This window comes from Kitasatospora dryopteridis, from assembly GCF_050749075.1.
Lineage (GTDB): Bacteria > Actinomycetota > Actinomycetes > Streptomycetales > Streptomycetaceae > Kitasatospora.
Genome location: NZ_CP192749.1, coordinates 229,295 through 458,890, shown reverse-complemented (window position 1 = coordinate 458,890; position 229,596 = coordinate 229,295). Strand labels below are relative to the sequence as shown.

191 protein-coding genes, 1 tRNA gene and 12 pseudogenes (2 of these 204 only partly in view) are annotated in these 229,596 nt (G+C 72.4%); 105 read left to right on the top strand and 99 right to left on the bottom strand.

From position 1 onward, the window contains the following. From ACQ614_RS02005 to ACQ614_RS01990, 4 genes are all read right to left on the bottom strand, one after another. Positions 1-1,656, bottom strand: the 5' portion of a protein-coding gene (locus ACQ614_RS02005; RefSeq protein WP_431676396.1) for a hypothetical protein. It extends 915 nt beyond the left edge of the window; the window shows 1,656 of its 2,571 coding nt (coding positions 1-1,656); its start codon is at positions 1,654-1,656; the stop codon falls past the left edge of the window. A gap of 78 nt (positions 1,657-1,734) precedes the next feature. Further along, entirely contained in the window at positions 1,735-5,034 is a 3,300-nt protein-coding gene (locus tag ACQ614_RS02000; RefSeq protein WP_431676395.1) for a DUF6603 domain-containing protein, read from the bottom strand. Next, the gene (locus ACQ614_RS01995; RefSeq protein ID WP_431676394.1) at positions 5,034-6,608 is read right to left on the bottom strand and encodes a M14 family zinc carboxypeptidase; all 1,575 of its coding nucleotides are present in this window, start codon (positions 6,606-6,608) and stop codon (positions 5,034-5,036) included. The genes ACQ614_RS02000 and ACQ614_RS01995 overlap by 1 nt, the downstream gene beginning before the upstream one ends. A 3-nt stretch (positions 6,609-6,611) precedes the next feature. Then, positions 6,612-6,878, bottom strand: coding sequence for a hypothetical protein (locus ACQ614_RS01990; RefSeq protein ID WP_431676393.1), 267 nt, complete (start codon positions 6,876-6,878; stop codon positions 6,612-6,614). A gap of 354 nt (positions 6,879-7,232) precedes the next feature. Between ACQ614_RS01990 and ACQ614_RS01985 the strand changes: the two are divergent. Next, positions 7,233-7,748: pseudogene (locus tag ACQ614_RS01985) on the top strand (phosphotransferase); the annotation flags it as partial. Between the two features lie 14 nt (positions 7,749-7,762). On the opposite strand, the gene ACQ614_RS01980 reads toward ACQ614_RS01985, so the two are convergent. The 3 genes from ACQ614_RS01980 to ACQ614_RS01970 are packed head-to-tail and all read right to left on the bottom strand — an operon-like array spanning position 7,763 to position 9,374. After that, positions 7,763-8,554 (bottom strand): alpha/beta fold hydrolase, encoded by a 792-nt coding sequence (locus ACQ614_RS01980; protein ID WP_431676392.1) that lies wholly within the window; start codon positions 8,552-8,554, stop codon positions 7,763-7,765. Between the two features lie 22 nt (positions 8,555-8,576). Beyond that, positions 8,577-8,792: a DUF4287 domain-containing protein gene (locus ACQ614_RS01975; protein WP_431676391.1), complete on the bottom strand. Its 216-nt coding sequence runs from the start codon at positions 8,790-8,792 to the stop codon at positions 8,577-8,579. 21 nt (positions 8,793-8,813) lie between these two features. After that, the gene (locus ACQ614_RS01970) at positions 8,814-9,374 is read right to left on the bottom strand and encodes a dihydrofolate reductase family protein (RefSeq protein ID WP_431676390.1); all 561 of its coding nucleotides are present in this window, start codon (positions 9,372-9,374) and stop codon (positions 8,814-8,816) included. 157 nt (positions 9,375-9,531) lie between these two features. Between ACQ614_RS01970 and ACQ614_RS01965 the strand changes: the two genes are divergently transcribed. Further along, on the top strand, positions 9,532-9,849 hold the full coding sequence (locus ACQ614_RS01965) for a hypothetical protein (protein ID WP_431676389.1): 318 nt from the start codon (positions 9,532-9,534) through the stop codon (positions 9,847-9,849). Here ACQ614_RS01965 and ACQ614_RS01960 read toward each other — a convergent pair. Beyond that, positions 9,817-10,803, bottom strand: a complete 987-nt coding sequence (locus tag ACQ614_RS01960; protein WP_431676388.1) for a sigma-70 family RNA polymerase sigma factor — start codon at positions 10,801-10,803, stop codon at positions 9,817-9,819. The genes ACQ614_RS01965 and ACQ614_RS01960 overlap by 33 nt on opposite strands. Before the next feature lie 451 nt (positions 10,804-11,254). On the opposite strand from ACQ614_RS01960, the gene ACQ614_RS01955 reads away from it, so the two are divergent. After that, positions 11,255-11,950 carry an alpha/beta hydrolase gene (locus ACQ614_RS01955; RefSeq protein WP_431676387.1) on the top strand — a complete coding sequence of 232 codons (696 nt, stop codon included), beginning with the start codon at positions 11,255-11,257 and terminating at the stop codon, positions 11,948-11,950. A gap of 326 nt (positions 11,951-12,276) precedes the next feature. On the opposite strand, the gene ACQ614_RS01950 is transcribed toward ACQ614_RS01955, so the two are convergent. From ACQ614_RS01950 to ACQ614_RS01930, 5 genes are all read right to left on the bottom strand, one after another. Further along, positions 12,277-12,774, bottom strand: coding sequence for a transmembrane transport protein (locus ACQ614_RS01950; RefSeq protein WP_431676386.1), 498 nt, complete (start codon positions 12,772-12,774; stop codon positions 12,277-12,279). After that, positions 12,771-13,310 carry an RNA polymerase sigma factor gene (locus ACQ614_RS01945; protein WP_431676385.1) on the bottom strand — a complete coding sequence of 180 codons (540 nt, stop codon included), beginning with the start codon at positions 13,308-13,310 and terminating at the stop codon, positions 12,771-12,773. Before ACQ614_RS01945 ends, ACQ614_RS01950 begins: the two co-directional genes overlap by 4 nt. A gap of 91 nt (positions 13,311-13,401) precedes the next feature. Continuing rightward, positions 13,402-14,643 carry a vWA domain-containing protein gene (locus ACQ614_RS01940; protein ID WP_431676384.1) on the bottom strand — a complete coding sequence of 414 codons (1,242 nt, stop codon included), beginning with the start codon at positions 14,641-14,643 and terminating at the stop codon, positions 13,402-13,404. Further along, positions 14,640-15,926 carry an AAA family ATPase gene (locus ACQ614_RS01935; RefSeq protein WP_431676383.1) on the bottom strand — a complete coding sequence of 429 codons (1,287 nt, stop codon included), beginning with the start codon at positions 15,924-15,926 and terminating at the stop codon, positions 14,640-14,642. The genes ACQ614_RS01940 and ACQ614_RS01935 overlap by 4 nt, the downstream gene beginning before the upstream one ends. Positions 15,927-16,015: 89 nt before the next feature. Then, positions 16,016-17,401 (bottom strand): hypothetical protein, encoded by a 1,386-nt coding sequence (locus ACQ614_RS01930; protein WP_431676382.1) that lies wholly within the window; start codon positions 17,399-17,401, stop codon positions 16,016-16,018. A 484-nt stretch (positions 17,402-17,885) separates the two neighbouring features. Here ACQ614_RS01930 and ACQ614_RS01925 point away from each other — a divergent pair, with 484 nt between their 5' ends. Together ACQ614_RS01925 and ACQ614_RS01920 are read left to right on the top strand one after the other, a co-directional pair. Continuing rightward, positions 17,886-21,251 carry a hypothetical protein gene (locus tag ACQ614_RS01925; RefSeq protein WP_431676381.1) on the top strand — a complete coding sequence of 1,122 codons (3,366 nt, stop codon included), beginning with the start codon at positions 17,886-17,888 and terminating at the stop codon, positions 21,249-21,251. A 148-nt stretch (positions 21,252-21,399) separates the two neighbouring features. Beyond that, positions 21,400-22,134 (top strand): hypothetical protein, encoded by a 735-nt coding sequence (locus ACQ614_RS01920; RefSeq protein WP_431676380.1) that lies wholly within the window; start codon positions 21,400-21,402, stop codon positions 22,132-22,134. Between the two features lie 197 nt (positions 22,135-22,331). On the opposite strand, the gene ACQ614_RS01915 is transcribed toward ACQ614_RS01920, so the two are convergent. Further along, the gene (locus ACQ614_RS01915; protein ID WP_431676379.1) at positions 22,332-22,637 is read right to left on the bottom strand and encodes a cupin domain-containing protein; all 306 of its coding nucleotides are present in this window, start codon (positions 22,635-22,637) and stop codon (positions 22,332-22,334) included. A gap of 539 nt (positions 22,638-23,176) precedes the next feature. Here ACQ614_RS01915 and ACQ614_RS01910 point away from each other — a divergent pair. The 3 genes from ACQ614_RS01910 to ACQ614_RS01900 all read left to right on the top strand — a co-directional run bounded on the left by ACQ614_RS01910 (position 23,177) and on the right by ACQ614_RS01900 (position 26,344). Then, positions 23,177-24,772, top strand: a complete 1,596-nt coding sequence (locus ACQ614_RS01910; protein ID WP_431676378.1) for an SMI1/KNR4 family protein — start codon at positions 23,177-23,179, stop codon at positions 24,770-24,772. A gap of 386 nt (positions 24,773-25,158) precedes the next feature. After that, positions 25,159-25,776 (top strand): hypothetical protein, encoded by a 618-nt coding sequence (locus ACQ614_RS01905; protein WP_431676377.1) that lies wholly within the window; start codon positions 25,159-25,161, stop codon positions 25,774-25,776. Between the two features lie 196 nt (positions 25,777-25,972). Beyond that, the gene (locus tag ACQ614_RS01900; protein ID WP_431676376.1) at positions 25,973-26,344 is read left to right on the top strand and encodes a hypothetical protein; all 372 of its coding nucleotides are present in this window, start codon (positions 25,973-25,975) and stop codon (positions 26,342-26,344) included. Between the two features lie 403 nt (positions 26,345-26,747). Here the strand turns inward: ACQ614_RS01900 and ACQ614_RS01895 are convergent, their stop codons facing one another. Continuing rightward, entirely contained in the window at positions 26,748-27,029 is a 282-nt protein-coding gene (locus tag ACQ614_RS01895; RefSeq protein WP_431676375.1) for a pyrimidine/purine nucleoside phosphorylase, read from the bottom strand. A 400-nt stretch (positions 27,030-27,429) separates the two neighbouring features. On the opposite strand from ACQ614_RS01895, the gene ACQ614_RS01890 reads away from it, so the two are divergent. Then, positions 27,430-28,179, top strand: coding sequence for an ATP-grasp domain-containing protein (locus tag ACQ614_RS01890; protein WP_431676374.1), 750 nt, complete (start codon positions 27,430-27,432; stop codon positions 28,177-28,179). Between the two features lie 94 nt (positions 28,180-28,273). Continuing rightward, positions 28,274-28,864 (top strand): hypothetical protein, encoded by a 591-nt coding sequence (locus ACQ614_RS01885; protein ID WP_431676373.1) that lies wholly within the window; start codon positions 28,274-28,276, stop codon positions 28,862-28,864. A 213-nt stretch (positions 28,865-29,077) separates the two neighbouring features. Here ACQ614_RS01885 and ACQ614_RS01880 read toward each other — a convergent pair whose 3' ends face one another. The 3 genes from ACQ614_RS01880 to ACQ614_RS01870 all read right to left on the bottom strand — a co-directional run bounded on the left by ACQ614_RS01880 (position 29,078) and on the right by ACQ614_RS01870 (position 32,671). Beyond that, positions 29,078-30,052, bottom strand: coding sequence for an alpha/beta hydrolase (locus ACQ614_RS01880; RefSeq protein ID WP_431676372.1), 975 nt, complete (start codon positions 30,050-30,052; stop codon positions 29,078-29,080). Between the two features lie 179 nt (positions 30,053-30,231). Beyond that, positions 30,232-31,191: an NAD(P)H-quinone oxidoreductase gene (locus ACQ614_RS01875; protein ID WP_431676371.1), complete on the bottom strand. Its 960-nt coding sequence runs from the start codon at positions 31,189-31,191 to the stop codon at positions 30,232-30,234. Positions 31,192-31,420: 229 nt separating this feature from the next. Continuing rightward, a complete protein-coding gene (locus ACQ614_RS01870; protein ID WP_431676370.1) occupies positions 31,421-32,671 on the bottom strand; it encodes an NADH:flavin oxidoreductase/NADH oxidase family protein in 1,251 nt (416 codons plus the stop codon). An 89-nt stretch (positions 32,672-32,760) separates the two neighbouring features. Here ACQ614_RS01870 and ACQ614_RS01865 point away from each other — a divergent pair, with 89 nt between their 5' ends. After that, positions 32,761-33,441, top strand: a complete 681-nt coding sequence (locus ACQ614_RS01865) for a TetR/AcrR family transcriptional regulator (protein ID WP_431676369.1) — start codon at positions 32,761-32,763, stop codon at positions 33,439-33,441. A gap of 196 nt (positions 33,442-33,637) precedes the next feature. Here the strand turns inward: ACQ614_RS01865 and ACQ614_RS01860 are convergent, their stop codons facing one another. Together ACQ614_RS01860 and ACQ614_RS01855 are read right to left on the bottom strand one after the other, a co-directional pair. Next, positions 33,638-35,224, bottom strand: a complete 1,587-nt coding sequence (locus tag ACQ614_RS01860; protein WP_431676368.1) for a succinic semialdehyde dehydrogenase — start codon at positions 35,222-35,224, stop codon at positions 33,638-33,640. Positions 35,225-35,235: 11 nt separating this feature from the next. Beyond that, positions 35,236-36,159, bottom strand: coding sequence for an acetoacetate decarboxylase family protein (locus ACQ614_RS01855; protein WP_431676367.1), 924 nt, complete (start codon positions 36,157-36,159; stop codon positions 35,236-35,238). Positions 36,160-36,435: 276 nt separating this feature from the next. Here ACQ614_RS01855 and ACQ614_RS01850 point away from each other — a divergent pair, with 276 nt between their 5' ends. Beyond that, the gene (locus ACQ614_RS01850; protein WP_431676366.1) at positions 36,436-37,164 is read left to right on the top strand and encodes a type 1 glutamine amidotransferase domain-containing protein; all 729 of its coding nucleotides are present in this window, start codon (positions 36,436-36,438) and stop codon (positions 37,162-37,164) included. A gap of 271 nt (positions 37,165-37,435) precedes the next feature. On the opposite strand, the gene ACQ614_RS01845 is transcribed toward ACQ614_RS01850, so the two are convergent. Next, complete coding sequence (locus ACQ614_RS01845) at positions 37,436-37,639, bottom strand: cold-shock protein (RefSeq protein WP_431676365.1); 204 nt, start codon at positions 37,637-37,639, stop codon at positions 37,436-37,438. Positions 37,640-38,112: 473 nt separating this feature from the next. Here ACQ614_RS01845 and ACQ614_RS01840 point away from each other — a divergent pair, with 473 nt between their 5' ends. Beyond that, entirely contained in the window at positions 38,113-38,607 is a 495-nt protein-coding gene (locus ACQ614_RS01840; RefSeq protein ID WP_431676364.1) for a universal stress protein, read from the top strand. An 82-nt stretch (positions 38,608-38,689) separates the two neighbouring features. Here the strand turns inward: ACQ614_RS01840 and ACQ614_RS01835 are convergent, their stop codons facing one another. After that, a complete protein-coding gene (locus ACQ614_RS01835) occupies positions 38,690-39,673 on the bottom strand; it encodes a LysR family transcriptional regulator (protein ID WP_431683804.1) in 984 nt (327 codons plus the stop codon). Between the two features lie 71 nt (positions 39,674-39,744). Here ACQ614_RS01835 and ACQ614_RS01830 point away from each other — a divergent pair, with 71 nt between their 5' ends. Beyond that, positions 39,745-40,845, top strand: coding sequence for a YeiH family protein (locus ACQ614_RS01830; RefSeq protein WP_431676363.1), 1,101 nt, complete (start codon positions 39,745-39,747; stop codon positions 40,843-40,845). 61 nt (positions 40,846-40,906) lie between these two features. Here ACQ614_RS01830 and ACQ614_RS01825 read toward each other — a convergent pair whose 3' ends face one another. The 7 genes from ACQ614_RS01825 to ACQ614_RS01795 all read right to left on the bottom strand — a co-directional run bounded on the left by ACQ614_RS01825 (position 40,907) and on the right by ACQ614_RS01795 (position 49,314). Further along, on the bottom strand, positions 40,907-42,904 hold the full coding sequence (locus tag ACQ614_RS01825; protein ID WP_431676362.1) for an acetoacetate--CoA ligase: 1,998 nt from the start codon (positions 42,902-42,904) through the stop codon (positions 40,907-40,909). Positions 42,905-43,002: 98 nt separating this feature from the next. Beyond that, a complete protein-coding gene (locus ACQ614_RS01820) occupies positions 43,003-43,587 on the bottom strand; it encodes an RBBP9/YdeN family alpha/beta hydrolase (protein ID WP_431676361.1) in 585 nt (194 codons plus the stop codon). Continuing rightward, positions 43,584-44,918: an MFS transporter gene (locus ACQ614_RS01815; protein WP_431676360.1), complete on the bottom strand. Its 1,335-nt coding sequence runs from the start codon at positions 44,916-44,918 to the stop codon at positions 43,584-43,586. The genes ACQ614_RS01820 and ACQ614_RS01815 overlap by 4 nt, the downstream gene beginning before the upstream one ends. Positions 44,919-44,949: 31 nt before the next feature. Next, a complete protein-coding gene (locus ACQ614_RS01810) occupies positions 44,950-45,864 on the bottom strand; it encodes a TauD/TfdA dioxygenase family protein (RefSeq protein WP_431676359.1) in 915 nt (304 codons plus the stop codon). A 45-nt stretch (positions 45,865-45,909) separates the two neighbouring features. Further along, positions 45,910-46,884, bottom strand: coding sequence for a quinone oxidoreductase family protein (locus ACQ614_RS01805; protein WP_431676358.1), 975 nt, complete (start codon positions 46,882-46,884; stop codon positions 45,910-45,912). Positions 46,885-46,920: 36 nt separating this feature from the next. Next, entirely contained in the window at positions 46,921-47,979 is a 1,059-nt protein-coding gene (locus ACQ614_RS01800; RefSeq protein WP_431676357.1) for a 3-keto-5-aminohexanoate cleavage protein, read from the bottom strand. Positions 47,980-48,300: 321 nt separating this feature from the next. After that, the gene (locus ACQ614_RS01795; protein WP_431676356.1) at positions 48,301-49,314 is read right to left on the bottom strand and encodes an AraC family transcriptional regulator ligand-binding domain-containing protein; all 1,014 of its coding nucleotides are present in this window, start codon (positions 49,312-49,314) and stop codon (positions 48,301-48,303) included. Between the two features lie 226 nt (positions 49,315-49,540). Here ACQ614_RS01795 and ACQ614_RS01790 point away from each other — a divergent pair, with 226 nt between their 5' ends. Beyond that, on the top strand, positions 49,541-50,638 hold the full coding sequence (locus ACQ614_RS01790) for a TauD/TfdA family dioxygenase (protein WP_431676355.1): 1,098 nt from the start codon (positions 49,541-49,543) through the stop codon (positions 50,636-50,638). Then, entirely contained in the window at positions 50,635-52,137 is a 1,503-nt protein-coding gene (locus tag ACQ614_RS01785; protein ID WP_431676354.1) for a long-chain-fatty-acid--CoA ligase, read from the top strand. Before ACQ614_RS01790 ends, ACQ614_RS01785 begins: the two co-directional genes overlap by 4 nt. Positions 52,138-52,206: 69 nt before the next feature. Here the strand turns inward: ACQ614_RS01785 and ACQ614_RS01780 are convergent, their stop codons facing one another. After that, the gene (locus ACQ614_RS01780) at positions 52,207-52,515 is read right to left on the bottom strand and encodes a hypothetical protein (protein WP_431676353.1); all 309 of its coding nucleotides are present in this window, start codon (positions 52,513-52,515) and stop codon (positions 52,207-52,209) included. A gap of 9 nt (positions 52,516-52,524) precedes the next feature. Further along, positions 52,525-54,165, bottom strand: coding sequence for a M6 family metalloprotease domain-containing protein (locus ACQ614_RS01775; RefSeq protein ID WP_431676352.1), 1,641 nt, complete (start codon positions 54,163-54,165; stop codon positions 52,525-52,527). A 563-nt stretch (positions 54,166-54,728) separates the two neighbouring features. On the opposite strand from ACQ614_RS01775, the gene ACQ614_RS01770 reads away from it, so the two are divergent. Then, positions 54,729-55,832, top strand: coding sequence for a trypsin-like serine peptidase (locus ACQ614_RS01770; protein ID WP_431676351.1), 1,104 nt, complete (start codon positions 54,729-54,731; stop codon positions 55,830-55,832). Between the two features lie 200 nt (positions 55,833-56,032). After that, positions 56,033-56,629, top strand: coding sequence for a hypothetical protein (locus ACQ614_RS01765; protein WP_431676350.1), 597 nt, complete (start codon positions 56,033-56,035; stop codon positions 56,627-56,629). A gap of 45 nt (positions 56,630-56,674) precedes the next feature. Here ACQ614_RS01765 and ACQ614_RS01760 read toward each other — a convergent pair whose 3' ends face one another. The 6 genes from ACQ614_RS01760 to ACQ614_RS01735 all read right to left on the bottom strand — a co-directional run bounded on the left by ACQ614_RS01760 (position 56,675) and on the right by ACQ614_RS01735 (position 66,697). Further along, positions 56,675-61,054 carry an SAV_2336 N-terminal domain-related protein gene (locus tag ACQ614_RS01760; protein WP_431676348.1) on the bottom strand — a complete coding sequence of 1,460 codons (4,380 nt, stop codon included), beginning with the start codon at positions 61,052-61,054 and terminating at the stop codon, positions 56,675-56,677. Beyond that, entirely contained in the window at positions 61,051-62,079 is a 1,029-nt protein-coding gene (locus ACQ614_RS01755; protein WP_431676346.1) for an AAA family ATPase, read from the bottom strand. The genes ACQ614_RS01760 and ACQ614_RS01755 overlap by 4 nt, the downstream gene beginning before the upstream one ends. After that, complete coding sequence (locus ACQ614_RS01750; protein WP_431676345.1) at positions 62,076-64,031, bottom strand: trypsin-like peptidase domain-containing protein; 1,956 nt, start codon at positions 64,029-64,031, stop codon at positions 62,076-62,078. Before ACQ614_RS01750 ends, ACQ614_RS01755 begins: the two co-directional genes overlap by 4 nt. A gap of 46 nt (positions 64,032-64,077) precedes the next feature. Continuing rightward, on the bottom strand, positions 64,078-64,458 hold the full coding sequence (locus ACQ614_RS01745) for a CU044_2847 family protein (protein WP_431676343.1): 381 nt from the start codon (positions 64,456-64,458) through the stop codon (positions 64,078-64,080). 170 nt (positions 64,459-64,628) lie between these two features. Continuing rightward, positions 64,629-65,534, bottom strand: a complete 906-nt coding sequence (locus tag ACQ614_RS01740; protein ID WP_431676341.1) for an NADP-dependent oxidoreductase — start codon at positions 65,532-65,534, stop codon at positions 64,629-64,631. Positions 65,535-65,626: 92 nt separating this feature from the next. After that, positions 65,627-66,697: an alkene reductase gene (locus tag ACQ614_RS01735; protein WP_431676339.1), complete on the bottom strand. Its 1,071-nt coding sequence runs from the start codon at positions 66,695-66,697 to the stop codon at positions 65,627-65,629. 217 nt (positions 66,698-66,914) lie between these two features. Here ACQ614_RS01735 and ACQ614_RS01730 point away from each other — a divergent pair, with 217 nt between their 5' ends. The 4 genes from ACQ614_RS01730 to ACQ614_RS01715 all read left to right on the top strand — a co-directional run bounded on the left by ACQ614_RS01730 (position 66,915) and on the right by ACQ614_RS01715 (position 71,570). Then, complete coding sequence (locus ACQ614_RS01730) at positions 66,915-67,460, top strand: MarR family winged helix-turn-helix transcriptional regulator (protein WP_431676338.1); 546 nt, start codon at positions 66,915-66,917, stop codon at positions 67,458-67,460. A 177-nt stretch (positions 67,461-67,637) separates the two neighbouring features. Then, positions 67,638-69,404: a CocE/NonD family hydrolase gene (locus ACQ614_RS01725; RefSeq protein WP_431676336.1), complete on the top strand. Its 1,767-nt coding sequence runs from the start codon at positions 67,638-67,640 to the stop codon at positions 69,402-69,404. Positions 69,405-69,600: 196 nt separating this feature from the next. Further along, positions 69,601-70,665: a ParB/Srx family N-terminal domain-containing protein gene (locus ACQ614_RS01720; RefSeq protein WP_431676334.1), complete on the top strand. Its 1,065-nt coding sequence runs from the start codon at positions 69,601-69,603 to the stop codon at positions 70,663-70,665. 293 nt (positions 70,666-70,958) lie between these two features. Beyond that, positions 70,959-71,570, top strand: coding sequence for a GNAT family N-acetyltransferase (locus tag ACQ614_RS01715; RefSeq protein ID WP_431676333.1), 612 nt, complete (start codon positions 70,959-70,961; stop codon positions 71,568-71,570). Here ACQ614_RS01715 and ACQ614_RS01710 read toward each other — a convergent pair. From ACQ614_RS01710 to ACQ614_RS01685, 6 genes are all read right to left on the bottom strand, one after another. Further along, positions 71,567-72,778, bottom strand: coding sequence for a globin domain-containing protein (locus ACQ614_RS01710; RefSeq protein WP_431676331.1), 1,212 nt, complete (start codon positions 72,776-72,778; stop codon positions 71,567-71,569). The genes ACQ614_RS01715 and ACQ614_RS01710 overlap by 4 nt on opposite strands. A gap of 222 nt (positions 72,779-73,000) precedes the next feature. Further along, positions 73,001-74,176: a porin PorA family protein gene (locus ACQ614_RS01705; RefSeq protein ID WP_431676330.1), complete on the bottom strand. Its 1,176-nt coding sequence runs from the start codon at positions 74,174-74,176 to the stop codon at positions 73,001-73,003. Between the two features lie 328 nt (positions 74,177-74,504). Further along, positions 74,505-75,206, bottom strand: a complete 702-nt coding sequence (locus ACQ614_RS01700; protein WP_431676329.1) for a hypothetical protein — start codon at positions 75,204-75,206, stop codon at positions 74,505-74,507. A gap of 38 nt (positions 75,207-75,244) precedes the next feature. After that, positions 75,245-76,828 (bottom strand): GMC family oxidoreductase N-terminal domain-containing protein, encoded by a 1,584-nt coding sequence (locus ACQ614_RS01695; RefSeq protein WP_431676327.1) that lies wholly within the window; start codon positions 76,826-76,828, stop codon positions 75,245-75,247. Further along, positions 76,825-77,481, bottom strand: coding sequence for a DUF5987 family protein (locus ACQ614_RS01690; protein WP_431676325.1), 657 nt, complete (start codon positions 77,479-77,481; stop codon positions 76,825-76,827). The genes ACQ614_RS01695 and ACQ614_RS01690 overlap by 4 nt, the downstream gene beginning before the upstream one ends. Positions 77,482-77,488: 7 nt before the next feature. Further along, a complete protein-coding gene (locus tag ACQ614_RS01685; protein WP_431676324.1) occupies positions 77,489-78,118 on the bottom strand; it encodes a hypothetical protein in 630 nt (209 codons plus the stop codon). A gap of 276 nt (positions 78,119-78,394) precedes the next feature. Between ACQ614_RS01685 and ACQ614_RS01680 the strand changes: the two genes are divergently transcribed. From ACQ614_RS01680 to ACQ614_RS01670, 3 genes are all read left to right on the top strand, one after another. Next, the gene (locus ACQ614_RS01680) at positions 78,395-79,789 is read left to right on the top strand and encodes a hypothetical protein (protein ID WP_431676323.1); all 1,395 of its coding nucleotides are present in this window, start codon (positions 78,395-78,397) and stop codon (positions 79,787-79,789) included. Further along, positions 79,786-81,618 (top strand): GMC family oxidoreductase N-terminal domain-containing protein, encoded by a 1,833-nt coding sequence (locus ACQ614_RS01675; RefSeq protein WP_431676322.1) that lies wholly within the window; start codon positions 79,786-79,788, stop codon positions 81,616-81,618. The genes ACQ614_RS01680 and ACQ614_RS01675 overlap by 4 nt, the downstream gene beginning before the upstream one ends. A 149-nt stretch (positions 81,619-81,767) precedes the next feature. Continuing rightward, the gene (locus ACQ614_RS01670) at positions 81,768-82,475 is read left to right on the top strand and encodes a FadR/GntR family transcriptional regulator (protein ID WP_431676320.1); all 708 of its coding nucleotides are present in this window, start codon (positions 81,768-81,770) and stop codon (positions 82,473-82,475) included. Between the two features lie 62 nt (positions 82,476-82,537). On the opposite strand, the gene ACQ614_RS01665 is transcribed toward ACQ614_RS01670, so the two are convergent. Beyond that, positions 82,538-83,659, bottom strand: a complete 1,122-nt coding sequence (locus tag ACQ614_RS01665; RefSeq protein WP_431676318.1) for a lytic transglycosylase domain-containing protein — start codon at positions 83,657-83,659, stop codon at positions 82,538-82,540. A gap of 514 nt (positions 83,660-84,173) precedes the next feature. Between ACQ614_RS01665 and ACQ614_RS01660 the strand changes: the two genes are divergently transcribed. From ACQ614_RS01660 to ACQ614_RS01640, 5 genes are all read left to right on the top strand, one after another. Further along, entirely contained in the window at positions 84,174-92,132 is a 7,959-nt protein-coding gene (locus ACQ614_RS01660) for a DNRLRE domain-containing protein (protein ID WP_431676317.1), read from the top strand. A gap of 2 nt (positions 92,133-92,134) precedes the next feature. After that, positions 92,135-92,521, top strand: coding sequence for a hypothetical protein (locus ACQ614_RS01655; RefSeq protein WP_431684128.1), 387 nt, complete (start codon positions 92,135-92,137; stop codon positions 92,519-92,521). A gap of 782 nt (positions 92,522-93,303) precedes the next feature. Further along, positions 93,304-94,866: an ISL3 family transposase gene (locus tag ACQ614_RS01650; protein ID WP_431676315.1), complete on the top strand. Its 1,563-nt coding sequence runs from the start codon at positions 93,304-93,306 to the stop codon at positions 94,864-94,866. Positions 94,867-94,943: 77 nt separating this feature from the next. Beyond that, positions 94,944-95,456 carry a DUF6584 family protein gene (locus ACQ614_RS01645; RefSeq protein WP_431683803.1) on the top strand — a complete coding sequence of 171 codons (513 nt, stop codon included), beginning with the start codon at positions 94,944-94,946 and terminating at the stop codon, positions 95,454-95,456. Positions 95,457-95,694: 238 nt separating this feature from the next. Next, complete coding sequence (locus ACQ614_RS01640) at positions 95,695-96,000, top strand: hypothetical protein (RefSeq protein ID WP_431676314.1); 306 nt, start codon at positions 95,695-95,697, stop codon at positions 95,998-96,000. Positions 96,001-96,023: 23 nt separating this feature from the next. On the opposite strand, the pseudogene ACQ614_RS01635 reads toward ACQ614_RS01640, so the two are convergent. Together ACQ614_RS01635 and ACQ614_RS01630 are read right to left on the bottom strand one after the other, a co-directional pair. Then, positions 96,024-96,257 (bottom strand): annotated as a pseudogene (locus ACQ614_RS01635) (ATP-binding protein); the annotation flags it as partial. Positions 96,258-96,369: 112 nt separating this feature from the next. Next, positions 96,370-96,825, bottom strand: coding sequence for a hypothetical protein (locus ACQ614_RS01630; protein WP_431676312.1), 456 nt, complete (start codon positions 96,823-96,825; stop codon positions 96,370-96,372). A gap of 603 nt (positions 96,826-97,428) precedes the next feature. On the opposite strand from ACQ614_RS01630, the gene ACQ614_RS01625 reads away from it, so the two are divergent. The 5 genes from ACQ614_RS01625 (at position 97,429) to ACQ614_RS01605 (ending at position 103,436) form a co-directional block, all read left to right on the top strand. Beyond that, positions 97,429-98,832: a nucleobase:cation symporter-2 family protein gene (locus ACQ614_RS01625; protein ID WP_431676310.1), complete on the top strand. Its 1,404-nt coding sequence runs from the start codon at positions 97,429-97,431 to the stop codon at positions 98,830-98,832. Positions 98,833-99,030: 198 nt separating this feature from the next. Next, complete coding sequence (locus tag ACQ614_RS01620; RefSeq protein WP_431676309.1) at positions 99,031-99,987, top strand: NAD(P)-binding domain-containing protein; 957 nt, start codon at positions 99,031-99,033, stop codon at positions 99,985-99,987. A 500-nt stretch (positions 99,988-100,487) separates the two neighbouring features. Then, complete coding sequence (locus ACQ614_RS01615; protein WP_363497211.1) at positions 100,488-100,619, top strand: hypothetical protein; 132 nt, start codon at positions 100,488-100,490, stop codon at positions 100,617-100,619. Positions 100,620-100,959: 340 nt separating this feature from the next. After that, the gene (locus ACQ614_RS01610) at positions 100,960-101,691 is read left to right on the top strand and encodes a TSUP family transporter (RefSeq protein WP_431676307.1); all 732 of its coding nucleotides are present in this window, start codon (positions 100,960-100,962) and stop codon (positions 101,689-101,691) included. A gap of 254 nt (positions 101,692-101,945) precedes the next feature. Next, positions 101,946-103,436, top strand: coding sequence for a hypothetical protein (locus ACQ614_RS01605; RefSeq protein ID WP_431676305.1), 1,491 nt, complete (start codon positions 101,946-101,948; stop codon positions 103,434-103,436). Positions 103,437-103,492: 56 nt separating this feature from the next. On the opposite strand, the gene ACQ614_RS01600 is transcribed toward ACQ614_RS01605, so the two are convergent. Continuing rightward, positions 103,493-104,062: a Uma2 family endonuclease gene (locus tag ACQ614_RS01600; protein ID WP_431676304.1), complete on the bottom strand. Its 570-nt coding sequence runs from the start codon at positions 104,060-104,062 to the stop codon at positions 103,493-103,495. Positions 104,063-104,141: 79 nt separating this feature from the next. Next, complete coding sequence (locus ACQ614_RS01595; RefSeq protein WP_431676301.1) at positions 104,142-105,146, bottom strand: NAD-dependent epimerase/dehydratase family protein; 1,005 nt, start codon at positions 105,144-105,146, stop codon at positions 104,142-104,144. 399 nt (positions 105,147-105,545) lie between these two features. On the opposite strand from ACQ614_RS01595, the gene ACQ614_RS01590 reads away from it, so the two are divergent. The 9 genes from ACQ614_RS01590 (at position 105,546) to ACQ614_RS01550 (ending at position 117,135) form a co-directional block, all read left to right on the top strand. Further along, complete coding sequence (locus tag ACQ614_RS01590; protein ID WP_431683802.1) at positions 105,546-106,280, top strand: LysE family transporter; 735 nt, start codon at positions 105,546-105,548, stop codon at positions 106,278-106,280. Between the two features lie 274 nt (positions 106,281-106,554). Further along, positions 106,555-108,405 (top strand): non-ribosomal peptide synthetase, encoded by a 1,851-nt coding sequence (locus ACQ614_RS01585; protein ID WP_431676300.1) that lies wholly within the window; start codon positions 106,555-106,557, stop codon positions 108,403-108,405. Positions 108,406-108,612: 207 nt separating this feature from the next. Beyond that, a complete protein-coding gene (locus ACQ614_RS01580; RefSeq protein WP_431676298.1) occupies positions 108,613-111,642 on the top strand; it encodes a beta-ketoacyl synthase N-terminal-like domain-containing protein in 3,030 nt (1,009 codons plus the stop codon). Beyond that, positions 111,635-112,843, top strand: a complete 1,209-nt coding sequence (locus tag ACQ614_RS01575; RefSeq protein ID WP_431676296.1) for a MupA/Atu3671 family FMN-dependent luciferase-like monooxygenase — start codon at positions 111,635-111,637, stop codon at positions 112,841-112,843. Before ACQ614_RS01580 ends, ACQ614_RS01575 begins: the two co-directional genes overlap by 8 nt. Before the next feature lie 3 nt (positions 112,844-112,846). Then, positions 112,847-113,410, top strand: coding sequence for a gamma carbonic anhydrase family protein (locus ACQ614_RS01570; protein WP_431676295.1), 564 nt, complete (start codon positions 112,847-112,849; stop codon positions 113,408-113,410). Next, on the top strand, positions 113,410-114,186 hold the full coding sequence (locus tag ACQ614_RS01565; protein WP_431676293.1) for a thioesterase II family protein: 777 nt from the start codon (positions 113,410-113,412) through the stop codon (positions 114,184-114,186). Before ACQ614_RS01570 ends, ACQ614_RS01565 begins: the two co-directional genes overlap by 1 nt. Next, the gene (locus ACQ614_RS01560; RefSeq protein ID WP_431676291.1) at positions 114,176-115,048 is read left to right on the top strand and encodes a substrate-binding periplasmic protein; all 873 of its coding nucleotides are present in this window, start codon (positions 114,176-114,178) and stop codon (positions 115,046-115,048) included. Before ACQ614_RS01565 ends, ACQ614_RS01560 begins: the two co-directional genes overlap by 11 nt. A 76-nt stretch (positions 115,049-115,124) precedes the next feature. Beyond that, the gene (locus tag ACQ614_RS01555) at positions 115,125-115,685 is read left to right on the top strand and encodes a flavin reductase family protein (protein ID WP_431676290.1); all 561 of its coding nucleotides are present in this window, start codon (positions 115,125-115,127) and stop codon (positions 115,683-115,685) included. 154 nt (positions 115,686-115,839) lie between these two features. Then, the gene (locus ACQ614_RS01550) at positions 115,840-117,135 is read left to right on the top strand and encodes a homoserine dehydrogenase (RefSeq protein WP_431676288.1); all 1,296 of its coding nucleotides are present in this window, start codon (positions 115,840-115,842) and stop codon (positions 117,133-117,135) included. A gap of 449 nt (positions 117,136-117,584) precedes the next feature. On the opposite strand, the gene ACQ614_RS01545 is transcribed toward ACQ614_RS01550, so the two are convergent. Further along, positions 117,585-118,661 (bottom strand): dipeptidase, encoded by a 1,077-nt coding sequence (locus ACQ614_RS01545; RefSeq protein WP_431676286.1) that lies wholly within the window; start codon positions 118,659-118,661, stop codon positions 117,585-117,587. Continuing rightward, positions 118,658-119,965, bottom strand: a complete 1,308-nt coding sequence (locus ACQ614_RS01540) for an amidohydrolase family protein (protein ID WP_431676285.1) — start codon at positions 119,963-119,965, stop codon at positions 118,658-118,660. Before ACQ614_RS01540 ends, ACQ614_RS01545 begins: the two co-directional genes overlap by 4 nt. A gap of 104 nt (positions 119,966-120,069) precedes the next feature. Here ACQ614_RS01540 and ACQ614_RS01535 point away from each other — a divergent pair, with 104 nt between their 5' ends. Both ACQ614_RS01535 and ACQ614_RS01530 read left to right on the top strand, forming a co-directional pair. After that, a complete protein-coding gene (locus tag ACQ614_RS01535; protein WP_431676283.1) occupies positions 120,070-120,852 on the top strand; it encodes an IclR family transcriptional regulator in 783 nt (260 codons plus the stop codon). Beyond that, positions 120,849-121,790 carry an ornithine cyclodeaminase family protein gene (locus tag ACQ614_RS01530; protein ID WP_431676282.1) on the top strand — a complete coding sequence of 314 codons (942 nt, stop codon included), beginning with the start codon at positions 120,849-120,851 and terminating at the stop codon, positions 121,788-121,790. Before ACQ614_RS01535 ends, ACQ614_RS01530 begins: the two co-directional genes overlap by 4 nt. 27 nt (positions 121,791-121,817) lie before the next feature. Here ACQ614_RS01530 and ACQ614_RS01525 read toward each other — a convergent pair whose 3' ends face one another. Together ACQ614_RS01525 and ACQ614_RS01520 are read right to left on the bottom strand one after the other, a co-directional pair. After that, positions 121,818-122,312, bottom strand: coding sequence for a molybdenum cofactor biosysynthesis protein (locus tag ACQ614_RS01525; RefSeq protein WP_431676280.1), 495 nt, complete (start codon positions 122,310-122,312; stop codon positions 121,818-121,820). A 424-nt stretch (positions 122,313-122,736) separates the two neighbouring features. Beyond that, a complete protein-coding gene (locus ACQ614_RS01520) occupies positions 122,737-124,347 on the bottom strand; it encodes a phospholipase D family protein (protein ID WP_431676279.1) in 1,611 nt (536 codons plus the stop codon). A 647-nt stretch (positions 124,348-124,994) separates the two neighbouring features. Between ACQ614_RS01520 and ACQ614_RS01515 the strand changes: the two genes are divergently transcribed. Genes ACQ614_RS01515 through ACQ614_RS01505 form a run of 3 tightly spaced genes read left to right on the top strand, consistent with a single transcriptional unit; the run spans position 124,995 to position 129,023 of the window. Further along, complete coding sequence (locus ACQ614_RS01515; protein WP_431676277.1) at positions 124,995-126,284, top strand: hypothetical protein; 1,290 nt, start codon at positions 124,995-124,997, stop codon at positions 126,282-126,284. Positions 126,285-126,290: 6 nt separating this feature from the next. Then, on the top strand, positions 126,291-128,369 hold the full coding sequence (locus ACQ614_RS01510) for a tetratricopeptide repeat protein (protein ID WP_431676276.1): 2,079 nt from the start codon (positions 126,291-126,293) through the stop codon (positions 128,367-128,369). A 54-nt stretch (positions 128,370-128,423) separates the two neighbouring features. Then, entirely contained in the window at positions 128,424-129,023 is a 600-nt protein-coding gene (locus ACQ614_RS01505; protein ID WP_431676275.1) for an NADPH-dependent FMN reductase, read from the top strand. 318 nt (positions 129,024-129,341) lie between these two features. Here the strand turns inward: ACQ614_RS01505 and infA are convergent, their stop codons facing one another. The 5 genes from infA to ACQ614_RS01480 all read right to left on the bottom strand — a co-directional run bounded on the left by infA (position 129,342) and on the right by ACQ614_RS01480 (position 133,290). Beyond that, entirely contained in the window at positions 129,342-129,566 is a 225-nt protein-coding gene (gene infA, locus ACQ614_RS01500; RefSeq protein ID WP_363497245.1) for a translation initiation factor IF-1, read from the bottom strand. A gap of 78 nt (positions 129,567-129,644) precedes the next feature. Then, a complete protein-coding gene (locus tag ACQ614_RS01495) occupies positions 129,645-130,439 on the bottom strand; it encodes a GNAT family N-acetyltransferase (RefSeq protein ID WP_431676273.1) in 795 nt (264 codons plus the stop codon). 567 nt (positions 130,440-131,006) lie between these two features. Beyond that, complete coding sequence (locus ACQ614_RS01490) at positions 131,007-131,372, bottom strand: hypothetical protein (RefSeq protein WP_431676271.1); 366 nt, start codon at positions 131,370-131,372, stop codon at positions 131,007-131,009. Then, the gene (locus tag ACQ614_RS01485; RefSeq protein ID WP_431676270.1) at positions 131,369-131,629 is read right to left on the bottom strand and encodes a hypothetical protein; all 261 of its coding nucleotides are present in this window, start codon (positions 131,627-131,629) and stop codon (positions 131,369-131,371) included. Before ACQ614_RS01485 ends, ACQ614_RS01490 begins: the two co-directional genes overlap by 4 nt. 458 nt (positions 131,630-132,087) lie before the next feature. Continuing rightward, on the bottom strand, positions 132,088-133,290 hold the full coding sequence (locus ACQ614_RS01480) for a globin domain-containing protein (RefSeq protein WP_431676268.1): 1,203 nt from the start codon (positions 133,288-133,290) through the stop codon (positions 132,088-132,090). A 306-nt stretch (positions 133,291-133,596) separates the two neighbouring features. Between ACQ614_RS01480 and ACQ614_RS01475 the strand changes: the two are divergent. After that, a pseudogene (locus tag ACQ614_RS01475) lies at positions 133,597-133,947 on the top strand (universal stress protein); the annotation flags it as partial. Here ACQ614_RS01475 and ACQ614_RS01470 read toward each other — a convergent pair. Genes ACQ614_RS01470 through ACQ614_RS01460 form a run of 3 tightly spaced genes read right to left on the bottom strand, consistent with a single transcriptional unit; the run spans position 133,868 to position 137,977 of the window. After that, positions 133,868-135,595, bottom strand: a complete 1,728-nt coding sequence (locus ACQ614_RS01470) for an ABC transporter ATP-binding protein (protein ID WP_431676267.1) — start codon at positions 135,593-135,595, stop codon at positions 133,868-133,870. The pseudogene ACQ614_RS01475 and the gene ACQ614_RS01470 overlap by 80 nt on opposite strands. Further along, the gene (locus ACQ614_RS01465; protein WP_431676265.1) at positions 135,592-137,373 is read right to left on the bottom strand and encodes an ABC transporter transmembrane domain-containing protein; all 1,782 of its coding nucleotides are present in this window, start codon (positions 137,371-137,373) and stop codon (positions 135,592-135,594) included. The genes ACQ614_RS01470 and ACQ614_RS01465 overlap by 4 nt, the downstream gene beginning before the upstream one ends. A 58-nt stretch (positions 137,374-137,431) precedes the next feature. Further along, complete coding sequence (locus tag ACQ614_RS01460) at positions 137,432-137,977, bottom strand: GNAT family N-acetyltransferase (protein ID WP_431676263.1); 546 nt, start codon at positions 137,975-137,977, stop codon at positions 137,432-137,434. Positions 137,978-138,071: 94 nt separating this feature from the next. On the opposite strand from ACQ614_RS01460, the pseudogene ACQ614_RS01455 reads away from it, so the two are divergent. After that, positions 138,072-138,449, top strand: a pseudogene (locus ACQ614_RS01455) (integrase core domain-containing protein); the annotation flags it as partial. Positions 138,450-138,557: 108 nt separating this feature from the next. Here ACQ614_RS01455 and ACQ614_RS01450 read toward each other — a convergent pair. Both ACQ614_RS01450 and ACQ614_RS01445 read right to left on the bottom strand, forming a co-directional pair. Beyond that, complete coding sequence (locus tag ACQ614_RS01450; RefSeq protein WP_431676262.1) at positions 138,558-139,415, bottom strand: hypothetical protein; 858 nt, start codon at positions 139,413-139,415, stop codon at positions 138,558-138,560. 252 nt (positions 139,416-139,667) lie between these two features. After that, complete coding sequence (locus ACQ614_RS01445) at positions 139,668-140,081, bottom strand: hypothetical protein (RefSeq protein ID WP_431676260.1); 414 nt, start codon at positions 140,079-140,081, stop codon at positions 139,668-139,670. A gap of 1,056 nt (positions 140,082-141,137) precedes the next feature. Here ACQ614_RS01445 and ACQ614_RS01440 point away from each other — a divergent pair. From ACQ614_RS01440 to ACQ614_RS01425, 4 genes are all read left to right on the top strand, one after another. Then, the gene (locus tag ACQ614_RS01440; RefSeq protein ID WP_351265284.1) at positions 141,138-141,965 is read left to right on the top strand and encodes an IS5 family transposase; all 828 of its coding nucleotides are present in this window, start codon (positions 141,138-141,140) and stop codon (positions 141,963-141,965) included. Positions 141,966-141,977: 12 nt separating this feature from the next. Next, positions 141,978-142,448 (top strand): hypothetical protein, encoded by a 471-nt coding sequence (locus tag ACQ614_RS01435; RefSeq protein WP_431676258.1) that lies wholly within the window; start codon positions 141,978-141,980, stop codon positions 142,446-142,448. Then, positions 142,423-143,322: an NAD(+) diphosphatase gene (gene nudC, locus ACQ614_RS01430; RefSeq protein WP_431676256.1), complete on the top strand. Its 900-nt coding sequence runs from the start codon at positions 142,423-142,425 to the stop codon at positions 143,320-143,322. The genes ACQ614_RS01435 and nudC overlap by 26 nt, the downstream gene beginning before the upstream one ends. A gap of 119 nt (positions 143,323-143,441) precedes the next feature. Next, a complete protein-coding gene (locus ACQ614_RS01425; protein ID WP_431676254.1) occupies positions 143,442-143,669 on the top strand; it encodes a hypothetical protein in 228 nt (75 codons plus the stop codon). Between the two features lie 160 nt (positions 143,670-143,829). Here the strand turns inward: ACQ614_RS01425 and ACQ614_RS01420 are convergent, their stop codons facing one another. Both ACQ614_RS01420 and ACQ614_RS01415 read right to left on the bottom strand, forming a co-directional pair. Next, positions 143,830-144,024 (bottom strand): hypothetical protein, encoded by a 195-nt coding sequence (locus ACQ614_RS01420; RefSeq protein WP_431676253.1) that lies wholly within the window; start codon positions 144,022-144,024, stop codon positions 143,830-143,832. Positions 144,025-144,299: 275 nt separating this feature from the next. Continuing rightward, positions 144,300-145,700, bottom strand: a complete 1,401-nt coding sequence (locus tag ACQ614_RS01415; RefSeq protein ID WP_431676251.1) for an FAD-binding oxidoreductase — start codon at positions 145,698-145,700, stop codon at positions 144,300-144,302. Positions 145,701-145,777: 77 nt separating this feature from the next. Between ACQ614_RS01415 and ACQ614_RS01410 the strand changes: the two genes are divergently transcribed. From ACQ614_RS01410 to ACQ614_RS01400, 3 genes and pseudogenes are all read left to right on the top strand, one after another. After that, a complete protein-coding gene (locus tag ACQ614_RS01410; protein WP_431676250.1) occupies positions 145,778-146,437 on the top strand; it encodes a PadR family transcriptional regulator in 660 nt (219 codons plus the stop codon). 1,013 nt (positions 146,438-147,450) lie between these two features. Beyond that, complete coding sequence (gene thpR / locus ACQ614_RS01405) at positions 147,451-148,068, top strand: RNA 2',3'-cyclic phosphodiesterase (RefSeq protein WP_431676248.1); 618 nt, start codon at positions 147,451-147,453, stop codon at positions 148,066-148,068. After that, positions 148,011-148,313: pseudogene (locus ACQ614_RS01400) on the top strand (ATP-binding protein); the annotation flags it as partial. The gene thpR and the pseudogene ACQ614_RS01400, both read left to right, overlap by 58 nt. A gap of 83 nt (positions 148,314-148,396) precedes the next feature. Here the strand turns inward: ACQ614_RS01400 and ACQ614_RS01395 are convergent. Next, complete coding sequence (locus tag ACQ614_RS01395) at positions 148,397-148,843, bottom strand: hypothetical protein (RefSeq protein ID WP_431676247.1); 447 nt, start codon at positions 148,841-148,843, stop codon at positions 148,397-148,399. 427 nt (positions 148,844-149,270) lie between these two features. Here ACQ614_RS01395 and ACQ614_RS01390 point away from each other — a divergent pair, with 427 nt between their 5' ends. Next, positions 149,271-149,705: a DUF3885 domain-containing protein gene (locus ACQ614_RS01390; RefSeq protein ID WP_431676246.1), complete on the top strand. Its 435-nt coding sequence runs from the start codon at positions 149,271-149,273 to the stop codon at positions 149,703-149,705. On the opposite strand, the gene ACQ614_RS01385 is transcribed toward ACQ614_RS01390, so the two are convergent. Continuing rightward, positions 149,618-150,420 (bottom strand): IS5 family transposase gene (locus tag ACQ614_RS01385; RefSeq protein WP_431676244.1). Its coding sequence is split into 2 segments (ribosomal slippage): positions 149,618-150,111 and positions 150,111-150,420, totalling 804 coding nucleotides; the frame shifts between segments, so codons are not numbered across the junction. The two genes, ACQ614_RS01390 and ACQ614_RS01385, sit on opposite strands and share 88 nt — an antisense overlap. Positions 150,421-150,498: 78 nt before the next feature. Beyond that, complete coding sequence (locus tag ACQ614_RS01380; protein WP_431676243.1) at positions 150,499-150,777, bottom strand: peptidoglycan-binding domain-containing protein; 279 nt, start codon at positions 150,775-150,777, stop codon at positions 150,499-150,501. Between the two features lie 224 nt (positions 150,778-151,001). Here ACQ614_RS01380 and ACQ614_RS01375 point away from each other — a divergent pair, with 224 nt between their 5' ends. From ACQ614_RS01375 to ACQ614_RS01345, 7 genes are all read left to right on the top strand, one after another. Then, positions 151,002-152,120, top strand: a complete 1,119-nt coding sequence (locus ACQ614_RS01375) for a hypothetical protein (RefSeq protein WP_431676241.1) — start codon at positions 151,002-151,004, stop codon at positions 152,118-152,120. A gap of 281 nt (positions 152,121-152,401) precedes the next feature. Then, a complete protein-coding gene (locus ACQ614_RS01370) occupies positions 152,402-153,340 on the top strand; it encodes a tellurite resistance/C4-dicarboxylate transporter family protein (protein WP_431676240.1) in 939 nt (312 codons plus the stop codon). 1,125 nt (positions 153,341-154,465) lie between these two features. Next, on the top strand, positions 154,466-154,804 hold the full coding sequence (locus ACQ614_RS01365) for an RNA polymerase-binding protein RbpA (RefSeq protein WP_431676239.1): 339 nt from the start codon (positions 154,466-154,468) through the stop codon (positions 154,802-154,804). A 349-nt stretch (positions 154,805-155,153) separates the two neighbouring features. After that, complete coding sequence (locus ACQ614_RS01360; RefSeq protein WP_431676237.1) at positions 155,154-155,819, top strand: hypothetical protein; 666 nt, start codon at positions 155,154-155,156, stop codon at positions 155,817-155,819. A gap of 252 nt (positions 155,820-156,071) precedes the next feature. Then, a complete protein-coding gene (locus ACQ614_RS01355) occupies positions 156,072-156,434 on the top strand; it encodes a YciI family protein (protein ID WP_431676235.1) in 363 nt (120 codons plus the stop codon). Continuing rightward, the gene (locus ACQ614_RS01350; RefSeq protein WP_431676234.1) at positions 156,431-157,684 is read left to right on the top strand and encodes an RNA polymerase sigma factor; all 1,254 of its coding nucleotides are present in this window, start codon (positions 156,431-156,433) and stop codon (positions 157,682-157,684) included. The genes ACQ614_RS01355 and ACQ614_RS01350 overlap by 4 nt, the downstream gene beginning before the upstream one ends. Before the next feature lie 286 nt (positions 157,685-157,970). After that, positions 157,971-158,405 (top strand): hypothetical protein, encoded by a 435-nt coding sequence (locus ACQ614_RS01345; protein ID WP_431676233.1) that lies wholly within the window; start codon positions 157,971-157,973, stop codon positions 158,403-158,405. A gap of 466 nt (positions 158,406-158,871) precedes the next feature. Here ACQ614_RS01345 and ACQ614_RS01340 read toward each other — a convergent pair whose 3' ends face one another. Both ACQ614_RS01340 and ACQ614_RS01335 read right to left on the bottom strand, forming a co-directional pair. Next, a complete protein-coding gene (locus ACQ614_RS01340) occupies positions 158,872-160,464 on the bottom strand; it encodes an alpha/beta fold hydrolase (RefSeq protein WP_431676231.1) in 1,593 nt (530 codons plus the stop codon). Then, a complete protein-coding gene (locus tag ACQ614_RS01335) occupies positions 160,461-161,879 on the bottom strand; it encodes an alpha/beta fold hydrolase (RefSeq protein WP_431676229.1) in 1,419 nt (472 codons plus the stop codon). The genes ACQ614_RS01340 and ACQ614_RS01335 overlap by 4 nt, the downstream gene beginning before the upstream one ends. 1,453 nt (positions 161,880-163,332) lie before the next feature. Between ACQ614_RS01335 and ACQ614_RS01330 the strand changes: the two genes are divergently transcribed. Both ACQ614_RS01330 and ACQ614_RS01325 read left to right on the top strand, forming a co-directional pair. Next, positions 163,333-163,755, top strand: coding sequence for a hypothetical protein (locus tag ACQ614_RS01330; RefSeq protein ID WP_431676228.1), 423 nt, complete (start codon positions 163,333-163,335; stop codon positions 163,753-163,755). 934 nt (positions 163,756-164,689) lie between these two features. Next, complete coding sequence (locus ACQ614_RS01325) at positions 164,690-165,394, top strand: hypothetical protein (RefSeq protein ID WP_431676227.1); 705 nt, start codon at positions 164,690-164,692, stop codon at positions 165,392-165,394. Between the two features lie 560 nt (positions 165,395-165,954). On the opposite strand, the gene ACQ614_RS01320 is transcribed toward ACQ614_RS01325, so the two are convergent. The 6 genes from ACQ614_RS01320 to ACQ614_RS01295 form a co-directional block, all read right to left on the bottom strand. Beyond that, entirely contained in the window at positions 165,955-166,152 is a 198-nt protein-coding gene (locus ACQ614_RS01320) for a hypothetical protein (protein WP_431676226.1), read from the bottom strand. A gap of 83 nt (positions 166,153-166,235) precedes the next feature. Next, positions 166,236-166,586 carry an SMI1/KNR4 family protein gene (locus tag ACQ614_RS01315; RefSeq protein WP_431676224.1) on the bottom strand — a complete coding sequence of 117 codons (351 nt, stop codon included), beginning with the start codon at positions 166,584-166,586 and terminating at the stop codon, positions 166,236-166,238. Between the two features lie 67 nt (positions 166,587-166,653). After that, positions 166,654-167,100: a DUF4265 domain-containing protein gene (locus ACQ614_RS01310; RefSeq protein ID WP_431676222.1), complete on the bottom strand. Its 447-nt coding sequence runs from the start codon at positions 167,098-167,100 to the stop codon at positions 166,654-166,656. A 51-nt stretch (positions 167,101-167,151) separates the two neighbouring features. Next, positions 167,152-167,688 (bottom strand): DUF2716 domain-containing protein, encoded by a 537-nt coding sequence (locus tag ACQ614_RS01305; RefSeq protein ID WP_431676221.1) that lies wholly within the window; start codon positions 167,686-167,688, stop codon positions 167,152-167,154. 264 nt (positions 167,689-167,952) lie between these two features. Further along, on the bottom strand, positions 167,953-168,780 hold the full coding sequence (istB, locus tag ACQ614_RS01300) for an IS21-like element helper ATPase IstB (protein WP_431675965.1): 828 nt from the start codon (positions 168,778-168,780) through the stop codon (positions 167,953-167,955). Beyond that, positions 168,780-169,484 carry a Mu transposase domain-containing protein gene (locus tag ACQ614_RS01295; RefSeq protein WP_431676219.1) on the bottom strand — a complete coding sequence of 235 codons (705 nt, stop codon included), beginning with the start codon at positions 169,482-169,484 and terminating at the stop codon, positions 168,780-168,782. Before ACQ614_RS01295 ends, istB begins: the two co-directional genes overlap by 1 nt. Positions 169,485-169,519: 35 nt before the next feature. On the opposite strand from ACQ614_RS01295, the gene ACQ614_RS01290 reads away from it, so the two are divergent. The 5 genes from ACQ614_RS01290 (at position 169,520) to ACQ614_RS01270 (ending at position 173,514) form a co-directional block, all read left to right on the top strand. Further along, positions 169,520-169,596: transfer RNA gene (locus ACQ614_RS01290), tRNA-Met, on the top strand. Between the two features lie 209 nt (positions 169,597-169,805). Further along, positions 169,806-170,171 (top strand): hypothetical protein, encoded by a 366-nt coding sequence (locus ACQ614_RS01285; protein WP_431676217.1) that lies wholly within the window; start codon positions 169,806-169,808, stop codon positions 170,169-170,171. Between the two features lie 3 nt (positions 170,172-170,174). Continuing rightward, on the top strand, positions 170,175-172,562 hold the full coding sequence (gene tap, locus ACQ614_RS01280; RefSeq protein ID WP_431676216.1) for a telomere-associated protein Tap: 2,388 nt from the start codon (positions 170,175-170,177) through the stop codon (positions 172,560-172,562). A 5-nt stretch (positions 172,563-172,567) separates the two neighbouring features. Beyond that, on the top strand, positions 172,568-173,104 hold the full coding sequence (gene tpg, locus ACQ614_RS01275; RefSeq protein WP_431676214.1) for a telomere-protecting terminal protein Tpg: 537 nt from the start codon (positions 172,568-172,570) through the stop codon (positions 173,102-173,104). 152 nt (positions 173,105-173,256) lie between these two features. Further along, positions 173,257-173,514, top strand: coding sequence for a hypothetical protein (locus ACQ614_RS01270; RefSeq protein ID WP_431676213.1), 258 nt, complete (start codon positions 173,257-173,259; stop codon positions 173,512-173,514). A 44-nt stretch (positions 173,515-173,558) separates the two neighbouring features. Here ACQ614_RS01270 and ACQ614_RS01265 read toward each other — a convergent pair. Together ACQ614_RS01265 and ACQ614_RS01260 are read right to left on the bottom strand one after the other, a co-directional pair. Beyond that, positions 173,559-173,832: pseudogene (locus ACQ614_RS01265) on the bottom strand (transposase); the annotation flags it as partial. A 274-nt stretch (positions 173,833-174,106) separates the two neighbouring features. Further along, on the bottom strand, positions 174,107-175,051 hold the full coding sequence (locus tag ACQ614_RS01260) for a LysR family transcriptional regulator (RefSeq protein ID WP_431676211.1): 945 nt from the start codon (positions 175,049-175,051) through the stop codon (positions 174,107-174,109). Between the two features lie 115 nt (positions 175,052-175,166). Here ACQ614_RS01260 and ACQ614_RS01255 point away from each other — a divergent pair, with 115 nt between their 5' ends. Beyond that, a complete protein-coding gene (locus tag ACQ614_RS01255; protein ID WP_431676210.1) occupies positions 175,167-175,979 on the top strand; it encodes an inositol monophosphatase family protein in 813 nt (270 codons plus the stop codon). A 48-nt stretch (positions 175,980-176,027) separates the two neighbouring features. Then, positions 176,028-176,672 (top strand): NADPH-dependent F420 reductase, encoded by a 645-nt coding sequence (locus ACQ614_RS01250; RefSeq protein WP_431676209.1) that lies wholly within the window; start codon positions 176,028-176,030, stop codon positions 176,670-176,672. A gap of 116 nt (positions 176,673-176,788) precedes the next feature. Here ACQ614_RS01250 and ACQ614_RS01245 read toward each other — a convergent pair. After that, positions 176,789-177,313: pseudogene (locus ACQ614_RS01245) on the bottom strand (IS110 family transposase); the annotation flags it as partial. Positions 177,314-177,600: 287 nt separating this feature from the next. Between ACQ614_RS01245 and ACQ614_RS01240 the strand changes: the two are divergent. The 3 genes from ACQ614_RS01240 to ACQ614_RS01230 all read left to right on the top strand — a co-directional run bounded on the left by ACQ614_RS01240 (position 177,601) and on the right by ACQ614_RS01230 (position 179,902). Beyond that, positions 177,601-177,924 carry a putative quinol monooxygenase gene (locus ACQ614_RS01240; protein WP_431676207.1) on the top strand — a complete coding sequence of 108 codons (324 nt, stop codon included), beginning with the start codon at positions 177,601-177,603 and terminating at the stop codon, positions 177,922-177,924. Positions 177,925-178,545: 621 nt separating this feature from the next. Next, entirely contained in the window at positions 178,546-179,502 is a 957-nt protein-coding gene (locus tag ACQ614_RS01235; RefSeq protein WP_431676206.1) for a GlxA family transcriptional regulator, read from the top strand. Positions 179,503-179,650: 148 nt separating this feature from the next. Further along, positions 179,651-179,902, top strand: coding sequence for a hypothetical protein (locus ACQ614_RS01230; protein WP_431676204.1), 252 nt, complete (start codon positions 179,651-179,653; stop codon positions 179,900-179,902). Between the two features lie 413 nt (positions 179,903-180,315). Here the strand turns inward: ACQ614_RS01230 and ACQ614_RS01225 are convergent, their stop codons facing one another. Further along, positions 180,316-180,579, bottom strand: a complete 264-nt coding sequence (locus ACQ614_RS01225) for a hypothetical protein (RefSeq protein WP_431676202.1) — start codon at positions 180,577-180,579, stop codon at positions 180,316-180,318. After that, a complete protein-coding gene (locus ACQ614_RS01220) occupies positions 180,554-181,249 on the bottom strand; it encodes a hypothetical protein (RefSeq protein ID WP_431676201.1) in 696 nt (231 codons plus the stop codon). The genes ACQ614_RS01225 and ACQ614_RS01220 overlap by 26 nt, the downstream gene beginning before the upstream one ends. A 108-nt stretch (positions 181,250-181,357) precedes the next feature. Here ACQ614_RS01220 and ACQ614_RS01215 point away from each other — a divergent pair, with 108 nt between their 5' ends. From ACQ614_RS01215 to ACQ614_RS01200, 4 genes are all read left to right on the top strand, one after another. After that, positions 181,358-181,792, top strand: a complete 435-nt coding sequence (locus ACQ614_RS01215) for an Hsp20/alpha crystallin family protein (RefSeq protein ID WP_431676200.1) — start codon at positions 181,358-181,360, stop codon at positions 181,790-181,792. Positions 181,793-181,923: 131 nt separating this feature from the next. Next, positions 181,924-182,307: an STAS domain-containing protein gene (locus ACQ614_RS01210; protein ID WP_431676199.1), complete on the top strand. Its 384-nt coding sequence runs from the start codon at positions 181,924-181,926 to the stop codon at positions 182,305-182,307. Continuing rightward, entirely contained in the window at positions 182,258-182,662 is a 405-nt protein-coding gene (locus ACQ614_RS01205; protein ID WP_431676198.1) for a DUF2267 domain-containing protein, read from the top strand. Before ACQ614_RS01210 ends, ACQ614_RS01205 begins: the two co-directional genes overlap by 50 nt. A 58-nt stretch (positions 182,663-182,720) precedes the next feature. After that, a complete protein-coding gene (locus tag ACQ614_RS01200; protein WP_431676197.1) occupies positions 182,721-183,119 on the top strand; it encodes a DUF2267 domain-containing protein in 399 nt (132 codons plus the stop codon). 377 nt (positions 183,120-183,496) lie between these two features. Here the strand turns inward: ACQ614_RS01200 and ACQ614_RS01195 are convergent, their stop codons facing one another. Then, entirely contained in the window at positions 183,497-183,655 is a 159-nt protein-coding gene (locus tag ACQ614_RS01195; protein ID WP_431676195.1) for a hypothetical protein, read from the bottom strand. Positions 183,656-184,353: 698 nt separating this feature from the next. Between ACQ614_RS01195 and ACQ614_RS01190 the strand changes: the two genes are divergently transcribed. Then, positions 184,354-184,677 carry a MerR family transcriptional regulator gene (locus tag ACQ614_RS01190; RefSeq protein ID WP_431683801.1) on the top strand — a complete coding sequence of 108 codons (324 nt, stop codon included), beginning with the start codon at positions 184,354-184,356 and terminating at the stop codon, positions 184,675-184,677. A 1,026-nt stretch (positions 184,678-185,703) separates the two neighbouring features. Here ACQ614_RS01190 and ACQ614_RS01185 read toward each other — a convergent pair. Continuing rightward, positions 185,704-186,840: an LUD domain-containing protein gene (locus tag ACQ614_RS01185; RefSeq protein WP_431676194.1), complete on the bottom strand. Its 1,137-nt coding sequence runs from the start codon at positions 186,838-186,840 to the stop codon at positions 185,704-185,706. Positions 186,841-186,992: 152 nt separating this feature from the next. On the opposite strand from ACQ614_RS01185, the gene sigJ reads away from it, so the two are divergent. Further along, positions 186,993-187,943, top strand: coding sequence for an RNA polymerase sigma factor SigJ (gene sigJ, locus ACQ614_RS01180; protein ID WP_431676192.1), 951 nt, complete (start codon positions 186,993-186,995; stop codon positions 187,941-187,943). 458 nt (positions 187,944-188,401) lie between these two features. Here the strand turns inward: sigJ and ACQ614_RS01175 are convergent, their stop codons facing one another. Both ACQ614_RS01175 and ACQ614_RS01170 read right to left on the bottom strand, forming a co-directional pair. After that, positions 188,402-188,938, bottom strand: a complete 537-nt coding sequence (locus tag ACQ614_RS01175; RefSeq protein ID WP_431676190.1) for a hypothetical protein — start codon at positions 188,936-188,938, stop codon at positions 188,402-188,404. Between the two features lie 181 nt (positions 188,939-189,119). Next, positions 189,120-189,680 carry a hemerythrin domain-containing protein gene (locus ACQ614_RS01170; protein WP_431676189.1) on the bottom strand — a complete coding sequence of 187 codons (561 nt, stop codon included), beginning with the start codon at positions 189,678-189,680 and terminating at the stop codon, positions 189,120-189,122. Positions 189,681-190,378: 698 nt separating this feature from the next. Between ACQ614_RS01170 and ACQ614_RS01165 the strand changes: the two genes are divergently transcribed. The 4 genes from ACQ614_RS01165 (at position 190,379) to ACQ614_RS01150 (ending at position 192,888) form a co-directional block, all read left to right on the top strand. Further along, the gene (locus ACQ614_RS01165; protein WP_431676187.1) at positions 190,379-190,741 is read left to right on the top strand and encodes a helix-turn-helix transcriptional regulator; all 363 of its coding nucleotides are present in this window, start codon (positions 190,379-190,381) and stop codon (positions 190,739-190,741) included. A gap of 111 nt (positions 190,742-190,852) precedes the next feature. After that, positions 190,853-191,527 (top strand): DUF6296 family protein, encoded by a 675-nt coding sequence (locus ACQ614_RS01160; RefSeq protein WP_431676186.1) that lies wholly within the window; start codon positions 190,853-190,855, stop codon positions 191,525-191,527. Between the two features lie 543 nt (positions 191,528-192,070). Continuing rightward, positions 192,071-192,463, top strand: coding sequence for a hypothetical protein (locus tag ACQ614_RS01155; RefSeq protein ID WP_431676185.1), 393 nt, complete (start codon positions 192,071-192,073; stop codon positions 192,461-192,463). Between the two features lie 146 nt (positions 192,464-192,609). Continuing rightward, a complete protein-coding gene (locus ACQ614_RS01150) occupies positions 192,610-192,888 on the top strand; it encodes a DUF4235 domain-containing protein (protein ID WP_431676184.1) in 279 nt (92 codons plus the stop codon). Between the two features lie 53 nt (positions 192,889-192,941). Here ACQ614_RS01150 and ACQ614_RS01145 read toward each other — a convergent pair whose 3' ends face one another. Further along, entirely contained in the window at positions 192,942-193,949 is a 1,008-nt protein-coding gene (locus tag ACQ614_RS01145; RefSeq protein ID WP_431676183.1) for a YihY/virulence factor BrkB family protein, read from the bottom strand. Between the two features lie 337 nt (positions 193,950-194,286). Between ACQ614_RS01145 and ACQ614_RS01140 the strand changes: the two are divergent. From ACQ614_RS01140 to ACQ614_RS01120, 5 genes and pseudogenes are all read left to right on the top strand, one after another. Next, a pseudogene (locus ACQ614_RS01140) lies at positions 194,287-195,763 on the top strand (aminotransferase class I/II-fold pyridoxal phosphate-dependent enzyme). 270 nt (positions 195,764-196,033) lie between these two features. Further along, the gene (locus ACQ614_RS01135) at positions 196,034-197,011 is read left to right on the top strand and encodes an SDR family NAD(P)-dependent oxidoreductase (RefSeq protein ID WP_431676182.1); all 978 of its coding nucleotides are present in this window, start codon (positions 196,034-196,036) and stop codon (positions 197,009-197,011) included. Beyond that, on the top strand, positions 196,905-199,181 hold the full coding sequence (locus tag ACQ614_RS01130) for a catalase (RefSeq protein ID WP_431676181.1): 2,277 nt from the start codon (positions 196,905-196,907) through the stop codon (positions 199,179-199,181). The genes ACQ614_RS01135 and ACQ614_RS01130 overlap by 107 nt, the downstream gene beginning before the upstream one ends. 207 nt (positions 199,182-199,388) lie before the next feature. After that, positions 199,389-200,573, top strand: coding sequence for a zinc-dependent alcohol dehydrogenase (locus ACQ614_RS01125; protein ID WP_431676180.1), 1,185 nt, complete (start codon positions 199,389-199,391; stop codon positions 200,571-200,573). A gap of 53 nt (positions 200,574-200,626) precedes the next feature. After that, positions 200,627-201,592 (top strand): SDR family NAD(P)-dependent oxidoreductase, encoded by a 966-nt coding sequence (locus ACQ614_RS01120; protein WP_431676178.1) that lies wholly within the window; start codon positions 200,627-200,629, stop codon positions 201,590-201,592. A 373-nt stretch (positions 201,593-201,965) separates the two neighbouring features. On the opposite strand, the pseudogene ACQ614_RS01115 reads toward ACQ614_RS01120, so the two are convergent. After that, positions 201,966-202,154: pseudogene (locus ACQ614_RS01115) on the bottom strand (glutamate-cysteine ligase family protein); the annotation flags it as partial. Between the two features lie 272 nt (positions 202,155-202,426). After that, positions 202,427-203,068, bottom strand: coding sequence for a TetR/AcrR family transcriptional regulator (locus ACQ614_RS01110; protein ID WP_431676176.1), 642 nt, complete (start codon positions 203,066-203,068; stop codon positions 202,427-202,429). A 240-nt stretch (positions 203,069-203,308) separates the two neighbouring features. Here ACQ614_RS01110 and ACQ614_RS01105 point away from each other — a divergent pair. Then, positions 203,309-204,033 (top strand): annotated as a pseudogene (locus ACQ614_RS01105) (hypothetical protein); the annotation flags it as partial. A gap of 14 nt (positions 204,034-204,047) precedes the next feature. Here the strand turns inward: ACQ614_RS01105 and ACQ614_RS01100 are convergent. Then, positions 204,048-204,407: pseudogene (locus tag ACQ614_RS01100) on the bottom strand (IS110 family transposase); the annotation flags it as partial. Positions 204,408-204,627: 220 nt separating this feature from the next. Here ACQ614_RS01100 and ACQ614_RS01095 point away from each other — a divergent pair. Beyond that, complete coding sequence (locus ACQ614_RS01095; protein WP_431676174.1) at positions 204,628-205,764, top strand: FAD-dependent oxidoreductase; 1,137 nt, start codon at positions 204,628-204,630, stop codon at positions 205,762-205,764. Between the two features lie 130 nt (positions 205,765-205,894). On the opposite strand, the gene ACQ614_RS01090 is transcribed toward ACQ614_RS01095, so the two are convergent. Beyond that, positions 205,895-206,725, bottom strand: a complete 831-nt coding sequence (locus ACQ614_RS01090) for an SCO6745 family protein (RefSeq protein ID WP_431676173.1) — start codon at positions 206,723-206,725, stop codon at positions 205,895-205,897. Next, complete coding sequence (locus ACQ614_RS01085; RefSeq protein WP_431676172.1) at positions 206,722-207,138, bottom strand: YbhB/YbcL family Raf kinase inhibitor-like protein; 417 nt, start codon at positions 207,136-207,138, stop codon at positions 206,722-206,724. Before ACQ614_RS01085 ends, ACQ614_RS01090 begins: the two co-directional genes overlap by 4 nt. A 225-nt stretch (positions 207,139-207,363) precedes the next feature. Between ACQ614_RS01085 and ACQ614_RS01080 the strand changes: the two genes are divergently transcribed. From ACQ614_RS01080 to ACQ614_RS01070, 3 genes are all read left to right on the top strand, one after another. Continuing rightward, complete coding sequence (locus tag ACQ614_RS01080) at positions 207,364-208,053, top strand: GntR family transcriptional regulator (protein WP_431683800.1); 690 nt, start codon at positions 207,364-207,366, stop codon at positions 208,051-208,053. 1,091 nt (positions 208,054-209,144) lie between these two features. Next, positions 209,145-209,801, top strand: coding sequence for a DUF4232 domain-containing protein (locus tag ACQ614_RS01075; RefSeq protein ID WP_431676170.1), 657 nt, complete (start codon positions 209,145-209,147; stop codon positions 209,799-209,801). A gap of 598 nt (positions 209,802-210,399) precedes the next feature. Continuing rightward, positions 210,400-211,509 (top strand): mechanosensitive ion channel family protein, encoded by a 1,110-nt coding sequence (locus tag ACQ614_RS01070; protein WP_431676169.1) that lies wholly within the window; start codon positions 210,400-210,402, stop codon positions 211,507-211,509. Positions 211,510-211,550: 41 nt separating this feature from the next. Here ACQ614_RS01070 and ACQ614_RS01065 read toward each other — a convergent pair. Next, positions 211,551-212,534, bottom strand: a pseudogene (locus ACQ614_RS01065) (IS5 family transposase). Positions 212,535-213,048: 514 nt separating this feature from the next. Here ACQ614_RS01065 and ACQ614_RS01060 point away from each other — a divergent pair. Then, entirely contained in the window at positions 213,049-213,588 is a 540-nt protein-coding gene (locus ACQ614_RS01060; RefSeq protein ID WP_431676167.1) for an ArsR/SmtB family transcription factor, read from the top strand. Continuing rightward, positions 213,585-214,871, top strand: coding sequence for an MFS transporter (locus tag ACQ614_RS01055; protein ID WP_431676165.1), 1,287 nt, complete (start codon positions 213,585-213,587; stop codon positions 214,869-214,871). The genes ACQ614_RS01060 and ACQ614_RS01055 overlap by 4 nt, the downstream gene beginning before the upstream one ends. Here the strand turns inward: ACQ614_RS01055 and ACQ614_RS01050 are convergent. Then, positions 214,868-215,545 (bottom strand): DDE-type integrase/transposase/recombinase, encoded by a 678-nt coding sequence (locus tag ACQ614_RS01050; protein WP_431676163.1) that lies wholly within the window; start codon positions 215,543-215,545, stop codon positions 214,868-214,870. The genes ACQ614_RS01055 and ACQ614_RS01050 overlap by 4 nt on opposite strands. Positions 215,546-215,813: 268 nt before the next feature. Between ACQ614_RS01050 and ACQ614_RS01045 the strand changes: the two genes are divergently transcribed. Next, complete coding sequence (locus ACQ614_RS01045; protein ID WP_431676162.1) at positions 215,814-217,016, top strand: hypothetical protein; 1,203 nt, start codon at positions 215,814-215,816, stop codon at positions 217,014-217,016. 240 nt (positions 217,017-217,256) lie between these two features. Here ACQ614_RS01045 and ACQ614_RS01040 read toward each other — a convergent pair whose 3' ends face one another. Then, on the bottom strand, positions 217,257-217,673 hold the full coding sequence (locus tag ACQ614_RS01040; RefSeq protein WP_431676161.1) for a hypothetical protein: 417 nt from the start codon (positions 217,671-217,673) through the stop codon (positions 217,257-217,259). A gap of 325 nt (positions 217,674-217,998) precedes the next feature. Here ACQ614_RS01040 and ACQ614_RS01035 point away from each other — a divergent pair, with 325 nt between their 5' ends. The 3 genes from ACQ614_RS01035 to ACQ614_RS01025 all read left to right on the top strand — a co-directional run bounded on the left by ACQ614_RS01035 (position 217,999) and on the right by ACQ614_RS01025 (position 221,721). Then, complete coding sequence (locus tag ACQ614_RS01035) at positions 217,999-218,754, top strand: endonuclease I family protein (RefSeq protein ID WP_431676159.1); 756 nt, start codon at positions 217,999-218,001, stop codon at positions 218,752-218,754. Between the two features lie 394 nt (positions 218,755-219,148). Beyond that, positions 219,149-219,793, top strand: coding sequence for an HAD family hydrolase (locus tag ACQ614_RS01030; RefSeq protein ID WP_431676157.1), 645 nt, complete (start codon positions 219,149-219,151; stop codon positions 219,791-219,793). An 815-nt stretch (positions 219,794-220,608) separates the two neighbouring features. Continuing rightward, entirely contained in the window at positions 220,609-221,721 is a 1,113-nt protein-coding gene (locus ACQ614_RS01025) for a hypothetical protein (protein ID WP_431676156.1), read from the top strand. A 74-nt stretch (positions 221,722-221,795) separates the two neighbouring features. On the opposite strand, the gene ACQ614_RS01020 is transcribed toward ACQ614_RS01025, so the two are convergent. The 6 genes from ACQ614_RS01020 to ACQ614_RS00995 all read right to left on the bottom strand — a co-directional run bounded on the left by ACQ614_RS01020 (position 221,796) and on the right by ACQ614_RS00995 (position 229,228). Then, positions 221,796-222,917, bottom strand: a complete 1,122-nt coding sequence (locus tag ACQ614_RS01020; RefSeq protein ID WP_431676154.1) for an epoxide hydrolase family protein — start codon at positions 222,915-222,917, stop codon at positions 221,796-221,798. Between the two features lie 74 nt (positions 222,918-222,991). Continuing rightward, a complete protein-coding gene (locus tag ACQ614_RS01015; protein ID WP_431684127.1) occupies positions 222,992-223,633 on the bottom strand; it encodes a hypothetical protein in 642 nt (213 codons plus the stop codon). Between the two features lie 153 nt (positions 223,634-223,786). Then, the gene (locus tag ACQ614_RS01010; RefSeq protein ID WP_431676153.1) at positions 223,787-225,430 is read right to left on the bottom strand and encodes a protein kinase domain-containing protein; all 1,644 of its coding nucleotides are present in this window, start codon (positions 225,428-225,430) and stop codon (positions 223,787-223,789) included. 572 nt (positions 225,431-226,002) lie between these two features. Further along, a complete protein-coding gene (locus tag ACQ614_RS01005) occupies positions 226,003-227,334 on the bottom strand; it encodes an RNA polymerase sigma factor (RefSeq protein WP_431676151.1) in 1,332 nt (443 codons plus the stop codon). Next, positions 227,307-227,726, bottom strand: coding sequence for a YciI family protein (locus tag ACQ614_RS01000; RefSeq protein ID WP_431676149.1), 420 nt, complete (start codon positions 227,724-227,726; stop codon positions 227,307-227,309). Before ACQ614_RS01000 ends, ACQ614_RS01005 begins: the two co-directional genes overlap by 28 nt. 953 nt (positions 227,727-228,679) lie before the next feature. Next, a complete protein-coding gene (locus ACQ614_RS00995; RefSeq protein WP_431676148.1) occupies positions 228,680-229,228 on the bottom strand; it encodes a hypothetical protein in 549 nt (182 codons plus the stop codon). A gap of 364 nt (positions 229,229-229,592) precedes the next feature. Between ACQ614_RS00995 and ACQ614_RS00990 the strand changes: the two genes are divergently transcribed. After that, a protein-coding gene (locus tag ACQ614_RS00990; protein WP_431676146.1) for an MBL fold metallo-hydrolase crosses the window boundary here: on the top strand, positions 229,593-229,596 show its 5' end (the start). The gene runs 848 nt beyond the window's last position; 4 of the gene's 852 nt are visible here — the first part of the coding sequence; the start codon lies at positions 229,593-229,595; its stop codon lies beyond the right edge, outside the window.

The following is a 229,596-nucleotide window of genomic DNA, read 5'->3' as shown; positions in this document are numbered from 1 at the left end:
CAGCTCCGGATCGCTGCCGAACTCCTTCAGCGCCTGTTCCAGCAGCTCACGGGTGCGCGCCAGGGCCCGCTCGTCACGGGGGCCGACCGCGGCGGCCGCGGTCAGGGCCTCGATCGACCGGCCCCAGGCCAGGTCGGTCCGGCCGTCGGAGGCGGTCTGGATCAGTCGGCGGAGCAGGGCCGTGGCCGGTTCCCGGAGCTCCTTGGGGAGCCGCCCGACGTCGAAGCGGCGCAGTCCTTCGACCGCGTTCCGGCTGTCGAGGCGGCCCGAGGCCAGGGCCTCCTTCAGCCGTTCGTCGAAGCGCCTGCCGAGCGGCGGTACGCCGTCCTCGCTCGGACCGGGCGGGCGGGGGCAGCGGTTGGCGGCCCGGAGCACTCCCGCGGGGTCGATCGCACCTCTGAGCAGCGCGGTGCGGGCCGGCCCGGGGCGGACGGCGCGGCGGGCGGCGGTGGAGAAGATCCCCCGGGGCAGTGCCAGGCCCCGCGCCACCGTGAGCTCCGCCAGCGGGCCCTGCGGGGTGACCACCCGCCGCAGGGCGGGGCCGAACAGCCAGAGCCGGTGCAGCGGATCGGTGGGCAGTCGGCGCCGCCAGAGGCTGCCGGAGGCGGCGAGGCCGAGGCTGAGCCGGCCGAGCCACTGGGCGGCGACGGCGAGCGCCCCGGCGTGCTCGCGGGCCTCCTCGACCAGCTCCTCCTGGAGGCGGATGCCCAGTTCGAGGCCGAGTCCGGCGGCTCCCCGGTGGCGCGGGTCGCCGTTGAGGCCGGCGGCCCAGGCGGTGGCTGCCGGCGGCCAGGCCGCTCCGTACACCGGCGGTCCGATCACCGGGCGCCCGCGCGGGTCCGGCGGCGGGACGGTGTGCTGCGGCAGGTCCGCCGCGATCGCGGGATCCAGTTCCGGGTCGGTGGAGCCGATCGGTGCGAGCGCGCCGCGCAGCTCGACGGCCCGGTCCGCGAGGTACGGGTAGCGAACGGGTGCCCGGCCGGTCCCGGGGTCGGCCGCGCCGGGGGTCAGACGGGCCGCCAGCTTGGCGAAGCTGCCGGGCTGGGCCGCGGTCCGGAAGCGCCAGCTGTCGTACACGGGCAGGGTGACCGGGGCGGTGCCCGTCCACCCCGGTACCGCGGGTACCAGCACCGCGGTGTAGTCGGTGTCGGCGGCGAGCGGGCGGGTCGACAGCAGGCGGGCGAGGTGGCGGCCCTCGGCCCGCTGGACGTGCCCGTACGGGTGCGGCGCGGCGAGCGGGTGGGCGTTCTGGACCTCCGTGCCGAGCGAGACGAAGTCGCCGGCGAGGGTCAGTTCGGTGCCCTCGATCCCGACCACCAGCGCCAGCCACGGCCGCAGGGCCCCGGTGCCGGCCGCGGGGTTGGCGGCCGGGGTGTAGCGCCAGGGCAGGGCGGCGTCGGCGAACTCGATGTGCGGGCACTTGTCGGTTTCGGCGTCGACGGCCCCCGGCACCGGGTAGCGGCCGACGACCGCACCCGGGTTCAGGCCCGCCACGTCCTGCGGGCCGGCGAGCAGGAAGCGGACCTGACGCGTCTCGGCGCCCGTGATCGCGCCGTCGGCGGCCCGGCCGGTGAGCGTCACGCCCGTGGACACCCGGGCCCGCCCGCCCTCGGTGCCGGTCACGAGTTCACCGACCCGCTCCCGGGCCCAGCTCACGAACGTCAGTGTGGGGGGCACTGCCGACACCTCCTCGGAAGGGCAGTTCCGCGGGACGGATCTCCGCCTCACGGTTCCTCAGAACGGCACGGACGCGACCTGGTCGGTGGCGGGGACGGCCGCGGCCCCCGCACCGGCGGCGGTGAGCTGGTGGGCCTGGCTCTCGCTGAGCCCGCCGGCCACCACGGCCCCGTCCGCGGCGTGCACCTGCCACTGCTCGTCGTGCACCCCGATCGCACCGGCGACCGCCGCCCGCTCGACCTGCCCGGTACGGGCGCCGACCGCCCCGGCCAGCCAGCCGGGTACGACGAACTCGAACCCCGCCGTCGGCGGGTTCGGCAGCCGGATCTGCTCGACCGTCACGGCATGGGTGCGGGCCGGACCGTCCGCGGTGCCGGGCGTGCCGAGCCGGACCCCGCCGTCGAGGCGTTCGAACGCCCTGCGGTTGAGCGCGTCGCTGTCGGACAGTTCGGCGAACGCGCCGGGCGCGAACCAGTCGACGGCGTCACCCGTGACCGCGGGGCCGGTCGCCGTGACCGTCTCCGGGGTGGCCAGCGGAGTGCCCTCGAAGCGCTGCAGGAACAGGCCGAGCGGTGCCCGGGACTGCGTCCAGGCGATCTGCCCGGCCGGGGAGAGGACCGGCAGCGCGGCGCCCGCCGCCGGTTCGACGACCGCCGAGCGGTCGGCGGCGCCCTCGCCGGACGTGACGTTGCCCGGCCGTTCGAGCTCTGCGGCCAGCTCGTCCACCGCGCTGCCGACCGGAACCGCCGTCGGACGTCCCTGGGAGCCGAGGGTGAACGTGCCCTCGAAGCAGATGTCGAAGAAGAGGATCTCGATGCAGTACTCACCGTGGAAGGTGATCGGGCCGGGTCCCGACAGCTCGCCCGTCACCCGGACGCCGGCCAGCGTCGCGCCTTCGAAGCGGACCCGGAACGAGGCCGAGAAGGCGGTCCGGAAGAAGAACGGGTCGAAGCGGATCAGCGTGTCGAAGCCGAGGAAGCCACGGGCGCTGATGGAGCCCGCGTTGACGGCGGCCTCGACCGTCGCACCCAGCTGGAGGGTGTTGGTGGTGACCGCGAAGTAGCCCTCGAACCGAAGGTACAGCAGGTCGTCGGGGGTGCCCCGGGTCATCGCGATCCTGCTGAGGGACGGCGGCAGCACCAGCGGGGCGGGGGAGTACGCCGGATGGAAGCCGCCCACCGACAGCAGCACGTACGGCTGGTCTCCCCAGCTCAGCCGGAACGCGGCCCCGCCGGAGAGCTCCAGCACCTCCAGCAGTTGGCTGTCGACCAGGACGGCGTCGAACTCCAGCACCCGCTTGGCGAAGTCGAGCAGACCGATGATGTCGAGGCGGAGCTGCAGCAGCGGTCCACCGCCGGCCGGGTTGTCGATCACCGCCCGGGCCGAGCCGAGCAGCACGGTCTTCGTCGGTCCGGGCAGCTCCACGAAGACGCCGAGGTCGAACCGGACGAGCTCGGCCCAGGAGAGCCGGAGGGTCGGTCCCACCACGCTGACGCCGGGGGTGGGCGGGAAGACCGCGGAGAGGTCGGCCAGCAGCACGGGCGCGTTGCGGACCGGGTCCTCGGGGGCGAGGATCCGGCCGACCGCGCCGGAGGCGAACCGGCCGCGCAGCGCGTCCACGTCGATGCGCCGGTTCAGCGCGAGCAGCCCGCCGACCGAGGAGAGTGCGAACCCGAAGCCCAGCTGGATCGGCGGGAACTCGGCGCGCAGCACGACCAGCAGGGCGAAGCCGCCGGCGGCCGGGCCGGTGTCCAGGATGCCGGTCGCGGAGACCCCGACGGCCGCCAGGTCGACCTCGAAGCCGCCGGCGTAGCGGCCGGCCGGCCGGTCGAACAGCAGGAAGCCGCCGCCCTGCACCGGCCCCGCGTCGACGGCCAGCCCGAGCCCCTGCGGGGCCAGGAACCGGAACGACACGTCCACCGGCCCGAGACTGCCCTGCCGGAGGGCGAGGTCGGTGCCCACACCGATGCCCTCGACCGAAGCGGTGAACGGGCCGAGCGCGATCCCGCCGGCCACCCGGGCCTCGGTCCCGATCCCGGCGGCGGTCGGCAGCACCACGACGTCCAGCCGGTCCAGACGGAGCGGACCGAGTTCCACGGTCAGCGGCACCGCGAGCCGAAGGGCCGCGCCGCCGCTGAACGTGACGCCCTCCTGCCCGCTCCAGTGCAGCCCGAGATCGAGATCGAGCTCCAGGGTCCCGGGCAGGAAGGCGGCGAGGAATCCGTCCGCACCGCCGAGGCCGATCACCAGTCGGCCGTCCACGACCTCGGCGTCCACGACCAGGTCCGCCACCACCTCGGTGCCGGCGGCTGCGAACCGCACACCGAACCCGGCCTGCACGGACTCGGCGGTCAGCCGTGAGCCGTCGGCCTGCCCGAACAGCAGGACGGGCCCCGTCCCGGGTGCGGTGCGTCGGAATCCCAGGGTCAGCTCGCCGGACAGTTCCGGCGCCGGGGCGAGCGGGACCAACCTGGCCGGCGGCTCGATCCGCACCCCCGCGCCGACGTCGAGCGCACCGTCCGCCCGCAGGCGCACCTCCCACTGCTCGCTGAGCGGGAGCAGCACGTCCACGCCGGTGAAGTCGACCACGTCGAGGGTGAGTTGCAGCGGCGTCGGCGCCGGAGCGCCGCCGTCGGGCTCCAGCGCGAGCAGGAACGCGCGCAGCCGGGGTACGTCCGGCTCGATCACCGCGGGCAGCCCGATCGCGGTCAGCAGCGCGCACAGGCGGCCCAGCAGCAGCCCGGCGTCCAGGACCTGGGTCGCATCGCCCCAGCGGTAGACGCTGTTCAGGGCCGTCGCGGGATCGTCGAACACCACCGGCAGCCGGTCGAGGCGCAGGCTGCGCCGCTGGTACGCCGCCCGGGTGCCGTCGGCGGGCTCGGTGACCGACTCGATCAGACCGAGCAGCGCGAGCGTGCTTCCGAGCTTCGGGCGGTGCCGTTCCAGGTAGCTGACGATGGTGAAGTGCAGCAGCCGCTCGGGCAGTTGGGCGAGGATCGGGCCGAACTCGGGTGGTGCGCCCTGGAAGGCGTCCTTCACCTGGGTCGCGAGTTGGCCGAGCGAGGTGAACGTGGTCGCGACGGCCGGTACGAGCTCCGCGAAGCCCTGCGCGATCAGCGCCCGGTCGTCCGCCCGGACGGCTGCGGCGAGAGCGGCGGTCCTGGGCGCGAGGCCGCCCAGCGCCGCGGCCGCCGTGGTGGTGGCGGACACCACGGCGGGGGCGTCCCGCACCGAGTCGGGGAGCGGAAGCCCCAACTCGGTGAAGAGCGCGTCGACATCGCCCGCCTGCAGCCGGGTGCGGAGCGGCTCGAGCAGGCGTCCGAGTTCGAGCGCGAGCAGTTCGGCGGTGCCGGCCATCAGTCTGTCCTTCCCGCTGCGGTCCTTTCCGGTGGGGTCCGCCCCGGTGCCCTCGTGGCCGACTCCGGGAACGTCCTGAGCAGCGCGGCCGCCGGCCCGACCAGGCCGTGGCGTACGGCGGCGCGCGCCCAGGGGTGGGCGAGCAGGTAACGCGCGACCGGCGGACTGACCCGGTAGTAGCAGCGGTCGAACCGCGGCCCCAGCCATGCGTCGCGGAAGCGGCGCAGCGTCACCACGTCGGGGTGGTCGGGCGTGCCCATGGTGGCGGTGGCGACCAGGCAGGGCTTCCCGAGCTTGGCGGCGATCGTGCCGAGCGCGATCAGTGCGGCGTGGATCTCCCGCTCGATCTTGGCGTAGTGGCCCGGCGGGCTCGCGTAGTCGGGGTGGAAGCCGGCCTCCTCCTCGTGCCCGGACTCGATGCCGAACGCGAAGACCGGTGCCCTGGCAGGGTCGTCGAACTGCTTGCGGAACGCGTAGTCGTGGGTGGTGCCGGTGACCGGCCCGCCGCCGACCGGGTGGTACAGCACCGCGGCCTGGGCCACCTCGAAGGTGGAGTGGTCGCGCTTGGGGTCGGGTGCCGTGGAGCCGAGCACCACCCCGGCACTGGCCAGGATGGCGTCGCGCATCGAGTCCCCGATGAAGCCCAGGTTCTTCTTGACGAAGTGCGGCGCGGAGTCGCTGACGAACTCCTTGTAGTCGGGGTCGGTGGGCGGGAGGGACAGGCTGCCCGGCCGCAGGCCGTCGCGTTTGCCCGTCCAGGCGGGGGAGGAGAAGGTCATCGTCGGGTCGTCGCCGTTGTCCTCCAGGCCCCAGGGCATCAGGACCTTGCGGCCGAACTGGTGGATGTCGACGAAGAAGGCGGGCTTCTTGGTGTCGACGATCCACTGCACGTTGGCGGTCTCCGGCTCGGAGGCCACCGAGGGGCCGCGGTAGGTCTCCTCGGACTCGTCGACGGCCTCGGCCGGGCCCGTGGGATAGTCCGCACGGTAGAGGGCCATGTCGTAGTAGTCCTCGAACTTCCATGCGATGTCGTGGTTCCGGTTCAGGTCGACACCGATCTTCGCCGGGTCGGGATGCGGCCGCCGGTTCTTGCGCCACCCGCCGGAGGGCGGGGACGGAGGGTGCAACTGGTCGAAGAGCCGCCCGTCCGGATTGATCAGCGGCGCGATGTACAGGTCGACCGTGTCGACGATCTTCTTGACGTCGCTCGCCAGGATCGTGAAGTCGGGGTAGGCCACCGCCGGGCCCGAGGGAAGCGGTTCGCAGGACATGGCGGGGAACGTGATGTCGCTGCTCCCGTCGTGGCTGACCAGGACGGACTGGGCGAAGCGGATCAGCGCGTCCGGCGGCGCGGACTCGCGGGCGTGCACGCCGCCGATCAGCACCACGACCGGCCGGTTGGAGCCGCTTCCGTTCGCGATCTTGATGAAGTGGATGTCCCTGCCCTCGACGCTCTTGTTGGGAAACCTGTCGAGCGTGCACAGGGCCGGGAAGGAGGCCGCGAGGTCCGCCAGCGCCGCCTCGATCTGGGCCGGAGTCTGCGGAACGGTGATCGCGGGGTAGGGCGGGGGCATCGCTCACACCTCCCCGCGGGCGCCACGGCCCTGCTCGATCACCGCCGCCAGCCGGTTCTGCTGCTCGGCGACCGCCTCGGTCGAGACCAGCACCACCACCACGGCGCCGGCCGCGACCGCCGCCTCGACCGCCTGGTCGGACGCGTAGGCGGCGACCCGGAGGCTCCCGTCGTCGAGCGTCACCAGGCTCGCCCGGACGTCCTCGATCTCCGGCATGGCCACCACCGCGCGCAGGACCTCCGCGGAACCCGCGATCTGCACCAGGCTCACAGTGCTCTCCTCGTGCTCAGAGAACGACCGGACCCGGAGGACGAGGCCGCCGCCCGCGCAAGGCCGCCGCCCGCACACCCGACGGTGGCCCCCCGGCGATGTCACCGGCGGATCGGACCCGGTCAAATGGGAAACCCGGCGGCCGAGTTGCGTGCGACAGCCGCCTGAATCCGGGTACTTCCAGCCTGGCACAGCAGGTCCCGGACGCAACCTGCATCGGCGGACGCCGGGGACTGTTGACGCTGTGTGATCCGCCCCGTCCTCACGCTCCGTACACGGTGCCCCGGACGCCTCGCCGCCGACACGGCACAGTGGCCGTGGGCCGAAGACCCCGCGAGCCGGGCCGTTTGAGTGATGGTCCGTCAGATCTTCCGGCCCATCCGCACCCGACAACACCGCACACCATCCTCCGGAGCCCGGCCACTGCGCTGCCCCCGGCACGTCCCGCCGCCGGCAGCCCTTCTCCCGCCCGCGGTCCGGCGCTGCGCCGCGGGGCGCGGCCGTAGTGTTCTCACCGTGACGGCTCACCGGATGCCGGCCGCGGAAGTACCGGTCTCCGTCGAGCTGGTGCGCCGTCTGCTCGACGAGCAGCACCCCGATCTCGCGGATCTGCCGATCGAGGTGCCGGCCAACGGGTGGGACAACCTCGTGTGCCGGCTCGGCGAGGAACTCCTCGTCCGGCTGCCGCGACGTGCCCTGTCCGCCGGGCTCGCGGCGCACGAGCAGCGGTGGTTGCCGGCGCCGGCCGGTCGTCTGCCGCTGCCGGTGCCCGCACCGGCGCGGGTCGGGCGGGCGACGGCCGAGTACCCGTGGCCCTGGAGCGTCGTACCGTTCTTCCCGGGCCGGATCGCGGCGCACGCTGCGGCCGCCCGCAGTCCGCCGGATCAGGCGGCGAAGAACTTCAGCAGCACCGGGGCGAGGACGTCGGCCGCGACCTCGTGGGTCTGGTCCGGGAGCGTCCGGTACTCGGCGCCGGGGACCGCGGCGGCCACCGCACGGGCCGGGGCGCGCAGCAGCTCGGGGCTGGCGCCGCCGTCGAGGGCGAGGACGGGCACGGTGATCCCGGCGAGCGCGTCGACGGGGACGCCCGCCCCGGACGCCGCGCCGAGGACCGCGGCGTCGTACGCCAGGGTGGGCGCCACCGCTTCGAACGCGGGCCACGCGGGCGAGCTGCGCAGCTGCTCGACCACCGGCTCCGGTGCTCCGACGAAGGTCATGAACCGGGCGACCGCGTCCCCGCGCCGCCCGTCGGCGAGGTCCGCCGACAGACCGGCCGCGTAGGCGGTGAATCGTTCGCGCTGCCCGTCCTCGGTGCTGAACGGCGGCTCGTACGCGGCGACACGGCTGATGCCGATGCCGCTCGAGGCGGCGCGCAGGGCGAGTGCCGCACCGGAGGAGATGCCGACCACCGCAGCGCTCCCGCCCGCAGCGGCGATCACGGCGGCCAGGTCCTCGACCTCCCGTTCCGCGGCGTACGGCGCGGTGTCGCCGCTGGTACCGCGGCCGCGCCGGTCGTAGGTGTACACGGTGTGGTGGGCGGCGAGCTGCTCGGCCACCGCCCGGGCGGGCCCGAAGTTCCGGTGGCACAGGGCGCCGTCCACGAAGACGACGGCCGGGCCGTTGCCGGTCGCGGTGCAGGCGATGGTGGTGCCGTCGGCAGAGACGACGCTGGTCATGGGAGAAGTCCTTCCGGACGGGTCAGCGGGTGGTGTTCCCGGTGGCGAGGGTGTGTGCGACCAGGGCGTTGGCGTGGCCGTGGCCCAGGCCGTGTTCGGTCTTCAGCCAGGCGACCAGTTCCATGTGCCGGGTCAGCGGCGAGGAGCGGATCAGCTGCTGCCACTCGGCGATCGGCCGGCCGTACTTCTTCTCGATCGAGGGGAAGTAGCCGGCGGGTCCCTTGGCCGGGGTGGTCATGGTGTTCTCCTCGTCGGTGGGTTACTTGTCGGCCGGGCCGTAGACGGTGTGCAGCACGCCGGTGGTGAAGACGGTGTTGCTCAGGAGCTTCAGCCGGATCGGGCCGGCGGTCTCGTCGAACAGGCGCATGCCCTTGCCGACCGCGATCGGGTGGACGAACAGGTGCAGCTCGTCGATCAGTCCGGCCGCCAGCAGCGCGCGCACCACCGAGATCGAGCCGGACATGCCGATCGGGCCGCCGCTCTCCTGCTTCAGGGCCGTGACGGCCTCGACCAGGTCGCCCTTGAGCTGCTCGGAGTTGCGCCAGGTGAACTCCAGCTCCGAGTTCGAGACGACGATCTTGCGGGCGTCGCCGAGCGCCTTGGCCATCGGGGCGTCCTCGCCGCCCGCGTCTTCCCGGGCCGGCCAGGCGCCGGCGAAGGTGTCGTAGGTGGTGCGGCCGAGCAGTACGGTGTCGGCCGCACCGAGCTGGGCGGTCACGGCCGCGCCCATCTCGTCGTTGAAGTACGGGAAGTGCCACTGCTCCGGGCTCTCCACGACGCCGTCGGCGGCGATGAACAGTCCGGCGGTGATCTTCCTCATGGGGTGCTCCCTGTGCTTCTCGGGTGTCGGTTGCTCTCACCCGGTCAGACGGGGCACCACGCTCGGACTCATCGGTCCCCGGCGGAAGTTTTCAAGATTTTTTGCAGGGGCCCGTGTGCGCCGATGAATCGAGGGCCGGCGGGGAGTCCTCACAGGTGTGGAGAGTCTGCTGTTTCCCGTGCTCCCGGCCGTCCCGGGCGACGGCCCGCCGCTGCCGGAGCGCCTGGCCGGGCTGCTCGCCGAGCGGCCCGCCGTCCGGCTCGTGGTCTGCGAGGTCGCGTCCCTCACGGCGCCCGGCCCCGCCGACCTCGACCGGCTGGCCCGCCTGGGACTCGTTGCCCGGCGGGCCGGCGCCGACCTCGTCCTGCGCGGGGCCGGCCGGCGCCTGCGGCTGCTGTTGGCGCTGACCGGCCTGGCGGAGGTGCTGCGCTGCGAGGACCCGTCAGACGCCGGTGGCGGGGAGCCGCATGGGTAGGCCCCACAGCGGGAACAGCCGCTCGGTGTCCATGTGGTTGGTCATGGTGCTGATCCGCCCGTCGGTGATCTCCAGCACCGTGATGCCCCACGGCGCCCAGCCGTTCTTGTCCTCGGCCGGCCGGTACTGCGCGAAGGCGGGCGAGCCGTTCGCCTCCACCGCCAGCAGCCGCGACCCGCGGCAGCTGCAGCCCGCACCGAGCCACCACTCGCCCAGCTCCACCGCACCCCGCACCCACATCTGGTAGGGTGGCATGTTGAGCACGGCGTCCTCGTGCAGGAGCTTCTTCAACCCCTCGATGTCGAACGCCTCGAACGCCTGCACGTACCGCGCCAGCAGCGCCTGCTGGGTCTCGTCCAGCGGCTTGTACGTGTCGCTCTCAGGGATCCCGCCGCCCTCGGCCAGCGTGGCACGCGCCCGCTGCAGCGCGCTGTTCACCGAGGCGACCGACGTCTCCAGCAGCTCGGCGGTCTCCGCCGCCGACCACGCCAGCACCTCCCGCAACACCAGGATCGCCCGCTGCCTGGCGGGGAGCGTCTGCAGCGCCGTGACGAACGCCAGCCGGATCGTCTCCCGGCCCACCGCCACCTCGGCAGGATCGCCGCCCAGCACCCGCCGGTCGGGGACCGGTCCCACCCAGATGTTCTCCTCCAACTGCGTGAGGTCCGGCGCGGACGCCGCCACCGGCGAGGTCAGGTCCATCGGCCGGGCCCGCCGCTGCGCGGCCGGAGCCATGTCCAGGCACACGTTGGTCGCAATCCGGTAGAGCCACGTCCGCAGCGCCGAACGCCCCTCGAATCCCGCGTACTTCGACCAGGCGCGGACCAGCGTCTCCTGCACCGCGTCCTCGGCCTCGAACGCGGAACCGAGCATCCGGTAGCAGTACGCCGTCAGCTCCCTCCGGAACGGTTCGAGCTGCTCGGCGACGTCATCACGATCCTTGGTCACAGACACGGCCCCACCCTAGCCGCCGAACCCACCCAAGATCATCATTTCTGCTCATCGGACACCTGCGGGCCGCCGGGTGCTGTCCGAACCCGTGAGCATGTCGATTCGCTGCAGGCGGCGACCGGCACGCCAACCGGTTGTCCCCTTTTCGTGAACGAGCCGAGCGGCGTTGCGCCGTCGCCGTCGCCCGGCCGGCCGGGCGTGGTGGCGCGACGGCCGCCCTGCTACGCGCAGGAGCCGGCGTGCGAGGCCCACGTCGGCTGACGAGCCCAGCGGTGCGTTCCGTTCCGGGAGACAGGTCGGCGGCAGGCGCGGGCGCGGGGGAGACGGCAGGGGAGGGCCCTCTGCCGTCGACGTGCTCCCGCCGCTACCCGGCGCAGCACCGCTGCGGGCGACGCCCGTGGGAGCCTGGGACGGCAGGTCCGTTCTTTCCGGGAGCGGCCGACTGGAGGTGGCGATGCGGGTCGTGTTCGTGCACGGGGCGTGCGTGCGGGACGGGTCGTGGTGGTGGCACCGCACCGCCGAGCTGTTGCGGGAGCGGGGGGTGCCGAGCGTGGCCCCGGCGCTGCCGAGCTGCGGCGAGGCGGGCCGGCCCGGTGGCGCCGGTGGTCCGGGGCTGCCCGAGGACGTCGCCGCGGTGCGGCGGGTACTGCAGGCCGGCGACGAGCCCACCGTCGTGGTCGCCCACAGCTACGGCGGCATCGTCACCGCGGAAGCCGCCGCGGGAATCGGGTCGGTGCGCCACCTGCTGCTGGTCGCCGGCTACCTTCCGGAGGTCGGGCAGAGCCTGTCGGAGTTCGGGGACGGCAGCCCCGCCCCGTTCCTCGACGTCGACCCCGACGCCGGTACGTTCGGGGTCCGCCCCGAGCTGCTCGTGGACACGTTCCTGCAGGACTGCGACCCCGAGGTCCAGGTGCAGGCGGCGGACCACCTCGCCCGGCAGAGCGTGCAGGTGACCGGGCAGCCGGTCGGGGCTGCCGCATGGCAGCAGGTGCCCTCGACGTACCTCGTCTGCGCTCAGGACCGTGGCACCCCGCCGCGGCTGCAGCGCGAGTTCGCCCGCCGGGCCGGCAGCGCCGTCGAGCTCGACACCGGCCACCACCCCTTCCTGTCCCGGCCCGCCGCGGTCCGGGACCTGCTGCTGAGCCTGTGACGACAGCCGCGGAGGCGGGTTCTGCTTCAGCCGAACGATCGACGGCGTTCCCGTGATGGCGCGGATCAGCTTCGACAGCCAGACCAAGATCTATTCGGTGGTGTCCGAAGTCGCCCTGGACGGATCGCGGATCAGGTGCTGGCTGTAGGTTTTCTTCCAGTACCGGCGGCGTAACGGGTCGGACGTGACTGTGGGACTTCACGGGACGGGAGACACCGCGACGGCCCGTTGCGGTGTCCCCGTACGTGCGCGGCAGCCCGCTCCGGAAATCTGCGAGCGGGCGCCAATGCTTCGGCCACCACCGCCGACCTGTAGTGCACGGCCTCTCAGGAGACGTCCCGTTGCAGCACGTCACGCAGCTGCAGCAGCTCACGCCGGCGGGATTGCGCCCTGGCCAGGAGCAGCCCCGCGGTGGCGATGAGGACGGTGCCGACCAGGGCGGCGGTCAGGGTCGCGGTCGCGGTGCCGCGTGCTGCGGCCAGAGCTGTTCCGACGATTCCCGTCACCGTGCTCACCGCGAGTGCGAGCCGGGCTCCCAACACTTGATCCCGTGCGTACAACGGCCGGCGCCTGCTCAAGACCCAACCGGCGAAAGCAGCCCAGGCCAGCCCGACGGCGATCAGCCCGGTGAAGACCGCCCGGGTGCGCAGAGGGAGGGGCCGCGGCTCGGTCGCCCACAGCACGGCGACAAGTACCGCTGCGCAGCCTCCCGCAAGACCCACGGCCACGTACCGCATCCGGGAACGCAGTGAGACCTCCGCCGCCAGCGCGCGCTCCAGCTCTGCGGGCACGCTCCGGTGCGCTCCGCGGTCCTGCTCGCTCATGTCTCGTGGCCCCTTTCGGTGAGGATCTCGCGCAGTGTGCGACGCGCACGGTGCAGCCTGCTCTTGACCGTGCCGGGTGGTACGCCGAGTACCTCCGCACAGGCAGCCAGCGGCAGGTCCTGCAGGTGGAAAAGGATCATCACTTCGCGCTCCAGTGGCGGAAGTTCGCCGAGGCCGGCTTCGATCTCCATCGTGGCCAGGAGGCCGCTCAGGGAGTCGTCGGCGGCGACGTCCGTCTCCTCCACCGACGTCTGCGGAGCCTTGTACGCCTCCCGCAGATGGTCGGCCACCGTGCGCCGGGCGATGGTGAACAACCAGGGAGCGAATCGGTCCGGCTCCCGCAGCCGCGGCAGCCCGCGCACCACGGCAACCCATACGTCCTGCGCAAGATCGTCCGCGACGTACGGCGAACCGACCATGCCCCGCACATAACGCCACAGAGCGTCGTGCCACAAACGTGCCAGTTCCCCGAACGCGGCCCGCTCCCCGAGCCGGCAGCGCACCACCAGCAACCCGGAGCGATCATCCTCGCTCACTGCACCTCCCTGTCCCGCGTCCCCCGTCACCGGAACAGTCGGCACCTGCACCGGAAAGGTTCACGGTCTCGAGCCATCCGCCCCGAGGGACTCAGCCCACGGTCACCACCCGGGCCCAGGGCGGTGGCGTGTCCGGGACGTGGTCGGGATCGTCCTCGTCCCAGGACCGCCGGGAGCCCTCGCGGCGGAACAGACCGACCACCGTCCGGCAGGACGGCCGCTCCCGGGGCCACGGCGTCTGACCGTCGGTCAGGACCACCACCACGTCCGGCCGGGGCCTGGACCGCAGGGCCGCGGCGAAACCCGCCCGCAGATCGGTGCCGCCACCGCCGATCAGCCCGAGCCCCTCCTCCCGGCAGAGCGGCAGCACCGCGCCGGCCGCCGCGTCGCAGGACACCACACCGACCAGGTCCCGCCGCCCGCCCACCGCACGGGCGATCGCGGCCACCTCCAGCAGCGCACTGCCCAACTCGGCGTCGCTCACCGACCCGGACGTGTCGACCACCACGCAGACCCGCGGCGGCCTGCGCCGCAGGCTCGGCAGCACCGCACCCGGCACCGAGGCCGACCGCCGGGACGGCCGGCCGTACGTGTAGTCCTCGCCCGCGCCCGAACCGGACGCCGCCGAGCGGACCGCCGCGCCCAGCAACTCCCGCCAGGGCTGCGGCGGATGGAAGGCCTCCTCCGCCCACCGCCGCCACCCGCGCGGGGCACTCCCCGGACGGCCCCTGATGCCCTCCGCCACCCTGAACCGGACCGCGTCCTGCTCGTGCGGCGCGAGGCCGTTCGCGCCGCCCGGCCCGAGGTCCCACGCCCGCTCCAGCCCGTCGGCGCCGCTTCCGCAGTCCAGCCAGGCCAGGTCCTGCGTCAGCGGGCCGAGCCCGAACAACCGCAGGTAGTCCTCCATCAGCCCGCCCTCCGGCAGCCGCAGCGCCGCCGGAAGCACGGCCCCCTCCGGCCGTACCAGCCCGTCGCCGAACACGTCGTCGTTGATCTCGCAGTCCGCCGCGATGTTCATCCGCAGCCGCTCCGCCCGCCCGGACAGCCCGCGCTCCCGCGCGACGCGGTCGCTGCGCCCGTGGTGGTCGCGCAGCAGGTGCGACACCTCGTGCACCCACACCGCGGCGAGCTCCTCCACCGGCGTCCGGTGCACGAACGCCGGCGAGACGTAGCACCGCCAGTGCCGGTCGACCGCCATCGTCGGAACCTGCCGCGACTCCACCGCGTGCAGGGCGAACAGCGCGGTCGCCAGGTAGGGCCGGGCCCGGGCGGCCTGCAGCCGCGCGGCGTACAGCTTGTCGAGGTCCAGATCCCCCGCCGTGCCCTGCCTCATCGGCCGGCCCCCGTACCGGATGCGGGGCGCTCGGCCGCCCGGGCCGCCGCCCGGTCCGCGCGACGGGAGAGCGAGACCGCGCCGGCGAGCCGGTCGATCGACGCGGGCACGTCCCAGTCCTCCCGGCGCAGCGAGGCGAGGGTGGTCGCGGGGACGACCACCAGGTCCGGTGCACCGGTCTCCAGGGCACGGGCCAGCAGGGCCCAGGCCGCGTCCCACCGGGCCCGCTCGGGCCGCCGGCGGACGGCGTCCACCACGGCGTCGAGCGCGGCCTGCCGCAGGTCGCCCCGCTCGGGCAGCACGGCCGCCACCGGATCGGCGAGCAGCGACTCCGGGTCCGGCAGGTCCATCCGGTCCAGGGCCGCCAGCAGCTCCAGGCCGGGGCCGTCGCCGACGGCGCCCCGGACGAGCAGCGAGAGCACCTCCCGCGAGGAGCCGGCCGCGGTGGCGAAGGCCAGCAGACGCAGCGTCATGTCCCAGCTCCGCGGCGACGGCCAGGCGCCGCCGCGGCGGGTCTCGTTGCCGGGCAGCCGGTGCACCAGCGCCGGGCGGGCGGAGAGCAGTCCGCACACCGCGCGGCGGGCGAGGTCCACGGCCTCGGGCAGCCGCCCGGGATCGAGCCGGGGCAGGGTGGCGCGCGGCCAGACACCGCCGAGGCCGCGCACCACCACCTCGTGGTCGTGGGTCCAGTGCAGGTGGACGAAGCGGTTCGCCAGCGGCGGGCTCAGCTCCCAGCCGTCCGCCGCCGAGGAGCGCGGATTGGCGGCGGCCACGATCCGCACCCCGGGCGGCAGTTGCAGGGCGCCGATGCGCCGCTCCAGCACCAGGCGGAGCAGCGCGGCCTGGACGGCGGGCGGCGCGGTCGACAGCTCGTCCAGGAACAGCAGGCCGCGGCCCGCCCGTACCAGCCGCACCGCCCAGTCCGGCGGGGCCATCGGGACGCCGCGCTCGGCCGGGTCGTCGCCCAGCACGGGCAGCCCCGAGAAGTCGGACGGCTCGTGCACGCTGGCGATCACGGTGGTCAGCGGGAGGTCGAGCGCGGTGGCGAGCTGGGTCAGCGCCGCCGTCTTGCCGATCCCCGGCTCGCCCCACAGCAGGACGGGCAGGTCGGCGGCCACGGCCAGGGTCAGCGCCTCCAGTTGGGCGTCCGGGCGCGGCTCGGTGGTGGTCTCGCCGAGCAGCGCCAGCAGCTCGCCGGCCACGTCGAGCCGGGAGCGCTCTGCGAGGTCGGCGACGGCGGCGGTCAGGGTGTCGGTGGGGGCGAAGGACGTGTGTACAGGCATGGGTGATCACCTCAAGGGGTCGGACGATCGGGAAGGGAAGGACGATCGGAAAACAGGTCGGCAGGTCGGCAGGTCGGCAGTTCGGCGGGTCAGCGGCCCTGGCCGTGGCGCGGGTGCCCGCGGCCGGTGTCGCGCCGGACGGGGTGGACGGGGCCCGGCACCGCTCCGGCGAGGCCCGCCCGGAACAGGCCGTGGGTGACCCGCCGGGCGGCGGCCGCTGCGAGTTCGTCCCGCAGCGCACCGGCGCGCAGCAGCGCCTCGGGCCCCAACAGGCCCTCCACCACGGCCAGTGCACCGGCCGTGTCACCGTGGTCGAGGCGTGCCCGGACGTCGTCGAGGACCTCCGGGCGGCGGTGCACCTCGTCGATGACCTGCAGGCAGGGCAGCGGAGTTCCGGTCAGGGCGGCCAGCAGCTCCTCGCGGCGGATCTCCTCCGGGTCGTGGTCGAGCGGCACCAGGACCCCGTCGACCAGGCCGATCCGGTGCCGGGCGCCGCGGCACTCCACGACCCGCGGCCGGCCGCCCGGATCCGGCGCAGCGGAGACTCCGACCGGCGGAAGGTCCGGTGCCAGGGCCGCGGCGACCAGCGGGTGCAGCCGGCCGGCCTCGACCAGGCCGGCGCGGACGAGATCCAGGTCGGGCAGCACCCAGGTCGCGGCGTCGGGCAGCACCGGCAGCGGGATGCCACCGTGGGCCGGCGGCACGTCCGTGACGTGCACGGCCGCCGGCCCGTCCCCGGCCGGGACCGGGCCGAGGTACAGCCGACGCCGGGCCCCGAGGCGTACCTCGACGGGGCCGTCGGGCCGTTCCTCGGCGCGCAGCAGGATCGCCGCCTCGTCCGCCCACCGGTCGACGGCGCAGCGGTACCCGGGCCCGGCGGTGTCCGGCGGTCGGTGGCCCTCGGCGGCGTCGCCGGACAGTACGTCGGCGCCGGACCGCACCCGGAGCTCGTCGGCCCGCAGTGCGTCCCAGAGGTGGCGGTGCAGGTCGAGCCGGAACCGCCGGTGCGGACGCGGGTGGGGATGGAGGCCGGCGCCGGCCGTGGGCCGGGAGGCGTCCCACAGTGCGAGTCCGATCCGCTGGCCGGCGTCCGCCCAGGCCGGCGGCGTCCGGGCGACGAGGTGCACGGGGCCGTCACGGTCGCGCCCGGCACCGCCGTACCGGGCCAGGGTCACGGTCAGACCCGGGCGCAGCAGACCGGTCGGGGCGATCCGCGGCCAGTGCCAGCGCAGCAGGTCGGGAGCGAGCCGGCGCAGGTCGGAACGGACCAGTGCCGCGAGTTCGCGCCCGTGCGTCCGGGCCAGCGCGCGCGGACTGACGTCGACGTCCACGCCGGCGGCGGCGCACGCCCCGGCCCAGTCGCCGACGAGGCGGCGGGCCGTCGCAGTCGCGATCACGGAGGGCGGCACGGCGAACTCGCGCACGCGCAGCCAGAAGGAGAGACGGGAATCCCCGTCCGCGGTCCAAGTGCCCATCAGCACTCACCTTGCGCGGACGGGACCCCCATTCTGTCGGCAGAGTGAGTGGTCATCGCGCAGGAGCGTATCCCGCGACGTCCGGACCGGCCAGCGATTTACTGCCGGCCTGCGCGCGGCGGTCACCAGAAGCGCGGCTGGTGCGGCACGGACCCGAGGACGGTCGAGAGGCAGTGCCGTCCAGTACCAGGCCCGCGCGGCACCCGCTGACAGCCCCCACAGGCCCTGCAGCCCGCAAAGCCCGGTGCGGGAGTTGCGTGCCGCGGCGTCGTGGCCCAGGTGCTCGATGACGAACTCGCCGGGCGGGACGCGGAGCTGTTGGGAGTTCGGAACCGTCCGAGCATCCCGGCCCCCGGCCGCCCCTCCCCGCCCGGACACCGGCCGGCCGCCGCCCGAGGAGCACTGCGAGGCCGCCCGGCGAACCGTCCGGCCGGGGGCGGAAATTCGATGGGAGGCACCCGCTCCGCCCGGCCAGAATGACCGCATGCCGCACGAAGCCGATCAGTTGCTCGCCGACCTCGACCCGCTCTCCTACCCGGACCGCCAACGGCTCGTCGCCCGCAGGGCCCGGGAGCTCGCCGCCGACGGCGACCTCCCCGGGTTGCTGTCCGACCTGGAGCGCTCCGGCGTGTACGGCCGACGGCTGGCCGCGCTCGCCGCGTCGGCCGGCCGCGCCACCGGCTACCTCGCCGAGCGGCTGACCGACCCCGACCCGGTGGTCCGCGGGTACGCCCTGCGCGCCGCCCGCACCCAGGGCATCCCGGACGAGGCGATCGAGGCGGCCTTCACCGGCGCCTCCTGCACCCTGCGCCGGCAGCTGGCCCGGGTCGTCCGGCACGGCCGCCGGCACCGGCTCGCCGAGCGGCTGGTGGGCCGCCTGCGTGCCGAGTGGGGCGACGCCGAGGCCGCCCGGCTGCTCTCCGCCTGCAGCCCCGCGTTCGTCGCCCGGACCTTGCCCGACCTCGCGCACGCCACGCCGCTCGCACCCCTCGCCGCACGCTTCCCGGACGAGGTCCTGGACCACCTGGAGCGGGTGCTCGCCAACCGCCCCGAGACGCTGCGGCTCGGGCAGCGGCCCGAGCTCGCCGACGTCCTCGGCGCAACCGCGCGGGCCCGCCCCGAACGGGTCCTCGACCTGCTGGAGCGGTTCGGCCCGGACCTTCCGCTGCGCCGTGACGTCCTGCCGCCGCTGGCCGCCGCGGACGCCGAACGCGCCGTCCGGCTCCTCGCCGACCCGCGGCGCGGTGCGGCCGGGCCGTACACCATGCCGCCCACGAGCGGCACCCTGCGCCGGCTGGTGCGCGCCGACCCGCCCTCGCTCCCCGCCCTCGGCCGCCACTGGCTGGCCGCGCCCCGCTGCTTCGCCGCCCTGCTGCGCGCCCTCCCGCCGGGCCGGCGCGACGCGTTCCTCGACTCCGTGTACGCCGGTGCTCTCCCGCGGGAGGCCGAACTCTCCCTCCTGCTACCGCTGTTCCCGCACACCCGTCGCCACGCCGAGGCACGGCGGCAGGTGGCCGCACGCCGCGCGGAGGGCCGCCCCTGGGCCCTGATCGCCCCCGCCCTGGCGTGCCTGCCCACCGAGGAGGCCCAGCCGGAGCTGCGCTCCGCCCTCTCCCGCCCGGACGCCGACGACCGGTCCGCCGCCTGGGCGGCAATGCTCGCCAACGCGGCCGCCTCTGCCGACCGGGCCGCCGTCCAGGACGCGCTCGGCCTGTTGCCACGGCTGCGCAACGAGCAGGACCCGGTGCGCTGCGCGGCGATGACCGCGCTCGTCCAGGTGCCCGCCCGGCTGCTGACCCCGGCCGCAGTGCCCGTCCTCGACGCCGTCGTGCAGGACGCGGTCGACGCCCGCGACTGCTCGTACGCCACCCGCGCCGCCCTGCAGCGGCTGGTCGCCGAGGTGCTGCGCGAGCATGCCGTCGCCGGCGGGGCGGAGCTGATCGAGTGGGCGCTGCGGAGCGTGCGGCGGATCGCCGGGCAGACCGGCACGGTCGAACTCGGCCGGCTGGAACACCGGCTGCGGCGGGGCCAGGAGCACGCCGTGTTCGCGACCCTGCGGCCGTGGCTGGACACCATGGCCGACACCGCGGAGTACTGGCTGCTGTTCACCCTGGCCCGGGCGCTCGGCCGACGGGCCCGCGGCATCCCCGAGCTGCAGGAACTCCTCCTGCACGCCCTCCAGTTCGGGTCGGACGGCGCGTTCACGACGGCCGCCGCCCTCTGGCTGGACGATCCGCGCACCCGCGTCACCCGCGTCGCCGAGATCCTCGAACTCGAACCCTCAGCCGCCGTCCTGCCGCCGGTGCGGGACGTGCTGGTCGAGCGGCGCACCGACCTGCTCGACCCGCTGCTCGCCCCCGTGCCGCCGTACGGGCGGTTCCTGAAGCGCCCGCAGCGGGCGACCCTGCCGCCGACCTGGTCCGCGAGCCGCTGGACGCCGCGCCAGTGGCGGGCCGCCGCCGAGCTCGCCGCCGCGGCCGCCGGCGACCCCACCCTGCCGCTGCACGGGCGTGCCGCGGCCGTCCACGCCGCCGCCGCGATCCCCGAGTACGGTGAGGCGGTCGTCCGCGCCCGACTGGACTCCGCCGAGGTGGTGCTCGCCGAAGCGGCGCTCGCCGCGCTGGCCTGGACGGACCGGCCCGCCGACGCGCTGGGCGACCTGCTGGCCCACGCGGGCGGCGACCGCGCCCGGGTCGCGGTGTACGCGGCCACCCGGGCCGCCCGGTTCGCCCCGCCCGGCGAACTCGCCGAGCGGCTCGGCGAGCTGCTGTCCGGGGCACGGGGCAGCAAGGTGACCAGCCGCAAGGAGGCCGTGCGGCTGGCCGCCGAGCACCTGCCGCCGCGAGCCGCCGCCGACCTGCTGGTCGCCGCGTACCGCGTCGAGGGCCAGCACCGCGACGTGCGCGCCGCGGCCGTCGCCTTCGCGACCGGCCTGCTGGACGCCGAACCGGTCTGGGAACTGCTCGCCGAGGCCGCCGGGCAGGCCCCGCCGCCCGTGCGCCGGGCCGTCCTGCGGGCCGACCCGGAGCACCTCCCCGAGACCCACCGGGCCCGCTACGCCCGGCTGGTGGCCTCCGTCGCCGCCGCGGCCGACCCGGAGGTCGCCACGCCGGCCCTCGCCGCGCTGCCGCGGTGGGCCGCCTGGGCCCCGGAGACCGCGGACGTGGCCCGACAGGCCGTCACCGACCTGGCGAACCGCGGCAGCTGGCGGGAGGCCGCGGGCGCCGTCCGCACGCTCGCCGCCTCCGGGCTGCCGCACCCGATCGGCGGCGCCGCCCCCGGCAGCCTGCTGCACCGCACCCTCGCCGAACTCGCCGCCGCCACGCCGACGGACGACCCCGACGCCGGGGACGACCGGGACCTGCCGGCCCGCCGGAGGCTGGCCCACCTCGCCGACCTCCCCGCCGACGACCGCCACCGGCCGCTGCTCGCCGCCGCCGCCGACCTGCTCGCGGCCGAACCCGACCTGGCGGGCGTCAGGGCGGCCGCGCTGCGCCGGCTGGTGGACCCGGCAGCCGGGCCGCAGGCGCTGGCGGCCGCGCTCGGCGCGCTCGCCGACGCCCACCGAGGCCGTCCGGCGGCGGCCGCGCTCACCGCGGTGGCACTGCTGCGGGAGCACGTCTCGGGCCCGCTGCCGCCGCCCGGGACACTCGACGCGCTGGCACGGACCGCCCGCCGGGACGGGGACACCGGCCCGGCCGCCGGGCTGTTCGCGACGGCGCTGACGGAGGTGTTCGGGGATCGCCTCGGCTGGCCCGAGGAGTGGCGGGCCCTGCTGCGCGAGCTGCGCCGCCACCCCTCGGCGGACGTCCGCGAGCGCGCCCTCGCGGCCGTCACACACCGGGAGTGACCTGCGGCCGGGCCGATCGGGGCGGTGTCGTGGGCGCGACGGGCTGCGCCCACCTGACGCGGCGCCGCGGGAATCCCGGGGCTGCATCGACGGCGGTGACGGACAGGGTCCGCTCGTCAGCCTCTCCCGCCCTTCCGAAGGGGGCCCGATGGCCCGCACCACCCCGCCGCGCCGGGCGGACATGGCCGCGGTCTTCCCGGAACTGGCGCCCCTGGCGCGCCAGACGGTGCGCCTGCACCCGCGCCTGGGCACACCGACCGTGCGCGACAGCTCGATCGGCGGCCCACTGCTGTGGCCGGCCGCAGAGCCCTGGCCCGTGTGCAGCGAGCCGCACCCGGAGGACGACCTGCCCGTGTCGCCCGCCGACGTCCGGCTGCGCCGCAGAATCGAGACGGGCCGGGCGGGCGGGAGCCCCACTGCACAGGAGAGGGAGGCCATGGAGGCGACGTACGAGGGGCATCCGTGGAGCCGGGAGCCGAACGCCCTCCTACCGGTGGCCCAGCTCTACGCGCGCGACGTTCCCGGCCTGCCGTGCCCCGACGGGGCGGACCTGCTCCAGGTACTGTGGTGTCCTCTGGAACACGATCCGGAGTGGATGCCGGCCGCTCGTCCGGTGTGGCGATCTTCCTCTGGGGCCGGCGTGTTGCTGACCGTGCAGCCGGAGTCTGCGGACGTGTCGAACCACGGCCAGTACGTGCCCGAGCCGTGCGTCCTGCACCCGGAGGTGGTGACCGAGTACCCGGGGCCGCTGGAACTGCAACCGGGCCTGGCAGACCGGATCGGGGACTGGTGCGAGCAGGAGTTCACCGGCACCGACCCGCGATACCTGTACGCCGAGGAGTTCCGGGCGTACTACCATCCGCACCTGGAAGTCATGCAGTAGAGGCCGACGCGTTCCCGGAGCCCCCGCGCTCCTGTCGGCCGGGCACCCGCGTGGGGAATCAGGGTGAGCGGGCTCTGGCCGACCACCTGGGCAGTGGGTGGGGAAATTCAACGATCCCCGGTGCCACGGTGCAGGGATCGTCTCGCCGAGCCGATATGCCTGGACCGAGTACCCGACCCTGACCGCCTGGCGAACTGTCAGTCGTCGGCCAGCTCCACGATCACCAGCGTCCCATGGCTTCCGCAACGGACCGCGTGCACGGTACCCGCCGCCACCACGTACAGCTCGCCCGCCCGCACCGACACCGGTGTGCCATTCACCTCCAGCTCCAGCCGACCATCGATCACGAGCAGTGCCTCATCGGCACCGTGGCTCTCCTCCTCCACCGGCAGCTCGTCCATGCGCAGTACCTTCACGCAGGCCGCCCCCACCTGGCCCAGCCGGCGAGAACTCCACGCCTGCGGCAGACCAGCTGCGGTCGCCACCAGGTTGACCACACTCACGGCACACCCCTCCCAACGGGCCTGATCGGTCGCGCCGATCGGCCTCGCGCACGAGATCAACGGATGCCTCGGAAGCTATCCGACCAGCAGCACGAAGTGGTCGACCGTTTGGCAAAAACTGCCGTCGGCCGCATTCAGACCGCCACCCCGGCCGAGGCCAGGCACGCATCCGGTTGCCCGAACCAAGATCTGGGACGAGCCACTTGCGCAGACGCTGCACACAGCCGCGGGACCTGTAGCAGCCCCTGCCACTCCCCGGGCCGGAGCCGAGCGAATCGCACAGTGGAGTGCCGGTGCCGAGCCGGACCTTCGCGACCGGAAGCGGCACGGCGATCCGGTGGACCGGGGGTCCAGCCAAGGTCGAGGCGTTCAACGGCCGACGGCGGCCGCCTCACCCGTCACCCCGCCGGGGTGCCGGCTCCTGTCCGGAGCGTCCGACACATCGTGCTCGGCCGGCCTCCGCAAAGGCTCCTCCCGTTCGTACTGCCACCGGCACCTGCGATGATCACCGCACGGCCGGACAGGAGCGGAGCAGGGACGTGACCGAGCAGGTCGAGCGGGGTGTGCAGCGGATCGCCGAGAAGATCACGGCGAGGGCGCCCGCCGGATGGGCAGAGGCGGTGCTCGTCAGCGTTCAGGGCCAGTACGGCCTTCATGTCTCCGGCCGGTACACAGCCGCCGGCGCGCACCCGAAGCTGATGCACGTGCCCGGGACCTTCGCGGATCTGGAGGAGGTGACGGAGGCGGTGGGTGCGGCCCGGGGCTGGGACCGCACCAGGCTGGAGCTCCGGTGCCGGCCGTCCGGGGAGTTCGCCATGGCCGCGTCCCGGGACACGGTCTCCGAGCTGCACGGTGCGCGGGCCGGGTTCCAGGCCGTCCTGGATCGCGGTTACCGGCTGCCCCGGCCGGGCTTCGCCCAGGACGAGGGTACGGCCGCCGCGGCGGGCGACCCGGACCTGGCCGTCGCCCGGCTCCGCGACCACCTGCAGCGGCGTGCCGGAATCCTCGGGCGCGCCGAGACGCTGCCGCCGCCCGCGACCACCGCCGAACTCGACGACGCCGAGCGCCGCATCGGCCGGCCCCTGCCCGCCGACCTGAGGGCGCTGTACCTGGTCGCCGACGGCAGCGGAGACGACGCCCCCGGTCTGTTCGGCAACCTCGGCTGGATGCCGCTGGCCCGCCTGGTCGCCGCCAACGCCGATCTGAGGGAACCGGTCTGGTCCGGCTGGGAGGACTCCTGGGACACGGTCGTCCTCGACGCCGACCCGCCCGACACCGTCCGGCGCTGCCACGGGCACCCGGCCTGGCTGCCCTTCGCCACCGCCGACGACGGCAACTACCTGGCGGTGGACATGTCTCCGGCCCCCGCCGGCCGCCGCGGCCAGGTCATCCAGATCGGCCGGGACTACTTCGACGGACCCGTGTACGTGGCCGACTCGGTCACCTCGCTCCTCGCCCACCACCTGGACCTGCTGGACCGAGGGGCCTATGCCGTGGAGGAGGACGACCCCGACTTCATCGACTTCCTGGAAACCCCTTCGGACCCCTGCCCGGAGTACGAGCTGCTCGCCGACGGGATCCCGCACGACGTCCCGGCCACCCTCCGGGCCGTCCTCATCCAGTTCCGTGCCCCCACCGACCCCATGGACCTCACGCCCCTCACCGCCGCACCCCACCTGCGGCGGCTTGAGCTCAAGCAGCGCCCCACCATCGACCTGGCCCCCCTCCGGGCCCTGCCGGTCGAAGCTCTCGCCGTCACCTTGGACGGCGGCGACCTCGCGCCGCTCGAGGGCCACCGGCACCTCACCTCCCTCGACCTCGCGACCGGCACTCCGGTCGACATCACCCCGCTGCGAACCGTCCCGAACCTGCGGTGCCTGGACCTCTCCCAAGCCGACGTCCGAAACCTGGCCGTGCTCGCCGACCTGCCGGACCTCCGCTACCTGGCCCTCAACGGGCACCAGTGGGCCGCCCTGCTGGACGAGGGCAAGCTCCCGGCCACTCTGGCCGCCGCCAGACTGGCCGGGACGGGGGCCTCCCGCGACGAGGCGCTGATCTGGGCGGAACGGCTCGGTCTGGACGGCGGGGAACCGCTCCACATAACCGGCACCCTCACACCCGGGCACTCGGCTTGACCACTCGCACTCCCGAGGGCTCGACAGGCTCCGACGCCGGACGGGAATATCGCGCGCGAGATCGTCAGCCGTGACCGCCCGGCACTCCGCGGTCGGCCGCGCCGCCCCGGCCCGCCGCGCTGCGCACCGGCGTCCGAGCAGCCGCGGCTGCGGTGCGCAGGACGGCTGCCCTGCGCCGGCCCCCTGCCGGTTGCCCCGAGTCGACACCGTGCAGTGAGATACCGTCAGATCCGAGGCTCCGGCCCGTTGGGCACCCGGGGCACCGAGACCGGGTCCGGGATCGCGCCCTCCCGTCTGCAGGCCGTGGGCGGTGCAGGCCCATGGCCGTTCCGAGCGGGCCCACCCGCCCGCAGTCCCGACCTTGCCGATCGAGGAGCACCCGCAGGATGTCGAAGAACACCACCGGCCATGCCGCCCCCACCCCGGAGGAGGCGTACGCGGACGCCCCCGCGCCGCACGTGGAGACGGCGGCGATGCTCAACCTCGCCCGCGCCAACCACGGCACCCCGTCGATGCACGGCCGGGAGTGGATGCTGCGCCATGCCGCGCTGCTCGACCGCACCGCGATGCCCGCCGGGCCGGCCGGGTGGACGAACCCGGCCGCGACAGGCGTCGCCATGCAGCTCCGGCAGATGGATCGGCACGGCGGCACCGGCCTGGGCCCGCTCGGCCCGGACGCGAGCGAGTGGGACGGCGAGGACGGCGCCGTCGGCTACCTGCGGCAGGAGTACCTGGCATGGCGCAGCGCGCAGCTGCCGGACCTGGCCGAGGTCGGTGCGGCGATGCGGGCGATGGCGGGGGGCACCGATGACGACGTGCGCTCGGGGCAGGCGGCCGGCCGCGATGAGCCCTGGAGCCGGGAGCAGCTCCTCGACCTTGCCCGGCGGCGGCTCGCGGCCTACGTGCGGGCGGTGGACTTCGGGATCGACGCGGTCGCCGGCCAGCAGCGCGCCGAGCAGGAGCTCCGGGAGCTGGAGGCCGCCGGGGGCGACGCCCGCGCATAGGCACCGCCGGCTGATCAGCGTCCGCGAGGAGCCCGCCGCCGGCGTCGACCTGTACGACATCGACATCGAGGACTGGTCCCCGCCCGGGTGCCGGGCGGCCGTCCTGTTGACCGCGTTTCGCAGGCGTACAGTGCTCGGCTCCCGTAGCCCAGGGGTGATCTCCTGGTCGGGCGACGCCGACCGGCACAATGTTCCGGTGGCCCTCTTCACCTGCGCGAACTGCCGGCAGTCTCTCACCGGGGATCTCAAGAAAGCACGGCCCTCGCGGGACACCGAAAAGCGACCCGGACATCGGATCGCCCCTCCGCGGATGGCCCGAGGCACCTATGCGATCAGCCACGACGCCAGTCTCTTCATCCTGCATCCCGACGACGTGCCGGGAACGACTCCGCACCCGGACCGCGGGCGTCGCAACGGCTGCTGCGGACTCGACGGTCGGGACGGCCCCAATCTCGTCTGCGCGGCTTGCGGCACCGATGTCGCCACCGAGCAGTCGGACTGCTGGACCCAGAACCTGGTGGCGCTGATCGCCGCCGCAGTGGTCAGCGGAGCGGAACCTCCAGCCTGAACCGTTGACTTTCGGCGCCGCCTCGCACACGTTCGCCGGAACACGTGCGCTTTGCTGAAGGTCTTGTCCGAGGCGACGACCTCCCCGCTCTCCCTGCGGGGACGCTCCTGCCGCGTCCCGCACACCGGTCCGTCCGCTTCAACCTCCCCGCGTCCGGCCGGTGCCTGCGCAGTGACGGGTGCGGCCCGAGAGCCGTACACACTCCGGGCCGCCCCCGGGCACCTTCCCGGCGACGGCCGGTGCTGTGCCGGTGCCCGCCCCGGTCCTGCTCCTGCTGCCCGCTGAACACGGTGTTCTCGGGCGGGGAGGGCCGGACGGCGCGGCCGTGGACCTCGAGCGACCACTACTGCCGGGCGGTCGCGTGCATCACGCCCTTTGACCTGGATGCGGCCGGTCGGTGGGGTCAGCGGTATTCGCAGAGGTAGGCGGTGTCGCCGTCGACCTTGAGGTGGAAGGTGCTGTTGCCCGGTACGTCGAACCGGGCGCCGGCGGCGAAGGTCTCCCAGTCGTCGGCGCCGGGCAGCTTGACGGTCAGGGCACCGCTGATCACGTGCATGGTCTCCGGGCCGGCGGTGTCGAACCGGTAGTCACCGGGGGCCATGACACCGATGGTCGCCGGCCCGTGCTCCTGCTTGAAAGCGATCGACTTGACCGTGCCGTCGAAGTATTCGTTGACCGTGAACATGGGCATCCCCTCGGGGAACGGGCGGGAACGAGCGGGCTGCTCGCCGCGTGCTGGGTGTCGGCAGGGGAAAGCTACCGGTGACGCCGTCGGGGCCGGTGATCCGTCTCGCCCCGCGAACACGTTCAACGGCAGGCAGACAGTGCCGACCGGCAACACCGGGAGGCCGCCGGGCCGGAACCGGGCGCGGCCGGCGGGGGCCACCAGGTACCCGGCGCCGACTCTTCCGGGGCCGATGTGAGCGCGGCACGCGACTGCGGACTTCCCGGTCGTCGTACCGCTGTGCCCGGCCGACGCCGGACAACTCGGCTGCGACTGTCGGCCCGGCGCGACTAGCCTGGCGGTTTCTACGGACCACAGGGGGGTCACAGTGCTGGTCATGCCCGGGCGGAGGACGTCGACGATGGAGCTGTTGGCCGTCGAGGCAGCGGGTCGTGGGATGACGGTCCGGGCAGCGGAGGAACTCGGCCCGGCGGCGGGCCCGGCGCACTGGTACGGCGGGCCGGTCGCGGGTGCGCGGCTGGCAAGCAGGTTCGGGTTCGCGCTGCTCGAACCGGTGGACGACTGGCTCGCCGAGCTGCCGGAGGAGTTCACCGGCCGGGACGTCCGGTCGGCGACCGTCGCGGACGCGTGGGCGCTGGAGCGGCCGACGTTCGTCAAGCCGCCGCGCGACAAGTCCTTCCCGGCGGACGTCTACGCCGACGGCTCCCGGCTGCCCGCCAGCCTGGACCCGGCAACGCCGGTGCTGCTCTCCGAGGTGGTGACGTTCGCGGCCGAGTACCGGCTGTTCCTGTTGGACGGGCGGATCGCCACGGCGAGCCGGTACGCGGTGTTCGGCCGGCTCGACCCGCGCCCGCTGCGTACGGACGGGACGGACCACGAGGACCGGGCCGTCGCCGCGGAGATCACGGAGTTCGTCGACCGACTGGTCGCCGCAGCCGGGCACACCCTGCCGAGCGCCGTCGTCCTGGACGTCGGCCAGCTGCTCGACCCGTACCGTCCGGGACACCGCTGGGCCGTGGTGGAGGCCAACATGGCGTGGTTCTCGCACGCGTACGCCGCCGACCCGGCGCGGGTGCTGGACGTGGTGCTGCGGGCGGCGGGGCCGCGCGAGCGGGTACGGCCGGGCGATCTGGCGTTCGTGCGGCACTGACTCGAACGAAGGCACCGAACCGCCGCGACCACTGCCGGGCTCCCCTCACCGGGTCCTGGCCGGGCTGTCATGACGGCGTGTCAGAATCCCGCGCATGGTTGAGAACACGGGGACGAACACCTACCAGCGCCTGGCCGTCCGGCTGCACGAGCTCGGAATGATCACCAGCCAGAAGGCGGGCGAGGCGGTCGCGTACACCGCCGACTGGGGCGAGCCCCACCCGAAGCGGCGCACCGAGGAGCTGACCGGGGTGCTCGAGGTCTGCGACGTGGCCCTGCAGGTCCACGGCGAGGACGTCGACTTCGCGGAGGGCGCCTACGCCGACATCCTCGCGGACGCGGAGCGGATGATCGGCGGCGCGGTCACCGTCACCGACGTGGAGCTGGTCGGCGAGATCGGCTCGTCGCGGGATCTCGACTTCAAGGTCAACGGCGAGCCGAAGTCCTGGCGGATCGAGCAGGAGTCCGACGACTACCTCGACCTGGGCGCCGTCGAGGAGGGCATCTGCGACCTCGTCCCGGGCGGCGACGACCCCCGGGTCTTCCACTGCGTCCCCGGCGACGGCGCCTGCGCCGACGACTACTACCTGCTGGCCACCCCCGGGCAGGCCGCGGCGCTGCGCGACGAGTTCGACCTGCGCATCGAGGTACGCGGCCCGGACGGGCTGCCCGTCCACGAGCAGTAGCCCCGCCCCGGGCCGGACCGTCGGCCGCTGTCCCGCCCACCGCGCGGCGCGGGTGGGCCGCCGCCCGAAGTGCGGGCGGCGGCCTTCAGCGCCCTGCCGGAGCCGCGGAGGCGTGCTCGGCCGGGCCGGCGGCACTGCGGGCAAGCGTGCTCGGCCGGTCTGCACGTGCTGGAGGGGTGACCTCGCAGCTGCGCCTTTCGGTGAGGTGTCCGCTCACCATCCGTGGAGGGCGTCGCGCAGGGTGTCGCCGGCGAGTTTGAGGGCGACGTTGTTGGCGGCGGTGTCGCGCAGGCTGTCGAGCATCATGAAGTCGTGGACCATGCCCAGGACGCGGACCGCGGTGACCTGGACCCCGGCGGCGCGCAGTTTCGCGGCGTAGGCCTCGCCCTCGTCGCGGAGCACATCGGCCTCGTCGGTGATGATCAGGGTCGGCGGCATGGCCCGGAGCTGCTGGGCGGAGGCGCGCAGTGGTGAGGCATGGGGGTCGGCGCGCTCGGCGGGGTCGGTGGTGTACTGGTCCCAGAACCACTGCATGCCTTCGCGGGTGAGGAAGTAGCCCTCGGCGAACTGCAGGTAGGAGGGGGTGTCGAAGGCGGCGTCGGTGACCGGGTAGAGCAGCACCTGGCACTTGAGGCGCAGTCCGTCGCGTTCGGCGTTCATCATCGCGAAGACGGTCGACATGTTGCCGCCGACCGAGTCGCCGCAGACCGCCACGGTGCCGGGGTCGAGGTTCTTGGCCGGGCCGTGGTCCCGGAGCCACTGGCCGACGGCGTAGTTCTGTTCGATCTGGGTCGGGTACCTGGCCTCGGGCGCACGGGTGTAGACGGGGAAGACGACGGCGGCGTTCGCGCGGACCGCGAGTTCGCGCACGAGCCGGTCGTGGGTGTTCTCGTCCCCGAAGACCCAGCCCGCGCCGTGGATGTAGAAGATCACCGGCAGGGTGCCCGTGACGCCCGCGGGGCGGATGACGCGGATGCGGACCGTGCCGTACGTGCCGGTGTCGACGTCGAGCCACTCCTCGTCGACGGCGGGCTTGTCGACGCCGGCGCCGGTCTGCAGGCCCGCCAGTGCGTCGCGGCCTTCGTCCGGGGCGAGTTCGTAGATGCGCGGGTGCGGGTCGGTGGCCTTCGCCAGATCGGTGGCGGCCGGTTCCAGGACCGGGGCGTTCGGACGTGAGGTCGTGGCCATGGGGCCTCCGTAGGGTCGTCGGGCGGCCCGGGAGGGCCGCCGCGCGACCATCCTTTCCGCGCCCGGTGCGGGACGCGTGCCGGGCCCGGTGGCAAGGGGCCGAACGGGTGGCCCGTGCGGCGCCCGTCCCGTGCTGTGACGCGGTTGCCCGGGCCGCCGTCGGCCCCCCACCGCGTGCTTCAGCCGTTCACAAGCAGGATCTTGCCGGTGTGCCGGCCGGATTCCATGAGCCGGTGCGCCTCGGCGGCGTCGGCCATGGGCAGCATCCGGTCGATGACCAGCCGCACGGCTTTCTGCTCGATCAGCGGCCAGACCCGGTCGCGCACCTCGGCGATGATGGCGGCCTTCTGCGCCGCGGGGCGGGTGCGCAGGGTGGTGCCGTGGACGGAGGCGCGCTTGAACACCAGCTCGGCGAGGTTGAGCGGGCCCTCGAGGCCGTCCTGCAGGCCGATGACGACCAGGCGCCCGTCGGCGGCGAGGGAGCGGACGTTGCGTTCGAGGTACTGGCCGCCGATGACGTCGAGGATGACGTCGTAGGGGCCGTGCTCGACGAAGTCCTGGGTGCGGTAGTCGATGGCCAGGTCGGCGCCCAGCTGCCGGGCCAGGGCGGTCTTCTCGGGGCCGCCGGCGGTGGTGACCACGCGGGCTCCCAGCGCCTTGGCGATCTGGACGGCCGCGGTGCCGATGCCGCCGGCGCCGCCGTGCACCAGAAGGGTCTCGCCCTCGCGCAGTCCCGCGGTCATGACGAGGTTGGACCACACGGTGGCGACGGCTTCGGGCAGGCCCGCCGCCTCGACGAGGCCGATCCCCTTCGGCACCGGGAGCAGCTGTCCTGCGGGGACGGCGACCTTCTGCGCGTAGCCGCCGCCCGTCAGCAGTGCGCAGACTTCGTCGCCCACCTGCCAGCCGGTCACGTGTTCGCCGAGGGCGCTGATGCGGCCGGAGACCTCCAGTCCCGGGTACGGCGAAGTCCCCGGCGGCAGGGGGTACAGGCCCCACCGCTGCATGATGTCGGCCCGGTTCAGGGCGCTGGCGACCACGTCGACGACGACTTCGCCGGCCGCCGGGGCGGGGTCCTCGACGTCGGTCCACTCCAGGACCTCGGGGCCGCCGTGTTCCTTGATCGTGATTGCTTTCATGGCACTTCCTTCTGCAGGGCTGGGGTGAAGGGCTCCCGGGTCCGTGGGCGGGTGCCGCAGACGGCTCGTGCTCGGCCGTGGGCGTCGGGGTCGGGGTCGGGCGAGACGGTCGGGCCCGACGGGGAGCCGGACGCGGCCGGCCGGATCACCGGAGAGCAGGGGCGGTGCGGGCGCCGTCGGATTCGCGGCCGCGCCCGGGGAGTCGTACGGGCGTCGGCCGGTGGCAGGACTACGCGGTCCGGGCGCCCTGCGACGTGGGCAGCCAGGCGCGGTAGCGGCGCAGTGCCCGTCGCTGCCGGCGCCGCTCGGAGACGAGGGCGAACACCGGGTGGGTGCCGGGCCCCGGGTCGCTTCCGCGGGCGAGGCGGCGCAGCTGGTGGCGGACCTGGGCCATGCCGGCGGCGGAGGCGAGGGCCTTGTCGGACCAGGTCACCGGTCGCAGCTGCCGGTCGGCCTCGCGGCCGGTGCGCCAGCGCTCGGGGAGGTCCGGGGTGACGGCGAGGGCGGTGCCCATGCCGATGAGCGCCACACCGCCGGCGAGGACCTGTTCGGCGGTGTCGCGCCGGGTGATGCCTCCGGTGAGCATCAGCGGGAGGGGGCTGGTGGTGGCGAGGTCCTTCGCCAGGTCGAGGAAGTAGGCCTCGCGGGCCCGGGTCCGCGCGTCCGCGGGGCGGCCGGTCATCGCCGGGCTTTCGTAGCTGCCGCCGGAGAGTTCGACCAGGTCGACGCCGAGCGGTGCGAGCATCGCGATCACCTGTCGTGCGTCGTCGGCATCGAATCCGCCGCGCTGGAAGTCGGCGGAGTTGAGCTTGACCGCGACCGCGAAGGACGGCGAGACGGCGGCGCGGACGGCGTGGACGACGTCCAGCAGCATCCGGGCCCGGTTCTCCAGCGACCCGCCCCAGGCGTCGGTGCGCTTGTTGACCAGGGGGGACAGGAACTGCGACAGCAGGTAGCCGTGTGCGGCGTGGATCTCCACGCCGTCGAACCCCGCCTGCTCGGCACGGCGGGCCGTGACCGCGAACCGGGCCACGGTTGCCTCGATCTGATCGGGGGTCATGGCGGCGGGGCGGCCGAAGCGGCTGCTGTGCCTCCCCAGGTCGACGCCGATCGCCGAGGGGCCCCACACCACGCCTGGCATGTCGGCCTGGATCTGGCGGCCGGGGTGGTTGATCTGCATCCAGATCGCCCCACCGGCGGCCTTGCCGGCCTTGGCCCACTCGGTGAACGGTTCCAGCGGAGCGGCGGCGTCGAGCACGACGCCGGCGGGGCCGGTCAGCGCTTCGGCGTGGACCATGACGTTGCCGGTGATCAGCAGTCCGGTGCCGCCGGTGGCCCAGCGCCGGTACAGCGTGATCAGCCGCCCGTCGGGCAGCTGGCCGGCGCCGGCCATGTTCTCCTCCATGGCCGCCTTGGCGATCCGGTTGCGCAGTACCGCTCCGGAGCGCAGGTGCAGGGGCGAGAACAGCTCGCTGGCCATCCTGGTTCTCCTCTTCGTCGACTAGGATGTGTACATCGCTTACATTAGGCGAGCAATGTATACGGTGCAAACATGAGAGAGGGTGGCCCATGTCACAGGCCGGCTCCTACCACCACGGCGACCTGCGCGCCGCCTGCCTGCGCGCCGCGCGGGAACTGCTGGAAGAGGACGGCAGCGCCGGCCTGTCCCTGCGGGCCGTGGCGCGGCGGGCCGGCGTGTCGGCAACGGCCCCCTACCGCCACTACCCGGACCGTGACGCACTGGTCTCCGCAGTCGCCGCGGAGGGCTACCGTGAACTCGCCGTGTGCCTGGCCGCTGCGCATCCCTCGCCTGCGACGCCCGACGAGCTTTCCGCGGTCGCCGTCGCCTACGTGCGCTTCGCTCTCGACCGTCCGGCGATGTTCAGGGTGATGTTCGCCGAGCCCTGCGATCCCACCAGCGAGGACCGGGTGGCCGCGACCGCTGCCATTTCCGGGTACGTCCGCGACATCGTCCGCGGCGTTTTCCCCGACGCCGATCCGGATGCGTTGGCGACCGCGGTGTGGGCGCTGGTGCACGGCCTGGCGTTCCTGCATCTGGACGGCAAGCTGGACGCCTCCACCCCCGAGGTGGTCGCGGACCAGGTCCGCGCGGCCGTTCATGCGATTCTCGCCGCTTCTCCGTTGGCCACGCCGGCGGCTGTGGCGCGCCCGGTGGGTGAGGGGCGTGACGGGGCGGCATCGTTCTCGACAGCGGTCGCCCGCAGTGCACGGCCGTGGTCGGACCGGTGAGGTGCCGTCAGGGACGCGCCCGTGTCGCCCCCGGCGGCAGGAGGCACCGGGGGCGACGGCGATGAGGTGCCCGGGAACGGCCCGCCGGCCCGTGGCGGCACCGTGCTGGAGGGCCGTGCGGCGATTCGCGTGCCCGTCGGCCGACGGTTCGTCGGGTGCCGGAGGCAGGCACGGGTAGCCACCCGGTTGTTGCGCTTCAGCGAAGGCCGGCTGCTTTGAGGATCCTCAGTGCGCCGGTCAGGAGGGTGGCCCAGGTTTCGGGCGAGACGGAAGCAGGCGGGTAGAACCCCTGGATGCGCTGGTGGGCGACGGTCTGGGGCTCGGTGTACTTGAGGATTCCGTCGGCGCCGTGGCGGCGGCCGAGTCCGGAGTCGCCCATGCCTCCCATCGGTGCGTCGATGCTTCCCCAGGCGGCGGCGAAGGCCTCGTTGACGTTGACGGTGCCGGCGTGCACGCGGGCGGCGACGGCCCGGCCGCGGGCTCCGTCGCGGGACCAGACGCTGGCGTTGAGGCCGTACGGTGTGGCGTTGGCCCGCGCGATCGCCTCCTCGACGTGGCGGAAGGGGTAGACCGAGACGACGGGGCCGAAGGTCTCGTGGTCGTACACGGTCATGTCGGGTGTGACGTCGGTGAGGACGGTCGGTTCGTAGAACAGCGGGCCGAGGTCCGGTCGCGCCCTGCCGCCGGCGAGGACGGTGGCGCCCTTGGCGACGGCGTCGTCGACGTGCGCGGTGACGGTGTCCAGCTGGGACTGGTTGGTGAGGGAGCCGACGTCGATGCTGTAGTCGTAGGCGGCTCCGATCTTGAGCTTCTTCGTGCGCTCGACGAACGCGGCGACGAACCTCTCCCGGACGGCCTCGGCGACGTACAGGCGCTCGATGGAGACGCAGAGCTGGCCGGCGGAGGGGAAGCAGGCGTTGACGGCGCCGTCGGCGGCCTTCTCGATGTCGGCGTCGTCGAGGACGATCATGGCGTTCTTGCCGCCGAGTTCGAGGGACGCGCCGATCAGGCGCATCCCGGCGTCGCGCGCGATCCGGCGTCCGCTGGCGGTGGAGCCGGTGAACATCATGTAGTCGGCGTTGTCCATGAGCTGGTCGCCGATGGAGCTGCCGCGGCCGACCACCATCTGCCACACACCGGTCGGCAGCCCGGCCTCGTGCATCAGGTCGAGCGCCCACAGTGCGGTGAGTGCGGTCTGGGTGTCGGGCTTCTGGACGACGGCGTTGCCGGCCATGAGTGCCGGGACGGCGTCGCCGGCGGCCATGCTGAGGGGGTAGTTCCACGGCGATATGACCGTGACGACGCCCTTGGGGTGGCGCAGCTCGGTCGTGCGGGTCAGCAGCGGGATCGCGCCGCGTCTGCGCTTGGGCCGCAGGAGCCCGGCGGCGTTGCGTGCGTAGTACCGGGCGGTGATGGCGATGTCGGTCACTTCGAGGAACGCATCGCGGCGGGTCTTGCCGTTCTCGGCCTGCATCAGGTCCAGGGCCTCGTCCCGGCGGGCGAGCACGAGGTCGTGGAAGCGCAGCATGATCCTCTTGCGCTCGCCCATCGGCGTGGCCGCCCAGGTGGCCTGAGCGGCGCGGGCGCGGGTGAACGCGTCCTCGACGTCCGCGGGCGTCGAGACCGGCAGGGCGGCCAGCGGGGTACCGGTGTAGGGGGCGTTGGCGGTGACCCGTGCGGCGTCCGCCGCGGCGGTGACTCGTGCGGCAAGCCGGGCGAGCAGGGCCGGGGTCAGGGATGCGGGCAGGCCGGAGGTGCGGGGGGTGGTGTGTGCGGTGGCCATGGCGGGGCTCCTTACTGCTGGCTCCGGCTCCGGACCGAGGTGGGGACGGGCATGTGCAGGGCGAGCTGGCCCTCGGTCACGACGTCGAACTGAACGGTCCTCATCGGCTTGAGCGAGCGCAGGTCGTCGGCCATGCGGCCGTCGCCCACTTCGAGGCCGACGTTGCGCGGCATGCGCGTCGTGCCTGCGGACAGCACGTTGGTCTGGCTCAGGGTGGAGTGCCATGCGCCGTTGATCGAGGTGTACGAGGTGAGGCTCGAGACGCGCTCGCCGCTGGGGTGTGCGGTCTGGGCGGGCGTTGCCGCCCGGAGGGCCAGGTCGGTCCCGTCGGCGTCGTTGGCCACGCGCGCGGTGGTCCGGTCGTCGTCGATGGCGACGTCGAGGCCGGTGACCCACTTGGGGAAGCCGTAGCCGTCGTGGCCGCGCACCTGGGCGATCTCCGTGCTCACGGGCAGGGACAGCACATAGGAGTCGAGGTGTTCGTTCTTGAGGCCGGCGACGAGGTCGAAGAAGCCGAGCCGGCCGTGCCGTGCCGGCTTCACGGCGATCCCGACGGCGGCTTCGGTGTAGAAGTCGATGTCGCACACGTCGTAGCGGAAGAACATGACGGAGACCAGCCCGAGACCGGGGGCGATCTCCAGCGGCGCCAGCTCCCCGGGCAGGCGGGTGCGGATCGCCCGGGAGGGGGCGAGCATCGTCAACCGTGCGGTCGAGATGCGGTAGTAGAAGTTCGGGGTCAGCGTGGGGCCGATCGGGGAGTCGACCTTCGTCTTGGGCAGCCGCCGGAAGAAGTCCACGCCGCTGACCCGGGGATCGCGGGCGACCTCGCCCAGGTCGGTGTTCATTCTGTACCGGTCGTACAGCCCGTCCCTCGGGACGGTGACCGTTCGGCCGCCCAGGTCGACCTTGACCGTTTCCTGCTCGGTCGGTGGCATCGGCGTGCTCCCTCGCATGAATGTAAGCAGTGTTCACATGAGGCTAGCCTTGGATGTAAACACTGTCAACAATCGGTCGGGGGTGGGCGGGTGCCCGCATGTGGCGGCATTCGCTCCGGCGAATGTTGACATTGATTACATCTCCCTTCTACTCTCAAGTAAGCGCTGTAAACATGGCGGCGTCCGGAGGAACGGAACCAGGTCGCCGCGCTGATCACCTCGTCGTAACGTCGGTCCCGTCAGGTCGGCGCCGGAACGAGCCGCACAGGAGGAGAGATGGGAAAGACCAAGGTCCTCTTCGTCGTGTCCGCCGCCGATCGCTGGACGCTGAAGGACGGGAAGGTGCACCCTTCGGGCTTCTGGGGTGAGGAACTGGCGGTGCCGCACAGGGTGTTCACCGAGGCCGGGTGGGAGATCACGATCGCGACCCCGGGCGGGAAGGCCCCGACGCTGGATCGCCTGAGCATGTCCTTCACCGCCGGCCGACCGTCCAAGCTCCGTGAGGTCGCCCGTTACCTCGACTCGATCCAGGCCGAGGTGAACAACCCCGAGGCGCTGGAGGCGACCGACCCGGACGAGTTCGACGTGGTGTTCTACCCGGGCGGCCACGGCCCGATGGAGGACCTGGCGTTCGACCCGGTCTCGGGCGCACTGCTCACCCGCGTGCTGCGTTCCGGAAAGCCGCTGGCGCTGCTGTGCCACGGGCCCGCTGCCGCACTGGCGGCAAAGAACGAGGACGGATCCTGGCCGTTCGCCGGCTACCGGATGACAGCCCTGTCCAACGCCGAGGAGAAGCTCAACAGCTTCGGCTGGAAGGCGGCCTGGCTGCTGGAAGACCGCATGCGGGAGTACGGCGCGGACTACGTCAAGGCACGCCTGCCACTGCTCCCGTTCATGGTGGTCGACCGCAACGTGTACACCGGCCAGAACCCCGCTTCGTCCGAGCGGCTCGCCAATCAGATCGTGGCCGACATGAACCCGGAGATGCAACGGTCGGCGTCGTGAGCGACCACGTCACCGCGTGACCTGCACAGGGGCTGCCACCCCTGCCGTTGAGGCGGGGTCGAGGAAGCCGTCGCTGTACGCAGCGGTGGCGCGGCCGGCGGCTCCGGCATGCCGGGGTGGTGCGGGAGGAGGGCGTGGGCCTGTAGCAGGGTGGGCGACCATGGGCCACCAGGGGAGGCCGCGCCGGCCCATTGACGGGGGCTGTTCCGGCCGGGACGGTGAGAGCCCCCGGTGGACGGGGTCCGTTCCGGGGGCTCGTGCCGGGCTGGGGTCAGATCACACGGATCTGCTCGGCCTGCGGGCCCTTCTGGCCCTGAGTGATCTCGAACTCGACCCGCTGGCCCTCCTGCAACTCGCGGAAGCCCTGGCCGGAGATGTTGGAGAAGTGGGCGAAGACGTCCGGGCCGCCGCCGTCCTGCTCGATGAAGCCGAAGCCCTTCTCGGCGTTGAACCACTTCACAGTGCCCTGAGCCATGCTGCTTCCTGTCCGGGATGGTGCCGGGACCGCCGTGTGCGGCCCGTGCGGAGGTGATCGCCAAGGTCCGGAGGTTGCATGTGCGGGACAGCAAAAACGCCCGCGGGCATGTGACCGCGGGCGAACGACTCGGAACCACGACTGCTCTGGCAAGAACGCTACCGAGCCGTCCGCAGGAGCGCACGCGGACGCGCTGGTCTTCCTCGGCCGAGACAACCGGGACACCCGCTTGCCGCCGACGCCGGACGTGCGCTGGTGCCCGCGTACGGACAGGCGCAGGCTGAGTAGTACACAGGTCACCAGCCTTGGCCGGGCCTGGTCGGACGGCCGCTCCCGGGGCCGGCCGAGCAGGGATCCGCAGCCGTTCACGGTGGTCCGCGCACGCGGCAACCGAGCGGAACGCCCGCGACCTCCTCGGCCCTCGCTGCGCAAAGACCGTGCCGCCCCGCCCGCCGAACCGCCGGAGCTCTCCGATGACCGATACTCCTGCCTCCCGCACGGCCCGCCCGATCGTGGTCGGCACGGACGGGTCGGCCCCGGCCCGACAGGCCGTGATCTTCGCGCTCCAGGAGGCACAGCTGCGCGGTGCCGGCCTACGGGCCGCCTGCGCATTCGAGTACACCCCGACCCAGTACTCGGGCTTCGAGTGGACGGTCGGCTCGGGCCCCGACAGCGGTCCCGTGCCGCAGCAGCGCGATCTCGTCATGCAGTCCGTGGCCGACTCCGTCAAGGAACTGCAACAGCAGCTCGGCGGCCCGCCTGTCGATGTGGAGATCGTCTGCGAACGGGGACGTCCGGCGCAGGTCCTTCTCGAGGCGAGCAGGGACGCCTGCCTTCTCGTCGTCGGTTCCCGAGGATCGGGTGCCTGGGGACGCCTCACCCTCGGGTCCACCAGCACCGAGGTCGTCCACCACGCCCGCCTCCCGGTCGTCGTCGTCCCGGCGGAAGACGACACTGAATCTTCCTGAGCACCGATCCGGCCACGGTGCCGCCTCTGCCACAGCCTCGGCCGCGGTGGCCGGTGGCCGGTGGCCCGTGGCCGGATCACGGTCACCGACCGGCTCGTGTGCAGGCGAGGAGTTCGGCGGCCGGACCGGTCGGGGTGCGGCCGGACGGCCACACCGCGCGCAGGGACCGGCGCATGTTGATGCCTTCCGTCTGCACCTCCACCAGGCGTCCGTCGGCGATGGCCGTACGCACGGCGAGCTCGCTCATGACGGCCGGGCCCGTCCCGGCGATCACGGCGTTGCGGACGGCCGTGGCCGAACCGAGTTCCAGCAGACGCCGGGAGTCACCCGCCCCTGCCCGGCGCAGTGCCTGGTCGAGGGTGTCGCGCGTGCCCGATCCCCGTTCGCGCAGCACCAGGGGAGTGGCGGCGAGTTCGGCGGCGTCCAGTGGCCGGCGCCGCCGGGTCCAGGGGTGGCCGGGGGCGACCACCACCAGCAGCCGGTCGCCGGCCACCTGACGGGTCGAGAGTCCGCTCGGCGCCCGCGGCGCCTCGATGAAGCCGATGCCCGCCGCGCCCGTGCGCACCAGTTCGGGGACGTGCTCGCTGTTGGTGACCTGGAGGCTCACCTGCAGGTCGGGCTGCCGTTGACGCAGCTCGCCGATCCACGCCGGCAGCAGGTACTCGGCGACGGTCATGCTCGCCGCGACCCTGAGCTCGGCGTCGCGCCGGACGCGCAGCGCCTCCGCGCCGGTGACCAGCCGGTCGAGTTCGAGCAGGACGCGCCGGGCCCACTCGACGACCGCTCCGCCGGCGGCGGTGAGCTGGGAGCCGCGACGGGTCCGGTCGAGCAGGACCAGGCCGAGCCGGCGCTCCAGCGCGGAGAGCCGCTTGCTCGCCGAGGGCTGTGCGATGCCGAGGCGCGCCGCCGCGCTGCCGAGACTGCCCGTCTCCCCGACGAGGACGAGCAACCGCAGCGATTCCGGGTCCGGTAGACGGCCGAACGCGGCGGGGTCGGGCGGGCCGCCCCCGATCGCGCCCGTCCCCCGTGCACTCACAGCCGTCGAGAAGACGACCGGCGGACTCATACCCATGGGCTATGACCTCCTCTGGAAGTGGGGGCTACGCGGACGTGCGGGCGGCCGGAACAGTCGCACGCATGAGTGATGCCTTTGATGTCCAGTCCCCGGCACCGACCGCCGCACCGGTCGACCGGCGCACGCCGCAGGACGCGGACGCGCCCCGGCCGTCCCGCCGGAGCGCATGTGCAGCCCGGGTGCCCGGCCTGGCCGCGGCGCTGGCCGTGGCCGTGGCGGGCACCGCCGTCGGCAGGCTCGTGCCGGTCGTCGGCGGTCCCGTGTCCGGGATCCTGCTGGGCGTGCTGGTCGCCGTCCTCGCCAAGCCGGGCCCGCGGCTGAGGTCCGGAATCGACTTCGCCGGCAAGCCGGTGCTGAAGTGCGCGGTCGTCATTCTCGGCTCCCAGTTGTCGCTGGTTCAGATCGCCAGGGTGGGGGCGGGTTCGCTGCCGGTGATGGTCGGCACCCTGGTGGTGTGCCTGGCCGCCGCCTACGGCATCGGCCGGTGGCTCGGCGTGGTCGGCGACCTCCGCACGCTGATCGGTGTGGGGACGGGTGTCTGCGGCGCGTCGGCGATCGCCGCGGTGACCCCGGTCATCGGCGCGGCCGGCGCCGAGGTCGCGTACGCGATCTCCACGGTCTTCCTCTTCAACATCGCCGCGGTCCTCGTGTTTCCGGTGCTCGGGCACCTGCTCGGACTGAGCCAGCACGCCTTCGGGCTGTTCGCCGGGACGGCGGTCAACGACATGTCGTCCGTGGTCGCCGCGGCCGCCACCTATGGCCCGGGCGCGGCCGACTACGGCGTCGTCGTGAAGCTCACCCGCACCCTGATGATCATCCCGATCTGCATGGTGCTGTCGGCGCTGGTCGCCCGGCGGGCCAGGCACGGGGCGGGGACCGCCGTCACCCGGGTGCGGGTGGCCGAGCTGGTGCCGGGATTCCTCCTGGCCTTCCTGGCCGTGGCCGCGGCCAATACCGCGGGGCTCGTTCCCGCCGGGGCCCGTCACGGCCTCAGTGAGCTCTCGGTCTTCCTGATCACCGTGGCGCTGTCGGCGGTCGGGCTCTCCACCGACCTCGGCGGACTGCGCCGCGCCGGGGCCCGGCCCCTGATCCTCGGCGCCTGCCTGTGGATCGTCGTGACGGCCGGCAGCCTGGGGCTGCAGTGGCTGACCGGCGCGCTGTGACCCGGGCCCCGGGTGACCCGGGTGCCCGGGCGGAATCCCCCGGGCCCCGAGGCCTCCGGCGTCAGCGGGCCCGCGGTGGCCGGGCACCGTTCGCGAAGTCCGCGAACCAGGTCAGCATCTCCGGGTTGGTGACGGCCCCCTCGCCGCTCACCTCCGCGACGCTCGCACCCTGGAGGATGCGCTTGACCGGGACCTCCAGCCGCTTCCCCGTCAGGGTGCGCGGCACCGCCGGCACTTCGGCGACGGTGTCCGGCACGTGTCTGGGCGAGAGCTGGTGCCGGATCGCCGCGGTGATCCTGGCGCGCAGCGCGTCGTCGAGGACGGCGCCCTCGGCCAGGACCACGAACAGCGGCATGTGGTAGCCGCCGTCCGGCAGTTCGGCTCCCACGACCAGGCTGTCCGCCACCTCGGGCAGCTGCTCCACCACGGCGTAGATGTCGGCCGACCCCATCCGCACGCCCATCCGGTTGAGCGTCGAGTCGGAGCGTCCGGCGACCACGACGGTGAGGTCGGGGTCGACCGTCACCCAGTCGCCGTGCCGCCACACACCCGGATACATGTCGAAGTAACTCGCCCGGTAGCGCGAGCCGTCCGGATCGCCGACGAAGTGCAGCGGCATCGACGGCAGCGGGGCCGTCACCACCAGTTCGCCCTGCCGGCCGGTCAGCGGCCGGCCGGAGGGGTCCCAGGAGGCGAGTGCGACACCGAGCGCGGGGCACGGTATCCGGCCGACCCGGACGGGCAGCAGGGCACTGGCGCCGGCGAGGACCGAGCAGATGTCGGTGCCGCCGCAGATGGACTGCAGCCGGACGTCCGGGCCGAGGCGGTCGTGGACCCAGCGCCAGGTGCTCGGCGGCAGCGTGGACCCGGTCTGCAGGACGGTCCGCAGCGCGGTGAGGTCGTACCGGTCCGCGGGGCGTGAGTCCGCCTTCTCGGCGGTGGTCAGGTACGCCGCGCCCAGGCCGACCACGGTGGCGCGGGTCCGTTCGGCGACCCGCCAGACGCCGTCGGTGTCGGGATGGGTGGGGCTGCCGTCGTACAGCACGAGGGTGCTGCCGTGCAGCAGGCCGCCGACCATGAAGTTCCACACCATCCAGCCGGTCGAGGTGTGGAAGAAGTACCGGTCCTCGGCCCGCAGGTCGCAGCCGAGGCCGAGGGCCTTGAGCAGTTCGACGACGATGCCGCCGTGGCCCTGCACGATGCCCTTGGGCCTGCCGGTGGTGCCGGACGACCAGAGGATCCACAGCGGGTGGTCGAAGGGCACGTCGGCGAAGTCGAGCCGGGCCTCCCCGGCGGTCAGCGAGGCCCACCGGTGCTGCACCACGTCGCCGCGCGCCGACCACGCGGACGCGGGCGCCGCCGGACGGAGGTGGTCGACCGTGACCAGGTGCCGGAGCGTGGGCAGCCCGGCCGCGATCTCGGCGACGGCCGGGAGCCGGTCGTACTCCTTGCCGCCGTGGCGGTAGCCGTCCACGGCCAGCAGGACGGTCGGTTCGGCCTGCCGGAGCCGGGAGAGCACGCCGGCCGTGCCGAACTCCGGCGAGCAGACGGTCCACACCGCCCCGACGGCCGCCGCCGCCAGCAGACCGGCCACGGCGTGCGGCGTGTTCGGCAGGTAGCCGGCGACCCGGTCGCCCGGCTGCACGCCCATCTCCCGCAGGCCCGCGGCCAGCGCCGCGACCTGGCGCCGGAGTTCCTGCCACGAGGTCTCCACGGGCTCCCCGCCCTCGGTCAGGCTGACGAGGGCGGGGCGCTCGTCGGTGGCACGGGCGAGGCAGCGCTCGGCGAAGTTCAGCCGCGCACCCGGGAACCAGACCGCCCCGGGCATGGCCGCGTCGCCGAGCACCTCGTCGTAGCCGGAGACGGCGTCGAGGCCGTAGTGCTCCCACACCGCAGACCAGAAGCCGGGCAGGTCACCGGTGCTCCACCGCCACAGCTCCGCGTAGTCGGAGAACCGCAGGCCCCGGGTGTGTTCCAGCCGGTTCAGGAAACCGGCCACGTCGGACTTCTCGGCCGAGGCCGGGCTCGGGGACCACAGCAGGTCGGTATCGGTGTTCATCGTCGCCTTCCGGTGGTGCGGGTGGAAAAACGGGGGCGTGTCCGACGGTTCCCGCGCCGGGCGGGAACCGTCGGACACGCCCTGGGGCATTCGTGTCGTCAGCCGAACTCGAGTTCGCGGACCAGCTCCTCCGCCTGCGGCCAAGGACCGTAGCCGGCACCAGGGTTGAGGTGTCCGACCGAGCCGAGCCCGATCAGGCTGCTGCCCCAGGCGGCGGCCATCTCGGAGACCCTCTTCGGGTGGGCGAGCGGGTCGTTGTCGCTCATCGCGACGATGCTGGGAAACGGCAGGGCGGTTCGCGGTGTCGGGGACCAGCCCTTCTGCCGGAGCGCCTCCGGGGTGGGGTAGCCCTCCGGCAGCGGGGTGTCGAAGTCCGGCGGTGTGGCCAGCAGCGCGCCGTGGACCGGGAGGCGGGTCCGCAGTGCCCAGTGGACGGTGGTCATCACTCCGGCGCTGTGGGCGACCAGGATCGGCGGTCCCGGTGCCCGGGACACCGTCTCCTCCAGGGCGGCGACCCGGGCCTCGCAGTCGATCTGATCGTTGTCGCCGGTCAGCGGCGGTACGGTGCGGACGTCCCGGCCGGCGGCGGCGAGGCCGTCGGCGAGGATCGTCTGCCAGTGGTCGGGGACGTGGTGGCGCAGCCCGGGGACGATCACGACCGGGGGAGGGAGGGTGGATCTCATGCGGGTGCCTCCGCTTCGTGGGTGGCCGGGGCGAGGCCGCTCAGGCGGCGCAGATCGGCGGGGTAGCGGCTGCGGCCGATCAGGAAGCAGGCCGAGGCCAGGAGCGCGACCAGCGGGACCAGTTGCAGCGCGCCGAGCAGGCCCGTACGGTCCGCGATCACGCCGGTGATCGCAGCCCCGGGGGCCAGGCCGAGCAGGCTGTTGGCCAGGGTGAGCGTGCCGAAGGCGGTCGCCGGGATGGCATCCGGGGTCAGGTTGGCGACCATGGCGGCCGCCGGGCCGGCCGTCGCACCGGAGAGCAGGGCGCCGGCGCCGAGCAGGACGAGCTGGGGCGCCCCCGTCGGCAGCCGGAACGCGGCTGTCAGGAGGACCAGCGAGCCCAGGCTGCAGGCGATGGCGACCAGCCACTTGCGGGCCGCGTCCGACCGGCTGATCCGGTCGGACGCCATGCCGCCGCCGATCATGCCGATGCCGATGAGGAGGGCGAAGATCCCTGCCGTGCCGCCGGCCTTGGCGGCGGGCATCGCGTAGTAGCGGTTGAAGAAGCTGGGCAGCCAGGCGATCAGCGCTCCCGGTATGAACAACTGGAGCCCGCTGCCGACGTACGCGCTGACCACCGAGACCGAGGAGAACAGCCTGGGCAGGAGGGCGCGCAGCGGTGCCGCCGCCGCCCGCTCCGCCCGGCCGGGGCGCGGCCCGGGGTGGAGCCGCTTCTCGGTGACCACGAGCGCGAAGACCACGGCCAGGACCAGCCCGAAGATCCCCATGGTGCCGAACGCCCAGCGCCAGCCCAGGTGTTGGCCGACGAAGCCGCCGATCGCGACCCCGAGGACCGAGCCGAACGCGCCGCCGGCGATGAACGCACCCGAGAGGGTGGCCCGCATGCCGATCGGGAAGACGCTGAGGACCACGGCGATGCCGACACTGCCGTAGGCGGCCTCGCCGATGCCGACGAAGAGGCGGCCGACGAACATCTGGCCGTAGCCGGCCGCCACCGCGCAGCCGAGGGTCGCCACACTCCACGTGGCTGCGGCGACCACCAGGCTCCGTACCCGGCCCCAGCGGTCCGCGAGCAGGGACATCGGGAAGGCCAGCACGCCGACCGCCAGTGCGACGACGCCGCTGAGCGATCCCAACTGGGCGTCCGTCAGGAGCCATTCGGCCTTCAGCAACGGGAAGACCGCATTCAGCACCTGCCGCGACATGTAGTCCGAGAGGAGCAGTCCGAAACTCAGCGCGAAGACCATCCAGGCATAGCGCCGGGACACGGCCGGCGCCGGGACCTGGGCGGCCGGAGCCACCGCCGGCTCCGCATTGGTGTGAAACGCCATTGTTACCACCTCACCTGTTGCTGGGACGGGCTCAGAAGGGTCTGTCTCCGACGATTCCGGCGCGCTCCATCCGGCGGACGGCGGGCCAGTAGTCCTGCACGGCGTAGTGCTGGGTGGAGCGGTTGTCCCAGATGGCGACGCTGTTCGGCTGCCAGCGCCAGCGCACCTGGTACTCGGGGATCGCCGCCTGGCTGATCAGGTAGGTCAACAGGTTGGCGGCGCCGGGGGCGTAGTCCAGGCCGAAGCGGACGTTCTCCGGGGTGTGGTAGTTGACGAAGTGCGTGGTGAAGCCGTTGACGAAGAGGATCTTCTCGCCGGTCTCGGGGTGGGTGCGCACCACCGGGTGCTCGGCGTCCGGGTACTGGGCCTTCAGCCGGTGGCGCGCCTCGGTCGGCATCACCGCGCCGAAGGTCGCCTCGATGCTGTGCCGTGCCCGCAGGCCCTCGATCTGCGCCTTGACGTGGTCCGGCAGCCGGCGGTGGGCCTCGGCCATGTTGACCCAGAGCGTGTCGCCGCCGACCGGGGGCGATTCGATGCAGCGCAGGACCGCGCCCATGGCCGGGGTCTCCCGCCACGTGCCGTCGGTGTGCAGGGCGTTCTCGTAGTGCTCGGGCGGGCTGTCGAGTTCCTTGTAGATGCGCACCAGCCCGGGGTGGTCGGGGTCGCTGCCGGCCACCGGGTGGTCCTCCAGCGGGCCGAACCGCCGTGCGAAGGCGACGTGTTCGGCCCGGGTGATGTCCTGGTCCCGCAGGAACAGGACCTTGTACTGGAGCAGGAGTTCCCTGATCTCGGCGAACAGGTCGGCGTCGCGCGAGGCGTCGCCGAGGTTCACACCGGACAGCTCGGCGCCGATGGTGCAGGTCAGCGGCTCGACCTTGATCGAGCGGCGGACGGACGGGCGCACCAGGGCCGGCGCAGCCGGGCCGGGGAGGGCGGTCTGGTTCATGTGGTTCCTCCGGGGGAGGCTGTGGGGGTCCGCGCCTGGCGCGGGTCAGAGGACGAAGACGGAGGAGCCGGTGGTCCTGCCGCCTTCCAGGTCGCGGTGCGCCTGTGCGGCGTCCTTGAGCGAGTAGCGCTGGTTGATCTCGATCCTGATGCGGCCGGCGGCGACGTGGCCGAAGAGCTCGCCCGCGAGCTCGGCGCGCTCCGCCGGGTCGGCGATGTAGTCGGCGAGCGCCGGCCTGGTCACGAACGCCGAACCGTGGAGCGCGAGTTGCATGGCGTCGATCGGCGGGACGGGGCCGGAGGCGGTGCCGAAGCACACCAGCAGGCCGCGCCGCGCCAGCGAGCCGAGCGAACCGGCGAAGGTGGTCTTACCGACGCTGTCGAAGACGACCGGCACGCCCTCGCCGCCGGTCAGCTCCCGCACCCGCTCGGCGACGTTCTCCTCGCGGTAGTACACGATGTGGTCGCAGCCGTGGGCGCGGGCGAGCTCGGCCTTCGCGGTGCTGGAGACCGTGCCGATCACGGTGAGGCCGAGGAGCTTCGCCCACTGGCAGACGATCAGGCCGACGCCGCCCGCCGCCGCGTGCAGCAGCACCGTGTCGCCGGCCTTCAGCGGGTGGATCCGGCGCAGCAGGTAGGCGGAGGTGAGGCCGCGCATGGTCATGGCGGCGGCCGTCTCGAAGTCGATCGCGTCGGGCAGCTTGATCAACGAGTCGGTGGGCATGACCCGTTCGGTGCTGTAGGCGCCGAGCGGGCTGCCGGTGTAGGTGACGCGGTCGCCCTCGGCGAAGCCGGTCACACCGGGGCCGACGGCCTCCACCGTGCCGGCTGCTTCCACGCCGAGTCCGGCGGGCAGCGGGGCGGGGTAGAGCCCGGTCCGGAAGTAGGTGTCGGCGAAGTTGAGTCCGACGGCCGCGTGGCGGATCCGGACCTCGCCCGGGCCCGGGGCCCCGACCTCGACCTCCTCCCAGCGCAGGACGTCGGGGCCGCCGGTCTCGTGGAAGCGGATGGCGTGGGCCATGGGGTGCTCCGTTGCTGTGTCTCGGGGCGGGCGGGGTCAGTACTTGACGTCGCGGAGCATGAAGCCGCGCTGGCCGGGGCGGCGGTTCGGCACCATGCCGAGCCGGGCCAGGGTCTCCTCGGTGTCCGTGTAGTACTCGCCGATGTGGTAGATCTCCTTCGCCTCGGCGCCGGTCGCGATGTCGCGGCCGAGGGCGTCGGCGATCTTGACCATCTGCTCGACCTGCTGCACCGAGGTCATCCGCTCGCCCTTGCGGCCCCACAGGTTGTCCTCGTTGCCGACGCGCACGTGGCAGCCGAGGGCGATGCCGACGGCGTTCATCGGGGCGACGGCGCGCATCGAGCTCTCGATGGTGAGCACCGCGCCGTCCGGCACCCGGCGGATGAACTCGATCAGGTCGGCGGGGTGGCGGCCGGCGAAGCCGCCGCCGATGGCCACGTAGTTGAGCACCAGCGGGCCGGTGTACACGCCGGAGCGGATCAGCCGCTCGACGGTCTCCAGCTGGGCGATGGTGGCGAGCTGGAAGTGCGGCTGGATGCCCTTGTCCCGCAGCCGCTCCAGGTGCTCCAGGTAGAACTCCGGCCCGGCCTCCAGGTACATGTCGCGGTACGCGCGGTAGTACTCGGGCTTCGCGATCGAGGTGCCTTCCAGGTCGTCCGCCGTCATGATCTCGACGATGTTCATCTGGCTGGTGTTGATCGCGATGGTGACCTGGTCCGGCTTGGGGTCCAGATCCGCCAGCATGTGACGGGTGTCGTAGGACAGCCACTCGGCGTCCGCGCCCTCGCCCTCGGGGGCGAAGGAGATCGAGCCGCCGATCTGCAGCACCATGTCCGGCACCGCCTGGCGCAGCCGGCCGACCAGCTCGTTGAACATCGACAGCCGCTTGGAGCCCTTGCCGTCCAGCTCCCGCACATGGATGTGCAGGACGGTGGCGCCCGCGTTGTAGCAGTCGACGGCCGCCTGCACGTGCTCGTCCATGGTGAGGGGGAGGTCGGGGGCGTCGCCGGGCAGCCATTCGGGCCCGTAGGGCGCGGCCTGGATGACCAGCTTCTCCTGGTTCTCGGGCAGCAGAGAGTCGTCGAGGAAGTGCACGGTCCGTCTCCTTCGTCGGATGGGTGGGCGCCGGTGGGGCGCGGGGCGCCGCGGTACGGGGCGCCGTGGTGCGAGCCGCTGCAGCGCCGGGCGCTGCGGTGCGGGGCGGTGCGGGTCCGGCCCGGCGGACGGGGCGCGGACGGCGTGGTGCTCCCGGCCGGTGGGGCGGAGGCTGAGGGTGGGCCCCGCCCGGCCCGTCGTTGCGGGGCCGGCCGTCTCTCGCGGTGCAGCAAAGGTAGGGCTCGTCGAGCGGCGGCGCTTGACCGTCGGTGACAGTGGACTTTCCATTTGGGGACATGCGGCCCCGGAAGCCGGCGCGGGTCAGTGTTCCGCGGTCTGCCCCCGGCGCTCCCGCCACTCCCGGGCGGTGCAGCCGAACTGCTCGCGGAACCAGCGGGAGAACGCGCTGGGCGCCGAGAATCCCAGCAGGTCGGCGATCTCGGTGAGCGACCGCCGCCGGTTGGCCACGAACTGCTCGGCGAGCTGCACCCGCGTCGCGTTGAGGAGCGAGGAGAACGTCTCGCCCGACTGTGCGAGATGGCGGTGCACCGTGCGCCGGTCGACGCCCAGGCTGCGGGCGACCTGCTCGATCGAGCAGCGCCCGGTCGGCAGCAGCACCTCGATCAGCTCGCGCACCCGGTCCGGCACGGTGGTGTCCCTGGGGACGGCGATGGCCTCGAAGTACTGCCGGGCGTACGTGCGCAGCTGCGGGTCGGACATCGCGTTGGGCGAGTCGAGGTCGGCGGCGTAGAAGACGATGCCGTCGAACTCCCGGCCGAATTCCACGGTGGAGCCGAAGATCCGCCGGTGGGTGCCGGTGTCCGCCGGGGCGGGATGGGTGAAGCAGACGGACAGCGGGCGCCAGTGGGAGCCGAGGAAGCCCAGCAGGACGCGGTGGAAGGCCCCCACGGCCAGTTCGGTCGCCTGGCGGTGCTCCATGACCTCGCCGAGGTCCAGCCCGACCTTGATCGTCGCCAGGCCGTCGCGCTCGGAGAGCCGGGTGTGCAGCACCTCGTTGTACATGTGCTCGTGCCGGAGCATGAGCCCGAGCGCGCTGCGGACGTCGGGCTCCTCCCGGAGGACGAGGCTGATCGGACCGAGGCTGGAGAACCGGCGGAACTCGGACATGCGCAGGCCGAAGTCCTCGTGCCGGGCGGCGACGGCCGAGAGTTCCAGCAGGTGGACCACGGCCGCGCCGGAGATCCACCGGTCCTGGACGGCGAGGCCGGCGGCATCCAGGCCGACGTGCTTCATCAGCGGCTGCGGGTCGAGGCCGAGCGACCGGCTCAGCTCGACGTAGCCGCTCAGCGCCGCGGTGCGGACCAGTGGCCTCATGGGATCAGCTCCACTCGGAGGATGTCCCCAAGTGGTAAGCCAAGTGTCACGTGAAGTCAAGCGATGCGACGGGCGGGCACCTACCGTTGCACCACCGCCGAGCGGGTCGGCGGGCCGGCCCCGAGCGGCGGCCGGCGGCCTGCCACGGACCGCTCGCATCTCCCTCCGCCCGGCACGGCCGCGTGCGGGGAGCGGCGCGGCGGACGACACGGAAGGAGTCCACGGAATGCTGCAGGAGCCCCTGACCGGGCCGGCCGCCTGGCACGGCCCCGACCTTGCGGGCCGCGACGAGTGGACCGTCCGGCTGTCGCCGGCGCACCTCGCCGAGCTGGACGCCGCGCTGCACACCGCGCGCAGCCGCGGTGTCACCCTGCTGAGGTCGACCGCCGCGGACTTCCCGCTGCCGACCCTCGCCGCCGGACTGGAGCGCATCGCCGAGGAGTTGGAGAACGGCCGGGGCTTCGTCCTGGTGAAGGGCCTGCCGGTCGACCGGTACGGCGCGGCCGCGGCGGGCAGGGCCCTCTGGGGGATCGGCCGGCACCTCGGCGTACCGGTCTCCCAGAACGCCGCCGGGCACCTGCTCGGCCACGTCCGCGACACCGGCCGGACGATGGCCGATCCCGCGACGCGCGGCTACCAGACCCGCACCGGCCTGGGGTTCCACACGGACGGCTCGGACGTCCTCGCACTGCTGTGCCTGCGGCCGGCCGCGGAGGGCGGACGGATCGGCCTGGCGAGCTCCGCCGCCGTCCACAACGCCGTCCTGGCGCGCCGCCCCGACCTGGCGGCCCGCCTCTACCGCCGGTACGCGGTGGACCGCAGGGAGGAGCACGCGCCGGACGAGCGCCCGTACGACACCGTGCCCCTCGCCTGCTGGCACGAGGGCAGGCTCAGCCTGCGCTACAACCGGTGCCACCTGGAGTCCGCGCAGCGCTTCCCGGATGCCCCGCGGCCGGAGCCGGAGGACACCGAACTGTTCGACCTGATCGACGAGTCGGCCTCCTCCCCGGCCTCCCGGCTCGACCTCGACCTGGAGGCCGGCGACCTGCTGCTGGTCAACAACCTCGCCGTCCTGCACTCCCGCTCCGCCTACCGGGACGGCCCGGGACACCGCCGCTACCTGCTGCGGCTCTGGCTGGCCCTGCGGCAGGGCCGACCGCTGCCGCCCGCCCTGTGGACGGACCCGTACCGGGCCGACACCGACACCGGTCGCGGCGGCGTCCCGCCCCGCGACGTGATCACCCCGCCGCACCCGGCGGACCGCACGGTCCGCCTCCCGCACCGCAGCCGCCACCGGCTCGGCCCGAAGGAGACCACGCCATGACCAACCTCGCCTCGCTCCTGGTGTCCTCGGCCCGGGCGCACGGGGAACGGACCGCCGTCCGGCAGGACGGGACCGTCCTGACCTACGCCCGGCTGGAGGACGCCAGCGCCCGGCTGGCCGGGCTGCTGCACGCCGACGGCGTCCGGCCGGGCGACCGGGTGGCCCTGGTGCTGCCCAATGTCGCGCTCTTCCCCGTCGCGTACTACGCCGTGCTGCGCGTCGGCGCCGTCGCGGTGCCGATGAACCCGCTGCTGAAGGCCCGTGAGATGGCCTTCGTCCTGCGGGACTCCGGGGCCCGCACCGTCCTGACGGCTCCGCCGTTCGCGTACGAGGTCGCCGAGGCCGCCGCGGAGTCCGGGGTCGGCAGCCTGGTCGTCGAGGCCTCGGCCTTCGACGCACTGCTCGGCAGCATCCCGCCGCTGCACGGGGTCGCCGAGCGGACCGCCGACGACACCGCGGTGATCCTCTACACCTCGGGCACCACCGGGACGCCGAAGGGCGCCGAGCTCACCCACCACAACCTGCTGAGCAACGCCGTGACCTGCGTCGAGACGCTTTTCGGGCTCGGCCCGGACGACGTCCTGTTCGGCGGCCTGCCGCTGTTCCACGCCTTCGGGCAGACCTGTGCGATGAACGCCGCCGTCGCGGCCGGCGCCGCCCTGACCCTCCTGCCGCGCTTCGATCCGCAGCAGGCCCTGGAGATCCTCCGGCGGGACGGGGTCACCGTGTTCCTGGGCGTGCCCACCATGTACACCGCCCTGCTCAACACCGGCGCCCCGGAGGGCCAGGACCTCCCGCAGGTGCGGCTGGCCGTGTCGGGCGGCGCCGCGCTGCCCGTCGAAGTGCTCCACACCTTCGAGCGCTCGTTCGGCACCGTCGTGCTCGAGGGGTACGGCCTCTCCGAGACGGCCCCGGTGGCCTCGTTCAACCACCCCGACCGGCCGCGCCGGCCCGGTTCGATCGGCCTCCCGGTCCGCGGTGTGGAACTCAGGCTGGTGGCGGCCGACCGCACCCCGGTCGGGCCCGGTGAGGTCGGCGAGATCGCGATCCGCGGCGAGAACGTGATGAAGGGGTACTGGAACCGTCCGGAGGCGACCGCGGAGGCCTTCCAGGACGGCTGGTTCCACAGCGGCGACCTGGCCCGGGTCGACGAGGACGGCTACTACTGCATCGTCGACCGCAAGAAGGACCTGATCATCCGCGGCGGGTACAACGTCTACCCGAGGGAGATCGAGGAGGTGCTGTACGAGCACCCGGCGGTGGCCGAGGCCGCGGTCGTCGGCGTCCCGCACGAGCACCACGGGGAGGAGGTCGCCGCCGTGATCGTCCTCCGGGAGGGCGCACGGGCCACGGCCGACCTGATCCGCGAGCACGTCAGGCAGCGGGTGGCCGCCTACAAGTACCCCCGGATCGTCACCTTCACCGACCAGCTTCCCAAGGGCGCCACCGGCAAGATCCTCAAGCGCGAGATCGTGGTCGAGCAGCCCGCGGCGACCTGACCCGGCCCGGCGACGCCGCAGGAGTGAGGGGGCCGGCCAACGGCCGGCCCCCTCCTTCGTACATCCCGCTCACCCCGGCGGTTCGACGGCGAAGGTGCCCTGAGCGGGCCTCCTCTCGGCCATCGCCTCGCCCGAGGCGGCCAGTCTGGCCCTCGCACGGATGGTGGACCCGGGCGCCGCGTCCGCCAGGAGCCCGCTGGGCACGGCGAGCAGCATGCGCTGCCCGGCGTTCCCCGACAGCAGGTCGGCGTAGCCGGCCACCGGCTCGGCGTCGAGCACGTCCACCTCTGCCCGGTCCCAGCCCGCGAGCCGCGGATGGGGCCCTGCGCTGACCAGCCGCGCGGTCAGGTCAGTGCGGTTGTCGGCTGCCTGCACCATGGCCGGCGCTCATCGCCGGGACGGGCCCTCGTACCGGGGCGTGCTGTGCCCGTTGCCCGCCATGGCCAGGGGCTGCGAGCCGCCCGCCGCGCCCCTGAGCTCGGACCGCAGGTTCTGCGCGAGGGCCGCATCGGCTCCGGCCCAGAGCGCCATGGCCTGCTCCAGGGTGGCGAGCCGCTCCTGAAGGTCGTGGATTGTCTTGGCCAGCCCGGGCGCCTCTTCCATCTCGCGCCTGGCCACGGCAGCGACAGGCGCACGCACGCCGCTCGCCACCGAGACCGACACCGTGGCGGTCATCGTGGCGCCGGACGCCGAGATGTCCGTGATGGAAACACCGGTCGGGGCCCCGGCGTACGACTGGGAGCTGGGCCTGCTCGAGGGGCTGAACGAGCTGTTGCCGCTGCTCCCGGGGTAGACGTCGCCCTCGTCACCGCGGTTGGCCGCCCATTCCAGGTCGTGCTCGTTGTCCGCCTGGACCAGGCCCACCATGTAGTGGTTCTCGTTCGTGTTGTCCGGCTGGCCCTCGTCGACGTGCCAGATCTGCAGACCGTGGCCGGGCAGGGAGCGGTCGTACCCGGTCTGCTGGCGGTTCTCCACCAGGAAGTACTCGTTCCCCGGCAGGCCGTCCGTCCACAGCCGGTGCACCTCGAAGCTGTTCTTGACGTCGGGGATGGACAGTGTCCCGTCGCTCGTGACGTTGACGGGCTTGGCCCAGCCCTGCTGGATCTTGCACCAGGCCGACGGATGCGTCGGGACGTCACCGCCGCCGCCCCACGAACCGGCACCCATCAGACACCAGTTGCCGACCCCCTCCGACGATCCGTCGACGTCGTACAGGTCGGGGAAGCCGAACAGCAGGTGCCCCAGCTCGTGGGCACAGACACCGATCTTGGCGTCCTCGGGAATCGTGAGGTAACCGTAGATCCGGGCGCCGTCGGCGTTGTACGCGCTCGGCAGGACCCACTTGTGCGACCAGATGTCTCCCGGCTTGCCGGTGACTTCGCCCGCCTCGCCGGCGTGCACGACGACGTAGGCGTCGACGAAGCCGTTGCCGTCGTTGTCGTACGGCGCGTAGTTGATGAGCGGGTCGGACTTGACGGCGGCGTCCCGGGCCATGATCTGCGCGCGCGGCTCACCCGTCGGGCGGCCGATGCCGAAGTTGTTGTTGGCGTACCAGGAGAGCTTCTGCGGCAGCCGGACCGGGCCGATGACCTCGCCGACGATGTCCACCAGACCGTGCGTCACTTCGCGGTAGTAGTCCCGGACGCTGCCGTTCGGGAGCTCGTCGACGGAGAAGAACAGCTTCTCGAAGTGCTCCTTGTCCGCGGTCATCGGCTTGTCGGGGAAGTCCGCCAGGACGACGGCGACCCGGACCGTGCCGGTCAGCGGGGTGCGGGCGGCGGCCGCGGTGCGGATGGTCTCGTGCGGGGTGCCCGGCAGGTACTCGTCGGGCGGGATGATGGTGCCGTCGCCGAAGCCGGGCAGGCGGGGGGCGCCACCGGGCCGGAACGCCTGCGCCACGTCCGACGAGGCCCGGACCCTTTCCAGCTCCTGCAGCATCCTGTCGCGCAGTTCCGGACTGGGGGCGATGGCGCAGAACTCCGACCAGACGGCGACCGCGGAGTCTCGTACCGTAGAACGATCAATCATGCGAAATACTCCAATGAGGGATGTTTCGGTTGCTCTTTGCGCATGGCGCTGTTCACGTCGCGGCGCGGCGTTTCGACAGCAGGTCGGGAGGCATCCGGGCCGGATGCTCAGGGGTTGGGGCAGCGTGGCGGCCGATGGGTGGCGATCGGCTCTTTCGGCCAGTGGGTGGCGCCGCCGAAGCCGTGATCAAGCGACTGCACGGCTCGTGAACAAGGCCACGACGCAAGTGATCCACGCATGTGCGGCGCCTGCAACACGATCACCCGGGCCGGTCGCCCGTCGTGGGTGATTGGGTCGATCGGATGAGTGGTACCTGTTCCGCCCGCCGAAGTCCGTCCGCCCGACCGCTCACTCCACTGGGTGGCGATGACATGCGGGCGACCGGGCCGGGCTGCACTCTCAGGGGTGGCACAAAGGTTATCCACCGCAGGGTTGTTGACGCTTCATACGACGTCGAGGACGTTCACCGCGTCACAGGCCCCGGCACTCACCCGATCCGGTCAGGATGCAATCACTTCGCCCGGTGTCAGGCGATGTCCCCGGGTCCGGTGCCAAGGAGAGACATGCCGCACGACCGACCCGACTCGCTGCACCAGATCATGGCGCTGTCGCGCCCGCAGCAGGGCGACCCGCCCGCAGAGCTGAACCATCCGCGCAACTATCTCGTCTTCGGCCGGCTGCCGTCCGCGGCCCAGCTCGACGACCCTGCCAACGCACTCAGCACGGACCAGGACGGGCGCCATTTCGTCAACGATCCCGACACCGTCCTCGGTGTCGTCGTCGGGGCCGTGGAGCCGGTGACCCCGGAGGCCGTCGGGTCCGAGCTCGCCACCATGCGGGCGGCCGACGACAGTGTGGGGAACGACAGCGCGGCGTACATCCCGGACTGGACCGCCCTGTCCGCAACGCCGTCGCTGGCACCCGGCCTCGACCGACCCCGGCTGGTGCGCCGCAACGGGACACAGGTGCGTCCGGAATGGGTGATCGACGTCGACAACCGGTCGCCGTACTACCCCAACACCTTCCCGTTCTCCATCGTCGGCCGGATCTTCGTCTGGGCGGACGCAAACAGCCCGAACTGGAGCTGGTGGGGTACGGCCTCGCTCCTCGGTTCCCGCACGATCATGACCGCCAGCCACGTGGTGCCGTGGGGTTCGTCGAACTGGAAGGCGCTGTTCGTGCCGGCCTACTACGACGGCGCCTCGATCCACGGTGCCTGGGCGGCCTCATGGGTGACCAACGCTCAGGGATACAGCAACCACTCGCAGGGCGACGACATGGCGGTCATGCGCCTGGACGTCCCGCTCGGCAACAACCTCGGCTACTTCGGCTTCAAGACGTACACCAGCGACTGGGAGGACCTGAACGTCTGGACGCTGCCGGGCTACCCGTGGGACAAGGACTCCGGCAACCGGCCCTGGCTGCACCTGAACTACCCGATCATCGACGACGACAACGACGGTGCCGGCGTGGAGCTCGAGTACCAGGCCGACACCGAGGGCGGCCAGAGCGGTGCGCCGGTGTTCGCGTGGTTCGACGGAGCACCCTATGTCGTCGGCACCCACTCCGGAGGGGAGGACAACTTCGGCGAACCGCGTCAGAACGTTGCCGCCGGCGGCAACGCACTGACGAACCTGCTGCACTGGGCGCGCAACAACTGGCCGTGACCGCCGTGGTCGGCACCCCCGCCGCCGACTGACGGGCCCCGCTCCCGCACGGTGCTCCCCGCCTCCACGGACGGAGGCGGGGAGCGCCGTGCGTGCGCCGCGCTTCGAACGCCCGTGCGCCCCGGGGGGTGAAATCCGCCCCGGACTGTCGCCCCCGGGCGCTACTCTCTCGCCAGGAACGTCGACGAGGGGTGGGGCTCATGGCGTACGGCGGGGACGCGCTGCCGGGGAGCGGTGCGCGGAAGGTGCCGGGGGGCGGACTGGTCGCGATCGGGGTGCTGTTGCTGGTGTACCTCGCGCTCTTCGCGGTCGCCGTGGTCATCAGCGTCATCCAGGGCAGCTACAGCTACCTGATCGGGATGGCCGACAAGCACGCCGACCTGCCCGCGCTGGCCATCGCCGGCTACTTCACGCCGCTCGTGGCCACCCTGGTCTCGACGTCGGTGCTCGCCGTCCTGGCGTTCAGGGGAGTGTCCTGGGTGCGGCCCGCCGCGGCGGTGCTCCTCCTGGTGACGACCCTCTCCGCCTCCGGCCAGCAGCTCTTCATGCAGCTGACCAGCCGGCGGTTGGACGGCATTCTCGACCTGCCGTTCGATGCGATGTTCACCATGCTGCAGCCGTTCCTGGCGCTCGGCGTGGCCGTCGCCGTGGCGGCCGTCGCGGTCGCCACCCGCGAGCCCCGGCCGGGCCCCGGCACCGGCGGGCCGTTCGTCCCGCCGCTGTACCCGCCCTACACGCCGCCGGCGCCTCCCGTTCCGCCCGCCCCGCCCGCCGACCGGCCGAGCCCCGCGCCGTAGCCGCCGGCGGCAGCCAACGCCCCCGCAGCGGCAGACGCCGCCCGGTCATTCGGCGGAGAGCGGCGGGTGCTCTTCGGAGGACCCTGGCAGCACCACCTCGTCCGTCTGCCGCGCCGCCGCCAGCTCGGCGGGGAGGAGCCGGCCGGAGCGGACGAGTGTCACGCCGCGTGCGAGCTCCACCTCGTCCCCGGGGCCGAACGGCCGGTCCTGCTCAGGCGGCAGCCGCTCCCAGCCGTCGACCTGCCCGGGGGCGGGGACGGTGCGCATCCTGGTGCCGTTCGTGCTGACGTCGCGGACCGTCAGCGTCCCGCCGGTGAGCACGAGGACGACGTGCTCCCGGCTGATGCTCGCGAACTCCGGTGATTTCACCGTGAACGGCAGGGTGACGCCGGAGTGCGGGCCGCGCCCGACCGGGGTCGTGCCCTCCTCGACGGTGAAGCGGTGCACGCATACGCCGTCCACCATGGTCTTGAGCTGAGCCGTGACCGGCCGTGGGCCTGCGTCGACGAGGGGCGTGTCGTGCACCTCGCAGGTGGGGACGCCGTCGCGCATGCGGGGCAGGGGCCACCTGCCGTTGCGGCCGTCATAGAGCCGGCACCCCTGTGCCGGACAGGTCCAGAGACGGTTCGCCGCATCGTGCAGCTGTCGGCGGGAGGTGGCGGTCTCGGCGTCGAACCGGTCGTGACGTGCAACGTGGACGCCCATGTCCGGTGTGACCAACCGGACGGTGCCGCCCGGGCCCCTGGCGGGGCTCAGGAACCGGCCGGTGTCGCCCTGGACCCACGGGTGCTCGCGTCGGAGGTCGAGGAACCGGTCGCTGCTGATGACTTGCACGTGGAGCACCTCGGCCAGCTCCAGGATGCGCACGTCCGCCCGGGCGACGACCTCCATCAGTCCCCGGTCGGCCCAGCGGCGGAGCACGCGGGCGTCCTCCGGTCCTGCGAGTCTCATCAGGCTCCGGTCGGCGACCAGGTGGACGGCGGGGTGGGGGTCGCCGGTGAGCCGCGCCAGCGCCTCCACCACCAGGCCGAACCGCCGGAGCGAGACGCGTTCGGGCCCGCCGACGGACGTGTTGTGCACGACGTTCGAGAGGTCCACCAGGTAGTCGATCTGCTCCGGTGAACCGGCCAGGCTGCGCTCCATCAGCCGGACCGCTTCGATCGCCTCCAGGTGGCGCTCGCTGGTGGCGGCACCGGCAGCGTCGTTCAGCTCCGTGTACCCGGCCAGGGCGGTGCGGTGATGCTCCTCGGCCCCATCGTCGTCCCCCGCCTCCCGCGCGATCAGGCCCAGGTGGTGGTGGCTGTCGGCGATCCCGGCCGGATGGCGAGCCTGCTCGCTGACGGCCAGGGCCTCGCGGAAGTGCCGCTCCGCGGCCGCGGGGTTGGACCGTTCGAGGGCCAGAGTGCCCAGTCTGAGCGCCAGATCGCAGCGCGCCGCCGGGTCCGCTTCACTGGTCAGGACGGTCACACCGGGACCAGGCTCGATGTCGGATGCCCTCCGCGTACTGATGATCACTCGCACCGAAGGAATCGCCGCCAGCGGCCGTACCACCTCCGCCGCTATACGGCCGGCCTCGTCGGGCGCAGCCTCGTCCAGGCCGTCGAGGAGGACGAGTACCGGCGGTGCGGTGGTGGTGAGGTGGGCGAGGTGGTCGCCGTGGGAGCCGGCGGGGAGCCCGAGCACTGCGGCGAGATCGTCCCACAGGGTGGCGAACCCGAGGTATGCGCGCAGCAGCACGGACTGCATCCCGGCGGGCAGCCAGTGCTCGGCCGGCCGGTCCGCCGGGCTGGAGCCCTGACGGGCCGTGAGGCCGTGAAGGTGGGTCAGCAGCGCGGTCTTCCCGGTTTCGGCGGATCCGAGCAGGTACAGCAGGCGGTGGTCCTCGGCCGGTTGCCGAAGCCACTCGTCCGTCGACTGGAACATCCCGGACCGATCCGCCCACAGCAGCGCCGTGTGGTCCTGCGGGTGGCCCGTCGGCTCCGGCGCCCCGGTGTTCGGGAAGAACGGGAGGGGGGTGCCGCCGAGCGAGCCGGCGGGCCAGGCCAGCGCATGCAGGCCCGGCTGCTCGGACGGGAGCCCGTGGTGGGCCGCGTCGTGGCCCATCCGGGCCTCCAGCCGCGCGGCGAGCTCCACGAGGTTCCCGGGGACCGGGGCCGAGCGGTCCAGCACGTCGGAGATCTCGTCGGTCAGCGCGCGGGCGAACGAGGTGTCGCGGCCGGCTCCGTCCACACCGGTGACGCCCGCCAGCATCCACACCTCCGGCCCGCCCGGATCGAAGGCCGGCGGGAGGGCGTGCGTGGGCACGCAGGTGTCGAGAAGGAGCATCAGCCCGCCGAGACCCCGTCCGAAGGCCCTGTGGATGGTGGTCGGCGCGAGCCCCCGGGCATCTGCGGGCAGCTCCGGGTGACTGTCGGAGAACAGCAGGAGGGCCCGTCCGTCCGGGGCGAGCGCCGAGTGCCCGGCGAAGTGGACCGCCACCATGTCGTCGGGACCGGGCCGGATGTCGCGGACCCAGGCGTCGACGGAGTCCAGCACGGTCCTGGCATCGGGGTCGGCCACCAGGTGCGGCAGGGCGGCCTGGTAGCCCATGGCTTCGAACGCCGATCGGACGCGCGTGACGTCGTGGGCGATGCCCGGAAGGTCCGGCAGGCGGTCGTCCCGGTAGCGGGCGACACCGATGCTGATCAGGAAGCGGCGGCCCCCGCCCCGCACAGCCGCAGGCTGCTCACCGGACCGGTAGCGGGCGGTGGCGGTGGGCGTGCTCCCGCCAGTGAGCGGGCGCGGCACCGGCGCGGACACCTGCGCCGGACCGGCGGCACCCCCGGTGGTCGGCACCGCCGCGCGCCGCCTCCGCCGCTGGACCAGGTCGTGCACCTCCGCCCAGTGCCGGGCACCCGCCGGTACCCGAAGGGCACCCTGCGGGTCGGCCACCGCCGCGGTGAAGCGCGTGCCCGAGGCGCGCGCATTCCGTTCCACGTGGGCCGAGACGAGGGCGACGACCTCGGCGGCCTCGTCCCGGCGCAGCGTGGACAGCAGTCGCTCGCGCACCCCGGGCGCAAACTCGTAGGCGTGGTCCAGGGCGTCGCCGGCCGACCTGCCCGGGACCTTGTGCAGCAGACCGCTGAAGACGATCTCGGCCAGGTCCGAGGGCGGGCTCCCCGGGAGCATCGCCGTCTGCACCAGCCGCATGACGGCGAGGTTCAACGGTGCGGCCGCCAGGTACGCCGCCAACCGGAACACGCCCGGCTGCGCCTGGGCGAGGAACTCCTCGAAGCCGACCGGCCCCCGGTCGTGCCCCGGGATCCGTTCGAGGTCCGCGCCGACCGGGCCGTCCGGCGGCCGGAGCAGGACCGCGGCCGCGTCGAACTCCCCGGTGCCCGCGGTCGCGCGCGCCCACGCCTCCAGCCACGCGGGCTGGATCCCGAGAACCGGTACGGGGACGTCGCCCGCTGCCGGGGCGGGTGCGTCGAGGGTGTACGGGGTGTACCGCAGGCGGTGGTTGGCGCCTCCCGGCTCCGTGCTCCGGAAGCGGCCGGGCTCCGGCGCCAGCGCGGTCCGGCCCCACAGGTGCTCGGGAAGGGGCTGGAGGACGACCGTCGGACCGTTGCGCGTCCACTGCCGCACCGCGTGGCGCAGGGCGGGCCCGCCCCAGGCGGGGTCGACGCCGTCCGTCAGGACGAAGGTGGCGGTTCGCCCGGTCGGGACGCCGACGGCGGCGGGGGAGCGCAGCGACCGGTGCGGGCCGGTGGCGATGGCCGGCGTGCCGTCCTCCCGCGGGCGGAGCCAGTACGTCCGGATGGCACGGAACGCGCCCAACTCCGTCAGGACGTCCGTGAATTCCCTCCTGATCGGATCCCACAGCGTTGATCCGTCGCCGTACGCGTCGACGACCAGTACGGCGTCGAGCCAGCGTTCCCGGGCGGGGAGGAGGACGGGCATCCACCGGGCGTCGTCGGCGAGCCGGTCGGCGGTGGCGTCCTCGTCGAGGACACTCGACGTGGTCGACGGCACCCGGCGCTTGAGCGGGCGCAACGCCCGGGCCAGTGTGCGGCGGCGGGGGAGGGCGGGCGCTGTCGGCAGTCGGACGGACGAGGCGGGGTGGTCCTCGGAGGGTCCGTCGCCCGGCGCGCCGGCCTCCGGGAGGTAGAGGCGGGACGCCCCGTCGTCGGGGGAGTCCTCGCCGTCGGCCGGGGGCGGCGTCCCCGCGGTGGGGCCGTCGTCGGCGGGTGGTTGCAGTGGCGGAGGGGCAGGCGGCGCCGCCTCCGTCCCGGACACCGGGGACGCGGTGAAGGACGTCCCGCGGGGAAGGACGCCGGCGAGCCAGACCAGCTCGGCGACCTCCCGCGGGGTGGGCAGGACGGAGGCGTCCGGCCCGAGTGCGCCGAGCAGTGCGGCGAGCCTCCCGATGCCGCCTTCGTCGCTCATGTCCCGGCCGGTGCCGTCGCGTTGAGGTGCTGGAGGACGAGCCGCACGAGCCGGTCGAGGCCGGGTGCCCCCTCCGGGCTCGTCCGGGTCATCAGGTAGACGGCGTTGAGGAGTTGGTCGGTGGCGAGTTCGCCGGTCGAGGCGTGCGCCATGAACGCGGAGATGACGGCGTCGGCGTCCTCGTCGGCGCCCGGCAGGTGGGCCCGGACGATGGCCCGCAGCCTGTCCTCGTCCTCGACGGCCGACGGCAGCTGGAGCCGGACGCAGCGGCGCAGGAACGCGGGCGGGAACTCGCGCTCGCCGTTGCTGGTGAGGATCACGAGGGGGAAGGCCCGGCACTGCACCGTTCCGCGGACAACGGTGACCGGGGCGCCGCCGTCGGCGGGCCGGACACGGACGGTCTCCTGGTGGTCGGCGGCGCGGGCGAGTTCCGGAATGTCGAACCCGCCCTCCTCGAAGACGTCGAGGAGGTCGTTCGGCAGGTCGATGTCGCTCTTGTCGATCTCGTCGATCAGCAGGACCCGGGGCAGGGCGTAGGGCGCGAGCGCCGTGCCGAGCGGGCCGAGGCTGACGTAGCGGCCGAGGTCGGCCCGCTCCGGCACCTCGTCGGCCGGTGCCGAGTGGCGGGCCACGCCGGCCTCCTCCAGTCGCCCGAGCGAGTCGTACCGGTACAGGCCGTCGCGGAGTGTGGTTCTGCTGTTGATGGACCAGCGCAGCACGGTGCCGAGCCGCAGTTCGCGGGCGACCGCGTCGGCGAGGGTCGACTTGCCGACTCCGGGGTCGCCGGTCACCAGCAGCGGCCTGCGCAGGTAGAGCGCGGTGTTGACCGCCTCGACCGTGCCGTCGTCGGCCCGGTAGGCGGCGCCCAGGGGCAGACGCTGCCGGCCGCGACCGGGACTGTCCCGGTCGAAGGGCGTGACCTCGTCGCGGCCGGCGCCGAAGTCGCGCCACGGAGGCGGCGGAGGAAGCCTCCCGATGCCGTCGTGCGGCTCGTCCGATCCCTGGTAGATGCGCCATTCGTTCATCGATCGGGTCCTTCCTCGGCCGGTCCTGCCGGGGCCAGGTGCGTGCGGGGGATCTGCCGGTCCGGGTCGTCCCAGAGCAGCACGACGCGGTCGCCGACGTGCTCCCCGGGCCCCTCGTCGGTGAGCGCGGCGTTGCGCAGTGCGCAGATCCGCTCGGGCATCGCGTCGCGTCCGGTTCCGGCCAGGGCCTCGCGGGCGAGTGCGAGGAACGCCCCGTCCGGGCAGGAGGCCCGGCCCGGGACGCCGCACACGGCACCGCCGTTCAGCGGGCGCGGCTCGGTGCCGCGCCGCCAGACCATCATCGGTATGCCCGAGGCGATCGCGACCCGGTACGCCTCGGAGACCTGGGCGGAGCGCGGTGACCCGGCCAGGGCGAGGGCGGCCAGGGTGTGGTCGGTGGTGAACGTCGCGTCGAGCGCCGCCTGGTACTGCCGGTCGCGTCCGCAGACGCAGACCAGTGCCTCGCCGACCGCCTTGCCCGCCAGGTGCTGCCAGCGCCGCGTCCACGTGTGGTGGAGGTGCGGCGACTGGTGGCGCTCCACCGGCCGCACCACCAGGTGCTGACGCCGGCCCAGCGTCCACCAGTCGGAGTCGGGCCACAACTGCCAGGCGGCGAAGTCCTCGTCGAGTGCCTCCTGCGGCAGGATCAGTTCGATCAGGCCGGGCCGGGCCGTCGCGTCCATCACGTCGATCTGCTGGGGCAGCAGTTCCTTGAGCCGGGCGAGGGCGTCCGCGAGGGGCAGGGCGGGCGACTCGGGTGCGCCCGGGACGATGTCCTGCCGGGACCGGTAGCGCCAGACCATCACGTGGTACAGGCTGCGGTCCCGTACGGAGTGGCGGATCCGGCCGATCACGGACGGCACGGGTGACGACGGCGCCCGGTCGCCGACGAGCCGCTCCCGCACCGCGCTGCCCAGTCCGAGCCGGCCTGCGCTGATCAGGACCTGGTCGCGCAGGTGCTCCGGCACGCCCGACGCCTCGACCGTGCGCAGCGCCGGCGTGCGGGCGAGGTCGGCGCAGTAGGCGAGTTCGTGCGGGATCCGGTCCGGTCCGGGCGCCATGAGCGCGGCCAGCTCCGTGTAGACGTCCCGACGGGCGAGCAGCGGGTGGACGGGGGCGGGGGTGCCCGGAGGGGCCGCCGCCAGGAACGCGGCCCGGTGCGCTCCGGAGCCGTCCGGGGGCCCGTCGGGCAGCGAGGCGAGCAGGCCGAGGAGCACCCGGTCCATCGCACGCGCACCGGAAACCTCGGCGTGGTGGCCGTCCGCGACCTGGTCGGACAGGGTGTGCCAGCGCGCGTCCACCGCATGGAAGCGGTCGTGCGCCTCGATCATCGTCCGGTACACCGCGGGGTCGAGGAGCCGTAGCGCGTCGACCGGCACGCCGAAGCCGCCCATGGTGCTGTTCTCGAGGCGGGTCGCCTTGACGACGGCGCAGACACCCCCGCCGGCATGGCTGAGTACGGGGCCGCCGGACAGTCCGGGGTTGATCTCGTCGGCGACGAGTTCCAGCAGCGGACGGCCCTGCAAGGCCGTGCGGCCTCCGCTGACCAGGCGGTCCGCCCTGCGTTCGGACGCGGTGTACCGCTCCAGGATGTCGGTGAACCCGACGGCGGTGAGTCCGGTGCCCGCGTCGGGCAGTTCGGTGTCCAGCCACACGCAGGGGTGGTCGGGCCGCTGCCCGACGACCTCCAGGATCGCGAGGTCCGGGTACGGGTACAGCGTGGCGCCCCATTCGGACGTGCCCGGGGAGGCCGCCCGCACGACCGCCTCGTAGTCGGCGCCCGCCCAGTGCAGTTGCACCGGGCCACCGGGACCGTTGCCGACGACGTGGGCGCACGACACCACGAAGCCGGGAGAGACGAAGAAGCCCGTGCCGTCGGTCGAACCCCGGACGAGCACACGGCACTGCTCCAGCAGCGCCTTGAGCGAGGAGAGCGGGTTGTGCCGCCGCATGACGGGATCCGATCCGGTGCCGGTGATCGCGAGGTGGCGGCCCGCCTCACGCCCCGGCGGGGGCGGGGATCAGCTGCGCGTCGGCGGTGTCGGCCGGGTCCGCCGGCGCGGCGGGGGCCGTCGGCGGGTGGGTCCACTTCAGTGCGATCTTGAAGGTGGCCTTGCCGTCGACACCGGCGACGGCCGCGACGATGCCGTGCTTCCCGGCGGCGAGCTCCAGCCCGAACTCGACGCAGACCTCGTCGGGCCGGACGGCCTCCACCGCGTCGCGGACGTTCCCCGCCACGGCCCGCAGGGCCTCCTGGAAACCCTCGACCTTCTCGGCGATCCGGTCGCCGAGCCCCGTGTCGCGCGGGCCGCCCGGCCCCTCCACCGACGCCCAGATCACCTGGCCGTCGGGCATGGCGAGTTGGACGAGCTGCGGCATGGGACCCCCTGTGCGGCGCGCGACGGTCACGCAGTGGCCATCGTAGGGTCCGGCCGCCCCCGTACGGGCGTGATGCGCGGAACTCGTCCCCGACCGCCGACGGGGCCGGGCGCCGGCCGTCCGGCGGGCCGGTGATGGTCCGGCCGGAAGTGGCGACCGCGGCCCGGGAGTCAGGGCAGCAGGACGGCCTTGCCGCGGTTGCGGTGGGCCTCCAGATCGGCGTGCGCCCGGGCGGCCTCGGCGAGCGGGTAGGTGCGCCAGACGGGAACGGTGAGCCGCCCGCCCGCGGCCAGGCGCACCAGCTCCGGCAGCACGTCCTCGCCCTGCTCCGTGGTGCCGGCGCTGAAACGCACGCCGTGCTTCCGGGCGGACATGTCGGCGATGGTGATGACCTTGCCCGGCTCGCCGGTCAGCGCGACGGAGTCGGCCAGCACACCGGCGCCGGAGGCGTCGAACACGTGATCCACGCCGCCCGGGGCGGCGGCGGTCACCCGCTCCACCCAGCCGTCGCCGTAGCGGACCGCGGTGGCACCGAGGGCGGTGACGCGCTCGATGTCGTGCTCGGCGACCGTGCCGACGACGGTGATGCCGCGGGCGGCGGCCAGCTGCACGGCGATGACGCCGACGCTGCCGGCGGCGCCGTGGACGAGCAGGGTCTGCCCCGGCTGCACGCCCAGCTCGCCGAGGACGCGGAACGCCGTCCGGCCGACCGTGACCAGTGAGGCCGCGGCCTCCCACGACAACGCCTCGGGCTTGGCCACCGGCCGCTCCAGCAGGGCGTACTCGGCGTAGCTGCCGCCCGCGGTGGAGCCGAGGACCTCGTCGCCCACGGCCGCACCGGCTCCCTCGCCGACCGCGTCGACGACACCGGCCGCGTCCAGGCCGGGGACCACCGGGAAGCGGGCCGGGGCGACCTCGGCCATCAGGCCGGACCGGATCTTCATGTCGAGCGGGTTCACCGAGGCGGCCCTGACCTTGATCCGGACCTGGCCCGGCCCCGGCTCCGGCGGGGTGACCTCGGACAGCCGCAGCACCTCGGGCGCGCCGTACTCGGAGAAAGTGATCGCAGTGGACATCGGGATCTCCCAGGTAGGAGGGGATGGGGAAGGGGGCCGCACGCGCGGTGACCCACGGTGCGGCTGCGAAGGCGGCCGGCCGGCTGCGCCGTTCAGGCGGTGAGGGCGGGATAGTCGGTGTAGCCGCGGTGGTCGCCGCCGTAGAAGGTGGCCGGGTCGGGGGTGTTGAACGGGCCGCCGGCGGCGAGACGGGCCGGCAGGTCGGGGTTGGCGAGGAACAGCGCGCCGAAGGCGACCATGTCCGCGGTGCCGTCCTCGACCAGGGCCAGCGCCTCGGGCCCGGTGGCGGCGGGGTGGGTGAACGGGTTGAGGACGAAGGTGCCGGGCCACGCCTTGCGCAGCCGTCCGGTCAGATCGCCGTCCGGACCCTCCATCACATGCAGGTAGGCCAGGCCGAGACCGGCCAGCCGCTCCAGCAGCGCCTCGTACACCTCGGCAGGGTTGTCCTCGGCGATGTCGTTGTACGGGTTGCCGGGCGAGATCCGCAGACCCACGCGGTCGCCGCCGACCGCCTCGACGACGGCGGCGGTCACCTCGGCGGCGAAGCGGATCCGGCCCTCGACCGTGCCGCCCCAGGCGTCGGTGCGGCGGTTGGTGTTGGGGGCGAGGAACTGGTGGAGCAGGTAGCCGTTGGCGCCGTGGATCTCCACCCCGTCGAACCCGGCCTCGATCGCGTTGCGGGCCGCGGCGGCGAAGTCGGCGATCGTCGCGCGGATCTGCGCCTCGGTCAGCTCCCTCGGGGTCACGAAGTCCTGCGGCCCCTGGTGAGTGAACACCTGCCCCGCGGCCGCCACCGCCGACGGAGCGACCGGCACCAGGCCGTCCGGCAGCAGGCTCGGGTGGCCGATCCGGCCGGTGTGCATGAGCTGGGCGAAGATCACGCCGCCCTCCCGGTGCACCGCATCGGTCACCCGCCGCCACGCCGCCACCTGGCCGGAGGTGTGCAGGCCCGGGGTGTCGGGGTAGCCCTGGCCGACCGGCGAGGGCTGGATGCCCTCGGTGACGATCAGGCCGGCGCCGGCGCGCTGCGCGTAGTAGGTCGCCATCAGTTCGGTCGGCTCCGCACCGGGCCCGTAGGCGCGGCTGCGGGTCATCGGCGCCATCGCGAGGCGGCTGGCCAGGCGCTTGCCGCCCAGGACGATCGGATCGAAAGCAGTGGTCATGATCTCTTCCTTCGGGTGATGGGCGGTGGCCCGGGCACATCCACCGTAACAGTTACCTGCTCGAACAAGTAAATGCCACGGAACCCTTCCCTGGCCGCTATGTGACGCGCATCACGTGGCATGGCCAGCGATTCTTCGGAATCGAAGGTCGATCGACCCTGCGGGCCGGAAGGTCGAGCGATAGAGTTGGCTGCCCGATCAGGAAAGTGAGGAAGAGATGACGCAGTCCACCCCGAAGACCGGGAAGGATCCCGAGGGGGCGGGGCAGGGGGCGAGTGTCCCGGTGCCGGCCGCCGCCGCCGGAGGGCCGATCAGTCATGCGATCTTCCGCCTCGCCCGGCTGCACCGCATGTTCGCCGGCCAGTTGCTGCGCCGCATCGGCCTGCACCCGGGCCAGGAACTGGTGATGATGCACCTGTGGGAGCTCGGCCCCCAGCGCCAGACCGACCTGGTGCGGCTCCTCGACTCCGACGCCGCCACCATGACCCGCACCGTCCAGCGCCTGGAGCAGGCCGGATTCGTCCGCCGCCGACCGTCGCCCACCGACAGGCGGGCATCGCTCATCGAACCCACCGCGGCCAGTCACGCCCTGCGCCGCGAGGTCGAACAGAGCTGGAGCCGACTCGAGGACCTCGTGACCGCGGGGCTGACCGCCGACGAGTGCACCGCCGCCCTGCGCACCCTGGAACGCCTCGAGCAGAACCTCGTCGAGGCCCCGGCCGACGCCGCAGAGCCGGACGCAGAAGCAGGCGCCGAGCGGTAACGCCTGGGGGCTGCGCCCTGCCGGAGGGCGGCGGGGCGGCGGGGCGTCAGGGTGGGTGGCCGGGACTCATCACTTCGGGTGAACACCGCAGCGGATCGGTGCGCACACGTACGGGATTCCTTGATCATGTGACGCGCGAGCGCCGCTCGCCACGAAACCTGTGAGAGGAAGCAGACCATGAGCGATCCCCAGGACGACTCGACCATCACACCGGTCACCGCGGAGAGGCTGAGGCAGATCGCGGGCTCCGGAATCTGGACGCAGGGGCCGTCGGTCGACCCGGCGGCCGCGGACGTGGGCGAGGCGCTGGTCGCCACGCTGCAGGGCGCCACCGAGCGGCAGGTGCTCACCGCGGACCTGCAGCAGCTGGTCGCCGAGGTGCAGCAGATCGCCACGATCGGCTTTCCGTGGATCACCGCGCACGACGGGGTGCGACTCTCGGCGCACTCCATCAGGCTCAACACGGACGAGCCGCGCCCGGTGGTCATCGTCCCGGCCGGGTGGACGCCGTTCGGCTGGGTGCTGTTCGAGTACACCTACCTGCAGCTGGCCAAGCGCGGCTACCACGTGCTCGCCTACACCCCGCGCGGCATCGGGCTGACCACCCACGTCGGCGGCGGCACCTACATCGACGCCCCGTGGACCTCCAAGGGCACGATCGACGTCGGCGGGCCCAACGACTGGGCGGACGGCTCCACGGTGATCTCCTACGCGCAGGAGACGTTCAACCCGAGCAAGGTCGCGTTCCTGGGCGAGTCCTACGGCTCCGGGATCAGCCAGCTCGTCGCGGCCCACGACCCCGACGCCCGGGTGGACGCGGTGGTGGCGCTGAGCACCTGGGGCAACCTCGCCACCGCGCTGCTGGGCAACGACACCCGGCACCTGGCCGCCGTCAAGGCGCTGACCAGCATCACCGGCGGCCCGGAGGAGCGGAAGTTCGATGCCGCCACCCGGCAGCTCCTGGAGGACTTCCGCAACGGCGAGAACCTCGACGACGTCCGCGTCTGGGCCGAGGAGCACTCGCCGCAGCACTACCTGGCCGAGACCAACGCCCGTAACGTCCCGACCTTCTTCTCCAACACCTGGCACGAGACGCTCTTCCCGGTCAACGAGGTCCTCGACACCTTCAACGCGCTCACCGTCCCCAAGCACCTGAACCTGTGGATCGGCGACCACGCCGCACCCGAGGGCGCCGGGCTGACCATCCCGTTCTCCGGCCCCAACCTCCCCGTGGACGAGGCCTTCGCCTGGCTCGACCACCACATCCTCGGCATCCAGAACGACGTGCCCACCTGGCCCGCGATCCGCAGCCAGGTCATGTTCACCCCCGCCGTGCGCGAGGGCGCGCAGAGCTGGGACGAGGTCACGACCGGCACCGAGAAGCTCTACCTGGGCGCCACCCCGTCCGGCAGCCAGGACGGCACCCTCGGCGCGAACCCGGCGGCCGACTGGACGGTCTCCTTCACCACCGGGAACCTCACCGAGGCCACCGCCGTGGACGCCCTGCTGACCACCGGTCAGGAGGAGTGGAAGGGCAACCCGAAGGCGTACACGACCGGGAAGTTCGACCGCCGCTACCTCGCCACCTGGGTCTCACCTGCCGGCGCCCGCCGGGTGCGGGGCATCCCCCGCGTCCAGCTGACGGTCACCGGCACCGAGGAGACCACGACCCTGGTGGCCTACCTGTTCGACCTCGCCCCCGACGGCACCGCGCGGATCATCACCCACGAGCCGTACACCCTCACCGCGGACGGCCCGGGCAAGGCCGTCACCGCGACCTGGGCCCTCCAGGCGGCTGCCTACGACATCCCCGCAGGCCACAAGGTCATGCTCGTGGTCAACAGCAAGGACCAGCTGTACTCCGACGCCAACCCCGCCTACAGCACCCTGCAGATCGGCTCCGCCGTCGGCGCCGAGTCCTACCTGGACCTGCCCCTCGGCTGACCGCACGCAGACCGCGACAGCCCAGGCGCACCGAACCCGGCTCGACCACCGGCGCGCCTGGGCTGACCGGACCGCGCAACGGGCGCAGCCCCAAGATCGTTGACCCGGGTTCTCCCGGAGGTCGCCCGCACGAGGTCATCCGTTGGTCGACCGCTGTCACCCTCACGGGCAGATCCGCCCCGACGCGAGGAGTGCCATGCGACTCAGACCCCCGTCCCGCCGTACCGCGGCACTCGGCACAGCCGTTGTCGCGGTCGTCGTGGCAGCGCCGGCCGCGCACGCGGCCCCCGGCGCGCCGGGTACCCGGCCCTCGTTCTGCCGGCACGACAACCGCTCCACGCCGTTCGCGCAGTACCTGTGTGCCGAACCCGGTGAGCTGCTCGACGTCCGCATCGGCGACGTGCACCCGACCCAGCCCTCGCTGGGCTACGACGAGGTGTACTACAAGCTCGGCCGCTACACCCTCGGCAAGGACGCGATCAACAAGAAGTTCAGCGACTGGTGCGAGGCCGACGGCCGCATCGACGCGGCGACGGTCCAGCCCGGTGCGCGCCTCGACGACCCGTCCTCCTTCACCTGCCGACTCCCCGTCGGCGCCGAGACGGGGGACAGCACCGAGCCGATGAAGACGGTCGTCATCGGCCCGCACGGCGAGCCGTTCCTCACCGACGGGCACCACACGCTCACCTCCTTCTACGAGACCCCCGACGGCGGCGCCGACCTGCACGTCCGGCTGCGGGTGCTGGCCAACCTCAGCAACCTCACCCGCCAGGCGTTCTGGGACGAGATGCAGGCGCACAAGTGGGTGTACCTGCGCGACCCCGAGGGCAACCCGGTCGCGGTGAACAAGCTGCCGACCAGCGTCGGGCTCGCCGACTTCGGCAACGACGAGTACCGCGGCCTGCTCTACTTCGGCCGCGACATCGGCTACACGCAGAACGACCTGCCGTTCCAGGAGTTCTACTGGGGCAGCTGGGTCCGCGACGCGAACACGGTCGACCTGTCCGACTGGGACCCGAACGACCTCGGCAGCTACCTGGCCACCGTCAAGGGCCTCACCCGGGCGATGACCGAGCTGCCGAAGGACACCGTCGTCGACAGCGGCTTCAACGCCGCCGACCTCGGCGCGCTGGACCAGTGGAACGCGGGCAAGGCCGCCGACAAGGGCGAGTTCGACAAGCTGAGCAAGCCGTACTCCGACCCCAAGCCCGGCATGCTCGCCTACGCACTCGAGTACAAGCGGGTCCACGCACTGGGCTGACCGGGCCCGCCGCGCGCCCCCGATAGCGCGAACACCTTCCGGAGAGGACCGGCCACGCACGGCCGGTCCTCTCCGTGCCCCGGCCGCACGCCGGTGGGCGCGGACGATCGTGGAGTCCACCGGGACCGCCCGGTCCAGGTCCTCGTCCGCGCCGGCGGCAACGGCTCGATCCGTGCCCACTGCGCGTCAGTCAACGGCACACCGGACCGGCGAGCAGATGATCCAGATGAAACTGCCCAGGTGGAGTCAAGCGTTGCCCGTTCGGCGGTTTGACCACCTGTTAGTGTGCGCGGATGGGAGATCTGGGACCCGTGGCTTGGCCGCCTGAGCCGATCGGCACCGAGAGGCTCGTGCTCCGTGAGCCCGAGACCCGGGACCGTGCGGTGTTCATCGAGCTGCTCGCCTCGCCGGAGGTGCACACCTACCTCGGTGGCCCCCGGCCGCGGGACGAGCTCGAGCGCGAGATGTCCGGGGTGCCCGAGCGGTGGCCCGGGAGCTTCGTCGTCGACCTCGACGGGTCGATGATCGGCCAGATCCTGCTCAGGAGAGCAACGGGGCACCGTCGCCCGGCTGCTGTGGGAAAGGCCGATCTCGGCTACCTGTTCCTGCCCCGTGTGTGGGGATTCGGGTACGCCGCCGAGGCGTGCACGGCGGCGCTCGGCTGGCTCGCCGGCGCGCTTCCCGGCGAGCCGGTGGTGCTCACCACCCAGACCGCCAACGTCGGCTCGATGCGTCTCGCAGCGAAGCTGGGGTTCACCGAGGTGGAGCGGTTCGAGGCCTGGGGCGCCGAGCAGTGGCTCGGCATGTGGGCCCCGGTCGCACCGTCCGGTCGAGTTTGCGACGGGACCGCCGGGAAGCACCCGCCCATCCCCGCGCGAGCAGCCTGCAACCGCGACTTGCGCTAGTCCAGGTCGGCCTGCCACAGGTCGGGGCCGAACACCTCGTACTGGATGTCGCGAGGGGCGACGCCGTGGTCGATCAGGCTGCTGCGTACGGCCTGCATGAACGGCAACGGCCCGCACAGGTAGTACAGGGCGTCGGCGGGCAGGTCGACCGTGGTGGGGTCCATCAGCCCGTGGAAGACCCCGTCCACCGGCTCGTGGCTCTGCGCGTTCTTCTCGAACCACAGGTACATCCGGGCGTTCTTCAGGGCCAGGATGTCGCCGACCACCTGACGGCGCAGGGGGAAGGACGCGTCGTCGACGTCGGCGTGGAGCAAGGTGACCGGCAGCCCGGACTCGGCCGCGACCAGGTGCGAGAGCATCCCCGCCATGGGGGCGATCCCGATGCCCGCGCTGGCGAACACCACCGGTCGTCCCGCGTCGTCCAGCACCACGTCGCCGTAGGGGAGTGAGAGCGTCAGGGTGTCGCCGACCTTGACGGAGTCGTGCAGCAGCGTCGACATCTCGCCGTCGGGGTCGTTGCCCTCGCCGCGTACCCGCTTGACCGAGAACTGGCGGTGCTCCCCGTCGTCGGCCCGGGTCAGGCTGTACTGGCGCGGCTGGAGCTTCCCGTCGGACATCCGCATCCGCACGGTGACGTACTGGCCGGGCAGCGAGGTCTTCACCAGGCGGTCGTCGATCCGCTTGACCACGAAGGTCACCACGTCGTCGGTCTCCCGGACCTTCCGGATCACCTCCCAGTCCCGCCAGACCGTCTCCGGCCGGACCCCGCGGGCGCTGTACAGCCCGCGCTCCTGGTTGATCAGGGCGTTGGCCATCAGCCAGTAGACCTCGTCCCAGGCCGCGGCGACCTCCGGGGTGACCGCGTCGCCCAGCACGTCGACGATCGCCCACATCAGGTTGTCGTGCACGACCCCGTACTGGTCGGGGCGGATCCCGAGCGAGGCGTGCTTGTGGGCGATCCGGCGGAGCAGCTGCTCCGGCACCCGCTCCGGCGTCTCCACGAGCGTGGTGGCGAACGAGGCCACCGAGCCGGCCAGCGCCTGCTGCTGGTGGCCGTGGACCTGGTTGCCGCGGTTGAAGACACCGTCCAACAGCTCGGGATGCTCGCCGAACATGTGGGTGTAGAAGCGCTTGGCGATCTCGCCGATGTGGTCGGCGACGACCGGCAGCGTGGCGACGACGACGGGCCGGGACTTGTCCGAGAGCACGGGACACTCCTGCAGGAAACGAGCAGTGGAAGGTGGTCGGTGGACTCCGAACGCGGGACCGGGTGGCTGTTGCCCCCACGCCGGCCCTCCGGCCACGCTGCCCGCGCCCGGCCCAGGAGGCACGCCCGTGCGGCCATCCGGGGGAGGGGCGGGAGGAAGTTCCCCGGGCGGGCCCTTGTCGATGCACGGGTCACGACGTTCGGCCCGCCGCAGGGCGTCGTGTCACGCGTCAGGACCCGGTTCGGCCGGCGGAGTCGGTCCGGTGGGTCCGGTGGGTCCGGTGGGTCCGGGTGGTGCGGTCGGACCACCGGGTGCGGTCGGTGCGGTCGGTGCGGTCGGTCCGGTCGGCGCGGCAGGTCCGGTCGGTGCGGCGCCACCGCGGGTGCCCCGGCGTCGGATGAGGAGGGAGACGGCCACCAGGACCGCGCCGACCACGCCCAGCACGATGGGCAGGACGGTGCCGACGAGCGAGATGGCGTCACGCCCGTCCTTGGCGTCGTTCGCGGCATCCTTCACGGAGTCGGCCGTCTGCCGGTACGAGACGTCCGAGACCGGCAGCAGCGGAAGGAAGGCGCCGTCGCTCGGGGCGACGACCCCGGCCGTGCGCTGCTGGGAGCGCTGAGTGTCGACCACGATGCCGGTCTCGGGCTCGATCCAGAACGTGTCGGCGCTCTGAAGCGTGTAGCTCAGCGGAACCGGATCGGGCAGCGTCGGCAGCAGCACGGCCAGTTTCTGCTTCGCCTCCGCCGAGAGCGTCCCGACCTGGGCGACCAGCGCCAGGGTGCTCTTCGGGACGGCCTGCGGGAGCCCGGCGAGCACCTGGGTGTCGGTGATCCGGGTGGCGGGCAGGCTCGCCTCGTACACGTAGGTACTGACGCCGGACCTGCTCTCGGTGCGCGAGTACGTCAGCGGGGTCGTGCTCCCGGTCTCCGGCCGCCAGCCGGTGTACGTCTGCTTCTTCGCGCCGAGCGGCCAGCTCACCGTCAGGCCCTCGGCGTCGACCACCGTCCAGCTCGCCGGGTGATCGGTGGCCGGTTCGAGGGTCTTGCGGTCGACGGCGTACTGCCAGGTGGTCTTCTCGACCGCGCGGCCTGCGGCGGCCGTCGTCCGGCTGTCGCTGACCAGGGCGGTGTCGTCCGAGGTGTCCAGCACCTTGACGGTCCGTTCGACGGTCAGCGGAACATTCCGCTTGACGGCCGACAGCAGGTTGCCCTTCGCCACCTCCTGGGCGTCGAGCAGGGTTTTGAAGGTGCCGGTGTAGGAGCGCGTGACGTCGGTGTCGTCGGGCAGCCGGGCCACATAGGTGGGCGTGACGAAGAGCGCGAGTACGAACGCGCAGGCGATCAGGACCAGACCGACCACGACACCGACGCCGCGGAGCACCATGTTCGTCCGCATGATCCGCTCTCCCACTGAACTCGATCCGTGCCGCTCCTGTCCGGCCCAGTGTCAGGTCAGCCAGGCACCCGCGCCACAGCGACGACCTCGGACCTTCACCTGCAGCCGACCCGCGAGCCGACGCGCCGTTTTCGACGGTTTCCACCTGCGGGCGTCCCGGCACCGTCTGCAGGCGGTACAGCCGGCTGCCCCGGCTGTACCGCGCCCGGCCCAGGCCGAAGCCGTCGGCCTCATGGGCCGGAGGTGTCGGCCGTACGTGTCGGCAGCCAGGTGGACACGCCGTGGCGGCGGATGCCCACCTGCTGCCGCCCCTCATCGACGACCCCGGTCACGCGGAGTCGGTGTCCCACGGGACGGCGGCGAACACCGGGCCGTCGGCGGCTCTGACCAATCGGTAGGAGCGGAACTCCCGGTCGAAACGTGCCCGGCTGCCGGGTACGGCACCGCGCAGGTCGGCCAGCAGCGCCGTGCCCGGTACCCGGGCGGCCAGTTCGGCGATCACCGGGTCGCCGCCGTCGGCCTGCAGCCGGGCGGCGCAGTGCAGCGGCAGTTCGGGGCCGGACAGGTTCAGGGCGTCCCAGAAGTCGTCCAGCCAGGGCTGGTCGCCGTCCTCGAAACCGGTCTCGTCGACCAGGTCCTCGGCCGTGGTGATCAGGCGGTCCAGCCATGCCGGGAGCGAGTCGGCCTCGACGAAGAGGCCGCCTTCCCGGTACTGCATCAGCACTTGGCCCCAACTGCCGCCGGGGGCGACATCGACCCAGGTCACCCCGCCGCCGCCGTCGTCGGTGACCAGCCAGTGGGGGTGGGGCACCCCGTGGCCGCCCTGCCTCGGGTGCCCGGTCAGCGTGAACTCCCACGGCCCCACCGCGAATCCGCCCATCCGGGTGACCAGTCCGCGGACAGCTGTCGGAACGGGTACCGGCCAGCGGTCCACCTCGTCGGCCGGCACACCGGGCCGGATCGCCAGGTCGAAGGGGACGCGCTCGGCGAGCGCCCGCAACCGGATCAGAAGAGCGTCACCGCAGACCATGCCGGCCACGCTACCGGTACCGACGTTGCCCGCGGGGTTCAGGGCAGCGGGGTGCCGTGGCGCACGGGGACACCGGTCTGGTTTGCGCGGGTGACGACGGCGGGGACGGCGCGTTCGGCGAGGGCGGCGATGGTCAGGGAGGGGTTGACGGTGAGGGAGGTGGGGACGGCTGCGCCGTCGGTGACGAACAGGCCGGGGTGGCCACGGAGTTCGTGCTGGTCGGTGAGGGCGGAGGTGCGGGGGTCGTCGCCGATCCGGCAGGATCCCAGCGGGTGGGCGGTGACCGTGCCGCCGACCTGGTCGGTCCAGGGGTGGACGGTGGCCAGTCGGTCCTTCTCCAGGACGGCACGCAGTTCGGTGTCGGCGGCGTCCCAGCCGGCCCGGGTGTTGGCGGTGGGGGTGTAGGCCATGGTGCCGAGTCCCAGGCCGGGGGCGAGGCGGGTGAAGCCGCCGGTGGCCGGGGGTGGGCCGAAGGTGCCCTCGTTGTCGTCCTCGGTCATGGCGAGCAGGGTCAGCCAGGACCGCCACGAGCGGCGCAGCTCGCGCTTGCCGGTGCCGAACCATCCCGGGGCGAGGGCGGTCCGGGCGAGGGTGTTGGTGACCGGCGGGAAGTAGATCTGCTGGAGCGTGAACCGGCTGAACTCGGGTGCACTGCCGTCGAGGTGGTCGAAGGTGGCGGTGGTGATGGGTTTGCCGATCGGCAGCGCGGCGTACGCGGAGCCGTCCGGGCGGGACAGGCCGAGGAGATCGCGGACCTTGGTCTCGTCCATGAGGGCGACGGAGACCCGGTCGCCGTTGCCGGAGAAGTGGCGGCCGACGGCCGGAGGGATGCCGCCGAGGGCGAGGGCGGAGCGTTGCAGGATGACCGGGGTGCCGACCGCGCCGGCCGCCAGGACCACGATCCTGGCGTGGATGGTGCCGGTTTCGAGGGTGCAGCCGTAGTCGGTGGGATCGAGCACGGTGTAGCGGACGGCGTACCGGTGGCCGTCCAGCCAGGACGGGACGACGGTCTGGACTTCGTGCAGGGGGCGGATGTCGGCGCCGTGGGCCTCGGCGGCGGGCAGGTAGTTCAGCAGCATCGAGCGTTTGGCGTCGAAGCGGCAGCCCGACAGCATCCAGTTGCAGTCGGCGCAACGCTGTAGGTCGACGGCGACCGGCACCGGGTTGCAGGTGCGCCCGGCCCGGTGGCACGCCGCGGCGAGGACGCCGCCGGCGTAGGAGATGCCGTTCCAGTCCAGGCGGGTGGTCGGCAGGGCCTGTTCGGCCCGGTCGTACCAGGGGTCGAGTGCGGCGCGGGTCAGTGCGGCGGGCCAGATGCGGCGCGCGAGGCTTCCCCGGCGTTCGAAGACGAAGGAGGGGGCGCGCAGGGAGGCGGCGAAGTAGACCACGCTGCCGCCGCCGACGCAGTTGCCGGCCACCACCGAGATGCCGTCGCCCTTGATGACGTCCACGGCCCTGGTGTAGGTGCCCAGCCGCAGGTCGTGGACGAAGTCGGCGGCGGTCAGCCGGGGGCCGCGTTCGAGGACGGTGACGCGGGCGCCGCCGGCGGCGAGGTGGTAGGCGGGGATGGCGCCGCCGAAGCCGGAACCGATCACCAGGACGTCGGTGGTCTGCGCGCTCATGCCGGGCTCCCCGAGGCGGTGGTGTTCGGATGCAGGGCGGCCAGGGGCCGGTTGTAGGAGTGGTCGGGGAAGCGCCACAGCCCGTCCGGATTCGGGGCGGGGAAGCCGATCCAGGCCAGTCCCGGATGGTCGGCGGCCAGGGCGTCGGCGGTGTGCCGGTGGGCGGCGGTGTCGAAGGCGAGGCCGACCAGCAGCGCGAGCACCTGCCAGATCGGGCGGTCCGGGTCGTCCGGGTCGAACAGGCCGGTGACGAGGGCGGTGCGGTGGCCGAAGGGCAGGCCGACGAAGGGCGGCCAGCCGGGCGGGAGCCAGAGCAGGTGGGCGGCGGCCCGGGCCAGCGCGCGGGCGTCGAGCAGGCCGGCGATCCCCGGCAGCCACGGGCCGAGCGGCAGGTCCGGTGAGGCGAGGACCTGGACGGCGCCGGCCTGGACCGCGCCGGGGCCGGTCACCACGCCGGCGATCGGCAGATCGCCGGCATGGCGGCGCTGCCCGGGGATCAGGGTGTCGGCGAACGCCTCCAGACTCTGCGTGGTCCAGGCGTTCGGGCCGGCGGCTTCGGCCGAGGCCGTGGTCAGCGGTCCCGCGGCGAGGAGCGTGGCGGTGGCGGCGAGGGACTTGAGCAGGCCGCGGCGGTCCAGCGGGGCAGGGGGCACGGCCGGTTCACCCGGCCAGTGTGCAGCGCAGGTCGAACGGCAGCTCCGTGCTGAAGCCGCTCTCCCCGGAGGCGGTGCCGTAGGCGGCGAGCGCGTCCGCCAGTTCGGGGTACCGCGGCCGCAGGGCGATGACGGCGTCGCCGATGCCGACCGGGACACCGTCGATGCGGAAGCCGGTCAGCCGCACTCCGGCGCGCCGGCCGGCCCTGTCCCACCAGTACTGGCCGTCCCACGTGACCCACGGCACCGCCCCGGTGGTGGACTGCACGCTCCAGTGGTCCTTCTGGTAGTAGCGGCAGGTGAGCAGGGAGGCCGCGATCCGGGCGGGCTCGGCGAGCAGGAAGCGCAGCGCGCCGCCGTTGTCCACGGTGATGTCGCGCTTGCTGTACTCCACGCACAGCGGGTCGGTGAACGCCAGCCACCACGGAGGCTGCTCGCCCTCGCCGTAGTGGTGCCAGGCGCACGTGGCGGCGAAGTCCGGTTCGGCGAACGGCCCCGGAGCGGACGGGGACACGGCGGCGGCCGGGGACACGGCGGCGGCCGGGGTAGCGGCGGTGGCCGGGGTAGGGGCGGTGGTGACCGCCCCCAAGGCCAGGGCGGCGGCGAGCAGGGCGGTACGCAGACGTGGACGGGACACGGGGCCTCCTGGAAACGGAGCAGGACGGGGGTGTCGCGCGAGGAAGCGGCACGCCGCCACAGCCGTGGTGGGCGGGCGGGGCCGGCACGGACGAGGATGCGGCACGACTACCGGCGAGTACAAGAGGTGTGACAGTGACTCATCCACTGAGCCTGTTCCCGACCGGGTGGCGTGCGTGGCCTTTGCAGCACTTCACCGTCGCGCTATTGACGGAGTGTCAGGCCAGTGGTTCAGTGGCTCAGCCACTGACTGTGCGGATCGCAAAGGGGGGCGGGCATGGGATCCCGCGGAACGGCTTTCGCCGAAACGATGCTGGGCACCGTCCGCCTGACCGGGGAGGCCGAGGCGCGCCCCATACGCCTGGACCTCGCGGTGCGCTCGGACGCACCGGTCCTGCCGCACCGCACCACCACGGCCGCGGTGACCGGCCGGGTGCGGATCCGGGGCATCACCGACGATCCGCAGGCCACGGGGGAGTTGGAGATCTCGCCGCTGGCCCGCAGGCGAATCCGGTACCGGCTGGAGTTCACCGCCGACGGCCGCCGCTGCACCCTGGACGGCTGGAAGTCCGTCTCGCTCCGGCGACCCGTGCGGTCGCTGACCCGCCTCCCGTACACCCTGTCCGCGGACGGCCGCGAGATCGGCCGGGGAACCCTGCGGTTCCCCCCGGCCATCGGGCTGCTGCCGTTCCTGACCAGCTGGCGCTTTCCCCGGCACGGGGAAGGAGAGCGGCAATTGGCGCCGCGCTGGGACGGCACACCGGGCCGCACCGAGGTCTGGTACGCCACCCTCACCGACCCCACCGACGGGACCGGCATCTGGCTCCACCACGAAATGGTGGCCCCCACCGACGGCTCGCCCGCACGAGTACACGGCTGGATCGCGCTCTTCCCGCCCGAGGGCCCGGTGGAGCACGCCCGGTTCGGCCCCGCCCCCTGGCCGCCCAGCCCGCCCTTCTCCTCACCGTCCTCACCGCAGACCGGGGAAGGCGTGCGGCAGCTGCGCGGAACCGCCGGCCCGTACACCTGGAACCTGACCGAACACCCCGCGGGCGGGCCGCTCTACACCTTCCCCCGCTGGGCCTGGCGTTACGGGCTCCTGCCGGCGGCACAGATGCTGCCGGCAGCGGGCTCCCGCTACACCGGGACGATCAACCACCCCGGCGGCGTGCTGCACCTGGACGACGCCCCCGGGGCGACCGCCCGGATCTACGGCCACGGCAACGCCCGGCGGTGGGCCTGGCTGCACGCCGACCTCGGCCACGGCGACGTCCTCGAGGCCGTCGCCGCCGTGTCCAGGAAGCCCGGACTCGACCGGCTGCCGCCCCTGGTGTTCCTCCGACTGCGCCACCGCGGACGCACCTGGCCGCGAAGCGCGCTGCGCCCGGCCGTCGGCTGGGCGGGCCTGGGCCGGTTCACGGCGAACATCGGACTGCCGGCCTGGACGCTGACCGGCCGCACCCTGCTGCGCCGCATCCGCGTCACGGTCACCCAGCCGCAGGAGCGCACCCTGGCGCTGGAGTACACCGACCCGGACGGCAGCCGGGCGATGTGCCGCAACAGCGAAGCCGCCGACGCCACGGTCGTACTCGAACGCTGGTGGGGCCGCTGGCGCCCGGAGGCGTCCTGGACCCTGGCCGGGACCGCGCACGCGGAGGTGGGCGACCGATGAACCGCAGCCTGCGGGGCCTGGCCGCGACCCTGCTCGCCGACGACGGCCGCACACCCTGGCCGGCAGGCGTTCCCGCCCGGCTGGACGCCCTCCTCGCGCACCTGCCGCGCCCGGCCCGGGCCTCGTTCCACGGCGCTGCCGCCGCCCTCGACGCCTGCGCTCTGCTGCGCACCGGGGCACGGCTCGACCGGCTCACCCCGGCCGAACGCGAAACCGTCCTGGCCGCACTGGCCGCCCGACCGGCCCTCCTGCCGCTGCTGGACGCACTGAAGGTCCCGGTCGTCCTGGCCGCAGGCACCGAACGCCTCCTCCACGAGGCCGACCTGCCGGCCCCGCCCATGGCGCCCGAGGACCCGCCGCTGGACTGCGTGCCCTCCGCCCGATGGCCCGACCGGGCCACCGCCGACGCCGTGGTGATCGGCTCCGGCGCCGGCGGTGCGATCGCCGCCCGCACCCTGGCCCGCGCCGGGCTGCGCGTCATCGTCGTCGAGGAGGGCCGCCACCACACCACCGCCGACTTCGGGCGGCGCCCGCCACTGGACAGGTTCACCGACCTGTACCGGGACGGCGGCGCCACCGTCACGGCCGGACGGCCACCGATCCTGCTGCCCACCGGCCGCGCCGTCGGCGGCACCACCGTGGTCAACGCCGGCACCTGCTACCGCACCCCCGACCGCGTCCTGCACCGCTGGCACCACCACCACGGGATCGACCTCGCCGAACCGAAGGCCTTCGCCGACCGGCTGGACGAGATCGAACGCACCCTGCGCGTCGCCACCCAACCCCTCGACGTCCTCGGCCGGGGCGGCCTGCTCACCCTCGAAGGCGCCGAGCACCTCGGATGGCAGGCCGGGCCGCTGCGCCGCAACGCCCCCGGCTGCCGGGGATCCACCCAGTGCGTGGTGGGCTGCCCCACCGGCGCCAAGCAGAGCGTCCAGCTCTCCGTGCTGCCCGACGCCTGCGCCGCCGGCGCCCGGATCGTGACCGACGCCCGCGTCACCCGGATCCTCACCGACCCCGACCGCCCCGGCGGCCCGCGCGCCGCCGGCATCACCGCCCTCGAGATCCTCGGCCCCCTGGTCGTCCTCGCCGCAGGGGCCCTGCAGTCCCCGGCACTGCTGCGACGCTCCGGCCTGGGCCGGCACCCGGGTGTCGGCCGAAACCTCGCCGTCCACCCCGCCACCAGCGTCGCCGGCCGCTTCGACCGGCCGGTCACCCAGGGCCCGGCGGTGCTGCAGAGCACCGGCGTGGAGGAACTCCACCACCAGGGGATCCTGATCGAGGCCACCGCCCCACCGCCCGGCATGGGGGCCTTCGTCCTCCCGGGCCTCGGCCGGGAGCTACGGGCCGAGCTCGACGCCGCCGACCACCTGGCCACCCTGGGCGCGATGATCGCCGACCGGCCCGGCGGCCGCGTCGTCGGCCGCACCGGACGACTGGTGCGCTACCGCCTGGACCCGCGCGACGGCCGCACCCTGCTGCGCGCGGTCGCCGCGATGGGCGAGCTGCTGTTCGCCGCCGGCGCGACGGAGGTGCTCACCGGCCTGCCCCGGCACCCGAGAGTGCGTACCCCCGCCGAACTGCACCGCGTGCTCGCCGGCACCACGCCCGCAGGCCTGCACCTGTCCGCCTTCCACCCCACCGGCACCGTCGCCCTGGGACGCGACCCGCAGAGGGCACCGGCCGACGAGCTCGGCCGGCTGCGCGGCATCCACGGCGTCCTGGTAGCCGACGCCTCGGCACTGCCGACCTGCCCGGAAGTGAACCCCCAACTGACCGTCATGGCCCTCGCGCTGGCGGTCTCCGACAACGCCGTCGAGCGCCTGTGAGCCGGACCGGCGACGGCGCGGCACGGCGCAGGACGTCCATTGTGCCGACTCGGCGCCGGCCTTGACGGCCCGTCCGTCACCGGCTTGACTCCGGGGCAGAGGCCGAGCCGTTCGGCCACGGCAATCGAGGAGCAAGGAGACCGACACCGGTGCCCCCCGAGATCATCCCGCGCCAGTCCGTGGTCGACCTGCTGGCCCACCGGCTGCGCCAGGACATCCTGGACGGCACCCACCGGCCCGGCGCACTGCTGCCGCCCGAGCGGGATCTCGCCGCCGGCTACGGGGTCACCCGTACCACCCTCAAGCACGCCCTGTCCCGCCTCGAACAGGCCGGCCTGCTCAGCACGCGGCACGGCATCGGCACCCGGATCCGCGACTTCCTCCACGAGGGCGGCGCCGACCTCCTGCCGATGCTCGCCGCCCACGACCCCGGCTGGCTCACCGAGATCTTCGAGGTCCGCCGCCACATCGGCGCCCTCGTCGCCCGCCGCGCCGCCGCCCGCCGCACCACCCGCCAGGCCCGGCGCCTCGACGAACTCCTGCAGGCGGTCCGGGACGCACCTGACGGGGACGCCGCCCAGCTCGCCGACATCGAAGTGCACCGCGAACTGGCCCGAGCCACCGGCAACCGCGTCTACCTCCTGCTCACCAACACCCTCTTCAACGCCTACCTCCCCGTCCGCGCCGCCCTGCGCGCCCCGTTCGACGACCCGGCCGTCGCCGCCGACCGGCTGGCCCCGATCGTCCGGGCGGTGGCCGACGGTGAGGAGGAGCAGGCCGAGCGGGCCGCCGAGCAGTACCTCCGTGCCACCGAAAAGATCATGCTCGACTCACTCCTGGCGAAGCGGGCCGACTGACCACGCGCCGGGCGCTCCGCATCCGCTCGCGGGCGGGTGCGGTCGGCGGCCCTGTCCGGGCGTCAATCGGCCCCTTGCGGGGGCGGGGGATCGGTGGGGTCGGTTGGCGAGGCGGTGGCAGATGCACCGGGGACCGGCGCCGACGGGGAGGGAGTGAGGCAGTCGACGGCCGTCGGCGGGGTCGGGTCGGCCGCCGGTGCGGGGGTCGTGGGGGTACTGCCGGGGGCGGCGGTGCAGCCGGGCGGGGCCGTGGCGACGGGGGGAGGGGTCGGTGTCGGGGACGGCACCGGCGTGGTGCTCGCCGTCGGGCTCGGGCCGGTGCTGCTCGGGAGCGGGCGCGGGGTGGCTGTGGGGCGGGGCGTCGCAGCAGCGGGCACCGCGGTGGTGACCGGACGGTTCGGGCCGATCGTGGCGGCGGGGGCCGTGACGGGCGTGGTGCCGGTGCGGTAGTGCTGCATCCAGGCTTTGACGGTGCGCAGGTAGTCCGCGGAGTGGTTGTAGCCGAGGATCGCCCGGTCGAGTTGGGCGGGGTCGGCGAGGTCGCGCGGGCCTGCGCAGAGGTAGCGGCCGGCGGCGAGTGCGGAGTCGTGGATGTTGTTCGGGTCGCGTCTGCCGTCGTTGTTGCCGTCGGCGCCCCAGTGCGTCCAGGTGGAGGGGATGAACTGCAGGGGACCGACCGCGCGGTCCCAGCGGGTGTCGCCGTCGTGGATGCCGTGGTCGGTGTCCGGGATGGCGGCGAACCCGTTGCCGTCGAGAGCCGGCCCGAGGATCGGGACGGGGGTGGTGCCGGCGGCGTCGAGCCTGCCGCCGCGCGCCTGCCCGGATTCGACCTGGCCGATCGCGGCGAGCAGCTGCCACGGAAGGTGGCACCCGGGGTCCTCGGCGGCGAGGGTGGCCTCGGCCCTGCGGTAGGCATCGAGGACCGCTGCCGGGAGCACCGTCCCGTGCACGGGGACGGGCTGCTGCACCGCCGACAGCGGTTGGGGCGGGTTGCTCGGCGCCGTGGGCGGGTCCGCGAGAGGCAGGAAGCCCGGACCTCCGCCGTCGGCGGGGGCCTGCGCGGGAGCGGCCGCGGTCGGTGCGGGGGTGCGGTCGGCGGGTGCGCCCGGCGCGGAAGCCGCCCCCACGGCAACGGCCAGCGCGCACAGGCGCAGCAGTATGCGGGCCCTGATCCCCCCGTACATCGTGGCCCGTCCTTCGAAATGTGTGGAGCCGATACGAACCCGATGACCTTACCGCCTCGCCGGGGAAGGTATTCACAGACTCCCCTTTAATGATCTCTGACGGGATTTCAAAAATACCCAGAGTGATTCTTGGGGGGTGGCATTCCCCGTCCGGTCGGCCCGGACGGGAAGGGTGGGCCAGGTGGGCGGGTGCGGAGAGTGATGCTGCCGCTTCCCGGGAGTGGTCCAGTGTGATGGTGGATCAGCAGGTCAGCAAGGGTGGTGTTGTCAGGCTCGGACATATAGGTCTTGGTTCGCTAAACGGACATAGCTTCTCATTTGTCAACTTCCCTCCCCATTCGGCGGGCTGTTGCCGAATCGGTATCCTTGCCTGGTCTTTACGCCTTCATGGGTCTGAGAGATTTATGGCCGGGCAGATCGTGCCCGATTTTTCTGACGACCTGTGAGTTGATCTATGAGACGACGTCTCATGGCCTCGCCTGCCTTTGCAGGCGGGGCCTTTAATGCGCGACGGGTGCGGCGAATAGCCGTCCTTGCCGCACTCGGCCTCCTGGTGGAAACGGGTGTCGCGCTCGACGCGCTGGCACCCGCCCAGGCCACGGCGGCAGATACCAAGGCACCCGCGGCGGCCTCCTCCACGGAGGCGCCGGACCAGACCTCGGCCCTGCTGTCTGCACGGCTGCAGAAGCACCGGGTCGAGGTGACCGGCGCACGCACCGAGAACACGACCCTGTGGGCGAACCCGGACGGGTCGCTGACGCAGGAGATGTCGTCCGGTCCGATCCGGATGCGGGTCGGCGAGGCGTGGGTCCCGGTGGACACCACTCTCGTGGAGACCGCTGACGGGAAGGTTGCTCCGAAGGCGCACCCCGAGGGCCTGGTGTTCGCGGGCGGCGACGCGACGGTGACGGTCGGCGACCCGCTCGCCGGTACCACGCCGACGGCGTCGCCGTCTCCGTCGGCGTCCGCCCCGCCCACGTCCGAGCCGTCGCCCAGCGCCTCGGCCGAGTCCACGCAGTCCGCCTCGCCCTCTGCGCCCGCCGCGCCCTCTGAGTCGGCCTCGGCATCGCCTTCCGCGACGGCTTCGGAGACCGAGCGGGCCGCCAGGTCCGCCGGCCGCGCGACGCTTGCGACGGCGGATCCCGGTACGCCCTCCGAGCAGGAGCTGGTGAAGGTCGGCACCGACGACGGGCAGGTGGAGCTGGGCTGGCTGGGCAAGCTGCCCAAGCCGAAGCTGTCCGGCTCCACCGCCACCTACGTCGACGCCCGCCCGGGTGTCGACCTCGTGCTGGAAGCGACCCGTACCGGCTTCGAGCAGTACCTCGTCGTCAAGGACCGCTCGGCCGTCTCGCAGGCCGGCGCGCTGACCCTGCCGCTGGACACCACCGGCTACAAGGTGGAGCGCCAGGAGGACGGTTCGATCCACCTCACCGACGCCGCCGGCGGCAAGCCCACCGTCCGGATCCCCGCTCCCGTGATGTGGGACGCCGCCGTCGACGAGCACTCCGGCGAGCACCTGCACCGTGCGTCGGTCGCCATGGAGCTGCGCGGCAGCGGCGCCGACGCCGAGCTGCTGTTCACCGCCGACGCGGCCTTCCTCGCGGACGCGGAGACGCAGTTCCCGGTGACCATCGACCCGGTGGTCGACGTCGGCACGAACTTCGACACCTTCGTACAGAGCGACTACACGACGGACCAGTCGTCGGCGACCGAGCTGAAGCTCGGCACGTACAACGGCGGCACGGTCAAGGCCCGATCCTTCCTGCACTTCCCCGGCGGGGGCTTCAACGGCAAGCAGATCCTCGACGCCAAGCTGTACCTGGCCAACTTCCACTCCTACTCCTGCACGGCGAAGGACTGGGAGGTCTGGTCGGCCCAGTACGCGAGCACCAGCAGCCGGTGGACCAACCAGCCCGGCCTGATCTCCAAGTACGCGGTCTCGAACGAGACGCGTGACATTTCGGGCGACGGTGACAGCTACGACTGCTACGGCAGCGGTGGCACCTACTGGGTGAAGGCGGACGTCACCAACCTGGTCAAGGACTGGTCCGGCATGGGCGCGGGCACGTACGCGCTCGGGCTGAAGGCCGCGAACGAGAACGACTCCTACGGCTGGAAGCGGTTCGAGTCGTCCGAAGGCGCCCACTCGCCGTTCCTGTCGATCACCTACAACAGCGTCCCGCCGACGCCGTCGACCGTGGACGTGCTGCCCTCCCAGCAGGGCAACCCGCGCTACACCTCCTCCGGCACCCCCACCTTCCAGGTCCTCGCCAGCGACCCGGACGGCGGCAACGTCGGCGCGGACTTCGACCTGTACCGCAACGGCACCCTCGTCAAGCGCGTCTACAAGGAGGGCCCCAACGGCACCTACCTGCAGGTGAAGGCGACCGACTTCGGCCTCGCCCGCCTGGACGAGGGCGTCAACTACTCCATCGCCGCCCGTCTGTGGGACGGCCAGGTGAACTCCGGCTGGTCGGAGAACGTCACCGTCGTCGCCGACACCGCCAAGCCCGGCACGCCCTTCGTCACCTCCGCCGCCTACCCGGCGGACGGACTGTGGCACGGCGGCGCGGGCCAGGCCGGCTCGTTCACCTTCACCCCGGCCACCGGCGTCACCGACCAGACCGCCTACGTCTACACCCTGGACGGCGCCGCCCCGGTCACCGTGAACGCCACCGGCTCCACCACGGTCAACATCACCCCGCCCACCGACGGCCACCGGGTGCTCAAGGTGCAGTCCAAGGACCGCGCCGGCAACCTCTCGGACGCCAACACCTACGCCTTCTCGGTCGGCACCGCGGGCCTGAGCTCGCCCGTCGACGGCACCCAGGCCGCCAAGCGCGTCAAGCTCGCCGTCGACGCGCAGAGCCAGTACAAGCGCGTCCTGTACCAGTACCGCCGCGGCCCCGGCGCCGCCGAGTACGACGTACCGATATCGAACATGACGAAGGCCGACAACACCCCGGTCACCGACCCCAAGCCGCGCCTCACGGACCTGGGCGGCTGGGCGAACTGGACGGCCGTCGACACGCTCGGCAACATCGGCGGCGTCGTCCAGGTCCGCGCCAAGCTCTTCCCCGAGGACGGCTCCGGCACCGGCTACGCCACCGCCTGGAACACCATGACGGTGGACCGCAACGCCGACGGCGCGGCCTCCACCGAGATCGGCCCCGGCTCGGTCAACCTCCTCACCGGCGACTACTCCACCGACGTCACGGACGCCGACGAGTTCGGCATGTCGGTTACCCGCACCTCGTCCTCGCGCGGCACCGACCGCGGCTGGCAGACCCAGGGCGAGCGCCTGACGCTCAACCAGCGCCAGATCGGCACCGACACCACCGGTTTCACCGCCGGCCAGGCGACGATCTCGCGGTCCACGGCCCGCGGCCACGACAACTCCACCGACTCGCTGCTCGTCGTCCCCGCCTCCACCGGCTGGGACTCCTACGCCGCGCTCGGCACCGAGTACACGATGGCCCAGGGCATGAAGCCCGGCCACATCTACCGGCTGACCGCGTGGGTCTACGTGCCCGCGGCCACCGGCCTCGACACCAGCGCCCTGCCCAACCGGGGCCTGAAGCTCGTCGGCGTCAACCGGACCGGCTCCACGTACAACGAGGTGGCCTCCGCCAAGGTGGGCTTCACCGACGCGTGGCAGCAGCTCACCGTCGACATGGCGGTGCCGGCCAACGCCACGGAGGCCTGGTTCCGGCTCTACAACGGCTTCCCGGGCGGTTCGAACAAGCAGGTCTTCTTCGACGACCTGTCGCTGAAGGAGATCGTGGCGCCGTTCGGCCCGCAGTGGGCCGGCGGCCCGGACGCGGGCACCGGCTCCGAGTACCGCTCTCTGTCGTTCCCGCAGTCGGACGTGGTGGAGATCCGGCACACCGACGACTCCGTGCTCACCTTCGCCAAGGGCACCGACGGGTCGTTCTTCCCCGAGCCCGGCTCGGAGGACCTGACGCTGAAGGCGACTGCCGCGAAGGCGGGTGCGCTGGTCAACAGCTCCGGGCAGTGCCTCGAGGCGCCCGGTGGGACGGTCGGCAACGGCACCGTGCTGCAGGGCGCGGCGTGCACCGGCGCGACCAACCAGCAGTGGACCCGCGGCGACGACCTGACGCTGCGGCTGCTGGGCTACTGCCTGGACAACCCCGCAGGTGTGAATGCCGACAACACCACGCTCACGATGTGGGTCTGCAACGGCGGCACCAACCAGCAGTGGGAGATCCGCACCGACAAGTCGGTGATGAACAGGCAGTCCGGCAAGTGCCTGGACGCCTACCGCGGCGCATCCCTGTGGGTCTGCTGGGGCGGAGTGAACCAGATCTGGGACATCCAGACCTCCGGCACCACCTACACCCTGGGCGATCTGGACGGTTCCAGCACCGTCTTCTCCCGTCAGGCCGGGTCGGACGTCTACCAGGTGGTCAGCGAGACCGGCCCCGATGCCGCCTCGACGACCCGCTACCAGTACGACACCACCGACGGCCGGTCCCTGCCCAAGCGGGTCATCGCGCCCGTCGAGCCGGGCGTGGACGATGCCAACGGCTGCTCGGTCGACCCCATGCCGCGCGGCTGCGAGGTCATGGACTACGACTACGCCACCGCCACCACGGCGGTCGCCGGCACCCCGGGTGACTTCGCCGACCGGGTGCGGGCGGTGAAGGCGTGGTCGTGGAACCCGGCCACCTCCCGGCAGGAGGCGGTCGAGGTCGCCCGCTACCTGTACGACGAGCGCGGCCGCCTGGCGCAGGTCTGGGACCCGCGCGTGGCGAACCCGCTGAAGATCACGTACTCGTACGACGACGCGGGCCGGGTCACCCGGATCGCGCCGGCCGGCGAGCTGCCGTGGGACTTCGACTACGGCAAGGCCGCGTCCGACCAGGACCCGGGACGCCTGCTGAAGGTCCGCCGCGGCACCCTCGCACCGGGCAGCAAGTCCACGGTCACCGGTGAGATCGCCACCAAGGTGGTCTACGAGGTCCCCCTCACCACCGGGGCCGGCGGCCCGTACGACATGGCCGGCGCGGACGTCGCCAAGTGGGCGCAGACCGACGCCCCCACCGACGCGACCGCCGTCTTCGGCCCCGAGGACGACCCCGACACCAACACGGCCAGCTCGTCCAAGCCGGGAACGGGCGGCTACAAGCCGGCGACCGTGCACTACCTCAACGCCTCCGGCAACGAGGTCAACACCGCCACCCCGTCGGTGACGCCCTCCGGTGACATCGACACCAGCGAGTACGACCGGTTCGGCAACGCCATCCGCTCCTTGGACGCCACCAACCGCTCCATCGCGCTGGGCACGCACCCGGACACCGACCGGTTCGTCGCCGAGCTCGGCCTGCCCGCGGACTCCGCCTCGCGCGCCCGCCTGCTGGACTCGCGCACCACGTACACGCCCGACGGCCTGGACGTGACCGAGACCCTCGGGCCGATCTACCGGGCCAGCCTCTCCGAGCCGGTCGCCGCGGGCACCAGCCCGACCACGGTCACCCTCGAGGGCGAGTCCCTGCCCCAGCTCGGCTCCACCGCCCAGGTCGTCATCCAGAACGACGGCGGCTGGGTCGAGGGCGGCTGGTCGCAGAACGCCCACGTCATGCTGGTCGGCAAGAAGGTCGGTGACAGCGCGGACTTCCGCATCACCGTGCCCGAGGACGGCCAGTACCTGCTGTCCGCCCGCATGACCCGGGCCAGGGACTACGGCACCGTCGCCTTCACCATCGACGGCACCCCCGTGTCCGGCACCTTCGACGGCTACAACACCACCGTCACCACCGGTGCCTGGGCCTCCGGGGCCGCGCTCCCGCTCACCCGGGGCGACCACACGCTCCAGCTCAAGGTCACCGGCACCAACCCGAGCGCCGTCTCGCCGTTCTACCAGGCCGGCATCGACCAGCTCACCCTGACCAAGACCACCGTCAACCCGGCGCTCGCCGCCGGCACCCCGGTCCTGGCCCGGGACCACACCACCAACACCTACGACGAAGGGAAGCCCGACGGAGCGGCCTACCACCTGGTCACCACCAGCACCGACGGCGCCCGCCTCGACGGCTACGCCGCCGACGTCGAGCAGCGTGTCACCAAGAGCGGCTACGACACCCCGATCGGCGGCACCTCCGGCTGGACGCTGAAGACCGCCACGTCGGTGACCACCGACGCCGGCCCCGGCGGCGCCAACCTCACTGCACTGATCAAGCACGATGCTTCTGGCCGTGCTCTGGAGTCCCGCAAGCCGGGCTCCGACGGCAGCGACGCGGGCACCGTGAAGACCGTGTTCTACACGGCCGGAGCCAACGCGGACGACGCCTCGTGCGGCAACCGGCCGGAGTGGGCGGGCAGCCCGTGCGCCACCCTGCCGGGCGGCGCGATCACCGGGGCGGACTCCGCCCGGATGCCCACGACGCTGCCGGTGAAGCGGATCACCCGCTACTCGCGGTTCGGCGACGCCGAGGAGACCACGGAGACCAACGCGGGCAAGTCCCGCAAGACGGTCACCACCTACGACGCCGCGGACCGGATCACCTCCACGGAGATCACCTCCGACGAGGGCCTGGCCCTGCCGAAGGTCACCACCGAGTACGACGACGCCACCGGCGACGCGGTGAAGACCACCGCCGGCGGCAAGTCGCTGACCCGTGTGCTGGACGCCCTCGGCCGGTTGATCTCCTACACGGACGCCGACGGAGGCACCACCACCACCGAGTTCGACCAGTACGGCAAGCCGGTCAAGGTCATCGACCCCACCGGCAACACCACGTACACCTACGACCGTGCCAAGGAACCCCGCGGCCTGGTCACCTCCGTCAACGACAGCGTCGCCGGAGAGTTCACCGCCAAGTACGGGCCCGACGGGCAGCTGACCGAGCAGACCTACCCCGGAGGCATCGTCCGCAAGGACACCGCCAACGCGGTCGGCGAGGCCACCAGCCGCGTCTACACCCGTGTCTCGGATGGTGCGGTCGTCTGGTCGCAGAGCACCGACATCTCCACCCAGGGCCAGGTCGCCAAGGACACCAGCTCCACCGCGACTCGGACCTACACCTACGACCGGCTCGGCCAGCTCACCAAGGCCCAGCAGAGCACCACGGTCACCGGCTGCGTCACCCGCCAGTACGCGTTCGATGCCCACTCCAACCGGCTGTCCAAGTCCACGTCGCCCTCCGCGGCCGACGGCACCTGCGGCACCACCGGAGCAGTCGCCGAGAACCACTCCTACGACAGCGCCGACCGTCTGACCGACGTCGGCTTCACCTACGACGCCTTCGGCCGTACCACCAGGACGGCCACCGGCTCCACCAATACCTACTGGGCCAACGACAAAATCGCCGTTCAGGAGAAGGGCGACACCAAGCAGCAGTGGGCCCTGGATGCCGCCCACCGCCTCACCACGTTCACCACCGCCGTCAAGCAGACCGACGGCAGCTGGGCGAACGCCACCTCCAAACTCAACCACTACGGCGACGACTCCGACGAGGTCCGCTGGACCGTCGAGGACACCACCCAGGGCACCCTGACCCGCAACGTGTCCGGCCCCGACGCCGACCTGGTGGCCACCACCTCCGAGACGGGAGACATCCAGCTCCAGCTCACCAACCTGCAGGGCAGCGTCGTCGTCACCACCGACACCGCCCTCACCACCCCCGTCGTCCTCGACTTCGACGAGTTCGGCATCCCGCAGGCCGGCCAGGCAGGCGTCCGCTACGGCTGGCTCGGCGGCAAGCAGCGCTCCGCCGAGGCCCTCGACGGCGACATCCTCATGGGCGTCCGCCTCTACAGCCCGGCACTCGGCCGCTTCCTGCAGATCGACCCGGTCCCGGGCGGCAACGCCAGTGCGTACGACTACTGCACCGGCGACCCCGTCAACTGCACCGACCTCGACGGCAACTGGGGCATGCCCAAGTGGTTGAAGAAGACGGTCAGCGTCGTTGCCAAGGTTGCCGAGGTCGCCGCGTACATTCCCGGTCCCCTTGGGTCCGCTGCCGCGTCGATCTCCGCCGTCTCCTATGCTGCCACCGGCAACTGGCGCAAGGCTGGCGAAATGGCGGCCTTCGCGGCGCTACAGGCTGTCGGTGCTGGGGCAGTAGTGGCTGCTGCCAAGGCCGTGAGAGCTGTCAGGGCCTCGAGTAGAGCCGCGCGCGTTGTGTCGAAGAGCAAGGTTCTCTACAGATATGCGAGGATCAAGAACTACGAGGCGAAGGCGAGGTACGGCTCCTACCTGTCGAAGAAGTACAACGGCGGGCGAAGCCGAGTCACCATACCCGGAAAGAAGGGGCAGCGGCACTACGATCTGTGGGGCAAGTCTCACATCGTCAAGCGCGGCGGAAAGAAAATTTCCATCCCTACCCCGCACCAGGTTTGGCATCCACGCAATCCACAATCCCCCAGCGGATGGGGCAAGCCCCTGAGGAATGACACCGCGGTCATGACTTGGCGTGACCTCCTGCGCGTTCACCGGTTCCTGAGGAAGTAGAGTTGAAGGCAACATTCTCGGGCCTCGAGCCCTGGGCTTTGAATAGCCCGGAATCCGAAATATCCACCCCGCTTGGCACGTTTGACCTGCATGGCGACTGCTCCTTCTTGGGATTTGGAGTCGACGGCCACCCCAAGGCGCGGCTAGCCTTGAGATTTGGCACCCTCGGCCGCGAATTTGCAATCCAATTCGAAGATGTGGGTCAACTCTTTATCGAGCAGGATGCCGTCAGCTCGGACGGCTGGTTTGGCACTCCCGAAACCTCCCCCGAAGGAATCGAAACAATCCTGTATTACGAGTACGGATCTGAACTCCCGCCAGTCTTTGAGATTGTGGCGGCGACGTTCAGGTTCAAGTTCAGGGCCTGGAGGGTTGCTTTCTCGGGGTGATTGGGAAGGTAAGTAACAGCTGACGTATCGGCTCGAAGGCCGACGCCTCCAGGCGTCGGCCTTCGAGCGTTAGAACTGGTGCGACAACAGTCCGGGGCTACTCTCGTGGAGGCCCATGGGGCCATGCAGAGGCATGGGTGCCGTGGAATCCCGGATGCCCGACGCCACCGCTCCGCCGCTCGCTCACCCGCAGTGCGGCAGGAACCCTCCGTGTCCTTCTGCCCGACCTGGGAGCGATCCAGGGCCTGTATCCGTAACCGCTTCCGTGCGGCCCCCGCGTCGGTCAACCCGCCGCCCTGTGCATACCTCACGCCCCAGAACCGCCGGAGCCTCCAGCCGACCGTCAGGCAAACGGCACCGACATCCCAATCAAGTTCAGTATCGCCGGCTTGGTAAACGGAATGGCCGACATCGGCGGGTGTCGGAAGAGCCGGCGGTCGGATGGCGGTGCTGTAGGCCAGCGTGGAAACGGGTGAACGGGGCACGGGGACCGACCGGGCGGTGGCGGCGCGAAGGCGAGCCACTTCCAGCGGGGTCGGCGCCACCGGTATGGCGATGGCCTGCGCGGGCAGGCGCGCCAGGTCGTAGCGTCACATTTCGCGGCGGACCGAGGTGGGGTTGATGGCGGTGGTGGCGAGCGCGCCGAGCAGATGGTCGGGAATGGTGGAGGACGCGCTTGCATACCAGCGGTGTCCCGGCATGTCAACGGATACGCCGAAATGGCTCTGGCGCGAGTTCCGTGAAAGCCGCCCGGGGATCATGATGGTTGGCGATCATGTCGGGTGTCTGTCGCTGATCTTCTGGCCGTCCTGTTCCCCCAGTTCGCGCTCGTGCGCGTCGAGTTGGTCAGATCGGTTGGCCGGTCGGTCCGAGTTCATGCTCGGGGCCGGACGGCCGGCGCGAGCTGCCCGGGCTGCGGGGCCTGGTCCGAGCGGGTCCACAGCGGGTACGAGCGGCGGATCACCGATACCGCGGTCTCCGGGCGGGAACTGGTGCTGCACCTGCGGGTCCGCCGGTTCTTCTACGACAGTGCGGAGTGCGGGAAGCGGACCTTCGCCGAGCAGATCACTGGCCTGACCTTCCGGTACGGGCGGTGCACGGTGCCCCTGCGGAAGCTCCGCGAGGCCGTCGCCCTCGCGCTGGGTGGCCGGGCCGGCGCCCGGCTGACCGAGCATCTGGCGGTCGGGATCGGCCGGGATGCCCTGATACGCCTGGTCCGCGCTCTGCCGGACCCACTCACCAGGCCGGTTCGCGTGCTCGGCGTCGACGACTTCGCCCTGCGCAAGGGCCACCACTACGGCACCGTCCTGATCGACATCGAGGACCGCCGCCCCGTCGACGTCCTGCCCGAGCGGTCCGCCGACGCCCTGGCCCAGTGGCTCACCAACCACCCCGGCGTCGAGGTCATCTGCCGGGACCGGGCCAGCTACTACGCCGATGGCGCCAACCGCGGCGCCGGCACGGCCACGCAGGTCGCCGACAGGTATCACCTCTGGATGAACCTCGGGGATGCCACCGAGCGACTGGTCGCCCGCCTGCGCCCGCAGTGGCTCCCGCCCGCTCTGGAGAGGGAGAAGACGGTGCTGCCCGAAGGACGGCGCGCCTACAGGACCCGCGAGCGTCATGCCGCCGTCCACGCCCTGATGGCCAAAGGCATGGGGCACAGCCAGATCGTCGCCGAACTTCAGCTGGACCCGAAGACGGTGCGCAAGTTCATGCGCGCCGCCACGGCGGACGAGTTGGTCGGGGCGGGGCCCACCGGCGGCCGGCAGACCAGCCTGGACGGCCATGCCGCCTACCTGATCGCCCGGTTCAACGAGGGCTGCCACAGCGCACTGCGGCTCCACCGAGAGCTCGCCGAGCGGGGCCTGACCGTCAGCGAGCGCACCGTGCGCCGCTTCGTGCACCGGTTGCGTGACAACGCCAAGCCGGCCGCCAGTCCGCCGGTCCCCAAGGTTCGCGAGGTGACCAGGCTGATCCTCACCCATCCCGACAACCGCCCCGAGGCCCAGCGAGTGCTGCTGAAGGAACTCCTGCACCGCTGCCAGGAGTTGGACGAAGCTTGCGTGCTCATCGCGCGGTTCGCCTCGATGCTCGTCCACCGCCGAGGCCGCGAGGACCTCGAACAGTGGACCGCGGACGCCGAGGCCGGCCGGCTGCCAGAACTGCGCGGGTTCGCCACCGGCCTGCGCAAGGACTGGGACGCGGTCATGGCCGGCCTCACACTCCGCTGGAACTCCGGTCCGGTCGAGGGTCACGTCAACCGCATCAAGATGATCAAGCGCCAGATGTTCGGCCGAGCCAAGCTCGACCTCCTCCGCAAGCGTGTACTCCTCACATCATGAAGATCACCGGGCGCAGCTTGTCCGAGCGGGCCGGCAAGTCCTTTGACCAGGAGTTTTTCGTCCGTCACCATGCTCCGGTGACAGTTGAGACCACCCTCGTCAAGGTTGACGCCGACCTTCGTGCCGGCCGGATACCCGTCGCTCGTCAACGCCTGCGCGGCCTGGTGTCCTCGTACCCGGCAGACCTCACGGTCAGGCGGAGGCTGGCCGAGGTCTACCGGCTGTACGGCGAGCCGGCCGAAGCGGGACGCTGGGCCTACCTCGACACCGACCGGGTCCCGGCCGAGACGGCGGCTTTCGAGGCCCGCCACCCTGACCCGCTCGACCGGATGGCAGCCATCGCCTGGCGTGGGTCCGAGCGGTCAGCGCAGACCGAGACCGCCCGCGCCCGGCTGGCCGAGCTTCGTGAGGCCGCCTCCGTACACGCCGGTCGCCCGATCCACTGGCACCACGTGCGAGACCGTGCCCAGCACGCCGCCCAGGACGACACGGCCGGGCCGCTGGCCTGCGTTGGTCTTGCCGTCGTCGGTTTGGCTCTCTTGGGCTTCGCGGTCCTCGGCGTCGTCACCTTCGTTCGCTGGTGGCTCTGACCCTTCGCCGCTGGCGTCGCTGTACCGGAGAGCTTTCACGGAACTCGCGCCAGAGCCGCCGAAATCCCTCATCGCGGGCATCTCTGGTCTTTCCGGGCGGACATTTGATCTCCCCGTGCGATGTGATGAGTTGTCACCCGTTTGGGTCGGTGGTTGCTCCGGTGGAGCTTCGACCCGGCTGAGGCAGCCGGGTGGGCTTGTGCTGTGATGGGGGGCCTGATCGGCCAAGGAGGACGTCGTGACCGTCGAGTCGCATGAGGACTGCGGTCCGGTTTATGCCCTCAGTCCGGACGAGCCGGTGTTCGTGTCGAAGCGTGTGCATCGCGGGCAGCCCGTCGTGAGTGTCTGCCTGGACGAGGACGGTGATTGGCAGGCGTTCTCGGCGGTCGAGCCGCGGTGGTGGAAGGGCGGCCCCAGGCTGATCCATGCCGCGCATCTGTTGGAGAGCGATCCGTCGCTGGCGAGCCTGCCGGCGCTTCCGCTCAACCACTGGGCGACTCGTGAGGACGCTTCGTCGACGACGTGGCAGGTCTTCCGGGGCTGACCGGACCTGCGGCGGTCCTGGAGCTATTGCAGCGGTCGGACGCCGCGGCCGGTGATGGCCTGCTGGAGGCGGTGGCTGGTGCCCTCGGTGAGAACGATGTGGGCGTGGTGCAGGAGCCGGTCGACGGCAGCGGTGGCGATGGTCTTGGGCATGATCGAGTCGAGGCCTGACGGGTGGAGGTTCGAGGTGACGATCACCGAGCGGCCTTCGTAGGCAGCGTCGATGACCCGATAGAAGGCTTCGGCGGCGGCCTGGCCGCAGGGCAGCATGCATGCAGGTGCAGCAGGGCCTGGTCGCGGATGGCGTTCGGGAGTTGGCGGAGATCGGAGATGGCGTCGGGGTGCGCAGTGAAGGCGAATCGGGCTCGACTCACATCGACCTCCGGATGACCGGCTGGGAAGTCGGAGCGGCAGCTGAGGTCGGCTTCACGGTGCTGGAGCGGGTCAGGGCGGTATGGGCGCGCCTTGCTTCCGCGCCGAGGTCCTCGGGCGCCAGCGGGGTCGGACAATTCTCCAGCCACTCCTCGGCTGCGTCCGGGCTGAGAAGCACACCCTCGCGAACCGTGTAGGTGCGGTGGTCGGGCTGGATCTCTTCGAGGAAGAGCCGGACGGGCAACTCGGCGACTGCACGGTCCACGGCCATGGTCCACGCTTCTGCGGTGCCATCCATGACCTGGTGATCGAAGACCCTGTACCGGTCGCCGGAACGGCTGATCCGCGCCGTGATGAGGACGGTCAGATCGTCGGCGGGCCGGAAGCCTGCGGGGCTTCCGGCGGCGTCGGTCTGTCCCGGCTGTGGTTCACCGACACGCCGACGGCCGGACACGTTTGTCCGGGCCCGGCGGTCCCAGTGCGGCGCAGCGCCTCGTAGCGGGCTGCGGCGAACTGTTCGAACAAGCTCTCGAGCTCCGGCGGCATCCGTGCCCGGCCCCCTTGTTCCGTCGTCCGTGCCGGGTTGCCCGCGGGACGGTGGTGCCCCGCGTCGACCTCTGCACGGGACGGGTGCCGGAAATGTTGCGCGCCCGGCGGCCGTCCTCGGAGGTGACCGGACGATGGACGCTTTACGCCCCCGGCACGGCTGTCCTGCAGGCCGGAACGGATGTGACGGCCTGCCAAGGGCGGGTCCACCGCACCGATTCGGGGAGAACGTCCCGGCCGGCCGGAGGAGGTCACGGATCCCGCTGTGGGTCGACAACCGAGCCGGGGCTATTGACCATCAGGGCAGCGCTTTCTACATTCTGTGGAAACCGAATCGCGGAACATCAGTTCCGCATCGTGGAGATCCACTCAGGGGTCGGGCCCGTTCGCCGCGGGTGCCGGCAGGTGGGCGACGGCACCGCCGTCCGCCAGGGTCGTCCCGACGTCGCCGGGTCCCGCTCCGGTCGCCGTTCCCGGACCCGAAACCACCTCGGATGTGGAGGGACAGTCCATGGGACGTCGCACAACGCCCCTGAAGCCCGCAACGCCGCAGCACCCCGTCGACGAGATGCTGCCGCCCGGCCGGATGGCGACCGTCGCTCTCCAGCACGTCGCCAGCATGTACGCCGGTGTCGCCGCGCCGCCGCTGATCATCGGCGCTGCAGCCGGGCTGACTCCGGCCCAGCTCACCACACTGCTGGCCGCCAGTCTGTTCATCGCCGGTATCGCCACCCTGCTGCAGACCCTGGGCTTCTGGCGGATCGGCTCGCGGCTGCCGTTCGTGAACGGCGTCTCCTTTGCCACCGTCTCGCCGATCCTCGCGGTGGTCGAGGCGAAGCAGGACGCGGCGCTGCCGCTGATCTTCGGCTCCACACTGGTCGCGGGCCTGTTCTGCTTCCTGCTGGCGCCCGTCTTCTGCCGGCTCGTCGGATTCTTCCCCCCGGTCGTCAGCGGCACGGTGATCACGCTGATCGGCATCTCCCTGCTCCCGGTCGCCGGGAACTGGGCCCAGGGCGGCAACTCCCGGGCGCCGGAGTACGGCTCCCTGACCAACCTGGGCCTGGCAGGGCTCACCCTGGTGTCCGTGCTGCTCTTCCACCGCTTCCTGCGCGGCTTCCTGCAGCGGATCGCGATCCTCCTCGGGCTGCTCGTGGGCACCCTGGCGGCGATCCCGTTCGGCAAGGTGGACGCCCATGCGCTCGGCAGCCTGCCGCTGTTCGAGTTGCCGCACCCGTTCGCCTTCGGCGCGCCGCGGTTCGAGGCCGCGGCGATCATCTCGATGCTGGTGGTGATGGTGGTCTCGATGACCGAGTCCACCGCCGACATGATCGCGCTGGGCGAGGTGGTGGAGAAGCCGGCCGACGACCGCACGATCGCCGGCGGCCTGCGGGCGGACGGGCTTGCGACGGCCTTCGGCGGAGTGTTCAACGGCTTCATCTGCTCGGCCTTCGCCCAGAACATCGGGCTGGTGGCGCTGACCAGGATCCGCAGCCGCTTCGTGGTGGCCCTGGCCGGGATCTTCCTCGTGGTGATGGGCCTGCTGCCGGTCGTCGGCGGGCTGGTCTCGCTGGTGCCGCAGCCGGTGCTCGGGGGAGCGGGCGTGGTCCTGTTCGGGTCGGTGGCGGTGGCGGGCATCCGCACCCTCGGCAAGGCGGACCTGGGCGTGGGCTCGAACGCGATCATCGTCGCGGTCAGCCTCGCCTTCGGCATCTTCCCGATCGCCTACCCGGCCTTCTACCGGGCGTTCCCGGAGCAGGTTGCCACCGTGCTGCACTCGGGCATCTCGGCGGGCTGCCTGCTCGCGGTCACGCTGAACCTGCTCTTCAACCACCTGGGCCGCGGGCGTGAGGTCCTGCCCGCACATGTGCCGGAACCCCGGATCGAGGCCCTGGGCCGGGTGGGGGACCCGGCCTGACTCCTGCTCGACGTGACCGAGTTCTCGACGTGACCGAGGCACACACAGGCCGTCGTGGTGCTCGTGTCCGAGTGGTTCCGGCCGGACACGGGTGCCCGTGAGGGGTACGGCGTCAAGCACGGTCCACCCCAGAAGTCGTGATCGTGCCGGGCGCAGGCCACTGGTGGCCACGCTCCGGACGCCGGGGATCTTCGACGGGTGGGAGGGGCCCACGGGATCCGGCACCGGTGGCCGCCCGGCCCGGTCCGCCTGCTCGGCACCGCGGCGGCGGCCGGCCGCGCTTCTCGCTGCGGCGGCTTGAGGGCGGTCTACGAGCGGCACCGGCGCCGGTCCGCGGACGGCACGTGGGAGCGGACACCACGGAGCCGTCCGGGTGGAGGCGGACGCAGCGGGTCGGCTCGACGTTCCGGGGATTCGCCGGAGGTCTTCCTCTCCCCGCGAGGCGCCCGCACCGCCGCGGAGCTGTCCGAGCGGTACGAGGGCGTCCAGGTGTGCCCCGGCAACCAGGAGGTGGTGGACCGCTCCGAGGTCGTCGTCATCGCCGTGCGCCCGCAGGACCGGTTCGAGGCACTGGCCGGGCTGCGCGTGGACAGTGACAAGGTGGTGGTCAACGTGATGGCCGGCGTCGGCAACGACGAGCTGCGCCGCACTCTCGCCACCGACGCCCCGCTGGTACGTGCCATCCCCCTGCCCGCTGTCCGTGAACGCCGCTCCGTGACGGTGACCTGCCCGTCGCACCCGGTGGTGGATTCCCTCTTCGAGCGCTTGGGCGGGGCGCTCCCGACCGCCGACGAGGAGGCGTTCAACGTCCTCTCGGCGCTGACGGCGACACTGACCTCCCACTACTGGTACCTCGCCACGCTCACGTCGTGGGCCACCGGCCACGGCATCGCCGGCACCGACGCGGACCGCTACGTCCGCGGCCTCTTCGAGGGCGTCGGCCGCTCCCTGAATGACGGGACCCGTTCCCTGCACCGGCTCGCGGCCGACCACGAGACCCCGAACGGCATCAACCACCGCATCCGCACCACCTGGTTCGACCCCGCCAACTCCGAAGCCCTCCGCCGGGCCCTCGACGACCTCCTCACCGATCTGAACCGGCCCGGCGACCAGGCCGGGGACCCGAGGAACACCCAGGGCCCGGGCCTGACATGAGTGGCCTCCGGCCTCGCCGGGGGAGCACGTAGCGGGCACCCGTGTCCGCCGCCGGGCGGTGAAGATCCTGCCCGGATCGGTGCAGTCGGAGCGGCGTCGGCGAGGTCCCGTTCGGCCGCGCTTCGGCGTTGCGCCCGTCCCGGACGAAACCGGGGAAGGCCGGGCACGGGGCCGTGCCGAACCCGGCCACCTGGCCTGCCGGTTGACCGTTTGCCCAGGTGAGGGCCCGCCTTCGGCGCCAGCGGAAGGCGGGCCCTCCTGCATGGTTGCGGCGACTGGCGGCCCGATGCCGGCGACGCCCTCCGGCCGGCGGACCGGCCAGGCCCGCTCCCTGAGCCTCCGAGGTCCAGTGGACCTTCGATAGCAAGGCAATGCCGGAGAAGGGCCAACTAATTGAAAGCGATCAAGCCGATGTGGGTGTAGAATCAGAGACATGAGGGCGGCCTCCAGGACCGGCATCAACGTGATGCCCACAGCTGCCCACCAAGGGGGAGACCACCATGGGCTACCAGCTCGACGCGGCACGCGCGACGATGGACGAGCGGCTGCGTCAGGCCGAGCAGCACCGACTCGCCCGCGCGGCCCAGCGCAAGAACCGCACCACCGCCCAGGCCAAGGCCCGCAAGGCCTGAGCACCCGGCACCCCGTCCCCCGAAGACACTTGTTCCCGAGCTCGCTCGGGAACGGTCCACGAGATCCCGTCCGGCCCACGCGGCCGGGCGGGATCTGTGCTTGTGCGAATCGCCCCCGTGAGCAGCGGCGACCTCGCACGGTTCCAGCTGTGCCTCGGACGCCCGGCAACACAGGCCCGGCCGAGCCCGCGGCCGCGAGGCTGTTCTCTCCCCCCGACGGTGCCCGACCTCGGAGATCGGGCCGGAGACGGTGGGGCGGGTGCGGCCCGCCCGGGTGGTGGGGTGGGGCAAGCTGGGGGTGACCGGCAGGTCGGCCCGTACTGGTGGAGGAGGTTGCGCGATGGCCGGGGAGTGGACGGCGGCGCTGGTGCTGGGTCTGGTGGTGCTGGTCGGTTCGTCGGTGCAGCGGATGGCGGGGATCGGGTTCGCGCTGGTGTCGGCGCCGGTGCTGGTGCTGCTGCTGGCGCCGGCGACCGGGGTAGCGCTGGCGAACTGTGCGGCCGGGGTGATCAGCCTGATCGGGCTGGCCACCGCGTGGCGTGGGGTGCGGCTGGGGGCGATGCTGCCGTTGGTGCTCGCGGCCGCGGTGACGGTGCCGCTGGGGGCGTGGGTGGCGGCCCGGCTGCCGGAGCCGACGCTGCTGGTCGGTATGGGGGCGCTGGTGACCGCGGCGGTGCTGCTGGTGCTGCTGGGTACCCGGGTGCCGGCGCTGGGCGGCCGGGGCGGGGCGTTCGCCGCGGGTGCGGCCAGCGGGTTCATGAATGCCTCGGCGGGTGTGGGTGGTCCGGCGATCTCGCTGTACGCGGTGAACGCCGGCTGGACGGTCCGCGAGTTCGTGCCGAACGCCCAGTTCTACGGGGTGCTGGTGAACGTGTTCTCGGTGAGTGTCAAGGGACTGCCGCAGCTGTCCGGCCCGGCGTGGGCGCTGGCCGGGGCGGGGGTCGTGGCGGGGACGGCGGTCGGGGCGGTGCTGGCCGCGCGGACGCCGGAGCGCCCGGCCCGCCGGATCGTCCTGCTGCTGGCGCTGGCCGGTGGGGTGGTCACGGCCGTGAAGGGCCTGGCCGAGCTGTAGCCGGTGCAGGACGGACGGCGTGGTTCCGCCGAGCGGGGCGCTGATCTCACCCGGCGCCGGGCGCCGTCGAGCGCCCGTGGATGCGGGCGCCGGCGGGCGTGTCCGGCGAACCGGCCATGTGTGGCCGGTGTCCTGGCCTGTTCCGGGACGGCGCGAAACACCACTGTCAGTACTGCTGGCCGTCCTACCAGGACGGCTTCCGGGGGCATCCGTTGCGCCCGTGTTCGCAGCCGTACGACAGATTTGGGGGAAGCATGGCACTGGAGCTGCCGCCGGAGCTCGCCGTGGTGCTCGATCTCCTCGGGCTGGACTGGCCCCGGGCGGACGAGGACGAACTGGTCAGGCTCGCGGACGGACTCAGAGGAGTCGCCTCGGCGATCGATTCGGTCCAGATGGCTGCGGACAAGGCCGTGACCGCGCTGGGGGAGGTCTACCACGGTGCCTCGGCGGACAGGCTGGCCGAGCTGTGGGGAACCGTTTCGAAGTACTCCGGCCTGGTGGTGGAGGCCTGCGGGGTCGCCGCGAACGCGCTCAACGCGGCGGCCCTGGTGATCGAGGGCTGCAAGGGTGCGGCCGTGGTCCAGCTGGTGGCCACCCAGGGTGAACTGGCGGCCTCCGCGCTGATCGGGCCGGAGGGCTCCGCGGCCGTCGTCGCGGTCGGTCGGCAGATCCTGTCCGCTCTCCTGGAGGAGGCGATGTCGGCGCTCGCGCAGGCGCTGGCCCAGCCGGTGGCCGATCTGGTGGAGACCGTGGTCAGGCAGCTGGTGCCCGGCGGCGGGCCGGGGCCGGCGGGCGGTGCCGGTGCCGGGTTCGGGGTGGACCTGGCCCAGCTGGCCTCCTGCGCGCTCGAACTGCGGCGCCACGCCGACGACATCGACTCCCACGGCAGTTCGTTCCGGCAGGTCGTCGAGGGCCTGGACGTGGGCGCTCCCGGGGACGCGTTCGGCAGGCTGGTGATCGCCGCCGCCGAGCAGATCGCCACCACCATCGGCGTGGAGGTGCTCGAGCGGCTGCTCGGCTGGTTCCGGGGCACCGCCGACCGGATGGACCAGGTGGCCCAGAACCTCACCGAGAACGAGGACTCGCACACCCGGCAGATGCACGGCATCCTGTCCGGACAGGAGTCCCCGTCCTCGTCCCGCCCGCTCCAACTCGCGGGCGGGGCAGGCGACACGGCCGCGGGCAGCGCGCACCGTGCGGGCCCTGCCGCGACCGGCGGGGCACACCCCGGGCCACACCACGCCGACGCGGCCGGACTGCTCGTCGGCGGCCGGGCGAGCACGGGCCGGACCCCCGGGCCGTACGCGGCGGACAGGCCCGTGGGGGACAGGCCGGTGGGAGACAGGCCCGTGGGGGACGCCGGTCGCGCCGGTGTTCCGCCGCAGCAGCCGCGGGCCCTGGCGGGCGGCCCGCACCCCGCCGCTCCCCACCACGGCACCGGCCAGGTGCCGCCGAGGAGTGAGGCCGGATCCGGCGCCGGCCACCGGGGAGACGGACCCGGCCCCCTCGACCGCGGGCCGGCCGTGCAGACACCCGGGATGCCCGGCCCGGCCCCGCACGGCCAAGCGGGCGGGGGCCCGCACCAGGGCGGGCCGGGTGGCCAGGGAGCCGCCGGGCAGGTGCGGGACGCGGCGGCACAGCCGAACGGCGCACCCCGCCCCCGCCGGGACGCGCCCGCCGAAGACCCCTTCGAACTCTCCGCGGCACCGCCACCATCACGTGCCGTCACCGGCCGGGACGCCTGAGAGCCCCGCCTCGGTCGATGGTGGCCCCGGGCCCGGGGCACTCGCCCCGATCGCCGTCAGAGCAGGCCGGTGTCGAGAGTGAGGTCGAACGGGGCGGGCAGCCGGACGGGGGTGCCGAAGGGGTGGGGGCCGTCGGCGGTCGCGTAGCCGAGGCGGGTCGGCTCGCTGAAGAGCGTGCATTCGCGGTTCTGCCGGTCCACCAGGAGGTACAGCGGCGCACCGTACTGTCCGTAGCGGCGCCGCTTGGTGACCCGGTCGGTCTCCGCGTTGGACGGGGAGCCGACCTCGACGATCAGCAGGGTCTGGTCCGGCACCAGTGGACCCTCGGTCTTCATCGCGAGTTCCGCGGGCACCACCGCCAGGTCCGGGACGTACCGGTTCTCACTGCCGGGCAGGCCCAGGTTGCCGGAGCCGGACACCAGGTCGAGCTCGGCCAGCCGCACGGTGAGCTGGCGGCGGACCACGTCGGCGGCGGACTCGTGTGCCCAACCCGGCGACACGGGGGTGATGACTCCTTCGACGATCTCGGCCCGGTCGCCGGCGACGTGGCGCAGCGCGTACTTGAGCGCCCGTTCCGGGTCGGCCACGGTGCTGTAGTCCTCGGGGTGCTGCGATGCTGTGCTCACACGTTCTCCTTCCCGTCCCGATTGTCCTCCTCCGCGACTGCCGACCAGTCCTCGACGCGGCAGAGGACCGCCCGGTGGTTCAGCCGGCCAGGATCCGCTGCTCCTTCCCGGCCTCGATGCCGATCGGGACTCCGGTCAGTCCCTGGGTGTAGGTGACCTTGGCCGACCCGCCGTTCCGCAGCCAGGCCCAGGTGTCCCTGGCGGTCTCGGCGACCGGTCGGCAGCGCAGCCCGGCGGCGGCCGCCTTGGAGCTGTCGGCACGCCAGGTTCCCCGCCAGTCCGGGGTGTCCGGGGTCCACAGGGGCAGTTCGGTCCAGGGCTGGACCTCGGCGGCGAGCAGGGTGGCGTCGTCCGTCCAGACCAGTTCGGCGTCCGATCCGGTGGCGCGGACGCAGGCGTCCAGGAACTCGCCGTAGGTGGTCTGGCCGATCGGCGCGGTGGTGACGAACCGTCCGGTCAGGCCCCGGTCGATCAGGTCGAGGCCGAAGGCGGCGAAGTCCCTGGCGTCGATCAGCTGCATCGGCCGGTCCGGGTCGCCGGGGGCGAGCACCCGGCCGCCGCGGGCGATCCGCTCCAGCCACCAGGGCATGCGTCCGATCGGTTCGTACGGGCCGTAGAGCAGCCCGCAGTTGAGGACGGACGAGCGCTCGCCGAACTGTTCGACCAGGGCGCGCTCGCAGCCCGCCTTGAGTGCGTTGGCGAAGGGCTGGTCCTGCGGGACGTCGGCCGGGCAGTCGAGGGTCTCGGAGGTCTCGTCGACGGGCTTGGCGGGCCAGTCGGCGAAGGCGTGGACGGAGGAGACGAAGCTGTAGTGGCCGGCGCGGCCGCGCAGCAGCCGGGCGGTCTGCGCCACGTCGTACGGCTGCTGGCCCGAGGTGTCGACGACGGCGTCCCAGCTCCTTCCGTCGACCAGGCGCTCCAGGTCTTCCAGGCGGGTGCGGTCGCCGTGCACTGTCTCGGTCCGGTCGAGGTCGGCACCGCTGATCCCGCGGTTGAAGGTGGTGACCTGATGGCCACGCGAGAGGGCTTCCGCGACGTAGGCACGCCCGAGGAACTTCGAGCCGCCGAGCATGAGGATCTTCATACCGGACAGCCTCTCCGCGGCGGGTGGCCCGTACACGGCCGTTCACTGCGAGCGGATCCGGCTCGACCTCCTCCCGGACCGCGTGGCCCGTACTGCCGAGCTGCTGCGGTGGTGGCGCACTGCCCGAAGTGCCGTACGGTGTCGCAGGGCTGACTGTCAGTCAAAGTGCCCGTGGCATGCCCCCCGTGATGCCGGTCACGTCTCTTGATGCGGGGTCACCTCTTTGTCGGAGTGGTGGAGGAGGGGCGGGGATGCCGAACTGTGCTTCGCCTGAAGGAACTTGGGGTGGTGTCGGCCGTGCGGGGCGGTGGCTGCAGTGGTTGCCGTGTCCATGCCTTGTGAGATGCGGTTACCGGTGGGGGGCGGTTATGGGCGATTTTTCTCATCCACATCGTGGACATGGGGATGGACTCCGCGGAGGTCTTGTATATGGTGCGTGATGATCGCCGGGCGGAGTTATGCCGGCGGGTCACATCAGCGGCATTTCCGGGGGAGGAATCAGCCATGCCACTTGATGCGTGGATCACTTGTTTCGCGGCTTCGTGGATTTTCTCGCTTTCACCGGGCTCGGGCTCGGTTTTCTCTATGTCGAACGGCCTGAACTACGGATTCAAGCGCGGGTATTTGGGAGCGGTCGGGCTCGTGCTCGGCCTCTGGGCCGTCTTTCTGGTCGTCGTGGTGGGCCTCGGGGTCATCATCCAGGCGTCGCCGATCGCTTTCAACGTGCTGAAGTGGGCCGGAGTGGCGTACCTCTTCTACCTCGGCCTGGCGCAGTGGCTGTCGAAGGGATCGCCGATCACCCTCAGGGAAGGGGACAAGCCGAAGGTCGGGGTTTTCGAGATCATCGGAAAGGGCATTTCGCTCAATCTGATCAACCCCAAGGGCTACATTTTCATGCTGGCGGTCATTCCGCAGTTCATCGTGGCCGGGCACGCCCTTGCCCCGCAGTACGTCGCGGTCGCCCTGACCTTCGCGTTCACCGACCTCGTGGTGATGGCCGGCTACACCGGGCTCGCCGCCCGGGTCGCGCTCCGGCTGAAGACCGAGAAGCAGGTCGGCGTCCTGAACAAGGTGTTCGGATCGCTCTTCATGCTCGCCGCCGTCGTGCTGGCGACGTTCCAGCAGGCCGGCTAGGTCCGCAGCCTGCGTGGCAGTGCCCCGGTGGGGAGCGGTCCGTCGGTGGACCGTTCCACCGGGGGCGCGGCCCCGGGGCGAGTGGGCCCGTGGTGCCCGGCCCTCGCCCGTGAGAGTCCCGTGTCCCGTTCCGTCGGACACCGTGCACCGTTCTTCTCTCTTCCATCTTCTCTTTCCTCCACGCAGTGGCCCCTCTCGGCCGGCCTCGTGCCGGGCCGCGTGCCGGGCACGGGCACGGCCCGTCGGCCCAGGGGCTGCCTTCACCTGTCCTCACATGGAGATATTTGCTGTGCAGGCGGTAGATGATCTTTTGCAGCGGGCGTGCGAGAAATTCGCGGACGCGACCGCTGTCACCACGTCGACCGAGTCGATCAGTTACTCGGAGCTGTTCTTACGGGCCCGGGAGCTGGCCGGGGAGCTGGGTGCGCAGGGCATCGGCCGGGGCGACGCGGTCGCGGTCCTCGGCCGCCGCAGCCCGGCGGTCATCACGGCGGTGTTCGGCGTCTGGCTGGCCGGATCGGTGGTCATGCTGGTCGACGAGGCCCTGCCCCAGGCACGCCGCGAGGCCATGCTGGGCACCGGCCCGGTCCGGGCGGTGGTGGTGTGCGCGGACGGTCTGCACACCGGCCTGCAGATCGCACCGCGGGCGGGTGCCGGGCAGGCCGGCGTCCTCGAGGACGCGGACCACGCCTACATCGCCTTCACCTCCGGCTCGACCGGGAAGCCCAAGGCCATCGTCGGCAGCCACACCGGCCTGTCGCTCTTCCTGCAGTGGCAGAGCGAGGAGTTCGGCGTGGGGCCGGACGACCGGTTCGCGCACCTGACCAACCTGTCCTTCGACGTCTGGTTCCGGGACGCGCTGACGCCGCTGATCTCCGGCGCCACCCTGTGCATCCCGGACGGCCGGCACCTGGACGCCGCCGGAGTGCTGGACTTCCTGCGCGGCCGGGAGATCACCGGCCTGCACCTGGTCCCCTCGCTGGGCAAGGTGTGGACATCGGTGGCGGCCGAGGCCGAGCCGGTGCCGTCGCTGCGGCACGCCTTCTTCGCCGGCGAGCCGCTCGACGCCGAACTGGTGAGCCGCTGGCGGGAGCTGTTCCCGGGCTGCCAGGTGGTGAACCTGTACGGCCCGACCGAGACGACGCTGGCCCAGCACTTCTACCGCGTCCCGCCCGACCCGGGGCACGGGATCCAGCCGGTGGGCCGCAACCTCCCGCACTCCCGCAGCCTGGTGCTGGACGAGGAGCGCAGGCCGTGCGCGCCGGGCACCGTCGGCGAGATCTGCATCGCGGCCGAGCGGCCCTCGTACGGGTATCTGGCGGACGGCGGGATCGTTGCGCCGTTCGTCGAGATCGAGGCCGACGGGGAGCGGATCAGCGTCTACCCGACGGGTGATCTCGGGCGCCGGGGCGCCAGCGGCGACCTGGAGATCCTCGGCCGGGCGGACGAACAGATCAAAATCGCAGGCGTGCGGATCGAACTCCAGGAAGTCCGTTCGGCGATCCAGTCGCACTCGAGTGTCCGCGATGCCTTCGTGTGCGCACTGGACGACCGCTTCACCAAGGTCATCGTGGCGGTCCTCGAAGGCGACACCTCCGCCGAGCCGGAACTCCGCGCACATCTCGGCGAACACCTGATGGGCGTCATGGTGCCATCGGTATTCGTCTACCTTCCGGCACTGCCGAAACTCCCCAACGGAAAGGCCGACCGGACGATACTCAAGGAGATCGCCGGCGAGCGCCTCGCGGAGCGTTCCCGACCGATCGCCGAACCCGCTGATTCCCGTTCGGATTCCCGCCGGGCCTCCCGTCCGGTGGCCGACCGGCTGGCCGGGATCTGGCAATCGGTGACCGGTGCCGGGCGGTTGGCCGACCGCGAGACGACCTTCTTCAACGCCGGCGGCACCTCGCTCACCATCGTCGTCCTCCATGCCGAGATCCAGACCGAATTCGGCATTTCCTTCCCGCTGGTGCGGCTTTTCGAGCACGCCTCTTTCAACGCGCAGCGGAAATTCATCGAAAACCTCCTCGAGGAGCCGGGCGGCAGCACGCCGAACACCGGCGCGGCCGCCACCGGCGCGGCTGCCCGCCGCCGCGTCCTGACGGCCCGGCGCGCCCGCCGCTAGGGCGCAGCCCAGGCCGTGTCCTCGCCGGCCCGCCGGGGCACGCGCACCTTGCGCATCGCCTCCCGCCGGCTCCCTCCTGCACCGTCGCGTTCCCGCGTACCCGCGTTCCCGCGTACCCGCGCACCCCGCCCACCGGACCGGGGCTGCCCCGCGGGCCGGTGTCCCGCGAATCGGTGCCCCCCGTAACGGACTTGGACAAGGATGAACATGCACAGTGATGACGAGCTGGTCGCGATCGTCGCGATGGAGTGCCGACTGCCGCAGGCCGCGGACGTCGACGAGTTCTGGCAGCGCCTGGTCGACGGCCACACCGCGATCACCGATCTGACGGACGATCAGGTCGCCGCCGCCGGTGTACCGACCGCCCAGCGCTCGCGCCCCGACTACGTCAAGAGGGCCGGAGTCCTCGACGGCGTCGCCGAGTTCGACTCCGGGTACTTCGGCTACTCGCAGCGCGAGGCGGACATTCTCGACGTCCAGCAGCGCCTGATGCTGGAGAAGTCCGTGGCGCTGCTGGAGCGCGCCAACATCGATCCGCAGCGCACCGACCAGCGGATCGGCGTCTTCGCCGGCTCGGGCATGAGCACCTACGTGTTCGGCGCGCTCCGCCGCCCCGACCTGGTGGAGTCGCTCGGCGAGATGCTGGTCCGGCACGGGAACGACAAGGACTTCCTGGCCACCCGGATCTCGTACAAGCTGAACCTGCGCGGGCCCAGCCTGAACGTGCAGACCGCCTGCTCGACCGGGCTGGTCGCGGTCCACTCGGCCGTGCAGAGCCTGCTGCTGAACGAGTGCGACGCGGCCGTCGCGGGCGCGGTGTACATCCGCGTCCCCCAGGAGTCCGGCTACCAGTACCAGGTCGGCGGCGTGCTGTCGCCCGACGGCGTCTGCCGGCCGTTCGACGCCGGAGCCAACGGGACGCTGTTCACCAACGGACTGGGCCTGGTGCTGCTGAAGCGGCTCAGTGACGCGATCGCCGACGGCGACCAGGTGTACGCGGTGATCGCCGGCTCCGCGGTCAACAACGACGGTGCGCAGAAGGTGAGTTTCACCGCCCCGAGCGTCTCCGGACAGGTCGCGGTGCTGCGCGAGGCCCTGGATATCTCGGGCGCCGAGCCGGGCGACCTCGACTACCTCGAGGCGCACGGCACCGGCACCGCGCTCGGCGACCCGATCGAGATCGAGGCGATCAAGCAGGCGTTCGGCACCGCGGGTGCTCCCTGCGGCATCGGCTCGCTCAAGGGCAACTTCGGGCACCTCAACATCGCCGCCGGCATCGTCGGCCTGATCAAGGCGGCTCTGGTCCTCAAGCACGGGTACGTGCCGCCGACGGTGAATGTCCGCGAGATCAACCCCGCCCTGGAGCTGGAGGGTTCGCGCTACTACGTGACCACCGAGGGCCGGGAGCTCGACCGGGGCCGCACCAACTGGGTCGGGGTCAGCGCCTTCGGGATGGGCGGCACCAACGGCCATGTCATCCTGCGCAGTTACGAGCCGGAGCCCGCCGAGCCTGCAGAGCCCGCGGGGACTGCCGGGCCGGCCGGGACCGCTGTTGCGGGCGGGGGCCGGCCGAGCATCCTGACCTTCTCGGCCCGTTCCGAGACCGCGCTGCGCGCCCAGGGCGCCGCCCTGGCCAAGCACCTCGCGGCCGACCCGGCCGCCTCGCTGGCCGAGTACGCGCACACCCTGCGCGAGGGCCGCACCCGCCACCCCTACCGCGCCGCGCTGGCCGCCGTGAACCCCGCCGAGGCCGTTGCCCGGCTGAAGGCCGAGCGCTACCACACCGGGGCCGCGGCCGGCGCGGACGGCCTCGCCTTCGTCTTCGCCGGCCAGGGCACCCAGCGCCCGGGCATGGGCGCCGGACTCGCCGCACACAACGAGGACTTCGCCCGCCGGCTCGCCGAGGCGAGTGCCACGGTCGACGCCCGCACCGGCTTCCGCCTGCGCGACCTGCTCGACGCCGGGGAGCAGGGCGGGACCCTCGACAGCACGGACACGGCCGTTGCCCAGCCGCTGCTGTTCGCCGTCGAGTACGCGCTCGCCACCGCCCTGCTCGACGCGGGCGTCACCCCCCGCTACCTGTTCGGCCACAGCCTCGGCGAGATCGTCGCCGCGACCGTCGCCGGCGTCTTCGACCTGCCCTCGGCTGCCGAACTGGTCGCCACCCGGGCCCGGTTGATGGCCCGCTGCACCCCCGGCGCGATGCTCGCCGTCGCCGACCTGGACCCGTTCGCCGAGCTGATCGGCGACGGCACGCTGGTCGTCGCGGCCACCAACTCCCCGCGCCAGCTCGTCCTCTCGGGGAGCCACGTCGGCATCGAGAAGGCGCTCGCCCGGGCGGGCGAGGCCGGCGTCCAGCACCAGCAGCTCGCGACCTCGCACGCCTTCCATTCGCCGCTGATGCAGGACGCCGCCGACGAGTTCCTCGCCTTCCTCAAGACCTGCGAGTTCCGGGCACCGCGCATCCCGGTGGTCTCCAACATCACCGGCCGGCTGCTCACCGAGTACGAGGCCCGCAACCCGCACTACTGGGCGGAGCACCTGGTCCGCGGGGTGGACTTCGCCGGATCGGTGGACACCCTGCGGGAGCTGGGCGTCGGAAGGTTCATCGAGATCGGCGCCGGCCGGTCGATGAGCAACCTGGTGCGCACGAACTTCGCAGCGGCGGGCGCGGCGGCCCCGGCGCTGGCGCAGACCCTGGGCGAGCCGGAGCACGAGGCGGAGTCCTTCGCCGACGCCGTCGCCCTCGGCTGGGCCACCGACCCGGAGGTGTCCGTCGAGGAGTACAGCACCGCCGGGCGGATGACGGCCCTGCCCACGTACGCGTTCGACAGGCTCGTCCACTGGGTGGAGCCGTCGCTGGGCTTCGCGGTGGACGCGGACACCGCCCCGGTCACGGCCCCGGCTCCGAGCGGAGCTGTGCAGCAGCTCGGAGATGCGGCCCCTGCCCCCGCGGCCGCCGGGACCCCCGCGGAGGAGGAGAACGGGGCCGCGGAGGAGATCCGGCAGATCGTCGGCCAGATCTTCGAGAGCTTCCTCGGCGGGTCGGCCGCCTCCGCCGACCTGGGATTCTTCGACCTCGGCGGGAACTCGCTGATGGCCATCCAGCTGATCAACAAGCTTCGCGAAACCTTCCAACTGGACCTGTCCGTCCGGGACTTCTACGAGAACAGCTCGGTCTCCGGAACCGCCGACGTGATCACCGCACTGCTGCTGGAGGAGCCCGCACATGTCTGACGGCACTTTCCTCGACGCCGACCGGCTGGCCGGCCTGAAGGCACGGCTGAAGTCCGGCCCGGCGGCCCCCGCCGCCGCCCCGGCTCCCGCCGCCCCTACCCCTACCCCTGCCTCCGCCCCCGTTCCGGCCCCGCGTGCGGTCCGGCGGTCGTCGGGGCTCCCCGACCTGGGCGTCATCTTCTTCTCCGGTCTGACCGGCGGCAGCGACCCGTACGACCTCCTGCTGGACGTCTCCCGGTACGTCGACCGCGCCGGGTTCACCGCGATCTGGACGCCCGAGCGGCACTTCACCGAGGTCGGCGGCGCCTACCCGAACCCGGCCGTCCTGGGTGCCGCACTGGCGATGATCACCGAGAAGGTGCGGATCCGCGCCGGCAGCGTCAACCTGCCCCTCCACGACGTCCTGCGCGCCGCCGAGGAGTGGGCCCTGGTCGACAACCTCTCGGGCGGGCGGGTCGACCTCGCCCTGGCGCCAGGCTGGCACGCCCGGGACTTCGTCCTCAACCCGCAGGGCTACGAGAACCGCTCCCAGCTGCTCAACCAGGCACGGGAACAGCTGCAGAGCCTGTGGCGCGGCACTGCCCTGCAGCGCAAGGACCCACTGGGGGACACCCACGAGATCGTCACCTTCCCCCGCCCGCTCCAGCCGGAGCTCCCGGTCTGGCTGACCTCGTCCAAGAGCGAGGACGCCTGGCGGTTCGCCGGCGAGAACGGCCTCAACGTGCTCTCCGCACTGATCAACTTCGGCCCTGCCGAGCTGGAGAAGCGGATCGGGATCTACCGCGAGGCGCGGGAGCGGGCCGGACTCGACCCCGAGCAGGGCGTCGTCTCGCTGATGCTGCACACCTACGTCGGCGCCGATGCGGTCTCGGCCGTGGACCGGGTGCGGCCCGCCATGACCGAGTACCTGAGCTCCTTCGTCACCCAGCACGCCACCGCGGGGCAGGCCGAGTCGAAGGACAAGGCCGACACGCTGCACAACCTCGGCGACGACCGGGACGCCTTCGTCGAGATGGTGTTCCAGCGCTACGTCTCCTCCAGCTCGCTCATCGGCGACGCGGCGGGCGCCAGGGCCACCCTGGAGAGGTTCCGGGCCCTGGGCGTCGACGAGATCGCCTGCCTCGTCGACTTCGGACTGCCCAAGGACGAGGTCCTGCAGAGCCTCGCCCGCCTCGCCGCACTCGTCCAGCAGGAGATCTGAGCCATGAAGACGTACAGCTTCCAGGGCATCCAGCCGCGCATCCACCCGAGCGTCTACGCCTTCGACGACGTGGTCGTCATCGGCGACGTCGAGATCGGGGCGGACGTCAGCCTCTGGCCGGGCGTGACCATCCGCGGCGACAAGGGCCCGGTCCGCATCGGCCGCGGCTCGAACGTGCAGGACCACGCCATGCTGCACTCGGACCCCGACTACCCGCTGCTCCTCGGGGCGGACGTCACGGTGGCGCACGGCGCACTGCTGCACGGTTGCACGATCGGCGCCGGAACGGTCGTCGGTATCGGCGCTGTCGTCCTCAACGGCGTGACCGTCGGCGACAGTTCGCGGATCTCCGCCGGTGTGGTGCTCAGTGCGGGCCCGCAGTACAGGTCGCGCAGCCTGATCGCCGGCAGCCCCGCGTCGGTGCTGATGACCCTCAGCGACAGCGACGTCGCCGTCCTGGACGAGACCGCCGCCGAGTACCGCGAGCTGGCCGCCCGCTACCGCACCCAACTGCACCCGGTCACCCTGCCGGGCCGCGAACTGCCGTACACCGGGGCCGGCGCCTGATGGCACAGCAGATCCGGCCGACCGGCAGCCGGCTGCTGCGCCGGTACGAGGGCGGCCACCGGCACGCGGTGGTGTGCTTCCACCACGCCGGCGGTGGGATGTCCGCGTACCGGGGCTGGGTGCAGGCCCTGACGGCGCACGCGGACGTGGTCCTGGTCCAGCTCAAGGGCCGCGAGGACCGGGTGGCGGAACCGCTCACCGACCGCCTGGACGACCTCGCGGTGGAACTCGCCCGGGAGATCTGCGAGTTGCCGTACGAGGACGTGGTGCTGGTCGGGCACAGCATGGGGGCGACCGTCGCCTGGGCGGTGGCCGACGCGATCTGGGCGGTCTACCGCCGCCGGGTGCGGGTGGTGGTGTCGGCCCAGGCACCGCCCCCGTACGCGGGCCGGAGTCTGCCGGGCATCCCCGAGGTGCTCGGTGAACCGGCCGGCGAGTCGGCGGGCGAGTCGGCCGGCACGGGGGCACCGGGCCCGGCCGACGGGCTCCACGCCGAGACCCTCGCCGCCGACCTGGCATGGATGGCCCGGGAATTCCCCACGTTCGTGCCGCGCGCCCTTCCCGTCGACCTGCACTGCGTCTTCGCCGCCCACGACCACCTGCTGGGCCCCGGCGCGGCGGCGGGCTGGGCGGCGCTGACCACCGGGCGCTTCTCCCACCGGACGGTGGACGGCGGACACATGTACCTGCTCACCGATCCCGCACCGCTGCTCGCACTGGCGGGCGCCGTCGCGGGCGAAGGCTCTGCGGCCAAGGAGGTCGGCGTTGACCAGTAGTACGGCACACCACGGTGCGGGCATCCGGATCGGCTTCCAGCGGAACACCCCGCCGTTCTCCTACTCACCGCCCGCAGGACCGTCGGCCGCAGATCCGTCGGCCGCGGAGTTCCGGCCGATCGGTTACTCCGTCGACCTCGCGCGGCTCGTCCTCGCCCGCATCCACGGCGGTGTCCACCTGGTCCCGCCGGTCGAACCGGTGGAGGTCACCTCGACCACCCGCGAGGCCCTGCTCACCGAGGGCCGGATCGACATCGAGTGCGGATCGACCACGATCACCGAAGCCCGGTTGCAGCGCTACGCCTTCAGCCGGCCGATCTTCCGCACCTCGCACCGGATCGCCCTGAAGGGCCGCCCCGGCGTCCCGCCGGCGCCCGGCCTGCGCGTGGTCGGCATCCAGGGCTCGACGAGCCAGGCCGCCCTCGAGGGCCACCCGGACCTCGGGTTCGAGTACACCTTCGTCGGCGTGCCGTCCATCGGCGCGGCACGGGACGCATTCCTCCACGACGACCGGATCGGCGCCCTCGTGGCGGACGAGGTGATCCTGCACTCCCTGCTGCGCGGCGGGGCGCCCGCTGCCGATGTCCACCTGCTGGACGTGCGCCTCGGCGGCGAGGACTACGGCTTCCTGCTGCGCAAGGACGACCGGGAATTCCTCCGCGCGGTCGACACCGCACTGGAGGAGGTTTTCGACTCCGATGCCTACCCGGAACTCATCAGGTCGTGGTTCTGCGAGGAGCTCCCCGGCCTGGGATTCGGCCTGGAAATGGACCCGGAGGGTGATTCGTTCGTGCCGTCCGGGGGCCGCCGGAACTCGGAGCGATTTCCCGCTCCCTGTGGCGGCCGCGCGTCGGGAACGTGAAATTCCACCACCTGGAACGGCAGGCCCCGGAAGTCGGGGCCACAAAGCGATCGATTACGAATTACGGGGGTCCGTCATGGGTATCGGAAAGGCGCCGGCGGCGAACACCGTCGACTGTGCCCTGCAGCGCGAGTTCAAGGAGGTCATGGCCTGCGTGGCCACACCCGTGTCGGTCGTGACGGCGATGGCCGGCGCCGACCTGCCCTCCGGGGCGACGGTCAGCGCCTTCACCTCGCTGTCGATCGATCCGCCGATGGTGATGGTCGCCCTCGACCACAGGTCGAGGACACTCGATGCGATCCGCGAGTGCGGCGCCTTCGGCCTCAACATCCTCGGCGCCGAACAGGCCGACGTGGCACTGTCGTTCGCAGCCAAGGGCGGTGCGGACAAGTTCCACGGCACGGCCTGGAGCATCGACCGGGGCCTGCCGCGGATCGACCGGGCGCCGGCCTGGATCGCCTCGACGGTGGCGGACCTGGTCGACGGCGGCGACCACGTCATCGTCCTCGGCCGGGTCGGGGCCGCGGAGGTGACCGGCAGCCAGCCGCCGCTGGTCTACCACCGCCGCAGCTTCGGCACCCACCTGCCCGACCGCGTCCCGCCGCTGCTCGCACCGGCGCCGCCGCGCTCCGCCTGACCGGCCACCCCACTCGGACACGGATTTGCCGCGTTCGCCGGAATTACCACGACCGGCGAACGCGGCGGCCCGGTCGCAAGCCATTCGTCTCGTACTGTGAGAAGCCGAAGCTATTCCATTCGACAGGCAGCCGGTGACGTGTACGCTGTCCGCCATGGGAAATATTGTCAAAGTCGGTCTGCTCGGGTGTGGAACTGTTGGGGAGGCATTCGCAGAACTGCTCGTCGAGCGTCGCGGCGCCATTGAGGACGTGACGGGAATTTCCCTGGAACTTGTACGAATCGCAGTCCGCGACCCGGGCAAGCCCCGATCCGCGAAACTCGACTCGAAACTGTTCACGGGGGACCCGTACGACATCGTCAAGGCGGATGACGTCGATGTCGTGGTCGAGCTGATCGGCGGCGTCGCACCCGCCGGTGAACTGATCCTCGCGGCACTGAACGCCGGCAAGTCGGTCGTCACCGGCAACAAGGAGCTCGTCGCCAGCTCCGGCCCCGAGCTGTACGCCGCCGCCGACCGCGCAGGCGTCGACTTCTTCTTCGAGGCCGCCGCCGTCGCGGCCGTGCCGATCCTGCGCCCGATCCGGGAATCGCTCGTCGGCGAGGACGTCACCCGGGTCGCCGGCATCGTCAACGGCACCACCAACTACATCCTCACCCGGATGACGACCGACGGCCTCGGCTTCGACGAGGCCCTGGCGAAGGCCCAGGAACTCGGCTACGCCGAACCGGACTCCACCGCCGACATCTCCGGCGCCGACGCTGCCTCCAAGCTCGCCATCCTCTCCTCGCTGGCGTTCAACCGGTCGGTCGTCGCCGACGACGTCGCCCGCGGGGGCATCGTCGGCCTCGACCGCGAGGACTTCGAACTCGCCGCCCAGTTCGGGTACGTGATCAAGCTGCTCGCGGTCGCCGACCGATTCCCCGGTGGCACCGACGCCGACGCGCAGATAGGCGCCCAGGTGTTCCCCGCCCTGGTCGAGCGCGACCACCCGCTGGCGACCGTCCGGGACAGCTTCAACGCCGTGTTCGTCACCACCTCCGCCGCCGGCGAGCTGATGTTCTACGGGCGCGGTGCGGGCCCCCGCCCGTCGGCCTCCTCGATCCTGGGCGACGTCGCCGCCGCCGCGGACCACCTGCGCCGCGGCACGCACCGCCGCGTCCCGGTCGGTGCACCCGCGGCCGTCCGGCCCACCGAGGACCTCGAGTACTCCTTCTACATCCGCACCGAGGTCGACGAGGCCCCCGGCGTCCTGTCCCAGGTCACCGGCGTGTTCGGACGCCACGGCGTCTCCATCCGCAAGGTCGACCAGCACGGCTCCGAATCGCAGGCACGGGTCGTGTTCGTCACCTTCCCGGCCACCGAACGCGCGCTGAACGCCGCACTCGACGAACTGCGCGGCCTGGGACACGTCCGAGGCGTCGGACGAGTCCTGCGGATCTACAAGTAACCACCCGACACCGCATCAACCCCTGCCCGTGGCCGCCGACCACCCGGTCGACGGCCACGGGCACCGCACCACCAGCGGCGCCGACGGCGAAACGGACGAGCGGGCAACGCCCGCACTCCCGGACACGGTCCCGGAGCCTTTCTGCGCCGCGGTGGGTGCTGCTCCCCGCGGCCGGCGCTGTGGGGGCTCCTGCGCGCCGCCGTCGAACCTGCGCGCACCGGAGCCGATCGGCGGAACTGCCGCCCCTACTCGGGTCCGGCGCCCCGGGTTTTCGCGGTATGGCCGCCCGCGACCACCTGCCCGACACCGTCCGAGCCGTCGCCGGACTCTTCCGGGGCCAACAGGCCGTGCGCAAGCACCGGTCGGCGACACTCCCGGCGGGCCGAGCCGCGTGATCGGCAACCCGGCCCTCGGCCGAGCGCGGGCCGCGGCTGACCACGCACGGGTCGTCAGGCGGGCGCCCAGACGCGCTCGGCGTAGTCGACGAAGTTGCGGCCGAGGATCTTCTCGATCCGCTCGGAGCGGTAGCCGCGCCGTTCGAGCAGCCGGGCCAGGTCGCGGAACTGGTCGACGCCGCGCAGGTCCTCGACGAACGGCAGGGTGTCGGCGCGTTCGCCGGCCGCGCCGACGCCGCTCGCGCGGCGCAGTTCGACGTGCTCGGCGAGGGCGGCCCGGTAGGCGTCGAGGTCGTCGATCGGGGTGATCGTGCCGTCGGTGCCGATGCCGACGTGGTCCTCGCCGCAGACGTCGACGGCGTGGACGATGTGCTCGACGACGTCGGCGGCGGTGGCGTGACCGGTCGGGCTGAGGAAGGGCATGAAGTAGATGCCGATGAAGCCGCCGCGGTCGGCGACCAGCCGCAGTTCCTCGTCGGTCTTGTTGCGCGGCAGGTCGACCAGGGCGCGGCAGCCGGTGTGGTTGATCGAGACGGGCTGCCGGGAGGACCGGGCGGCGTCCAGGCAGGTGCGTTCGCCGCTGTGGGAGAGGTCGACCATCAGCCGGCTCTCGTTGAGCGCCTCGACGACCCGGTGGCCGAGCGGGGTGAGTCCGCGGTTCTCCGGTGCCATCGAGCCGTCGCCGAGCCGGTTGGCCTGGTTGTACGTCAGCTGGACGACGCGGACGCCGCGGTCGGCGAAGACCTTGACGCGGCCGGGGTCGTCGCCGACGGCCACCGCGTTCTGGAAGCCGTAGACGATGCCGACCTTCTTCTCCCGGGCGGCCCGGTGGATGTCGGCGGCGGTGCGGACCTTCAGCAGGTCGGCGGGGTTGGCGCTGACGATCCGGTCCCAGACGCCGATCTCCTCCAGGGTGTGCTCGTATGGCGGGAGGTCGCCCATGGTGTAGCCGAGGGTGATGTTGACGGCGGTCAGGCCGGAGGCGCGGGCGTCGGCCAGGGCGCGGGCGTCCACGGTGAGCTGGGAGCTGGAGGGGTTGAGTTCGGCGGCGGCCTCGGCGGACCGGGGCGCGTTGGGGTTGTCCAGCTGACCGAGAGCGTTGACGACCAGGGGGAACGGGGAGAGGGTCATCGGCCCGCCTCGAAGTCGGCGCGGGCGTGGCGGCGGCCGCGCTTGACGGTCAGGTGCACGGTGCGCAGGTGCTTGACGTCCTGCAGCGGGTCCTCGTCGAAGACCGCGAAGTCGGCGAGCCGGCCGGCCTCGACCGTGCCGCGCAGCTGCTCCGCACCGGCGCTGCGGGCGCCGACGGCGGTGGCGGAGCGCAGCGCGTCCTCGGGGGTCAGGCCGCAGCGGTCGACGAGGAAGGCGAGTTCCTCGTAGAGGGCGGGGAAGGGGTCGTCCGGCGGGGTCTCGTAGTCGGTGCCGGTGGCGATCGGGACGCCCGCGCGGTGCGCCTGCGCAGTGAGCGCGGCGGCGAGGTCGCTGTTCTGCCGGGCGCGTCCGGCGGCCTCGGGGCCGTCGCCGGTCATCTCCGCGCTGGCCCAGAGCGCCGCGGTGGCGTCGAGGACGGTGCCGGTGCGGCGCATCAGGGCGAGCAGGTCGGCGATCACCGGGTCGTCGCCGGCGGTGAGGCGGGCGTAGTCGATCGGCGGCTTGTCGCGATAGGTCGTCAGGGGCTGTGCGGCGCAGGCGTGGGCGAGCAGGGTGACGTGCGAGACGGTGTCGACGGCGGCCTCGACCACCTCGCGCGGGCCGGCCGGGAAGACGGCGGCGTGCGCCCAGACGGGGATGCCCTGGCGGTGGGCCTCGGCGGTGACGGCGGCGACCGTGGCGGCGTCGAGATCGGCGTAGACCTTGATCGCCGAGGCGTGGGTGCCGCGGGCGAGGGCGACGGCGAGCGTCAGGTCGGTGGCGGGGGTGACGGCCTGCATCCAGGGGACCTGTCCGGCGGTGGCGCCGCGGGTGACCTGGTGGGTGCGGACGTCGTCGAAGAAGGAGGGGCCCGCCATCAGCGCGGCGTAGTGGATGTCCGGTCCGGGGATCTCGCCGACCAGGGTGGCGCGGGCGAGGTCGCCGATCTGGCGGACGTCGTCGGCCATGTCGCGGATCGCCGTGACGCCGCTGTGCACCAGGCGGTTCAGTACGGCTTCGGCTCTGGGCCGGTCGGGCGGGGTGGCGAGGTGCTGGTGGGCGTCGATCAGGCCGGGGGTGACGTAGCGGCCGTCGAGGTCGACGGTCTCGGCGCCGTCCGGGAGGACGGACGGCAGGTCGGCCTCGTCGACGACGTGCCGGATGCGCTCGCCGTCGACCACGATCGCGGCCGGGCGGGGCGGGCGGTCCGTCCCGTCGAACACGGTGGCCCCGCGGTAGACGGTGACGGCACCGGGCGCGGGCGGTGCGTACGGGGTGGGTGCGCCGTGGGACTCGTCCGGCATCCGTCACCTCTCGCTCATCTGTTGCATCAGGCGCAACATGTGTATTGTCTGCGGAAACACTCGCGTCACTGTATCCCAGTGGCCCCCGGAGGTGGAGAGGTCGGATGTCACAGGCTCCCCGGTCCGCGGTCGACAAGGCCCTCGACCTCGTCGAGGCCGTCGCCCGCGCCGAACGCCCCGCCCGGCTCGCCGACCTCGCACGGTCGGTCGACCTGCACCGGGCGACGGCCTACCGGATCCTGCTCGACCTGGTGCGCCGCGGCTGGGTGCTCCGGGTCGGCGACACCTATCTGCCGGGCGCCGCGGCGCTGCAGGTATCGGCCGCGGCGCTGCACAACTCGCTGACGGCGCTCGCCCGACCGGTCCTGGAGGGGCTCTCCGCGGCCACCGGCCTGATGGTGAACCTGCAGGTGCTGGAGGGCGACCGGGCGCGGGTGGTGGACGTGGTACGGCCGGAGCGGCTGGCCATGATCTCCCACCTGCACGGCGAGGCGCTGCCGGTGCACCGGTTCGCCGGCCCGCTGGCACTGGTCGCGGCGCTGCCCGCCGACGCACGGGCGCCCTATCTGCGGCCCGCCGAGGAGGCGGGCCACCCGCTGGGCGGACCGGACGGCCTGCTCGCGGACCTCGCCCGGGTCGAGCGCACCGGTGTCGCACTGGAGCGCGGGCGCAACGAGAAGCCGGTCGCGTCGATCAGCCGGGCGGTGCGCTCCCAGAACGGCTCACCGGTCTGCGCCCTGACCGCGGTCGGGCTGGACACCGACTTCGACGAGCCGGCACTGGACGGACTGACGGAGCGTCTGCTGGCCGCCGCTGGCGCGCTGGAGGACGTGCTCGCGGGCCGGTCCGGCGCCGCCGGACCGGACACGGACGGGGGCGCGCGGTGAGCGGGGTGCTCGTCCTGGACCGGGCGCAGACCCGCGCAGCCCTCGACCCGGCGGAGGTGACCGCAGCGGTCGCCCGGGCACTGGTCGCCGTCGCCCGTGACGAGGTGTCGGTCCCGCCCCGGATCGCCGCCCGGACGCCGACCGGACTGCTCGGCGCCATGCCCGGGCACGTCCCGGGGCTGGGGCTGGCAGCCAAGCTGGTCTCGGTGTTCGCCGACCCGGCGGCGCCGGGCCGCAGCAGCCACCGCGGGGTGGTGGCCCTCTTCGACGAGCAGGACGGCCGGCCGCTCGCCCTGATGGACGCCGAGCCGCTGACCGCCGTCCGGACGGCCGCCTGCGCGACGCTGAGCATGCAGGCGCTCGCCGCACCGTCGCCCCGGCGGGTCGCGGTGCTCGGCACCGGCACCCAGGCCCGAGCCCAACTCGCCCTGCTGGCCGGACTCGACCCGCGGACCCGGGTGGTGGTCGGCGGCCGGGACCTCGAACGGGCCCGCCGGGCGGCGGAGCTGCTCCCGGGGGCGGCGGCCGGCACGGTCGCGGAGGCGCTGGACGGCGCCGACGTGGTCTTCTGCTGCACGGACGCGTCCGCCCCCGTCCTGCACCGGGCCGCCCCGGCGCCCGGCGCCCACATCAGCTCGGTCGGCGGCTCGCGCGGACCGGAGCTGGACGCCGCCACCGTCCGGGACGCCTCGCTTTTCGTGGAATGGCCGGGCGCCGCCTCTCCTCCGCCCGTCGGCGCGCACGAGCTCCGGGACGTCCCCGCCGGGCGCCTCACCCTGCTCGGCTCCGTCCTCGACGGCACCGCCCCCGGCCGCCGCTCCCGCGACGAGCTGACCGTCTTCAAGTCCACCGGCCACGCCGCCCTGGACGTTGCCGCCGCCTCCGTGGCCTTCCGCACCGCCCGCAGCCGGGGCCTCGGCACGGTGGTGGACCTGTGACCGTGCCCGGCGCCACCGGGCCGGGCCTCAGCCGGGCAGGACGAGGAACTCGGCCGGGCCGAGGGTGAGGACACCGTCACTGAGCGGCGTGCAGCGGACACCGCCCTTGTCCCGCAGGGCCCGCTGGGCGCCGGGGCCGATGACGGCGTCCATCCAGGCGCAGGGGCGGGCGGCACGGCGGACGGCCAGCAGCACGGGCCCGGTGCCGCAGTCGAGCGAGACGGTCCGGCCGAGGTACGCGTCGATGTCGACACCGCGGAGCAGCACATTGCGGCGGGCATGACGCAGGTCCGCATCCGGACGGATGCCGAGCGGGAGGTTCTCTGCGGCCATCAGCGTGACCGCGGCATCCCGGTGGGCCGGACGGGCGTAGTAGCGGTCCCCGACGAGTCCGAGGCCCTCCCGCACCTCGGCGCTGCGGACGAGCTCGCCCGGGTGGGCCGGGGACGGCCCCTCGGACGGGCGCCCGGTGTACCGGTGCGCCGGCGACACCAGGAGCTGCACCACCTCGACCACGGCCATGCGGGCCAGCCTACGCCGCCGCACGGCACCGCCGACGCCGGCCGGGACGGCCGTCCACACCCGGCAGGACCGGCGCGTCGCCGGGAGAGGACCGCTCACGGCATCCCGGCTCACCCGTACACCGGCTTCCACGGCGACACCCGCCGGGTGATGGAGTTCCACCGGAGCCTCTTCGGCAACGACCCGGACCTGAACACCTACGGCCGGGCGATGGTCGTGCGACACCGCCCACCATCTCGAACACGGCCACGTGCCTTTCCGGGAATGCCTGCCGGGACACGGTCACGCAGACGCGGTGGACGGCCTTGCCGCTGCAGGACGGCCGGAGCGCGGACTGGACGCGGGCCCGGATCGGCTGGAGGAGCAGGTTCGCCTGCGGGTGGACGGCGCCGGCGGCTGACCGGGCCGGCAGGCCCGGCCGGGGTCAGTACGCGTTGTGGCGCCGCAGGCGCACCGGCCGGCCGTCCGGGTCGACCAGGAGCCGGTTGAGCGGGCGGGCGACGGCGGTGGTGGTGCGGGAGAGGACCGGCGGCCGGTAGGTCCGCAGCCGTCCGGGTGGCCGCGGGCCGCGGCGGCCGCCGTCGTGCCATGCGTCGAGCGCGGCCGCGGACCGGGCGAAGGCCGCGAAGGCGCCGAGCGGGTCGGACAGCTCGGCCGTGGTGGCGGAGCCGTCGTCGGCATCCAGGTGTTCCCGGGCCAGCCGCAGCCGAAGCTCCCGGGCGAACCGGCGGGCGCCGTCACCCCGCCCTCCCGGGTCGGCGGGCAGCCGCCCGTCGGGCGTGCCGTCCAGGACGGCGCAGTTCAGCTCCGAGTCGTGCGTCCAGGAGCGCAGGTTGATGTTGTCGGAGCCGACCGACACCCACACGTCGTCGACGATGCAGACCTTGGCGTGCACGTAGACCGGGGTGCCCGCGTGGTTCTCGACGCCGTACACGGCGACCCGGTCGCCGCCGGCGCGGCGCAGCTCCTGCAGCGCGCCGATCCGGCCGACGAGGTTCATCGGCAGGGTCAGCCGGCCGTCCTGCTCGGGGACGGACGGGATCACCGCGACCAGGCGCAGCTCCGGGTTGTCGGCCAGCGCGCGGGCGAAGCACTCCACGACCCTCGGCGACCACAGGTACTGGTCCTCCAGGTGGACGAGCGCCCGGGCGTGCCGCAGGGCCTTCAGGTAGCTGCGGGCGACGCTGCGCTCGCCGTCCGGCGCGAACGGGTACCCGCGGAGCAGCCGGTTCGGGTAGGTGCGCAGCACCTGGACGGTGTGCGGGCCGCAGGCGGGCGGGTCGGGCAGCTGCGGTGGCAGCCGTCCGGCGCTCTCGTCCTCGTGGTGGAGCAGGCTGCGCAGCCGGGTGAGCGGGCTGCGGCTGAGCGGTGCCGGGTCGTCCCAGCGTTCCCGGAAGCACGCCTCCAGGTCGCCCACGGCGGGGCCGCGGACGGCGAGCTGGACGTCGTGCCAGGGCGGGTGCGGACCGTAGGCGTCCGCGATCGGCTGGGCGTTCGGGTCGCCGTGGTGGCGGGCGTCGTCACGGCGGTTGCGGCACAGGTCGATGCCGCCGACGAACGCCGTGTCGAGGTCGGTGCGGCCGGGGTGGCGCAGAACGACGAGCTTCTGGTGGTGCGAGCCGCCGGGACGGACCCGCATGTCCAGCAGGCACTCGCCGCCGGCCCGCTCGATCTCCTCGCCGAGGTGGCGGTTCTCGCGTTCGCTGAACTGCAGACGGTCGAGGTGGGAGCGCCAGACCAGACCCTTGACGACGACCCCGCGGCGGGCGGCCGCGGCCAGTACGTCCCCGACCTCCGTGCCGGGGCCGGCCAGCCGCTCGTCCGGGTCGCCGCGCCAGTCGGTGAACAGCAGGAGGTCGTCGGCGTGCTGCCGCCGGACGGCGGAGAGGAGCTCGGCGAAGTACTCGGCGCCGTGCACCAGGGGCCGCACGAGGTTCCCGGTGGACCAGGCGGTTCCGCCGGGCCGACGGCCGTCGAGTGCCGTCGCCGGGTTGCCGCGCTCGCCGGCGGTCAGCAGCCAGTCGCCGGGGTGCACGGCTGCTCCTCACCGCCGCTCTCGTCCGTCCCCACCCTCCCGACGCTACGCCTCGACGGAGCGTGCCACGCGTTCCCGGCGTCCCGGCCGGATGCAAGATCGGCAGGACTTTGGAGCAGCCCTGCCGCCCGTCGGCTCACGATGCGTTCCGGCACCACCCGCACCACGGGTTGCCGAGTTTCTCAGAAATTCCTTCCGGCATCTCCAGGAAGCATTGTCACTCCACTTCATGGCAGCCTCCCGGCAGGTTGTGATGAATTTTCGACGGTTCGGTGGCGAAACGCAGCAGCTCAGTCGGCAGAGGCCCGGAATTCGGTCGGACGGGGTCCATCGAGGTTCGCACCGGCTCTATTGACGTGTCACATTCAGGAAGGGCAGGGTTGCTCCCGCCCGGCCGTCCGGTCGGGAAAACAGCGAGCAGGGAGGTTCTTGTGAAGTCGACTGCTGCACTGAAGAAGACGGCCAAGAAGATCACCGTCCGTCGGACCGGCGATGTGCGCCTGACCTCGGCCGCGTGTCAGTGCCCGTACCACGTCAACGCCTGACGGTGACCCTGTGAGTCCCGCCCGGGCGCGCCGGATCCGTCCGGTGCGCCCGGGTTCGGCCGAATGTCGGGCAGATCGGTTCATTCGAGGTTTTGGAGCGCCGTGAGCGAATCGACCATTTCGCTGTACGAGTTGAGCTTTGTTCCGGAAGGCGACGAGGTGCTGGTCGGCCGACTGGACACCGGCTCGTACGCGGTATTTCCGGCGGACGGCGCGGAGCTGCTCCAACGGCTCACCGAGGGGATGCCCCTGGACCGGGCGGCCGAGTGGTACGAGGAGACTTTCGAGGAACCGGTCGACGTCGAGGATTTCCTCGACACGATCCGTGAATTGGGATTCGTCCGCGAGACCGGGGCCGAGCAGGCCGCCCCTGCGGCGCCCGTCCGGTTCCGGCGGCTGGCCCGCGCGGCGTTCTCGCCGGTGGCGTGGCTCTGCTACCTGGCGGTCGTGGCGCTGTGGCTGCTGGCCCTCGCCGGGCACGGCGACCTGCGCCCCCACCCGTCGCAGATCTTCTTCGTCAAGTCACTGCTGGTGGTCCAACTGGTGATCACCTTCGGGCAGGTTCCGCTGCTGCTCGCCCACGAGGGCTTCCACATCCTGGCCGGCCGCCGGCTGGGGCTGCCGACCAAGCTGCGGCTGAGCAACCGGCTGACCTACATCGTGGCCGAGACGGAGACCAACGGGCTGCTCAGCGTGGAGCGCCGCAAGCGCTACCTGCCGTTCCTGGCCGGCATGCTCTGCGACGTGGTGGTGCTGGCCGTGCTCGGCCTGATCGCCGAGGCCGGCCGCCACGCCGACGGCACCCTCTCGACCACCGGCCGGGTCTGCCTCGCCCTCGGCTTCACGGTGGTGATGCGGTTCTGCTGGCAGTTCCAGCTGTACCTGCGGACCGACCTGTACTACGTCTTCGCCACCGCGCTGCACTGCTACGACCTGCACGACGCCGCCAAGGCCGTGCTGAGGAACCGGATCTGGCGGCTGTTGGGCCGACCGGAGCGGCAGGTCGACGAGAACCAGTGGACCGAGCAGGACCGCCGGGTCGGGGCTTTCTACGGGCCGTTCATCGTGCTCGGGTTCTGCGTCCTGGTGGCGATCACCGTCTTCGCCAGCATCCCGGTCACCCTCGAATACCTGCGGATCGCCGCCCGCGCCCTCGGCTCCGGACGCATCGACGCGCACTTCTGGGACTCGCTGCTGTCCCTGGTCCTGAACGCGGCCCAGGTCGCCGCACTGATCGTCCTCGCCCGCCGCAAGCGCCGCGAACAGCGTCGGACCGCCGTCGCGCCGGCAACCGTTCCCGCGTCCACGGCCGTCGCCGCGACCACCACCGCGTCCGCGACGGTCCCCGCGTCCGCGAGCGTCCCGACTCCGACCGTCCCGATGGAGGGGTGACCCGACATGCCCAGTCACCGCTGGATCGTCAGCGAGCTTCCGCCGGTCCCGCCACGACCGGCCGCCGCCGAAGTCGTCGCCCGCTGCCACCGGCGCCTGCGCGGACCCTACACCGGCGTGGACACCGTGCTGCGCGCCGTGCTGCCCGAGGCGGTCCGCCGGTGGCCCGACCTGGTGGACTTCCACCGGGTGGAACTGCTCTACGGGATGCCGGAGTTGGCGGACCTGATCGGCCCGGCGCCGCAGACCCTGGCAGTGGAGTCCTCGTTCGAGGAGCGCACCCGGTTCTTCGGGTCGGGGATGATCCGGTGCATGAGCCAGGGCGTGGTGTCCTTCCTGGTCGCCCACGCCGCCCGGCTGCGGTCGGCCGGCGAGCCGGCGCCGCATCTCGTCCTCGACCAGGCGGACCAGGCCGAACCGACGACCCAGGAACTGATCGCCCTCCTGCTGCGCCGGGCCGACCCCGCGCAGCTGCGGCTGACCGTCCGCACCGGCACCGGCGACCTGCCCGAGGAGCTGCACCGGGCGCTCGAACGATGCGCGGAACGATGCGCCGAACGCCCGGACGGGGCAGGCGAGGTGAGCGGACACCGGCAGGCGCGTACGGACGAGGAGCTGGCGCAGGCGTACGTCCAGGGCGACTGCGCCTCCGGCGACCCCGCCGAGCTGCGCGCCTACCTGGAAGCACCGCCGGAGCTGCGGGCCCGGCTGCACGACCGGCGTGCCGAGGAACTGGAGGACACCGGACCCGGCCGGAGCGTGCGGGTCGGCGCGCTGACGTACCACCGCGAGCACGGCGGCGACCCGTCCGGGGCGGGCCGGATCGCGCTGCTGGCGGCCCAGCGGTACTGCGTCGAGGTCGGGTTCTCGGCGGCGGTGATCGACCTCGGCCTGCGCGGGCGCGCCGTCACCGACCCGGACGCCCACCCGCACGACTTCTGGGAGTTCACGCACCAGGCGGCGGCGGCCTGCATCCCGCTCGGCCGCCACGAGCAGTCGATGGACCTGTACCTCGACGTCATCCAGCGGTTCACGGACCCCAAGGTCCACATGATGACCAGTTACTCCATCGCGATGCTGCACACCCGGTTCCTGCGGCCCCGCGACCACGACTTGGCGCTGCGCTGGCAGAACAACGCCGCCGCGATCGCGAGCATCCTCCCCGACCCCGCCGAGCGGCTCACCTTCAGCGTCTTCCACGACAACGGCCTCGCCCTGGTGGAGATGCACCGCGGCAACCTGGACCGCGCGCTGGACCTGGTCGAGTCCTGCATCGCCCGGCTCGACGCGAAGCTCACCGACGCGCAGTGGCGGCTGCACCGCTCCCAACTGCTGTACAACCGGGCCCGGCTGTTCACCGCCACCGACCGGCTGGACGAGGCGTTCGCCGACTATTCGACGCTGATCGAGCTCGATCCCTACTACACCGACTACCTCTCCGAGCGGGCCCGGATCCACCGCACCCGCGGCGACTTCGCGGCCGCCCTCGCCGACTACGACCGCGCGGTCGAACTCGCGCCTCCGTTCCCCGAGCTGTACTACAACCGCGGCACGGCCCGGGCCGAGGCCGGCGACACCAAGGGCGCGCTCGCCGACTTCGGATACGTCCTGGAGATGGAACCCGACGACCTCGACACCCGGCTCGCCCGCGCCGAACTCCTGCTCGAACTGGAGGAGTTCGATGCCGCCGCCGACGACGTGACAGCCGGCCTGGCGCTGCACCCGCAGGACCCCCGGCTGCTGTGCATGCGCGGCACCGTCGCCCTGCAGCGCGGCGAACTCGCGCAGGCGCGCGAAGCGCTCGACGCCGCCCTCGTCCTCGACCCCGAGTACCCGGCCGCGCTGCTCAACCGCGCCGTCGTCCACTACGAACAGGGCCGGCACCCGGCCGCGGTGGCCGACCTGACCGCGCTCCTCGACCTGGTCGGCGACGACCCCGACGTGCTGCTCAACCGCGGCATCGCGCACCAGGCCGGTGGCCGCCCCGACCTCGCCCTGGCCGACTACGGGCGCGCCCTCGCGCTGCCCGGCGCGGACCGGCCGGAACTGGAGGCCCGGAGCGCCGAATGCGCCGTCGCCGGCTGACGGCAACCAGGCACGCCGAGCCCGAACCAACGACCAGAAAGCAGGGCAGCCGCCATGACAGGCCCGGTCAGACTCGCCGTGCTGTGCGGCAGCGCGGCCACTCCCTCGTCCACCGAGCGCCTGCTGCGCCGCGCGGCGACGTACGCCGAGTCGCTGGGCGCGCGGGTGGACTTCTTCGCCGGTGAGCGCCTCCGGCTCCCCCTGTACGGGACCCCGGGCGCGGCGTCGGACGGCGCGGCCCTGGACCTGGTCGCGTCCGTCGCCGCGGCCGACGGCCTGCTGGTGGGATCGCCCTGCTACCACGGCTCGGTGTCCGGGCTGTTGAAGAACGCGTTCGACCACCTGGAGGATCTGCGCGACCGCTCCGCCCCGTACCTGGACGGCCGGGCGGTGGGCTGCCTGGTGGTCGGCCAGGGCGCCCAGGGTCCGGCGAACGCCCTGCGGGCGCTGCGCGACATCGTTCACGCGTTGCGCGGCTGGCCCACCCCGCTGGGCGTCACCGTGGACGGCCCCGTACTCCGCGCACCGGCCGACCGCGAGCTGGAGGCCAGGCTGGAGCTCGTCGCGCGCCAGGTGGTCGCCTTCGCCGAGGCCCGCCGGGCCGTCACCACCGACGTCGGGCGCGGCGTCGCGGCGGTGTCCCGCTCGGCGTGACCCGCTCCCCGGGGCCGGGCGACGGCGAACAGGTACCGGCCGGCCACCTGGTCCCGGGTGCGGCCGGCCCGGTGCAGGAACACCTCGTTGGCGTCCCGAACACCGGCTGCGGGGTGAGCAGCGCGACTGCACCCGGCAGGGCCCGGAACACCGCGGCACGGTCGATACCGGCCCCGGCCGCCCGGTCGCCGACGGTTCGTGCTGTCCGGTGGTCCGCGCTCACGGCAACGGCCCTGCCGAACCTCCGGTTCGGCAGGGCCGTTGCTCCGCACGCTTCACACCGCTCCCCGCCCTGTCGCGGACGGGCCGCCCCTCAGGTCATGACCGGTAGCGGTACCGGATACGGCCACGGGTGAGGTCGTAGGGGCTGAGCTCCACGAGCACCCGGTCCTCCGGAAGGATCTTGATGTAGTTCTTGCGGATCTTTCCGCTGATGTGGGCGAGCACCTTGTGCCCGTTCTCCAGCTGCACGGTGAAGGTGGCGTTGCGCAGGCACTCGACGACGGTGCCCTCGACTTCTATGCCCCCTGCTGCTTTGGTCATGGGTCCTCACTTCTGCGTTGGTGATGGTGTGGGCGACGTGCTCGGGCGGTCGCCGGCGCCCTGTGGTGCGGCCGCGGGTCAGCGGCGGACGAGCTCCAGGGTGCTGCCCTGGCGCCGGGCGCCGATGCCCGCGAGGAGCGCGGCGGCGGCCGTGTTGGACGCGTCCACCTCGGTCCGGGCCCAGGCCGTTCCGGCCTCGTGGAGTGCGCCGAGCGCGTGGGCCAGCAGGGCCCGGCCGATGCCGCGGCGCTGCCGGTCCGCCCGGACGGCGATCAGCCCGATCCGCGGCAGCCGCAACGGCGCCACTCGGACGAGGCCCACGTACCGGCCCGCCTCCTGCGCCACCGCGTACTTCGACGGGTCGACCACGGTGTCCCCCACGGGGCGGGGCAGGATCTCGGCCGGCATCCTCCGCCAGCCGAGCGTGGCCTCGACCTCGTCGCGGACGACGCGGTCCAGGGCGCGCAGCGGGCCCTCCTCCGCGGAGCCGGCCGGGAGGATCGTCACGCCCTCCGGGCACCGCACCGGGCCCAGCCCGGTGATCTGCGGATCGGTGGGCACGAGGTGGTCCCACTCGTGGCGGGCCGGTGTGAAGCCGAGTCGCTCCCAGGCGGACGCCGTATCACGATCGGCTTCGTCGACCAGGGTGTGGAGCGGTTCCGGCAGGTCGGCCAGCATGGCGTCGGCGATGCGGTCGAACGCGGAGCCGTGCCACGCGTCGATGCTGACGAACAGCCGTCCGTCGGGCCGGCGCGCCGCGTCGCCGCTGCCGACCGGCAGGTCGTCCGCGACGGCCTGCCACTGCGTCTCGGAGATCCGGGCGACCCGGACCGCACGGTCGTCCCCGGCCGAGGTGGAGTGCAAAGGATTCATCGGTGTTGCCTCTCGGGAGTGCCTTTTGCCAAGCGCTCCCGGCGACACCTCGATCAGTCGCCCGCCGCAACGGAGATGGGGAGCACCCACACGGATACAGCCTTCACGGGTGTCACCTCCTCCGGTCTTCTCACGGCTGAGCAGACGCTACCAGCAGGCCTCGCTGAGCCCAACCGGTTTTTCCGGCTGTCCGGCACGCCCGCGGTGCACCACCCACCGCGCCTCCCGTGCCTCCCGTGCCTCCACAGGTGTCCCCGGCATCCTGCCCGTGAGACGCCACAGGCGGCAGAACCCGGACACCTCCCCGAAGCTCTGCGACCCGGTCCCCGGCAGGCCTCGGCGATCCACCGGTCGAGCCGGCGACTTGTGGTCGTCGTCGTTGGGGTCCACAGCGCGTTCGTCGGGATCACAGCACCCGAGGAGCCGCCGGCGGTCGGGCCGGGGCACGGCACACCCCGTGAACCGGCTCGCTCGTTCCGGCACGCGCCACGTGTGCTTGCCTGCACCCTCGCTTCCTTGCCACCCGCTGCGAGCGCGTGGCAGGAGATGTCCGCCAGGGCCGGGGCGTCAGGCCGTCCAGGCCTTGAGCTGCACGGCGACCTCACGAACCGGCAGCCCTTCCCTGGCCGCGCGCGCCAACGGAAGAACACTTTCGAGCCCCGGGCTCACCGGGAGGCCGCATGCCGCGAGATAGGCGGCGGTCACCGTGGCCGCGTACAGGAGATTGCGGGCCTCCAGGCTCGGGTTGCGGGCGAGCTCGCACAGCAGGGCCGCAGCCTTGTGGTGCGCCTGCGGATACACCTCCTGGCCCAGCAGCTCGGCCCGGTGCCGCGCCTCGGCGGCGATCGGCACCCCGTAGTCCACCACCTGCGGATCCCCCGGGATCTGCTGTGCGACCGCGAGGATCCACGCGAGGTCGATCTTCAGATTCACGCGGCGTTCCGCGAAGCCTCGTCGGCGGCTGCCGGCGGGCCGGGGTAGCGGTCCTCGCCGAACTCCGCCTCGAAGGCGTCCGCGTAGGAGGCGATGAACGCCTGCGCGCCGGCCATGAACGCGGCCCGGGACTCGTTCACGTCCTGCTCGATCAGGTCGGCGAGGTAGCCCTGCAGGCTCAGCCCCCGTCGCTTGGCGCGTTCCTCGGCCGCGGCGCGGATCTCGTCGTCCAGCCGGATGTTCGTCTGCTTCGCCATGCGAAGATGCTAACAGCTGATACCACATACTAGCAGCGGAATCCGAGAGGCCCCGGCGTGAGCCGGGCAGGCTGCTCCGGCGGGGTGCCCCGGGTGGCGTGCGGCAGGAGGGAATCGATCCGCGGCGGGTCGGGGGCGTCGTAGACCTGGCCGCCCCTCTTGGCTGCCGGGGCCGTTCCGTGCCCAGGCGGTTCCTTCGGTCTGCGACCTGCCCGATTCCTCGGTGGACGGTCGGCCGCCCCGCCCGGGAAAGAGGCCTGGAACCGGCGCGCGTGACCGCCGCGCGGTGCGGCTGCCGCTTGCGGATCCCGGACATCGGGGGGAGACCTGTCGGTCGCCGGAGGCCGGCTCGTCGTGGTCCTGCTCCCGGTCGGCTCGGACGGGAGGATCCTCGCCGACCGGGAGGGATCAGCCGCAGCCCGGGCGGTGCCCCGGATCGGGCCGTCCGCCGTTCCCTTTCAGGCCGTGGCGTCTGCCAGCCACAGATCGGGGCCGAACACCTCGTACCGGATGCGGAGGGCGGGTACCCCGGCACGGAGCAGTTGTGCACGGGCCTCGCGCATGAAGGGCAGGGGACCGCACAGGTAGACCCGGGCGTCCTCGGGCAGTTCCGAACCGGTCAGGTCGATCAGACCCGGGTGGGCGTCCGGCTCATCGGCGCCGGGCTGCTCGTACCAGAACTCGGCTCGGCAGTCAGGCAGTTGGCGGACGAGCTGCCGCGTCCGGGTGCGCAGCGCGTGCGCGCCGGGCGAGCGGTCGGCGTGGAGGACCGTGACCGGGCGAGTGGAGTGGGACGCCACGAGGTGCTCGAGCATGCCGACCATCGGCGTGCAGCCGATTCCCGCGGAAACCAGGACCAGCGGGTCGTCCGTGTCGTCGAGGACCACATCGCCGAACGGAGCGGACAGAGTGAGCTCGTCGCCGATGTGCACCGTGTCGTGCAGCAACGCGGACACCTCGCCATCGGGCGCGTCCTGGCCGTCGACACGCTTGACCGTGATCCGACGCAGGTCGTCGCCCGGCGCCGAGGAGAGGCTGTACTGGCGCAACTGGCGTATGCCGTCGGGCATGCGCACGCGTACGCTGACGTACTGGCCCGCCTTGGCGCCCGGCGCGGGAGCGTCGTCGGCGGGACGGAGCAGGAAGGACGCCGTGTCCGGGGTCTCCTGGACGCGTTCGACCACCGTCCACCGACGCCAGGTGTCGCCCGGCTCGACCTGGGCCCCCTGGTACAGGCGCGCCTCCTGGGCGATGAGGGCTCCCGCCATCAGCCAGTAGACCTCGTCCCAGGCGGCTGCGACCTCGGGGGTGACCGCGTCGCCGAGCACGTGGGCTATGGCCGCGAACAGGTACTTGTGGACGATCACGTACTGGTCCTCGGTCACACCCACCGCGACGTGCTTGTGCGCGATACGGTCCAGCACTGCCTGCGGGTAGGTGTCGGGGTGTGCCACGAGAGCGGCGGCGAATGCAGCGATGGAGCCGGCCAGTGCCTGTCGCTGGGCGCCGCTGGCCTGGTTGCCGCGGTTGAACATCCCGTCCAGCAGCTCCGGGTGGTCGCCGAACATCGTGGCGTAGAAGCGGGTGGTGATGTCGCCCAGGGCTGCTCCGACGGCGGGCAGGGTGGCGCGGATCACGACGGCCGAGTCATCGGAAAGCATGAGTCTCCCCCAGGAAGTAGAGGTTTCGAAGGCTTCTGACTGCCTTGTCGCAGGGCAGTCCTTGTCTACCAGGAGGGAATTGTCGGCATGGCGGGCCGAAGGTCCCGATCGGTTCCCCATTCGGCCCCGATCTGTCGGCCGTTCTCTGCGCGAACCGTCGATGCGGCAGGACCCGGCGGTGCCGGGGCGGCCTCATGCCCGATGCCGCGTCACTTGCGGTGTACGGTGCGCAGCGCCTGGACGTGTGGGTCGCGGGGGTCGACGGATCGGCGTCCTCTCCTCCTGAAGGCCTGAGAGGACGTCGAGCTCCTGGTCCTCGGCAACCGCGGTCACAAAGGCCTCGCGGGGGCGCTGCTCGGCTCGGTCGGCCGGCCCTGCGTCCAGTACGCCCCCTGCCCGGTCGCGATCGTCCGCGACACCGACCACGCCCAGGACATCGGCGGGATCTTCGGACCAGGACGGCTCACACCCGACCGACGCCGAATCTCCGGCTCAGGTCACCGGGGCAGGAGGGGACCGCGCCACCGACCATGCATTCAGGCGGGTGGGGCGCCGGTCGCGCAGTCCCTCTCGCGCCCTATCGGTTCCACGATTGCCAGAGGGCCGCGTAGGGGCCGTTGCTGGCGACCAGGTCCTCGTGCGGGCCCACCTCGGTGAGGCGGCCGTTCTCCATCACGGCGACGCGGTCGGCGTCGTGGGCGGTGTGCAGGCGGTGGGCGATCGCGATGACGGTGCGGCCCTTCAGGACGGCGGCCAGGGCGCGTTCGGTCCGGCGGGCGGCCGTCGGGTCGAGCAGCGCGGTGGCCTCGTCCAGGATCACCGTGTGCGGGTCGGCCAGTACCACCCGGGCCAGGGCGAGTTGCTGTGCCCGGGCGCCGTCCAGCCGGTGACCGCCGGCGCCCAGTTCGGTGTCCAGGCCGTTCGGCAGCTCGTGCGACCAGCCGACGGCGGCCAGGGCGGTCAGCAGTTCGGTGTCGCCGGCGTCCGGCGCGGCGATCTGCAGGTTGTCGCGCAGGGTGCCGAGGAAGACGTGGTGCTCCTGGGTGACCAGGACGACCTGGCGCCGCAGCCGGTCCGGGTCGAGGCCGGCGATCGGGACGTCGCCGACGGTCACCGTACCGGTGCGCGGCTCGTCCATGCCGGCCAGCAGCCGACCGAGCGTGGTCTTGCCCGAGCCGGACGGGCCGACCACGGCCAGCCGCTCGCCCGGACGGATCGTCAGGTCGACCCCGTGCAGCACGTCGTCCCGGCCGTCGTAGGCGTAGTGGACCCCGGTCGCCTCGATCCGGTCGTCGACCGGCGCGGCCGAGCGGGCCGTCGGGGTCCGCGGGGCGTCGGCCAGTCCTTCGACCCGGGCGAAGGCGGCGCCGCTGCTCTGCAACTGGTCGATCCAGATCACGATGTTGTCGAGCGGCGGTTCCAGCTGGCGGACGAAGAGCGCGGCGGCGACCGCCGAACCGAGGGTGACCATGCCGTGTGCGTGCAGGAGGCCGCCGGTCAGCAGGACCACCACCACCGGAACGGTGTAGGAGGCGCTGACGATCGGGAAGAAGACGTTGCGCAGGAACAGGGTCCGCTCGCGGGTGCGGCGGCACTCCTCGACGGCGGCCTCGCCTGCCGCGATCCGGCGCTCCTGCAGGCCGAGCGCCTCGACCGTCCGGGCGCCGGAGGCGGTGGCGGCGAGGACCTCGGCCAGTGCGGAGTTGGCGGCGCCCTCGTCGAGGTAGCCGGAGCGGGCCCGGCGCAGGTACCAGCGGGCGCCGGACCAGATCCCGGCCATTCCGATCATCCCGCAGGCGCCGAGCAGCGGCTGGACGGCGATGATCGCGCCGACGACGAAGACGATCTGCACCAGGGCGACGAACACGTCCGGGGCGGCGTCCCGCAGTGCGGTGCCGACGGCGGCGACATCGGTGGTGCCGCGCGTGGTCAGGTCGCCGGTCCCCGCCCGTTCGACGGTCGCCGGTGGCAGGGCCAGGGCGCGGTCGGCGAACTGCTCGCGGACCCGCGCCGAGGTGCGTTCTCCGAACCGGTGGGCGACGTAGCGGGCCTGCCGGGACAGCAGCAGCTGGGCGAGCGCGCCGGCCACAATGGCGAGCGCCAGAAGGTCGACGGTGCGGGTGCCTGCGCCGGCCGAAACCTCGTCGATGATCCGGCCGAGCAGCCACGGGCCGGCCAGCCCGGCGAGGGCGGCCAGCGCGTTGAGGACGAGCAGGGCGGTGAAGCCGCGGACGTCCCGGCGGATCAGCGTCAGGGTGGCCCGGCGGACCGCGGCGGGGCCGGCGACGGGGAGACGGGCGCTCATCGGACGGTCTCCTCGGCGCGGAGGGGAGTCGGTACGGCGGTGTCCTCGGCCTCGGCACGGCGTGGTGCCGACAGGGCGGTGTCCTCGGCCTCGGCACGGGAGACCAGGGCGCGGTACCCGGGGTGGTCGCGGAGCAGGTCGCGGTGGCGGCCGGTGGCGGCGACCCGGCCGTCGACCAGGTACTGCACGATGTCGGCCCGGTCCAGCAGAAGCGGCGAGACGCCGGTGACCAGGGTGGCCCGTCCGGCGCGGGCCAGGCGCAGGCCGGCGGCCATCGCGGCCTCGGTGTGCGCATCGACGGCGGAGGTCGGTTCGACGGCGAGCAGCACCTCGGGGTCGGCGGCCAGTGCCCGGGCCAGCAGCAGGCGCTGCCGCTGGCCGCCGGACAGGTTGCGGCCGTCAGCCTCGATCGGGGAGTCCAGGCCGTCCGGCAGCCCGCGCAGGACGTCGAGGGCGGCGGCGGCCTCCAGGGCGGCCAGTAGTGCCCGGTCGTCGGGCCGGTGGCGGCCGGAGAGCACCTCGCGCAGCGGGCCGGCGAAGAGGGCGGCCTCGTTGTCCGCGACCAGGATCCGGTCCCGGACGGCGGACAGGGCGAGGGAGTCGAGCCGGACGGTGCCCCACTCGGCGGCGGTCGCGGCGAACCGGCCGAGCCGGTCGACCACGGCGGCGGCGTCCTGCGGCCGGGCGCAGGCCAGGACGGTCAGCCGGCCGGGGAGCAGTTCGACACCGGAGTCCGGGTCGCGCAGCACGGCGGGCGAGCCGGGTGCGTCGGCGCCGTCCGGGCGGGTGCCCGGGTCCAGCGCCAGGAAGCGGACCACTCGGGCGGAGGCGACCAGGCCGCGGCTGATGTCCTGCCCGCTCTCGACCAGGAACTGGACGGGGAAGACCAGTACCGCCACGTACCCGTAGACCGCGACCAACTGACCCACCGTGATGTCACCGGTGGCTGCAAGACGGGCGGCCAGCCACGTCACCGCGGCGAGGAACAGCGTGGGCAGGCCGACACCGAAGGACTGCAGCCAGCTGGTCACGGCACCGACCCGGTAGCCGTCGGCGCGCAGCTCCTGCGAATCGCGCCGGTAGCGCTCGGCGTAGGTCTCCTTGCCGCCCAGGCCGTTCAGCACCCGCAGCCCGCCCGCCATGTCCTCGAACCGGGCGGCGAGCCGGCCCTGCCGTTCGCGGTAGCGGGTCTCCGCGCCGCGCAGCCGGCCGAGCAGCGGCCCCACCAGCACCGCCATCAGCGGTACACCGAGCAGCACGACGGCGGCGAGCAGCGGGGAGACGGACAGCAGCAGGACGGCGACCGTGCCGATCGCGATCAGCGAGCCGACACCGGGGCCGACGAAGGTCAGGGTCCGGGCGATCTGGCCGACGTCGCCGATACCGATGGTGACCACCTCGCCGGAGGTGACCAGCCGGGGCAGGGCCGCGCCGAGCCGGACGGACTGCCGGACCACCACCCGGACGGTGCGGAAGGTGGCGTCCATCCGCAGCCTGGTCATGGTCCGGTGGCGCAGCATGCTGATCCCGGCGTTCAGCAGGCCGGCCACCAGGATGGCGGCGGTCCAGCCGACGAGCGCGCGCGGGCGCCCGGCCCGGAGCCCGTCGTCGACGGCGCGGGACAGCAGGTACGGCTGCAGGGTCAGCATGAGCATCCACGCGATGCTCAGCACTGCCCCGGCAGCCACCCGACACTTCTGCCTGGCGGTCAGCCAGCACAGGTAGCGGGCGGCGCTGCGGATGTCCGGCGTCCCCGGATCGTCGTTCAGATCGTGCACCGTCGCACCATACTTGCAGCCCCTCGCGCGGAGCTCGGCGGGAACCGTCGGACAGGGCTCAGCCGAGGACGAGTTCGTGCTCGACGGACGACTCGTCGCCCGGGACCGGGACCGAGCGGCCGCTGCGGGCGAAGCCGATCTTCCGGTAGAAGGCCTCGGCCCGCTGATTGTCCTGGTGCACGTAGAGGCGGACGCGGGAGACCTTGGGCTCCTCGAGTTCGTTGGCGAAGACGATCGCCGCGTCGAACAGGGCGCGGGCCAGGCCGGTGCCACGCTGTTCCGGGCGGACGAACACACCGACCAGGTGGGCCTGGTCGACGTCGATCGGCCCGCCGAAGACGTCCTCGCGGCCGGCCCGCTCGATCAGCACCGTCACCGATCCGTCCCAGCCGCCGTCCGTCCGCTCGGCGACGAACTGCTGGACGATCATGTCGCCGCGGGAGCCGGACGCGCGCTCCTGCCAGAACTCGTCCGGCTTGGCGACGGCGTTGTCGTACGTCTCCAGGAAGGCGATTCCCGCGACCGGGTCCCGCAGCGCGTCCAGACGCAGTTCCTTGACGTGCTGCCAGTCCTCGACGGTTACGGCTCGTATGACGTGACTCATACGCTGATCCTCAACGCGCGCGGAGAGCGGGGCAAGCGGATTTCGGGCTGTCGCACTCCGCCATGACGACCCGGCCGCGGCGAAGGCGCCGGACCTGCTCGGCCGCCACTTCACCGCGACCGAGCCGAACACGAAGTACGTCGGCGGCATCACCTGTCCGAGCACCGGATCGGGGAAGTTCCTCTACCTGGCCACCGTCATCGACCTCGCCTCGCGCCGCCTGGCCGGCGGGCCCTGGCCAGTCACATGCGCGCCGAGCCGGTCCGACGCCTGCCGGCGGGCCGGTGTCGTCCAGTCCATGGGCGCCGTCGGATCCAGCGCTGACAACGCCGCCGCCGAAAGCTTCAACGCCACCCTCAAGAGAGAACTCCTGCAGAGCCGCAAGGGCTTCGGCGACGAGCACGAGACACGCCTGGCGGTCTTCCGCCGGTGCCACCGTTACAACACCGTCCGCCGCTACTCCCGGCTCGGACCCCGCAGCCCCATCGCCCACGGGACCGCGCTCAGCACGACATCAACCACCCTGACCGAAGCCGCACAGCCCGTGTCCGACATCCGGGGTCAAGGCCCGTCGGGGGTGTCAGCCGGTCAGCGCCTGGGTGGCGGCTCGTACCTGGGTTTCCAGGGCGGTTTTGGCGGCGGTCATGGCCTGGGCGTTGTCCTTGATCGCTTGTTCCTGGTAGGCGTAGTCGACCGCGTACCAGACGCCGACCACGTTGTGCTTCGTCCGGCAGGCCGCGTCGGCGGTCGCCACCCGCACCTCGTGCTCGGTGGGCAGTGCTGTCTTGCGCCACTGGGGGTCGCCGACCGCTGCCAGCGGGTCCGGGTAGTCGTATCCGCTGACCTTCATGCACTGCGACCACTGGGCGAACACCGCGCGTGTCCGCGCGTCCTCCTGGGAGTTCTTCAGGGTGGAGAATTTGATGTCGTCGACGGTCTGTGCGTCGCCCACCCGGCCGTTGACCGTGCCGGTCAGCTGTTTCACCGATTCTCCGACGCAGCCGTGCTCCGGCACCGTCTGGCCGTTGATGACCTGTCCGCCGGGGCCGAGTCGCTGTTTGGGGTCGGACACGCCGCGTTCGGCGGCGGCCATTTCCGGGGTGGTCGCCCAGCCGTTCCCGCCCGAGCGGTCGGGGGTGGCGCGGATCCCGCCTTCCGGGTGGTAGCCCCATTTCGCCATCAGCGCGGCGCTCTGGTGTCCGTAGCGTCCGTCCACCCGGGTGGTGGGGGCGTCGCTGTCGCGCTGCTGGTCGGCCGGGGCGGGAGGGGTGTACGTGAACCCGAACCGCTTCATGCAGCGGGACACGAGTTCCTGCTGCGCCTTGGCGACCGTGGATGCCTGCTGCGGGTTCAGCAGGTAGGCGTCCAGCGGCAGCGGTTTGTCGTTCGCCGATTCGAGTGTCGGTGTCGCGGACACCGGCGGCGGCGTGACCGGCATGGTCGCCCGTGTGTCCTCGCCGGGGTCGGAGGCTGCGGCGCTCGTGCAGCCGGCCAGGAGCAGCGGCAGGGCGATCAGGAGGGCGGCGGGGCGGCGGCGGGGGCGACTGGGCACTGCGGTGGGGGCCTTCCGGGTCGGCGAGGCGGGTTGGGCGGGCGGGCCCGTGCCGGGCGGCGGGTGAGCGGGCTCGTGCCGGTCCCCGGCCGGGTGCACCGGGCCGGGGACCGACGTGAACGCTCGAGCGGGGCTGGGTCAGACGACCCGGCCGGACGCGTTGTTGTTCTTCAGCGAGGAGTTGAGGTTCACGCTCGCGTACGGTGCGACGGTCTGGCAGGCGACGCTGCAGTCGTAGCCGCTGTTGTAGTAGACGCGGAAGTTGCTGGCGATCCAGCTGTCCACCGCGGCCGCGTGGTTCTTCACCTCGACGCCGGAGCCGCTGGAGCCGTTCGCGCCGCCGCTGAAGTACTTGCCGGCGTAGTTCGAGACGTCGCCGGTCTGGATGTAGACCGCGCCGTAGCCGTAGCTGCTGGAGTTGTAGTACAGGCAGACCTGGCCATAGGTGCAGTCCTGTGCGGGTGCGGCCATCGCCGGCGCCGCGGTGGCCAGCCCGACGGTGAGAACGCTTCCGGCCACGGCGGCCGCGGCGACGAGCTTCTTGACGCGCATGTCGTTCCTTCCTTTGACGGCGCCGGGATGTCCGGCGTCCGTTTGCTGGGAGGGCCCAACCCTCCTGGGGGTGGCGCATGAACCGGGTGGTGCGTGAACGCGCCCCCGCGGGAATTCCGGGGGCCGTTCGTGTGCCCGATACTTGTCGTGGGCCGTATCGCCGCGGTAGCGGCCCCGTAGCGCGTGGTGATGCGCCGGTTCGCGGGCCCGGCAGGGCGTGAGGCGGCCCCGGAGTGTGGACGCAGGCTGTGGACGCGGGGGTTCGGGCCGCGAGGGAGGGTTCAAAAAGGGGCGGCGACCGCCGGTGGCAGCTGCCCGGGGTCGCCGTCGTGGAGCAACTGCCCGCTGCGGCCGGTCGGGGCTCCTGCCGAGGATGCCGTGCGTGCCGGGGTCGCGGCCCGCCCGGGCGGGACCGGGAGGAGGCAGGTCGGGGCGCCCCCGCGGGCCCCGTGTCCGTTCGGGGTGGTGTACCGGCCGGGGTGGGGGAGCGGTGCCGTGCCGGGTCGGCCCGACTTTCTCGTCCGGGCCTTCCGGCCGGGTGGTGACGCGGTGGCGGGGCGGCAGGTGCTGTCCTCTGTCCCGGGGGCGGTTGTCCGGACGCGGGGCGCGCCTTCCCGCTGTGGGCAGCCGTCGGTCGTATGGTCGTTCAAGCGGGGGGTGTCCGTTTCGCCTCCCCTCGGTGCTCGGCCCGGCCGTCCTCCCCCCTGGCGGCCGGGCCGTGTTGTGTCGGCCGGTTTCGGGGCGGTGGGATCCGGGCCGTGGGCGACCGGTCGTCGTGGTGCTGTGCACGTCCTGCCCCGGGGTGTCCCGCTGCCGGCACAACGGTCTCGGCGGCGGCCCCGCTGCGGCCCGGCCCGCCGCCTGCGGCGGGCCGGCGTCCTTGAGTGTCTTGTCGAAGCCGCGGCCGCGGGGGCTCGCCCAGGTGCGCCGAGGGTGTCCACCGGCAGGGTGTCAGAGGGCGTTGGGTGAGGCTATGTCCGTTTCGTCGTTGCACGTTCGTGTGGGGTCTTCGGGAACCGGTGGCGGTTGAGGCGTCCTCGGTGGTGCGCTGGCGCGGTGAGTGAGCGCAAGGCGTATCCGAGTGACGTGTCCGACGCGCAGTGGTCGCTGATCGAGCCGATCCTGCTGGCCTGGAAGGCCGCGCATCCGTCGAGTTCGGGGCATTCCGGCAGCTACGAGTACCGGGAGATCATGAACGCGATCTTCTACCAGAACCGGACCGGGTGTCAGTGGGCCTATCTGCCTCACGACCTGCCGCCGAGCTCTGCGACGTACTACTACTTCCAGACCTGGCGCAAGGACGGCACCGACCAGGCGATCCATGACATCCTGCGTGCCCAGGTCCGGGCCGCGGCGGGCCGCGCCGAGGATCCGTCGTTGGTGTCGATGGACACCCAGAGCAACCACGCGGCGGTGAACGTCCCGGCCGCCACGACAGGCAAGGATGCGAATAAGAAGGTTCCAGGTCGGAAGCGTGGCCTGGCCGTGGATGTCATAGGGCTGATCATCGCGGTCGTCGTGGTGGCGGCCTGCGTCCACGACAACGCCATCGGCAAGCAGCTGCTGGACAAGGTCGCGCAGGCCGGGACCGTGCAGACCGCCCTGGTCGACCAGGGCTTCAAGTCCAGCGTGGTCGATCACGGCGCCGACCTGGGCATCAAGGTGGAGATCGTCAAACGCAGCCCCGACGACGTCGGGTTCGTCCCGCAGGCTAAACGCTGGGTATCCGAGCAGGTCAACGGCATCCTGATGTTGCACCGTCGCCTGGTCCGCGACTACGAGGCACTGCCGGCCAACGCCGAGTCCCGCGTGTACTGGGCGATAACGGCGAACATGTCCCGCAGGCTGACCAAGGAGTCGACGCCTACCTGGCGCGGAGCGTAGGAGGACCCGCCGATGTCACGCACCGCACTGGAGAGGATCGCCGACCGGGAACAGGCGATCGGCGACATCACCGAGCAGCTGTCCGCCGAGGTCAGCCAGCTCACCGCCCGCCTGGCCGAACTCGACGCGGAACGCGCCGACCTGGCAATCGCCCGCAAAGTCACCCTGTCCCTCGGCGACGACGAGCCCACCGGCGACCGGATGCCGGGCCTGCCCGACAACCCGATCTACCAGCACATCCTCACCGCGCTCATCGACGCCGCAGCCCCGCAACGCTGCCGCGACCTGTGCCGCACCCTGGCCACCGGCACCGAGCCCACGCACATCTCCGGCATGCGCAACAAGCTCAAGCGTCTGACCAGCGCCGGCCTCGTCGTCGAGACCGAGCTCGATACCCCAGTTGGTGGACGCCCACTATCGTGGAATCTGCGCAGGACAGGACGGGCTAGGGGGAACCTTGTATTACAGCGGCTTGGGGCTTGACCGGGTTGGCGGCCGGCGTACCGACTCGGAGTGGGTCGCCGGGCTGTTGACGAGCCCCAGTACCCAGGTGATTCCCTTGTGGCGGGACCACTGTCTGGTCCGCGACGACAGGCCCATCCGGCTGCCGCTGGCCGAGGCGCGGGGCATCCTCGACGCCGCCGACGACCAGGTGTTTCTCGGCCTGGACGGAGAGGCCGCGGTGTTCGCGGCCGACGTGTCCCGCGTCGACCGGTCCAACGCCGTCGAACTGGCCACCGCGGACACGGTGCTGGAGGTGCGAGCCATGGTTCCCACCATCACGCCGGACGAGGCGGGCCTGCTCGCGTATGCCCGTGGAATCCTGCACTGGAACCGGAATCAGCGGTTCTGCGGCGCGTGCGGCGGTCCGGCCGTCCCCAGCAACGGTGGCCACCTGCGGACCTGTCAGGACTGCGGAAAGCTGCTCTTCCCGCGGATCGAACCGGCCGTGATTGTGCTGGTCGAACTACCCGGCACGCCTCGGCGCTGCCTGCTCGGCCGGCACGCGGGATCCGGTCCGGACCGCTTCAGCACGCTGGCTGGGTTCGTCGAGATCGGGGAGAGCCTCGAGGACGCGGTGCGCCGCGAGGTCGCCGAAGAGGCCGGTGTCGAGGTGGGGACGATCACCTATCAGGGATCCCAGTCGTGGCCGTTCCCATCCGGGATGATGATCGGGTTCCGCGCCGAGGCCGTTTCCGACCGGATCGACGTGGACAACGTGGAGGTGGTGGAGGCACGTTGGTTCACGGCGGCCGAACTTCGGTCGCGAATTACGGACTCCGCTGTCGGCGGGCCCTACCGGGTCGACTCGATCGGCAAGGTGCTCATCGACCAGTGGTTGGCCGACGTGGAGTGAGTCAGCTTGCCACACTGTTGGGGGGAATGTGAGCCGAACTCGACGCGGAACGCGCCGACCTGGCAATCGCCCGCAAAGTCATCCTGTCCCTCGGCGACGACGAGCCCACCGGCGACCGGATGCCGGGCCTGCCCGACAACCCGATCTACCAGCACATCCTCACCGCGCTCATCGACGCCGCAGCCCCGCAACGCTGCCGCGACCTGTGCCGCACCCTGGCCACCGGCACCGAGCCCACGCACATCTCCGGCATGCGCAACAAGCTCAAGCGTCTGACCAGCGCCGGCCTCGTCGTCGAGATCGAGCCCGGACTGTTCGCAATCCCCACACCCAGAACAGCCGACTGACCGCGTGACCTGCCCACACACCGTCACAACGACGAAACGGACATAGCCTCACTCAACGCCCTCTCAGGGTCTCGAGCCGTTCGGCGGCGGCGATCTGCCGAGGTCGGGCGGGGGGCGTGGGTGCGGGCGCCCGTTGGCCTGCCAGGTGGCACGGTTGCCGTCACGCCGACTGCGGCCGCCCGCCGGGCCGCACGGCCGGTGCCGGGAGCGGCTCGGCGTCGGTGGTGTCGCCGAGTGCCCGCCACAGTGCGCCGGGCAGGTTCGCCGCCGGCCGGCGGCGCAGGGCTGTACCGAGGCGGTGGTGGAGCCGGGAGAGCAGGCCGCGGGCCGTGGGCCGGATCTGTCCGATCGTCACCCCGGGGCAACGGTGTGCCGTCCGACCCGGTTGCGCCGGTCCTCGGGGCCGGGTCCGGTCGTCCGTGCCGCGCGGGGCCGGCCGGGGGAGGGGCGCCGGCGTGCGGGCCGGTGCGCGGGTCGGCCGCGGCCAGGGCCCGGGCCCGATGGGGCCGGCCGGCCACGGCGCCGGGGCGGCGGTATCTACAGCCGGCGGAAGTTCGGCAGCCACTGCCCGGGGAGTCGGCGCCCCCGCCTGTTCACACCGTGGCCGCTCCGGTTGCCCACGCGGGCCGGTCAGGCCGCCGCTGCCCGGCCGGTCGGTGCGATGTTCTGGTTGAGCCGGAAGACGTTCTCGGGGTCGTAGGCGTCCTTGACGGCGACCAGCCGGTCGTAGTCGGCGCCGTAGGCCGCCCGCACCCTGTCCTCTCCTTCGGCTCCCAGGTAGTTGATGTAGACCCCGCCCGTGGTGAACGGCCGGACCGCGTCCCAGTAGGCGCGTGTCCAGGCGATGTTGGCGTCGGTGTCCGCGGGGTTCGGCCACAGGGAGGTGGCGAGGAAGTTGAAGGACCAGTCCCGGTGGCCGAACGCGGTCGCGTCGGGGGCCACTCGGTTCAGCGCACCGTCACCGTTGTGCTCGACGAGCGCGGTGGTCATGGGCGACGGGGCCGTGGCGAAGCCCTCGACGATCGCGTCGATGGCCTCGTCGCCCAGCCCGGCCAGGAACCCGGACTTCCAGTAGTTCCACAGGCCGCGCGGCCACATCCAGTCCGCCATCGTCTGGGCGGCGCTGTAGGGCATGGGTTGGATGATGTCGGCAACCGGCGGGCCGAACTCGCGCAGCGGCCTCAGGACGCTCTCACCCCTGCCCGGGTCGCCTGCGTAGACCGCGTACACGCCGACGACCGGGGCCCCGCGCGTGGCCTCGGGAATGAACGGGGCGGGCGGCGCGGTGAAGAGCAGGAACCCGTCGGTGAGCTCCTCGGGTGCCTGGGCCGCGTAGTCCCGCCAGAAGCGGAGGACCTCCGGCGCCCGGGCGATGGGATGGACCAGCAGACCGGCGAGCGCGGTACCGACCGGGTGTACCCGGAATTCGAAGGACGTGACCACGCCGAAGTTGCCGCCGCCTCCGCGAAGGGCCCAGAAGAGGTCCTCGTTCTCCTCCCCGCTCGCGGTCAGGAACCGGCCGTCGGCCGTGACCATGTCCGCGGACAGGAGGTTGTCGCAGGCCAGGCCGTGCTTGCGAACCAGCCAGCCGAGGCCGCCGCCGAGTGTCAGGCCGGCCACACCGGTCGTGGAGACGAACCCGCCGGCGGCCGCGAGCCCGAAGTGCTGGAGATCGTGGTTGACCTCGCCCCAGGTCAGCCCCGCCTCGACGCGGACCGTCCGGGCCGAGGGGTCGATCCGAATGCCCCTCATCGCGCCGAGGTCGATGACGATCCCGTCGTTGCAGACCGCGCGCCCGGTGACGTTGTGGCCGCCGGCACGGACGGCGACGGGCAGATCAGCGGCTCGGGCGAACCGGATCGCGTCGATGACATCGCCGACGCCGGCGCACCGGGCGATCAACGCGGGCTTCCGGTCGATCATTGCGTTGTGGACCTGCCGGGCGCTGTCGTACTCGGCATCGCCGGGGCGTATCAGCACCCCCCGGACGCCTTCCTCGAACTCGCGCACGGCGGCTTCATCGATGGTCATGAGGCGGCCCTCCGGCAATACTGCAATTTGCAGTATCATTCTTTCCCCGGTTGTCAAGAGGGTCAAGAGGGGTGCCCGTGAAGCAGCTGACCTCCACGTCCTTCACGGTCCTGGGGCTGCTCTCCGTGCAGCCCTACTCCGCGTACGGCCTGGCCCGCCAGATGAAGCGCAGCCTCCACTACATCTGGCCACGGGCGGAGCGGGCGATCTACGACGAACCGAAGAACCTGGTCGCCCACGGCCTGGCCACGGCCGAACCCGAGATCGCCAGGGGCCGCAGGCGCACCGTCTACACGATCACCGCGGCCGGCCGCCGGGCCCTGCGGGAGTGGCTCGGCGGGCCGTGCGAGCCCCCGATGTTCGAGTCCGAGGCCCTGGTGCGCGCCATGTTCGCCGAGCAGGGCTCCAAGGAGGACCTGCTCGCAGCGGTGCGCAGCCTGCGGGAACACGCCTCGGCCATGCACGACGAGGCGGTGGCCGTCTCCCGCTCGTACGTCGAGGGCCCCAACCCCTTCCCCCAGCGCATGCACATCAACGCGCTCGTCGGCCGCTTCGTCCTCGAGTACATCGGCATGCTCGAGCGGTGGTCCGCCTGGGCCGAAACCGAGGTCCAGCAGTGGCCGAACACGGCCGACCCGTCGGTGTTCCCCGCAGCGCTGGAGGTCTACCGCGACTTCCTCGCCGGCCTGCAGGCCGGCCCCGCCCACCCGGGCGACCCCGGGAAACGGGTCCGCTGACCGGTCCGCCACGGCAGCACCACGCCCCGAGCCGGTCCACCGCGAGGCAGCCGTCAAGCCGCACGTCGTCGTCGGCGGGAGGCGAGGACGGCCGGCGGGAAGTGGGTTGTGGGTCAGGGCCTGCCGGGGGAAGGAACCGGGTGCGGTACCAGGGGGCGGGCGTCGAGGGGCGGGGCGCGGGTGCCGGGAGGGGGACGGGCCCCGGTGCCGAGGATGGTGGACCGGGGCCGGTGTGGCCGATGCCGGGGGAGTTGCCGAGCGCGATCGCGTACGTGGTGCCGTTCGGCCTGCCGCCGGGACCGTCCGGTCGCAGTGGCCGACCACGCCGTCGACGACGGCGATCTGCAGGACCTGCTGGAGCGCGGTGGCCTGTCCCCTCATCAGCTTGAGCCGCTGCGGACCGGGGGTGCCGGCGGACCGGATGACCGAGTACGGCCGGCCGGACGGCGTTGCCGACGGGCTGGGAGAACCTGGCCGCTGCGGCGGCGGGCCGGGGCCGGACTAGGCCGGTGGCCATGGCGTGGCGTGGCGTACGAGAGGGCTGGGAGGAGAGGCGGCCACATCCGGGGGTGGTGGGTGTCTGCACGGCCTGCTCAACGGGCGCACGGCCCACCCGCCGGCGGAGACTTCGTCTCCATGGACCCGGCGTCCCGCGGTGGCGGATGTCCTGGGGCACCGCGCGGCCGCAGGGGGGACACCGATGGGGACTTGCAACCCGAAGGACGCCCTCCCGCGCGGCGCGGGGCGGTGTCGTCGCTGGCCGGCCCGGGGAGCCGGAGAGCGGGGGAGTGTCGGTGACGTCCTGGCCGACAAAGTGCCCGGTCCACCGACAGTCGCCGGCCGGGGCGGGCGGCGGGGCATCCTGCGCCGGGTGCGGGGTGCTGCGACGGGCCCGTCCGGTCCGGGGCAGGGACACCGCACCCCGCCCCCGGCAGCCGGCAGCCGGGGGTGGCTGCGCCGCCCGCGGGCCTGCTCGCCGGCCGGGAACGCCGGTGGGGTGCTAGAAATCCCTGGTGGACGTTCCCCCCGAGCCTTCGACCCTGCGCGTGTTCGTGGCGCTGGCTCCGCCCGACGAGGCCAAGGACGAGCTGGCCCGGGTCCTGCGGCCCGCTTACACCCAGTACCCGCGGCTGCGGTGGAACCGGATCGAGGACTGGCACATCACCCTGGCCTTCCTCGGTGAACTGCCCGCCACCGCAGTGCCGTTGCTGCGGTCGGTGCTGGCCGGCCTGGCGGCGTCGCACCCCGCCCTGCAGCTGGGCCTGCGCGGGGGCGGCCACTTCGACGAGCGGCTGCTGTGGAGCGGGATCGACGGGGACCTGGAGGGACTGCACCTGCTCGCCGCCGACGTCCGGGACGTGGTCAGGTCCTGCGGGATCGAGTTCAGGGATCGCCCGCTGCGCCCCCATCTGACCCTGGCGCGGTCCCGTCGCGACGATCCCACCAGCGTGCCGCGGGCCGCGGCCGGGCTCGCCGGGTTCGCGGGCCGGCCGTGGCGGGCCGAGCGTCTCCACCTGGTCGGCAGCAACATCGGCCGCGGCCCCGGGCCGATCCGTTACCGCGACATCGAGGCGTGGCGATTCGGCACCGCGGTCCGGGCCGGGGGCAGCAGCGCTCCTGCCGAGCCGTAGCCGCCGGGCGAGCGCCTCCCCGCGGGCGGGTCCGTCCGCCGGGCTACATCCCGTTCGACCAGGACGCGGCGAACCTGTTCTTCCAGCTCATCGCGTCCCGCTACGAGCAAGGCTCGATGATGGTGACCTCGAACCTGCCCTTCGGGCGCTGGGGAGAGACCTTCTCCGACGACGTCGTCGCCGCCACGATGATCGACCGGCTCGTCCACCATGCCGAGGTCCTGACCCTCACCGGCGACTCCTACCGGATCGCCAACGACGCGAACTCCTCGCCAAGGAGAACCGCGCACACCGCGACTGATCCAGCCCGGCTACCGAACACCGTTGGTTACAGGGACCACCGGCAATACAGACGCAGGCCGGCAGCCCCAGCGCGCTGGGCCAGGCCCACCAGGGCCTCAAGGACGCCGAGCGCCGTCTCGGAGTCGACCTGGCACTGCTGCAGTTCGGCCGTCATGGACCACGGCTCGGCAGCGCGCGCCAGGTCAGCCTGCGTTGCCGCGGTGAGAGCCTCGGCCAGGGTGTCCGACAGGCTGAACACCAGCGGGGCGTCGTCCTCCGGAGAGGACAGCAGCTGCCCTGACCGCGGGCGCCGACTGGCTTCCTCGTAGCTGCAGTTCGTGAGGATCGCTTCGAGCTGAGCGACGGCGACCACCGGGTCGATGTTCTTGAGGAAGACCACGTCGAGCCCGGCCACGGCCGGCCCTCCGGGCCGCTCGACCACGGCGACGGCGGCCTGGTCGTCGGCGGCGGAGAAGTAGTCACACAGCGTCATGCGCCGAGTCTGACATCCACGGCCGACGGACTCGCCTGCACAGAGGGCCGCTGTCAGCGACCCCTCTCTGTAGCTGGCGGTGCCATCGATGGCGTGCCCGGCTGACCTACGACGGATAACACCGCCAGTGGTCGCCGTCCGGGAGACGGGTGTCTGCCCGTGCTTGCGAGCAGCGGGTCGACAGCGGTCGGGGTCCTCGGGGATGGGAGCGCCGCATCAACGGTGCAAATTCCCTGGTCGGTTGACGGTCAGCGGCCTGCGGAGAGGCGGCCTTCGAAGGTGGTCAGGGCATTGAGAGCCGCCTTCCAACGGGCCGTCCAGTGCTTGCGGCCGGGGCGCAGCCCGGGCACCGCCCCGGTCCGAACGGGCGGCCTGGCGGCCCGGCTCGTGGGCGGGTGCGGCGGTGCGGGCCTGCAGCCGGGCCGGGATGACCGGTGCCGGGTGGTGGTGGCCTGCGGCCCCCAGGCGGGGTAGGGCGGCAGCCCGTTCGGGTTCCGCTCGGGTGTCCCGGGAGGCTTGGACGACGTTTCTTTTGGCTGGGTGCATGGGCATCATGGTCGGCGGTCGCAGGGCAAGGAGAGGACGTGTGCTGCAGGTGTCCGGGATGGGGCAAACCGCGCTGACGGAGCTGTGGCAGCAGCGGTGGGCTGACTGTCTCCCCGTGGCTCACCGGCTCCGCGGCCCGTACCGGGATGTGTGGGTGCGCTTCCACAGCCTTCCGGAGTCGAAGCGGTACGCCGAGGACGAGCACGAGTACGCCATCGTCCTGGATCGCTACAACACCGTCCTCGACGAGCTGTTCGCCGGTACGGACGTGGCGATGGTGGCGAAGGCTGCGAAGTGGGTGCCCTTGCGTTCGTAGCGGCGGATGTCTTGATCACCGACATCCGGCTTCAGCGCATCCACCTTCCCTACGAAGCCGCCGAGCCAGGCAACGGTCCGCTCGATGACCCAGCGGTGCCGGCCGAGGCGGGTCGAGGACTCGATGCCACGGCGGGCAATACGGGCCGTGATCTGCCGTCGTCGCAGGTAGGAGCGGATGAAGCGGTGGTCGTAGGCTTTGTCGCCGTGGAGCTTGCCGGGCCGACGGCGCCGGGGGCCGCGGCGGGAGCGGATCGGCGGGATCGCCTCGACGAGCGGGATCAGGGCCTGGCTGTCGTGCAGGTTCGCGCCGGAGATCGCGAGCGAGACGGGCAGACCGGTGCGTTCGGTGAGCAGGTGGATCTTCGACCCGAACTTGCCCCGATCGACAGGATTCGGACCCGTCAGGTCCCCCTTTTCGTGGCGCGCATGTTCACCGAGTCGACCGCGCACCTCGACCAGTCCAGCTCGCCCCGCGAGCCGAGTTCGTCCAGGACCAGGCGGTAGAGCTTCGCCCACACCCGGGCCGCGGTCCACTCGGCAAACCGCCGGTGCGCGGTCGGCCCGGACGGCCCGAAACACGGCGGCAGCTGGGCCCACGTGCACCCGGAGGTGGCCACGAACACGATCGCGGCCAGCACCTCCCGGTCCCCGTGGCGGCGACGGCCGCCGCCCTGCGGCCGGGTCGGTGACACTCTGACGTCCATCGCGGCCATCCACCCGCTGGAACAACTCCCACAACTCGTCCGGCACCAGCCGCTCTCCCCGGAGGGGGCGGCGGGCGGCGGAAGAACTCAGCAGGCGTAGCCCGTCGAGTTGGCCCAGAACGTCAGGAACGACCAGGTCTGGGCGGCGATGACGCCGTCGACCGTGATGTCGGAACATTTCTGGAACCGCCTCGTCGCAGCATCGGTCACGGGACCGAATTCGCCATCCAGAAGAAGTCCCTCCCCGGTCAGCGAGAAATTGAGGAAGCACTGCGCCTGCTTGACCGCATCCCCCGACGAGCCTTGCTTCAGTGTCGGTCGGGCATTGGTGTAGTTGCAGATCTGGGTCACCGAGCTGTCTGTCATCTTCGAAATTCCTTCATGGTCGCACCCGAACGGGTGGGTCGGCCTGATGGGGCGTTCTCATGGAAACACAGGCCCCCGCGCCCCGCAGTCCGGCGAAGGCGTCGGGGATGACCTCTTGCGACACCCATGGGGCTGCGGAATCGACCACGTATGGATGAATCCCGCCGGCAGCTCCTCCGGTACGGGACGGTGGGAGGCAGTCCTTTGCATACAAGCGGAGTATCATGTCTGAACTCGAGGAATCCGAGCCTCTCGCGGAGTCCACGGAATCCGAGCCGCCCTCGGAATCCCACGGGTCGTCGACGGGCTCTCGGATCGCCAAGTTCTTCGGTGCGGACCGCCGAACGTCCGCGTGGCGCGAGCGCACTGTCGCGCGGGCGCGCTACCTGGCCGTGCAACTGGACCGTGAACGGCTCCGCCACCCGGAGGACCCCGATCGCAACGCCCTCATCGCGGGGATGGACGCGCTCCTGGCAGAGGCTCGGGCAGGAGCACGCGAGCGGCGTTTCACCCCTCCGGGGTCCGGGGCGTCCCTGGAACGGGCGTCCGCGAATCTTCGGGCCGCGGAGTTGATCCTGCTGGAGCTCGTCGCCGACGAGGAGTTGGGCAGCTGGGTCGCGGAGGTGCAGGGGTGCGCCGAATCCAGCCTCAGGAAAACCGATCCGCAGCGCATCGCGCTGGCCGCGGCGATCAAGAAGCACAATGAGCACGGAGGCACGGTTCCTGACCGCAGGCTGCTCATCCGAACGCTCAGCTCGGCGTACACCGAGCTGGACAAGGAGTACACCCGGGTCCGCAGTCTGCGGAACATCCTCATCGCGGCCACAGTCGTGGTGTTCCTCGGCGCGGCCGGGCTCGCCCTCTTCGGCTGGTTCGCTCCGCAAACCCTGAGTCTCTGCTTCGAGCCGAAGGACACCACCACCACGATTGTCTGCCCTTCGATCCAGCGCGATGCCACCCAGACGGTGACCGTGGAGACGTTGGCCAACCGGAAGGACGTCCTGCTGGTCGAGGTGGCGGGGGCGGCCGGGGCCGCCCTGACGGTCGTCGCCTCGCTGCATCGCATCCAGGGCACCAGCACCCCCTACATGCTTCCGCTGGCGGCCGCGCTGCTGAAGGTGCCCACCGGAGCTCTCTCGGCCTTTCTCGGTGTGCTGCTCATTCGCGGCGAGTTCATTCCGGGGCTCAGCAACCTGGACAGCAGCGGGCAGGTCCTGGCGTGGGGCGTGGCTTTCGGCGCCTCACAGTATCTGGTGACGCGGTTCGTCGACACGCGTGCCCAGGAGACGCTCACGAACACGGGAAAGCCGGCGGCCGGCATAGGTGCCGACAAGAGGGAGTGAGGGCGCACCGCCCCCGACAGCGCGGCCGCCGAGGCGTAACGCCCTGGCGGGCCGGGGTCTCGCCGTCCTTCGCCGCCGTCCACACCCTCCCCACCTGCGAAAACTCAGGATGAGGTTCACTCCGGCCTTTACGGCCCCGAACTGTTCCACCCACGCCTCGGCAGCGAGCCCGTGGGTCAGCTCGACGCTGGTCATCCGCGCCCGATGCGGGTAGTCGTCGCTCTCGCCGGCACATGTGTCCAATGGCGCGAGGAACCGTGCGGGACGGAAGACTGCAAGACGTGACCGCCCGTCCCCGCACAGCTCCGTTCTCCCCGCCCGTGGTTCACCCCGCGGCCGGGGGCGCGGTCCTGGCCACCGGCGCCCCGTCGATCGGCCTGCTACTGATCGGCCATACCGTCCTGTCTGCGGTGGCCTTCGCGCTGGCCGGTGCGCTCTGGCTGGTGCTCGCCCTCGACGTCGGCCTCCGACTGGTGCGGGACCGGCCGCGCTGGTTCGCCGAGGCCGACACACCGCCCGCGCTGACCGCGGTCGCCGCCACCGCCCTCCTCGGCACCCGGAGCTCACTCGCCGGGTGGCACCAACTCGCCGCCGCCCTGCTCGCGCTGGCCTTCGTGCTCTGGCCCGGTCTGCTGACCGCCGTCGCCCGGCACTGGCAGCGCCCGATGCCCGGGTCCGTGTTCCTGGTGTGCGTCGCGACGCAGTCCCTCGCCGTCCTCGCCGGCACCCTCGCCCTGGCCGGCGCCGGCGACTGGCTGACGTGGACGGCGCTCGTCCTGTTCTGCCTGGGCCTCGTTCTCTACCTCGAGGCCCTCACCCGCTACGACTTCCGGCAGACCTGGCGCGGTGCCGGAGACCAGTGGATCGCATCCGGCGCGCTCGCGATCTCGGCCCTGGCCGGCTCGAAGCTGGTCCTCTCCCCACTCTGGACCGGGTCCGCCCGCGAAGCGCTCCGCACCACCACCCTGGTCCTGCTCGCCCTCGCCCTCGCCTGGCACGCCGTCCTCCTCACCGCCGAACTGGCCCGCCCCCGCCTGCACTACGACATCCGTCGCTGGTCCACGGTCTTTCCCGTGGGCATTACCGCCGTCGCCACCCTCGCAGCCTCCACCGCCACGGACATCCCCTGGCTCGACACGGTCGGGCGTGCCCTCCTCTGGACCGCCGTCGCAGCCTGGTTCCTGACCCTCGCCGGCCTGCTCCGCTCCTGCGCCCGTTGAGCCTGGATCCACGTGTGCAGGCGGTTCCGGCGACGTGCCCCGGGTGATGGGTGGCTGCGTAGGCGAGAGCCACCCATAGACCGAATCGTGGAGCTGGCCGTCGAGGTGGGTCCGTCGCCGGGCGGCCCCTCCCGCACCCCGCTCCCACCGCGGACCCGTCCGGGTCGACTGGGACGCGGGAACCGCAGACTTCTTCTCCCGGCTGCGCCGCATCCCACGATCCTGAACACCTCCGACACCACCGGTCCAAGCCCCGGCACGGCTCACCAGGCCACCCCAAGGGCTTCCGGCCGCTCGATCTGCTCGCTGGTGAGCTTGTCCCGGCGTGCCCGGGTTGTCGAGCCAGGGGCCCAGCGACAGCCCCTCCACCGTCCTGTGGGTACGTGGGACTTCGCACGGCCCTCCCGCTCCAGGAACGCGGAGAGGGCCAGCCAGGCCCCTGCTGGAACCGGTCCGCCCGGGACGCCTCCGGCTTGGCCGCGGCCGCCGCCCGCGCGGCCACCGACTCCGGGTCCTTCTCGATCCCGATCGCGGTCAGCAGGTCCTGCTGGTCCACCTCCAGGCCGGGCCGGCCGCCGCGCTGCGCCTTGACCGGCGGCCGAGCTGCCCGCCCTCGAACACCGGCTCCTCGGGCAGCTGCGCCCAGTCCACTTGGCCGTCGGCCTCCAGCCACCACAGCCGCGCCACCGCGTACGCGCTGCCAGACGATCGGCCGGCTCGGGCACCAGAGCTCGGCGAGCCACGTGCCGATGGCGTACCCGCCGATCGATGCGCCTGGCCAGCTGCAGCGGCCGTTCGTTCTGCGCAGCGGGTCCGTGGTGAGTTGCGGACTGCGCCGTTCTGGCAGGTGCCGACGGCCGGGGTGCGCAGATCGCTCGTGCGCCGTGCAGTTCGTCCTGTTCCGTCGAGTCCTTTGCCTGCGTGCCGGTTGATGGTGGCGTGCTGCGCACCTTCGGCGGGCGGAGTGCGGTTCAGGGGGAGCTGCAGGGGGTTGATTTCCAGAGGTCGGCGACGGTCCTGCGCCTGAGCGCGGGGGGCGGTGGGTCGGGTTTGCCGGGGATGGCCGTACGCTGGGCGTCCCCATGCACATCCGAGGCGTGGACATCGTGGCCGAGGAGAGCGATCGTGGCACAGGGACGTGGCGGCATCAGGGGTGCGCGGATCGGTTCGGGGCCGATGGGGGAGTCCGAGCGCGGAGATCTCGCCCCTCGTACAGCGGTGTCGTTCTGGTGCGGCAACGGCCACCGGACCCAGATCAGCTTCGCGATCGAGGCGGTCGTCCCGGAGGTGTGGGACTGCCGCAGCTGCGGTCTGCCCGCCGGCCCCGACCCCGACGACGTGCCCGTCGCCCAGGGCAACGCCCCCTACAGGACGCACCTGGGCTACGTCCGGCAACGCCGCACCCAGGAAGACGGCGAGATCCTGCTCAACGAGGCACTGGCCAAGCTGCGCGGGACCGTCTGAGCTCCCGGAACGGCGCCGCGACCGCTGGAGCGCGGTGCCCGCACCCGCCCCGGGGACGGCGGAGCAGGACACGTCGCGGTGGCGCCGACCACTACCTCACCGACGGTCGACGCCCCCGCAACGGCATCAACCCGGACGCCACGGTCGGGCTCACCGAGCTCATCCGCACCCGCCTCGACCAGTCCGGCATGACGCCGCGCATGGTCGCGGACCACACCCACCACGCCCCGGCGACGCTCTCCAAGGCGATGTCCGGCCGCAGGGTGCCGTCCTGGGAGATCGTCAGGTCGGATCCTCTCTCAGCGAGCCCCACGATCGGCGAGCCGGAGGCCGCCAGGGAGCTCTGGGAGTGCGGCACAGCGGGCAGCGCAGGCCGCTCCCGGCCGCGGCGAAATCCGGTGCCGGCCGGCCGGTGCCGGCCGTCGAGCGCCTCGGCGTCCGCGTGCCCGCGCGGATCTCCGTCATGGGCATCACCGTCCCGTCCCCCGCCAAGCGCGACACCGTGGAGTCGCTCGAGGACCTCGTCGTCCCGGCCGCCAAGGCAGCCGGGCCCGACCTGGACGGCCGGCAGCTCGCCGGACCCGAGCGGTTCGGACTCATGCTCTGCACCACTCCGGCCGACTTCACCGGCCTGATGGCGGCCAAGGTCCACCGCGACGGCAGCACCCTCCAGAAGACCAGCCGTAAGACCACCGCCGCCGGCCACGCTGTCCCCGCCTGCCGGCTCCGCCGGATTCTCCAGAACCACGGCCTCCCGACCATCGCCGAGCTGCACGGCTTCCTCGTCGCCTGCGGCGTGCCGGCCAACTTGGTCCCGACCTGGCACCACACCCTCACCCGACTCACCATCGCCGGCCTGAGAGCCCAGCAGCGGACCGACACCGAGGCCGAGCGCAAGCCCGCCGCCAAGCTCATCGCCAAGAAGCTCGTCCGGTTCCTCACCTCCCCGGAAGCCAAGGTGGGGCTCATGGCCGGCGCCGCCACGACCGCCGTCGCGGCGGTCATCGTCCGCTGAACCTGTTGTCGGCATACGGGTCCATCCGCACAGTCAGGTACGCGCGAACGTGCACAAGCGGAGGCAGCTGTCCGAGGGAGGGGGCGCCGGATAGGTTGATCGTTTGTGCCGCTCGGGCGTTCGGGCCCGCCCCGGCGGCTCGAAAAAAGTCGAAGGAATCCGTCGTGCCGGATGTCGAGGACCCGTTCCCGGCTCCGACTGAGGGGTGACAGCGCGCCGAGAGGGTGCGCGGAACCGAGGGGGACACCCGAGATGAAGTACGTTGCGATGATCTACGGCAACCAGGCCAAGTGGGACTCCTTCCCGGCTGAGGCATGGCCCGAGGCCATCGCCAAGCAGGACGCGTTCAACAAGAAGTACCGGGAGACCGGCGAGCTCGTGGGCGCCTACGGCCTGGCGGACGCGGCCCTCGCCCAGCTGGTGCGCCGCAAGGACGCGGCCCCGGCAGTGACCGACGGGCCGTACCTGGAGACCAAGGAGTACATCGCCAGCTTCTACCTGCTCGACTGCGAGAGCCTGGAGCGCGCGCAGCAGATCGCGGCGGACATGCCCTTCGCCGACGTCGACCCGGTGGAGTTGTGGCCCATCCTGCACGACTCCGCGGCGGACGTGTGAGCGTGCGTCACGGCATCGAGGACCTGCTGCGCGAGCTGGCGCCGCAGGTCCTCGGCGCGCTCGTCCGCCGCTACGGGGTCTTCGACACATGTGAGGACGCCGTCCAGGAGGCACTGCTGGCCGCCGCACTCCAGTGGACCGGAGAGGGGGTGCCGGACAACCCGAGGGGCTGGCTGGTCACCGTTGCCTCCCGCAGACTGGTGGACCAGGTTCGCAGTGAGCAGGCGCGCCGGCGCCGCGAGGACCGCATCGCCCTGGCCACCCCGCAGGCGGAGCTGCTCAGCAGGTCCGCCGACGCCGAGCCGGAAGCGGACCGGGACGACTCCCTGGCGCTGCTGTTCCTGTGCTGCCACCCGGCGCTGTCCGAGCCCAGCCGGATCGCACTGACGCTGCGCGCGGTCGGGGGCCTGACCACCGCTCAGATCGCGGCCGCGTTCCTGGTGCCGGAGGCAACCATGGCCCAGCGCATCAGCCGGGCCAAACAGGCCATCAAGACCTCCGGCACGCCGCTGCGCATGCCGGAGGCAGCCGACCACGCGGAACGGCTGGGCGCGGTCCTCCACGTGCTGTATCTGATCTTCAACGAAGGGTATACCACCACGGACGGCGCCGACCTGACCGCGCCGGCGCTGTCGGGCGAGGCGATCCGGCTCAGCCGGCTGCTGCACCGCCTGCTGCCCGACCACGCCGAAGCGGCCGGACTGCTGGCTCTGATGCTGCTCACCGATGCGCGTCGGCCGGCGCGCACCGGGTCGGACGGCGACCTCGTGCCGCTGGCCGAGCAGGACCGCAGCCAATGGGACCGCAGGCTCATTGCGGAGGGAATCGACCTGATCAGCCGGACCCTGCCCAGGGGACAGGTCGGCCCGTACCAGCTGCAGGCGGCCGTAGCCGCCGTCCACGACGAGGCCGAGCACGTCGACGCCACCGACTGGCCGCAGATCCTCGCTCTGTACGGACTCCTGGAGCAGGTCACGCCGAACCCGATGGTCACCCTCAACCGTGCGGTCGCCGTCGCCATGGTGCACGGCCCCGCCGCCGGGCTCGACCTGCTGGCGACGCTGGAATCCGACAAGCGCACGGCACACCACCACCGCCTGCTCGCCACCCGAGCCCACCTCCTGGAACTGCTCGGGGAGCACGATGCCGCGGCGGACGCCTACCGCGAGGCAGCCCGGCGCACCACCAGCACACCGGAGCGGCGCCACCTCACCTCCCGCGCGGCACGCCTCACCCCTGGACGGAGTTGACCGGCAGGGCCAAGCCACCAGTACCAGTACGGCATTCAGGCACCGCCGCCGTGCACGTTCGGCTGTACCCGCCCGTGCACTTTCAGGTGTACGCCGACAGGAGGCCCTGTCCTGTCGGAGTGGGCGTGTCCAGCCGACGGTGTATCTCGTGTGATGTGAGTTATCGGCTGCCGACAACACGTCAGGCATGCCGCACACGAGGGAATCCGCGCAGGTAGGAGCGACGCCTACCTGCTAGATTCCTCGACCGTCCGTCAGTTCGATGAAAGGCAACACTCGTATGCGCATGCGCAACACCGTCGGTGCGATGGCTGTCGCCACCGCCGTCGGCCTCACCACTCTCGTCACCGCGCCGGCCGCTCACGCCGGTGCGTACGGCTGCACCCGGGACGGCGTCGCGGCGAACCTGGTCTATACCAAGACCATCCCGACGATCAGCGGTGGCACCGGCGGTGAGCTGCGCACCTACTGGGACGGGTACGCGAACTGCTCGGTCTTCGTGAAGTCCGCCTACGCGGGCACCAAGACCTACACGATCCTGTACATAACGGACTACAACTACGACGGCGGCGGCAGCAGCAACGGCGGGATGTTCGCCAGCTACGCGGGCCCCGTCTGGGTGCACGCGGTGAACGAGTGCATCAGGGAGCACATCTACATGGAGGACCCGAACGGCAAGCCCGTCGTCGACTACACCACCGGCTGGCACTCCTGCGGCTGACCCGCTCGGCCACCGCACAGGGCGCCCGCCCCGGCGGGCGCCCTGTCCGCGGTTCGGATGCGGTGCCGATGTCCGCTCCCCTTCGGGCCGGCGTGGATGACCCGGCACCCGGCTCTCGGGTCGTTCTCCGTCGCCCGCTCCAGCAGCCGGGACGTTCCAATGCGTCTCGGTCCACCAGCCCGGGTCCTTCAGGCTGGGCCACTCCGTGCGCACCCGTGGAAGGCGGTCCCCGCCGGTACCGCTGCCCGGTCGGCCCGCCTGCCCGCCGACTCCAGCCAGCACAACCGGGCAGGAAATCCTGCGGTCAGATCGGGCCGGAATGGCTTCCGCGCTCGGGGCCGTGACGGAAGACTTCCTGTGCCGTGCGGTGGGTGGACGAGACGCTGCGGCGACGGATCGCCTGGGGATCACCCGAACAGGAACCCCGTCCGGGTGATCGAGCCTGCCGTGCGGCGGGCGGAAGCTTTCACGACCCGATCTCGAACTCGGGTGGCTGGAGACCGGCGAGGCATTCCGTGTTCGGCGTGGTCGGTGTGTCGAAGAACGAGCGGGTGATCGACTGGGCGCACGGCGAGTCGGCGAAGACCACGTGGGCGACGTAGGGCACCGTGACGGCGGTGGACCGGCTCAGCGTGCGGGCGGCGTACGGCCCGCTGCTCGGCGCGGTCTGGGAGTCGAACCCGCCCGACAGGACGAGGGTCGGGATGTCGCTGCGCGTCACGTCCCGGATCGAGGGCGGCGCCGCAGGGACGTCCCAGGCGCGGCAGTCCGCGTGGAGCCAGGTGAGCAGCGGAGCGTTGGCCAGCACCGAGCGGGGGAACGACGGGAACAGGCGCCGCCCTGCCCGGAGCACGTCGGCCTCGCTCTCGTACGGTGTCCACTCGCTGCAGAAGACGCCGTAGGCGAGCCCGTGGGAGAGCCTCCCGACGGCCTGCGGGCTGAGCTTCCCGCCGGCCCACTGTTCGGCGATCCGCTGCGGGTTGCCGTGGGCCAGTTCGTCGATGGAGCGGGGCACTCCGGCCGCCAGGTGGCTGGCGAAGGTCAGCCAGTTCACCAGGACTCCGCCGTCCAGCACGACCTTCACCGGCTCCGGGTGGCCCGGGACGGTGACGGTGGTGGTGACCGGTTCGGCCTCGAGCTCACTGACGAGACGTTCGAAGGTGGCCTTGAGGCCCGGATAACGGGTGTTGCACGCGGGCTGGTCCGCGCAGGCCTTGAAGATGCCGTCGAAGCCTTCTCGTGCGGCGCGCCAGGTCACGGCCCCGCCGGCCAGGGACGGCGGCAGGACGCCGTCGATGCCGACCGACCGGATCCCCTTCGGGTGCAGGCGCATGTACTGGAGCGCCAGGTCGGTGCCGTAGGAGATGCCGAACACGTTCCACTGCCTGATGCCCAGCGCCCTGCGCAGGCCGTCGTAGTCGGCGGAGCTCTCGGTGCCGTTGTAGGCGCTGAGGTCGGCCCCGCGCTGCACCAGGCGGTCGCGGCACTTCCGCGTCTCGGCGACGTGCAGGCGCCCGGTGGACGGCGCGCCGAAGACGAGGTCGAGGGCGTCCGCGTTGAACTCGTCGACGTTCGGGCAGGTGAGCTGCGGGTCGGCCGAGTAGGTCCCCCGCTGGGACATGAAGATCACGTCCCGGTCGCGGTTCAGCCCGCCGGCGATCGCCATCGGGATCTCGGAGACCGCGTCGTCGCCGGGCCCGCCTGCGAACCACACGACCGGGTCGGGTGCCGGCCGGCTGGTGACCGCGGGGATGATTGCGACCCCGAGGGTGATCTTCCGCCCCTTGCGGTGGGAACGATTCTCGGGCACGGCGAGCGTCCCGCAGCGGGCCGTCGCGAGAGCGGGGATCGGGTCCGCCGTTCTCGGGCAGGGGCCCGGCTCGAAGCGGGCGTCGCCCGCCGTCCGGGCGGCCGTGCCGAGCGGCGCTCCGGCGCCGGACTCGGCCCGGGCAGGCAGCGCGGCCAGGCCGACGACGAGGGCGCCGGCCGTCACCCCGGCCAGCGCGGCCGGGAGCCGGCGCGCGGCGCGCCGGTGTCGTGGTGGGCTGAGGGACTTCATCGGGTCTCCAGGTCAGGGGTGATGGTGAACGGTGCCGGGGCGAGTCCCGCCACGCAGCCGGTGTCGGGCGCGGTCGGCCGCGCGAGGAACGAAGCCAGGACGCTCTGCGCACAGGGCGACTGCGGGACCACGAAGTGGCCGATCCCGGGAATTTGCACGGCGGTCGAGCGGGCCAGCGTCCGGCCCGTGTACGGCCCCCAGCGCGCCCCGGTCTTGGCGTCGAAGGTCCCGGAGACGATGAGCGTCGGCACCTTGCTGACGGTGGCCACCCGCTGGATCGCGGTGCGGTCCGGGACGTTCCAGACGCGGCACACGTCGTACTCGAAGGGGAGCTGCGGCGCGTGGGCCAGCACCGTGTCCGGCCAGCCGGGGAAGGCCCGGCGCCCCGCCCTGAGCAGGTCGGACTGCGAGAAGCCCGGCACCCACTCGGCGCAGGCCACCGAGTTCGTCATCCCCTGGGCGAACGGTGCGGTGGCGGGGCTCGCGCCGGCGGCGCGGACCTGCGCGAAGCGCTCCGGGTTGCCGTGGGCGAGTTCGTCGAGCGCCGCGGGGACGTCGGCGGCCGGCAGGGCGCCGCCGTCGGCGACCAGCAGGTTCACCAGCGCGCCGCCGTCGAGGACGACCTTCACCGGGTCACCTCCCCCGGACGGCTCCACCGTCAGTGTCAGGGGGTTCGCCTCCAGCCGCCGGACCTGTTCCGTCAGGACGCGGGGGAGGTCCGGGTAACGGCTCTTGCAGCTCGGCTGCGCCGCGCACGCGTCGAAGATCGCGCCGATCCCCTCCCGGGCGCTGTCCCAGGTCCACGGCAGGCTGGCGATCTGCGGGGGGACGACCGAGTCGATCGCCAACGACCGGATCCCCTGGGGGTGCCGGCGCAGGTAGGTGAGGCCCAGGTCGGTGCCGTAGGAGTAGCCGTAGACGTTCCACCGGTGGATTCCCAGCGCCTTGCGCAGGTCCGCGAAGTCCGCCGCGTTCTCGGTGGTGTTGTAGGCGCTCAGGTCGACGCCGTCGGCGGTCAGACGGTCCTTGCACTGCTTCGTGGCGCGTACCAGGAGCCGCCCGGTCGAGGGCGCGTCGTAGGGCAGCCCCACGGCCTCCTCGTTGAACCGGTCGACCTCGGGGCAGGCGAGGTACGGCTGTGAGTAGGGCCCGCCGCGCTGGGTCATGACGATCAGGTCGCGGTCCCGGTTCACGCCGGAGGCGATCAGGAACGGGATGGCTCCGATGGGGTCGCCGCCGGGACCTCCCTCCATGAACACCACCGGGTCCTCGGCCGGCTTCGCCGCCTCGGCCGGGATGATCGCGACGGCCAGGCGGATGGTCCGCCCGCCGTGCCGTTCACGGTTCTCGGGTACTTCCAGGACCCCGCACCGCCCGGGGATCTGCTCGGGTGCGTTCGGGCAGGGGCCGGGCACGAACCGCGCCGGCCCTCCTGGCCGCGGCTCGCCGGCGGAGGCCGACGCGGCGCTGCTCGGTGTCGGGCCCACCGCGCCCAGGAAGGCCAGAACGCCTGCGACGAGCGTCGCTCCCAGGCGGGTGTCCCGGGAGCGCCGTCGTGCGCACCGGTGGCGCCCCCGCCTTCGTACAGACCTGCCGGTTCCGCGAACGGAAGGCAGGCAACCCGAACTGATGCCCTGTTTCGCCATGTGATCCCGTCTCTCTGCACGTTCTGTGCGTCCCTCGGCCGTCCCGGCCGGGTGACGCCGCGTGGCCCGGCCCGCCCGCGGTGGTTCGGGTGCGCACGCGTACGTCAGCCTGCGCCCGAGGGCAGGGGGCCACCACTCGTGGGCGCCACTCGGAGCAGGACGGCGTCACCCCGAAGCCGTCCCTGCGATGGGTCACATCCCCTGCGAGGGAGGGGTTCCGGTGTGCTGACTGTCTGTCGGACAGGTCGGCGAGGGGCGGGCTGCTGCAGTGACGGCCGGGCGCGCCCGCTCCGGCCTGCTGATCGGGTGACGCTCGGGGGCGGAGTGTGCGTCAGGTCGCCGTGGGTGCGTGGAGAGCTCGTCGGGGCAGCCCCGTTCGTGCCACCCAACCGCCGCCCTGCCCTCCAGCCCCGGGCCGGCCGGGCCGACGGAGGCGGGGCTCGAGGGCCGGGGTGCACGGTTCGGATGGCGGGTGACGGCTCGGCCGTCGGGCTGGGCGCCCGGTTGGGACGTCCCCCGCCGGGGTGGGTTACTGCTCCCCGGGTGGACGTGGCAGACGAGGACATACAGCGCTTCGGTGACCGGCTTACGAGCGACCCACTGCCATGTACGGAACTGCTGCGGCACGTACCTGCCTGCAGGTTCAGCCGGAAGATCGATCCGCAGAATCAGTGGGATCGCGTTGCAGGGCCGGTGGCCCCAGTCAAACTCCCACGCAGGCGGTAGGAGGAAGCAGGTCCCGTCGTTGCGGGCGGTCGGGGAGATGGCGCCTGCGGCGGACACCTGCAGCAGGCGAGTGTGTGTCCGGGTGGCGAGGTCGGTGGCGTACAGGGCCACTTCGTTGTCGGCCCGGCCGGCGGCGAGCATGGTGCGCTTCACCATGCGGTGCAGTGCGACATCTGTGAGAGGAAGGCCTTCGAAGGCCTGGGTGGAACCCGGCCCGATATCGAGGCGCCCGGCATCCCGCCACCGCGGCCAGCACCACGCCCGCCGCGGACGCCGCCAATCCCCATGCGCGCACGCCGCGCACCCCCTGACACACCGTTTCGGTGATCATGCTGGCGCACCCGGCCACGGCCCTACGGTGGGTAGATCCGCGCTGCCGAAGCATGCGGCCACCACCCAGGCCGGGCAGTGCCCTTGTCACGCCAAGTTTTTCGTCAAGATCACTCGTTTGATATGACTGTGCCTCAATTCCTACGAGCACAGCAGGGAAACGACAGTGCGCGCACGCAAGGCGATAGCAGCAGTCTCCGCCGCCGGATTGGCGGTCCTGGGCAGCGTCCTGACGGCGCCGGCAGCACAGGCCGGCAACTACGGATGCGCAGGAAGCCTCTCGTGGTCCTCGACCATCTACGACGTGAACGGCTCAAAGGCCGGCACGATCCATGACTACTTCGACGGCACCACCAACTGCTCGGTGTTCGTCAAGTCGGTGTACGTGGGCGTGAGCACCCACATGGCCATGGACATCTCGAACGCCAAGGGCGCGCAGAGCAAGGTCGACGACGGCCAGTTCACCACCTACGCGGGCCCGGTCAGGGTGGCAGGCACCGGTACCTGCGTCCGCGAATGGGTCTGGATGACCACCCCGGGCGGCAGCGTCCTCGTCAACTACACGACGCCCTGGCACTCCTGCGGCTGACGCCCCGCGCAGGGGGCGGTCGGACGACCCGGGGGACCTCCCCCCGGAGCGGAACCGACCCGACGGACGGCTTGGACCGGGCCCTCGGCCCCGCCGCCCCGGCGACGGGCGCTGCGCCCCGGGACCTGTGCCTGCCCCGGCCTGGACGTCCGCCGCTGCGCCGCGTCCAGCCCACGTGCCGACCGCCGTCCGACAGCGTCGTCGCCTCGTGGAGTTCTCGGAGCGCCGTGCTCCGTACCGGGGGCCGTCAGCACACCGACCCGCCGGCCGGCATCCGCACCTCGCCGACGCCCCACTGCCCCGGGGCGGGCTGGAGCCACCGCCACCGCCGTGTGATCGATCGGCGCCACCACTCCCGACCTGACACCGGGCGCGGTCGGGTCGACGTTCGCCGACCACGAGGGGAGGACCACTCACCGCCTCGGGGACCGATGCGCGACACACCGTGGAGGAGCGGGCATGAGCAGGGTGACCGCCGAGATTTCGATGCCGCTCGACGGGTACGTGACCGCGCCCGGCCCGGACCTGGAGCACGGCCCGACGGGCCGCTCGACGGCCGCCGGGTCATCTCCGGCGATGGGGCTCCGCACGGGGCCTCCCCCGCCTCACCCGCAGCGGGGGAGCGGGACAGCGTGGGACCGGTCTGCTGGGCTGCGGCTGGCCGGCGGCCTTGGGACGAGCCCGTTTCGTGGGCGGCCCGAGGAGGCGGGCTGTGCCGTGGTAACGGTGGCGGTGTGCTGGCATGCCCGGGGACCGTGCCCATCGCTTCGCGCTTTCAGGCGGCGGGGCACCCGTCCGGAGCACCGGGCGGCCGACGGGTGTCCACGTGCCGGCCCGCCGCCCCCGACCGACACTGACACTGGCGGCGGTCGCCCAGCAGTCCAGCAGGCCCTGGCCTCTGTCGAAACGACCGACACGAAACTAACGTGGTGTCATGACGGATACCGTGGACGGCTTCCAAGCCGTCATTGACAACTCGGTCCCCGGACAAGCGGATCTGGTGATCGAGCCGGGAACGGCGACCCGTCGCGCCGCGCTGCACGAGGCGGTTTCCTCGGTGGCGGTGGTGCCGTTCGCCTTCGCCTTCGGCCTCCTCGCCGCCGTCCCGGTAGCGGTGGTCATGCTGTTCGCCGGAACGGGATGGCGCCCAGTGTGGCCGACGGCCCTCGCGATCGGCAGCAGCGCGGCGGTCCTGGCGTGGGCGGCCTCTGCCGTACGCGCCTTCACCTGCGTGCGGCGGGTGCGGTTCGCGCCGGTACCCGGGCCGACCTCGGTCACCATCGTGAAGGGCTCCGGGCGCGCCGTGCCGCAGCCGATCAGCCGGGTGCGCCGGGTCCGGATCGACCACACCGTGGAAGAGCCCTATCCGGGCGACGCGCGCCCGCCCGACGTCACCGCGTCCCTGGCCGTCGTGATGACGAACGGGGTGACCTTCACGTGCTCCCTGCCGTCGGAAGCCGACACCGGGCAGCTGCACCGCACATTGACGGAGGCCCTGGCGCCCACCGTCCCGGTCGACCTGTACGCCCGGCGCAGCACCCGGGCCGAACCTCCTGCAGCTCCTGAGGACCACTCACGTACCTCCTGGTGGGGCGCCCTGGGCCACGGCGGTTCGACGGGCGGCGGAGGCGGGTGCTGACACGGTTCAGGAGTCCGGCAGGATGCCGTCCGGCGGAGGTCGTGCCCGGCCGGGCCTGCGGCACTGCCCGTGCCCGTCCGGCCTCGGGGCTCGTTGTCCTATCGAGCACCGTCGATGCGGTGCGGACGGTCCCCACCCGCTGACTCCCCCCGACAGCCGGTGGCGGGCAGACCGACGCGGTGGCCGGTCCCACAGCCGGCCACCGCAGCCCCGCGCGCGGACTCCCGCACCGGCCGCGGCACCGGAGTGTGGCCGGGCACTGTCCCCGGCCGCGCGTGCCGTCGCCGGCGGACGGGAGCTCTTGCTCGCGCCACAGTCGCCGTGGCGCCGACGCGGATCAGGCACGGCCGCCGTCCCAGATGCTGCTGGGGTCGCTCATCTGCTCCGTGCTGCCTTTCGCGCCGCCCGGGACTTTGATCACCGTCTTCTTGTAGGTCCGGTTTTCCGTGGCGCCGCCGCCAGACGTTCAGCAGCCGCTGGCCGGTGCTCCAGATCGTTGGCGGGACGGATCCGTCCGAGTCCGGCGACACCGGCGGCGGATTCCTCGCCCAGCACGGGGGTCAGCGCGGGAACATGTCGGCGTAGGGGTCCGGTTCGCCAGTCGCAGGGTCGAGTCCTGCCTTCCAGCGGAGTTGCTCCACCCGCCAATGGACGAAGGTCGGTGGTGAGCAGTTCCACAGCTCACCGCCGACGCTGATCGGCCAGGACGACCACCCGTCGTAGTCCTCGTGGACCAACCGACGGAGGAACTCGACCATCCCGAACGGGTGGACCGTGAAGGTCGGGCGTGTGTGTCGTCCGATGACCAAGACCGGCCAGCGGTCGGGGTCGCTGTCCTCGGTCAGCCAGCAGAGGATGTCCGGTCCAGAGGTGATTCCCAGGCAAGGATGTGCCCCGGGTCGACGTCGAGAGCGGCCCTGCCGCCTTCCATCTCCCAGCCGTAGCGGGCGTTCTCGGTCTCCCCTGCCATGCTGCCGGGATCCCATTGGATGCCTTCCGTAGGCACAGGGAGCAGGACGTCGGCCTCGTCGTTGATCGACCCGCCGCCGTAGACAGACATGAAGGCCTTGTAGTCGGTAGGGAACCGAACGTTCCAAGTGGCTTCAGCGACCACCCAGTCGACCTGTTCGTCGGCACCGTGCTCCGGCGACATGATCTGCGTGAGCGCTGCGACGCCCGGGTGTTCCACCATCTGGGTGCCCTCCTCTGTCCGAATCCGACCAGCCTGACGACCAGGTCCGACAGCGGACCCTGCCCGTTCAGTCGGCGTTGCCGAACCACCACTCGGCGTTGTCCACGCCGGAGGCCCAGTTGTTCATGACTCGCTCGATGGCGGGGAATCCGACCACACGGGCAACCGTCCCCACGATGAACCGTCGGTCCGTCGGCGCCTCGGCCAACCCGTTCAGGGCGGCGAGGCCGGCCTCCAGCCCTGCCAGTTCCTCCGGCGAGAAGGGGCCTCCGCGGTAGGCCTGGATACAGACGTTGGCTCCGCGCCCGGTCACCTCGAACGTCCCGTCATCGGCGACCTGCAGCACGTCGCCGGCGGCGCATCCCAGCACCAGGCCAGGGCTGCCGCTCAGCTCGAACGAGTGCTCTCCCAGCATCCGGGCAGGAAGCACCTCGAAGACAGGCCGTCCAGCGCTGTTGCGGCCCGCCAGCAGCCGTATGTGGGTGTCAGCACCGGCGTCGGGCTCATCCGTCATGAGCGTGATCGTGTCACATGGGGGCGGCAACAGTTCTGCCGGCTTGCGTCCTCACGCGGTGGGCAGACCGTCACGGCGGAGGACACGCTGGAGCACCTGATGGACGTCCTCGGCGATAGCGTCCAGGAGCTCGGCACCGAAGACGCAGAGGGAGTGTTCCCAGGGATGTCCGAAGGTGCCGAAGCGGAGGTCGTCGGCGAGGAAGATGTAGTAGTCGCCGTCCGGGTAGGGGCTGAGCGGCCAGCCCTCCCGAGAACGCCCTTCGAGAACCCGGGGAAGGAACATGTCAGTCGCCGGAAGATCCGGACGGAGGCGGTAGCAGGTGTGCTGCCAGTTCAGAATCCAGAGCGGCTTTCCGGGGCTGCTGCACTTGCCGAGCCCGTCCTGCACCAAGTCGACCAGGCGGTCGAGCTTCCGATCTCCGGGATCGTCGCTCAATGCGTCGAGGCTCCACGTAATCGATGGTGAAGGCTCTGTGATGCCGGGGAAGGCGTTGATGCTGGGTCGAAAGTCGAACTTGGCGTCGAAGCGGTCCCAGATATCGGTGCATTCGGAGCTGGTCAGTCGGTGCAGGGCTTCGGCCGTCATGGGGGTGAACCTATCGCCAGGAGCTTCATCCTCAACACGGAGTTTCGGGCTGTCCTCTGTGCGAGGGGGCATCGCAGCGAAGACCAGCAGCATCGCCGCGGCCGCAGCGGCAGTCCTGAAGAAGGGGCACATGGCAGCGGTCTCTTGTCGACCGTCGGGAGCGGGAACACGGAGGGAACCATCCGGCTGTCGGCGGCGGCTGAATTCGGGCCGGTATCGACGGTTCAGTTGTGGGCCAGCCGCGGTCTCGCTGGATGGTGTGTGTCAGTCGTTGTCGTTCATGGGGACGTGCCCGAGTTCCCGCCCCCGCATGCGGTAGGACTCGCCTTTGAGGGAGTGGACCTCGGCGTGGTGGACGAGCCGGTCGATCATGGCCGCGGCGACGGTCTCGTCACCGAAGACCTCTCCCCAGCGCCCGAAGGGCTTGTTCGAGGTGACGATCACGCTCGCCCTCTCGTATCTGTTCGAGATCAGCTGGAAGAACAGGTTCGCGGCCTCCGGTTCGAAGGGGATGTAGCCCACTTCATCGACCACGATCAGTGGGTAACGGCCGAGCTTGACCAGTTCGTCCTGGAGCCGGTCGGCCTGGTGGGCGGCGGCCAGGCGGTCGACCCACTGGGCGGCGGTGGCGAACGCGACCCGGTGGCCGGCCTGGCAGGCCCGGACGGCGAGTCCGGTGGCCAGGTGTGTCTTGCCGGTGCCCGGCGGGCCGAGGAAGACGACGTTCTCGCGGGCGGTTATGAAGTCCAGTGTGCCCAGATGAGCGAGTTGTTGGCGCGTTATGCCCCGCAGGTGGGATGCGTCGATCTCCTCGATGGTCTTGACCGAGGGGAAGCGGGCGGCCCGGATGCGTTGCTCGCCGCCGTGGCTGTCGCGGGCGGAGACCTCGCGTTGCAGACAGGCGACGAGGTATTCGAGGTGGGTCCAGGACTCGGTGCGGGCGCGCTCCGCCAGGCGCTCGGCGGCGTCCAGCAAAGCGGGCGCCTTCATCGCGCGGGAGAGGAAGGCCAGGTCGGCGGTGGTCTGTCGGCCGGTTTGGGCCGCCGGTGTGTCGGTGGCGGTTGTGGCGTTGGGAGCGGAGGTGCGGGCCATCAGGTGTCCTCCTTTCCGGCGCCGCCCTCGATGAGGGTGAAGATGCGGTCGTAGGAGCCGAGCTGGCGTTGTTCGACCTCGATGCCCAGGTCGTCGAGTGCGAGGGCGGTCAGGCCGCGGGCCTGGGCGCGGGAGGCGCGCTGGTGGATTGCCTGGCCGCGAAGGGTTTCGGCCGCGGCGGCGTGCTCGGGGTCGGTGATGGTCTGGTGCCGGGCCCAGCAGCGGGCGTGGCGGGCGACGGTCTCGCCGGTGCGGGTGGTGGCGGTGATCTCCTCGGTGTCAGCCCGGATGGTGATCTGCTGGCCGATGGCGCGGGGGTGGACGGAGTAGTCGCAGGTGTCGACGCGGATGTAGTGGTCACGGCCCAGTCGGGTGCTCTGGGGCCACCAGTGGGGCGGGGCGACCGGTGGCAGGGTGAGCATCGCGCCCCGGTCGGCTTCCCAGCGTTCGGTGGGCCGGCAGCCGATCGTGCGGTGGTGTCGGCGGTTGGCGATCTGCAGCCATGCGGTGAGCTGGGTGTTGAAGTCGCCGGGTCCGGCGAATGTGCGGCCGGGCAGGAAGCTGGTCTCCAGATAGCCGTTCACCCGCTCCACCAGTCCTTTCGCCTCCGGATCGCGGGGCCGGCAGAGGCGGATCCTGATCGCGAGCAGGCCGGCGAACGCCGCGAACTCCGAGGTCAGCTTCCCCCGGAATGCATTTCCCATGCTCAAGCGCGGTGCCGTACAGTCGTGCTCACCGACGCGGGGTGGAGCAGCTCGGTAGCTCGCTGGGCTCATAACCCAGAGGTCGCAGGTTCAAATCCTGTCCCCGCTACCAACCCCGGCAGGCCCGGCACCCCAGGTGCCGGGCCTGCCGCGTTTCCAGGCGCGCGGCCGCCGCCGGCGCCCCGCGTGAGCGCACTCCGTGACTTGCCGTCAATCACGCTCGTTCGCAGCTACGTTAGATTTTATGAGTTGATAAACGGCTCTGATATGCATTACGATTGCATCGTTCGGCTTACCATGTCCTGACTTGGGGAGGGTCTCGTGCTCGCAGTGGACGTCCGGCAGGCACTCAAGGGCGGTGAGACGGTCCTGGAGGCCGCGTCCCGCTGGTGGCGCTTCGGCGAGCAGACCATCGCCGACCACGGCGACTTCCTCCTCGCGTTCGTCGACGGCGGCGTCTGCGTCGGCGCGTTCGAGATCCGCAACGCCGAACCCGACCCGCAGGCCGGCGGCAAGTACACCTTCGACCTCACACCCGCCGAACGCTTCCGCTGGGCCCTCGGCGAGCGCCTGCCCCTGCCGCCCGGCCGCAACCCCGCCCGGATCATGACCGGCGCCGCGCTGCGCACCTTCCTCGACGCCGACCCCGGCCGCGCACCACTGCCGGCCCGCACCGCGGAGAACTGACCGATGACCGACACCCCGGACGCCATCGACGCGCTCCTCGGCGCCGGCCCACGCCGCGCCGTCGCCCTGCCCGAACCGGCCGAACGCGAGTGGCTGCGCACCGAGTACGGGCTGACGAAGGCCGAGACGGCGAAGGCCCTCGGCGTCAGCACCAGCACGTTCACCGCGTGGGAGTCCGGCCAGCGCGACCCGCAGGGTGAGGGCCGTGCCGCCTACGCCAAACTCCTGGACGGCATGGCCGCCCGCCTGCTCCCCCAGGCCCCACCCGCGGCCGCCCCGGCCCCCATGCACGCCCCGGCCCAGTCCCCGGCTCCCGCACATGCCCTGCCCGCCGCCCCGGTACCGCCCGCCGGCCCGGTCGAGATGGACCGCACCCCCTCGGGCGACCTCGTCACCGGCGAGCCGCAGCCCTGCATCTGGTGCGGGCGGCCCAGCATCTTCCGCGCCGCCGGCCGACCGGTGCACGTGGGCGGCGGCTTCTGCGTCCAGGCCCCCGCACCGACCGGCGCCGTCCCCACCCCGGCGCCCACGGCCGTCCACGGCGAGGCCCCCGCGCCTGCCGTGCCCGCTACCGCCCCCGCGGCCCCGCGCCGGTCCGCGCCCCCTGCTGCACCGACCCGGCCGGCCCGCCCGGCCGCCGGTCTGGGCGCCCGCCCGGCGCGGAAGACGCCGGCCCGCGCCGCCGCCCCGGTGGACGACCCCCGGGCCGCGGCGGCCGCAAAGTTCCCGAACGGGCCGCTCGCCGTCGTCGACCCGGCCCCGTCCGGCCGCGGCCTGCTCGCGCACCTGGTCGACGGCCGCGTCCTCGACATGCCCGCCGTCATGACGCTGCCGGAACTCACCGAGTGGACGCTCACCGCGGGTCTCGGCGAGGCGCGGCTGCACAAGCACGGCAAGGACGGCGACCCGCTGATCGTCCTCACCGACGACGCCGCCACCCTGCTCGGCCTGCCCCCGATGGGCACCGAACCCGGCCAGTTCGAGCGCCGCCTCGGCCGCCTCCCCGAGACCCACAGAGTCGTCAAAGCCCTCACCAAAGCAGGCTGGCAGCTCACCCAACGCGGCTTCGGACCCTGGGCCCGCGTCTATCGCACCCCGGACGGCGCGAAGCGCGCCTGCGTGCAGTACTGCATCCCCGCCTGGGCCGCCCTCACCTCCGCCGGCTGGACCATCCCCGACGGTCTCGACGCCCCCGCCCTGGCTGCTCTCCTTGGCGGCTACGCCGAACGCGTCATGACCCCCCGCGGCTCCACCGCCGTCACCGGCCTCTCGCTGATGGAGGCGCTGCGCCCGCCGACCCGCGCGGTGCGCACCGAGTCCGGCTGGACGTCCGGTCCGGTGGAGGGCTCACGCACCTGGGCGTTCGATCCGGCGCCGCCGGAGGCCCCCTCCGAGCACCCGGTCGCCCAGGACCGCGACCCCGGCGATGTGCTGGTCACCGAGGCGTGGGACTGGATCCGCCCCGTCGAGGCGATCGGCGAGGCGGAGCGGGTGCTGCCGCACGTGGTGGGCCTGGACATCAACACCGCGTTCCTCGCCGCGGCCGGCCGGCTGACGATGGCGTTGTCGGAGCCGGTGCACGAGCTCAACCCGGTCTTCGACCCGAAGATCCCCGGCAGCTGGAAGTGCGACTTCTCCACCGCCCAGCTGGACCCGCGGCTGCCGAACCCGTTCACCCCGGACGGCCTGCCGCCGACCGGCCCCGCCTGGTACACCACCGCGAAGGTCGCCTACGCCCGCGAACTCGGCCTCGACGTGGCGCCGACCGAGGGCTGGTTGCGGCACGAGTCCGGCCCGTGGCTCGACCCCTGGCACAAGCACCTGCGCGCCGCCTACCTCACCACCATGGACAGGCTCGGCGTCCCGCTCGACCTGGGGGAGCGGGATCCGGAGGCGTTCCTGGCGGTGATGGCCGGCCTGCAGGAGCACGGCGACCCCGTCGAGCTGGCCATCCTCGCCGCGGTGAAGGCGACCGCGAAGGGCGGCATCGGCAAGCTCCGCGAGCGCCCCCGCGGCGCCTCCTACCGGCCCGGGCAGCGCTGGCCCGCCCTGGAGCGCCCGACCTGGGACCCGCTGAACCGCGCTTTGATCATCGACACCGCCACCGTCAACCAGCACCGCAAGATCCGCCGCTTCGCCGAGGCCACCGGCCGGTTCCCGCTCGCGATCCTCTCGGACTGCACCGTCTACCCGGCCCCCGGCCCGTCCGCCCTGGACCTGCTCCGCGGCCTGGACGGGGAGCTGTCGACGGTGTGGCGGCTGGGGATCTCGCCGGGCCTGTGCAAGCACGAGGGCACCCAGAGCATGGACTGGGCCTTGGAGCTGATCGCGGAGGACACCAACCCGGGCCGGCACGTCAAGGGCGGCGACGCCGTCGCCGAGGGGGAGTGAGCTGAATGGATGCCATCGACCGCGGGCTGGAACGCGCCCTGCAGACCCGGCCCATCCCGAAAACCTTGCAGGGACGGGTCAACTTCCTGGTCCGGCAGCTGAAGGGCACCCGCAACGTGGCCGCCGCGCTCGGCGTCTCGATGCGCTCGGTCGAGCGGTGGCGCAAGGGCGCGGGCATCGGCCCCGACAACGCCCGCAAAGTCGAAGACGCGGTGCGCGAGCGCTGGCAGCCCCGCGTCCGCCAGCGCGTCCGCGAGGCCGCCGAGGCCCGCGGCTTCACCGTCGAGGTCATGGCCTCCTTCGGCTTCAAGTCCGCAGGCCTGTCCACCGACGACCCGCGCGAGCGGATCGTCACCCAGCGGCTGCCCGGCAGCGTCGCCCGCGACCTGTTCGCCGCCCGCGACCGCGGCGCCTCCCAGCAGGAGCAGGAGCAGATCATCGCCGAAGGCCTCGGCCGGGCCTACTTCCAGGACGGCGGCCGCCGCGCCCGCGGCCTCGACGTCACGTTGACTGGCTTGGAGTGGGCCGACTTCTCCGTCTGACCGAACGCCCGCTCGCTGCTGCCGATCCGAGCGGATCGGCAGCGGGACGAATATTAGCTTGTGGGACGGCGGGCGGCCGCGTCCCGTCCATACGTGGCACGCGGTCGGCACCCGATCCAGCTCCGTACGTCGAGCGAGTTCCCCGAGGACAGATGTCGAGCTCACTGCCGCCAATCTGCGAGGAGGCCAAGGCCGACCTTGCAAAGGCCAAACTGGAGACAGCTTCCAGGCTGAAGGAGCTGGACGACGCCGAGCGCAAGCTCCACGAGTTGGAAGTCGCACAGCCCCCGGACACGGTGGCGATCGAGGCCCAGAAGGCCAAGGTCGACCAGGCCCGGGCCAACTGGCTGGCGGCAAAGAAGAAGCAGAAGGAATTGCAGGAAGTGGCGGACGATCTCTGCAATCCGTAGCACGGACGGATGGGGCCGGTCGCGGTTGGGCCGTTTCTTTTGGGTCACCTCGCTGACCAGAGGAAGATGGCGGCGAGGTGGAGTCCTGCGAGGTGGACGGTTGCGGTCTTGTCGTAGCGAGTGGCCAGGCCGCGCCACTGCTTGAGTCTGTTGATGCAGCGCTCGACCGTGTTGCGTTGCTTGTAGGCATCGTGGTCGAAGGGCTGGTGGCCTGCCTCCCCGGCTGCCGCGTCGTTTGCGGTGAGCGGCCTGGTCGTCGGGCTGCGGGATCGCCGCTCGGATTCCGCGCCGGCGGAGATACGAGCGGATGGCGCGGGAACCGGCCGACCACGAGATCACCGACTTCTCGCGCTGGTTCACCCTGCTCTCCCGTGGCTGCCGACGGCGTGCGGCGGGCCGGCGCGGGGAGTTTCCGGTGCCCGCCGCGGGGTCGTCCTGAGCGGCCGTCAAGGCGTGGAAGAAGCCCGGCTGGCTTTGTGTGCGATTTACGGCTTTGTTTCGACGTGAGATCGGGAGTCGCAGGCTCGCACCAATAGGTGATGTTCACGAGAGCGGGAGTCGGCCGTCGCAGGCCTTCCCCCGGGCGTATCCGTCACTGCCCGGTCGAGTTGGTGAGGGGCTCTTGAGGGGCGGTCGGTGGTGCGAATAGTGCCTGGACGGTTTCGGCGGCCAGGTCTCGCAGCCAGGTGTGGGCGCGGTCGTCGTCGTAGCGCTGGTGCCACAGCAGGTACAGAGGGACCTCGGGCAGAGGGAGCGGCGGCGGCAGTGTAGCCAGGCCGAGTTGTTCCCGGGCTGCGCGGGTGACCGCGTCGGGGAGGGCGACGACCAGGTCGGTGTCGAGGGCGAGTTGCAGTGCGAAGGCGGCGGTGGGCCCGGCGGCGACGACGCGTCGTTCGAGGCCGCGGGTGGTCAGGGCGTCGTCGATCGGGTCGCGCAGGCTTCCGCGCCGCGAAACGGTGAGGTGTTCGGCGGCCGCGTAGCGCTCGATGCTCAGCGGACCTTCGGTGAGGGGGTGGCCTGGCCGGACGGCAACGACCAGCCGGTCCCTGCCGACGAGGCGGTGGCGGACGTCGGGGAGCGTCGGAGCGCTGGAGCTCGATTCGAGGTCGACCTCACCCCGGCGCAACTCGGCGTCGTCTGTCCCGGGTTCGGCCGACAGGCGCAGCCGGACACCGGGGGCCTGGCGGTGGACGGCGGTGATCAGGGCGGTGCCGCAGGCGGCGGTCAGGGCGTCGTGCCAGCGCACGGTGAACACCCGGTCCAGAGCTGCCAGGTCGAGTTGCTGCTGCGCGGACAGAAGTTGGTGGGCCTGCTGTACGAGGGCGTGGACCCGGGCGCGCATGGCCAGCGCGCGGGTGGTGGGGACCATGCTGCGGCCGGTGCGGACCAGGATCTGGTCACCGGTGGCCTTGCGGATGCGGCCCAGGGAGCGGCTCATCGCCGGTGCGGTGACGTGGAGGCGTGCTGCGGCGCCGGCGACGCTTCCCTCTTCCAGCAGTGCGTCCAGGGCCGTGAGCAGGTTCAGATCCAGTTGCATGGCAGTAACTCTACAAGTGAATAGCATGCACTTGTTGTTAATGATCGGGAGGCCTACCTTCGAAGTGCGGGCGCGAGACAAGCCGCCCGCACACATCGAATCCAGGGAGCCCCCCATGAGCACAGCCATGCCTTTCGCCGCCGACGCGACGCTCCTGTCCGAGGTGACAGCCGCGGTGAAGACCGCCGGCCTCACCCTGCGCGACCGCCACACCCCGCACGCCCGGGGCGTGAGTCTGGACGAGGTCGTCGCTGAGATCCACGCCAACGACGACGCGGTGCTGGACGTGCTGCGGGAGCCGCTGCTGCGGGCCCGACCCGGATCGCAGTGGGCCGAGGACGAGCTGGCCGGCGGTGCGCTCCCGTCGGGGGAGTGGTGGGTCGTCGACCCCGCCGAGGGCAACATCAACCACGTCCACGGCATGGAGGACTGGGCCGTCACCGCCACCCTGGTCCGCGACAACCAGCCGGTACTCACCGTCGTCCACCTGCCACTGACCGGCGACACCTACACCGCCGTCGCCGGTGGCGGTGCCCGCCTCAACGACCGGCCCCTGAAGGTGTCCGCCAAGACCGACCTGGGCGCCGCGCTCGTCGGCACCGGCCAGGCCAGGCCCGGCGAGGACGAGCGCACCTTCCGGCGGATCGGTGACTCCGTTACCGCCATGCTCGTCAACGGCCTGGTCGTGCGCGTGTCCGTTCCCGCCACGATGCAGCTCATCCACGTCGCCGCCGGACGAATGGACGCGTTCTGGCAGTTCTCCGACGTCCGCTCCGGCCTGGTCGCCGGCGCCCTGCTGGTCTCCGAGGCCGGAGGCACCGTCACCGACCTGGCGGGTGAAGCCTGGCACACGGGCAGCCGCGACTTCCTGGCCGCCGCCCCCGGCATCCACACCGACGCCCTCAAGGTCCTGTCGCCGATCGCCTGACCGGATACCTCCGCTCTACCCACCTCACACCGCAAGGAGCATCACCGCATGACCAGCATCGGCATCCTGGGCGCCGGCCGCGTCGGCACCAACCTCGCCCGCAAGCTAGCCGCAGCCGGACACCATGTCACCCTCGGCAGCCGGAACCCGGAGGAGAACGCAGCGGCCACCGAAGGCACGGGTCCCGGCGTCTCCTTCGCCGACCTGCGCACCACCGCCCGCACCGCGGACATCGTGATCAACGCGACGCCCGGCGACAGCTCCCTGGACCGCCTCACCGACCTGCGCACCGAACTCGCAGGGAAAATCCTCGTCGACGTCTCCAACGCCACCCGCCACGCCGATGACGGCCTGCCCGGCGACCTGTGCTATCCCGGCAGCAGCCTCGCCGAGAAGCTCCAGGCCGCCCTCCCCGACACCCATGTGGTCAAGACCCTCAACACCATGCTGTTCATGGTCATGACCGCTCCCGAAACCCTGGCCGTCCCACCGACCGCCTATCTCTCGGGCGACGACCAGAACGCGAAGAGGACCGTCACCGTCCTGCTCGGCGACCTGGGCTGGCAGCCCGCATGGATCGAGGACCTCGGCGGCATCACCACAGCCCGCGCCACCGAGGCCATGATCCTCGTGGTTCCCCACCTCCTGCGCCGACACGGCTTCAAGCCCTTCGCCGTCTCCCTCGCTTCCTAATGCTGTTGTCAAGCAGGTGTGGTGACAGGGGCGTGACTTGGTAGCACCGTCGGTCACGGATCAGGGCTCAGATGACGTGACACGTCGACGGGCGAGTGCCAGAACGGCCTGGACGTGCTTCGGACCTTGCGGTTGGCCGGCCATTTCGTCAGCCGCGAGGCTCCGGTCCGGCGGATAGCGGCGGGAGTCTGGTAGCCCGTCAGCAGCTTGAGCGGACCGACGTTGGTCATGTCCAATGCCCGTTCGAGCGCCGGGAACATGCTCATCAGGGTGCTGCGCAGGCGGTTGACGACGCGGGTGCGGTCCTCGACCAAGTCCGCCCTTCGCCCGGTCAGCAGCTTGAGCTCGATGGCGGCTTCGTCGCCGGGTCGGATGGTGCGAAGGTCGCGGCGCATCCTGGCCTGGTCGGCGATCGCGTAGGCGTCGTGGGCATCGGTCCTGCCCTCGCCGCGGTAGCCATCGGACGCCCGGTTGACCGGGCGTCCGGGGATGTGGAGGGCCTCCTGGCCGTGGTTGACCAGCAGGGCCGGCAGCAGTGTCGGCTCCCCACCGGTCATATCGACGGCCCAGGTGATCTCCCGGCCGTCGGCAAGGTCGAGAACATCGCCGATCAGCTTCAGGAGTTCGGGCTCGTCGTCGGCTGGACCAACCCGACCACGAAGGTAGAGCCCGCTGACGCGGGTGCGCTTTCGGCGCGGTGGGGGTGGGCAGCTCCTCCCGTGGCTCGTTGGCCGTCTGCAGGACGTCGAGGACCGTGGCCGGCCGGGAGCCGAAGAGTCGTCCAAGACCGGTACCGAAATCCTCATGTCGGAAACGGTCAGGAATCCGGCGGATCCGCCACTGACTGGAGCCCCCCGGCCGCTCATACGGTGATCACATCACACGGCGGCACCACACCGCACCCACCCCACACTTCGAGGAACACACCATGACCAACGCCCTTGTCCCCGGGACCACCCGCATCGGCCTGCTCGCCCGTATCGAGGCCAAGCCGGACCACGTCCGCGACGTCGAGGAACTGCTCACCGGAGCCCTCGTTCTCGCCCGGGAAGAGGCCGGCACCACCCTCTGGTTCGCGCTGCGCCTGGGCCCCACCACGTTCGGCATCTTCGACGCCTTCGGCACCGAGGAGGACCGCACCGCGCACCTGCAGGGCCGGATCGCGTCGGCGCTCATGGAGCACGCCCCCAAGCTGCTCGCCGAGGCCCCCGAGATCCTGCCCGTCGAGGTCCTGGCCGCGAAGCTCCCGTAGCCCGCCCGCACCCGTTAGCACCCGAGGAAGCGCATGAACTTCGTAGCGGGACGGGTGGCGCGGTCACCGGCAGGTGATCGAACGCGATCGCGTGGAATCTCCGGTCCGGCTCGCGGTGGGTACGCCTACCCGCCTTGCGGAAGGGCGTCTGCCGGCTGCGGAACCGGGCGATCGACGGCACCTGGGAGCGGGACTTCACCGCCCTGCCCGCCCGGGCCGACGCCGAGGACGACCTGAACGGGTCGTCGGCGTGAACTCGATCGTCGTCCGTACCCACCAGAACGCCGGCCGGGACCCGCAGGAAGGGGCCCCGGCCGGCGAGCCCGCCCGCCACACCATCGGATGCTCCCGCGGCGGGCTGACCCCAAAGATCCACTTGACCGCGCGGACGGCCGCTGCCGACCGCTGTGCTTCCATCTCACGCCCGGCCAGGCCATGGACGCGCCCGCCTTCGATCGCGTCGTGGCCGCCGTTCGGGCACCCAGGCCCATCGGCCTGCCCCGAACCCGGCCCGCCACGCTCCTCGCCGGCCGGGCGCTCCCGGCCGAACAGTGATCGACTCAGGGACCGTCAGCCCACCACCGCAGTGGCGGATACGGCGCATCCCTTACCGTTTCCGCCATGAAGATCTCAGTACTGGTCGCCGACGGAGCCTTCGACTCCGGCCTCGCCGCAGTGCTCGACGTCCTGCAGACGGCCAACGAACTGCGGGACGAGCTGCCGATGCCCCCGCCGCCCTGGCGGGTGACGTGCATCAACCCGCGCGGCCCAGTCCGCACGGCCGCCGGCCACCTGGTGGAAGCCGTGTCCCCCGCAGCCGCCGGGCCACCCGACGTCCTGGTCGTGCCCGGCGCCGGGCCGAAGCAGGCGGATCCGCTCGTGCAGTGGATGGGCTCGCCCGCCCAGCGGGCCGTACGCGACGTGGTGCGTCAGGCACGCGCCGACGGGGTGCCACTGGCCGCCGCCTGTACGGGCACCTTCGTTCTCGCCGAGAGCGGTGTACTGGACGGGCTGCCCGCCACCACCAGCTGGTGGCTGGCCCCCGCCTTCCGGCAGCGCTACCCCCGGGTGGCCCTGGACGAGAGCCATCTGCTGACCCACGCACCGGGCATCACCACGGCCGGGGCGGCGATGGCCCACCTCGACCTCGCCCTCTCGCTGGTCAGGGACGGCAGCCCTGCACTGGCCGAGCTGACGGCGCGCTACCTGGTGATCGACACCCGCCCGAACCAGGCCGCCTACGCCGTCCCCAGCCATCTCGCCCGCACCGACCCGATGGTCAGCGCCTTCGAACGCTGGGTGCGTGAGCATCTCGACCGGCCCCTGCGGATCGCCGACGCGGCCCGGGCGGTCGGCGCGAGCGAGCGCACCCTGCAGCGTGCCGTCGACCGCGTGCTGGGCATGTCACCGCTGAAGTTCGCCCAGTCCATCCGTCTCGAGCAAGCGGCTCACCTGTTGCGCACCACCGACCTGCCGACGGACGCGGTGGCCCGGCGCGTGGGGTACGAGAACGCCACCACGCTCGCCACCCTGCTGCGCGAACGACTGGGGATGACACCCGGTCAGCTCCGCTGTTAGGCCGCGCCCTGGCGCCGACCGGAGGCGGGCGAACCGACGCATCATTCGGACGTGGGGCCGCAATACACGTCTTTCGGCGCTGGCCGAGCAGCCGGATCGGAAGGCATCGTCGTTTCCAGCGCCCAGCACTCAGCCGGCCCGCAGCCGAGTGCGCCACGGGCAGACGTCCTGCGCGGACTACGGCTGCCCCCGCAATGGTTGCCGCCAGGCGGCCCTGCTGGCCCGCCGGCGCCGCGACAGCGACCGCGTCCCGGCCCTCACCGCCCGCGTCGACCCCACCCTCGCGGCGACCCGGGCCGCCGTCCTCGTCCGCCGCGGCATGTCCGCCCAGGACATCGCCGACACCTCCGGCACCCTCATCCGCCGCCTGCTGCCACATCCGGGCGGCGTCCCGCCCTGATCGCCCGCAGTACCGCCGGGGCCGTCCTCGGCATCCCCTGCCCCGGCGCGACCAGCCGCCGGCCTCCGGCCGGGGCCACCGGCGCAGGGCAGGCGGCTGCAGTCCTCACGGGACTCGCGGCGCAGGGCAGGCCCGCCACCTGTCTCGCCCCGCGCCTGGACACGAGCGCCGCGACCGTCGCTGCCGTTCGCGGCGGCTCCCGCCGCCGGATCTCCGTCGCCCTCGACCTGCGCATCCGACACCTGCGGCCGTGCCTGGCGGGCACGACCCGGCCGCCCAGGGCATCCGGGCTTCGGATGCGGCCTGTACCCGTGCCTGGGCGCTGCGCGGCCGCGCGCCCGGACCGTGGCTGCCTCCCCGCTGCACTTCTGGCCGGCAGTCCGGATAACTGCACCGGGGGAGAGGAGCGCCCGTCACCGGGCCACCGTGGGGGGACGCACCGGTTGTTGCGGCGTGATGGGCGGAGGGTCCGCGGGTGTGGGCAAGCGGTGTGGGGGCCAGGGCTCGTGGGCCAGGTCGTTGCGTAGGGCGTCGAGTCTGGCCAGGCAGGTGTCGATGGTGGCGATGGCGGTGCTGCTCTGTTCCTGGATGCGGCGTTCGATGGCGGCGAGCCGGTTCTCGATGTGCTGCCAGCGTTCTTCGGTGGTGGTGTCAGGTGCGTTGTTGGTCGCTGTCATGGCGGAGGCGGTCGGTGCGGTGGGTGAGGGTGTCGAGGCGGGTGGTGAGGTCGGGGTGGGTGGCGCCGAGGTGGGGGCGCATGTCGGTGAGGGGCGCTATCAGGTCGGCCGGGTCGGGGGCGGCGAGGGCGGCGGTGAGTGCAGTCAGCGCCGGGCGGGCTGTGGGCGGGAGGTCGGGCGCGGCGACGACCTGGGCGGCGAGGACGCGCAGGTCGGCGGCGTTGTCGCGGGCCCAGGCGGTGACGGCGCGGTCGGCGGCCCGGCGGTCGCGTACCGCTTTGACGCGCTCCGCTCCGGTCGCAGCGTTTTCGGGTCTGCTGCCGGTGGGCCTGAGGCGGAGGTAGCGGTTCTCGGCGGCCTGGCGGCTGGCGACGCCCATGGGCTGGGCGAGGTCGGCCCAGGTGGCTCCGCCGGCGCGGGCGGTCTCCACCAGGCCCGCCTCCCAGCCGGCGAGTTCGGTGCGCAGTTCGCGCAGCAGCACCAGCGCCGCCAGGGCCGGTGCCGGGCCCTCGTCCGGTGCACCGGCGCCGGACCGGTTGGTGGGACCGGGGTTCTGGGCGGTGCGGACGGCGTCGTCGATGGCGGCGAGCGCGGCGGCTGCGGCGAGGAAGGACGCCGGTCCCGTGGGTGGGCCGCCGCCTGTGGTGGGCGCGTCGGACCGCTTTCCCATGGTGTCACTCCTTCGGCGACTCGTGGGTTTGTCATCGGATGGATGACATGTTAGAACGGATGCAGGTGAAGCGCACTGGCACCCATCGATCAGTGGAGGTGTTTCGCGATGCTGATGCGCACTGACCCGTTCCGCGAGCTGGACCGTCTGACCCAGCAGTTCCTGGGCACCACGGGCACGTGGTCGCGCCCGACGCCGATGCCGTTGGACGCCTACCGCGCAGGCGACGAGTACGTGATCTGCTTCGACCTGCCCGGCGTCGACCCGGAGGCGATCGACATCGACGTCGAGCGGAACATGCTGACCGTCAAGGCCGAGCGCCGCCCCCGCCGCGAGGGCGAGGACGTGAAGTGGGAGCTGTCCGAGCGCCCGCTCGGCGTGTTCTCCCGCCAGGTCATGCTCTCCGACACCCTCGACCCCGCGGGGATCAGCGCCGACTACGACGCCGGCGTGCTGACGCTGAAGATCCCGGTCGCGGAGAAGGCCAAGCCGCGAAAGATCGCGATCAGCCACAGCGGCAGCCGCAAGCAGATCCAGGCCTGACCCACCAGGCCGCCCCGGACGCCGGTGCACCCGCAAGGTCTCTCCCCCCGCCCACGCGGGGCACCGGCACCCACGGCCCACACCACGCCGGAACCGCCGGGCGCTGCGCAGCCGGTGGAGGTGGACACGCCATGCACGACACCACCCCTGCCATTGTGGCGGCGCGCGGGGACATCGACCTCGCCACCGCCCCGCGGCTGCGCCGCGTCCTGGCGCGGGCGCTGAAGACCCATCGGGACGTCGTGCTCGACCTGTCGGAGGTGACGTTCATCGACTGCGCGGGCCTGGGTGCGCTCGTCGAGGCCCGCAACCTGGCCGGCCGCCGGGGTGGGCGGCTCGTTCTGCGGGGAGCCGGCCCGTGTGTGGTCAGGCTGATCCGCCTCACCGGCCTCGGCGGGTACTTGGCCGTGGAACGCAGGCCCGCCGTCGACGCGGCAGCTTGCTCGGAACAAGGAGAGACCTGTGGTGACTCTTCGATGGGAAGCGTTCCTGGACCGGGTACGGGAGCGCGGTGAGTACGACACTCCCGAGGAGGCCGAGCGGGCGGCCCGTGTCGTGCTGGCCCTGCTCGGCGCACACCTGGTCGGCGATGTGCGCGCGGAGCTGGCCGCACGCCTGCCCGAGACCCTCGCTCTGATCCTGCTCAACCCGCTGCAGGCCGCAGAACCGCTCAGCCCCGACAGGTTCGTTCGGGCCACGGCCGCCTGGATCGAGGGCGCCACCGAACACACCGCGCTGTGGGACATCGGCGCGGTCCTCAGTACCGCGGCCGACGCCGCCGGCGACGACCTCACCGAACGCGTCCTGCTCCAACTGCCACCCGGCTACGACCTCCTGTTCGGCCGCCCCCAGCCCGGCCACCGCCCCTGAACCGCCGTACGCCCGTCGCCCTACCCGCGGCGGCGCCCACTCCCGGAAGGCCACCGCCATGACCCGGCACCGCCGCCTCCTCCAGCAGGTCCGCACCCTCGGCCGCTACAGCGACGACGAGGAGGCCCAGCGCGTCCTCGACACCGTTCTGGCCGTCCTCGGCTCCCAGCTCACCGGCGAGGAGCGCTGCGACCTCGCCGCCACCCTGCCGGACAAGGCCCGCGCCGTCTTCGCCTCGCAGCTCCCGCTGCCCGAGCCGGTCGCCGCCCCGGCCTTCGTCGAAGCCGTCGCCCGCGCCCTGCACACCAGCCTCGCCTGCGCCCGCTGGGACACCTCCTCCGTCCTGACCGCCCTCGCCGACCTGGCCGGCCACGAACTGACCGACCGCCTGCTCGGCCGGCTGCCCCGCGGCTACGCGCTGCTGTTCGGCCGTGCCGACCTCACCATCGCGGCTTGACCCGGGACGGCACTACCGGCGTCGGCCACCCGGTCGCACAGCGTGGCAAGGGGACCGGCGCCGGGCCGCTCTATCCGGCCCACGTCGGCCTCCGCCCGCCGACCGACAGGGACCACTACCGTCCCCGCCGGATACCCGGGTTCGAGCCCGGAGCCACGGTGGTGCGCCGCGACATCCACGCGGGCAAGGTGTGGTCGCCCAGCCCTGCCGGGCGCTCGCAGACACCGGCACCCGTGCTGGAGCTCACCTGCTGGCCGGGCACCCGCTACCTCGCCCCGACCCACCAGGGCGAGCGCGCTGCGCACCGGCCACGACACCGAGGCGCAAGACCGGCCTGAACGTCTGTCGGGCAGATCCGCGAGCATGTTCCGGCAGGGTCACCTCTGCCCGTGGGCGCCGGGTGGGAGGGCGGTGTCAAGGGTGTCGCGCAGGGCGTACAGGTCAGAGATGGTGGCCAGCTCGGCGAAGCGGGTCAGCAGCCGCCGGATGGTGCGGTCGTCACCGTCGCGGACGGCCTCGGTGATCGCCTCGATCAAGGCTGCCTGCCCGTCCCGGACCGTCTCTGGTACCACGGGCGCCGGGTGTTCCACTGCCGCCTCCCTGCGCGGTGTCGCTCGTCACTTCGGGCCCGCGGCGGTGGCCAGGGTGCGCCGCCGCCGCGCAGCGGAAGACTACCTGCCTCTACGGCGCGGCAAAATCTGTTCCCGCCGGAGTAGACATTGCCAGTGGGCGGAGTTAATGTTTCTCTCGTAGGCAGAAGTCGGCGATACCGGCCAGACACGAACTGGCCGGAGTTGTTGGACAGAAGTTCGTACTACGGTCCGGCAGCGGAGTTCCGAAGCCAAGTAAGTACAGGACAGGCGACGGGACTGGCTGCCGGACCCGGCGGCCGCGGGTATCAGGGTCGCCACCAGCGGTACCCAGCAGTACGGAAGTGACAGCCAGTACGGAGGACGAACGGAGGGCACAAACGCCATCAGGATCGCCCGGCGCGAGAACACTCGCCCGGGCGGACACCGCAGACCCCAACGCAAGGACGGTGGTTTCCGGTCACGCATACGCGATCCCCGCACACCCCCATCCCCGGGGCGATGCGGAAGTAAAAGGACCGGCCCAGGCCGGAAGATGGTGATGTTTCCCCTTCGGGGCCCCGGAGCCGACACGGCGCCGGGGCCCCTCGACGCGTTCTCCCAAGAACCAGAGAGGTGCAGTGACGACCACGACCGGCCCCGACATGCCCGACAAACTCGACGACGACGACTACCCCGCCTACACCATGGGCCGCGCCGCCGAGATGACCGGCACCACCCCCGCCTTCCTACGAGCCCTCGGCGAACACCGCCTCATCACCCCACTGCGCTCCGAAGGCGGACACCGCCGCTACTCCCGCTACCAACTGCGCATCGCCATGCGTGCCCGCGACCTCGTCGACCAGGGCACCCCCATCGAAGCCGCCTGCCGCATCATCATCCTCGAAGACCAACTCCAGGAGGCCCTGCGCATCAACGAACAGCTCCGCCGTTCCCAGCCCGGCCAGGAGCCGGCAGCCGACACCTGACCTGCCCGCCCGACCGGCTGACGGGGCGGGTCCGCGGTGAGCGGCACGTGCTCACCGCAGGCCGCCTCGGGAACAGGGACCAGCCCCGGCCGCCGGCCGCCACAGCGTCAGGGAACTCGGCGCCTGCAACTGCGCCGTCTCCGCCCCGGCCCTTCGACGATCCCGCCCGCGCGTGGTGCTCCTGCGCCAGCAGGCGGTCGGAGGCCAGTGCCGTCGTGGTCACCCTGGGGGCCGCATGGCCGGGCGCCTGCTGCACGTCGGCCCCAGGCCCGGCAGGCGGGCTCGTTCCAAGCGGTGCGGACGGCGGTGCACCGGGGCGATGCCCGACCTCGACCGCATCACAAGAACACCCGTTGACTGGGGCGTGCCTCCTACGAGCGGCCCGATCACAGGCGGCTTGGGCGGCCGACCGGCGTTCGGTGTGCAGGGCCGGGCGGCCGGTACCGCGGGTGCCCCTCGTCGGTCGGCCGCTCGATCAGGGCATCTCCCCGCCGTGCGGGTGGCAGCAGCCGAGCAAGGCAGTCCGGGCCCGTCGAAGTCGTCCAGGAGCTGTCAATGCGCATGGCGCTGGCGGCCTGCCGCTCGGCCTCCCGCAGGTGGGCCGTCTCGGCCCGCTGCTCGTCGGTCAGCTCGGCGTCCACCCCGCTGGGCGGGTGCGCAGGTGGTCACAGTGGGCGGCGCGGGCCGCGCGCAGCGCCGCCTCCTCCGCGAGGAGCTCGGGCGGGAATTCGATCGTCTGTTCGTTCTTCGGCGCGATGCCATCGTATGACCCTTCCTTGCTCGGGCCCGCGCCGCCTGCCGGACCCTGTCCGTGAGGGCACAGCACCACCCGGCCGGCGACAGAGGGCTGCCCGGCGCGCTCCAGACCCAAGTCGAGGACCTCTTCGCCGACATCGAGGCCTTCTTCTCGGCCCACGGCGCCCGCTGAGACAGCGCACTGCGCCGGTCCGTAAGCCGGGGGGCGGATGTCGGGCCCCGATACGGTTCGCCGTCCGCCCCGCGGCGGCCTCACCGCCGCCCGGGATGTCAGAATCCGATGGCCTCGCGCAGCAGCAGGACAGTGCCGCGCCCGGGCTGCGGCTCGGCCTTGAGGACGAGCAGACGGTTGACCGCGCTCGGCTGCCCGTAGACCGCCTGGGCGCGCGCGGTTTCCAGCGGGAGGGCGTGCTCCTCGACCCGGCGCAGTGCGGTGCTCAGGTCGGGCACCACCTTCTGCGCCCCGACGATCCAGATCGCCTTTGCGGCGCCGCCTGCGGAGGCGGGCAGCTGGCTGCCGCTGCCCGAGGCGATGACGAGCGCGCCGGTCTCGGTCACGGCCGCGACGCTGGCGACGAAGACGTCCGGGGCGGCCACCAGCCGGCGGATCCGGTCGAACTCGGTGGCGCGGTCCATCTTCAGCACGCGTGGCCGGACGGCCTGGTAGCGGTCGCCCTCCTCGATGTCCTGCGCGATGCCGGAGAGCCGAAGCGTCTCGCTGGCCCCGGTGAACACGCCCGCGCCCTCCGGTATCAGTTCCTTGACGCGGGCGCGGGCCGCCGCGGCGTCGTCGAGCAGTTCGGCGGTGAAGCCGTTCGCCCGCAGCGCCGCGACCGCTCGGTCCAACCGCTCGGCGGACGCCGGTGCGCCGAAGTCGTCGGCCGCACCGGTGGCCGACGCGTCCGCCTCAGCGGCCTCCGAGGCCAGGCCGACGTCCCGGGCCTCACCGGAGCCGTGCGGCTGGGCGTCGGGGACGGGCGCGGAACCCCGCAGCGGGGTCGTGTCGACGTACCTGACCTCGTAGACCCGCTCGGTGAACTTCCAACCCTCCGGCGTCCGCCGGTAGCTGTCGTGGTAGACGGCAAAGTTCAGGCCCGAGCGGCCGTCGAGCACCCGCGCGATCTCCTGCATGTAGGTGCGGCCCGTGGCCGTGTCGCCGTCGAGACGGATCGTGCCCGGGTGGCTGTTCTGCACGAAGAAGTCCCACTGGGCCTGCAGGCGTTCGCCTCCGGTCCGGATCTCCTCGCGGCCGACGAACTCGACCGGGATGTTGGGCATGCGCAGCACGCCGTCGGGGGTGAACAGCGCGGCGAGGCGGGCACGGTCGCGCATCATCGCCGCGTCGGTGAACTCGCCGCGCAGCGCCTCGATCTCGACGCGGTCGGCGATCTCCTGGAAGTCGTTCATGTCCGGCGTCCTGTCCTGTGGCTGGTGTGTTGCTCTTCACCCAGTCCGACAACGCAGCCCCGCCGAATGTGAGGCGAGCCGCCGACCTCACATTCCGCCGCTCTGATTTGTCGTAATGGAGAGGGACCGCGAACGAGGGAGCCGGAGAGAGCATGACCACCCCGTGGGAACAGTCACAGCGGCAGGCGGAGGAGCAACGCGACCCGGGCCTGGGCGCGATCATGGGCGAGCGGCGACAGCTGCTCAATCTCGCCTACCGGCTGCTCGGGTCCCTGGCCGACGCGGAGGACGTCGTCCAGGAGACCTACACCCGTTGGTACGCGATGTCCCGGGCGCAGCAGGAGGCCGTCGAGTCCCCGGGTGCCTGGCTGACGACGGTGGCCAGCCGTATCTGTCTGAACCTGCTCGGCTCGGCGCGCAGCCGACGGGAGACCTACGTCGGGGAGTGGATCCCGGAGCCGCTGCCCGACCCGGCCGAGTGGATAGCCGGGGCGGCGGGCGGCGCCGGCGGGGACCCGGCCGACCGGATCACCCTCGACGAGTCGGTGACCATGGCCTTCCTGGTCGTGTTCGAGTCGTTGACCCCGGCCGAGCGCGTCGCGTTCGTGTTGCACGACATCTTCCGCTACCCGTTCGCCGAGGTGGCCGAGATCATCGGCCGCAGCCCGGCGGCGTGCCGTCAGCTGGCGTCCTCGGCCCGCCGTCGCATCGCCGCGCGGGCGGAGGCGAGCCCGGACGCGGCCCGGCAGGCAAGCGTCGTCCGGCGGTTCAAGGCGGCCTGGGAGGCGCAGGACATCGAGGCCCTGCTCGGCCTCCTCGACCCGGGCGCCACCGCGATCTCCGACGGTGGCGGCCGCGCCATCGCCCACCTGCTGCCGATCGAGGGCGCGGAGCAGATCGCCCGCCTCTATCTCGCGATCGCCCGGCTCGCGCCGCCCCGAACGATCCTCGAGCGCACCGTCAACGGGCTGCCGGGCCTGGTAATCGAGTCGGAGGGCCGGATCGAGACGGTGTTCGCGTTCGAGCTCGCCGAGGACGACCGGATCACGCACATCTGGGCGGTGCGCAACCCGGACAAGCTCCAGCCGTGGCAGCTGTCCTGACCGTCCTCTGCCGCGGGTGCCGCCCCGGCGCCCTCGGAGCCGGCACCCGCACCCGCGCGCCGTCCGCCGGCCGACGGGGGTCTGACGTTCTCCGGCGGCACCCGAACCGGCGCTCTTGGACCACCGGCCGGCCTCACCGACGCCGTGCGCGGACCCCGCCACCCACATTCGGACGACCACGATCGATCCGGCCGACACCTCGCCCGGACCCAGGTGTTGGACCGGGCGGCGACCCGCTCCCGCCACGCCCAGGGACCCATCGTGCGACTGCTGCTCGCCGCCGCCACCAGCAGCCCCGCCGCCGCTGCGCACCGGGCAGCCGGGGAGTCCGTCACCACGACGCTGCACGAGGCGATCTGCCGGGGGCCGACGGGCACCGCACCGGCTACGTGCGCACCACCTTCCGGCACCGGATCGACGCGGACAAGGACGGCTGCGACACCCGCAAAAGGTGCTGATCAGGGAAGCGGGCTGGTCTCGGGGGTGAGCAGGGCCAGGAGCCGGTGGCGGTGCAGGGCCGCGACGGGTTCGAGCAGGTCGGGGTGGCGGAGCAGGGGAGCGGCGTCGGTGTCGCGCTGGGCGGGCAGGGTCAGGCGCCGCGGATCGCCGGCGATTCGGGGATGTTCGGTGGCCGCGAGGGCCTGGTGGGCGCGTGCGGCGAGTGCCGGGTCGGCGAGAAGGCAGGCGGCCCAGCTGACGACGGTTTCGTCGACCCAGGTGCGCCAGTCGGACTGCTCGGCGTGGGCGGGGTCGTCGGTGCCGGTGCCGGTGCCGGTGCCGGTGAGGTGGTCGAGGTGGTGGCTGCCGCCGGGGCCGAGGATGTGGAGGAGTTCGACGTCCAGCGCGGTGGGGTGACACAGCGCGGCGGCGACGGTGGTGGCCTGCCGAGCTTGGGCCTCGGCGGTCGCGCGGGCGAAGGCCCCCGGGGGTGGAGGGTAGGCGGTGAGCAGCCAGCGGGTGGAGGCGGCGATGACGGGGGTGAGGTCGGTGGGCATGCGGTGGTCCTCGGGGGCGTGCCGGCGACGGCCCCGGGGCGGCGCTGCCCCGGTGGTGGCTGGCCAGTGTAGGCAGCCGACCGGCGGGAGCGGCATGGCGCAGGTCACGGGGGGCCGGTCCGGGCGCGTGCCCGGGCGGGGATTCCTCCCGCTCGGGCACGCTGCCCGTCGCGGTTGCGGGTCAGGACTTGCCGCGGCCGGTGACGAAGTCGCGGGCCCGGTCGACGAGGCCGGCGCCGGGGGCGAGGAGTTTGCTGGCGGTGGGGCTGCTGGGCGCGGCGGGGTGGGGCCGGGTGGGGGCCATGGCCTTGGCCCGGCGAATCTTGTCTCCGAGGTCCTCGAGCATCTCCGCCGTACAGGCCTGCTCCATCATCGGGAACAGGTTGTTCTCCTCGTCGCGGACGTGGGCGGTGACCTCGTCCATGAGTTCCTGCAGCAGCGGCCGGAAGGAGGTGTCGCCGGTGTCCATGCCTTCGAGCTGCTTGAGGATCCGCTCGACCCGGCTGTGGTCGTCGATCTCCTTGTCCGCGATCCGGTCCCCGCCCGCGAGATGCTCGCGCACCGCCGGGTAGAGGTACTGCTCCTCGGCGACCGAGTGCCGCACCAGCTCGATCGTGACCTCGTCGACCATGTCCCGCAGCTCCTGGCCGCCGGTGCTCATGGCCTTGATCCGGCCGAACATCTCCTCGACCTCACGGTGGTCGGCCTTCAGTTCCGCGACGACGTTCCCGCCGTGTCCCATCCCGTTCACCTCCTGCGCGTGGGCGGGCCTGTCCCGCCCCCGGCCGACAGACGTTCCCGCTCCGTCCCGCATCCCCTGGCGGCGCGGGCTCTTCCACCCGAACGGCCCGTTCCCCGGCCGACCGCCGGCACCGGAGCGGAGAGTTACGGTGCGGCGAGCAGCGCTCCCGGCAGATGTTCGGAAGTGGGGACAGGTGATGCCCCGGAGCGGCCAGGTTGGAGTGCAACGCGTTGTTGAAGGGGAGCGGTGCCTGGGGATTCGGCTCCCCGGTGGTCCTGCTTCGTCCGGGCGGGAGGGTGTCTCCCCGGGGACCGCCGTCACGGCCTCGGTACGGAACGGGGAGGGGCATGGGGCGTGGCGTTGTGTCGGTCGGGCGTTGTGTCCGGTGGCCATGGGTTCCGGCTGGTGGCGTCGGCCGGCGCGTGGGGGGATGGCGTGTCCGGGGTCGCGCGCGGAGGTGGATCAGTCCGCAAAGTCCGGAGCCAGGGCGCTGGGCCCGCACTGTCGAACGGGTGGAGAATCGAGGAGGGGGCAGCGGTAGCCCATCATCGATCCCTGTTGTTCTCGATGCCGAGGGCCTCCCCGGTTGGTGCCGGGGTGGGCCCTCGGTGTCGGTTGCCCATGAGCCCGTCCCAGGGCCGGGAGTGGATTCAGGAATCAGGTATGGCGAAACCGGAATCCGGGTTCATACTTGTGGTATGCCGGACGAGCGGGAGCCTCGCGCGAGCTGGACGTTCCTGACGCACCACGCCCGCGTCCTGTCGATGATCTGGCGTAACCCGGAGGTGCGCCTGAGGGATCTTGCGGTGATGTGCGGGGTGACGGAGCGGGCCGTGCAGGCGATCGTCACCGATCTGGAGAGCGGCGGCTATCTGACCCGCACCCGGCACGGGCGCCGCAACCACTACCACGTCATCCGAGGCACGTTCTTCCGCCACCCGGCCGAGGCCAACCACGAGATCGCCGGGTTCCTCGACCTGTTCGCGGATCTCCCTCCGGGCTCTGACGGTGACCACACCCCCGGCACTCATCCCGGTGATCATGATGAACGGCACCCTTGACTCCAAACCCGGCTGTTCCCGAGATCTCTGGCACCCCTGGCGGCCGGGCCACTGCTGTCAGGCCGCAGGCGGCCGCGGCACTCCGGCCAGTCCGGCCCCTGTGCTGAGGCGGTGAGTTCGGTGGAAGACCCTCTCAGCTCCGCCCGGTACGACTACCGCGCCGATCACACTCGTGCCGTCCCACGGTTGCCGCAGGTAACCCTCACGACGGTCCCCGGGAGGGCCGTGATCGTCCACATCGAGGGCGAAGTCGACCAGGACACGCGCCGCACGCTGGAGGATGCTCTCGCGCGGGCGATCGGGAACCGCCCGCCAAGACTGGTCGTCGACCTGGCCGGCCTGTCCTTCTGCTACTCCGTCTGCCTCAACACCCTGCTCGCCGCCCGCCTGGACGCGAAGGCCGTCGGAGTGCAGATGGTGCTGGCCGCTGCAACCCCGCAGACCGTGCGGCTGTTGGAAATCACCGGCGCCGATGAGATCTTCACCGTCCGCGGCAGCGTCCGCGAGGCCCTGGCCGACGGCGCCGACAGGCCCATGGGTGAGGTGATCGCCATGGACATCCCCTCGCGCTACGCGGTGACCCTGCCGGGCGTGCCCGGTCGGCACGGCCCACCGGAGGTGGTCGTCGTCCGCGCCACCGGCGAGGTGACGATGCAGGGAGAGCCGGTGTACGCAGATGAGGCCGGCACCTTCCGGGTGGAGATCACCGGGGAGGTGGCCCGGCCGCTCGCGGAGCCGGCCGGGCCAGGTCGGCATACCTGCCTGCACGCCGTGCCGCTGCCCTGACGGCCCCGGACGGGGCTGACGATCCGTGCCACTGCTCGTCCTCGGTGTGTCCTGCGGACCAGGCCTGCGGCGGGGACGAGCAGCTTGTTGGCCGGCGAGGGGGCGGGGGCCGCCAGGTGCTGGACCGGCTTGACGGCCCGTGTCCGCATGGACGCAGGGGTACTGCGTACAAGCGACGGAATCATTCCGGGCTTCGGCCGGCGTCGGACAAGCCGGGGTGGTTCAGACGCCGTCGAGGTAGCGCCGCAGGGCCATGCTGCCCTTGGCCCAGCCGCTGGCCTGGCGGGCGGCGGTGGCGAGGCCGCGGCGCAGTGAGTGCCCGGACCACTGTCCGGTGAGGCCGACGGCGTCGGCCGGGTTGGCGACGATGTCGGCGGCGGCCTCAAAGGTCGGCGGCGGACAGCGATCGGAGCGATGCCAGGACCGTCGGAGCGTGGGGCCCGCTGCGGGTCAAGGCGCCGGTCAGGGTTGAGCGTCGACGGGGTGGACAGGCGCCGGGGGAGTTCGGCGGGGGGCCGGGCTTTGCGAACCGAGGTGATGATCATGACTGAGCGGCATGCGAAGTCGCACCCGTCCATGGAGGAGGGCGAGGCCAGCCGGATGGAGGGCGCCCATCACGGGTGGTCGGGCGATATCGACGAGGAGCACCAGGGGTCGAACGACAGTGCGCGCCGATCGTTCGACCCCGACACCTACGCGCCCGGGCCCGGACCGGGCCAGGAGCACGCCGAGGAGGAGGACCGGCCGGTACCCGGGGACACCGTGGAGAGCGACGGCCGCCGGGGCGAGGACACCGCCGGGAGTCCGGCAGCGTCGAAGCACCAGCACGACAAAGGGCCGCAGGGCCCGTCCGGCCGGCCGAGCGGCGGCCGCGACGCCGGCGCGCACACCGGCGTCGACCCGCAGGAACCCGACAGCCCCACGTCCGGGCACTGAACGCCCGGCCACAACGGCGCCCCGGCGCCGCGGAGTGCTGAGCCGGACATTCCGGTGACCGGCACCGACAGGCGGCGCGGCGCCGTCCGCGGACCGGGTCCGTGGACCGGTCGCGAACGGAAGCAGAAGAGGAAGAGGAGCGGGTCGTGAACGTTTCCCGGATTGTCTACAAGCCGGTGGGCATGATGGTGGGCGCCCTCGGCGGCGTGCTGGCGAGTGCCCTGTTCAAGCGCGTGTGGAGGGCCGCCGGGCACGAGGGCGACACCCCGAACGCGACGGACGAGGACCGTACCTGGCGCGAGGTGCTGCTGGCGGCGGCGCTGCAGGGCGCGGTGTTCGCGCTGGTGAAGGCCGCGCTCGACCGTGCCGGCGCGGTGGCTGTCGGCAAGGCCACGGGACACTGGCCCACCAGCAGCGACAGCTGAGCGGCCGATCGGCGCCGCGTACGAGGCGGCCGGGTCAGGTACCGGCGGCCGGGTCAGGTACCGCTGGAGCCGTCGTCCTCGTCCGGCCAGGTGCGGGTGTCGCGGGGTGCGACGTAGGGCTCCTCGCCGGAGGGCCGGCCGGTGCGGATGGCCTGTTCGCGGGCGAGTTCGGCGTCGAGTTCGAGGCCGAGGAGGATCGCGAGGTTGGTCAGCCACAGCCACACCAGGAAGACGACGACACCGGCCAGGGTGCCGTACGTCTTGTTGTAGGAGCCGAAGTTGGCCACGTAGGCGGCGAAGCCGGCGGACAGGGCGAGCCAGAGGAGTACGGCCAGCAGGCTGCCGGGCGAGGTCCAGCGCAGGCCGCGGCCGCGGACGTTCGGGGCCGCCCAGTACAGCAGGGCGATCATGAGCGCCACGAGGATCACGAGGACCGGCCACTTCGCGATCGCCCAGACCGTGAGCGCGGTGTCGCCCAGGCCGAGCAGGTTTCCGGCGCGCTCGGCGAGCCGGCCGGTGAAGACGACGATGACCGCGCAGGCGACGAGCAGGACCATGGTCAGGAGGGTCAGGCCGATCCGCAGCGGGGTCGTCTTCCACATCGGGCGGCCCTCGCGGATGTCGTAGACGGCATTGGCTGCGCGGATGAACGCGCCGATGTACCCGGACGCCGACCAGAGCGCGCCGGCGAGGCCCAGGACGGCGAGGAAGCCGCCCGCGGCGCGACCGGCCTGCAGTTGGGTGATCGCGCTGTGCAGGATGTCGCGGACGGACCCCGGTGCGAGCGCCTGCAGGTTGTCCAGCACGGTGTCCGTCGCGGAGGTGCCGGCGAGTGCGAGCACGGACACCAGCACCAGCAGGGCAGGGAAGATCGCCAGGATGCCGTAGTAGGTGAGGGCGGCGGCCCGGTCGGGGAGTTCGTCGGAGAGGAACTCGCGGCCGGTGCGTTTGAGGACCTGCCACCAGCCCCGGGCCGGAACCTCCAGCGGACTGTCCGGCCCTCCGTCAGGTGATGCCGAAGCCGCGGTCCGCTGCTCGCGCTCGCTGCGCTTGTCTGCCACGGGCTCGCGTGTTCCCGCTTCACAGGGCCTCAACCCCGTCCCGCCGGCGAGTCGGCAGCGATGCCTCCGGCACGCGCCCAATGGGTCGCCGTTCTGCGACCGCTGCGCACATGCAGGAGAGGCTGGGCGGATGCCGCCACTGCCTCAGCGAAGAGCGGGGGCGGCACCTCAATGCCGCGCTTCAGGAGGGTCGGCAGCGGCTCAATCATTTCAACCGCGGCCGACAGGGTGCCGCGGGCTGGAAGCGGCGGCTGGCCACGGACCGTGCTGCGCGGCTGCAGACAGGGCTGCTGGACGAACGCCGTTTTCGCCCCGGCCGCAGAGGCAGGCGCGGGCCATGGACCAGTCACAGGCGCCCGTGCTCGAGGCCCTCGCGGCCCACCACGCGAACCCGCCGACCGCGTTCACCCCGCCCGGCCACAAGCAGGGCCGCGGGGCCGATCCACGGGTCCTTCAGGCCCTGGGCGCGGACGTGTTCCGGTCGGACGTGCTCGCCGTCAACGGCCTGGACGACCGCACCTCGTCCCGGCGGATACTCGAGCACGCACAGGAGCTGATGGCCGAGGCCGTCGGCGCGGACCACACCTTCTTCTCCACCTGCGGCAGCTCGCTGTCGGTCAAGGCCGCGATGCTCTCCGTCGCCGGCCCGCACGAGGAACTGCTGGTCGGACGCGACGCCCACAAGTCCGTCGTCGCCGGCCTGATCCTCGCCGGCATCCGCCCGGTCTGGGTGGCCCCCGGTGGGACCCGGACCTGCACCTGGCGCACCCCCCGTCGGCGGACGCCTTCGACACCGCGTTCCGCAAGCACCCGGACGCCTGCGGAGCCCTCGTCACCTCCCCCACGCCGTACGGCACCTGCGCCGACCTGGCCGCGGTCGCCGAAACCGCCCACCGGCACGGCCGGCCGCTGATCGTGGACGAGGCCTGGGGCGCCCACCTGCCGTTCCATCCCGGGCTGCCGACCCGGGCCATGGACGCGGGCGCCGACGTGTGCGTCACCTCCGTCCACAAGACGGTCTCCGCCCTCGAGCAGAGCTCCGTCTTCCACCTCCAGGGCGACCTCGTTGACCCGGACGTCCTGAAGCAACGCGAGGACCTGCTCGGCACCACCAGCCCCTCGGTCCTGGTGTACGCCGCCCTCGACGGCTGGCGCCGCCAGATGGTCCAGCACGGGCGCGCCCTGTACGCCGCCGCCCTCGACCTGGCAGCCGGCCTCCGCACCAGCATCGACGCACTCGACGGCCTGCACGTCCACGGCCGCGACGACTTCTGCGCCCCCGGCCGTGCCGCCGACCTCGACCCGCTCCAGCTCGTCGTCGACATCTCCGAACTCGGCACCATCGGCTATGCCGCCGGCGACTGGCTGCGCTCCCACCACCAGGTCGACCTGCACGTGTGCGACCACCGCCGGATCAGCGCCCAGCTCACCCACGCCGACGACACCACCACCGTGCACACCTCCTTTCCGCGCTGACCGAGCTCCCCGCGGTCGCACCCGGTCTGCCGCCCGCCGGGAAGGTCCACGTCCCCGGCCCCGCGCGGCTGCGCCTGGAGCAGGTCCTGCTGCCCCGGGATGCGTTCTTCGGCCCGGTGGAGCGGGTCCCGGTCGAGGACGCCGACGGCCGGATCACCGCCGAGATGCTCACCCCGTACCCGCCGGGCATCCCGGCCGCCCTGCCGGGCGAGCGCCTGAACGGCGACGTCCTGGCCTACCTGCGCACCGGGGTCGAGGCCGGGATGCTCGTGCCCGACGCCGCCGACCCGCGACTGCGGACGGTGCGGGTGGCCGTCGAGGACCGAGCGCCGGAATAGCGCATCCAGCGGCGTCCGCCGCCCGCGAGGCCGGGCCGGACACCACGGACCACGTGCTGGAGGGCGTCGAGGAGCGCCACCGCGACCCGCTCAAGGTCCCCAGCGCGGCCACATGGCCCGACAAGCCGCGCCACACATCGCGCCGAGCCGGCGCCGCGAGACCGCAAGGCACCGCCGAGCGTGACCAGAAGGCCGGACGGCTGACACCGCGCGTGCGTGCGGTGCACGGGCGCCGGAGACTCGGGTCGGCGGCCCGGCCGGGCCGGGACGGTGGCGTACGACGAGGTGAGGAGGACGGCGGATGGTGTCGAGCGACAGTACACGCCGCAGAACCCGGCCGAGCAGTACCCGCGGCCGCCGCTGCCCGAACAGAGCCAGCCGCATCCCGGCAGCGGCGAGCAGATGCGGCCTGAGCCCGACTACGGCGAGACGTCCTACCGCGGGTCCGGGCGCCTGACCGGACGGGTGGCACTGGTCACCGGCGGCGACTCCGGGATCGGCCGTGCCGTCGCCGTCGCCTTCGCGCGCGAGGGCGCGGACGTGGCGTTCTGCCACCTGCCCGAGGAGCAGGACGACGCCGGTGTCACCGCCCGGCTGATCGAGCAGGCCGGGCGACAGGCCATGCCCGTCGGGGGCGACCTGCGCGACGAGGAATTCTGCACCGGCCTGCCCGGCCGGTGCCTCAGCCGCCTCGGCGCGCTCGACATCCTGGTGAACAACGCCGCCCACCAGATGTCGCAGCCCGACGGAATCGCCGCGATCAGCAGCGAGCAGTTCGACCGGGTGATGAGAACCAACCTGTACGGCATGTTCTGGCTCACCAAGGCGGCGCTGCCGCATCTGCGGCCGGGCGCGTCGATCATCAACAGCGCCTCGGTGCAGGCCTACAAGCCGAGCCCGCACCTGCTGGACTACGCGATGACAAAGGCGGGCATCGTCGCGTTCACACAGGGCCTGGCCCAGCAGCTCGCCCCCGAAGGGATCCGGGGGTTGCGGCGCGTCGAGGTGAGGCGCACTTGGCGGGGGAGCGGGTGTGTCGGGCCGGGCGGAGTCCCGCCGGTCGGGATAGTCGGTCGAGCAGGCCTGCGGTGCCGGTCCGACGGATCCGGCCCGCGGGCGCCGAGCCGACGCCGGAGGATCGATGAACGACAAGCCGGGCCCTCTGAAGAACATCGTCGATGCCGTTGTGGAGTCTGTGCGCGACGGCAGCCGCCCACCGGGGAGGGTGCCCGGCGCGCCGGGCAGTGAGCCTCCGCAGGTGGCGGAGCCGGAGGAGCCGAGGGCTCCGCTTCCCCCGAAGCCGGACCAGCAGCCGCCAGCCCCGCTGTCGGCGACCGGCCGCGCCGCCAGCGGCTCTTCGGAGTCACGCTCGCAGAACGGCGGCTATCTGACGACCGCGCAGGGCGTACGACTGCACGACTCGGACCACTCGTTGAAGGCCGGCCCGCGTGGCCCGGTGTTGCTGCAGGACCACCACCTGCGGGAGAAGGTGATGCACTTCGACCACGAGCGGATCCCCGAGCGCGTCGTCCACGCCCGCGGTGCTGCCGCCCACGGCGTCTTCCGCGGCTACGGCACTGCCGCCGCCGTCAGCAAGGCCGCGTTCCTCGCCGCCGGCGTCGAGACGCCGGTGTTCGTGCGGTTCTCCACCGTGCTGGGCTCCCGCGGCTCGGCCGACACGGTGCGTGACACCCGCGGTTTCGCGACGAAGTTCTACACCACCGACGGTGTCTTCGACCTGGTCGGCAACAACATTCCGGTGTTCTTCATCCAGGACGCGACCAAGTTCCCCGACGTCATCCACGCCGGCAAGCCGCACCCGGACCGGGAGATCCCGCAGGCGCAGTCCGCCCACGACACGTTCTGGGACTTCGTCTCCCTGCACACCGAGGCCACCCACCACACCCTGTGGAACATGTCCGACCGGGGAATCCCCCGCTCCTACCGCATGATGGAGGGCTTCGGCGTCCACACCTTCCGCCTCGTCAACGCCGAGGGCACGACCACGCTGGTGAAGTTCCACTGGAAGCCGAAGGCCGGCGTGCACTCCATGGTCTGGGAGGAGGCGCAGCTGCTGGGCGGCATGGACCCCGACTTCCACCGCCGCGACCTCGCGGACGCGATCGAAGCCGGCTGCTTCCCCGAGTGGGAGCTCGGCATCCAGACCTTCCCCGACACACCCGAGCAGACGTTCGCCGGCATCGACCTGCTCGACCCCACGAAGATCGTCCCGGAGGAGCTCGCCCCGGTGCAGCCGGTCGGCCTGCTCACCCTGAACGCCAACCCGACGAACTTCTTCGCCGAGACCGAACAGGTCGCCTTCCACCCCGGGCACCTGGTGCCGGGCATCGACATCACCGACGACGCGCTGCTGGCCGGCCGGCTGTTCTCCTACCTGGACACGCAGATCACCCGCCTCGGCGGCCCGAACTTCGCCCAGATCCCGATCAACCGCCCCCACGCGCCCGTCAACGACATGCTGCGCGACGGCCTCCACCAGGACGCCGTGCACAGCGGGGTGGCCCCCTACAAGCCGAACTCGCTGGACGGCGGCTGCCCGTTCTTCGCCGGGCCGGGCGAGCACGCCTTCATCGAACACCCCGTCCCGATCGCCGCCGCGGCCAAGGTCCGGGAGGCGCCGGCGTCGTTCGCCGACCATTTCAGCCAGCCGCGCCTGTTCTGGCTCAGCCTGAGCCCCGTCGAGCGCGAACACGTCATCGCCGCCTACACCTTCGAACTGTCCAAGGTCTACGAGCAGGCCATCAAGGAACGGGTCCTGACCGTCCTGGCACGGGTCGACGAGGTGCTCTGCCGCGAGGTCGCCCAGGGGATCGGCCTGCCCGCTCCCCAGGCGGCGGCCGGCGCCCTCGTCGAGGTGGCGCCGAGCCCGGCCCTGTCCCAGGTCGGGCAGCGGTGGCCGGCCACCGGCCGGGTACTCGGCATCCTCACCGCCACCACCAGCGACGTGGGCGTGGTGCGGCAGCTGCGGGAAGCCGCACGCGACGCCGGGCTGCTGCCGTTGATCATCGCACCCACCGGGGCGCCGCTGGGGGAGGGCCTCGCCGTGCAGCGGACCTATGCCGCGGCCCGGTCCGTCGAGTTCGACGCACTCCTGGTGGCCGGCGCGCCCACGCGCGGCGCCGACGACCACGGCGCCCGGGACGCCAAGTCCGGCGCCGTCGCCGGCGGCCAACCGGCCCTCGACTCCCGCGCCGTCCTCCTGGTCAACGAGGCCTACCGGCACGCCAAACCTCTCGCCGGCCTTGCGGATGCCCGCGGCCTGTGGGCGGCGGCGGGGGTCGATCCGCAGGCGCCCGGCGTGTTCACCGAGACCGACGCAGCGCAGGCCGTCTCGGCCCTGGTGGAGCAGCTGGGCACACACCGGGTGTGGGAACGCTTCCCGGCAACGGCCCTCTGAGCCCTCGGCCGCTCATGGCCACGCGGGTTCAGGCCTGCGGCCGGGGCCGGAGCCGTCACTCCGGCCCCGGCCGCAGGCCCGTGGCGGTCGGCTCCGGACGCCCGTCCGGACCCTCTGCCGTCGCGGCGGCGGATGTGCCCGTTTCGCGGACTGGGACGTGGAGAGACGCGGGAAGGTGAGATCGGTACGGTCCCGTGAGGAGTGACGATGAAGGCCTTGACGTGGCACGGCAGGCGGGATGTCCGGGTCGACACCGTTCCCGATCCGGCCATCAAGGATCCGACCGATGTGATCATCAAGGTGACCACCAGCGGACTGTGCGGCTCCGACCTCCACCTCTATGAAGTGCTGGGCCCCTTCCTCGACGTCGGCGACATTCTCGGCCACGAACCCATGGGCATCGTCCAGGAGATCGGGCCCGAGGTCACGGCCGTGCGTGTGGGCGACCGGGTGGTGATCCCGTTCAACGTGTCCTGCGGGACCTGCCACACGTGCGAGCAGGGCCTGCACTCGCAGTGCGAGACCACCCAGGTCCGGGAGTACGGCAGCGGGGCCTCGCTGTTCGGCTACACCAAGCTCTACGGGCAGGTCCCCGGCGGGCAGGCGGAGCTGCTGCGCGTCCCGTTCGGGAACAATCTGCCGATCAAGGTGCCGCACGGGCCCGAGGACGACCGCTTCGTCTTCCTCTCCGACGTGCTGCCCACCGCGTGGCAGGCCGTCGAGTACGCCGCCGTGCCCGAGGGCGGCAGCCTCGTCGTCCTGGGCCTGGGACCGATCGGCGACATGAGCTGCCGGATCGCCCTGCACCGCGGCGCAAGGCGAGTGATCGGCGTCGACCTTGTGGGCGAACGCCTCACGCGGGCGCGGCGCCGGGGCGTGCACGTCCTGGACCTGGCCGGACACGGCAAGAACCTCGCCGACGTCATCCGTGACCTCACCGACGGCCGCGGCCCGGACGCGGTCATCGACGCGGTCGGGATGGAAGCCCACGGCTCACCCGGCGCGAAACTCGCCGCCCAGGCCACCAACCTGCTGCCGAGCACCCTCGCCGCCAAGCTGATGGAACACGTCGGCATCGACCGCCTCCACGCCCTGCACCTCGCCATCGACATCGTGCGACGCGGCGGCACCGTCTCCCTCTCCGGCGTCTACGGCGGCCAGACCGACCCCCTGCCGCTGCTCACCATGTTCGACAAGCAGATCCAGCTCCGCATGGGCCAGGCCAACGTGCACCGCTGGGTCGACGACATCCTCCCGCTGCTCACCGACGACGACCCGCTCGGCGTCGACACCTTCGCCACCCACCACGTCCCGCTCACCGAGGCGCCGGGAGCGTACGAGATGTTCCAGAAGAAGCAGGACGGCGCCGTGAAGGTGCTCTTCAAGCCCTGAGCACCCATCACGCCGCCCACTGTCGACAAGAGCCCCGAACCCGGGAGGCCACCGTGACCGCACGACCGCACCGCTTCGCCGGCCGCACCGCCCTGGTCACCGGTTCCTCCCGCGGGCTCGGCCTGCTCATCGCCCGCGAACTGGCCCGCCACGGCACCCGGGTCATGCTCTGCGCCCGCGACGCCGACGCCCTCGGCCGGGCCGAGCGCCAGCTGCGAGCCGACGGAGCCGACACCGCCTCCCTCAGCTGCGACATCACCGACCCCGAGACCCCCCGCCGGCTCCTCGACGCAGTGCACGAGCGGTTCGGCCCGCTCGACATCCTCGTCAACAGCGCCGGAATCATCCAGGTCGGCCCCCTGGAAGCGCTGCGCGAGGAGGACTTCCGCCACGCGATGGAGACCATGTACTTCGCGCCGCTGCGCCTCACCCTGGCCGCGCTTGCCGACCTGCGGGCCAGCAGCGCCGGCACGGTGGTGACGGTCTCGTCGGTCGGCGGCCGGATCCCCGCCCCGCACCTGCTGCCGTATGTGGCAGCCAAGTTCGCCGCCGCGGGCTTCTCCCAGGGACTGCGGGCGGAACTCGCGGGAACGGGGGTGAGCGTCACCACCGTCCTGCCGGGGCTGATGCGCACCGGATCGCACACCGCCGCACGCTTCCACGGCCGCCCCGGAGCCGAGTACGCCTGGTTCGCCGCCGCGGCCTCCATGCCACTGCTCTCGATGAACGCCGAACGCGCCGCCCGCGCGATCGTCCGGGCCGCCGAGCGCCGCCGCCCCGAACTGGTCCTCACCCCCGCGGCCAAGGTCGGCGTCCGGCTGCAGGGCCTCGCGCCCGCCACCACAGCGCGGCTGCTCGGCCTGGTCGCCCGGACCCTGCCCGCCGCCGGTGACCGGCCGCGTCACGACGTCCAGGGGGCCCGCGCGGCGGAGCATTCCGGCCTGCCGGCGTGGGTCACCGCCCTCGGAGACCGGGCGGGCGCGCGGTTCGCGGAACCCCGCCCGAACACCGGGCCCTGAGCGGACCCCGGCACCACACGACCCGGACCCCACCAGACCGATGCGGCCGCTCAGACGAACCTTGGCCGATGCGTCTGAGAACCAGCGACCCGCACGCGCGAGGTCCACGGGAGCGACCTTGACGCGCAGCCATCCGGTCCGGACAGCATCCGCGTGGCCTGGGAGCAGCGGACGTCAGGCGCCGGTGGTCTGATCGATGAGCATCGTCACGAGACCGCCCCGGCCCGCGGTGCGCAGTTGGCGCAGCTGGCGGGCGGCGCCGTTGCCGTCTTGCAGCAGGCGCTCCAGCACGGGGACGATGTGACGCCGGTCCGCCCTCCTGCCGGGCGGCCTCACCGAGGGCCAGGCGCATGCGCAGCAGGTGCCCGCCGACTTCCTCCAGGTCATGGCAGATGGGGGTGGCGACCTCCAGCTGTGCCTGGAGCAGTTCTCGCTGGACCTCGCCGTGCTCCAGGGAAGGTTGGAGGCGGGCGGCCTCACGTACCTGGGCGGCGCGGGCCACCGGGAGGCCGGTGGCCGCATCGAGCAGGAGGTATTCCTCTTCAACGCCGAGGGTCAGCATGCTGAGCAGGTACCCGAGGGTGGGGCGCGCATGCGGCCGGCCGCGACAAGGGGCGGAGATCCGTGGCCGCCGCCTCCGGCCCAGGGCGGCGCACATTGCCTGCACGTTGCCCGGCTGCTCTGACCGCTGAGCTCTGCCGCGCTTGCAGGGGTGGGCCGGACCTCTGCCCGTGCGGCTACGCGCCGCAGCCGGACATCCCGTCGGTTGGACACCACGACTGGAGGCCGGGCTGGGCCGGCGGAATCAGGCAGGCGCGGGGTCAGCGATGTCCGTCAAAGCGGATCAAGCCCAGCCGGTGAGGAGTGGCCGGTGCCGGGCCGAAGGGCGGCTGTGGCGTTCCATCCGTGTTCGAGGAGCTCGAAGGCGGCGTCGACGGCCAGTTCGGGGTTCTCGGAGCGGTGGGCGAGGGCGGAGGTCTCCAGGGCGAAGCGGGCGAGGGCTGCGCTGCGCGGGTCGCCGGGCGGGAGGCCGGCGTCGTGGGTGATGGCGTGGGCGAGGGCGGCCTGGTGGCGCATCCACATGCGGTGGGCGTAGTCGCTGAGGGCGGGGGTGGCGGTGACCAGGTTGAAGAAGTCGGTGTAGCGGGGGTCGCTGTCGGCTGCGCGCAGGCGCACGTGCTTGACGTGCGCGCACAGCGCCTGGGGGATGGTCGTGCCGGGGGAGCGGTCATGGACGGCGGCGACGAGTGCTGCTTCCTGGTCGGCGTCCTCGTCGAAGACGAGGGCCTCCTTGCTGGGGAAGTGCTTGAGGAGGGTGGTGGTGGAGACGTCGGCGGCTTCGGCGATCTCGTGCAGGGTCACCTGGTCGTAGCCGCGGGCGAGGAAGAGGTTCAGGGCGGCGTCGGCGAGGGCCTGGCGGGTGGCGGCCTTCTTGCGTTCGCGCCGCCCGGTCGGGGCGGGGGCCGGGGTCGTCATGTTGCCATCGTACGCAAAGGTGCCCGATTCAAAAAGTTGCATGGTTGTACTTTTTTGGTGGGTGTGTTTTTCTGGAGCGGCGGTAGCGCGGACCACCGCCCCGCCCCTTCACCCTTGTTCCCTCCCTGCCCGAAAGGAGCGGATTCGCCATGTCCGAAACTGCCTTCCTTCCCTCCGCTCCGCCTGCGTGCCCAGTACTTGTGCTGGGTGCTGGGCGTGATGCTCGCGATGCTGCTGTCGATGCTCGACAACATGGTCGTCAGCGCCGCGACGCCCCACGATCGTCGGCGACCTGGGCGGTCTCGACCACATCTCGTGGGCGGTCACCGCCTACACGCTGGTCGCCGCCGTGACGACACCTGTACGGGGCAAGTTCGGCGACCTGTACGGCCGCAAGTGCGATCGGCGCAATCGGCGGCCCGCTGCGGGCGGGTTCGTCACCGGCCACTTCGGCTGGCGTTGGGCCTTCTGCGTCAAGGCGAGGATCGACCGGGCGGGCATTGCCCTGCTGACGCTGTCGATCACCGCGATCGTCCTGGCCGGGATCTGGGCAGGCAGCAGCTACGCCCGGGGCTCCTGACAGATCCTGTCCCTGGGGGCCGCGACCGCGACCGCGGCCGCGCTCGCCGCGTTCGTCGCCGTCGAGCGGCGCGCCGCTGCTGCCGCTGAGCGTCTTCACGGGCCACCGCAACCACCCGCCGGCGATGGTCATGATCCTGGCCGCCGGCGTGGTCATGTTCGGTGCCGGCCTCTACCTGCCGCTGTTCCAGCGGACCGTCCAGGGAACCTCGGCCGCCAACTCCGGCCTACTGATGCCGCCGATGATGATCCCCGTCGTCATCGTCTCCACCGTCGCAGGCAGGATCATGTCCGCCACCGGCCGCTACAAGATCTTCCTCGACCTCGGCGCCGTGTTCCCCACCGCCGGACTCGCCCTGCCGGCCACCATGGACGCCGGCACCTCCTACCTGCTCGCCGGCTCCAGGGCATGCTCCAACGTCTGGCGTATCTCCAGCAGTTGGGCCCGGAGCCGGTTGATCCGGCGGGTCCGGTCGGTGACCAGGCCGGTGCGGCGGGTGGTCAGCGTGCGGACGTCGACGGCGATCTCGTCGTCGGCCGCAGCAGGCCGAGGCCTTGCGCATGCGGGCCCGGTCGGCGATGACGAAAGCGTCCTTCGCTGTGGTTGAGGTCGACCGCCCACAGCGCGTCCTCGCCGAGGGCCAGGACGTCCTGCATCAGCTCCAGCAAGGCCGTCTCGTCGTTCAGGCACCACGCAGTGGTGCTGTTCCTTGCCGATGTCGACTCCGGCCCGGATCCGGGGGCCGGCCGCCTCCGTCAGCTCGTCATGGTCGAACTCCCGGCAGACGACCTCGCCGGCGTTGCCCTGCACAGCGATCGAGTCGCGGATCCCCATTGGGGTCGAGTCGTCGCGGGGCTCTGGACGGCCAGGCTCCTTGAACCATCTCGCGGTTTACACCGTGCCGGCCATCCCAGAGCCCTGGGTGCGCCGATCCCACGAATGATCAGTTCCAACCCGCCAAGAAAGGCAGGGCACCACCATGAACACCACCCGCACCTCCCGCATCGCGATCGTCGGAGCCGGCCCCGCCGGCCTGACCTGCGCCCGCATCCTGCAGCGTCACCACATCCCCGTCACCGTCTACGACGGCGAGGCGAGCCCCGACGCCCGCAACCAGGGCGGCACCCTGGACCTGCACGAGGACAACGGCCAGATCGCCCTGCGCGAGGCCGGACTGTTGGAGGAGTTCTTCCGCCTCTCCCGCCCCGAAGGCCAGGAGATGCGCCAGATGGACCCCCAGGGCACGATCCTGTTCCACCACGTCCCCGAGGAGGGCGAACTCTTCAAGCCCGAGATCGACCGCGGCGACCTGCGCGAACTCCTCCTGAACTCCCTCGCCCCCGGCACCATCCACTGGAACCGCACCCTCACCGCCGTCGACGGCCCCGACCAGGGACCGCGCCGCCTGCACTTCGCCGACGGCACCACCGTCGAGGCCGACCTCGTCGTCGGAGCGGACGGCGCCTGGTCCAGGGTCCGCCGCGCCATATCTCCGGCCCTCCCGCAGTACAGCGGCGTCAGCTTCCTCGAAGCCTGGTTCCACGACGTGGAGAACAGGCACCCCGAGATCGCCGCACTCGTCGGCCAGGGCGCAGCAGCCGCCGCCGACGGCGAGCGCGGCCTGTTCGCCCAGCGCAACAGCGGTGACCACATCCGCGTCTACATCATCCAGCGCGCCCCCGTCGACTGGATCGGCGCCGGCGGCCTGACCATCCGCGACACCGACGCCATCCGCGCCCTCCTCCTGGAGGGCTTCCGCGACTGGTCGCCGGCCCTGCGCCGGATGATCACCGACAACGACGGCCTCTACGTCGACCGGCCCATCAACGCCCTCCCCGTGCCCCACACCTGGGAGCACAACCCCACCGTCACCCTGCTCGGCGACGCCGCCCACCTCATGCCCCCGCTCGGCGTCGGCGTCAACCTCGCCATGCTCGACGCCAGCGAACTCGCCCTCGCCATCGTGGGCAACGACAGCATCGACGCCGCCGTCCGGGCGTACGAGAGCACCATGCTCCCCCGCTCCCACAAGATGCAGGAACTCCTCGACCACGGCGCCGAGGAACTCCTGTCCACCGAACTGCCCGACTTCGCCACCGACCCAGACGCCCACTGATTCCCCGCGCGCCGAGACCGCCCTCCCGCACCGGGACGGCGGTCTTCGCGCACCCGCCGGCCGGTGCCGCCGCGGGCGGCCCGGCCGGATTCGGCCGCCACGGCGCTCACTTCTCCCGGATGGATCGCGATCAGCCCAGTTGCGCGTAGGTCCCGGCCGCAGTGAACGCCTCGTCGATGGGCTTGAGGAGTTCGGCCAGGCGGCGGGCGCCGGTCGCGCCGATCGGTGCCCAGAGCCCGGCGCAGTGTTCGTCGGTCTCGACCTCGATCCGCTCGCGCGCCGCGGTGCCCGCGTCGGTCGCGGTCCCGTCGGCCTCCAGCCAGCCGCGGGTGACGAGGCGTTCGGTGGCCGCAGCCCATTCCCCGTCGTCCCACTGCCGGGTGGCGCGCACGATCGGCGCCGGGAGCCGGCCGGTGGCGGTGTGGATGACGTTGCAGTCGCACGGTCCGAGGCGGTTGTCGGCGAGGACGACGAGGTGCGCGTCTCCGCGCCACTCGCGCAGCACGGTGACCTGCTGCCACAGTGCAGTCAGCGGGTCGGGTGGCAGGGGGACGGATGCGTTGGCCGCGGCCAGCGGTTTGCCGGCGTAGTCGGCCGCGGTGACGACGGGGTCGATCAGCGATCGCGCCTCGGCTATCTGATCGCCCGTCAGGCTCACCCCGGCGCGCCGTAGCGCGTGTTCGGCGGCCGTGTAGCGGGCGGCCTGCCACCGCTCGGGCGGCGCGGCGTCCCACACGCCTGTCATCGACCGCACCGCCCGGGGGCTGAAGTTGTAGAAGGTCGCGAGAGTGACCTGCCACGCGACCGCGCCCATCGGTGCCGAGCGGAACGCGAAGTAGGCCGGTGCGCGGTCGGTCACGCCGAGATCGGCGGCCTGCCGGGCGGATTCCGGGACGAAGTAGATGAACCGGTGGGCCGCGTTGACGGCGAGGCTGATTTCGCGGACAGCGGTGATGTTCATGTGTACGGCTCTCGGCTCGGAGGTTCGGCGGTGGCGGTCGGCACCGCCCGGCCGAGGGTGTGGCCGGACCTCGGGAAGCCCGGGTAGGCCGGTACGGATTCGGCCGGGACGCCGATGCGTTCGAGGTCCAGCGCCCGCACCACGATGAAGTAGCGGTGCGGGCCGTGGCCGGCGGGCGGTGCGGCGCAGAGGAAACGGGCCGCGCGGGCGCCGTTCGGCAGCTGAACGGCGCCTTCGGGAAGGCCCGAACCGGCATCGTCGCCGGCGCCCTCCGGGAGCCCGGTGACTGTGGCGGGGATGTCGGACACGGCCCGATGCCGGAAGCCGGAGCCGATCGGGGTGTCTGGGGTGCGGACGGTCACGGCGAAGCTTCTGGTGCCCTCGGGGCTCCGCTCCAGGGCAGCTGCGGGCATGCGTCCTTACCGCCGGGGAGACGGGCGGACATCTGCCCGGGGTTGCAGGGCCGTTCCCTCGGGCGCGGTCGTGCTGGTGACGGTGAAGTCCGCCGCCCCGGGCAGGCGGGCGAGCGGGTCGTTGACGCTCATCGAGTATTCCCCCTCCACTGGGGCAGGTCCCCCAGATGTTAGATCATAGCGTGAATAATCGATTATTTGGCTTCTGGTTAGACTGTGGCCGTGATGCAGACGACCGATGGCCCCGCCCGGGCGGGCAAGCAGATGCTTTCCGAACGGGTTTACGACCGTCTTCGCAAGGACGTGCTGCACGGGGTGTTCGCTCCTGGAGACCCCCTCAAGCCGCAGGAGTTGGCGAAGCAGCAGGGCGTCAGCCTGGCCGTGATGCGGGAAGTCCTGGTTCGACTGGTCGGGGAGGGACTCGCCACCCGGCTGCCCAACCGCGGCTTCGCCACACCGGCCCCCTCCGACCGCCGCTGGCAGCAGCTCACCGAGGCCCGCTTGACCGTCGAACCGGACATGCTGCGCATGGCGATCGAGCGCGGCGACCTCGAATGGGAGACTCGCGTGCGTGCCGCGCACCACAGGCTGGTGCGAACCCCGGAATTCGACCCCGAACAGGGCGAGTACTACAGCGACGCCTGGGCCGAGGCCCACCGTGGCTTCCACCGCGCGTTGCTGGAAGGCTGCGGAAACTCCGTCCTGCTGGAGACCTTCGACCGGTTGTGGACGGCGAGCGAGGTGGCCCGCCGTCTGGCCAGCCACCACACCCCCGACCGCTCGGCTCCTGACGAACACGGAGACCTGGAGCAGGCCGCCCTCGCCCGCGACCCAGCCGCTGCCACCGACGCGCTGGTCCGGCACCTGAGCCGCACCACAGCGGCCCTGTCTCCGGCCACGGGCACCTCGATCTGACACGCACGGACTCGCCAAGGGGCACAAGCCGACCTCGGACGCCCGATTCATCCGGCTTCCGGGCATCTCGCCGTCCGCCAGGGTGTCCGCGTACTGATCCGAGTGCTCCAGTGCGCACGCCAATCCATCGTGGCCAGCAGCACCACCGTGGTGCTGCCGTGCTGGACGGGGGCCGGTACGGTTCTGCGCGGCCGCCCGTAGACCGCCGTCCGCGAGGTGGCCTGTCCTGACAGTGCGGCAGATCCCGGTACCGCGGCGCGCGGGACTGCTTCAGGGCCTACACCGATGCCGTCGAGAAGACCTCCCCGGTGCCGGAGTGCGCCTTTGCCGTCCCGCATGGTGCTGCCCACCACCCCTGACGCCGTTCAGGCGGAGTACGCGGCCAGGAACAAGGCCCTGTCCGTCGAGATCGAGCGCCGGCATCGGACGATGGAGCGCGCCCTGGCCGAGCTGGAGGAGCTGGCGCAGCGCCCGGGTCTGCCGTCGTGTACGACACCAACATGCTCAACCACTGGGCGCGCAGCCCGGCGACGTGCGCCGGCGTGAGGTCTTCCAGCTCGGCCAGGGCGTGGAGGCGCAACCGGTGCGGTTGGTGGTTCCGCCGCGGGTGATCGACGAACTGGACCGGCAGACGTACGGTGACAGCGCCCTCGCGAAGAAGGCCGCCACCGGGATTTGCTACCTCGAGCGCACCCTGGGCGGCACCGCGCCCGGCACCCGTCGGCCTCCGCCGAGGCGAAGCCACCCTCACCGCAGGCAACTGACGGGCCGACCGGCCGGACCGGGGCACCGCGAATCCGCGTGCCGTCGTGGTCCGTGGTCAAGGTCGTCAGGGTCACGGGTCTGTCCCGGCGGGCGGCGCCGGCGGCGGCAGTGCGCGGCGGCAGGGCGAACGGGCGTCCGGGCAGGTCGGCGGCGGGATGCGGCCCGGGGCGGCGGGCGGCGGGCGGGTGGTTCGCGACCGTACATGTCACAGCACTGTCCTGAGGCCCGTTCGGGCGGAACGGCTCGTCCGGGCGGGCGGTCCTGGTCTTCGGAAACCCGCTCGCACCGAGCACCAGGCACCGCTGCCACTCTCGGAGGAAAACACCATGCGCGTCCGCAAGCTCGCCTTCGCCACCCTGGCCGTCGCCGCCGCCCTCTCGCTCACCGCCTGCCAGGACGACGGGGCGGGCACCGCGCAGGGCGCCCCGACCGCCGCCCCGACCGCGTCCACCGGTGCTTCCCCCAGCGGCGCACCGGCCTCCGGTGCCCCGGCCTCCGGTGCCCCGGGAAAGGGCAGCGCGCCGTCCACCGCCGCACCGGCCGGCTCCACCGGGGCCGGGAAGACCGCCAAGTGCCGGACCGCGGACCTGACCATCACCGCCGCGGACCGGACCATCACCGGTGACACCGACAACACCGTCGTGGTCGAGCTGAAGAACCACAGCGGCAAGGACTGCACGCTCTCCGGGTACGCGGGCGTCGACCTGAAGACCTCCGCGGGCACGCTGTCCGCGAAGCGCTCCGGCGAGCCGGTCGTCGCGGGCGTCGTGAAGAACGGCAAGTCGACGTACTTCGGCATCAGTTACCCGGCCAACACCTCGGGCGGCTCCGGCGTCCGGATCACCGGCCTGGTGGTGACCCCGCCGGACGAGACCCACCCGGTCACCCTGCCCTGGCCGGGCGCCGGCTCGCTGCCCGTCACGGACGGCAGCGGATCCCCGGTGAAGATCGGCCCGATGGGAAGCGCCGGCCAGGGCGAGTGACCACGGGCGCTCCGCCCGGGCCCGGCCCGTCGGCGGCGGCTATGCCGCTTCCTTCGGGCCGTCTTGCTGGCCAGTGGATGTAGCGCATCGCGGTGCGCAGGTGCCGCAGGTGTCGCAGGTGTAGGACGTCGCTGGGGGAGGAGGGCTGTGGCGGCGGCTTGCCCGGGTGCCGAGCGGGAGGGCCTGTCCGCTCTGGTGCCCTCCGCCGGTGCGCCGGCCGGTTACCTCCTCGCCGCTGCTCTGTGGACCAGGCCCCGCGCGCAGGCGTACCTCGCCGACCGCAACAACCGTCTCCTGGCGGGCATCTGCGGGGTACGCTCCTCGGCTGGACCGACCGTCCGCGTCGTACCGGCGGGGCCGACGGGTGTCGCGGGGCGACCGAGCGGGTCGAGCGGCCGGTCGAGCGGCCGGAACGCCGGGGTCCGGTTGTGGCGGCAGCCGGGTCATGGGGCAGGATGGCAGTCCGTTCGGAATGCGTACATCCGCTCCAACGCGGCAGCGCACAACACGACCTGACAGGCGACACGGTGACGACACAGCACATACGACGGCCGGCGGCGGCCCGTTCCCTCACCCTCCACGCTGCGGGGGCGGGACGGTGACCCGGGACCTGGTCCTGCACGACTGGGTGGTGGCCGGCATCGCGCTGGCCTCCGGCTGTGTGGCCGGTCTGGTGCTGCGGGCTCTGATGAAGTGGCTGGGCAAGCACGCGAGCAGGACCAAGTGGAGCGGGGACGACATCATCGTCGACGCGCTGCGCACCATCGTCCCCTGGGCGGCCGTGGTCGCCGGGGCCGCGGTGGCCGCTTCGGCCCTGCCGCTCACCGCGCGGATCGGGGGGCTGGTCGACCGGTCGCTGACGGCCGTGCTCATCGTCATCGCGACGCTCAGCGTTGCCCGGGTGGTGGCCGGGCTGGTGCAGTCGGTGGCCGCGTCCCGGACGGGCGTCGCGGCGTCCGCGACCATCTTCGTCAACATCACCCGCATCGTGGTGCTGTCGATGGGCGTCCTCGTGGCCCTGGAGACCCTCGGGGTGTCCATCGCCCCGCTGGTCACCGCCCTCGGGGTGGGCGGTCTCGCGGTCGCGCTGGCGCTGCAGGACACCCTCGCCAACCTCTTCGCGGGTGTGCACATCCTCGCCTCGAAGACGGTCCAGCCGGGTGACTACATCCGGCTCACCAGCGGGGAGGAGGGGTACGTCGTCGACATCAACTGGCGCAACAGCGTGGTGCGCAACCTGTCGAACAACCTGGTGATCATCCCCAACGGCCGCCTGGCGCGGACGAACATGACGAACTACTCCCAGCCCGAGCAGAAGCTGTCGATCCTGGTCCAGGTCGGGGTCGGCTACGACAGCGACCTGGAGCACGTGGAGAGGGTCACCCTCGACGTCGTCGACAGCGTGATGGCCGACATCAGCGGTGGCGTGCCCGACCACGAGGCCGTCGTCCGTTTCCACACCTTCGCGGACTCCAGGATCAACTTCACGGTGATCCTGGGCGTCGGCGAGTTCAGCGACCAGTACCGGATCAAGCACGAGTTCATCAAGCGCCTGCACCAGCGGTACCGGACGGAGGGCATCTCGATCCCCGCGCCCACGCGCACGGTCTCGCTGCAGCAGGACGGGGCGGGCGCACCGTCGTCCCTCCCGCCGGTTCCGCACCAGTGGGAAGCGCCGTCCGAGGTGCTGGCGGACCGGCGGCGGTAGCCGGCGCGGGGGCTACAGCTGGGGCCTGTGTGGTGCTGGGATCAGTCGGTCGCTCGCGGGAGGTCGTCGATCCAGATCATTGAGGCGCGGAGGTGGAGGCCGGCGAGGTAGCTCTCGGGTGTCTTGCCGCAGCGGGTGGCGATGCCCCGTCAGGCCTTCAGCCTGTTGATCAGGCGTTCGACGGTGTTGCGTTCCTCGTAGAGGTCGGTGTCGTGGCTGACCGGCCGGCCGCCCCTGCCCTTCCTTTTCCTGTCGGCGGCCTGGTTCTTCTTCTCCGGGATGACCGCCTTGATGCGGCGTTTGCGCAGGTAGGCGCGATTGCCGCGGACGAGGAGGCCGTGTCCGCGGCGACCGCGCCGGGCCGGGTGCGGGGACGGCCGACCGGTAGGCGGACGCGTACTTTCGCCAGGACAGGGATGAACTGCGGGCTGTCCGCGGTCTGTCCCGCGGTCGGGACGCGCGCCAGGGGCGGCACCTGCGGTCGGTGGCGAGGTGGATTTTGCTGGTCAGCCAGCCGCGGGAGCGGCCGAGCAGGGCTTTCTTCAGACGGAGCCTGCGCCGGAGTCGGGCGCGCGTTGTCGTTCGTGCTGTCCGTTCCGTTTCTGCGGTTCGCCCCTTTTTGCCGGGGCTCTTCCTGCTCACGCGCGGCCTCCTCCGGGGCCTGCAGGACGTCCTCGCCGACGAGCATCCCGGCGGCGTCGTGGTGGGGCGCGGACGGCCGTGGAGTCGACGCTGACCAGCGACAGGTCCGCCCGGCCCGCGCGGGCGGCCTCGGCGATCAGGCCCTCGAGCAGGGCGATGAAGACGCCGGCGTGCCGCCACACCCGGAAGCGGCCGTAGACGGTTGGTCAGGTGCCGAACTCGGTGGGCATCTCCCGCCACTGGGCACTGGAGCGGAACCGCCAGATCATCCCCTCGAACTGCTCCCACAGCCGCTCGGGATAGGGGCCGAACCTGCCGACCGACAGGTAGGGCTCGACCAACTTCCACTGATCATCCGTGAGTTGCCTACGCGTAACGGACACAGTCGTACCGGGTCCCGCCCCGAAAGAGGGCAGAACCCGAAGACTGATCACAACGCCACACAGGCCTGGCCGCGCATCTGCCGGAGCTTGGTTACATCCGGGTCCGGGTCTTCTGCTTGAGGCGTTCGTGGGGGTCTGGCCGCCGAGGGCGCCGTGTGGGCGGTGGCCATTGCAACGGCGTTGCGCAGCACCCACGGAGCTCGGGCAACGGGGTGTTCTTGTGGGCGTGGGCAAGGTTGAGCACCGCCACGGCGGCACCGTCTGACGCGAGCCCGTGTGCAGTGCCGGCCCCCCGCCCGGTGATCTTCGGAAGCGAAGGTTTCTTGACGACTCAAGGACTCGGGCGGTGCGGCCGAGCTTCCACGACAGGCGGAGTGCAGGCGCCCGGGTGCGGGTTGAGCGGGGTCGAGAAGGAGAGTGCAGGAGCGAAGGGCCTCACGTGCTGGACAGCCGATTCCGGAAGCCGAACAAAATTCCCTTGACCAATGGTCAAGAAGTGTTGACCATTGGGGGCATGCCTACCGATGATCTTCCCGAGACGTTCCACGTCACCACTGACGAGCAGCTACGCGCCGTTTCCAATCTCACGCGTCACCGGATCATGGCCGTGCTCCGCTTCGAGCCCGCGACGATTACGCAGATCGCCGAGCGAGTGGGTCTTGCGAAGGGGAGCTCCAGCTACCACGTACGGCTGCTGGAGCGGGCCGGCCTGGTGAAGGTGGTGCGAACGCGGAAGGTCCGGGGGGTGACCGAGCGGTACTACGCAATGGCCGCGCGGGCGATCGTGCTGCCGGATCCGGGCGAGGGAGGGCCGGATGTGCTGATGCGGCATGCGGTGGCGGACCTGGAGGCGGCGCCGGTGGATGCCGAGCGGCATGTGCGGATGGCGCATCTGCGGCTCACCGAGGAGCAGTTCGCGGAGCTGGGGGCGCGGCTTGAGGCACTGGCGGACGAGTACCGGGAGCTGTCCGATCCGTCGCTGCCGGATGCGTCACTCGTCTTCGCACTGTTCCATCCGGCATCACGCGAGCAGGCCGAAGGGGATGCCAAGTGACTTCAGACGTTCGGAAGCTGCCGGCCGGGTTCGGACGGCTGTGGACCGCACAGACGGTGTCCTCGCTCGGTGACGGGGTGTCGCATGCCGCGCTGCCGCTGCTCGCGTTGACGTTGACGCGGGATCCGATGGCGCTCGCCGTCGTCACGGCCGCCGGAACGCTGCCGTGGCTGCTCTTCGGGGTGCTCGGCGGTGCGCTGGTGGACCGCTGGGACCGCCGGCCCACGATGTGGGTCACGGACGCGGCGCGTGCGGTGCTGCTCGCGATACCGGCGGCAGCGGCCGCGCTCGACGTGCTGAGCATTCCACTGCTCGCGGCCGTCGCCTTCCTGCTCGGCCTCGGCGGACTCTTCTTCGACACGGCCGCCACGGCCTACCTGCCGGATCTGCTCGGCCGCGACCCTGCGCTCCTGGAGCGCGCCAACGCCCGTCTGCGCGGTACCCAGACCGCCGCGTCCGGCTTCGCCGGGCCGCCCGCGGGCAGTGCCCTGCTCGCGCTCGGGCGGGCGGTCCCGCTGCTCGCCGACGCGGTCTCGTTCGCGCTCTCCGCACTGCTCGTACGGTCGCTGCCCGCCGCGCCCCGGCCCGTACCGCAGGCCCGTGAGTCGCTGCTGCGGCAGGCGCGGGCCGGCGCCTCGTACGTATTCCGGGATCAGTTGCTGCTCGGGCTCGCGCTGCGTCCGGCGGTGGGGAACATCGCCTTCCTCGCCGTGGAGACCGTACTCGCCCTCTTCGCGCACGATCGTCTCGGAATCGGCACCTTCGGCTTCGGTCTGCTCCTCACGGCGGAGGCCACCGGCGGTCTGCTCGGCGCGGGCATCGCCTCCTTCCTCGGCCGACGACTCGGCACCGGCGCCGCGCTGACCTGCACGGCCGCAGTCGAGGGACTCGCCATTCTGGGCCTTGCCGCCGCCCCGAACCCGTACGTCGCCGGCCTTGCGCTCGCCGTCTGCGGAGCGGGTATGGGCGCCACGATGGTGCTCGGCCCCTCCCTCCGGCAGGCGATCGTCCCCGCCCACCTGATGGGCCGGGTCGCCTCCACCTCCCGCATGCTCGCCATGTGTGCTGCCCCGTTCGGCGCCTTTCTCGGCGGCTGGCTGGCCACCACCTACGACGTACGCACCCCGCTCTACGCCGCCGCCGGCCTCCTCCTCACCATGACCACCGTCACCGCGACCATGACCAGCAACCGCAGGGTCGAGGCGGCGCTGCGTGCCGCCGCCCCGGCCGATGATCCAGTTCACCCGGAATCCCGGGATTCCGTTCAGGAGCGTGCCATTTAGGCGCGGTGTCTCGGGACCATGGTCACGCGAAGCCCTCGAAGGTGAGCTGCTGCGGGATGTCCGCGAGTGGTTCGGGCGGCTGGTCGAAGACGATCCGGTAATCGCTCCCGGCGGTCCGGCTGATGGGCGGTCGGCCGCCGAGCGCTGCGTGCGGCCGCTCGCGGGTGAGCGTCCCCGTTATACCTCTCCACCTTCCCGTTCGTTCGCGGCGTGTACGGCCTGGTCGGCTTGTGCTTCGTGCCGGTCGCGGCGAGCGCGTCAGCCCAGGTCGTAGACCGGTAGCACGCGCCGTTGTCGGTGAGGCAGCGGCGGATCGGTGTGATGCCGTGGGCGGTGAAGAAGGAAACGGCCCGGTGCCAGAAGGCGACCGCGGTGACGGCCTTCTCATCGTCCAGGGCCTCGGTGCAGGCGAGCCGGGAGTGGTCGTCGAGCGCCGAATGCAGGTACGTGTATCCGACCTTGCCGGTGCCGGGACCGGTGCGTTCGGAGGCGCGGGCGGACTCGGTGCCGACGCCGTGCATCCGCCGGCCGCCGCCGGTCGGGATGCGTCCGAGCTTCTTGATGTCGACGTGGACCAGGTCGCCGACCCGGTCGTGCTCGTAGCGGATGGCCTCGCGCAGCTGCTCGCCGGTCGGTGGATCCAGGTCCCGGAGCCGGTTGAGTCCTCGCCTCACCAGGATGCGGTGCACGGCCGCCGGCGCGAGTGTGACGCCGTGCAGCCGCTTTCCGCGTCGCCGGTAATTCCTGGGCAGCCGAGCTCGTTGGCGTTGCCCGGTGATTCTGGGTCGGTGCCTCCTGCCAGGGCGGTGGCGAGCCGACGTGCTACCGCACATCGCCGGTGGCCCGCTCGCTCCCGCGGCTGGTGCACTTCTGGGTACGGGCACATCGGTGCATACCGCGCCGGTATCGTGGCGCACGGCACGCACAGAATAGGACCCTCTCGTGGACCACTCAGTCAGTCCGCCGACAGGCCGGCAACCGCGTCCATCGCTCAGCGATCTCCTCGAGCGCAGCGCCGATCTGAAATGTGGACTCGTTGACTATGTGCAAGGGCCGCGTTTCGAACGGCAGTTGACCGCGGCCCTACTGGAGGCGGCGGGCGATGATCTCGTACTGGACGAGACAGAGTTCATCGGCGTCGTCGACCACTTCGCGCTGCAGCACCGTCTGCGAGACGGTCGCACCCCGCTTCAACGGTACGTGGCCACTCGCCGGGACCTGTCCGAGGCGGAGCGGGAGATGCTGCTGGGCTGGCAGGACGTGGTCGAGGGCGTGTTCGAGATCCGGGCCAAGGACGGCGATGCGCTGGTACTGCTGAACCTGCTCGACGATCTGGAGTACCGCACCTACTCCAACGCCGGCCGCGCGGCCCTGCGCGGCCTGGCCAAGGGCGGGTTCGTCGTCGGCCGGATCGTGCCCGTCACGCCCTGCCCGGGCAACTGGCTGATCTCCGGGAACCTGGCCTTCTTCCGCAAGTCCGACGGCCCCGAAATCGCCGAAATCGCGCTCCGGGCGGCCGCGGAACACCCGGCCCTGGTCTTCCGCAACCCAGACAAGATCACCCAGGGCTGGGACCAGATGCGCCGAGAACGCGAGGCGTTCATCGCCTACTTCGGCACCGACCAGCTCGTACTGCCCCCCGCCGAAGCCCAAGACAGCGTCAACGCCTTCACCCGCCACCGCTGGGAGACCACCCGAGCCCAGACAGACAGGAACGACCCTGCCGAATCCTTCCCCCGGCAACTGTCCTTCACCCTGCCCGAAGAGATCGCCGACGCGGACACCGTCGGCATCGTCTACGACCAGGTCGAGGGCATGAACTTCTACCGCGACTTCGGCCTGCTGGACGCCCTGTTCACCGACCCCGCCCTCGCCACCAGCCGACGCCACGCATCCCTGCTGCGCAGTTACATGCGGGACTCCTCCATCACCCCGCTGCCGTTCCAGCGCATGGCGGCTGCCCACCCGGACACGGTCGACGCCGTGATCGGCAAAGTACTGCGCAAGCCCGGGTTCACCTGGGCCGAGCACGGCGAAGCATGGCTGCGGGGATGCAAGGCGGACTTTTACGAGCGTGAGCCACGCCCCAGCGTCTCCGTTATCGGCGACCGCCTGGCCGAACTCGTCGCCGCCGGCCGCCGCTGACCGGACACCCCGCACGTGGCCGGCCATCGTACGGGGAGCCGTCGATGGTGCGCTGGCAGCGCGGTACCGAGGAGGCCGGGGGAGGGGCCGGCAAAGTGCGGATCCGGGAGAGGCAGGGGACCGGGAAGGCCTCGAAACTGTCTACCGGCAGGCCGTCGACGCCGACAGGCCTGTCGGCGGAGATCAGGAGCCGGTGGGCGGGGTCGTGGGGGTCGGGGCCGACGGTGTCGGTGGTGGTGGTCATTTCGGTGGCGCTGGCGTGGGCGGCGTGGGCCAGGCACTGGGCGAGGAGGTGGCGGCCCGTGCCGTGGCCGCGGCACGGGCCTCGACGGTCGCGGTGGCGGGGGTGCCGGGGAAGGCGTACCAGGGCCGGTCGGGTCCGAGACGGGCACGCGCCCAGGCGAGCAGGACCGAGACGACAGCGAGGTCTTCGCGGCCGTGCGCCCACAGGACGACGCCGCTGCCGTCTCGGGTTTGCAGGCCGTAGCAGATCACGCCGCACACCCGGCGCCGCTCGACCAGAACGTCGGTGCACACCTGGGTGAGGCCGCCGATCTGAGGCCGCCCGTCGTGGCCGTGGCCGGCCAGGGCGGCCGCGAGCGCATGCGCGCCGGGGCGGGATTGGCCGGGCTTTCGCCGGTCTCGATGGGTTGTCACTTGGCGTTTCTGAGGAGCGATGCGGGGCGGTGTCCGACCCTGCCGAGGCCGAGGGGCTGCGGGCCGTGACCTGGATGCCGCGGCCGGAAGACCCTGTTGTCGGTGTCGGGATGCGCCGTATCCGAGAACGTCACGCAAAGGCCTTCTCCCGGTTACACGGTTTGCCCTTTCCTCGTGCCATGCTCCCCGGTGTCTTAATGTCAACACGCGTAGATCATGGTGTCGTTGAACGGCGTCAGTCTGCTCCCTGCGCGTGTTCTCCTCGGGAAAGGGCATCCCCGTGTCTGTTGCGCAGATAGGTAGACGGAGGACGTCAGTCGCCGCTGTGGTCGCTGTCCTCGTCAGCCTCGCTCTTCCGGCGGTCACCGCGGCCCCCGCGAGCGCCACGACCACCGCATACGACAGCACGTACTACCAAGCCGCGCTCGGCAAGAGCGGCACCGAGCTCAAGGCCACCCTGCACGCGATCATCAGCAGCCAGAGCAAGATCTCCTACGACGCGGTCTGGAACGCGCTGAAAGCCACCGACCAGGACCCGAACAACAGCAGCAACGTCATCCTGCTGTACAGCGGCACCTCACGCAGCAAAAGCCTCAACGGCGGCAATGTGGGCAACTGGAACCGCGAACACGTGTGGGCCCAGTCGCACGGAAACTTCGGCACCGCGGCCGGCCCCGGCACCGACCTGCACCACCTGCGCGCCGCGGACGTCCAGGTCAACAGCACCCGAGGCAACAAGGACTTCGACAAGGGCGGCAGCCCGGTCACCGGCGCACCGGGCAGCTACACGGACTCCGACTCCTTCGAGCCGCGCGACGCGGACAAGGGCGACGTCGCCCGCATGATCCTCTACATGGCCGTCCGCTACGAAGGCGGTGACGGCTGGGCCGACCTGGAGGCCAACGACTCCATCAACGGAAGCGTCCCGTTCCACGGCCGCCTGTCCGTGTTGAAGCAGTGGAACGAGCAGGACCCGCCGAGCGCCTTCGAGGAGCGCCGCAACCAGCTCATCTACGACGTCTACCAGAAGAACCGCAACCCGTTCATTGACCACCCGGAATGGGTCGAGGCGATCTGGTAGTCCTACGGCGCTGCCGGACTTCCAGGGCAGGATCCGGTGCTCCCACGTGCGCCACGGGAAGCAGCGGCCCCCACGACCGTACCCGGTTTTCCCGGCCTGTCCGAGCCGTCCCTGCCACAGCCGGCCGCTCGTCCGAGCACCGGCTCTTTCACCCGGCCCCGCCTGGTGGGCCCTTGTTGTCCGTCGTTCACGGGTCTCGTCATGGGGCCGTCGAACTCCACGAGGCGGACATCTGCCGGGCTGATCGATGACGTCGCGCGCCCCGGCCGTGTTGCCGGGCCGGTGCAACCGGCCCGGCAACGGATGGTGACGTTCGATCGGCTGCTCGGAGCGGGGCGGGGCAGGGCTTCGGCACGGGCTGGTCGTTGGTGCGGCGCCTGGTTACGCTGCCCGCATGATCAAGGCGGTGGTGTGCGACATCGGCGAGACCCTGATCAGCGACACCCGGTACTGGTCTGACTGGGCCCGGTGGCTCGGCGTCCCCGCGCACACCGTGTCCGCTCTGGTCGGCGCGGTTGTCGCCGAGGGCCGTGACAATGCTGACGCGATCAGGATCCTCAAGCCTGGCTGCGACGTCGGCGCGGAATGGCGTGCCCGGCGAGCGGCCGATGCCGACGAGTATCTCGATGAGACCGACCTGTACCCCGACGTCCGCCCTGCCTTTCAGAGGCTGTGCGATCAGGGCCTGTGGGTGGGTATCGCCGGCAATCAGAACCTGCGCGCCGGCGAGTGCCTACGCGCGCTGAACCTTCCCGCGGACGGTATCGCCACCTCAGCCGAATGGGGCGTAACCAAGCCGAACCCCGCCTTCTTTGCCCGGGTCGCCGAGTGGGCACCGGGTGAGCCGCACCGGATCCTCTACGTCGGCGACCACCCCGCGAACGACGTTGTGCCCGCGGCCACGGCCGGCCTGCGGACGGCGCACCTCCGCCGCGGCCCGATCGGCTACCTCACGGCCGGCAGCCCGGAGGCGGCCGTCGCGAACTACCGAGCCACTTCCCTCGAGGATCTGGTCGACCAAATCACTGCGGCCAACTGACGAATCACCTACCCGCGCGTACGGGGCGGGCGATTCGCGCACTCGGATGTGACAGCGCGAGCACCGCGCCAATTTGCCCGGGCACGCCGCCTCAACCCTCGGCCTTCGGGTCGAAACCACATGCTTTGCACGGAAGCTGACGCGCAACCAGATCAACGAACTACCCGGCACCTCCGTCCGCATGATCCGCGCGATTGAGCGCGGCCGGCGCTTATTCAGCGACGACACCCTGACCGCGCCCGCACGGGCTCTCCGGGTAATCCCCGAGGCCCTGCTGGACAGCCCCGGGCGGGCGGACAGCAGGGTGAACGCGGCAACCCCCACCCTGCGAGACGCGATTGCCGATACGGTCTGCCAGAGGACGACCCGGTCCGGTTCCTGCACGAGCTGTCCACAGTGGTCCGGGCCGCAACGAACGACCGAGTGAACAGCCGGTACGCACGGCTCACCGAGCTCAGCCCGGCGCTCCCTGAAGAACTGTTCCGCGCGGTCAACCAAGCCGCCGGGGACGAGATGCGCCGGGCCTCGCAGCTACTCGCACTCGCCGTGCGAGCGGCCGACGCGGTGGCCTGCAAGTACGGGTACCGCGACCTCAGCGCGAGGATGGCGGAGTTGATGTGCTGGGCCGCCGACCAGGCCGAGGGCGAGATGCTCACCGCCGCCACCGGCCGGAACGTTCAGTGTGGGCTGAAAAATCCGTTGGCACCCGGGGCGAGGGCCGGTGAGAATCGGGCCCTTCGACGGCGGGAGGGTGCGGGTTGGCGGTGTTCGGGTGCGAGGGTTGCGGCACGGTACTGACGGCGGCGGTGTCCGAGGTGGCACTGCCGATCCACCTGGGCGGTACCCACTGGGAGAGGCTGCACCCGCCGCTCCTGGCGCCGGGCACATACGCCGTCGACCCGGAGCCGTACGGGCCACCTTGGCGGCTGTGGGAGGACGTCGGCGAACAGGAAGCGGTGGAGCGCGGGTACTTCGTGCCGCGCTACTCGCTCTCCTACGGGCCGTCTGACACCATCCTGCTCGCCCCCGGCGACACTCGTGGCACCGCGCTGATCTCCGGGCGGCTCGACGGCTACTGCATGGGCATCGACGGCAGGGACGGACCCAACCTCAGCTGTGCCGGGTGCGGCCGCGAGGTGGGCTACCGGATCGACGACTGCGGGGCCTGGCAGGTGGTCCGGCTGCTCCCGCAGGCGCTGGTGCGGCTGCCCGGACCGGCGGAGCGCCCGGTGCTCGGGTGGGCGGAGGCGCTGGAGGGCGGTGGGCCGGGGCGTGACCTGAGCGAGTACAGGGACATCCCGGCCGGTGTCGCCCTCGCCCACCTGGTGGCGGCTGCGGGAGGCAGGCCAGTGGATCCGGCGGCCGGGCCGGTCGCCAACCTGTTCGGCCGGGCGCTTGCCGCGCTGCTGCCCTCGAGGGAGGGAGCGCTTCGGGCCGACGTGGCCGGGCCGGGGCTCGGTGGAGGAGGCCTCGGCTTTGCGGCTGTCTCCTGCTTCTGCTCGGAGGCGGGCCAGGGCGATCAAGGCAGAGGTGTCTCCCCACTCCGCCGCTTCCCGGTAGAGGTTTTCGGTAGTCTCCGGGTCGCCGGAGCTCTGGCGTATGTCGGCCAGGGCCTGGAGGGCCATCGTGTCGCCGGCGTGGGCGGCTTGGCGGGCAACGGCCAAGCCGCCGTCCGCGCCGCCGATGGAGTCCAGCAGCTCGGCCATCCAGACGAAGGAGTCGGTGTCGCCGCCGGCGGCCTCGTTGTACAGGGCGAGGGCTCCCGACATGTCCCCTCTGCTCCGGTGGTGCTCGGCGACGTACGCCAGTGCCAGGGTGTTGTCGTCGAAGTCGGCCTGCCGGGCCAAGGCCTCGGCGCCGGTGTGGTCTCCGGCTGCTTCACGGGCCTGCGCCAGTCGATCATTCCTCGTCGAAGCACAGACAGATGAAGTGCTCGATGGGTTCGGACATCGCTCGGACGTTCGCCTGGCGCTGGAACTCCGCCGCGGCGGCTAGGGGATGCCTACCGTGGCTCGGTGAAGAAATCCGCGATGTCGCCAGCGAGCATGTCCGGCACTTCGGCCGCCGCGAAGTGGCCCCCGCGTGGGAAGACCGTCCAGCGCTGCACCTGGTAGAGCCGCTCGTACCAGGAGCGCGGTGGCTCTCCCTCGGGCACGAGCTCGTTGGCGAACACCGCCATCGCGGTCGGTACCCGTACCAGGTCATCGGGCCCGAGTGCCGTGCCGTGCCAGCGGTTGTCGTAGTAGTCGCGCATCGACGAGGTGATGGAGTTCGAAGCCCACCAGATGGTCAACATGGTGAGGAGCGCATCACGGCCGAACGTGGCGTCGAGGTCGCCGCCACTGTCCGACCACGAGCGCCACTTGTCCAGCACCCAGGCGGCGAGGCCTGCGGGAGAGTCGTTCAGCCCGTATCCCAGCGTTTGCGGCCGGGTGGACTGTACTGCGCCGTACCCGCGTTCAGTCTCGTCCCAACGAGCAATGTGGTCGACGTACGCCAGCTCCTCGGGCGACAGTGGCGGCGCACCCGGTCCGGTGTACGGCGACATCTCTGCCGTACTCAAGTGGATGCCGATCATCCGGTCGGGCTGGGACAGCGCCATATGGGTGGAGACCCCGGCGCCGAAGTCGCCGCCGCAGGCGCCGTACCGCTCGTACCCGAGCCCTTGCATGAGCCGATGCCACAGGCCGGCGACGAACTCCCGGTCAACGCCCACGCGGGGCGGGCGCTGCGAGAAGGCGTAGCCGGGCAGTGACGGCGCCACCAGGTCGAACCGGTCGCCGAGGCGGTCGACCAGGCCGAGCATCTCCACGAACGTGCTGGGCCAGCCGTGCGTCAGGACCAGCGGGATCCCGCCGTCGGCTCCGCGTTGATGCACGAAGTGAATGCGTACGCCGTCGACCTCGGCCATGCGGTGCTCGTAGCGGTTGAGTGCGCGCTCTTGTGCCCGCCAGTCGAAACCGTCAGCCCAGTAGGCCAGCAGGTTTTGTAGGTAGTCCCGGTCGACGCCCTGGCTCCAAGGCTCTCCAGGCGCCCCATCCGGCCAACGCGTGCGTAGGATCCGATCGCGCAGATCGTCCAGGACCGCATCGGGCACGACGATGTTGTAGGGCTCAACGTGCATCCACCGATGGTAGGGAGTCGCGAGCCGCCCTCGCGAGCGCTCGTGTCCCGCGCTACCGATCGGGTGATGCGTGGTCAGGCGGCAGCGGTCTCCTCGCGCTCGACGAGGACAACGTTCTCGAACCCGGAGAAAGTGGACTCGATCGGGTTGGTGGTCCGCAGGTGGGTCCAGTGCCCGGCCGGGAAGTCGCAGAACGCCGGCAGTTCCTCGGCGTCGTCGGTGATCTTCGCGACGGCCTTCTGCTGCCCGGCCGTGGGGGTCTGGGTGCAGACCTTCGAATTGCGGTCGTCGATCCGGCTGCGGCTGCGGCCGAGCGCATCGTGGCTGGCAAGCACATAGAAGCCCGCGGCCTGCGCCTTGTCCTGCGCGGACTGAAGCCCCATCCCGACGAAGTCCGGGAGCTCCGCCTGCTTGGACTGCCCGGCCGTAGCACCGGCCGCCGCCGGGGCCGTGGCGGCGGGAACCGCAGCAGGCGCGGACTGCGGAGGCGCAGCAGCAGCTGCCGGAGTGTTCGGGGCGGTGGGTGCAGCCGGGGGCTGGCCGGCGCCACTTGCCAATGCGGCTCCGACGGTGATCACGGCCAGGCCCGCGCCGATGCCAGAGATGCCCTTGTGGGCCTTCACCCAGTCGATGAACGACGGCGACTGCTGCGGCGGCGGGGGAGTGCCCCACTGAGGGCCGGACTGCGGTGTCTTGTTCAGGTGCGGCTGGCTCACGGGTCTTCCTGGCTGTGCGTGCGTTCCGGACACGCTGTCAGGACACGTGAAGGGCCGTGGGGGAGTTGCGGAAGCGTTACGGTGGCTCCCGTGTGACGGTCGGCGCCCCGGCGGCGTGTCCCTGCAGCCGGGCGTACCGCGAGAGGACGTGCGTCACCGGGCGAAGGTGCGCCAGCCGCTGGTGATCGCCTCCTCGACGGCCAGCGGGTTGCTGTGCGTCAGCGCGGACAGCAGTTCGGCACCGTCGGCGAACCGGTCGGGCACATCGATCGCCAGTGCCCGGCGTGCGACGGCGGCCAGAGCCGGATCGAGCCCGTGCAGAGTGGCCAGGGCGTCGGCGTCCGGGCCGGTCTCCACGATCCGGCGGATCACCGCGCCGGTGCCCGCCGCTGCGAACGGGCTGGCGCCGTGGGCCGCACAGATCACGCAGCAGGCCCATGCCCAGACGTCCGCCGCCGGGCCGACCGGGTGGTCACCGAACTGTTCGGGCGCCATGTAGGTGAGGGTGCCGATGCCCATGCCGGTGCGGGTGAGCCGCGTGCCGTCCATGAGCGTGGCGATGCCGAAGTCGAGCAGGCGGGGGCCGGCCGTGGTCAGCATGACGTTGGCGGGCTTGAGGTCACGGTGCACAAGTCCGAGCCGGTGGATGTCCGACAGGGCCACGGCAAGGGCCAGAGCCAGGGAGCGCAGGGCCTCGGGGGAACGGAACGGGCCCTGCTCTCCCAGATGTGCCTCCAGCGTGCGGCCGTCCAGCAGCTCCATCGCCAGGTACGGGCGGCCGTCTGCGATCCCGGAGTCCAGTACCCGGGCGGTGTACGCGCCGGGCACCATGGCGAGCACCTCGGTCTCACGTCCGAAGCGGCGCAGCAGTTCGGGGTCGTCGATCAGGTCCGGGTTGATGGTCTTCAGCGCGACCTGGGTCGCCGATCCCTGGCGTCGGGCCAGGTAGACCGTGCCCATTCCGCCGGCGCCGATGCGGCCGAGAAGCTGGTAGGCGCCAAGGGTGCGGGGCTCGTGGGCGCGCAGTTCCTGATACGGCGGGATGCCGGGGGTGGGGAGGGCGCGGTCGACCTGGGTCGGCACGTAGGGCGTGGCGGCCGGGGCGGGTCGTACGGCGGCTCGCACGGGCGCGACCGCGGGGGCGGGGGTGTCAGGGGTAGCGTCAGCGGAGGTGGAGGGGGTGGCGCCGACGGGTCGGAGGCTGGAGAGCAGGGCGACCAGGTTGAAGATCAGCAGCGTCTCGGCCACCGCGATCGACACCAGGAAGGTGGCGAACACGCCGACGGCGAGGACGCACCAGACGTCGGTGCGGGTTCGCCGGTCGTTCCAGGCTCCGGCGGCCAGACCAACGGTGTGCAGGTTCCGCTGGGTGAAGTACCACGCCGCGAGGCAGGCGATCCAGAGCGGAAGGGTGTACGCAAGGTGACCAGGCAGGTCGGAGACGAGGAACTCGAACTCGGTCGACCGTGCGACCGGGTTGTCCGGCACGACCGGAAACCACAACTCGCCGAAGTAGAACGGGGATTCATCCAGCACTGGCGGACGCAGCGCCAGCGCGACCAGGGCAGCCGTCCGCAGCGCGAGGTCCGCGTACAACGCGCCCCGGGACCCACTTGAGGGGTGCTCTTCGCGCGCGGGGCGCGCCCGGCCGCGGGTGACCGCCTGGGCGCGGCGCAGCAGCGGCCAGGTCGCCAGCCGCAGTGTCAGTGCCCCGACCGCGAGCAGCAGGGCGGACTCGCTCATCAAGGCGTTGCCTACCTGCGCCTCGGCAGCCAGCAGGACTCCAGAACTGATCATGTCCCCACCTCTGGGCAACTGCGGTCTTTGGGAGCCGCCCCTCGTCCCGGGCAGGCGGATTCTACCGTTAAGTGCCCTTCGCCCAGGGGCTGTTCGGCTCAGCTGGACGCTCGTGATCGGGATTCCCAGGACGGCGCCGGATGCCGGCCCGGGTGGTGAGATCTTTCGGAGCGGCCCACCGGTCGGGTGACGGAGCGCGTCGGGGCCGGGGGCTGGGACCGGGGCGGGCGGCGGGACGGAGCGCAGCAGCACGCGACTGCGCTGTGCCGCCTGGAGAAGGTCCGTCCGGGGCCGGGCGGGCAGGGTTGTGCACCATGAGTACTGCGCCGTCGCCCTCACCCGAAGCGCGAGGGCCATCGCCAGCCTGCGTCCCCTGCTGCCGATCGACATAAACGGCATGCTGACGCCGTACGGCTCTGGCAACGACCTTCCCTGCTGCATCACCCGCCGGGTCGCCCCGCAGACCTGGCGGACCTGGGCGGCGTTCATCTACCCGGCCCCCACCTCAACTCCACGGACGCCGTAAGCGGGGTTCAGCCTTCCGGAATCCCGACGCTGCTTCTGCGGCGTCGTCACTGCAACGCGGCCGCCTTGCGCAGCAGCACGTTCCGCTCGGGGGCGTTGCGGCACAGGCGGGCGGCGAGCTCCAGTTCGGCGCGGGCCTCGCCCGCGCGGCCGAGGCGGGCGAGCAGTTCCCCGCGCACGCCGGGAAGCAGGTGGGACCCCGACAGGCGGCCGGAGGCGGCCAGGTCGTCGACGACCGCGAGCGCCTGCTCCGGTTCGCCGGCCATCGCCACGGCCACGGCCCGGTTGAGCTCGACGACGGGTGACGGTGCCACCCGGCCGAGTGCCTCGTAGAGCAGTACGACGCGTTCCCAGTCGGTCTCCCCAACCGACGGCGCCGTCGCGTGACAGGCGGCGATCGCCGCCTGCAGGCCGTACGGTCCCAGGCCGCGCCCGGACGTCGCGATGCGGCCGAGCGCGGCCAGACCACGCCGGATCGCCGTACGGTCCCACAGACGCCGGTCCTGGTCCTCCAGCAGCACCGCCTCCCCGTTCGGACCGGTACGGGCCGGAAATCGAGCCGCGGTGAGTTCGAACAGCGCGAGCAGCCCGTGGGCCTCCGGCTCGGCGGGCAGCAGGGCGACCAGCATCCGGGCCAACCGCAGGGCCTCGTAGGCGAGATCGGGGCGGAGGAGGTCGTCACCGGTCGTCGCTGTCGAGCCCTCCGTGAAGATCACGTACAGCACGCTCAGCACCCCGCCGAGCCGCTCGTGCCGCTCCTCGGCCGGTGGCAGTGCGAACGGGACGCCCGCCGCGGCGAGCGTCTTCTTGGCCCGGGTGATCCGGGCCTGGACGGTCGGCACGGGGATGAGGAACGCCCGGGCGATCTCCTCACTGGACAGACCGCCCACCACGCGCAACGTCAGCGCAACCCGGGCCTCGACCGAGAGCACCGGATGGCAGGCCGTGAACATCAGCGCGAGGACGTCGTCGTCGACCCGGTCGGGATCCCACGGCAGCTCGTCAACCCGGTCCCCACCGACCGCCGCACCTGCGCTGAACTCACCCTCGGCCAACTGTCCCGCCAGCAGGGCGTACCGCTCGTCCAGCGCCGCACGGCGACGGAAGCCGTCGATGGCCCGCCGCCGTGCGGTCGCCAGCAGCCAGCCCACGGGGCTGGCCGGCGCACCGTCGCGCGACCAACTGACGAGCGCCTCCGCCAGCGCCTCCTGCGCGACGTCCTCGGCGAGCGCGAAGTCCCCGGTGTAGCGGGCCAGCGCGCCCACGATCCGCGCCGACTCGATCCGCCACACGGCCTCGACGGCCCGCCGCGCCGCTTCGGCGACCGGCGGACCGTCCCCGGCCCCGGGCGTCAGAGCTGGCCCGTCCGCTCGCGCCATGCCCGCTCCTTGACGACCCACTCGTTGTCCTGCGGGAACTCGTCGATGGCCGGCACACGGCGGATCTCGCACTTCGAGCCCGGGAAGGCCGGGATCCGCCTGGCCCACTCCACCGCCTCCTCCTTCGAGGCGACATCGAGCAGGTAGAACCCGCCGAACAGCTCCTTGGTCTCGCCGTAGGGCCCGTCGGTGACCACCGGGGTCTCCCCGCTGTAGTCCACCACCACCCCCTGCGACGGATCGTCCAGCCCCTCGGCGGCAATCAGCACACCGGCCCGGATCAGCTCCTCGTTGAAGCGGCCCATGGTCTCGAGCATCTCGTCGAACGGCGTCTCCATCATCTTCGCGACGGACTCGTCCGTACCGCGCAGGATCAACATGTACTTCGCCATCGTCGTTCTCCTTGACTTGGAAGGCCTCTTCCCGACCCTCTCTATCCCAGGTCGAACGGCGCAGGCGCAGATCGACACGGCAGACACAGATCGACCTTCATCTTCTCAACAGACGTCTTCGTCCGACGTCAGGGCGAGCGCGGCCCGATCTCCGCGACCTTCCAAGCCGGCCTCGCCATCGGACCCGACGGCACGCCCGCGATCGAAGGCCTGCCCCACCTCCGAGCACAGGTCGGCGATTTCAAGGAGCACCCGTCCGCCCCGGTGCCGCACCGCGGCCCGCGGCCCTACGCCCCGCAGCGTCCTCGGCGGGTGCAGACCCCGGCTGCGGCCTGGCCGTAGCCCTTGCCCGTACCGCCCCCGGTGCCATCGTCGGCGGCTCCGGGTGCCGCCTGTGCCGTCCTGCCGGGCCGGCCGTCCCACTCGGCCGCCGCCGTACCGGTCGGGCCGTCCACCCGTCGGTGCTGCTCTGCGGGCCGGGTGGCCACTCGGCTGATCGCCGTACTGCTGCCTGCGGCTTGGCCCGCGCCGCGCAATCACTGACCTGTCGCGGTGCAGCACCACCGCGTCGTCCGCGGCCGTCCGGCCGCTGTCTGGGCAGTGCTGCCGCGGGTGGCCGGTGTTCCGGGTGCCACCCGTCCCGTTCTGCTGCGCCGGGCGGTCCACCCGGGCCGCCGCCATAGTGCCGGGCCGCCCGCCCGTGGGTGCTGCTCGGCTGGACCGGGCCGTCCGTACGCCAGGCAGCAACCGTCCCGGTGTCATCAGCGGCACCGAGCGGTTCCTCACCATGCTTGCGACCTTCCGCTCCCCAGACCTGGAGTCCTGACCTCGGGCGGGTCCGATCGTTGAGGTAGTCGGGCTGAGGCGGTTTACCCGCGTCGGACAAGCCGCCGCCAGCTGACCTGCGTGCGGCCCGCCACCTCCCCGGGAGCGGGGCCGCACCACTGGCATCCTCAGCTGACCGTGAAGCCTCCACGGACCGCCGTCTCGCGCAGCCACTCGAGCCAGTCACGCCACAGACCGTCGGCCTCCAGCTCGGCACGCACGCCGGCCGGCGCCTCCTCATAGCGGTCCAGAGCCTGCGCGATCTCTGCGGCGCCGACCAGCCACGGACCGTTGCTCAGCAGCTTGAACTCCGGAATCCCCGCCTTCCCCGGGACAGTCTGGGCCGAGGCGGCCCGTTCGGCCGCGTCGAACGCATCCCTCCGGGCCTGGTCGGCCGCCAACCAGTCCTTGATGTCCTTGAACGGCCAGGCGGGGAAGGGCCGGTGTTCGGCCTGATACGTCATACCGGCACGACGCATCCCGTCCCGGCACGCCCCCATTCCGGAGATGTTCAGATGGAACTGAAACGGCTCCGCGAGCGAGAAGTACGACTTCGAGCACTCCGGAACGTGATCACAGGGCAGACCACCGGCGGTGCGTGTGGTGCAGGACTCGTACCGACTCCGTGCTTCCGCCACGGCTTCGGGCAGCTCCACCCACTCCAGGTCATAGCTCATGCGTTCCCCCGTCGAACAGCTCAAGACGGCTCACAGAATGCCACGCCATGACCTGCCGGGACGACCAAGAATCGGCTGCTGCAGCCCGCCACGGCGGCACTGCCGTCGAAACTCGTGAACATCCACTCGTCCAGTGATCACCAGCCGCTGCCCGAACTCGCGAACAAGCGCTGCGAACGGCGGCGGACGCAGAAGGGCGCAAGGGTCGGAGAGGGTGACGACCGGAGGGGGATCACGCCGGAGCAGCAATCCGCCCTGGTGCCCACCCGGCTGGCGTCAGGAGTGCCGCGTTTGACGTCAGCCCGGCACGGGGCTGCACTGGATTCATGGACGCTGCGGCGACTCCGCCCTAGGGAGAGCAGCGATGA

Coding starts and splice junctions, on each gene's coding strand:
- ACQ614_RS01270 (WP_431676213.1), top strand. CDS start 173,257: ATGTCGAGCTCACTGCCGCCAATCTGCGAGGAGGCCAAGGCCGACCTT.
- ACQ614_RS01225 (WP_431676202.1), bottom strand. CDS start 180,579: ATGACAGCGACCAACAACGCACCTGACACCACCACCGAAGAACGCTGG.
- ACQ614_RS01525 (WP_431676280.1), bottom strand. CDS start 122,312: ATGGCCGTGGTCGAGGTGGTGCAGCTCCTGGTGTCGCCGGCGCACCGG.
- ACQ614_RS01605 (WP_431676305.1), top strand. CDS start 101,946: ATGGCACTGGAGCTGCCGCCGGAGCTCGCCGTGGTGCTCGATCTCCTC.
- ACQ614_RS01470 (WP_431676267.1), bottom strand. CDS start 135,595: ATGAGCGCCCGTCTCCCCGTCGCCGGCCCCGCCGCGGTCCGCCGGGCC.
- ACQ614_RS01210 (WP_431676199.1), top strand. CDS start 181,924: ATGCACGACACCACCCCTGCCATTGTGGCGGCGCGCGGGGACATCGAC.
- ACQ614_RS01805 (WP_431676358.1), bottom strand. CDS start 46,884: ATGGCCCACGCCATCCGCTTCCACGAGACCGGCGGCCCCGACGTCCTG.
- ACQ614_RS01255 (WP_431676210.1), top strand. CDS start 175,167: ATGAGCACAGCCATGCCTTTCGCCGCCGACGCGACGCTCCTGTCCGAG.
- ACQ614_RS01585 (WP_431676300.1), top strand. CDS start 106,555: ATGGAGATATTTGCTGTGCAGGCGGTAGATGATCTTTTGCAGCGGGCG.
- ACQ614_RS01855 (WP_431676367.1), bottom strand. CDS start 36,159: ATGCCACCGACCGAGCAGGAAACGGTCAAGGTCGACCTGGGCGGCCGA.
- ACQ614_RS01020 (WP_431676154.1), bottom strand. CDS start 222,917: ATGCACGTTGAGCCCTACAACATCGTCGTGCCCGATGCGGTCCTGGAC.
- ACQ614_RS01340 (WP_431676231.1), bottom strand. CDS start 160,464: ATGAAGTCCCTCAGCCCACCACGACACCGGCGCGCCGCGCGCCGGCTC.
- istB (WP_431675965.1), bottom strand. CDS start 168,780: ATGGCCCGCACCTCCGCTCCCAACGCCACAACCGCCACCGACACACCG.
- ACQ614_RS01590 (WP_431683802.1), top strand. CDS start 105,546: ATGGGGATGGACTCCGCGGAGGTCTTGTATATGGTGCGTGATGATCGC.
- ACQ614_RS01125 (WP_431676180.1), top strand. CDS start 199,389: ATGAAGGCCTTGACGTGGCACGGCAGGCGGGATGTCCGGGTCGACACC.
- ACQ614_RS01880 (WP_431676372.1), bottom strand. CDS start 30,052: ATGGCCACGACCTCACGTCCGAACGCCCCGGTCCTGGAACCGGCCGCC.
- ACQ614_RS01220 (WP_431676201.1), bottom strand. CDS start 181,249: ATGGGAAAGCGGTCCGACGCGCCCACCACAGGCGGCGGCCCACCCACG.
- ACQ614_RS01780 (WP_431676353.1), bottom strand. CDS start 52,515: ATGGTGCAGGCAGCCGACAACCGCACTGACCTGACCGCGCGGCTGGTC.
- ACQ614_RS01865 (WP_431676369.1), top strand. CDS start 32,761: ATGTCACAGGCCGGCTCCTACCACCACGGCGACCTGCGCGCCGCCTGC.
- ACQ614_RS01765 (WP_431676350.1), top strand. CDS start 56,033: ATGGCGTACGGCGGGGACGCGCTGCCGGGGAGCGGTGCGCGGAAGGTG.
- ACQ614_RS01615 (WP_363497211.1), top strand. CDS start 100,488: ATGGGCTACCAGCTCGACGCGGCACGCGCGACGATGGACGAGCGGCTG.
- ACQ614_RS01215 (WP_431676200.1), top strand. CDS start 181,358: ATGCTGATGCGCACTGACCCGTTCCGCGAGCTGGACCGTCTGACCCAG.
- ACQ614_RS01175 (WP_431676190.1), bottom strand. CDS start 188,938: ATGCCCACCGACCTCACCCCCGTCATCGCCGCCTCCACCCGCTGGCTG.
- ACQ614_RS01240 (WP_431676207.1), top strand. CDS start 177,601: ATGACCAACGCCCTTGTCCCCGGGACCACCCGCATCGGCCTGCTCGCC.
- ACQ614_RS01435 (WP_431676258.1), top strand. CDS start 141,978: ATGTCACGCACCGCACTGGAGAGGATCGCCGACCGGGAACAGGCGATC.
- ACQ614_RS01480 (WP_431676268.1), bottom strand. CDS start 133,290: ATGCTTTCCGATGACTCGGCCGTCGTGATCCGCGCCACCCTGCCCGCC.
- ACQ614_RS01260 (WP_431676211.1), bottom strand. CDS start 175,051: ATGCAACTGGATCTGAACCTGCTCACGGCCCTGGACGCACTGCTGGAA.
- ACQ614_RS01835 (WP_431683804.1), bottom strand. CDS start 39,673: ATGAGTCCGCCGGTCGTCTTCTCGACGGCTGTGAGTGCACGGGGGACG.
- ACQ614_RS01185 (WP_431676194.1), bottom strand. CDS start 186,840: ATGAACGACTTCCAGGAGATCGCCGACCGCGTCGAGATCGAGGCGCTG.
- ACQ614_RS01415 (WP_431676251.1), bottom strand. CDS start 145,700: ATGACCATCGATGAAGCCGCCGTGCGCGAGTTCGAGGAAGGCGTCCGG.
- ACQ614_RS01905 (WP_431676377.1), top strand. CDS start 25,159: ATGTCGAAGAACACCACCGGCCATGCCGCCCCCACCCCGGAGGAGGCG.
- ACQ614_RS01505 (WP_431676275.1), top strand. CDS start 128,424: ATGACAGGCCCGGTCAGACTCGCCGTGCTGTGCGGCAGCGCGGCCACT.
- ACQ614_RS01955 (WP_431676387.1), top strand. CDS start 11,255: ATGCGGGTCGTGTTCGTGCACGGGGCGTGCGTGCGGGACGGGTCGTGG.
- ACQ614_RS01825 (WP_431676362.1), bottom strand. CDS start 42,904: ATGAACACCGATACCGACCTGCTGTGGTCCCCGAGCCCGGCCTCGGCC.
- ACQ614_RS01770 (WP_431676351.1), top strand. CDS start 54,729: ATGCCGCACGACCGACCCGACTCGCTGCACCAGATCATGGCGCTGTCG.
- ACQ614_RS01200 (WP_431676197.1), top strand. CDS start 182,721: ATGACCCGGCACCGCCGCCTCCTCCAGCAGGTCCGCACCCTCGGCCGC.
- ACQ614_RS01725 (WP_431676336.1), top strand. CDS start 67,638: ATGAGCGATCCCCAGGACGACTCGACCATCACACCGGTCACCGCGGAG.
- ACQ614_RS01460 (WP_431676263.1), bottom strand. CDS start 137,977: ATGAGTCACGTCATACGAGCCGTAACCGTCGAGGACTGGCAGCACGTC.
- ACQ614_RS01570 (WP_431676295.1), top strand. CDS start 112,847: ATGAAGACGTACAGCTTCCAGGGCATCCAGCCGCGCATCCACCCGAGC.
- ACQ614_RS01395 (WP_431676247.1), bottom strand. CDS start 148,843: ATGACGCTGTGTGACTACTTCTCCGCCGCCGACGACCAGGCCGCCGTC.
- ACQ614_RS01665 (WP_431676318.1), bottom strand. CDS start 83,659: ATGTACGGGGGGATCAGGGCCCGCATACTGCTGCGCCTGTGCGCGCTG.
- ACQ614_RS01380 (WP_431676243.1), bottom strand. CDS start 150,777: ATGACAGACAGCTCGGTGACCCAGATCTGCAACTACACCAATGCCCGA.
- ACQ614_RS01995 (WP_431676394.1), bottom strand. CDS start 6,608: ATGCCCCCGCCCTACCCCGCGATCACCGTTCCGCAGACTCCGGCCCAG.
- ACQ614_RS01950 (WP_431676386.1), bottom strand. CDS start 12,774: ATGAGCGAGCAGGACCGCGGAGCGCACCGGAGCGTGCCCGCAGAGCTG.
- ACQ614_RS01730 (WP_431676338.1), top strand. CDS start 66,915: ATGACGCAGTCCACCCCGAAGACCGGGAAGGATCCCGAGGGGGCGGGG.
- ACQ614_RS01850 (WP_431676366.1), top strand. CDS start 36,436: ATGGGAAAGACCAAGGTCCTCTTCGTCGTGTCCGCCGCCGATCGCTGG.
- ACQ614_RS01535 (WP_431676283.1), top strand. CDS start 120,070: ATGTCACAGGCTCCCCGGTCCGCGGTCGACAAGGCCCTCGACCTCGTC.
- ACQ614_RS01785 (WP_431676354.1), top strand. CDS start 50,635: ATGACCAACCTCGCCTCGCTCCTGGTGTCCTCGGCCCGGGCGCACGGG.
- ACQ614_RS01090 (WP_431676173.1), bottom strand. CDS start 206,725: ATGAACATCACCGCTGTCCGCGAAATCAGCCTCGCCGTCAACGCGGCC.
- ACQ614_RS01740 (WP_431676341.1), bottom strand. CDS start 65,534: ATGTCCACTGCGATCACTTTCTCCGAGTACGGCGCGCCCGAGGTGCTG.
- ACQ614_RS01890 (WP_431676374.1), top strand. CDS start 27,430: ATGGAGCTGTTGGCCGTCGAGGCAGCGGGTCGTGGGATGACGGTCCGG.
- ACQ614_RS01675 (WP_431676322.1), top strand. CDS start 79,786: ATGAACCGCAGCCTGCGGGGCCTGGCCGCGACCCTGCTCGCCGACGAC.
- ACQ614_RS01375 (WP_431676241.1), top strand. CDS start 151,002: ATGTCTGAACTCGAGGAATCCGAGCCTCTCGCGGAGTCCACGGAATCC.
- ACQ614_RS01540 (WP_431676285.1), bottom strand. CDS start 119,965: ATGCCGGACGAGTCCCACGGCGCACCCACCCCGTACGCACCGCCCGCG.
- ACQ614_RS01895 (WP_431676375.1), bottom strand. CDS start 27,029: ATGTTCACGGTCAACGAATACTTCGACGGCACGGTCAAGTCGATCGCT.
- ACQ614_RS01840 (WP_431676364.1), top strand. CDS start 38,113: ATGACCGATACTCCTGCCTCCCGCACGGCCCGCCCGATCGTGGTCGGC.
- ACQ614_RS01295 (WP_431676219.1), bottom strand. CDS start 169,484: ATGGGAAATGCATTCCGGGGGAAGCTGACCTCGGAGTTCGCGGCGTTC.
- ACQ614_RS01935 (WP_431676383.1), bottom strand. CDS start 15,926: ATGCCTGTACACACGTCCTTCGCCCCCACCGACACCCTGACCGCCGCC.
- sigJ (WP_431676192.1), top strand. CDS start 186,993: ATGACCACCCCGTGGGAACAGTCACAGCGGCAGGCGGAGGAGCAACGC.
- ACQ614_RS01720 (WP_431676334.1), top strand. CDS start 69,601: ATGCGACTCAGACCCCCGTCCCGCCGTACCGCGGCACTCGGCACAGCC.
- ACQ614_RS01735 (WP_431676339.1), bottom strand. CDS start 66,697: ATGACCACTGCTTTCGATCCGATCGTCCTGGGCGGCAAGCGCCTGGCC.
- ACQ614_RS01345 (WP_431676233.1), top strand. CDS start 157,971: ATGCGCAACACCGTCGGTGCGATGGCTGTCGCCACCGCCGTCGGCCTC.
- ACQ614_RS01305 (WP_431676221.1), bottom strand. CDS start 167,688: ATGACGGCCGAAGCCCTGCACCGACTGACCAGCTCCGAATGCACCGAT.
- ACQ614_RS01510 (WP_431676276.1), top strand. CDS start 126,291: ATGCCCAGTCACCGCTGGATCGTCAGCGAGCTTCCGCCGGTCCCGCCA.
- ACQ614_RS01130 (WP_431676181.1), top strand. CDS start 196,905: ATGAACGACAAGCCGGGCCCTCTGAAGAACATCGTCGATGCCGTTGTG.
- ACQ614_RS01155 (WP_431676185.1), top strand. CDS start 192,071: ATGACTGAGCGGCATGCGAAGTCGCACCCGTCCATGGAGGAGGGCGAG.
- ACQ614_RS01555 (WP_431676290.1), top strand. CDS start 115,125: ATGGGTATCGGAAAGGCGCCGGCGGCGAACACCGTCGACTGTGCCCTG.
- ACQ614_RS01815 (WP_431676360.1), bottom strand. CDS start 44,918: ATGGCGTTTCACACCAATGCGGAGCCGGCGGTGGCTCCGGCCGCCCAG.
- ACQ614_RS02000 (WP_431676395.1), bottom strand. CDS start 5,034: ATGGCCGGCACCGCCGAACTGCTCGCGCTCGAACTCGGACGCCTGCTC.
- ACQ614_RS01810 (WP_431676359.1), bottom strand. CDS start 45,864: ATGAACCAGACCGCCCTCCCCGGCCCGGCTGCGCCGGCCCTGGTGCGC.
- ACQ614_RS01680 (WP_431676323.1), top strand. CDS start 78,395: ATGGGATCCCGCGGAACGGCTTTCGCCGAAACGATGCTGGGCACCGTC.
- ACQ614_RS01970 (WP_431676390.1), bottom strand. CDS start 9,374: ATGAGGAAGATCACCGCCGGACTGTTCATCGCCGCCGACGGCGTCGTG.
- ACQ614_RS01310 (WP_431676222.1), bottom strand. CDS start 167,100: ATGACGGATGAGCCCGACGCCGGTGCTGACACCCACATACGGCTGCTG.
- ACQ614_RS01250 (WP_431676209.1), top strand. CDS start 176,028: ATGACCAGCATCGGCATCCTGGGCGCCGGCCGCGTCGGCACCAACCTC.
- ACQ614_RS01755 (WP_431676346.1), bottom strand. CDS start 62,079: ATGAACGAATGGCGCATCTACCAGGGATCGGACGAGCCGCACGACGGC.
- ACQ614_RS01625 (WP_431676310.1), top strand. CDS start 97,429: ATGGGACGTCGCACAACGCCCCTGAAGCCCGCAACGCCGCAGCACCCC.
- ACQ614_RS01885 (WP_431676373.1), top strand. CDS start 28,274: ATGGTTGAGAACACGGGGACGAACACCTACCAGCGCCTGGCCGTCCGG.
- ACQ614_RS01080 (WP_431683800.1), top strand. CDS start 207,364: ATGCAGACGACCGATGGCCCCGCCCGGGCGGGCAAGCAGATGCTTTCC.
- ACQ614_RS01940 (WP_431676384.1), bottom strand. CDS start 14,643: ATGAGGCAGGGCACGGCGGGGGATCTGGACCTCGACAAGCTGTACGCC.
- ACQ614_RS01870 (WP_431676370.1), bottom strand. CDS start 32,671: ATGGCCAGCGAGCTGTTCTCGCCCCTGCACCTGCGCTCCGGAGCGGTA.
- ACQ614_RS01875 (WP_431676371.1), bottom strand. CDS start 31,191: ATGAAAGCAATCACGATCAAGGAACACGGCGGCCCCGAGGTCCTGGAG.
- ACQ614_RS01745 (WP_431676343.1), bottom strand. CDS start 64,458: ATGCCGCAGCTCGTCCAACTCGCCATGCCCGACGGCCAGGTGATCTGG.
- ACQ614_RS01315 (WP_431676224.1), bottom strand. CDS start 166,586: ATGGTGGAACACCCGGGCGTCGCAGCGCTCACGCAGATCATGTCGCCG.
- ACQ614_RS01595 (WP_431676301.1), bottom strand. CDS start 105,146: ATGAAGATCCTCATGCTCGGCGGCTCGAAGTTCCTCGGGCGTGCCTAC.
- ACQ614_RS01170 (WP_431676189.1), bottom strand. CDS start 189,680: ATGGGACACGGCGGGAACGTCGTCGCGGAACTGAAGGCCGACCACCGT.
- ACQ614_RS01495 (WP_431676273.1), bottom strand. CDS start 130,439: ATGAATCCTTTGCACTCCACCTCGGCCGGGGACGACCGTGCGGTCCGG.
- tpg (WP_431676214.1), top strand. CDS start 172,568: ATGGATGCCATCGACCGCGGGCTGGAACGCGCCCTGCAGACCCGGCCC.
- ACQ614_RS01925 (WP_431676381.1), top strand. CDS start 17,886: ATGCCGCACGAAGCCGATCAGTTGCTCGCCGACCTCGACCCGCTCTCC.
- ACQ614_RS01445 (WP_431676260.1), bottom strand. CDS start 140,081: ATGCGCGTCAAGAAGCTCGTCGCCGCGGCCGCCGTGGCCGGAAGCGTT.
- ACQ614_RS01355 (WP_431676235.1), top strand. CDS start 156,072: ATGAAGTACGTTGCGATGATCTACGGCAACCAGGCCAAGTGGGACTCC.
- ACQ614_RS01565 (WP_431676293.1), top strand. CDS start 113,410: ATGGCACAGCAGATCCGGCCGACCGGCAGCCGGCTGCTGCGCCGGTAC.
- ACQ614_RS01075 (WP_431676170.1), top strand. CDS start 209,145: ATGCGCGTCCGCAAGCTCGCCTTCGCCACCCTGGCCGTCGCCGCCGCC.
- ACQ614_RS01030 (WP_431676157.1), top strand. CDS start 219,149: ATGATCAAGGCGGTGGTGTGCGACATCGGCGAGACCCTGATCAGCGAC.
- ACQ614_RS01325 (WP_431676227.1), top strand. CDS start 164,690: ATGACGGATACCGTGGACGGCTTCCAAGCCGTCATTGACAACTCGGTC.
- ACQ614_RS01190 (WP_431683801.1), top strand. CDS start 184,354: ATGCCCGACAAACTCGACGACGACGACTACCCCGCCTACACCATGGGC.
- infA (WP_363497245.1), bottom strand. CDS start 129,566: ATGACCAAAGCAGCAGGGGGCATAGAAGTCGAGGGCACCGTCGTCGAG.
- ACQ614_RS01775 (WP_431676352.1), bottom strand. CDS start 54,165: ATGATTGATCGTTCTACGGTACGAGACTCCGCGGTCGCCGTCTGGTCG.
- ACQ614_RS01235 (WP_431676206.1), top strand. CDS start 178,546: ATGAAGATCTCAGTACTGGTCGCCGACGGAGCCTTCGACTCCGGCCTC.
- ACQ614_RS00995 (WP_431676148.1), bottom strand. CDS start 229,228: ATGAGCTATGACCTGGAGTGGGTGGAGCTGCCCGAAGCCGTGGCGGAA.
- ACQ614_RS01550 (WP_431676288.1), top strand. CDS start 115,840: ATGGGAAATATTGTCAAAGTCGGTCTGCTCGGGTGTGGAACTGTTGGG.
- ACQ614_RS01860 (WP_431676368.1), bottom strand. CDS start 35,224: ATGGCCACCGCACACACCACCCCCCGCACCTCCGGCCTGCCCGCATCC.
- ACQ614_RS01580 (WP_431676298.1), top strand. CDS start 108,613: ATGCACAGTGATGACGAGCTGGTCGCGATCGTCGCGATGGAGTGCCGA.
- ACQ614_RS01320 (WP_431676226.1), bottom strand. CDS start 166,152: ATGGTCGAGTTCCTCCGTCGGTTGGTCCACGAGGACTACGACGGGTGG.
- ACQ614_RS01920 (WP_431676380.1), top strand. CDS start 21,400: ATGGCCCGCACCACCCCGCCGCGCCGGGCGGACATGGCCGCGGTCTTC.
- ACQ614_RS01425 (WP_431676254.1), top strand. CDS start 143,442: ATGCCGGGCCTGCCCGACAACCCGATCTACCAGCACATCCTCACCGCG.
- ACQ614_RS01845 (WP_431676365.1), bottom strand. CDS start 37,639: ATGGCTCAGGGCACTGTGAAGTGGTTCAACGCCGAGAAGGGCTTCGGC.
- ACQ614_RS01085 (WP_431676172.1), bottom strand. CDS start 207,138: ATGCCCGCAGCTGCCCTGGAGCGGAGCCCCGAGGGCACCAGAAGCTTC.
- ACQ614_RS01695 (WP_431676327.1), bottom strand. CDS start 76,828: ATGAGCGCGCAGACCACCGACGTCCTGGTGATCGGTTCCGGCTTCGGC.
- ACQ614_RS01705 (WP_431676330.1), bottom strand. CDS start 74,176: ATGCGGACGAACATGGTGCTCCGCGGCGTCGGTGTCGTGGTCGGTCTG.
- ACQ614_RS01545 (WP_431676286.1), bottom strand. CDS start 118,661: ATGACCCTCTCCCCGTTCCCCCTGGTCGTCAACGCTCTCGGTCAGCTG.
- ACQ614_RS01980 (WP_431676392.1), bottom strand. CDS start 8,554: ATGACCAGCGTCGTCTCTGCCGACGGCACCACCATCGCCTGCACCGCG.
- ACQ614_RS01575 (WP_431676296.1), top strand. CDS start 111,635: ATGTCTGACGGCACTTTCCTCGACGCCGACCGGCTGGCCGGCCTGAAG.
- ACQ614_RS01450 (WP_431676262.1), bottom strand. CDS start 139,415: ATGCCGGTCACGCCGCCGCCGGTGTCCGCGACACCGACACTCGAATCG.
- ACQ614_RS01485 (WP_431676270.1), bottom strand. CDS start 131,629: ATGGCGAAGCAGACGAACATCCGGCTGGACGACGAGATCCGCGCCGCG.
- ACQ614_RS01830 (WP_431676363.1), top strand. CDS start 39,745: ATGAGTGATGCCTTTGATGTCCAGTCCCCGGCACCGACCGCCGCACCG.
- ACQ614_RS01930 (WP_431676382.1), bottom strand. CDS start 17,401: ATGGGCACTTGGACCGCGGACGGGGATTCCCGTCTCTCCTTCTGGCTG.
- ACQ614_RS01700 (WP_431676329.1), bottom strand. CDS start 75,206: ATGGTCTGCGGTGACGCTCTTCTGATCCGGTTGCGGGCGCTCGCCGAG.
- ACQ614_RS01975 (WP_431676391.1), bottom strand. CDS start 8,792: ATGACCACCCCGGCCAAGGGACCCGCCGGCTACTTCCCCTCGATCGAG.
- ACQ614_RS01760 (WP_431676348.1), bottom strand. CDS start 61,054: ATGAGCGACGAAGGCGGCATCGGGAGGCTCGCCGCACTGCTCGGCGCA.
- ACQ614_RS01820 (WP_431676361.1), bottom strand. CDS start 43,587: ATGAGATCCACCCTCCCTCCCCCGGTCGTGATCGTCCCCGGGCTGCGC.
- ACQ614_RS01790 (WP_431676355.1), top strand. CDS start 49,541: ATGCTGCAGGAGCCCCTGACCGGGCCGGCCGCCTGGCACGGCCCCGAC.
- tap (WP_431676216.1), top strand. CDS start 170,175: ATGACCGACACCCCGGACGCCATCGACGCGCTCCTCGGCGCCGGCCCA.
- ACQ614_RS01715 (WP_431676333.1), top strand. CDS start 70,959: ATGGGAGATCTGGGACCCGTGGCTTGGCCGCCTGAGCCGATCGGCACC.
- ACQ614_RS01060 (WP_431676167.1), top strand. CDS start 213,049: ATGCCTACCGATGATCTTCCCGAGACGTTCCACGTCACCACTGACGAG.
- ACQ614_RS01795 (WP_431676356.1), bottom strand. CDS start 49,314: ATGAGGCCACTGGTCCGCACCGCGGCGCTGAGCGGCTACGTCGAGCTG.
- ACQ614_RS01010 (WP_431676153.1), bottom strand. CDS start 225,430: ATGATCAGTTCTGGAGTCCTGCTGGCTGCCGAGGCGCAGGTAGGCAAC.
- ACQ614_RS01000 (WP_431676149.1), bottom strand. CDS start 227,726: ATGGCGAAGTACATGTTGATCCTGCGCGGTACGGACGAGTCCGTCGCG.
- ACQ614_RS01110 (WP_431676176.1), bottom strand. CDS start 203,068: ATGACGACCCCGGCCCCCGCCCCGACCGGGCGGCGCGAACGCAAGAAG.
- ACQ614_RS01610 (WP_431676307.1), top strand. CDS start 100,960: ATGGCCGGGGAGTGGACGGCGGCGCTGGTGCTGGGTCTGGTGGTGCTG.
- ACQ614_RS01095 (WP_431676174.1), top strand. CDS start 204,628: ATGAACACCACCCGCACCTCCCGCATCGCGATCGTCGGAGCCGGCCCC.
- ACQ614_RS01750 (WP_431676345.1), bottom strand. CDS start 64,031: ATGCGGCGGCACAACCCGCTCTCCTCGCTCAAGGCGCTGCTGGAGCAG.
- ACQ614_RS01390 (WP_431676246.1), top strand. CDS start 149,271: ATGACCGGTGCCGGGTGGTGGTGGCCTGCGGCCCCCAGGCGGGGTAGG.
- ACQ614_RS01005 (WP_431676151.1), bottom strand. CDS start 227,334: ATGGCGCGAGCGGACGGGCCAGCTCTGACGCCCGGGGCCGGGGACGGT.
- ACQ614_RS01165 (WP_431676187.1), top strand. CDS start 190,379: ATGCCGGACGAGCGGGAGCCTCGCGCGAGCTGGACGTTCCTGACGCAC.